Source organism: Pseudidiomarina homiensis, from assembly GCF_003987225.1.
Lineage (GTDB): Bacteria > Pseudomonadota > Gammaproteobacteria > Enterobacterales > Alteromonadaceae > Pseudidiomarina > Pseudidiomarina homiensis.
The window spans coordinates 1,204,447-1,435,132 of sequence record NZ_PIPX01000001.1 but is presented as its reverse complement, the minus strand read 5'-3'; the positions used below and the strand labels follow the sequence as shown (position 1 = coordinate 1,435,132).

Sequence of the window (230,686 nt, the reverse complement as noted above, 5' to 3'; positions counted from 1 at the left end):
GGTGTTGCAGGTCGAAAGTGATGAAATGGTCGCCGCCATTCGCGACAATGGCGTACCGGTTGAGTACGTGCTTTTTGATGATGAAGGCCACGGGTTCCGCGTCAAACAGAACCGCATCGAAGCGCAAGAGGCTTACCTTGCCTTTCTCAACCAGCACTTACAAGAGCAAAACAGCGGTACGGCGGGCGATTAACGCACGCCGTGTTCTGCTGCGACTTTATCAAAGTACTGCAGCACTTGTTTGGCATAGGCGCGCTTGGCTAAATAGTCCTGCGGGAAGAAGTTTTTCTTAAAACCGTAGGCGACCATATCTTTAAGGCGTTTGAGCGGAATGTCTGCGGCTTGATTGGCAAGCTCATATTCGCGCGTGACGGTGGTGCGCGAAACGAGACGGTTGTCGGTACAGATAACCGTCGCTAACCGGTGGTCAAACATGTGCTTAAAGTTGTGATTGCTAACAGCGCCGATGCTTGGATTGGTTTGTAGGTTACTGGTGATGCAGACTTCTATCGCAATGCGACGATCAGCAATAAAGGATGCTAACTGGCTGGCGTAGCCTTCTTTGTCGGTGATGTTGGGGTCTTGGATCATATCAGGCGAAAACAGCGAGTAGCCGTGGCCTAAACGATCGGCGTAGCATTGCGTGAGTGCTTCAAAAATACTTTCTGCACCATAAGCCTCGCCGGCATGTACGGTTTTCAGTAGAAAGTTTTGATGGGCGTATTCGTAGACTTCTTTGAAGTCGTGCGCAGGGTAGCCCATCTCTTGTCCGGCAATGTCCAAACCAACAATCGGTAAGCCTTCTTCATCACGTAGGCGAATACTGGCGCGAATCATTTCCATTGCCGCAATTTTAATCACCTGTTTGGGTTCGTGATCGCGTAGCGTCTGAAAGAGTTGTGTGTAATACGGTGAAAAGCCCTTTTTACCAAACATGCGCATGGCGCAATTGATAATGCCGTAGTCAAACGGTGGCTTTTCACCGTTCTTGACTGCGTCCTGACCGTTGTATTCATCTTTTGCACGCTTTAAACCAGCATTGGTCGTGTGCATCACGCGGTCAAAGTCGATGCCGCGGCTCGGATCCATCATGAGCTGTGGAGCGAAACGTACTTCAATGTAAATTACGCCTTCAGCAAGGTTATCCATTGCAAGTTCATATGCGGCTTGTTCGAGGTTCTCCATATCGCGCAACACAGCGCAGGTGTATTGAAAACCATTGAGGTATTCGCCGAGGTCGTTGTAGCTTTCTTTGAACACTTGGTCGTACAGGCCTTCGACCGTGTAGGAGGGGAGCTCAACACCACTTCGCTGCGCCATTTCGATAAGGCCAGCAGGGCGTAAACTGCCATCAAGGTGCAGGTGCAAATCAGCCTTTGGCATGGCGGTAAGAAATTCATGAGTGTAACGTTGCGACATTGAGGGTCCTCCAGTTGAATCGCACTATGGTAGCAAAATTTGCCTTTGCATTCAGCGTTCAAACTCAGTATAAATCTCAAGCAGATAGTTAACCCAAGCGAATAAAGATCTATGGCTTCCCTTTATTTTACGTATTCGGCAATGAATGCCGGCAAAAGTACTTCACTACTGCAAGTGGCGCATAATTACGAAGAGCGCGACCAACGGGTCTTGTTGTTGACGCCAGCGATTGATGACCGCGCCGGTAAAGGCATGATCGCCTCGCGTTTAGGTATTGACCGTTCCGCTTTGGCATTCACTAGTGGCACCGATCTTGCAGCGTTGATCGAAGCACGGCATGGACAGCAGCAAATCGACTGTGTTTTGCTCGACGAGGCGCAATTTTTGACCGAAACCCAAGTCTGGCAGCTTACGGACGTGGTCGATCGCATTGATATACCCGTTATGTGTTATGGCATTCGTACGGATGCCTTTGGCCAAGCCTTTCCTGGCAGCGCGGTACTACTTGCGGTGGCGGATAAAGTGAGCGAGATGAAAACCATCTGCTTCTGTGGCCGCAAAGCTACCATGAACCTGCGTATCGACGAAAATGGTGATGCCGTGAAAGTTGGCGAGCAAATTGCGATAGGTGGAAACGATCGTTATATCTCCTGTTGTCGTAAGCATTGGAAGGAAAAACTCGGTTTACGCTAAGCGAATTGTCATAGTTTTTACATAGGCTTTTTCGTGATGTCTGCTACGCTTATATTGAAGCCAAAAATCAGGGGGTTATATGCAACCGTTTCCAGTGCCAAAGAACGAAAAGGCACGCGTGCAGTTGTTGCACGAGTTGGAATTGCTTGATACCGACGCTGACCCGATTTTTGACCGCATCACCTTATTAGTCAAAGACTTACTCCGAGCCGACGCGGCGCTTATTACGTTGCTTGATGAAGAGCGCCAATGGTTTAAAGCAAAAGTCGGTTTTAACGAATCAGAAACTCCCCGCAAAGCCTCCTTTTGTACCCACGTCATTGCCGCAGGCGAGACGATGGTTATTGAAGACGCTACGCAAGACAAACGCTTCTGCGATAACCCTTATGTTTTGCAGAGAGAAGGCATTCGTGCTTATGCCGGCGCGCCGATTACACTTTACGATGAGTTCCACCTAGGTACTTTGTGTGTGATCTGCAATCAGCCGCGAAAGTTTTCAGCGGCCGAACTGCGCTATTTAGAAACCTTTGCTGATTGGATTGCAGCGACCATCGCTGATCGTTTTGAAATCGATAATTATCGCGCTGAACGTGATGTTTTAGCGCAAGGTCCGGTGTGTGCCGTGGTGTGGCGCATCGAGCCGGATGTGCATTTGAGCTACGTTGCCGAAAATGCTGAACGCGTCATCGGCTATGATCGTGATTTCTTACTTCGCGCCGATGTTAACTACGAAGCCATCGTGCATCCTGCGGAACGCGAGGAGCTATTGGCACGCATGCAACGTCTTATCGACGGTGAAGAAGATGCGCTCGAGATGGACTATCGCGTGGTCCGCGAATTAGAAGGGCGTAAGGTTATTCGGTGGGTTCATCATTTTGCGCGCGCCGATAAAGACAAAGACGGTAAAGTACTGCGTGTGCGTGGTTATTTACTTGACGACAGTAAAGGTAAGCAACTCGAGCTGGCACTCAAAGAGGCTAATCAAAATTTTGATATTGCGCTTAACGCTGGCGAGTACTTTACATGGTCTTGGATGTTACAGAGCGATGAGCTGGATATTAGCCATCGCTGGCAGGTTTATTTGGGTTACGTAAGCGCCGAGCAAGAGGCATTGGATTGGCGTGAGCTGGTTCATCCCGATGACCTTCAGCAACTGCAAGCTAGAGTTCAAGACCACATGCGTGGTAGCGCCGATCGTTTCGAAATGCGCTTTCGCATTCGTCACCATGACGGCCACTACGTTTGGGTCCATAGTATTGGCAAGATCGTGGAATTCGATGAACAGCAACGACCGCTGCGTATGACCGGAATCCACCATGATATTTCCGAGCAAGTTGCCAATGAAACTTTTTTACAGCAACAAGCAGAAATTCTTGAGTTGGTTTCTCACGTGCAGCATGAGTTTATGCTGGCGAAAGACTTTAGCGACGTGTGCGACTATGCATTACCGAAGCTGATGAACATGACGCACACGAGTGTCGGCTTTGTCGGCGAGTTGCAGCCTAGCTCACGACAGCGAAACTTGGTGTTAGCACATGGCCTGCGCATCGCTGCCGATGCGAAAGACACAGACGCATTTGGTAAGCTGATTCGGCAGGGACTTGAAGTCGAAGTGGGTGGCGATGTGGTCAAAAAAGTACTGCTTCGAGGTGAGCCTGAATTTTGTCATGAACCAATTTCGGAGTTGGAGCTACAGTTCAAGCCGGTAACGCTCCCCCCACTGAAAAATGGCTTGATACTACCGCTCTACTTTAAACGGGAAGTTGTCGGTTTAATGATTCTGGCCAATACAAATCAAGGCTTCGAGCGTCGATTATTAAATTTATTACGTCCCATGCTCGATACGTTAGGCACTTTAATGCATATGCGGCGTATGGACGAGGAACGTTTAGCTGCGATTACGGAACTACGTCGCTTAGCGACCACCGACGAACTCACTGGGGTCGCTAATCGTCGCGTGTTCTGGGAAGCAATGGAACAGCGCTTTGATGAGTTCAGGCGTTATAACGCGCCGATGACGGTTGCAATTATCGATCTTGATTACTTCAAAAAGGTTAATGATACCTATGGTCATGCCGCAGGCGACGAAGTTCTCCGCGAATTTTGTTGCCGTAGCAAAGAGCAATTACGCGACATCGACTTGCTTGGTCGACTTGGGGGCGAAGAGTTCGCTGTACTACTGCCCTATACCAACGAAGCCGATGCAATTTTAGCAGTCGAACGGATACGCGAGTCGATCGCAGCCACCGCATTCCAGTACGACGATAAGCAACTCAAAGTGACGATGAGCGCTGGCGTGACTGAGCTGCGGAGCTCGGATCACAAAATAGACGACTGGATGGCACGTGCTGATGAAGCGCTTTATCGCGCCAAAGAAAAAGGCCGCAATCAAACCGTTACTGGCTGATGTTGGTGCGTTATAATAGTGCAACTTTTGTCTAGTTGAGCACCACTAAAGAGGTTCCCATGCAGCAGATTACCCTTCCGCGCCCCGATGACTGGCATTTACATTTACGCGACGAAGAACTCCTCGCCACCACAGTGCCAGCAACGGCATCGGTGTTTGCGCGAGCGGTGATCATGCCTAACTTGGTACCACCGGTGACAACCGTTGAGCAAGCGATGGCTTACCGCGAACGAATTATTGCGCAGCGTCCAGAAACATCAGCGTTTCGTCCATTAATGGCGTTATACCTAACACAGCAGACGTCCGTTGCTACTGTGCGTGCGGCTGCAGAAAACTCAGAAGTGATAGGTTTTAAGCTCTACCCGTCTGGGGCGACGACGAATTCAGCAGCAGGGGTGACGGATATCGAAGCGCTCGACGAGGTGTTCGCAGCGATGGCAGAGTTACAAGTTCCGTTGCTCGTGCACGGCGAGGTTACCGCTGCAGAAATCGATATTTTTGACCGCGAAAAAGTGTTCATTGATACTAAATTACGTCCGTTACTGGCGCGTCATCCACAGTTAAAATTGGTGCTTGAACATATTACGACCCGTGATGCAGTTGATTTTGTGCTGGAACAAGGCGAGAACGTGGCTGCCACCATTACCCCGCAGCACTTGTTGATGAACCGCAACGACTTGTTGGTTGGCGGTATTCGACCACATAATTATTGCCTACCGATTTTAAAACGCCGTGAGCACCAAGAAGCACTGCAGCAAGCAGCAGTGTCAGGCAGTCCTAAATTTTTCTTAGGTACCGATTCTGCGCCGCACGGTCAGTCGAAGAAGGAGGCCGCATGTGGTTGTGCGGGTTGTTACTCTGCCCCAGCGGCGTTGCCACTTTATGCTGAGTTTTTCGATCGTATGAATGCGCTCGACAAGCTGGCGGATTTTGCCAGCCATTTCGGTGCTGATTTTTATGGTTTTCCGCGCGCAACCGAGCAGGTCACCTTGATTCGCAGTGAGTGGCAAGTTCCAGCTACGGTCGCTACAGCGATTGGTCCAATGGTGCCGTATTGGGCAAATGAAAAACTACAATGGCAAATCGCTGAATAGAGAACAAAAAAACAACAAAGCACTGTGAGGTCTTGCAGTGCTTGTTTTTCACGCAAAAAGTGTCAAACTTGCGTTAAGAAGCCTCGTCCGGCCTCTAATAAAAATTATAAAGTAGCAGGGACAGAAATTTGCTGAATCTATTTCGTGCGCGGAACAACTCGAACTACTGTGTCACCTTCGCCTTGCGCAAGGCGTCGCTGCATATGGTGGTGCTTGAAGGGCGTGACAACGATAAGCCCAGCCTCGTGGTGTGTGATGACGTAACTATAACTGACGGTGATTACACGACGGCTATTCGTAAACTCGCCCACAGCTATGCCAAGTACTGCCGGCATAACCCTCCTATTGGCTTAGTCTTAGGCATTGGCTTTTATCAGAGTGTCTCATTAGACCGGCCCGACCTTGAACCGGCTGAGCTCGCTGCAAGTTTGCGTTACAGTCTGCGTGACTTGGTAAGTTATGAACCGGAAGACTGTATTGCCGATTATTATGAATTGCCAATTAAGAAAGCCGGGCAAAATAAGATCAATGCCATCGCCGCCAGCAAAACCGAGTTAGCTCCGTTAATCCAAGCCCTCCACGAAATTTCTGACAACGTTGTCGCGGTGCTCAGCGAAGAGCAAGCGATAGCGGAAATGTTTACTGCGAGTGAAGAGCCAACGGTGGTGGCTTATCAGCAGGCTGAACAAGCGGCGTTGCTGCAAGTTTATCGCAGCGGTGAGCTACAAGTTAACCGTGCGGTGCGTGCGCTCGAGCAATTGCATACCTTGACGTTGGACGAAGTACGGATGGGTGGATTGCAGCCGCTAAGCGTCGAAGTTCAGCGTTCCGGTGATTATTTTGAGCGGCAATTACGGCAAAGTCCGATTCGCCAAATCACTTTAGCGTTGACCTTACCCAAGCAAGATGAGGTATTAGCCAGCTTACATGAAGATCTCGGCTTACCAGTGGCCTGGGCCAGCTATCCGGCTTGGGCGCAAGAGTTAGCTGTTGGCGATTATAGCGACTTCGCAGCATTGGGTGGTGCGGTAGCAACTCTCAAGTTATGGGAGGGCAAACGATGAAGCACTACGCAAACCTCTATGTGGACGAGTTAAAGCCAAGCAGTGAATGGTTAACCTTAAATCGTTTTGCGGCCTATACCGGCGCGTTAGTGGTCGTCTTTATCGTCACCTTTATTGTTTTGTTTTTGCTGGCGCGGTACCAGCATGCCAATTATGTGGAAAGCTATGCCCGCGCAAGTGAGTTAAGTACTGAGTTACAAACGAAGCAGGCGCAACTCGAAGCCGCCATGAAAAACTCGACACTTAGCGCCGAAATTAATGACGTCCAGCAACAGCTAACACTTCGCCAGCGCTTACTGGCACAAATGCAAAACATAACCGGACGCAATCAAGTGAGCTTTTCACAACTGTTGCAAGATCTCGCCGCAGCAGACGACCAAGTGATTTGGTTACAGCGTATTATGCTGACGAATGATGCGTTGACGTTACAAGGGCGTACGTTACAACCGCAAACGTTACCGACATGGCTGGCCGAGTTTAGCTCCTACCCAGCGCTGAAAGAACGTCCTTTCGGGGTTTTTGAGATCCGTGACGAAGGTGAACTTGGGCTGCAGTTTACCGTTGGTCATCTTGACCATGCCCGAAACGTGAGCGCATCAGCTGGGAGGTCACAGCCATGAGTGCTTGGCAAGATTTGCAGATTAAGTTTAACAACCTGCCACAGCAACGCCGTAGATTTTGGTTTGGCCTTGCACTAGTGTTTGTTGCCTATCTTGGTCTTTATGTCGTCTTGTTGCCGCAGTGGCAAGCTTATAAAACAGAGCAAGCCAAACTGGAACAGCAACTTAACACCAATCGTTTGACTGCGACCCAGATTGAGGCCATTGACGTACGTTTGGCTGGCGACCCACAAGCACCGTTAAAGAATAAACTTGCTGAACTGCAAACCCAATTGAACGAAGTGAATACACGCCTGCAGTCCGAAACCAATTACGTTAGCGCTGCCGATAACCGCCAATTGCTTAAAGCATTGCTAAGTCATGCGAGTGGGCTTGAAGTACAAAGTGCGCAAGCGTTGCCAGCCGAACGTGTGTATGGCGACGGTGAAGCGACTGCGGGAGCCATTTACAAGCATCGCTTGCAGCTGGTATTGCGTGGCAGCTACCAACAAACCTTTGACTACTTTACGAAGCTTGAGCAGTTGCCTTGGTCGTTTTACTGGCAGCACCTCGATTATCGAGTGGATGAGCATCCGCAGGCAGTGATAACGCTGGAAATTTATACGTTGAGTCTGGAGCGTGACTATGTTGCGAGTTAGTTTGCTAGTAGCGCTGAGCTTTATCGCCGACACCGCGTTTGCACAACAGTTGAATGATCCGACTGCACCGCCGCAGCGTGTGCAGGCGACCACGACCACCGAACAGGTGACACAGATACGCTTACAAGCCGTTCAGCAACGTACCGATGGCGCAGTTGCCTTTATTAATGGACAACGCGTTCGTGAGGGCGATGTCTTAGCACCGTATATCATAACTAAAATTACAATGAACCACGTTGATGTACGCCATCAACAAACCGGCGCCGAAATTAGCCTTGCAATGTACAGTAAGGCGCTGGGTTCAGGGGGACAGGACTAATGCGGATAGCCATTCTTTTAGCCACCACCATGCTGGTTTCAGCATGTGCGCATCAACCGGAGCGCTCACCAGAAGAAGCGCAGCAAGCGCTGAACCAAGGTGAGCAAATCAAACCTAGTGAACGGCCGCCGTTGCCGGAGTCTGTGCGTGCCTCATTACGGCCAAGTGTTTTAGAAACGCAGCAAGCCAGTGAGCAACTACTTGCAGAGCCCAGGTTTTCAGTCAATGCGAATGCCATTCCAGCCCAGGAGTTTTTTGCCGGTTTGGCCGCTGATTCGCCTTATAACATCGCCGTACATCCCGGAGTTACTGGTGACATCACTGTGAGTTTAAAGGAAGTCACCCTTAGTGAAACCCTTGAAGTTGTAGGTGATATCTACGGTTATGACATTCGCAAAGAAAACCGCATGATTCGTATTTTTCCTGCTGGGCTTCGTACTGAAACCTTTGCTTTGGATTATTTAGCGTTACAGCGAATGGGATTGTCGCAGACAAGTGTAAGTTCTGGCGGAGTCAAAGAAAACGACCGTGAAAATAGCATGTACGGTGGCTCGAATAATTACAACAATGCGCTGTTAGGCAACCAAGGCGGTGTTCCGGGACAGAGTAACTTAGGCCAACAAAATGGCCTTAATGGTATGCAAACCAATGGCTCGTCGATCTCAACGCAGTCTGAAACCAACTTGTGGGGTGACTTAAAAGAGATCGTGCAAGGCATCGTTGGCGAAGGCGATGGCCGACGGGTTGTGGTGTCGCCACAAGCTGGCTTGATTACGATTACTGCTCTGCCAAGTGAACTTCGCGCTGCGCGTGACTTTTTACGCTCGGCGGAAGAGCGTTTGCAACGGCAGGTCATTCTTGAGGCTCGGATTGTCGAAGTCGCGCTGAATGATAACTATCAACAAGGTATCAATTGGAGTGACTTGTTTAGCTTAGGCAACGCAAGTGGCAGTATTGGTTTTGGTGGTGGTGCCGTTGAAAGTAGCAATGGCGTCTTTGGTATGTCACTAAATGTAGGTGACTTTAGTGGTGTGCTTAACCTGCTGCAAGACCAAGGTAATGTGCAAGTTCTGTCGAACCCGCGGGTGAGTGCGGCGAACAACCAAAAGGCCGTCATCAAGATTGGTGAAGATGAGTACTTTGTTACTGATGTATCGACGACTACAGTAACTGGTACCGCAACTACGTCGACGCCAAATATCGAGCTCACGCCTTTTTTCTCAGGTATTTCGTTAGATATTACGCCGCAAATTAGCGATAACGGCGAAGTGATTTTACATGTGCATCCGTCGGTAGTCGAAACGACCGAGCAGAATAAAACGGTGACGCTGAACGAGGAGTCGTTTGTCCTACCGCTAGCGCAGAGTAACATTCGCGAAAGCGATACCATCGTGCGTGCGCGCAACGGTGAGATTGTGGTTCTCGGCGGCTTAATGCAAACCAGCTACAGTGATAACGAGAGTAAAGCGCCGTTTTTGGGTGATATACCTGTTGTCGGAAACTTATTTAAGAACAAACGTCGCACAGAACAGAAAAAAGAGTTGGTTATCCTCATTCGACCTGTTGTTGTGGGTGTCGACACCTGGCAACAAGAACTTGAGCGCTCCAGTGAGCTGCTGAAGCAATGGTATAACGACTAAGGTCTACGGGACGGGCATGTATCAAGCGCACTTTGGTCTCATAGAGCTTCCTTTTACGCTGACTCCGAATACCAGTTTTTACTGTGATTTAGAGAGCCATAAGGCAGCTTTTGAGGTGCTGGTGACCGCACTAGAGGCCGGCGAAGGTTTTATCAAAGTCGTCGGCGAAGTCGGAACCGGCAAAACCTTGTTGTGTCGCAAGTTACTCAATGAATTGCCGGAAAAATACGTTACCGCTTATATTCCTAACCCCTATCTAACGCCGAGTGAAATGCGTGCACATGTGGCCCGTGAGTTGCAGGTCGATGCGCCAACTGAACAAAGTGAGCAGTTACTGACCCAAGCGATTCAAGAGCGTTTAGTCAACATCAGCCGTGATGGCAAAATGGCAGTGATCATTGTGGACGAGGCACAAGCACTACCGACCGAAACGTTGGAAGCTTTGCGGTTAATTTCGAATCTCGAAACTGAGTCACGCAAGCTCTTGCATATTGTGCTTTTTGGCCAGCCTGAACTTGATGAGCGCTTGGCCACCCGTGAACATCGTCAGTTGCGTCAGCGTATTACTTTTAGTTATCAGTTACAGGCAATGACGTTGCCTGAAGTCGCGCGTTATATTTCGCATCGATTACATGTGGCTGGCTACCAAGGTGCACGCTTGTTCCCCGCTCGCGTAGTGGGAATGTTGCACCGGGCGAGTCGCGGTATTCCGCGCTTGGTCAATATTCTGTGTCATAAAGTTCTTTTGTTGTGCTATGGCGAGGGTGTGTATCAAGTTCATCCGCGGCATGTGCGTTTTGCCGTAGCGGACACTGAAGATGTTAGCTTACCGACATTCCAGCGTTGGTGGTGGAGTCTCGCCGGTATCGCCGGTGTGGCAGTGTTGTTGTGGTTATCGTGGCAACAAGGTTGGTTCACGGAGTATTTGTCATGAGTGTCATTAACCGCATGTTACGTGACCTTGATAAACGTCAGCAGCAGGACCGCCAAACGGTTTCTACTCCTGCCGCGGCAGCGCCAAAGCCGTTTCCTTGGGGCTGGGTGCTGGGCGCCATCGTTATCATTGCCATTGCGGTCACCGCGGTAATGGTCATCTGGCAAACGACAACGTCGCAACCAGAGCCAGTGGAAGTAGCTACTAAGGCTGATCCAAGTAATGAGCCGGTGCCGACGTCGACACCTGCAACATCAACACCAACACAACCACAGCAGGAACCTGCTGCGGTGCCCACATCGGTTGCGGTACCGGTTGCCGAAGCAACCCAACCACAGCAGCGTTTACAGCCGGAACCGATTGCGCAAGCACCAGCGAGCAGTGACAACAACCAAGTCGAACAAGCCGCGCAAGAACAGGTCGTAGCGACAGCAGAGCAGCCGCCTGCCGCAGAAGAAAAACCGAAGGGAACCATGCAGGTCGAGCGCGTTGAATTAAGTGCCGAGGAGCTTGCGGAAGTGAAGCTTAAGCAAGCGCGTGAAGCCATGCAAAAAGGTGAACGGCAACGCGCTGGTAGCCTCTTTGAACAAGTCATCGCACTGGCGCCCGAGCATGTTGCAGCGCGCAGTGAGCTTGCTGCCTATTGGTATGGACGCGGGCAAATTTCTTCGGCACTTGCGGTGCTCGAGCAAGGTTTAGAATTGCAGCCGCAGCAAAGTCGCTGGCAACTGTTGTACGCAAAAATTTTACTTGAGGGTGGGGCTTATCAACGCGTCATTGATGCGCTTGGACAAATCAATCCTAACGCGGGCGAGGCGGCGGACTTGTATCAATTACGTGCTGCTGCAGCGAACGAAGTAGGCCGTTACGCCAGTGCGGCGGCAGATTATGTCGTACTAGCTGAGCGCACCCGCGAAGGACGTTGGTGGTTAGCTGCTGCAGTGGCTTTTGAAGATGCCCAGCAGTCAGATGCAGCGATGCGTTCCTACCAACAAGCGTTGGCAACCGATACGTTAAACGCTGACGCGCGCAACTATGCGCAGCAACGCTTAAATACTTTGGGAGACCGATAACTATGCGGCCGCGACTTAAAATGCGCCTTGGCGACCTTCTGGTCCAAGAGCAGATCATTAGTGAAAATCAGTTGCAGCAGGCGCTCGACGATCAGCGCCAAAATGGCCGTAAATTGGGTGTCACCCTGGTTGATTTAGGCTTCATCTCGGAACAGGAGCTGCTTGAGTTCCTAGCTCGACAGCTGAATATTCCTTTCATTGAGTTAGGTGAGCGAAAAATAGCGGACCAGGTGGTCAACTTACTGCCTGAAATTCAAGCGCGTCGTCATCGTGCACTTGTCGTTGAAGCTGATGACAAAGAAGCCTTGATCGCCATGAGTGATCCAGCTGACCTGACGGCTGTTGATGCGATTAGCCAATATTTGCAGCCGCGCGAGATTAAGCTTGCCGTGGCGCCAGATCATCAATTGCTTGAGGCTTTTGATAATCTTTATCGACGCACCAAAGACATTGCTCAGTTTGCCAGCCAATTACAGACCGAATATGAACGCGATGAGGCGGTCGATATTGCCGCGCTCTCGCTCGAAGACGATACTGACGATGCCACGGTAGCAAAGCTATTGCAGTCTATCTTTGCGGACGCGGTGCAAGTACGCGCTTCGGATATTCATATTGAGCCAGATGATCGCGCGTTGCGCATTCGCATGCGGGTTGATGGCGTTTTACAAGAAAATGTATTGAATGAAACGACCATTGCCAGTGCGTTGGTATTACGTTTGAAGCTGATGGCGGGTCTCGATATTTCTGAAAAACGGATGCCGCAAGATGGCCGTTTTCACATTAAAGTCCGTGATCATGCCGTTGATGTGCGGATGTCGACGATGCCAGTGCAATATGGTGAATCGTGCGTCATGCGTTTGCTTGACCAATCTGCGGGCATTCTAGAGCTCGAACAAACGGGGCTCCCTGAGAACCTGCTCAAGCGGGTCAAAGATTTGATTCACAAGCCATACGGAATGCTGATTGTGACCGGCCCGACGGGTTCGGGTAAAACCACAACACTGTATGGCGTGTTGAATGAATTGAATAAAGCTGAGAAGAAGATTATTACCGTTGAAGACCCAGTGGAATACCGCTTGCCACGGATTTCTCAAGTCCAAGTGAATAGTCGAATTGGACTGAGCTTTTCGCGCGTATTGCGCACCACCTTACGACAAGATCCGGACATCATCATGGTCGGTGAGATGCGCGATGGCGAAACCGTTGAAATTGGTCTGCGGGGCGCGATCACGGGTCACTTGGTGCTGACCACGTTGCACACCAACGACTCGATTACCAGTGCTTTGCGCTTAATTGATATGGGCGCCGCCCCTTATTTGGTGGGTGCGGCAGTGCGTGGCGTGCTGGCACAACGCTTGATTCGAAAAGTGTGTGATAGTTGCAAAACCGATGCGGTAGTTGAACCTTCTGATCTTGCATTGCTGCGCCGCATGGCGCCGGACTTACCTAAAGACGGCAGCGGCTTCGTCAAAGGTAAGGGTTGTCGTAACTGTAACCATACCGGTTACAAAGGGCGTATCGGTGTGTTTGAACTGTTAGAACTCAACGAAGACATGGTCAATGCCTTGCGTGATGCCAACATGCGCGAATTTGCTGGCGCAGCTCGTGCAGCGCCGAACTTTAGGCCGTTGGCACTTTCTGCGCTCGACTATGCGCGGCAGGGCGTCACTAGTGTTGATGAAGTTTTATTCTTAGCCGAAACCGTTGAAGAAGAAGAGCTCAAGGGCACCTTGACCGAACTTGCGGAGCATAGTGATGGCTGAGTTTGACTATCGCGGGCGGGATGCTGCTGGCGAACTCGTAACTGGCGCATTAGAAGCGACTTCAGAGCGTGCCGCAGCGGATACGCTGATTCGTCGTGGGGTCACACCTTTGGCGATTCAGTTACGCAGTGAAGAGCAAGAAGAACGCACGAGCTGGAGCCTATTTGACGAAAAAATCACGCTCGATGACTTGATTGTCTTTACGCGCCAAATGTACTCGTTGACCAAAGCTGGTATTCCGCTACTTCGTGCGATCGAGGGGTTGGCCGAGAATAGCTCGAAACGACGCATGCGTACTGTGTTAGCTGACGTCGTCGATCAACTCGAACGCGGCCGTGAATTATCGGTGGCTTTGAGTGCGCATCCTCATGTTTTTCCACGTTTACTTGTAGCGGTCGTCCACGTAGGTGAAAACACCGGACAATTAGAAGAAGCGTTTGAGCAGCTCTCGGCCTATTTGGCGAAGGAACAGGATACTCGCAAACAGGTGAAGTCAGCATTGCGCTACCCGATGTTTATTGTATCGGCCTTGGTTATCGCAATGTTTATTTTGAACATTTGGGTTATTCCGACGTTTGCACGAATGTTCGAGCAATTTAATGCGGAACTGCCGCTACCGACGCGCATTTTAATCGGTGTTTCGGACTTTTTCGTGACCTGGTGGCCATTAATGATAATCGCCATTGCTGCAGCACTGTTTGGGATTAAACGGTTCAAGGAAAGTGAAACCGGCAGGCTACGTTGGGATCGCTGGAAAACCCGCATTCCGATTTTTGGTGACATTGTCTTGCGCAGCCTGTTATCAAGGTTCTCTCGAAGTTTTGCGGTAATGCTTCGAGCGGGTGTACCCTTGACGCAATCATTGCATTTAGTGGCCGATGCAGTGGACAATTATTGGATGCATGACCGCATTGAGGATATGCGCCGCACCATTGAAAAAGGTGAAGGCCTGACGCGCGCAGCGCAGAGCACGCAATTATTCACACCGTTGGTGATGCAAATGATTAGCGTGGGCGAAGAAACCGGCCGCGTCGACGAATTACTAAATGAGGTTGCCGACTACTATGAGCGTGAAGTCGACTATGATTTGAAAAGTTTAACAGCACGTATTGAACCCATCATGCTGGTGTTAGTAGCAATTATGGTGGCAATCATGGCGCTAGGTATATTTACCCCGATGTGGGACATGATGGATGCGTACAAAGGGCGGTAACCATGTTTTATAAGCAACAACCAACGACAGAATATTGTGAAGAGGACGTAACTATGAACGCCGAGCAAGCAACGCGTCAACGCGGCTTCACGTTGATTGAATTGATCATCGTGATTGTAATTTTGGGACTCCTTGCAGCTTCGGCACTGCCACGCTTCACGAGCGTCAGTGCTGATGCCGAAGATGCAGCGCTTGAAGGCGTGGCGGGTGGTTTTGCCAGTGCCGTAAGCTTAGTGCGCGCCGAATGGGAGTTACGTGGCCGACCGAAAGGGAATGCCGAAGGAGCTGGCGCAGTGATCGTGATGGATGGTGTTCCCGTAAATGTCGACGGTAATACAGGTTATCCGGTAAGTGGTAATAGCAACGCTGAAGCCCACGACCAAAGCATGACTAGCGAAGACTGCCGGACATTGATGCAGGCGATTTTGCAAGGCGCACCAACGGCCACAGCAAATTATGCGTTGTTGGGCGAAAATCGCTATTATGTGGCACGTGAGAATAACGGTACCAACGACATTTGCGTGTACTTTTTAGCAAACACCATCAAAAATCTTACCAGTGCGCCATCAGGTAACGACTACTTGAGTGTTGGGAACGTGTTTGTCTACAACCCACGTACTGGTGGGGTAAGCATTTTTAGCAATAACTAATTTTTTAGGGGTTGCTGGTGAATTTCTCGCGTTATGCGGTAGCGCCGAGTGATAAATAGCGGGTATATTAGTCACGAGGTAACGCAGAGACACGGGTAACTTGCACCTGAAGCGCTTGGTTTCGAGGTGATATTATTTTAACTAGGGAGATGTGCAAATGAAACGCCAACAAGGTTTTACATTAATTGAATTGATTATCGTGATTGTTGTGCTGGGGATCCTTGCGGTAACTGCAGCGCCACAATTCATTAATTTCTCGTCTGATGCGCGCGAGTCAACGGTGAAAGGCGCGCAAGCGTCAATCCAAGGTGCGATGCAGCTGGTTTACGCGCGTAGCTTGGTGAATGGTACAGAAGATACTAATCCTAGCTCAGTAACCACGGAAGGTGGTGACGTGACGACTGCATTTGGCTATCCAACAGCTGATGCGGCAGGCATTGCTGTAGCAGCAGGTCTTAATGCGAGCGATTGGACACAAGTGACGAACACTGACGACTCTGACGTGGCAGTAGGCGCGATTGGTTTCCACCCTGTTGGTGTAGACCCAGATTTTTCTGGTGCAACGGACAGCTGCCATGTGCTTTACACCCAAGCGGCGGATGCAGACACTGCAGCAACAGTTTCGGTTGATACTGCTGGTTGTTAAAGAATTCATGATTGAAAAAAGGCGCTCTTCGGAGCGCCTTTTTTGTATCTACTGCGTCAAATCCTGTTCACTTAACTTGCGCACATTACCACGATACTCGCCAAAGCCACCAAAGGCGCGTGGGTCGTTATAGGTTGTGCCATCGGGATCTTGCCATGGGTACTCGAGGAAGCTAGGAACGTCGAGCTCGAAACGGAATTCGCCTTGTGCTGGTGTACCGGTTGGTGCCGTCCAAAACAGTGGCGCTGTGCCAACCGTACCATCGATAAGAGTGCCGGGCGCACCACCAGGGGTCGTGGTGATCGGGTCGATGTAATCCACCACCGCCAAGTTTGCGGGGTCATAACCGCTGCACTGGTCGGCCGGATGGGTGGTAAAGAGCTCACCATTCCAATACTCCGCTCGCAACGCTACCGGTAAATTCGAACTTTCCGGACCATAACTATTGTCCAAAGCGAGGCGGCCATAGACCAGGTTCAGTTCACCGCTCAATGGAACCGCATCGCCGCTAAGTGTGGTTAAGGTCACTTGCGCTGGCAGAAAATCGCGGTTATCGATCTCGCTGGCTACCTGTAAACCGACTTCGATTGTCGTAAATGGGCCGTCAGGGGTTAAATCTGCGCGTTTTTGCAAGGTTGCATCGTTGACTGCTAGCAGCAGTTGGCCGTCAATCCATGTGGTAGGCAAGGTTGCCTGCCAACGCGAGGCGAAGTCGTCGGTGCTGGTGTCAGTAGGGGTGTTGCGCACCACAGACTTCAGCACTGCGGTGCCAACGTAATACTCGCCGTAATTGTAGAGACGCAAGTCGTCGACACTACGGGCCTCAAGTGTTGCGTCAAGTAAGGCTGCGGCATCGCCCATGTAGGAAAAGTCGCCAGCGCTACAGCTATCGGTAACACTCCCAGTAAGCAGGGTGAAATGGGCTGGGTAAAAGCGGCCAATCGGACTTGGCGGCCGGCTAAAGGCATCGCCACCGCCCAAGTAACTATTATTCGGCAGGACTGCCCTAAGGTTGACGGTCCCAGCCTCGTTCCAAACCACAGCGTCCGATGCGTAAGCGCCTGCTAAGGTGCCACTGGGTGTGAACGGGTTGGGTAGTTGCAACTTACTGGCATCCGCATTTGGATGCGAAGGCAACGGGTAAGCAACGGAGTCAAAACTTGCAGAGATGGCGAGTGGCGTAACTTCGTTGCCGAAATTAGGTGTGACCTGACCGTTCGCATTAAAGCTACGTACAATGGCGCTAAAGGTCTCACCGGCGGCGGCATAACCAGCGCCACTATCCGTCGTTGCAGCGACCGGTTGACCTGAACTGTCCAGTGCTTGCACGGTGAGTGTATGGGGTTTAACCACATAATCATTAAGGCTGGTCCCGACGAGTACGAGGTTGGGGTCATTGACCGTCGGATTGCCGTTGGCTGAAGCGCTGAGATCAACGCGGGCGTGCATGCGCAATAACCCGACATCAGTGTAGTTGTTGGTGAGCGTCGCTGAGCCGGTACTATCGAAAGTGAGATTGAACACGCTGTAATTGAGCGCCGAACCAGCGTTGTTGAGCGCTACAGTGTCGCCGTTTACCCGATACTCTTGCCCAGCTTGGCACTGTGTTGGATTGCTACACTGGACTGCTAGCTCGACCGCCTGTGGGCCTGAAAGACGCGCCTCGCAGGCACCAGTAGTGGTATTGGTTTGCACCGCGCGCAAGGTGGTCGTGAAGTCGACACCAGCAAAGCTACTTGGAATGGTGCTTTGGCCGTCGGCGGCAGCGACAATTAAACCGGCGGTGTTAAAGTCGACCGTACAATCGGTTGCCACGGTACCGCTGCTATCAACACATTGACTCGCTGCAACAGGTGCAGGTGAACTGCCCGTTGCGGCAAGCGTAGCAGTACCGCCAGCGGGCCACTGCAAGCCAGCGACACCACTGCCATTGGTGAAGTTAAGGGTTGCTGAAGCACCATTGCTACTGACAACATCACCCCCTTGCCACACTGGGCCATTCGCACCAGCGTTAAGGTCGACTGCGACATTACCGTTATAGAGCTGTGAACAACTGGCATCGGCACAGGCTAAAACTTCAACCACCACGCTGTAGCAACTGACCACCGACTGCGGGTGGCGGATGCGCAAGTGATGAATACTGGGTTGTGGACCACAGCCAATGGCGTCGAGTAAATCTTCTTGAACCTCAGGACTGTAATCGAAGTTGGTATTGTTGCCTACCGTGATGGTGCCGGGGGTAAGAATGGCGCCTTGGTAATTATTGTTGTTGCCAAGGGTAACGGAGGTCGACGCGAAAGGACTGTAGATTAGGCCGTTGAAGTTAATGACGGTGTTACTCGCGCCACCTTCATTGTAGTTGCCAAGATTGACGTAGGCACCGTCGTACAAGAACACCAACATGTCGCCGACAGGACCCGAGCTATTCACGAAAATATTATTGTCACCAATAATGTAATCCCGTACGAACAGCCGTACTTGTCCCTGCGGAACAATATTAATGTAGGAGTTATTGTCGAGGTCGAGGCGCTCGATAAAGTAATCGCCCGGGCCAAGTTGCGCCTCGGAGTCGCGGCCATCAAACGTAAGTTCTTCAATGTAATAGGTACCGCCGCCGCTGAAGGTGACCAAAGGTGTTGCATTACCTCTTTTGTCGGTGGAAATAGTACCGTAGCTACCCGGCGCGATGTTGGTCGCATTGACTAAATCGGCGCCGCCGGTTTGCGAACTGGGAAACGTGCTGGGCGAAAGTGGGGGGAATTGCAAGTCAACGGTTTCGACTTGGCCAATGGGCGTTGGTGTATTCCCCGTGCCATCGATGACATTATCGTTGATTTCTGAGTTATTGCCGTACTCAAAACCGCTTTCACCGATGATGCCGTAATCGAAAAGATCGCTGTATTGCTCACATTGCGCAGCGCTAGGTGTTGTTTGTGCGTGGGCAATACCGTTGGTGAGCACCCCAGTCGCAACGATCAAGGCACTTATGCTTAACGGTAGCCAGAAACGGTTATTGAACCCCATCACCAATCTCCACCAAAATGCGTTTTGAAAAATTAAAGTCGCCACCCGCGCAGCTTCCTTCGGCAATAATGCGCACATGGGTGCCACTGTAAGGATGACTTAATTGTAGCTGATTACAGCGAACCGCAGTCTCACACTGCGTTAACCCCTGAGTTGCAAAGCTGTAATTGCGCACAACCGGCGGTTCGTTACCACTCCGTGCCGGACAGATCGTGGTGTTTAGCTCCGCATCTAATGGATACAGCTCGGTCATGAGTAGTTGCACGCCACTTTGTGCGGCAAGTTGCGCGCGCGTGCCTAACACATCACTTGCGACCGCATTGGCGCTATCGTTGAGCGCGCGAACTAAAGTGAGGCCGAGCAAAGCAACAATCAGCAACACGAAGAGGGCGACTGCAAGTGCAGCGCCGCGCTGTAAAGGGTGCGCGTTAAGGTACATTGGGAATATAAACCTCATGCGTGATGTCGATGGTTGCGCTCTGATCCTCGCTCGAAACAAAAGCAAAAAACAGTCGCACTAAGTTGCTGCGTTGTAGCGTAGGTTCAAGCACCACAAAGGGCGCCTGTCCGGCACTGAGGTTGTTGGCAACATCGACTGCCATGACCTGCTGGCTGCCAGCGCTACTTTGCAACGTGGTTAAGCCTGGCTGCGTGCCGCTCAGAGCGTAATTAGAATAGCGAATGAGTTCATTACGTGCTTCATCCACGCACCAACTCACCGGAGGCGCACCGAAATAAAAAGTACGTGACGGGCTATCAGTAAAGAACTCACTTGGCGAACCCGCCAACGTAAGCGAGGATAGGCCGTTTTGCGGGGGATCGGAAGCTATGGCAGCGATGGTTTTGCGTCGCGTTTGGTCAGTACTATAGATATAACTCGGCTCCGTCGCATAGACCAGAACATAACTCCCCACCAGATTGGCGGTGTTTAAACTTAAATAAGGGGTCACCACCACCATCGGGTTGGTGCCGCCCGGGCCCGGACGTGGCAATGATAAATAAACATTACTGCCGAGCATCGGCATAAACTCAAGACAGGCACCATTGCTGCGCGCACTGCGCGGCACCGCAGAACGGATTTCGCGATTGAGACGCTCAACAGCGAAGCGTTGTTCCGCAACCAATTGTGTACGTGACCCAACTTGGGCAACGATCTCGCTGCCAATGCCCAAGAAACTAAAGGAATAAATCGCCAAAACGGCGAGTAGCACGACGACGATAATAATTTCGACCAGGGTGAAGCCGCGCTGAATGCTTTTGTGGGCCCGCATTAATAATTCCCCTTAATGAAGGCGAACGTGAAATCTTGTGATTGCGCAGTTGTGAACGTCACTTGCACGCGCTTGAAGCGAGTAACAGCGCTACTGCAGACCCCCTGTGGGTCGCTGTAACACACCTCAATGGCGTAGCTAAAACCACGGTAATCGTCGCTGATATCGTTGCCTAATGCGTCTTGGAGATTAGGTTGAGCGACATGCAGCAGGTGGTAATCATCGATATCGTCGAAGCGCTCACGAGTTTCACTGTCGGGGCCTAATGTAGCACTACAGGCGGGAGCGCCAGTTTCGCCACAGCGCAACGAGCCGCCACTGCGGTCACTGTTTTCATCAAAGGACTTGCCTTGAATTTCTTCAATGAAAGCTTGGGCTAAGTTCGCCGCGCGTACTTGTAATACGGGTTCCGCGCTGCGCAGCGCTTGCGGAAAAATGAGTGTGGCTACGAGCGATAAGGCAAAGGCGAGAACCACTACACCGATGATCAGTTCGATCAAAGTAAAGCCGCGCATGGACGTTGCTGCGGTGACCGAAGGCCAAGTGAGTGGAGAGCGTTGCTTCATATTTTAGTTGTTGTTCGCAGTTGCTTAATTTATGGTCAGTTTATCAACAATCTTTAACTTGTTAAGTCAATACTATACTCTTTTTACATATTTTCGCACTGCGACCTCGGAATTGGGCATGACAGCAAACATGAGTGTAAAAAACGTGCAAGGCTTCTCGGTCATCGAGCTGATCGTCGTTATCATCCTGTTGGGCATTATTGCGGTCACTGCGGGCCCTGCATTTATGAGTCGTGACGGCATTGCTGAGCAACGTGTGCAGACCGAGTTATTAAGCTTATTGCGGCTGAGTCAAGAGCGTGCCATGCAGGATGTTAAGCAACGGTGCTATGGCATGACGATCAGTGCTGCTGAGTTGCAGCCCTACACTTGTGGTGAAACCATTGCGAATGCGGAAAAAATTCCACTTGCAGCTGAGGTGACAGTCACCGTAACGGCTTCGCTAGCAAATGCGCAAGCTCGTTGGCTTTTTAACAGTTGGGGTTGCCCAGTGTCAGAAAATCACAGTAGCGTGGCGGAACCATGCGGTCAAAGCAGCGTCGAATTTACGATTAGCGGTGCGACAACGCGTTATGTTTGTGTGCAAAGTCATGGGTATATCCGCAGTGGCGCCTGTAGTACATAAATCCGACGTTATTAGCAGTGTCAAAGCATGCAAAAAATATGCAATAATACGCACAAGCTATGCGGAGTGCGCTTGCTCGACAAATCAGCTATTGCTAAAGTGAGTGCGTTTTCCCACCAACCCGATAGAACAAAAGACCAGTAAAGGGAACACCCCTGATGTTTAAGAAATTGCGCGGAATTTTCTCAAACGATCTCTCCATCGATTTGGGTACAGCAAACACACTTATTTACGTGAAAGACGAAGGTATCGTGCTGAACGAACCTTCGGTTGTCGCCATTCGTCAAGAGCGTTCGGGTGGCCCGAAAAGCGTGGCAGCTGTAGGGCATCAAGCGAAGCAAATGTTAGGCCGTACGCCGGGCAATATTAAAGCGATTCGTCCCATGAAAGACGGTGTTATTGCCGACTTCTATGTGACCGAAAAGATGCTGCAACACTTCATTAAGAAGGTGCATGACAGCCACTATTTCCGCCCGAGTCCACGCGTATTGGTGTGTGTGCCTTGTGGTTCGACTCAAGTTGAGCGTCGCGCCATTCGTGAATCAGCCCTCGGTGCAGGTGCGCGCGAAGTCTACCTTATTGACGAGCCTATGGCGGCAGCGATTGGTGCAGGTCTACCAGTATCAGAAGCGACTGGCTCAATGGTCGTCGATATTGGTGGTGGTACTACAGAAGTTGCGATTATCTCTTTGAACGGTGTGGTCTATTCATCTTCAGTGCGTATCGGTGGTGATAAGTTCGATGAAGCCATTGTGAATTACATCCGCCGGAACTTCGGCTCACTGATTGGTGAAGCGACCGCTGAACGTATCAAGCATGAAATTGGCTCGGCGTTCCCTGGTGACGAAGTCCGTGAAATTGAAGTTCGTGGCCGTAACCTTGCTGAAGGTGTGCCGCGGTCATTTACGCTGAACAGCAACGAAATCCTTGAAGCATTGCAAGAGCCGCTGATGGGAATCGTGAGTGCGGTAATGGTTGCCCTTGAGCAATCACCGCCAGAGCTGGCATCAGATATTTCCGAGCGCGGTATGGTGCTGACCGGTGGTGGCGCATTACTGCGTGACCTCGACCGCTTGTTGATGGAAGAAACAGGAATTCCAGTGATTATCGCCGATGATCCACTCACCTGTGTGGCACGTGGCGGCGGTAAGGCGCTCGAAATGATCGATATGCATGGTGGTGACCTGTTTAGTTATGAGTAACACGCCATGAAGTCGCTGTTTGAACACGGCCCTTCATTAAGTACACGGCTACTACTAGCGCTGATTGTAGCTGGTACGCTGATGTTCCTCGACCACCGGCTGCAAACGATGCAGCCGGTGCGTTCGTTTTTAAGCACCGCCACTGCTCCCGTGCAATACCTCGCCGTTTTACCCGAAGAAATGATGGACCGCTTGGTGTATTTAGCCACCACACGGTCGGCACTGCGCGAAGATAACCAACGCCTGCGCGATGAGTTACTTGGCTTGCAAATGGCGGTACAGCGCCTCAACTTTCTCGAAAATGAAAATGCGCGATTGCGACAACTGCTGGGCTCCGAGGTACGGGCGGCCAGCCGCCGCATGGCTGCTGAGGTAGTTTCGGTCGCTACGGATCCGTTTTCGCATCAAGTGGTGATTAATAAAGGTTATCAAAGTGGCGTTTACGAAGGTCAGCCGGTACTCGATAATCGCGGTATCGTTGGCCAGGTCATTAGCGTCGCGCGCAGTACTGCTCGGGTCCTGCTGATTGCCGATCAGAGCCATGCGATTTCGCTGCGCGCTGAGCGCAATGATATTCGTGTGATTGCGCAAGGTACGGGCTCGTTGACCCAGCTTGAGCTGAGCTTTATTCCGCATAGTACCGAGCTGAAAGAAGGTGATGTGCTAGTGTCATCGGGACTCGGTGGCGTTTTCCCCGAAGGTTACCCAGTCGCAGAAATCAGTGTGATTAATAGGGATGAACGTCTGCAGTACGCACAAGTATTCGTCACACCGTTTGCCCAGCTTGACCGGGTGCGCACGCTATTGCTGTTGTGGCCGGCGGATGCCCAAGAACAACCCATCTATGAAGACGCTGTGGAAGTCGACGAGGTGAACGATGTGGGTTAAATCAGGGCTGTTGCCATTATTATTCAGTTACGTGCTGGCATTGGTGTTAACCATCATGCCGATCCCTGCGGTATTAGAGCCTTGGCGGCCGGATTGGGTGAGTCTGGTACTGATTTATTGGTTGATCGCGATTCCCCATCGTGTGGGTTTCGGGACTGTGCTCATCATGGGCCTGCTGACTGATATTTTGATGGGAAGTACCTTTGGCATCTATGCTACTGCGTTGGTACTGGTGGCTTACCCAGCGTTACGCCACTTCCAGCGCATTCGAAATTATTCACTGACGCAACAATTGCTGATTGTCGGTGTCTTAATTTTTGTGAAACGCGTTATCGTCTATGAACTTGAACACGTGCTCAACGACGCCGTGTTTAATCTGCCGTACCTTTACCCGGTGCTTTCTTCGGCCATTATTTGGCCTTGGTTATTTTTGATTTTGCGCCGCTATCGTCGCCGCTATCTAATTCGTTAAAACCTTCAGGAGTCGTTTATGCATCTGGTCTTAGCCTCCGGCTCACCGCGTCGCTATGAATTGCTGCAATTACTAGATCGGCCATTTTCGGTGGTTCGCCCTGAGGTACCTGAGCAACAACAGCTGAACGAAACCGCGGCGGATTATGTGCAACGATTAGCGAAGACAAAGGCGGAAGCAGGTGCCGCGATGGTGGACGACGACGCATTGGTACTTGGTGCCGACACCATTGTGGTGTGTGATGAACAGGTATTAGAAAAGCCGTTGGATGAAGCGGATTTCAGCAGAATGATGCAAATGCTTTCCGGGCGTAGCCACCAAGCAATGACCGCCGTCGCATTGCACCATAATGGTGCAACCGATGTGGTTTTAGTCACTACTTTGGTGCATTTTAAGCCACTTTCGGATGCGGAAATAGCCGACTATTGGCGTTCTGGCGAGCCACACGACAAAGCGGGCGGTTATGGTATTCAAGGCCGCGCGGCAAAGTTTGTTGAGCGCATTGAAGGTAGCTATTTAGCGGTGGTGGGGCTACCGTTATACGAAACCGAACAATTAATCCAAGCCGTTGAGAGTAAAGCGAAATGAGCGCTGAGATATTAATGAATGTGACCCCAACAGAAACGCGGGTGGCATTAATTGAAAACGGTATATTGCAAGAGATCCACATTGAGCGCCAAGCCAAACGTGGGCTGGTGGGTAATATCTATGTCGGCAAGGTTGCGCGGGTGCTGCCTGGCATGCAAGCTGCGTTTGTTGATATCGGCCTTGATAAAGCGGCGTTTCTGCATGCCTCAGACATTGTTTCGCCGTTATCGGCGGCCGAAGGTGTCGCACCACGTCCAGATTTAGCGCCTGATATTGCGACGCTCGTGCGTCCAGGCCAGCATATCCTAGTGCAGGTCGTCAAAGACCCCCTTGGCACGAAAGGGGCACGACTGACCACCGATATTACGATTCCGTCGCGCTACATGGTGTTGATGCCGCAGTCGCCGCACGTGGGGATTTCGCAACGTATTGAAGATGAAGCCGAGCGCGAACGTTTAAAACAGGCGGCGCAACCGTATTGTGACGAAGAGGGTGGCTTTATTGTACGTACCGCGGCCGAAGGAGCTAGCGATACCGAGTTACGCCGCGACGCAGCTTTTTTACGGCGGCTCTGGGATACCTTGCAAAAGCGTCGCAAGGGCATGCGTAAGATCGGCATTGTCTATGAAGACCTCAATCTATCTTGCCGGATTTTACGCGATTTTGTCGGTGACGAAATTGAGCGAATTCGGGTCGACTCGAAAATCACTTTCGAAGTGCTGCAAGAGTTTGTGCACGAATTTATTCCTGAATTGGAGTCGGCGCTTGAGTACTACGCTGGCGAGCGGCCCATTTTCGATATGTTTGACGTTGAAAATGAAGTGCAGCGCGCGCTTGATCGCAAAGTTGAGCTGAAATCAGGCGGCTCGATCATTATTGATCAGACCGAGGCGATGACCACGATCGACATCAATACGGGGGGCTTTGTCGGGCATCGCAACCTCGAAGAAACGATTTTCAACACCAACATTGAGGCGACGCAGGCCATTGCGCGACAACTGCGACTGCGTAACTTGGGCGGGATTATTATCATCGACTTCATTGACATGCAAAATGCTGATCATCGGCGTCGCGTGCTGCATAGTCTTGAACAGGCGTTGGCAAAAGACCGTGCGAAAACCTCGATTAATGGCTTTACCTCGCTTGGTTTAGTTGAGATGACGCGCAAGCGCACGCGCGAGAGCTTAGAGCATGTGTTATGTTCCGAATGCCCTGTGTGTAGTGGCCGTGGCAGCATGAAGACGGTTGAAACCGTGTGTTACGAAATTATGCGCGAGATTGTGCGCGTGAATCGTGCTTACGCCGCAGATCATTTTGTGATTTACGCGTCGGCTGCGGTTACGGATGCGTTGTTAAATGAAGAATCACACGCCCTAGCAGAGCTTGAAGTGTTCATTGGTAAGCAAGTTAAAATCTCCGTGGAACCGCTCTACCATCAAGAGCAGTTTGACGTCGTTATGATGTAATTGATGATGTAGTTGGTAAAGAGCCTATGTGGCGAGTGTCATTAAAAGTAGCCTACCGAACCTTACTCTACAGCATTGCGACAGCCTTGGTGTTGTTTGCGGTGTTGCTGAGCGTATTGCGCTACTTACTGCCACAGCTCCCCGACGTCACCCATCAGGTTGAACGCTTTTTTGCCGATAACTATGCCGCCGAAATTGTCGTCGGTCAGTTAGGCGCAGACTGGAATAGCGCCGGACCACAACTGATTTTGCAAGACATTGAAGTGCAACGCCTCGCCGGCGAAGCAACGCAGTTGCAACTCAACGAAGCGCGTGTGGTTTTTAACTTCTGGCAAAGTCTGCGCACGTGGTCATTGAAGTTTGAGCAAGTCACCCTAGCAAATTTGCAGCTTACCTACGACCTACGCAATCCTTCACTTGGTGAAAACGCGGACCTGACGGATACGCTGCCGCGATTTTTTCTCAATCAACTCGACCAAGTCACGATTGAGGACAGCCGGTTAGAGTTGATCAATTTGCTAGGTGTACGTCACGCAGTGGATATTGAGCGTTTGAGCTGGAGCAACCAAGGGCGCTCACACCAAGGCTTTGGCAGCTTGCGCCTGGCGGATCTTGCGGCGAACTCTTTGGACGTGATCATTGATGTTGAAGGTAATGACCCGCGGGATTTAGCGGGCCAAATTTATGTACGTGCCGAGAATTTGGATATTGCCGGCTACTTGCAGCAAAAAGTGGTGGATGCGCAAATCTCGCAAGCGGAATTCAATTTCACCATGTGGCTGAACTTTGCCCAAAGTGATTTTCGCAATGGTATTTTGCAGTTAGGTCGTAACGAACTGCACTGGAAAGTCGCAGAACGTCGTCACCAACTCGTTATTCCAAAAGGCTTGCTCAAGTTACGGCCAAGCGAAAAAGGCTGGTTGGTGAATAACAACCCCATTACTTTGGTGCAGGACGATACAACGTGGACGCTACCGACGGTCAGCTGGCTGCAAACCCCTGACCACTATGCGCTAAGTGCTGAGGATGTGCCGCTAGCGCCACTGGTGCAACTTGCGACACTCACCGGTAGTCGTGGTCAAGAGTGGGTTGATAAGTTGCGCGAAGCAGCGTTTACCGGTGCAGTCGATGTTAGCGTCGAACAAAAGCTCCGCCAGCCACTGCAATGGCAAATTGGTGCTCGCGACATTGCCTGGCAAAGCTTTTCGGGAATTCCTGGGTTAACCAACGTCAGTCTTGATGTGCGAGGCTCGGGGCGCCAAGGTCATTGGCGGTTACAGGGGGCGGAAAGCTCGATTAGTAGTGCTTACCTGAGCGACCGGCAAGCCTGGCGTTTTGAGCAGCTCGCTGCGAATGGTCGATTTACTACAACAGCCGATACGTGGGAACTAAGCGTAGCGGATACCAGTCGCTTTGACTTAGTAGGGCTACCGCTTCGCGCGCAAGCCCGTTTGCGCTTTGACCAAGAACTGTATATTGATGCCAAAGTCGCCAGTGCCGCAGCTGAACCTATTCCTGCCGATGTGTTGCGACAATATATGCCGCAAGTGATGGGTGCTGATCTCTATGACTATTTGCAAACCGCATTACTAGAAGGTGCAGCAACAGGCATTGCTATGGTGTGGCGTGGGCCGGTAGCAGATTTTCCCTACCAAAAGCCGACCGGTGTGTTTCGTGCCCAAGCATCGATTGAACAGTTGGTGTATCGCTTTCAGCCAAATTGGCCGGTCGTCTCTGATGCCAAGGCTTATGTCCACTTTGGCAATGAACGTATGCATATACTCACCACCGATGCGGTTATTGAGGGCGTGACGCTGCCGCAGGTGGATACCAAAATCGCCGATATTCTTGTACAACCATCGACGCTGACGATTGAAGGCGCAATCACGGGTCCTAGTGAGCGTTTGCAACCCTTATTTGCGGCAAGTCCGCTAGCCGATTCGTTGGGCACTACACTCACGGAGCTGCAGCTGTCAGGGCCATTACGTGGCGCCTTGCAGCTGACGATTCCGTTAGACAATAGCCGGCAAGTGGTTGCCGAAGGCTACGCCGATCTGGAAGGGAACGACCTCTATGTGGACAGCTTAGGTGAAAACTTTACCGATCTGCGTGGACGGATTCATTACCGCAATGATGTTATCGACGCCGAGGACTTAACTTTTGCTTGGCAGCGACTTCCGGTGACAGCCACGCTCGAAGGTCGGGCGCGCGAACAAGATTATCATGTGAAGGTTGCGATTGACGCGTTGTGGTCGATGACGAAATTGGCTGAGCAAAAGCCGACCACCGCACAAATTGCCAACGGCGAATTTGCTTGGCAAGGCCAACTGGCCTTGTCGATGCCCGAGGCAGGCGGTTACTCCTTTCATTGGCAGCAACAATCTGATCTCAATGCCCTTGAACTCACCTTGCCCGAACCTTTTGCGTTGGGCATCGGCGAAGCCATGCCTTGGCAATTGCAGGTCTCAGGTGGCCCTGAAAGTTTGCTCATTAACAGCACGCTCGGCGAGCATAGCTTGTTGGAACTGCAATACAACGGTGACGCATCGGTACTGCAACAGGGGTATGGCCGCATTGGTGAACGCGTGGGGCAATTGCCCAACCCCGATCTATTAGGCCTCAACCCACAATTCCCGTTGGAGGTAGGCTTAGGTCAAGCCGACGCTGCGCAGTGGCTGGACACCATTGCAACTATCAAGCAGTGGTGGAGCGAGCAGCAAACCGCAAGCGATCGGCAACGAAATTTTGCCAGTCCAATTCCAGATGTGATCGAGGTGCAAGTCGCAACACTTGAATTTGGCGAACACCGTATGCATGACAATGCCATTGTATTGTGGCCGCAAGAAGAGCCAGTGGAGCAGGAAATTATCGACACTTGGCGTTTCAATTGGCGGGCGCAAGAAGCCGTCATGCAAGGTAGTTATTGGCCAGCGTTTAGGGATCGGAGCGAGCGCGTTGACATCAGCGCAGACTATTTTGAATTGGCGGCACCGGTCGCACCCGAGCAAGTTGCTGAAGAGCTTGTTGCCGAAGTTGAAGAGGCTGCTACACCGCAAGATTTCAGCCGCTGGCCAGAATTTCAGTTTGCATGTAAGCGTTGCAGTTACGGCGCCTACGACTTAGGTGAAGTTGCCTTCCGTCTAGTACCGGGCGTAGAGCAGGTTCGCCTTGATGATATTCGTATCCGTAATGGCGAGCATGAACTCAATGCGCAATTGCGCTGGCTATTAGCAACCGCCGACCAAGCTGCGGTTACAGCGGTTACCGGAACCTTTAACAGTGAGGACTTGGGTAACTTTCTGAGCGACTATGACATTACCTCGATTGTGCAAGATAGTCCTGCAGACTTTGATTTTGAGCTGGTTTGGCAAGGTACGCCAGAGGCCTTTAATGTTGCCTCGCTCGATGGCAGTATGAACTGGCGTTTAGGGCAAGGTTATCTGAACGACGTCAGCGATGGCGGCGCACGCATTTTCTCGGTGTTGAGCCTGGAAAGTATCTTACGTAAATTACAGTTTGATTTTCGCGATATCTTTGCCAATGGCTTGTTCTTTACTGAGTTTGCTGGACAGTTCGCCATTGACGACGGTGTCGTAAGTACTGAACAGGCGCGTATGAATGGATCCGCTGGCGATATGGAAATTAGCGGTACCAGTAATTTGGTCACCAATGCGATTGATTACCAGCTGTACTTTGTGCCTAAAGTGACATCCAGCTTGCCGGTTATTTTAGCGTGGATGGTGAATCCGCCCTCGGGCCTGGCTGCATTGCTTATCGATAGGATGCTGCAAGACGCGCAAGTGATAAGTCGCTTAGAATATAAGATTTCGGGCACGATTGACGAACCCATCGTCGAAGAGGTTTCACGTGACAGTCGTGAAGTGCCGATTCCCGTTGATCAACTACCGCAGGAGGAGCCTGATGCAGCAGCACAAGAAAGTTCAACTGACAGCGGTACAAATGACCAGCCTGCCGGAGCCGCAGCAGAACCTGAAAATAATTGAACAATTACTACAGCAACTTCCCGCCGCTCGACCGCAATTGGTCGTCTTGCCAGAAGCCTGTTTGTGTTTTGGTGCGGGCGATAAACAACAACGTTCCTATGCCGAACTGTACAGCGAAACAGCCCCCTTACAGGCGCAATTAGCGCAGCTGGCGGCGCAGCATGGCATTTATTTGTTGGTCGGGACAATGCCCATTGTTGATGACGAAGCCGCTGAGAAATTTTCCGCCGCATCCTTATTGTTCGGGCCAGACGGTAAGTGTTTGGCGCGCTACAACAAAATCCACTTGTTCGACGTCGATGTTGCGGATAACACCAAAACCTATCGTGAATCCAAGTGGACTGAGGCAGGACAAGAGGTTGTTACAGTGGCTACTGAGTTTGGCACGCTGGGTCTTGCAGTATGTTATGATGTGCGGTTTCCCGAGTTGTTTCGGGCGTTACGCGATAAAGGCGCAGCTATTATTGCGTTACCCTCAGCGTTTACCAAGGTCACCGGCGCCGCGCATTGGCAGGTGTTGACGCGGGCACGAGCGATTGAGCAGCAATGTTTCGTGGTCGCTGGCGCGCAAGTAGGCACGCATGCGAATGGCCGTGAAACTTATGGCCATGCATTGATCATCGATGGTTGGGGCAACGTAGTAAGCGAATGTGATGGGGTAACGAGTCCCTGCTTAGCCACGGCGAGTGTCGAGCTTGATAGCTTGCAACCGATCCGTAGCAATATTCCAGTGGCAAAACATTTTGCCCGTAGTAAGAAGGTAATTCATGAGTGAACACAATCAGGTCATTGACAATTTATTGACCGCAAATGAGCTTGATCTTGAACGCTTGCAACAGCGTTTAGCAGGGCTTTATACCGGCAGTATCGATTATGCGGATATCTATTTGCAGCATAGTCGCAACGAGTCGTGGGTGTTGGAAGACGGCATCGTTAAATCCGGCAGTTTTCACATCGAGACGGGTCTTGGTGTGCGCGCACTACACGAAGACAAAACCGGTTTTGCCTATGCCGACGAAATCACTCCGGCTGCGCTCGAGCAAGCTGCAGCGGCTGCACGCGGTATTGTTGCCGCTGGCACGGCGAACAAACTACATATCCCTACGGCGGTGCAGGGTGCGCCACGGTACCAAGGGCTGGATCCATTAGGCAGCCTTGATGAGGCGGCAAAAATTGCCTTACTGCGTGAAATGGATGCTTATGCGCGTGCACTCGACAGCCGTATCGTTGAAGTTATTGCCAGCGTCAGTGGTAGTTATGATGAAGTGTTGGTGATCGCTACTGACGGCACGCTAGCGACTGATGTGCGTCCATTGGTGCGCGTCAACTGTACGGTATTGGCCGAACAAAATGGCCGTCGTGAACGCGGTAGCGCGGGCGGTGGCGCACGAGTGGATTACCAGTATTTCTTTACCAACGAGCAGGCTGAGGCCGAGCCACGCTGGCAAAGCTATGCAAAAGAAGCCGTGCGACAAGCGTTGGTAAACCTAGAAGCGCAACCGGCACCGGCTGGCACGATGCCGGTAGTTCTCGGTTCAGGTTGGCCAGGCGTATTGCTGCATGAGGCTGTTGGTCATGGACTTGAGGGTGATTTCAACCGCAAGGGCGCATCGGCCTATTCCGGTAAGATCGGCGAGCAGGTTGCCTCGGAATTGTGCACCATTGTTGACGACGGTACTTTGGCAGACCGCCGCGGCTCGCTTACGGTTGATGACGAAGGTACGCCAGCCGGTTATAACGTCCTGATTGAGAAAGGGCGCTTGGTTGGTTATATGCAGGATAAAATGAATGCGCGCTTAATGGGCGTTGCACCTACTGGTAATGGTCGTCGCGAGTCCTATGCGCACTTACCGATGCCACGTATGACCAATACCTATATGTTAGGTGGTGAGGCAAGTCCGGAAGATATCATTCGCAGCGTCAAACGCGGGGTTTATGCGCCGCAATTTGCCGGTGGCCAAGTCGATATCACTTCGGGCAAATTCGTCTTTTCAGCGTCCGAAGCTTATTTAATCGAAGATGGCAAAATTACCGCGCCGCTGAAAGGGGCTACCTTGATTGGTAATGGTCCTGAGGCAATGCGACAGGTCTCAATGGTAGGCAATGATCTTGCCCTTGATAGCGGTGTCGGTGTGTGTGGTAAAGACGGTCAAAGTGTGCCAGTTGGCGTTGGGCAACCAACCTTGAAGCTGGATGCCCTGACCGTAGGTGGCACTGCTTAAGCAGCGGTCACTTCGCGTAAATACTTGAAGAGCTCGCGTGCAGCGGCGGGCGGTTTGCCTTGCTGCTGTTGCTTTTGCGCTTGGCGATACAGCTGCCGTAATTTTTGTCGGTCAGCGTGTGGATAGGTTTCCAAAAAGTCTTGGATAGCGCTATCGCCTTCAGCCAAAATCGCATCGCGTTGCTTTTCGAGCTGATGAAATAAAGCATTTTGCTCATGATGTGCGTTTTCAAGTTCGTACAACGCTTGCTCAATAGGAGCAGTGTCACGATTGCGCATCATTTTGCCAATGTGTTGCAGTTGTCGGCGAAAGCCTTCGCGCTTGTTGCGAATACGCTGCGCCAACTGAATGGCGTCAAGTAGGGCTTCGTCGAGTGGAATCTTTTCCAGCTTGCCAGCGGGCAAGTCGACAAGTTTCGTACCCAGCGCTTGCTGTGCTTCTGCTTCACGTTTTAATTGAGATTTACTGACGAGTTGATCGTCGTCTTGGTCGAAGTCGTGACTATCGTGCATGGTATGTCCTCTGTGCTACCGACATAGTTTAACAGGCAACGCACCAAGCAACCAATGGAGTTTAGTTTGAAACCAGAAATAGCAGAGCTACAAACAGAATTAGCCGAGGTAAAACAGGCGGTAGCCGATGCCCTCGCTTATGGTGAAAAGTTGGGTGCCTCAGCCATGGAGTGCGCTTTAACACGTAGTCGTGGGATTAGTGTGGAGACCCGTCTAGGCGAGGTCGAGACCGTCGAATTTAATAAAGACGGTGCGTTAGGAATTACGCTGTACAAAGGCCAACAGAAAGGGTCGGCGTCAACGACTGACTTATCAGCCCAGGCGATTCGCGCGAGTGTCGAAAAAGCCTTAGAAATCGCTCGTTACACGTCGCCTGATCCTTTTGCTGGCTTGGCTCCGGCCGAACTGATGGCGCGCGATGTACCTGAGCTCGATCTTTGTCACCCTGGTGATCAATCCGCCGATTATGCTTTGGCTCAGGCCTTGCAGTGCGAGCGTCACGCCTTGGCGCTTGATGAGCGGATTGTAAACTCCGATGGTGCAAGTTACAGCAGCCATGTCGGGTATCGGGTATACGGCAATAGCCACGGCTTTTTAGATGGTTATTTGCAGTCACGCCATGCAATGAGCTGTTCGTTGATTGGCAAGCAAGGCGAAGCGATGCAACGCGACTACGCCTACACTGTGGCGCGTGCAACCGCTGATTTGGAATCGCCGGAGCATGTGGCTGAACAAGCAGCACATGAAACCTTAGCTCGGTTAGGCGCACGTAAAATCAATACCGCAAAGGTACCGGTCATTTTCCGTGCTGATGTGGCGAACTCGTTATTCGGTCATTTTGTTGGCGCCATTAGTGGTGGCAACTTGTATCGTAAGTCGAGCTTTTTACTCGACAAACTCGGTGAAGTCGTCTTGCCCGATTGGCTGACCATTAAAGAGACGCCGCATTTGTCGGGCGCATTAGCAAGCTCGCCATTTGATCACGAAGGTATTGCGACCAGTGACCGAGTTATTGTTGATAAAGGCGTATTACAAAGTTACCTACTGACCAGTTACGCCGCACGTAAAATGCAGATGACCCCGACGGGGCATGCTGGTGGTATTCATACCTGGCAGGTTTCGCAAAGTGAGCAAAGCCTCGCTGATCTCTGTCGTACCATGGGGACTGGCTTACTGGTGACGGAGCTTATGGGGCAGGGCGTAAACCTTGTTAATGGTGACTATTCGCGCGGCGCTGCTGGCTTTTGGGTCGAGAACGGCGAAATTCAGTACCCAGTAGAGGAAATCACCATCGCTGGGAACTTGCAAGATATGCTGCGGACGATTATTGCCATCGGGAACGATACCGACATGCGTCATGGCGTACGCACCGGCTCAGTGTTGCTGGAGAGCATGCACGTCGCCGGGAATTAAAAATCTTACCCAAGTAGCAAGGTAGCGGTGCCAAGGAAGGCAAAGATCCCGACCACGTCGGTCACGGTGGTAAGAATAACACCACCGGCCAACGCTGGGTCGATATCGAATTTTTTCAAAATCAGCGGCACGGTAACGCCAGCCAAGCCCGCGGCAAGTAGGTTTGCCATCATCGCGAAAGCGATAATCCCCCCAATCACCAAGTCTTGCTTCCAGGCGGCCACCACCGCAGCAATAAGTAATGCCCAAATGACACCGTTTAACGCTCCGATGGCGAGTTCTTTGCCGATCAGCCAACGTTGGTTACTGGGGCCGATGTGGCCTAATGCCATACCACGGATCACCAAGGTGAGCGTTTGTGAGCCGGCGATACCGCCCATGCTTGGCACGATGGTATTAAGAATGGCAAGAATAGCCATTTGCGCCAAGATATCTTCGAACATCGAACTAACGGCGGCAGCCAACAATGCGGTAACTAAGTTCACGGCGAGCCAAACCGAGCGGCGCCGTGTACTTTTCCACACCGGAGCAAAGGTATCTTCGTCATCGTCAAGACCCGCCATGCTTAGCATCGAGTGCTGCGCATCTTCACGAATAATGTCGACCACGTCATCGATGGTGATACGACCGAGCAAGTGATTTTCCGCATCGACTACTGGCGCAGAAATCCAGTCTTGCCGTTCAAACAGTTTCGCCACTTCGGTTTCATCCATATCAACCGGAATGCTCTGCACGTCGGCTTCCATCACGTCATTGACTAATTTAGACGGGTCAACGGTGACTAAGCGCGAAATCGAAATCTCACCAATAAATTGGTCGTCGCGATTAACCACGTAGAGTTTATCGGTGGCCTCTGGGAGCTCGCCCTTCAAGCGCAAATAGCGCATGACCACGTCAATGGTGACATCTGGGCGCAAGGTGATGGTGTCCGTGTTCATCATTGAACCGGCGGTTTCGTCCTCATAGGACAATGCTTTCTCGGCGCGATGACGATCTTGCTCGTCCATCGACTTCAGTACTTCTTGATAGACCTGCTCTGGAAGGCCACGCAAAACGTAAGCAAGGTCATCGGTATCCATGCCTTCGGTGGCGGCGGCCAGTTTTTCTGGCGCCATTTGGCGGATAACCGATTTCTGTACTTCTTCAGAAAGCTCTTCGAGGATATCACCGTGCTCGTCGGCATCGACGAGCTGCCAGATGATGGCACGCGCTTTCGGTGGTGAAGATTCGAGGAGGAGTGCGACATCCCATGCCGGCAAATTATGCAGCTGCCGCCGCGCCTGCACGTACATTCCACGGGCGAGCGCTTCGGTCACATCTTGGAGCCGTTGTTCGGCAAACTCTTTTTCAGCGACTTCTGCAAGCATGAGAAAACTCCTATGAATATGAGGAGTTTATCTTATTTCTTGGAATTCGTCAGTAGCGAAAGTAATTAAGCGTCTTCGTCGAAGCGTGCTTCGATCAGTGCGGCTACGGCATCGACAGCAGCTTGGGCTTCAGGTCCACGGGCAATGATTTCAATCTCTTTACCTTGGCCGCTCGCCAATAACAGTAGGCACATGACGCTCGATGCATCGACTTCACGATCGTCTTGGATAATGGCGACCTTAGCATCAAACTGTTGGGTTAGTTTGACCAGCTTGGTTGCCGCTCGGGCGTGTAACCCAAGCTTATTTTGGATAACGGCAGGCTTGCGTGCTTCTTGAGTCATTTGCGGCGATGCCCTTCACGGTGCCGAACTTGCACTTTGAATTCGTAATCAGTGAAGCGCTCAGCCAGTTGCTCGGCAATATAAACCGAACGATGTTGACCACCGGTGCAGCCAATACCGATCGTGAGGTAGCTACGATTGCTACGCTGAAAATACGGCAGCCACGTTTCGAGAAAGGTTTCTACTTGGTGAATAAACTTAGTAACTAAAGGTTGTTGCGCAAAAAAATGTTGTACCGCTGGGTCGCTGCCAGTGAGCGGCTTAAGTTCTGGCTCCCAATGCGGGTTTGGCAGAATACGGGCATCAAAAGCGTAATCCAGATCGGGCGGCAGGCCATATTTGTAACCGAACGACTGAAACACGACGATGAGCCGAGATGCCGCGCGCCCGAGCACGCGTTCGCTTACCTGCTCGCTCAATTGGTGGACGCTGAGCTCGCTACTTTCAATCCGCCAAGTGGCGCGCTCCGCCAATGGTTCGAGCAGCTTTGATTCGGTCTGCAACGCTTCGTTCAGCGGCATTTCGTTGCGCGATAACGGATGCAGACGTCGGGTCTCACCGAACCGTTGTAGCAGCACTTTGTCATTAGAATCAAGAAACAGAATTTCAGGTTTTATCTTGTCAGGTAAGAAATCGAGCGCGTCACTAAGATCGTCGGGTGATGCGGGCAAATTACGGACATCAACGCTAACGGCAACGCTCTCGTATTGATCTTGGATGGCATGCACGAGCGTCGGCAACAGCATGATCGGTAGATTATCGACGCAATAAAAGCCAAGATCTTCGAGTACGCGCAAGGCAATGGTTTTTCCGGAACCTGAGCGGCCACTGACAATGATAAGTTGCATAACTAAGTGCAGTCTTTATCGGTAAAAAGTGTATAGAGTTCTTGGTCGCTCTGAGCGTCGCGCAAGGCTCGAGTACAGGTTTTCTCATTCAGGCGCTGGGCTACCGCGGCGAGCGTTTGTAAATGCTGTTCGTGTTCGTCTTCTGGCACGAGTAGGGCGAAAATAATATCCACCGGCTGATTATCAATAGCATCAAAGTCGATCGGTTCTGCTAGCGTGAGCAAGATAGCAACGGGCTTATTCGCCGAACCTAAGCGCCCGTGGGGGATTGCAACACCTAAGCCAATACCTGTACTACCGAGTCGTTCACGATTCAGTAGACTCTCAAACACATCGAAACTTGTGGTGCCAGAGAGACGTGGCGCAGCCAGTTGTCCGATCAGCTCTAAAACTTTCTTTTTGCTTGAGCCCGCGACTGCACAGCGGGTGCAGTCGGGGCTTAATAGGGTGGATAAATCCATGATTTAGTGACGTTTCATCTTTTCTTTGTGTTTAATCACCTGGCGGTCGAGTTTATCAATTAAACCGTCGATCGCCGCGTACATATCTTGGTGTTCGGAATCAGCGAAAATTTCACCGCCGTTAACATGCAGCGTAGCTTCCGCTTTTTGGGTTAACTTTTCAACATTTAAAATCACATGGACATTGTTGATATGGTCAAAATGGCGCTCAAGCTTGGAAAACTTAGCGTCGACATAATCACGTAGCGCATCAGTAATTTCTATATGGTGACCAGTCAGGTTAATTTGCATAACATCTTCCTTCTATTGTCCAAGATTTAAATTAGACGCTTACGCTGACTCGAGGGCGGAATATTTAACGCCTCACGATACTTCGCAATCGTCCGTCTAGCGACCTGAATACCTTGCTCGGCCATCAGTTGCGTTAACTTATTATCACTGAGTGGCTTTTTCGGATTTTCGGCGGCAACTAGTTTCTTCAGCAAAGCCCTAATTGCAGTTGATGAACACTCACCTCCTTGATCAGTACTGAGCTGACTAGAGAAGAAGTACTTCAATTCAAACACACCACGGGGCGTATGCATATACTTTTGGGAGGTAACTCGAGAAACGGTGGACTCGTGCATTTCAATTGCTTGGGCGATGTCGGCCAGCACCATGGGTTTCATCGCTTCTTCGCCATGTTCAAAAAAGGCTTGTTGGCGTTGCACAATACTGCTCGCGACTTTGAGTAGCGTATCGTTGCGGCTCTCGATACTGCGCATGAACCATTTAGCTTCTTGTAAGTGATGACGGATATAGCTCATGTCGTCGCTTGCTCGGGTATCCTTTAACAGTGCTGCGTAACTATCGTTTACTTTTAGTTTAGGCAAACTTTGCGGATTTAGCTCAACCATCCAACGATTATTTTGCTTGCGGACCAGCACATCTGGAATCACGTAAGCGTCGTCGCTGGCAGTGAAGCCGTCACCGGGACGCGGCTGTAAATGCTGTATAATCGTTAGGACCTCAGTCAACGCCTCTTCGTTCAATCGTAACCGTCGCGAGAGCGTCCGATAGTCGCGTGAACCAAGCAGTTCGACGTGTTCAACCACTGCTTTTTTGGCGGCTGTTAAATAGGGAGTTGCTTCCGGTAACTGTTGGAGTTGCAGAAGTAAGCATTCGCTAACATCACGGGCGCCGACGCCAATCGGATCAAAGTGCTGAATACGTTTAAGTACCACGGCGACTTCACTGGTGTCGATGTCGTCGGGAAACTGCGCATTTAATGCTTCGGTTAATTCAGCAATAGACGTTTGCAGATAGCCATTCGCATCAATGGCGTCGATGATCGCTAGGCCAATTTGTTCGTCCAGCGCCGTCATGTGCGAAAGTTGTAATTGCCAGCGCAGGTGATCGTGAAGGGTTTCTTCGCCGCAGCCAAAGGTGAGCGCATCATAGTCAGCGTCATGTTGACCCACCGCACCAAGCAACTCAGCGGTGTAATTTTGATCCCATTCTTCGCCAATTTCGACGCTATCGTCGCCGTGCTCTCGAAGAGGGTCTTCTTGCTCTTCTTGCTCGAGTAGCGGGTTTTCTTCAAGCGCTTGTTGGATTTCTTGCTGCAGCTCGAAACTCGACAGTTGCAACAAACGAATGGCTTGCTGCAACTGTGGTGTCATTGACAGTTGCTGACTAAATTTAAACTGCAAGCCCTGCTTCATTAAGCACCACCTACGGGTTGGTCAACGCGGCTACAGAGTGAATTGGTCGCCTAGATAGACGTCTTTCACCTGCTGGTTACTTAAAATAGTATGGGCGTCCCCCTGTGCGATCAACTCCCCATGGCTAACAATATAGGCATGCTCACAAACGGAGAGGGTTTCACGTACATTGTGATCGGTGATCAGGACGCCAATACCGCGCTGGCGAAGATGTTCGATGATTTTCTTGATGTCGATAACAGAAATGGGGTCAACCCCGGCGAAAGGCTCGTCGAGGAGAATAAACTCAGGCTCTGCCGCTAGGGCACGGGCGATTTCTACGCGCCGACGCTCACCACCTGAGAGGCTCATACCCAAGCTGTTGGCGATGTGCCCAATGTGGAACTCTTCGAGTAACTCATCAAGCTTTTCTTCGCGGCCGTTATGGTCCAGGTCTTTGCGGGTCTCGAGAATGGCGAGAATATTGTCGCGTACAGTAAGCTTGCGAAAAATAGATGATTCTTGCGGCAAATAGCCGATCCCTTTGCGAGCACGCTCGTGCATCGGCAACAACGAGATGTCATTGTCGTCGAGTAAAATGCGACCTTTGTCATGATTGACGAGACCGACAATCATATAAAACGTCGTTGTTTTACCTGCACCATTTGGACCCAGTAGACCGATGACTTTGCCCGACTCTACGGTAAGACTGACGTCTTTGACGACTTGCCGTTTTTTATAGGCTTTTGCTAGATGTTCAACGGTTAATTGGCTCATTATCGTCTTCGTTCTTCTTACTTGGCTGGAAAATGGTCGTCACGCGATCGCTTTCGTCTTCGCCGCGAATTGCACGCATTTGCTGCGTCGCGAAGTTATAAACGATCTCATGGCCCTGAATTTGGCTGCCTGCTTGCGTTACCTTGACGCCACCTGACATGGTAAGAATCTGCGCATTTTCGTCGTAACGAATCATCGCGGCTTCGGCGCGAATGATGTTGCCGTCTTCTAACTCTTGCTGATAGGTGGCAGGGCTTCCTTCTGCGGTAAAGCTGCGCGATCCGGTCTCGCCATCTTCCGCTACTTCAAGGTGGTCGGCGGTGATGCGCAGAGTGCCTTGTGTGATGACGACATTCTCTTCGAACACGGCAATTTTGTTCTGAATATCAAACCAGTCACGTTCCGAATCAACCTCGATGTTTTGTTCAAAGTCAGCTTTGCCCTGCGCAAGCGCGTTCGGACTCATGACAAAGCCTAATAGCAGCGTTGCCAGCGCGCACTGCGTGAAGTAATGCTTAAGGCTGTTGCGTACGTGTGTAAGTGGTTTGTACATGTTCATTTAATTCCAATGTTTCGGCATTCAAGTCGGCAATCATACCATTACCGCGGACTAAAAAGTTGCGCCCATAAATGGTAACTGGTTCGTCAGTGATCATCGTTTCAGCGAGGGTATCGATGGTCAGATAGTTGGTTTCGACACGCTCTAAATAGTCATTGTCGGTCATGTGAGTGATCACGATATCGCGCTCAAGTACCAGCGTTTTGTCGTCATAAAATGAGCCTTGCTCAGCGACGACCTGCCACTCACTCTGATTTTCAGCCACGCGCACTTGGTATTGCGGGGCCATGAGCTCAGTTAAACCAATTGGACTGTAATGGGTCATTTTGGTTGCATTGATGCGATGGATGAGCTCGCCGTCCGCGTTATAGACCCGCGTGCGCAAGCCTTCAGCGATAAAGTCGGGAGGCACTTCCTGAAATAGGTCGCTGTCTCCGGCATCTTCGGCTTGATCGAACGGCCGCCAGATGAGCAAGGCACCGAGCAAAAACAAAATAGCAAGGATCCAACCTAACTGGCGGTTCATAGACTGACTCCACCTTGCAGTTGCAAGTGGCCTTGGCTAAGTAGAATCAAGTCACTTAACTCACGCACTGCGCCAAAGCCGCCACTCATGCTAGTGACATAATCGGCTTGCTGCTGCACCCACGGGTGCGCGTCTTGAGGAGCCACGCCGACACCCGCACGTTGAATCATGACAACATCAGGTACGTCATCGCCAATACTGGCAATGGCGCTGTCTTTGAGTTGGTATTTCTCGGCGAGTTGTTGGTACACCGAAAGCTTTTCGGTGGTGCCTTGAAAAATATCGGTCACGCCAAGCGCTTGCATGCGTTGTTCAACGATCGTGGAGCGGCGTCCTGTGACTACCGCTACCTGCACGTTATTGGCAAGCAATGCCTTTACGCCAAAGCCATCGCGCGTGTGAAAACTTTTCAACTCTTCGCCGTCGTTACCTAGATAAATACGGCCATCGGAAAAGACGCCATCGACATCGCATATCACGAGGCGGATCGCTTGGAGGCTGGCGAATAGCGATTCGCTAATGTCGCCGTACCAGGTACTCACGGTTGCTTGCGTCATTACATTACCCCCGCTTTTAACAGATCATGCATGTTCAAGGCGCCGCGCACTGTACCGTTACGATCCACCGCGAAAAGGCCATTAATTTTTTTGTCTTCCATCAGCTTAAGGCCTTCGGCCGCAAGCACGTCAGCACTGATGGTGATGGGGTTGCGGGTCATTACTTGGGTTATTTCGGCTTGGTGCACATCAATGCGTTGGTCCAAAATACGGCGCAAGTCACCGTCGGTAAAAACGCCAACGAGGTGTTGTTGATCATCAACCACGCCGGTCATCCCCAATCCTTTGCGTGACATTTCGAGCAAGGCCTCACTTAGCGTCGCCTGCTCAGTCACTAACGGAATCCGTTCGCCACTATGCATCACATCGTGAATGTGCAGTAATAAACGTCGACCTAAGCTGCCGCCGGGGTGCGACATAGCAAAGTCATCCGCAGTAAACCCACGTGCATGCAGCAGTGCAACAGCCAAAGCGTCGCCCATGGCGAGCGTGGCGGTGGTCGATGAAGTGGGGGCTAAGCCAAGCGGGCAGGCCTCTTGCTCTACGGCGATACAAATATGTACGTCGGCTAATTCCGCCAGCGTCGATTGCGGGTTCCCGGTCATGCTGATCAGGTGGGCGCCGCGGCGTTTGATGAGCGGGGCAATACTGAGTACCTCGCCAGTTTCACCAGAATTTGATATCGCTAGCACCACATCATCGGCGGTGATCATCCCCAAGTCGCCATGACTGGCTTCTCCAGGGTGAACGAAAAAGGCGGGCGTACCTGTCGAGGCAAGGGTGGCGGCGATTTTTCCGCCAATATGACCCGACTTACCCATGCCGATCACAATGACACGTCCTTTACAGGCCAGTAGGTACTCACAGGCCTGAGTAAAGGTGTCATCTAAAAAGCGTTTCAAGTCGCTGATTGAGCGCGCTTCAATATCTAGGACTGAGGCCGCAAGCGAAGTGAAAGTATCTGTTTTTGCCGCTGTCATGCTTAACCTTATATCGACTATCAAGTAGCAATAGTGCAATCATAACCGATCGATTCTGCAAATGCAGACGTAAAACTGCTCACAGTGAATGATTTGTCACAAATTTTACCGCTAGCGGCTAGGGAAACCCCTCGTTTTCAGGTAAACTAGGCGGTCGGAAACGGAAGGAAGAACCTGCTATGACAAGCGCTCAGATGGATGATCTTATTGTCATCGAAAATCTGGACTTTGCGCACAGTTACGGTGCGCATCAGGTCTATAAAGGCCTCAGTTTGCGGATCCCGCGCGGCAAGATAACCGCGATCATGGGCCCCAGCGGTATAGGTAAGACAACGTTGCTGCGGCTTATGGGCGGTCAACTCAAACCGCAACGCGGCACTATCGAGTTCGCCGGGCACAACATTCCCGAGTTATCGCGTAGCCATCTTTATGAACAACGTAAACGCATGAGTATGTTGTTCCAGAGTGGCGCATTGTTCACCGACATGTCGGTGTACGACAATATTGCTTTTCCGTTACGTGAACACAGCAAACTCAGCGAAGAAATCATTGAAACCATCGTGCTGATGAAGCTCGAAGCGGTCGGCTTGCGTGGTGCTCGGCATCTTATGCCGGCGGAATTGTCGGGTGGCATGGCGCGGCGTGCTGCTTTAGCACGCGCCATCGCGCTTGACCCAGAATTGATCATGTACGATGAGCCTTTCGCTGGGCAAGATCCGATTTCCATGGGTGTTATCGTCAAATTGATTAAATCGTTGAATAACTCATTAGGCTTGACCAGTGTGGTGGTCACTCACGACGTGGCAGAAGTACTAACCATTGCCGACAAAGTCGTGATCATTGCGGACAAGAAAGTGGTCGCTGAAGGGTCTCCGGAAGAATTAAAGAACTCGGATGATCCTTTAATTCACCAATTCCTTTCCGGTGAGGCTGATGGCCCGGTGCCTTTCCATTATCGTGCGCCGAGCTTAGCCGAAGAGATTTTGGGCGCGCAGCAAGGAGAGTCTCATGCTGGATAGAATTGCAGGCTTGGGCAAAGCAGTGCTGGATAGCATTGCTGGCGCTGGCCAAGCCATGGTGATGTTACTGCGAGCGTTAATTGGTAAGCCACAGTTGCGTAAATCATGGCCTTTGCTGATGCAGCAAATGTATTCAGTTGGCGTACTGTCGCTCATTATTATCGTCGTAAGTGGCTTGTTTATCGGGATGGTTTTGGGTTTGCAAGGCTATACCATTCTGGTTGATTTTGGCGCTGAGCAAAGCTTGGGTCCGATGGTTGCCTTGTCACTGTTGCGTGAGTTAGGCCCAGTGGTCACCGCATTATTATTTGCTGGACGCGCTGGCTCAGCGTTGACGGCCGAAATTGGTCTGATGAAAGCAACTGAGCAATTATCGAGTTTGGAGATGATGGCCGTTGATCCGTTACGTCGTGTAATTTCACCGCGTTTTTGGGCTGGCTTTTACAGTATGCCGTTGCTGGCGCTGATTTTTTCAGCGGTCGGTATTTACGGCGGTTATTTGGTCGGTGTGCGTTGGTTGGGCGTCGATGACGGTGCATTTTGGTCGGTCATGCAAGCTAATGTCGAGTGGGGACAAGATATTCTCAATGGCATTATCAAAAGTTTAGTTTTTGCTTTCGTAGTGACTTGGATTGCCTTGCACAAGGGGTATCACTGTGTGCCCACCTCGGTAGGTATTAGTCGCGCGACAACGTCAACGGTGGTGACTGCATCCTTAGCGGTCCTAGGTCTAGATTTTGTTCTCACTGCACTCATGTTTGGATAAATAGTTATGGAATCAAGAAATACGCAGTTAGCAGTTGGTTTTTTTGTTATTATTGGCGTGTTGGCACTGTTGTTTTTGGGGCTTCGTGCGGCGAACACGAATTTTTCCAGCAATGGTGAAACTTATAAATTATATGCAAAGTTCGACAACATTGGTGGTCTGAAAGAGCGTTCTCCAGTTAAAGTAGGTGGCGTTGTTGTTGGCCGAGTGAGCAAAATCACTCTGGACGGTGATTATTATGAACCGTTGGTCGAAATGACGATTAGCAAAGATTACGATGAATTTTCGGATACTTCATCGGTCTCAATTCTAACGTCAGGTTTATTAGGTGAGCAGTACATTGGCCTAAGCCCTGGATTTATTGATGATACCGTTGAAATGTTGGGTGACGGGGATTATATCCACGATACGAAATCGGCCTTGGTACTTGAAGATTTGATTGGCCAATTCTTGTTTAGCCAAGGCAATGACTAAGGAGTCATTATGAAAACTTTATCGGCATTAATGTTGACAGCGTTGTTGGTGGTCACCGGAGGAGTCGCAAAAGCGAACTCCGATGTGGTGCGCGATGAAAATCCTTATACATTGCTTGAGCGTGTGGCGAATAAAACGGCTGAGCGCATCGCCAATGATCGATCTAAAATCGATGAAGATTTGGATTATTTGCGCGAGATTATTCGCGAGGAATTGATGCCTTACGTCGATTCTACTTACGCAGCAAAACGTGTGCTCGGGCGCAACCTTAAAGATACGACAGCCGAACAGCGGCAGCAGTTTTACGCGGTGTTTCGTGAGTATTTGATCGCCACTTATGGCCGTGCATTTACCCAATACGATGAAAACAAACATCAGTTTGAATTCGAGCGCGCGCGTGAGTTGGGCCCAGACGATCGCATGGTTGAAGTAAACACTCGTCTGATCGAAGAAGGCCGCCCGCCGATTCGTTTGGATTTCAAGTTGCGTTATGACAACGACGAGCGTTTATGGAAAGCTTACGATTTGGTGGTTGAAGGTGTTAGCTTGTTGAACAGTAAAGCCGCAGAAATTTCTTCGGTGATCCGTAGCCGTGGTATCGATGGCACGATTGAACTGTTACGCGAGAAGTCGCAAGATCCAATTCAACCGTATCAAGAAGGGCAAAGCTAGGATGACAGGGTTTGCTTGGCAACAGCATGACGGTAAGCTCATCTTTAGCGGTGAGCTTACGCGTGCAACTGTGCCACAAGCATGGCAAGAGCGCGCGCAGTGGCACCAGGGTGAGCAACAGTTAACCGTCGATTTGGCAGCGCTTGAACATGTTGATTCGGCTGGTGTTGCTATGCTGTTGCAGCTGAAAAAATACTTGTTAGAAAAGCAGTGTGAACTAACTATCTCGAAACCGAGTCAACAGTTTAAAGCCATTGTCGATGTTAGTGGCGCTACTGACCTCTTGGCGATATAAAATTCCGAACACGAGAAGAACAGAGATTCATGACAACCGACGATATTCAACAACGACTGCAAGACGCACTTGAGCTCGATGATTTATTGGTGAAAGTAGAAGGCAGTCATGCGAACATTACCGCAGTGAGCGAGATTTTTGCTGACATGAGCCGCGTCAAGAAGCAGCAAACGGTCTATGCACCTCTTAAAGAACTTATTGCGAGCGGCGAACTGCATGCTGTATCCATTAAAACCTACACACCGACCGAGTGGCAACGCGAGAAAAAACTCGCAATGTTGAGTTAAAGAGAGTTCCGCGTTATGCAAAAATTTGTAATCACGGGTGGCCAAGCTTTGCACGGCGAAGTTGTAATTTCTGGTGCAAAGAACGCCGCCTTGCCAATTCTAATGGCAAGTTTGCTCGCTACTGATGATGTTGAAATTAGTAATGTTCCCGCCCTACAAGATGTTCGCACCTCGTTAAAGCTACTTGCCGATCTTGGGGTGGGCAGTACCCAACGCGACAGCAACAGCTACGTTATTCATCCGCAGGAACTTACCAACCACATCGCGAGTTATGACTTAGTCAAAACCATGCGTGCATCGATTTTGGTGTTGGGTCCGCTCTTGGCCCGTTCTGGTAAAGCGCAAGTGTCGCTACCAGGCGGTTGCGCCATCGGCGCCCGTCCAGTGAATTTGCACATTGAAGGTTTACGGCAGATGGGTGCGCACATTACCGTCGAGAACGGCTACATTAATGCCGAAGTGGACGGTCGCTTGCAAGGTGCGCAGATTCTTCTTGATACGGTAAGTGTTACTGGCACCGAGAATCTAATGATGGCTGCTACTTTAGCCGACGGTGTCACGACGATTGAAAATGCCGCGCGTGAGCCTGAGATAGTCGATTTAGCTAACTTTTTAAATGCCCTCGGTGCTGACGTGCGTGGTGCGGGCAGTGACACCATTGAAATTCACGGTGTCGAACAATTGCATGGTGGCAGTTACTCAGTTCAGCCTGATCGTATTGAAACCGGAACCTTTTTGGTAGCGGCACTTGTTACCGGTGGTGATGTGACGTGTAAGAATACCGATCCGACAATGCTTGATGCGGTGATGAAAAAGCTCACTGAAGCGGGCGCTAAGATCAGCAAGGGTGACGACTGGATTCGCATTGAAGCACCAGCGCGGCCGAAACCTGTTAATGTGATTACCGCCCCTCATCCGGCGTTTCCAACGGACATGCAAGCGCAATTTTGCGCGTTGAATGCGATTGCTGATGGCTCTGGATGGGTGCGCGAGACGATTTTTGAAAATCGCTTCATGCATGTGCCAGAACTCCAGCGTATGGGCGCGCAAATTGAGCTTGAGGGCAATACCGCGATTTGCAAAGGGGTTGCTGAATTGGCGGGCGCACAAGTCATGTGTACCGATTTACGCGCTTCAGCGTCATTGGTCATCGCCGGCTTAGTAGCGAAGGGACAAACCACCGTCGAACGTATCTATCATATCGATCGCGGCTACGAAGCTATCGAGAAGAAACTTACTGCGCTTGGCGCCAGAATTGAAAGACAAAACTAAGCGCCAAATTCGCTAGTAGCGTAATTTGCTAATGGTTACCGTGGTGGTGAGCTCCTCATTGCCACGGATGAACCGCACTTCGAGCTCCGTTCCTGGTGCCGTATTAGAAATCAGCGCAAGACCTTCTTGCGAAGAAGCAATCGGCTCACCAGCAATTTCAATAATGTAGTCCTCCGCACGCAATCCAGCGCGCTCTGCCGGGCTATTGGTATCGACGCCAGTGACGAGAATGCCTGGCTGTTGCTGAGTTTGCGGGCGGTCGCCCGTATTCACGCCTAGGTAACCACGAACCACTTCACCTTCTTCAATCAACTTGGTCATGATTTCATAGGCGAGTGCATAGGGAACCGCAAAGTAAATACCTTCGACGCCTTGCCCTGCTGGACCGCGGAACTGCGCATTATTAATCCCGACAAGGTAACCTTCGCTATTGACCAAAGCGCCACCTGAGGCACCTTCATTAATCACCGCGTCCATTTGCAATAAGTCGGCATGGCTATTAATCACGCCCATGCGTCCACCGGTTGCACTGATAATGCCCTGAGTAATGGTTTGGCCGAGATTAAGGGGATTGCCGATGGCAAGTACCACATCGCCGACACTTGAACGTAGCTGTTGATCTTGTGGGATGACCGGTAGGTTATCGAGTTCAATACGTAAAACGGCTAGATCGGTGACGGGATCTGAACCAATCACCTGGGCACTGGTTTGTCGACCATCTTGCAGGGCTACTTGGATACTGCTGACATTAGCGACCACGTGGGCAGCGGTAAGTACGTGGCCAACGTTATCCATAATGATGCCAGAGCCAAGCCGCAACACGGTATTTGGGCGTCGATTGTAATACGAGCCGCGAACCTCTGACAGACTATAAATATTGACCACTGCGGGTGCTGCGCGATTGACGGCTTTCGCAAAACTGACGGGCTGGTCAGGCGCAGCGCGGCTGGCTTGCCAAGCGCTAATGTACGGTTGCACCCAAATGACTACAGCAGCAACGACGAGTCCAAGTGCAATCGAGCGCAAAAGATAACGAAGCCAATGACTGGATGAGCGTTGCTGCATGTGAGATGTCCATTCGATTTATTGTAATAAACAAAAGCATACCACTTCTGTAAAAAAGAAGGCAGCCCCTATGAGGCTGCCTTATCAATGTGCGCTGTGATTTTTGATGCTTCTTAGTAGATGGAGTTAACCACCACGTAAAACAAGGTAGAGCGATGAATTTCCGCGGCGAATATTTAACGCTACGACACCTTCCGCGCTGTCGAGTGCAGAGCGTAATTCGCTCACCGAGTTTACTGGTTTGCGATTGACAGCAACGATTACATCGTCTTTACGCAAGCCATAACGCGCAGCCATCGAACCCTCTTCAAGTTCGGTGATGGTAATACCGCCGCCATCGCTTGGTGCCAACGTTGCACCTTGCAGTGCGGGGTGTAACTGCTCAGCTTCAACTGCGGTTTCATCGGCCGATAAGGTAACTTCGAAAGTACGTTTGTCGCCATCTCGTAACACGGTGATGTCGAAAGGCTTACCGACGCCCAAGGTTTTCACACGGGCACTTAAGTCAGCAAAGCTACGAATTTTTTCGCCGTTAACGGCAGTGATAACGTCACCTGACTGCAAGCCCGCCTCGGCAGCGGCGCTGTCAGGCACGACTTCGGCAATAAAGGCACCTTGGTTGGCATCTAGGTTCAACGCTTTGGCAATGTCAGGGGTTAAGTCGTTACCACGCACGCCAAGCACGCCGCGGCGTACTTCACCGAACTCGATAAGTTGTTGCACCAGGGCTTCCATCATGTCCGATGGAATCGCAAAGCCAATACCGATATTGCCGCCATTAGGTCCTAAGATCGCAGTGTTAATACCCACGAGCTTGCCGTCTAGCGTGACCAGTGCGCCACCAGAGTTACCGCTGTTGATTGCCGCATCGGTTTGGATAAAGTTTTCAATTTCTTCAATACCTAAACCACTGCGACCTAGCGCGCTCACGATACCGGAGGTTACCGTTTGGCCAAGTCCAAATGGGTTGCCAATAGCAACCACAAAATCACCGACGCGCAGATCCGCTGAGCGACCGATCTCGATTTCGGTCAAGTCTTTGCCGTTTTTAATCTTAAGCAATGCGATATCAGAGTTAGCGTCTGTACCGATGACTTCGGCATCATATTGTTCACCGTCTTTTAAAGTGACAAGAATTTCGCTAGCGCCGTCGATCACGTGATTGTTGGTGACCACATAGCCATTTTCGGCATCGATGATGACCCCTGAGCCTAAACCGCGGAATGGACGCTCTTGTACCTGTTCTCGCGGACCATTTGGACCAAAGAAGAAGCGGAACATATCGGGAATGCGTTGCCGAACTTCGCGGCTGCCTTTAACCGAGATGTTGACAACTGCCGGGGTGACTTCTTCAAGCATCGGCGCCAAGGTTGGCGTTTCGTCTTTGTCGCTGAAGAAAGGGATGTTGGCCTGTGCGCTGCCGCCAAGGGTTAACAGGCCCGTAAGTGCTAGAACTGCAATGAACTTTGTTCTCATAGGGTACAGACTCCTTTAATCAACACTTTCATGCGGATTCGCATGGTGCAAGTAAAGACCGACCCTAATGAGATAAGTTCAGCTCAAGAATGTTTCAAGATGTTTTTTCTTTAGAACTTGAAAAAATGCCGCTCTTTTTGTCGGAGTAGTCGCGTGGTGGCTGTTCGGCAGTCTCTTTTTTCGCCTGCGAACTGTCTTTTTGCAACTGGCTCGCCATACGTAATTGCCGCATGGTGTCTTCGGCAAAAAATGGCAAGCTCGGTTGTGCTTGCTCTTGTTGCAGAATTTCTGAACTGTGGCTCAAGTAGGCTTTCAGTTTGTCTTGAGTCTCTTCGAGCTGCTCGACAAGTGCGCTGGCAGTAGCAAAGTGCTCGGCCACTTCTTGTTGATACGCCGCAAGTTGTTCGCGGCTTTGTTGTACTTGCTCGTTCAGGCGCGCCTCGTCAGAATGCTCTTTGAGCCAATAGCGAGCAACGAAAAAACCTACAATAGCTCCTGCTAAAACCAGAAGAATGCCAATGATTGCATTCATAAAAACTCCTTAACAACGCGCTTCACATGATAAACTAGTTGCACATAGCATAATCCAGAATAGGGTCGAAGTGGTAGTGACAACGCAAAACATCACCCCATTGAGCAAATATGAAGCGGACTTAGCGTCCGGCGGATTCACCCCTGATGCCGCTCAGCGACGTGCCGTTGAGGCCTTACAACGATTGTATGATGAGCTTGTGCACTACCGTCATCAGCAAACCGGTGGTGTGCTAACAACGTTAAAGTCATGGCTCGGCAATGAACCGCAGGCCCCACAAGGGATTTATTTTTGGGGTGGGGTAGGCCGTGGCAAAACCTATTTGGTCGATACTTTTTACGAAACCTTGCCATTTGAGAAAAAGTTGCGAGTTCACTTTCATCGCTTTATGCACCGTGTACATAAAGAGCTGAAAGAACTAAAAGGCAAGAGTGACCCATTGCCCATCATTGCCGAAAAGCTTGCGAGTGAAGCACAAATTGTCTGCTTTGATGAGTTCTTTGTACAAGACATTACCGACGCCATGATTCTTGGCACCCTGATGCAAGAGCTGTTTAAACGCAATGTCGTTCTTGTCGCGACCTCAAATATTATTCCCGATGAACTGTATAAAAACGGCTTACAACGGGCGCGTTTTTTGCCAGCGATCGAGCTTATTAAAAACCATTGCGAAGTGATTAATGTCGACAGCGGCATCGATTATCGCTTACGCACACTTACGAAAGCAGAAATTTACCATGCGCCGTTAGATGCCGAAGCTGACGAAAACTTACAACGTTACTTCACCGAGTTGGCACCAGACCACTGCAGCCGCAACACCGACGGTACGATTCGAATTAATGGTCGTGATATTCCAGTGCGTTTAGAATGCGATGATGTCGTCTTGTTTGACTTTGAGGCGATATGTGGCGGGCCTCGTTCGCAAAACGACTATATCGAGCTGGCGCAACTGTATCATGCGGTACTGATCAGCAACGTGCCGCAGCTTGGTGGCAACAGCGACGATGCCGCACGGCGTTTTCTCGCCTTAGTTGATGAATTTTACGAACGTCGCGTGAAGCTGATTTTGTCGGCCGCGGTTCCGCTCGAAGACATCTACACCGACGGCAAGCTGAAGTTTGAATACCAGCGTTGTATTTCGCGCCTGCAAGAAATGCAAAGCCAGGAATACCTAGCCCTAGAGCACAAACCCTGAAATGGGTAGCCCGTGGTTCTACCACGGGTCATGTCGAATTCAACGAACATGGTCAATAAGGTCAGGTTGGACCCGTGGTAGAACCACGGGCTACAAACAGCAAACAGCGAATAGCAAACATCGCCGTTGATCTTTTGAGCGGTTTTCCCTATAATCCGCGCAGCCCACGTTACAGGTACAACTAACCAGTGTGTGGCATAGCCACAACGGTTGTTGTGGTTCGCGGGGAAGCCCGGAACTACTGTCGTGAACCTTTAATAAAGAGTAAGTTTCAATGAGTACATTTGTTGCAAAACCAGAAACTGTACAACGTGACTGGTATGTTATTGACGCTGAAGGTAAAACTTTAGGTCGTCTGGCGACTGAAGTAGCCCGTCGCCTACGTGGTAAGCATAAGCCTGAGTACACGCCTCACGTTGATACTGGTGATTACATCATCATCGTTAACGCTGAGAAAGTAGCCGTAACTGGCCGTAAAGCTCAGAACAAGATCTATTATTCACACTCTGGGTATCCAGGTGGTATCAAGGAAATCAACTTCGAGAAGTTGATCGCCAAGAAACCAGAAATGGTCATTCAGAAAGCGGTGAAAGGTATGTTACCTCGTGGTCCACTGGGTCGTGCCATGTTCCGTAAACTGAAAGTATATGCAGGCACCGAGCACAACCATGTTGCTCAACAGCCTAAACAACTTGAAATTTAAGACGGAGCATTAAGAAAATGGCAGAGAATCAATACTACGGTACTGGTCGTCGCAAAAGCTCTACCGCGCGCGTATTCTTGCGTCCGGGCAGCGGCAACATCAGCATCAATAACCGCACTTTAGAAGAATACTTCGGTCGTGAAACGGCACAAATGGTTGTTCGTCAACCGCTTGAGCTTGTTGACATGGTTGAGAAATTCGATTTGTACATCACCGTTAAAGGTGGTGGTTCAAGTGGTCAAGCTGGCGCAGTGCGTCACGGTATCACTCGTGCACTTATGCAATACGACGAAGCACTACGTGGCGACTTGCGTCGCGCTGGTTACGTTACTCGTGACGCGCGTCAAGTTGAACGTAAGAAAGTTGGCTTGCACAAAGCTCGTAAGCGTCCACAGTTCTCGAAGCGTTAATCGCAAAAATTACCGTTTACGAAACTGTACGTTTCAGCAAAAGCAAAAACCCGGCCATTGTGCCGGGTTTTTTGTCTTTGTCCTTGTAAAAATCAGGGTATTTCTTTATCATCTGAAAGCATTTTTTTGCCGATTGTCTGTGCGCAAAAGCACAAGCAATTCTAACGCAGCAGCTAATTACTGACTTTGCGGCGATGTCCCGCAAAGCGTCCAAACTGGAGAGTAAGTGGATGAGCAATGCGCCTGTAGATAAAGGCCGCCGTCGTTTTCTGACTGTCGCAACCTCTGTGGTTGGTGCAGCAGGCGCGGTGGGTGTTGCCGTTCCTTTCATTGCGTCATGGAACCCGAGTGCGAAAGCGAAGAACGCGGGTGCGCCAGTGGAAGTGAACATCGGAAAAGCCGAGCCGGGTCAAATGATTCGTGTGGAATGGCGTGGTCAGCCTGTATGGGTTGTGCGTCGTACCCCAGAAATGCTAAATAGCCTTGAAGGCTTAGCAGATCAACTGCGTGACCCTAATTCAGAAGAACCACAACAACCAGAATACGCGGCTAACTTGTACCGTTCGCGCAAAGAAGAATACTTTGTCGCCGTTGGTATTTGTACGCACCTTGGTTGTTCGCCACAGTATCTTGAGGATTCTTTTGGTGAGCAAGTCGAAGGTATTAGCGCTGGTTTCTTCTGCCCTTGTCACGGTTCGAAGTTTGACATCGCTGGTCGCGTCTTCTCGGGCGTACCTGCGCCGTACAATTTGGTGGTGCCGCCGCATTACTACATTGACGACAACACCATTTTGGTGGGTGAAGACGGGGAGCAAGCCTGATGAAAAAACTAATCGCATGGTTTGACGAACGCATTCCGATGACCAAGACGTGGAATATCCACCTCGCGCAATATCCAGCTCCGAAAAACTTTAACTTCTGGTACTTGTTTGGCGTGCTCGCCATGCTGGTACTGGTGAACCAAATCCTCACTGGTATTTGGTTAACAATGAATTATGTGCCTTCTGCAGATGGCGCTTTTGCTTCAGTTGAATACATTATGCGTGATATCGACTACGGTTGGTTGTTGCGTTACATGCATTCGACGGGGGCGTCCGCCTTCTTCGTGGTGGTCTATCTGCATATGTTCCGCGGCATGATGTACGGCTCCTATCAGAAGCCTCGTGAATTGCTGTGGGTCTTCGGTATGCTGATTTTCTTAGTGCTGATGGCCGAAGCCTTTATGGGTTACTTGCTACCTTGGGGACAAATGTCGTACTGGGGTGCTCAGGTTATCATCTCGCTATTCGGTGCGATTCCGATTATTGGTGATGATTTGACGCTGTGGATTCGTGGTGACTATGTCATCTCGGGTGCTACGTTAAACCGCTTCTTTGCACTCCACGTGATCGCATTACCATTGGTATTGGTCATTTTGGTGTTCTTACACATCATTGCGTTGCATGAAGTTGGCTCGAACAACCCTGAAGGTATCAATATCAAGAAGCCAAAAGGCTCGGTACCTGAAGAAGAGAAGCCGAAGTTCAAATTCCATGAACGCTTTACCAACAAGTATGACATTGTCGATGCTTTCCCATTCTTCCCGTATTACGTCGTGAAGGATTTAGTAGGTATTGGTATCTTCTTGTTCTTGTTCTGTTACGTGATTTTCTTTGCCCCAGCAATGGGCGGCTTGTTCCTTGAGCCACCGAACTTTGAGCCGGCAAACCCATTGAAAACACCTGAACACATTGCGCCAGTGTGGTACTTCACACCGTTCTACGCCATTTTGCGTGCGGTGCCAGATAAACTGCTTGGTGTCATCTTGATGTTCGGTGCCATTGTCGCGTTGTTCTTGTTGCCTTGGATTGACCGCGGCAAAGTACGCTCGATTCGTTATCGCTGTGGCTTCCACAAAGTTAATTTGACGTTGTTTGTCATTAGCTTTATCGCGCTTGGTTACTTAGGCCTGAAACCAGCAACTGAAGTGTATACTTTCTTTGCGCGGGTCTTCACCTTCTTGTACTTCGCCTTCTTCGTTTTCCTGTTCTTCTACAGCAAAAACGAAAACACGAAGCCAGTTCCAGAGAGGATTACTAAGTGATGAAACAGTTTCTGAAAACGACGCTACTGGTAGCCGCGACAATTTGGTCAGTTGCAGGTTTTGCAGCTGGCCCAACGGTTCCACTTGATGAAGCTAAAGTTGATCTACACGACAAAGCCTCTTTGCAACGTGGCGCGCAGTTGTTCATGAACTACTGCCTAGGTTGTCACTCGATGGAGTATCAACGTTATAACCGTACCTTTAACGACTTAGGTATCCCAGAAGACCTAGGTGAAGCGAATCTGCAGTTTACCGGTGAAAAAGTAGGTGACTTGATCACCAACGCTATGCCGACTGAAGCTGCAGGCGCATGGTTTGGTACTGCGGCACCAGATTTAACCTTGGTAGCTCGTGTGCGCGGTGCCGACTGGATTTATACCTATCTCCGTTCGTTCTACGTGGATGAGTCGCGTCCGTTTGGCGTGAACAACACGGTGTTCCCAAATGTTGGGATGCCGCACGTTTTGCAAGAGTTGCAAGGGGTGCCACGCAAAACGACCGAACAGCGTATGATTGACGGTGAAATGCAAGACGTTTACGTAGGCATCAAAACCGACGGCAGCGGTATGCTGAGCGAATCTGAATACGACCAAGCAATGTTAGATCTTACTAACTTCTTGGTTTACACCGGTGAACCGATGTTGCTTGAGCAGCGTCGTTTGGGCTGGAAAGTATTCGGTTTCTTACTGGTCTTTACTATTTTAGCTTGGTTACTCAAGCGTGAATTCTTTAAAGACGTGAAGAAGAAATGATGGAGAAAGACATGTCGGTTGCGGCAAATAAACGGTCAGTGATGACCTTGTATTCGGGACGTAATGACCTTCGTAGTCATCAGGCCCGAATCGTTCTCGCAGAGAAAGGCGTGAGTGTTGAAATCACTTACGTTGACAGCGACCAAATGCCTGAGGACTTGTTACAGTTGAATCCGTATCCGGATGCGCTGCCAACCTTAGTCGATCGTGAGCTGGTTCTCTACAATGCCCACATCATCATGGAATACCTTGATGAGCGTTTCCCGCATCCGCCATTGATGCCGGTTTATCCGGTTGCTCGCGGAACCAGTCGCCTCATGATGTATCGCATCGAACGTGACTGGTTCAGCTTGGCTGACTCTATTGAAAAAGGTGGTAAAGGTGTCGAAGCGGCGCGCCAAGAACTCCGCGAAGGTATTCTTGCGTTGGCGCCAATTTTTGCCGATACGCCGTACTTCATGAGTGAAGAGTTTACCCTTGTGGACTGTTACTTGGCGCCATTATTGTGGCGTCTACCAAGTTACGGTATTAGCCTAGAGGGTGCAGCAGCGAAGCCGATCAAGGCTTACATGTTGCGCGTTTTTGAACGTGATTCCTTCCAGGAATCGCTGACCGATATCGAGCGAGACCTCGGCCGGTGAGTGATTTAACTGCAATGACCGCACGCCGCCCGTATATGCTGCGGGCGGTGTACGAGTGGCTGGTTGATAATCAATTAACGCCACACCTTGTGGTTGACGCTGAGCAGCCGGGCTGCCAAATTCCTTTCGAGTTTGTCAAAGATGGCCAGATCGTGCTTAACATCGCACCTTCAGCGGTCGGCAATTTACAGCTCGCAAATGACCGCGTTGAATTTAACGCGCGTTTCTCTGGTAAACCTCATCGGGTCTACGTTCCTATGATTGCCGTAGTTGCGCTGTACGCACGTGAAAACGGTGCTGGAACAATCTTCGAAGAAGAGCCGCAATTGCAAGAAGGTGACGCAGGTGAAGTTGAGTCTACAACGCCTCAGCAGGGACCATCAGCGGTGATTGATGGTGCGCAAGACGATGATGCGCAACCAAGCAAGCCGAGTAAGAGCAAACGACCAAACCTCAAAGTTATCAAATAAAAGTAATGGGTAGCCCGTGGTTCTACCACGGGGTATTTCGAATTGAACGTACATGGTCGAAAGGTTAGAGATGACCCGTGGTAGAACCACGGGCTACCACGAGTCCCGAAAAGTGCGAAGCAAACAAACACCGAGTAACGGTGTTTTATCTGATTTCAAAAGCGTCGATAACGCGCTGTACACCATTGGTATTACGTGCGACCTCGACCGCTTGCCGGGCCATTTGCCGATCAACTAAGCCCATTAAAAACACTTCACTGTTCTCAGTGACGACTTTGATCTTCGCCGCATCAATGGCTTCGTCAGTCACGAATTTCGCTTTAATCTTACTGGTGAGCCAACTATCGTTACTGATAGTTTTGAAGCTGATCACCTCACCGATACGAATTTCATTATGTACACGCTGTACCCCAGCGGTATCACGGGTCATACGCGTAGCAAGTTCAGCAAGACCATGACTTTGCGCTTGGCCCATTAAGAGTACCGAGCGGTTAAAAGACACCACCTGAATACGACTATTGGCAAGGCGCTCTTCACCTTTAAGTGCGGCAATAACTTTAATCTCGATGGCTTGATCGTCGACTTGAGTGCCAACCGTGCGCGAGTCCGTTGCCGACGAAATGCCGACCGCGGTCGCGCCCACCAGAGCTGCAGCGCAACCCGACAAGGTAAGCATTGCGGCGAAGGCGAGTGCGCCTAATTTTGCCTGAGTTTTCATGCGTCATCCTCCTGCGGAAAAATCTGTTGCTCGGCTAGGCTGCAGAGCATATTCACCAGCTGCAGTAAGTGTTCACTTACGCGCGCGGCGTTTCGTGAAGGTATTCGAATCTCAACATCGTCAGGACCAAGGAGACCAGCGACGTCTTGGTCGGCATCATTGGTTAACGCAATAATTAGCATTCCACGACTAAGGGCAGCTTCCATCGCGCGACTTACGCGGGGGGCGCGTGCGCCGGCACTTAATACAATGAGCAGGTCGTTCGGTTGACCCACCGCTGAGATTTGCTGCGCAAAAATAGCTTCGTGCTCATTTGCACCAAAGTCGGCGTGTAATGCGTTCACCGGAAACGGGGGACGGTCGAACTGTAAGCCAGTGAGCATAATGTGTGAGAAGTGACGGGCGCTGGCATGCGCCATACTCTCGCCACAACAGTAGACTTTCTGCCCACGTAATAACGAATCTACCAAAAGCTCCCCAGCATTAAGTAGCGGCTCCTGCAATAAATCTGCAGAAGCAATCTGGGTCTGAATACATTCGGTAAAAATGGCCTTGACCGGTTCTTCCATAAATCCTCATTAAAAAGCATCAGGCAACCAATAAAGTTGTTCGGGTTGCTCACAAATGGCGACGACATCGAACCGCATAGGCGTCTGATGCTCATCGAGTTTGTGCGATAGTAAATAAAATTGCGCACTGCGTCTAATGCGTTGACATTGGGCCCGCGTGATTTGTTCGACAACCGTCGCAAAATCCTCGTTCTTGCGATATTTGACCTCAATAAACACCCAATGTTCTTGGTCGCGCATAATGATGTCGATTTCGCCAAGCTCACAGCGATAATTACGTTCCACTAAGCGCAACTGCTGATCCTGCAAAAAGGCCAACGCTTGCGCTTCGCCAGCATTCCCCGTAGCTTTAGGTAACATCCATGTTCCTCATTTACGCCGATGGTGATTGACGCTTTAGTCAGCGGTCACTTCGTCAACCGGTTGCACTTGGTGGCCATCGTATTGTGCCCAAGCAAGCTCGCGTTGCACCTTTGTGCCGCTCCAATGCAACTTGCCGGTTAGCCCGTCTAAAGAAAGTCCCGGTAGGCTTTTTAGTTGTTGGCGATGTTGCGTCAGTAACATCACATCGTGTCCAAATGCTGCCAGCCGTGCAAGGTCATAGCTCCAATGCCGACGTTGCTGTAGCAGCGCTTGTAGGCGCTCGTAAGCGGGATGCTTAGGTAGTAACCAAGGCAATTCGGTAAAACGCACATTATCGAGGTCGTTTTCGCTTAATGCATCGCGGCGGATATGACTGGCGGACGTTGCGTAGACCGGGATGGTGTCCATAAACGGCGAAATATTAACGTCGATGAAGGGTTTGAGTAGACGAGTTTGTTCAATACCCCCCGGTAAAAAGATCGCATCAATGTCCGCACGGCTGCGTGCTTCGGCATCCACCAAAATCTTTCCGGCGGTGATTTTAACCTGCCAAATGCGCTCCTCGCTATCCGTCACGCCGAGCTTTTCTTGGACGATTGCTTTCATATCGTCTGGGGTGCGGTAAACACCGGTGTCCACAGCGCCGTCGGGAACGGCATCGAGGAACGCCTCTTGAAACGCGGTAATCGCCTGCTGGCCACGTTGGCTTTCAGCAGCAAGCACCAAAGCGCGTTGATACCCACGCTTAGCGAACGTTCTCGCGATCTGACTGTATTCGGTCTCCGGCTCAAGGGCGTACCAAAGCGTCGGTGGTGTGGTAAAGCGTTCGAGTGAATTCAACGCAATCCAATCCACGTTACTAACGGCTTCGGGTTCTATTTGGGCGAGGTTGTCTTTGAGCAGTGGGCCAATCACGCTGGTCACTTGTTGCTGCTGAATAACCTCACCGAGTTGACTGAAGTCATAGCCTTGGCTGTCTTGAATGATGATCTCAAAGTTCTGATGGCCTTCGAGTGCCATCACCATGCCATCGAGAACCGCTTGCCCTTGTTCTGCGTATTGACCGCTCAATGGCAATAGCACCAGAGCGCGCTGCGTGCGTTTGGTAGCGACGAGGGTCTGCTTAAGTTGCGCGGCAACAGCAAGCGCTGGGTGATTTGCATAACGCAACTCCCAGTTTTGTAGCGCCGCCGACTCAGAGCCATCGACGATGGCGTGGGCAGCTTGCGCCAAACGGAGCCAACCTTGCGCAAGTCGACTGTTAGCCGTCAACGCAGATGGCTCAGGGGCATGCCGTAGATACAGCCAAGGTTCGTTGCTGTCGTCAGGGGCTATATCGGAATCGAGCAACGCTAGCGCGTAACTTGCCGCTTGTTGCTCGTCGCCGAGCTGCCAGGCTAAATCGCGTGCCAGTCGCATGGCAAGCGGGCGATCGCTGTCGCTCAGACGAGTTAAATCATCAAGTAAGGGGCGCAGCTTGCGTTGCGCCGCCATGAATTGCCCTTGGCTGGCTAACCACTGGGCTTGCGCGATGGTGAAGCGGCGTTGCTGAGCAGCATTAAGCGCCGTAGGGTGGTCTTCAAGTTCGCGTTCTACTTGACTAAGCAGGGCGGCGCTACTCTGCCATTCATTATTGGCCTGCAGGCGCAGTGACTCTTGAACCATAAAGGCTAACTGCAATTCGCGGCTTGGGAGTTGTTGCACCTCGTCGAGCAACTGGGCAATACTGCGGGCCGAGCTTTGTACTTCTGTTTGGCCGATCTCGCTGGGCGGCTCGGTTGGCGTCACCGGCGTGCTCGGACGTTTGGATTGTTGCGTCGCACAGGCGGTTAGCATGCAAACAAGTATGCACGCGGTTAACTTCTTTGGCACAATAGCGGGGTTCACCAGTCACACTCTTTTCGCTAGGTTGAACATGTCCATACTATAAACCTAGGGCCGCAGGGACACAATGTAACGGGCCAAATCTTACAAGGGGTTAACATGTCGCAGACATCAGCAGGTACGTTATACATTGTGCCGACACCCATCGGTAATCTCGGCGATTTGTCACCTCGGGCGCAAGAAACTCTAGCGAATGTGGCGGCCATCGCTGCCGAAGATACCCGCCACAGCCGCAAATTATTGCAGCAATTTGCAATCAATAATGAAGTCTTTGCCCTGCACGAACACAATGAACGCGAACGCGCTCAAGCGGTTATTGAACGCCTGCAAGGTGGCGATTCGTTGGCGTTGATTAGTGACGCTGGTACGCCGCTGATCAGTGACCCAGGTTATGTGTTGGTGCAACAATGTCGCGAGCAGGGTATTCGTGTGGTAGCGCTCCCAGGACCTTGTGCAATCACCACCGCATTATCAGGCGCTGGCTTGCCGACGGACCGATTTACCTTTGAGGGCTTCCTGCCAGCGAAGCCGCAGCAACGTCGAAAAACCTTGAGCGAACTTGTGGCCGAGCCAAGGACCATGGTTTTCTACGAGTCACCGCATCGAATTTTGGCAACCTTAAGTGACCTTGAAGAAGTACTCGGCGCCGAGCGTAAACTGGTGTTGGCACGCGAGCTAACCAAGCAGTTTGAGACCTACCTCAGTGGCAGCATTGCTGAAGTTGCCGCACAGGTGAATGCCGATAGTAATCAACAACGTGGCGAGTTTGTGTTGATGCTCGCCGGTGCACCCGTTACCGAGCAAGCGGGTGACACGCAAGCTGCGTTGCGTACGGTTACGTTATTGCGTGAACACATGCCACTAAAGAAGGCCGCCGCTTGTGCCGCAGAAATTCATGGTTTGCGCAAAAATCAGTTGTATCAACTGGCGCTGGAGCACGATAACACGTAGAATGCGCCGCAGAGTTAGCCAGACAATCGCTGCCTATGTTCGCATAGGGGGAGGAAAGTCCGGGCTCCATAGGGCAGAGTGCCAGATAACGTCTGGGCGGCGCGAGCCGACGACTAGTGCAACAGAGAGCAAACCGCCGATGGCCTGCTTGCAGGATCAGGTAAGGGTGAAAGGGTGCGGTAAGAGCGCACCGCGCGGCTGGTAACAGTTCGCGGCACGGTAAACTCCACTCGGAGCAAGGTCAAATAGGGGTTCTTTGGCGCGGCCCGCGTTGAACCCGGGTAGACTGCTTGAACGCTGAAGCGATTCAGTGGCTAGACGAATGATTGTCCACGACAGAACCCGGCTTATCGGCTAACTCGCCTTTTTCTTTTAGTCTCGCTTGGCGAGCACTTCAGCATTATGTTTCTTGGTAAACTTAATGAAGTGGTCGAGCTTCATGCTACGTCCATAATAAAAGCCTTGTTGGTAGTGGCAGCCCTTTTCAAAGAGAAAGTCGACCTGCTCCGCGTGCTCAACCCCTTCGGCGACAACTTGCATATCAAGGGTGTGCGCGATGCGAATCAGCACCTCAACCAAAGCCGTTTGCGTGTTGTTTTCTGGCACGTTTGACAAGAAGCCGCGATCAATCTTAATCACATCAATCGGGTAAGAGCGCAAGTAATTCAGGCTCGAATAGCCGGTACCAAAGTCATCGATAGCTAAATGCACTCCGGCGTCACGCAGTTGGCGCAGATTTGCGAGCTGCCCGTCTTTGTTGCGCATCAACATTGACTCGGTAATCTCCAACATTAAGCGATCCGGCGGCATGTTGGCGTCTTCTAAAGCAAGTAACCAGTTTTTGGCGGCATGCTTGTCGTTAAATTCCCGTGGTGAACGGTTCACTGCAACGGTAACGTCAATGCCGCGCCCACGCATCACTTGCCAGTCCTGAATCACTTGGCGCATCACGAACTCGCCAATCCAGATAATTGCACCCGTTTTCTCGGCGATTGGAATAAACTCACCAGGTGAAATTGTGCCGCGCTCAGGGTGATCCCAGCGAATCAGCGCTTCACAGCGGGTAAGTAAGCCAGTTTCCGTTTCGATGACCGGTTGGTACTCCACATGGAATTGCTGCGCATCCAGCGCATTGATCATTTCGTGGTGCAGCAAAATATGTTGTTCGGTAGTTTGCCGCAGGCGTTCATCGTAAAACGCAACGCTCATGGAACCACTCGATTTTGCCGCATACAGGGCGAGTTCAGCACACTTCACGATATGCTCGGCATCGGCTGCGTCACGCGGGTACAGCGCAATACCGGCACTAGCGGTAATATTGATGTGGTTCTGCGCAATATCGGCGGTATTCATGATGTCGCTGATCAATACCCGTGCTTGCTTTTCGATATCGCTGGTATGTTCAAAGTCCGACAGCACCACGACAAATTCATCGCCACCAATACGGCCGAGTAGGTCATGCTCGTGCAAACTATTTTGCAAGCGTTCGACCACATGCTCTAACAAAGCATCTCCGGTTTCGTGGCCAAGAGCATCGTTGATGTCGCGCAAGTGGTCTAAGTCAAACATGATGACTGCGAGCTCGTAGTCATCTTCTTTCGCGGCGGCAATCTCTTCTTCGAGCTGCAGGTGGAAATAGTAACGGTTGGGTAAGTCGGTCAGCGGGTCGAAGCGCGACTGGTAACTGATGGTATACACAGCTTTACGCAACCGATGTTGGGTTAAGATTAAGACGGCAAACGCCCAGACAATCAAGGAAATCAGCGAAATGCCGATGAGCCAATGTACCCAATACTCATGCTGCTGCTTGATCCAATAACCATCGCGCGGGGCAACCGCAAGCTGCCACACATCGTTGGGCACCTGCACATCAACAATGATCGGATCATAATCAAGCACGCTCGGCTCGCCAATGATGGCCTTGCCACCGTTCTGATCGTTTTTACGTGACAGGTAGAACAAATAATCAGGATTCCGATAAAAACCAATCTCGTGGAACAGTTTTTCGTGATCGATAACTAAGGACGCGAGTCCCCACAATTGACCTTCTTGCTGAAAGATAGGTAAACGCGCAATCAGCGCTGTGCCGCCTTGCACTAAGTCCACGGGGCCGCTTAACACCACATCTTGACTGGCAATGGCAAGCAGCACTTCATGGTACTGCGCCGCGACAGTGCGGTAGTCGAGACCGAGAATGCGTTGATTATTTTCGATCGGATATACAAACGAAACTTTGAGTCCCGGCGCCAAGGCAAGGTGGCTGATATCTAATTCGGGCGTTAAAAATTCGTCGAGTACGCGCTGCAAACGCAGGCGGTCTGGCGTATCTTGCCACAAAATCTCTGGCTTGAGTGCCTTCAGTACCAGGGTGTTGGCTTGAATGCGGTGCTCGATGGTAGCGCGCATGGCGCTGATTTGTTCAATACCACGGCGTTTTTGTGTTTCTAACTCACGGAGACGTTCGTTATCGATGATCGCGAAGACAGAATAGAGAAGTGCGGCAGCGATGAAGACCAAGCCACAAAAATCCCTCACCATTCTGAATCTCGCTTCAGCTGGCGATATAGGCTTACTGGTATCGACTAACTTACTGATTAATTTGCGCAATGTTTATTTATTGTTCTTGTTGTCTACGTTGCTATCGCATCATCTAGCACATTTGCTGTTGCGTCAAGTCCCGTCGCACACCGCAAACTTCCTATTTTTTCTTGACAGTGGGAAAGATCGGCACCTAGACTGTCACATTGTGGGGATTTGTGGGTAATAGTGGATCAAATTTTATGTTTCGTGGTGCAGCAGCATTAAATCTAGATGACAAAGGCCGACTGGCGATACCGACCAAGTATCGCAAGAGCCTTATGCTGGATTGCGATGGCCAAATGGTTTGCACCATCGATATCAAGCAACCGTGCTTGCTGCTTTATCCATTGCCAGAATGGCAAATCATCGAACAAAAACTTACCACCTTATCCAGCATGAACCCCGCAGAGCGTCGTCTCCAGCGCCTATTGTTAGGCCACGCCGAAGACTGCCAGATGGACAAAAATGGCCGTATCTTGATTGCGCCAACGCTGCGTCAACACGCAGATTTGGAGAAGAAAATCATGATTATCGGTCAGTTGAATAAGTTCGAACTCTGGTCTGAAGCAGCATGGCATGAACAAATTGCCACTGACATGGCAGCGGAACAACAAGACGACTTGGCACTCAGTGAACGACTACAAGACTTCTCATTATAATGACAAAAGCGCCGCAACATGTCTCGGTGCTGTTACAGGAGTCGCTTGAGGCTCTTGCCATCAGACCGGGCGGAATATATTTAGATGCCACCTTCGGAAGAGGGGGGCACTCGCGTGCTATTTTGTCGCAACTAAATGCCGATGGCCGCTTATACGCACTTGATCGTGACCCCACCGCGATTGAGGCTGCGCAAGCCTTGGCAGATGATCCACGCTTTACCATTATCCACACCCCCTTTTCACGTCTTGACGATGTGCTAGATGCGCAGCAACTGCGCGGAAAACTTGACGGTATCCTCTTCGATCTTGGTGTCTCATCCCCACAACTTGATGACGCTGAACGCGGTTTTAGTTTTATGCGCGAAGGGCCTTTGGACATGCGCATGGATACCAGCCGTGGCGAAACTGCCGCTGAATTTTTGCAGCGCGCCAGTGCCGACGACATTGCGTTTGTGCTCCGTGAATACGGTGAAGAGCGCTTTGCGTGGCGTATTGCGCAAGCGATTGTGCAGCAACGCGACGAAGTACCGTTGCAAACGACGAAACAATTAGCCGATTTAATCGATAAAGCGGTGCCTTTTAAAGACAAGCACAAACACCCCGCGACCCGCAGTTTTCAGGGCATTCGCATTCATGTGAACGGTGAGTTGGACGAAATCGAAGAGGCATTGAAGGCGGCTGTCAGCGGGTTAAAACCGCAAGGGCGTTTAGCGGTGATCAGCTTTCACAGCTTAGAAGATCGGTTAGTGAAGCGCTTTTTACGCGCGCAGAGTAAAGGCAAAGACATTCCAGCGGGCTTGCCCTTGCGCGATGACCAAATTGATCGCGGGCAAACCGTACGTTTGATCGGAAAAGCACACAAACCGAGTGCTGAAGAAATACGCGCCAACCCACGGGCGCGGAGTTCAGTATTGCGTGTGGCAGAGAGGTTAGCTTATGACAACTAGCCGCGTGCCCAGCTTACTCACAGTGTTATTTAGTGACTTACGCCAGCAGAAGCTGGTGTTGTTGCTCTTTGCCTGCATTATCACGACCGCTTTCGCGGTGATCTATGTAGCCCATGCGAATCGCTTGCTGACCATCGAACGTGACGACCTGTTGTCACAACGCGACCAAATCGATATCGAATGGCGTCACTTGCAAATCGAGCAGACCGCCTTGACCGAACATAGCCGGGTTGAACGCATTGCGAGTCAGCGGTTAGGGATGGTACGTCCCGAAGGTAAACAGGAGGTGCTGATCCCATGGCAGTAACTCCACGCAAGCGTAGTACTAAGAAAATCGTCCAGCCGCATTTAGGGCAAGGCCGCTTCTATTTTGCCTTGTTCGTATTGTTTGCAGTGTTTGCCAGCTTGGTGGCCCGTGCGGCGTACATCCAAGTTGTAGAGCCGGAGCAACTTATCTATGAAGGTGACCGTCGCTCGTTGCGGGTGGACCCTACCGAAGTCCAACGTGGAACCATTGTCGACCGCCATGGCCGCGAACTAGCGGTAAGTGTTCCGGTACAAACGGTCTGGGCTGATCCGAAGCGCATACACGAGAAACAAGGTTTGGTTAATCGCGAGCGCTGGTTAGCGTTGGCCGAAGTTTTCCGTACTGACGTGAACGAGCTCATTGCGCGAGTTGAAGACCCCACACGGCGCTTTGTCTATCTGGAACGTAAAGTCACCCCTGCGGTTGCCGATTATGTGCGCCAGTTAGGCATTCCGGGTGTGTATCTAAAAACCGAGTCGCGGCGGTTTTACCCTGTGGGTGAAATAGCGGCGCACTTGGTTGGTTTTACCGATATTGATGGCCGCGGCATTGAAGGGCTTGAAGCGGCCTATAACGAGGTTCTTACAGGGAAGCCGGGAGAGCGGCTGTATCGCAAGGATGCACAAGGACGGGTTGTTGAGGAAGTGCGAGTCACTGCCGCTGAACAACCACAACAATTAACGCTAAGTATTGATCAACGTTTGCAATCACTGGCCTATGCCGAGTTAAAAAAAGCCGTGCGCTATCATCAGGCAACCTCGGGTTCAGCAGTGATTGTTGATGTTGACACTGGCGAAGTGCTGGCGATGGTCAACAGCCCGTCCTTTAACCCAAACAATCGTGCTGATTTGCAACCTCACCGCATGCGCAATCGGGCGATTACTGATGCTTATGAGCCAGGCTCAACAATGAAACCGTTGGTGGTCTTGGCCGGCCTAGAAGCCGGCGCTATTCGCCAAGACGAAGTGATCGATACCAGCCCTGGCTGGATGCGGATTGGTGGTCGCCGAGTGAGTGACCCGATCAATCGCGGTGAACAAAGTATTACGGAGATTTTACAGAACTCCTCCAACATGGGCTCGTCCAAGATTGCGCTACGCACTGGCGTAGAGCAACTGCTGGCAACTTACGCCGCAGTCGGCCTTGGTAACGACACAGGAATTGGCATGATTGGAGAAAGTTATGGGGTCCTTCAGCATCGCACCCGCTGGTCAGACTTTGAAATTGCGACGCTGTCATTTGGTTACGGCTTAACGGCAACCACCCTGCAATTAGCGCAAGCGTATAGCGTGATAGCCAATGGTGGGGTGTATCGGCCGCTGACGATTCAGCGCCGTGAAGAAGGTAATTTAATGCCGGGCACCCAAGTGGTGAAACGCGAAAACGCTGAAGCGGTTTTGCATATGCTCGAGCAGGTTGTGGCCGACGGCAGCGCCAAAAATGCGCGTGTGCAGGGCTATCGCGTGGCAGGAAAAACAGGCACCGCGCGCAAAGCAGTGGCCGGTGGCTACGGTGACGAATACGTAACCTTATTTGCTGGCGTGGCACCGGTCAGTGACCCACGCATTGCGGTGGTGGTAACGGTCAACGAACCTAGCGGCGATGACTATTACGGCAGTACCGTATCGGCACCTATTTTTGCTGAAATCGTTGGCGATGCTCTGCGGGCCATGAACGTGCCGCCCGATCATCTTGAAGACACGCAGCTACGCGTTGCGGGTTTTGCTGGAGGTGCGCAATGATGCAATTAGCGCAGCTCCTACCTGATTACCCAATGGATTTACCGCCACTTAAGATTGGCGGTTTAAAACTTGATAGTCGCACCATCGCCGCTGGCGACGCTTTTGTTGCGGTTCCCGGTTATCAAGTCGATGGTCGCGATTTTATCGATGCGGCAGTGGCAGCAGGTGCGCAAGTCGTATTGTGTGAGTCCGACGGTTACGGTGTGCGCGAGCATGGTGCCGCCGCCGTAGTGGAAATTCCACAATTGAAAGAACAGTTGTCGGCGATTGCCGCGCGTTTCTTTGCCGACCCCTCCGCTTCAATGCAGGTAGTCGGGGTTACCGGCACCAATGGCAAAACTTCGGTGACTTATCTGTTAGCTGAGCTATTACAAGCTTGTGGCGTCAAAGCTGGCGTTATCGGCACTACGGGCAGTGGCTTCCCAGGCGCTTTGCTCCCTGAGAGTCACACCACACCTGACCCGATTGCCGTGCAACAACGCTTGGCCACGTTACGCAGCGAAGGCGCTGCCGTGGTGGCGATGGAAGTTTCGTCGCATGCGCTGGTACAGCGCCGCGTTGAGGCAGTGCATTTTGCCGTGGGCGTGGCGACAAATATTAGCCGCGATCACCTTGATTACCATGGCACCATGGCGAACTACGCCGGTGCTAAGCGGCGCTTATTCACCGAGTTAGATACCGCACAAGCAGTGCTGAATACTGACGACGCCGCACTTAATGCATGGCTGCCCGACCGACCAGATGCTTGGCGCTTTAGCTTGCAGCCGCAGCAACACCAGCACTGTGTGTATGCGGAAGACATTGTTTATGGCGACGCTGGAACGCAATTTAGCTTGTCGGTACCGGTTGCGGGCCAACGCCAGCAGTTTACCGTGGCATCGCCTTTGTTGGGTGAGTTTAACGTCTATAACTTGATGGCTGCGCTGGTTGCGGCGGCGCAGTTAGGGCATAGCTGGGGCGAACTTAGTGCCGCAGCCCGTAAAATCAAACCGGTGCCGGGCCGTATGGAAGCCTTCCATGCCAAGGGTAAACCGCTAGTGATTGTTGACTATGCACATACGCCCGATGCGCTGCAGCAGGTGTTGACCGCGGTGCGTCGGCATTGCCAAGGGCAGCTTTGGTGCGTGTTCGGTTGCGGCGGTGATCGCGACCGCGGCAAACGTCCACAAATGGGTGCGGTGGCCTCAGCGAACGCCGATCGTGTGGTAGTTACCGACGATAACCCACGAACTGAAGACCCTGCGCACATTGTGCAAGACATTCTGGCAGGTATGCCGCGTAACGATGAACAAATCAGCGTTATTGCAGGGCGCCGTAAAGCCGTCGAACAGAGCATTGCTGCCGCCAAAGCGAACGATGTTGTGGTATTGGCTGGCAAAGGGCATGAAGATTACCAAGTCATCGGCCACGAACGTGTTGCCTATGACGAACGCGCAGTCGTTGCTGAATTGATGGCCGCAGAGGTCATGGGAGGCGCACATGATTAAGACTGATCTGCAGTGGATTTCTCGTGCGGTAGATGGCCAACTGTTTGGCGATAATTGCAGCATTGCGGCGGTGAGTACGGATACCCGCAATTTACCAGAAGGGTGCTTGTTCATCGCTTTACAAGGCGAGAAGTTTGACGCCCATGATTTTGCTGCCGACGCGGTAGCGAAAGGCGCTAAGGCCTTACTGGTAGAGCGCAAAGTTAATTTGCCTGAGCAGCAAGTGCCACAGATTGTGGTGCAAGATACGCGTCATGCGTTAGGCCTGCTCGGCGCGGCAGTCAAAGCTAGCGTACAACCGAAAACCATCGCAATTACCGGCAGTAGTGGCAAAACCACGGTAAAAGAAATGCTGGCGGCGATTTTACGCACGCAAGGCAACGTGCTGGCCACCGCCGGAAACTTCAATAACGACATTGGTGTGCCGCTAACGCTGTTGCGGCTCGAGCCAGAGCATGACTTGGCGATTATTGAGTTGGGTGCCAATCATCAAGGCGAGATTGGCTACACCACGCGCTTAACCCAACCCGATGTGGCGATTATCAATAATGTTGCCCCGGCCCATGTTGAAGGCTTCGGCAGCGTACATGGTGTGTTTCGTGCCAAGACTGAAATTTTTAAGGGCTTGAATGCTGACGGCTTGGCGTTAACGCCGATTCGCTCAGAGTTCGCTCCCTGCTGGCAAAAGCAAATCACCCATTGCCAGCACCTGACGTTCGGGCAAGACCCAGATGCAGCGATCTACGCCACTGATGTGCAAGTGGACGAACAAGGTTGTGCAGCCTTTACCGTGCACATTAGTGAAGCACTGACGGGCACTGCGCAAACAGCTGAAATTAAACTCAACTTGCCGGGTTTACACAACGTTGACAATGCACTGGTAGCCATTGCTGCTGCGCTTGCGGTAGGTTGTCCGCTCGCCGATGCCCAACAAGCTTTGGCGGCACTAACCCCAGTCCCCGGACGCATGCATATCTTGCCACTGAGCGCCGACATCAAACTTATTGATGACAGCTACAACGCGAACGTGGGTTCGGTGAAAGCGGCGCTGGATATGTTGGGCGTGTACCAAGGTTTACGCATCATGGTACTGGGCGACATGGGAGAGCTTGGCGAGCAAGCGCGGCAATATCATGAAGAGATTGGCGCCTATGCCATCCAAGCGGGAATCGACAACTTATTTACCTTGGGTGTGCTTAGTCAAAGCGCCAGTGAAGTCTTTAATGGTCGCGGTGGAAAACATTTCTCCAGCCTTGATGGCTTAGTGAACGAAATTCTCGCGACCACTCGGCAGTCAGCAACGCCCATCACCATTTTGGTGAAAGGCTCACGCAGTGCGCACATGGAGCGCGTGATTGAAGCACTGCAAGCGCGTGCTGACGAATTACATCCAAGCCTAAACGCAGAAGGAACCCAAGCATGCTAGTTTGGCTTGCTGAATATTTAACGCAGTTTGCGACCGGCTTCAATGTCGTGTCGTACCTGACGATGCGCGCAATTCTGAGCGTGTTGACTGCTTTGTTAGTGGCCTTGTGGATGGGGCCGCGCATGATTCGTTATTTGCAGCGGCTGCAAATTGGCCAAGCGGTTCGCGATGACGGTCCGCAAAGTCATTTGAGTAAGTCGGGCACGCCGACCATGGGGGGCGTGTTGATTATTGCTGCCATCTTGCTGTCAACGCTGCTGTGGGCCGACTTATCGAATCGCTATGTGCAAGTGGTATTAGGCGTTGTGGTTGGCTTTGGTCTGGTGGGCTTTGTCGATGACTATCGCAAGGTGGTGCAGAAGAACTCACGCGGCTTGCCAGCCAAGTGGAAGTACTTCTGGCAATCGGTGATTGCCACAGTAGCGGCCGTTTACCTGTATGCCAACGCAACCGTTGGCGCCGAAACGCAACTGCTGGTGCCGTTCTTTAAAGACGTTATGCCGCAACTAGGCATGCTGTACATTTTGTTGGCTTACTTTGTCGTGGTGGGAACCAGTAACGCGGTAAACCTTACCGACGGCCTGGATGGCCTGGCAATTGTACCGACCATTATGGTGGCTGGTGCGCTGGGCATCTTTGCTTACGCCTCAGGTAACGTGAACTTTGCTGCCTACTTAAACATTCCGCACTTGCCTCTGTCTGGCGAATTGCTGGTGGTGTGTACGGCGATTTGCGGCGCTGGCTTGGGCTTTTTATGGTTCAACACCTATCCGGCGCAGGTGTTTATGGGCGACGTTGGTTCGCTCACCCTCGGCGCTGCACTTGGCATTATTGCGGTGATGGTGCGCCAAGAACTTATTCTGTTCATCATGGGCGGCGTGTTCGTGATGGAAACCGTTTCGGTGATGCTACAAGTGGGGTCGTTCAAGTTACGCGGTAAGCGCGTATTCCGTATGGCCCCTATTCATCACCATTATGAATTGAAAGGTTGGCCGGAGCCTCGCGTCATTGTGCGCTTTTGGATCTTGTCATTGGTTTTCGTGCTGATAGGTCTAGCGACCTTGAAGCTGCGCTAGGAACGCTTAGGAGCTACTTTGAGTTATCTTGCTGCTTTGCCTACATACGATTTAGTCGGCGTGGTCGGTCTCGGCCAGTCGGGGATGTCGTGTGTGCGCTTTTTAGTGCAGCAAGGTATTCGTCCATTGGTGTTCGACACCCGTGACGAACCACCGCAAGCAGCACAGTTACGTGAACTCGATAGTTCGCTAGAACTTCATTGTGGACCGCTCGACGTTGGCACGTTGCTGGCCTGTGACGTGCTCATTGTCAGTCCCGGCCTCGACTTGCGGATGCCAGCTTTACAGATGGCGCGTGATGCAGGCATCCAGTTGGTGGGTGACGCTGACATTTTCGCGCAGTATGCGCGAGCGCCAGTGATAGGTATTACTGGGTCGAATGGCAAATCAACGGTGACACAACTGACTGGCGATCTGCTCGCAGCAGCCGGTAAAAAAGTCGCCGTGGGTGGCAACATTGGTGTGCCGATGTTGGATACCTTGGCGGACAACGTCGATGTGTACGTGCTCGAGTTGTCCAGCTTCCAGCTCGACAGCATGCACGATCTGCAATTACATGCTGGCGCGTTGCTCAACATTAGCGACGACCATCTGGACCGCTATTACAATCGCGAGGCCTATGCTGCGAGTAAACAGCGTATTTACCTGAACGCCGAGCAGGGCGTATGGAACCGCGAACAGCGCAGTACCGCACCACAACGCTTACCCTTTGCGCAACAACTTAGCTTTGGCACCGATGAAGCGGAACAAGAACGCCCAGGACTGTTGGGGTTAGCTGAAGTCGACGGCACGCTGTGTATTCAATTTGCAGGGCAAACCTTAATTCGCGCCGATGAACTGCAGTTAGCCGGTGTCCACAATCTATTAAATGCGCAAGCAGCATTAGCGCTGTTGTATAGTTTGGAACATAGCTTAGACGTGGCGTTTTCGCCAGCCGTGCTTGACTGTTTGCGGCAATTCCGCGGTTTACCGCATCGCTGTGAACTTGTTGCTGAGCACGACGGTGTGCGTTGGGTCAATGATTCCAAAGCAACCAACATTGGTGCCGCCGAAGCTGCGATTCAGGGCTTACGGCCATTGGTGAAAGGTAAGCTCATTTTAATTGCCGGAGGCGACGGTAAAGGCGCTGACTTTAGTACCTTCAGAGAAAGCTTGAAATTGGTCGACGAACTCATCGTTCTTGGCCGTGACGGTGCGCGTATTGCGCAGCACCATAGCATCTCCACCCAAGTGAAAGACTTGGCGGAAGCGGTGCAAGTGGCGACCAGCAAAACTATCCCAGGCAGTACCGTGCTACTGGCTCCAGCGTGCGCTAGTTTGGACATGTTTAGCAATTACCAAGAGCGTGGCGACGTCTTTAAAGCGGCGGTAAAGCAACACGTTGCGGAGGTGGCGCATGGCTGAATTAGCGAAACGCCGCGAACAGCAACTTGAGCTGGGCATTCAGTCCGAAAGCAACGAACGTAGCAGCTGGGAACGCCTACGTGATTGGTGGCTGCCGGTCGAACACGTACTTTATGATCGCACGTTGGTGTGGTTGGCATTTGGCCTACTCGCTTTTGGCTTCATCATGGTGAGCTCGGCATCGTTTCCAATTGCCGAGCGGCTCACCGATAACCCGTTTCATTTTGTCATCCGTCATAGCCTGTACTTGGCGCTCGGCATTGGGTTGCTGGCGACCGTCGTCCAAATTCCGGTGGATTGGTGGATGAAGGGCAGTTATGCCCTGTTGTTTGGTGCCTTAGGAGCGCTATTGCTAGTGCTGATCATCGGCCATGAAGTCAATGGCGCGCGACGTTGGATCAAGCTGGGGCCGATGACCTTACAGGTCGCGGAAGTGGCCAAGCTTTGTTTCTTGATCTACCTGAGCAGCTACCTGAAGCGGTACATGAACTCAGTGCAGGAAAACCTGCGCGAATTTATTAAGCCGCTCGCAGTGATGTCGATTTTTGCAGTGTTACTGCTGATGCAGCCAGACTTTGGTTCGGTAGCGGTAATGGTCAGCATGGCGATTGGCATGTTGTTCCTTGCTGGCGCTCGCTTATGGCAATTCTTTGCCATGTTGATCGCGCTCGCGGCGGTACTGACGTTGCTGATCATTCAAGAGCCGTACCGGATGAAGCGGGTAACCTCATTCCTAGATCCGTGGCAAGATCCGTTCGGCAGCGGTTATCAGCTGACGCAGTCGTTAATGGCATTTGGTCGTGGTGACTGGTTTGGGCAGGGGCTCGGCAACAGTATTCAAAAATTACAGTATCTGCCCGAGGCGCATACTGACTTTATTATGGCCGTGGTCGGCGAAGAACTCGGTTTCATCGGGATTATTGGCGTGTTGCTCGCGGTCTTCGCGATTGTGCTTCGCGCGCTGTGGATTGGGCGTCGCGCATTGCGTGAAAATAGCAGCTTCGCGGCCTTTATTGCCTATGGCATCGGTATTTGGTTTGCCTTCCAAGCGCTGGTGAATATTGGCGCTGCGGCCGGCATGTTGCCAACCAAAGGCTTAACCTTACCGCTTATTTCGTACGGTGGTACCAGCTTACTCGTGAGTTGTGTGGCACTGGGACTGTTGTTGCGCATTGATTACGAAGTCCGCGTGGCGACCATTAAAGTGGCGCGTGGGGTAAGCAAGACCGCGAGTTCACGACGTCGGAGGGTGCGCGCATGAGCCATATCGTCATCGCTGCAGCCGGTACCGGCGGTCATGTTTTTCCAGCCTTGGCAGTGGCCGAGGAGTTACGCGCGCGCGGCCATGCGATTACTTGGCTCGGCACCACCGAACAGCGCTTAGAGGCGCGGGTGGTACCTGCGGCAGGTTTCGAACTGGAACAAATTAGTATGCACGGTTTGCGCGGTCATGGACTGGTACGCAAGTTGGCGATGCCGCTGCGCATGCTCAAAGCCATTGGCCAGTGCCGCAAAGTTTACCGCCGCCACAATACCGCATTAGTAGTGAGTTTTGGTGGCTATGTGTGTGGCCCTGCGGGGCTAGCCGCTAAGGCAGCGGGTATTCCGTTGTTAGTGCATGAACAAAACGCTGTCGCAGGCATGACCAACAAATTGTTAGCACGCTTTGCGCGGCACGTGATGGTTGGTTTTGCTGGCGCGCAGCAACAGTTGCCGAATGCTGAAGTGGTTGGCAATCCGTTACGCGCCGATTGGACCAAAGCGGTTGAACGTAGCGCCCATGAGCGGATTCGCGTGCTGGTGGTGGGCGGCAGTTTAGGCGCACAGGCACTGAATCAAGCGGTGCCAAAGGCCATCCAACAATTAACGCAAGTCGGTGAACTGGAAGTATTACACCAGTGTGGACAAGGTCGTGTGGCCGAAGTTGAGCAAGCTTATGCCGATAGTGGTGTGAAAAAACTTTTGTCGCAACTTAAGGTCGTCGAGTTTATTGACGCCATGCATGACGCCTATGTGCAAGCGGATGTGGTGATTTGTCGCGCCGGTGCGCTCACCGTCAGCGAATTAGCCGTAGTGGGGACGCCAGCGATATTTGTGCCGTTACCCCATGCGGTGGATGACCACCAGACCGCGAATGCGCGTGAATTGGCCAATGTTGGTGCTGCAGTGCTCTTGCCACAAGCGCAATTGCAGCAAATCACGCCATTAGTCGAGATTTTACAGCAGTGGTTGGCGGAGCCCCGCCAACTCGAACAAATGCGGGCGCAGGCAGCGAAAGCTGCGCGGCCCAATGCCACCCAAGCGGTGGTGGAACGATGTGAGCAGTGGTTATGACGACACCGACAATGACAACAACGCCTTTTACTGTGGTCAGCGTACCGGAAATGCGCCGCGTCCGGCGGATCCATTTTGTCGGTATCGGCGGCGCCGGTATGGGCGGTATTGCCGAGGTGTTATTGAACCAAGGCTACGAGATCAGTGGTTCGGACTTAGCCGAGAATGCCAACACGCAGCGCTTGCAAGAACTCGGCGCAACGGTGTTTATCGGACACGCTGCGGAAAACGTCGAAGGTGCTGACGTCATTGTGGTGAGCTCGGCGATTCGCCCTGATAACGCCGAGTTGGTGGCGGCGAAAGCAGCCTTTATTCCACAAGTACGGCGCGCCGAAATGCTCGCTGAACTTATGCGTTTCCGTCATGGTATCGCGGTTGCGGGCACGCACGGAAAAACCACAACGACGTCGCTATTGGCCAGCGTGTTCGGTGAAGCGCAACGCGACCCAACCTTTGTTATCGGCGGCTTGCTTAACAGTGCTGGCAGTAATGCGCGGTTAGGCTCGAGCAAGTATTTGATTGCCGAAGCTGACGAGTCCGATGCGTCATTCTTGCATCTGCAACCGATGGTCGCGGTGGTGACGAATATCGAAGCCGATCACATGGATACCTATGGCGGCGACTTTAACCGTCTGTTGGACACCTATTTAGATTTTCTGCATAACCTGCCGTTTTATGGCTTGGCAGTGATGTGTATTGACGACCCCGTGGTGCGCGAATTATTACCGCGCGTCGGCCGCCAATTATTGACCTACGGCTTTAGTGATGATGCCGACGTGCGCGCCAGTGATTATCGGCAGGCCAGTGGGCAGAGCCACTTTACCGTGCATCGCAAAGGTCACGAGCCGTTGGCGGTGACCGTGAATTTACCAGGTCGACACAATGTCTTGAATGCGCTTGCCGCGATTGCGGTGGCCACCGATGAAGGTATTGACGATGAGGCCATTCAGTCGGCCTTAGCGCAGTTTGGTGGCATTGGCCGGCGCTTCCAAGTGCTGGGTAACTTCACCAGCGAGCGCGACGGTGTGCAGGGCGAGGTCATGCTGATTGATGATTACGGCCATCATCCGACCGAAGTGGCAGCGACCATTGCGGCGGCACGAGCTGGCTGGCCTGAACACCGCATTGTCATGGCCTTTCAGCCCCATCGTTTTTCGCGTACGCGCGATTTGTACGATGACTTCGTGGCGGTGTTAGCCGAAGTCGATGTGCTGTTATTGCTCGACGTCTACAGCGCGGGTGAAGACCCGGTGCAAGGCGCCGATAGCCGTGCCTTAGCCAAATCATTACGGATGCGCGGCAAAGTTGAACCGATTTATGTGGGTGACCGCGGTCAGTTGATGCACGTATTGGCGGATATCATTCAACCGCAAGACATGTTGCTGGCCCAAGGCGCCGGTAATATTGGCGCGATTGCGCGCGAGCTCGCCGCCACTGAACTTCAGCCTGAGGCGTTACGCCGTGCTGGCCAAGCCTTTAAGGAGTCGCAGCAATGAGTGATGCAGTGAACGTTAAAGCCTTTGGCAAAGTAGCGGTGCTCCTCGGTGGTGACTCTGCTGAGCGTGAAGTATCGCTGCGCTCGGGCCAAGCGGTAACCAAGGCATTGCGGAATGCGGGTGTCGATGCACATCCGTTTGACCCAGCGCATAACCCGTTGGCGGAATTAAAAGAACAAGGTTTTCAGCGGGCGTTCAATGTCTTGCATGGTCGCGGCGGTGAAGATGGCACGATTCAAGGTGCTTTGCATTACTTGGGTGTTCCGTACACCGGAAGTGGCGTGTTAGCGTGCGCGTTAGCGATGGATAAGGTAAAAACCAAGCAAATTTGGCAAGCGGCTGGTTTACCGGTTGCACGCAGTGTAGTGGTCCATCGAGGCGAACAGTTGGCTTACGACAAGTTGCTGGCCGAGTTAGGTGGCAAAGTCATGGTCAAGCCGGCGCAAGAGGGCTCGAGTATTGGTATGAGTTCAGCGGATTCCGCCGCAGCGCTCGAAAAATCAGTAGCGTTGGCACACAAGTTTGATGAAGAAGCATTGCTCGAAAGCTGGTTGAGCGGCCCTGAGTACACTATCGCGATTTTAGGCGAGCGTGCGTTACCAACCATACGGTTGGAAACCACCCATGAGTTTTATGACTATGACGCCAAGTATCAAGCGAGTGACACGCAGTATCACTGCCCAGCTGGGTTGTCAGAAGTCGAAGAACAGGCCTTACGCCAACTCGCTGAGTCAGCGTTTCGTTGTCTCAGTGGTAAGGGCTGGGGACGCATTGACGTGATGTGCGACAAGCAAGGCAACTATCGCTTGCTTGAAGCCAACATGGTGCCGGGCATGACTGAAAAAAGTTTGGTGCCAATGGCAGCCAAAGCAGCAGGTATGAGCTTCGAGCAGTTGGTGGTTGAGATACTGCACCATAGTGAGAAGTAGTATGGCGGACCAGGCACGTGCTTTAAGTTGGCAATTTTGGTCGGGCCTAACGTTCTTTTTGATTGTTGTGGCGGGCACGTTTGTTGGGATCGGTTGGTTGTATTACACCGCCATGGATGCCCAAGAAGTACCGCTCAAGCGGTTGGTCGTGCAGGGTGATTTGCGCTATGTGACCGCCGCCGATGTGCGTGACGCATTGATTGCCGAAAATGGCGTGCCGTTAGGCAGCTTCTTTTCGGCGGATGTGAACGAATTGCGGGCAGAGGTTGAGGCCATGCCCTGGGTCGAGAAGGCCTCGGTGCGCAAGGAGTGGCCCGATATTTTAAAAGTATTTGTGGTCGAGCAAGTGCCACTGGCGCATTGGAATGCTAACCAGCGTGACGACGCCTTGCTCAACCAAGCCGGCGAAGTGTTTTACGCCGATAAGTCAGGACTTGAGGGCGGGTTGCCCTACCTTGCGGGACCTGACCATGCGGTGGCAGAGGCAGTAAAGCACTACCGCCAGCTAAACGAGTTATTGCAGTTGAACGGGTTTAGCATTGCGCAACTGGAGTTAAGCGAACGCTTTTCGGTGGAGTTGGCATTAGCGCAAGGAACGATGCTACGGCTAGGCCGCGAAGCATTGTTGGAACGGATACAACGCTTTATTGATGTGTATCCAGAGCTCGAAGCGCACAAGGACGCGCCAATTGATGCCATCGACTTGCGCTACGACACAGGTGTAGCAGTGCGTTGGAAAGAACCAAATAAGAACGAAAAACAAGAGAGTTAAAAGGCATGTCAAAAGCAACAGAACGGAACATGGTCGTTGGTTTAGATATAGGCACGAGTAAGATCGTAGCGCTTATTGGCGAAGTCATGCCTGACGGTGAAATTAGCGTGATTGGCGTGGGCGCTGCGGCAGCCCGTGGCATGGACAAAGGCGGGGTGAATGACCTGAACCTGGTCGTGCAGTCGATTCAACGGGCGGTAGAAGAAGCCGAGTTGATGGCAGACTGTCGCATTGCGTCGGTGTACTTGAACATTTCAGGTCGCCACATTGCCTGCCAAAACGAGAGTGGCATGGTGCCGATTAATGAAGCCGAGGTGACGCAAGACGATGTTGATAGCGTGATCCATGCGGCGAAATCAGTACCGATTGCGCAAGAACGCCGCATTTTGCACGTGTTACCGCAAGAGTTTGTGATCGACTCGCAAGAGAGTATTAAGAGCCCGATTGGCATGTCCGGCGTGCGCATGGAATCAAAAGTACACATCGTGACCTGCGCCAATGACATGGCGAAGAACATTGAGAAGGCAGTTGAGCGCTGTGGTTTAAGTGTCGATCGATTGATTTTCTCGGCGTTAGCGTCGAGTTATTCAGTGCTTACTGACGACGAAAAAGATCTTGGTGTGGCTTTGGTCGACATGGGCGCTGGCACCATCGACATTTGCATCTACACCGGTGGCGTGTTGCGTCACACCGCGGTGATTCCGGCAGCGGGTAACCAAGTGACCAGCGATATTGCGAAGATTTTCCGCACACCGCTGAATCATGCTGAAGAAATTAAAACAAAATATGCGTGTGCGCTTTGCCAGCTCGTGAGCAAAGACGACAACATCGAAGTACCGTCGGTGGGCGGGCGTCCGTCGCGGGTGATGCAACGGCATATTTTGGCAGAAGTGGTAGAACCGCGTTACGGCGAGCTGTTCGAGCTCATTCGTGACGAGATTAAACAAAGCGGGTTGGATGAGCAAATTGCTGCAGGCATCGTGTTAACCGGTGGCTGTGGTCGCATGGAAGGCGCGATTGAATTTGCCGAAGAAATATTTCAGATGCCCGTGCGCTTAGGCGAACCGTTGGGCATGCAAGGTCTCAGTGACTATGTGCAAGATCCAACGTACGCCACGGCCGTCGGTTTGCTCCGTTACGGCCAACAAGACTTGCAAGCGCGCCAGGACGATGGACGGGATAATAACGTCATCGGAATGTGGAAACGCGTGCAAGGCTGGTTTAAAGGTGAATTTTAATAAAAACAACACTTTGGAAATTTATTTTGGGGTAGTACACTAAGCAGGTAAAAGGAGAAACAACATGTCTGAAGTATTCGAAGTACTCGACAATTTTGACAGCGATGCAGTCATTAAAGTGATCGGTGTTGGTGGTGGCGGCGGTAACGCCGTGAAACACATGATCAGTGAATCCATTGAAGGCGTGCAGTTCTTGGCCGCGAACACCGATGCGCAGTCGTTGCGTAATCATGGTGCGCACGTGACCATTCAACTGGGCGACGATATCACCAAAGGTCTTGGTGCTGGCGCGAACCCAGAAGTAGGGCGCCAAGCAGCCGAAGAGTCTCGTGAAGAGATCAAGAAGCACTTGGAAGGTGCTGACATGATCTTTATCGCCGCAGGTATGGGCGGTGGTACCGGTACTGGTGCCGCGCCGGTGGTTGCCGAAGTGGCACGTGAGCTCGGCATTTTGACCGTGGCAGTCGTGACCAAGCCGTTCCCATTCGAAGGTCGTAAGCGTATGGCGGTGGCAGACGAAGGTATCGCGCAGCTAGCGCGTTACGTAGACTCGTTGATCACGATTCCAAACGAGAAGTTGCTTAAAGTGCTTGGTAAGGGTACCAGCTTGCTGGATGCCTTCAGCGCAGCGAACAATGTCTTGTTAGGTGCGGTCCAAGGTATTGCGGACTTGATTACGCGTACTGGTTTAATCAACGTCGACTTTGCTGACGTACGTGCAGTTATGCGTGAGATGGGTACGGCAATGATGGGTACCGGTGTCGCGCGTGGTGAAGAGCGTGCGCAAGAAGCAGCTGAAATGGCGATCAACAGTCCACTGCTGGAAGATATCGATCTTTCTGGTGCACGTGGCGTATTGGTCAATATTACCGCTGGTCTTGATATGAGCATTGATGAGTTCGAAACTGTGGGCAGCACAGTGAAGGCCTTCGCTGCTGAAAACGCAACGGTGATTGTTGGTACGGTTATCGATCCTGAAATGTCTGAAGAAATGCGTGTTACCGTGGTTGCCACAGGTATTGGCGCAGAACGTAAGCCGGACATCTCATTGGTTAATAACGGTCGCGAGAAGCCGCGTGAACAGGCCTACAGTGGTCGTAGCGCAGGTTATGGCGCAAGTGCAGCAACCGCCCGTGTACTCGACACTGAGATCGATGAAGTGGAGCAAGAAGAGTACGAAGCGCAAGCTGAAAAGCCTGCAGCCAAGCCACAAGCGCAAGGCAATAAAGACATGGACTACTTGGATATTCCAGCGTTTTTACGCCGCCAAGTGGACTAATAGGTTGTTTTAATAGAAGTGATCGATTGGAACAATCGCCGGTAAATTATTCGTAAATACGCAGCTAGAATTGCGAAATTTACGGATTTTCGGTAAACTATTGCGCCTTTAACTGGTCAGACGAGATAGTGAGAACGAAATCGAATGATGAAACAACGCACAATTAAACAGCCGATTGCGACCACAGGTGTGGGTCTGCATAAAGGCAATAAGGTTCAATTGACGCTGCGCCCGGCACCGGTAAATACCGGTCTGGTGTTTCGCCGTGTCGATCTGAAACCTGCGGTTGATATTCGTGCCGACGCTGAGTTGGTGCGCGATACCCGCATGTGTACGTGTTTGATCAACGATGACAATGTTCGTGTGTCGACTGTAGAGCATTTGCTTGCTGCAGTTGCAGCCATGGGCATCGACAACCTCATTATTGAAGTAAACAGCCATGAGATTCCAATCATGGACGGTAGCTCGCATCCTTTTATTTACCTGCTACAGAATGCGGGCATCGAGGAACAAGGCGCAGCGAAAAAGTTTATCCGCATTAAACAAGCGATACGTGTCGAAGAAGATGACAAATGGGCGGAACTACTACCCCACGATGGCTTCCGCATTGATTTTGCCATCGACTTCGACCATCCGGCGATTGCTGACACCAACCAAGTGGTCAGCATGGACTTTAGTACGCAGAGCTTTTTGAAAGACATTAGCCGTGCGCGTACCTTTGGTTTCATGAAGGATATCGAATTCCTACGTGCCAACAACTTGGCGTTAGGTGGTAGCTTCGATAACGCGGTGGTGTTGGACGAGTTCCGTATCTTGAATAGTGACGGCTTGCGTTACGACGATGAGTTCGTGAAACACAAGATTTTGGATGCCGTAGGTGACCTCTACATGGGTGGACATGCCATTCTAGGCCACTTGCGCGCGTTTAAATCGGGTCACTCGCTGAACAATCAGCTGTTGCGCGCCGTGCTGCAGAATCAAGAAGCGTGGGAATTCGTCACCTTCGAAGACGCTGCCGCCGAATCCCCCATCGCCTTCGCCAGCCCAGTCGTGGCGTGAAAAATGGAGTAGCCCGTGGTTCTACCACGGGGGAAGCTACAACCATTTTGAAATGTTCGGGTTGGACCCGTGGTAGAACCACGGGCTACCCATTCACGACAGATCGTACTTATCCGCCAATGCTAAAAGCTGCGAGCGCAACGGTTCTTCACACATCGCCGCCTGTTCGCGTAATTTCTTGACCGTCTCAGACTCATTTTTTGTAGGTTTTTCCGCAGGCTGCGGCGCAGGCGTAGTGCTGACTTGACGCGTCGGACGCACCCTAATTTCCAACTGCGTGACCGCAGGCGTAGCATGACATTGAAAATACGTTATAATGCGCCCTTGTGCGGTTTTTATCCGCTGCCCGATCGCAGCCGATGAAACCTTAATAATTAACGACGGTGCGCTAACCGCAATCACCTCACAGTGGGGCACAAGCTCGCTCAACGACTGTTCCGCGAAACAGTCGCGCATTAGCTGTTGCCAGCGCTGGTGTTGCTCGGTAAAGTCAGCAAATTGCTGCAAGCGTTGGCTGCCTAGCAGCTGATCAAGTTGTTTTGGGCGCTTACGCGGCATCGTCTTATCTTTATTTGCAAGCAACGAGAGGTTGCATGAGTTTAACAGTCTTCTACAGAGGCACCAAAGTGAAATTTGGTGTGCGTCTAAGCCGCCGTCGTCTGCTCTCGCTAGCAGGCGTTGCGAGCTTAGCGCTGTTGGCGCTGTTCCAACCTTGGCAAAACTGGAGTGGCTTGAGCAGCGAAGACGTGCGCAGCCGCATCAGTGCTGAGCAACTAGCATTAGCCGCGCAGTCTGAAGTGGTCCAGCAAATAAAAGCCGACACCGAAAAGAAACTGGCAGCAATGACCATGCAAATGGGCGAAATGCGTGCCAAGTTACGACGTCTTGATGTGATCGGCGAACGTCTTGCGGCGACCGCCGAAATCGACATGACCGATCTTAACGACGACAGCCAACAACGGCTTGCCATGGGTGGTCCTGAAGCATCGATTTTAGATGCCCCAAGTATTCCCGCTGCCGACGTTATGACCGATCTCGAGCGCCTTATAGGCGAGCTCGAAGACAAACAAAATCAGTTAACCACCCTTGAATCTGTGCTGATGCGGCATCATATCTCTGCAGAGAGTTTTGTCGCTGGACGTCCGGTTGAAGGTGGCTGGCTGAGCTCGCATTACGGCGTGCGCAAAGACCCGTTTAACGGCACACCCACCATGCACAATGGCATCGATTTCGCGAATTTAGCTGAAGATGCTGGCGTTTACGCCACCGGTGCAGGCGTAGTGACCTGGTCTGGCGAGCGTTACGGTTACGGCAAACTGGTCGAAATTGACCATGGTGGCGGCTTGAAAACCCGTTATGGCCATTGCGCCGAGCTCCTCGTCAAAGAAGGTGACGTGGTCACCCGCGGGCAAGAAATCGCCAAATTAGGTAGTACTGGGCGTTCAACTGGCCCACACGTGCATTATGAAGTGTTGCGCAATGAGCGCCACATTGACCCGAGTAATTATGTTTATCGTGAGGCGCGTTAAGCGCCCACAGTCATTTTAACCACAGGATCATAGAATCACATGTTAGGTAGTCTATTCCGCAAAGTGTTTGGTAGTCGCAACGACCGTATTCTCAAGGGACTACAAAAGAAGGTCGCGGCCATCAACGCCCTCGAGCCAGAATTTGAAGCCCTCATCGATAGCGAACTCAAACAAAAAACCGCTGAATTCAAAAAACGCCTCGCCGACGGTCAAAGCCTTGATGACATCTTAGTTGAAGCCTTCGCCACCGTACGTGAAGCGAGTAAGCGGGTGTTTAACATGCGCCACTTCGACGTGCAGTTGGTTGGCGGTATGATCCTGAACGACAACCGCATCGCCGAGATGCGTACCGGTGAAGGTAAAACCCTCACTGCGACTTTGTCCGCTTATTTGAATGCGCTGACCGGTAACGGCGTGCACATCGTGACCGTGAACGACTACCTTGCGCGTCGTGATGCCGAAACCAACCGCCCACTGTTTGAATTCCTAGATATGACTGTGGCGTTTAATATTCCGGGTATGTCGCACCAAGACAAGCAGGCTGCTTATGCTGCCGACATCACTTACGGTACTAACAACGAATTTGGTTTTGACTACCTGCGCGACAACATGGCGTTCTCGCCCAAAGAACGCGTGCAGAAGAAGCTTAACTACGCGATTGTGGATGAGGTCGACTCGATTTTGATCGACGAAGCGCGTACGCCGTTGATTATCTCGGGTGCCGCTGAAGACAGCTCTGAGCTGTACATGAAAATGAATGAAATCGTGCCGCTATTAACCCGCGCCGATGAAGAAGACACCGAAGAAAAGCGTGGCGAAGGCGACTTCACCATTGATGAAAAAGCGAAACAGCTGCATTTGACCGAAAACGGTCAAGAGCACGTTGAAGCGATTTTGAAAGAACGTGGCATGCTCGGTGAAGAGGAATCATTGTACTCAGCATCGAACATCGCCTTGCTGCACCACGTGAACGCCGCTTTGCGTGCGCATCACTTGTTCACCAAAGACGTCGATTACATTGTTAAAGACGACCAAATCGTTATCGTTGACGAGCACACGGGCCGTACCATGGAAGGCCGTCGTTGGTCAGAAGGCTTGCACCAAGCGATGGAAGCCAAAGAAGGCGTCAATATTCAGAACGAAAACCAAACCTTAGCGTCGATTACCTTCCAGAATTACTTCCGTTTGTACAACAAACTGGCGGGCATGACCGGTACTGCGGACACCGAGGCGTTTGAGTTCCAGTCGATTTATGGCTTGGAAACCGTGGTGATCCCAACCAACCGGCCGATGATCCGTGACGACCGTCCGGACTTGATTTACATCACTGCCGAAGAAAAATACGAAGCGATTGTGGCGGACATCGAAGAATGTCGTGCCAAGAAACAACCCGTGCTGGTCGGTACGATTTCTATCGAAAGCTCAGAGTTGCTGTCGAATTTCTTGAAGAAGAAAAAAATCCCGCACAATGTTTTGAACGCGAAGTTCCACGCCAAAGAGGCTGACATTGTCGCGCAAGCCGGCTTACCTGGTGCGGTGACCATCGCGACCAACATGGCCGGTCGTGGTACCGATATCGTCTTGGGCGGTAACTTGCAGTCCGAGATCGCGGGCATGCAAGACCCAACCCCAGAACAAATCGAAAAAGTGAAGCAAGAGTGGCAGAAGCGCCACGATGCGGTGGTCGAAGCGGGCGGTTTGCACATTATTGGTACCGAGCGTCATGAATCACGCCGTATTGATAACCAGCTGCGCGGTCGTTCAGGGCGTCAAGGTGATCCAGGTTCGTCACGTTTTTACTTGTCACTGGAAGATAGCTTGATGCGTATTTTCGCCTCTGAGCGCATGGCTGGCCTGATGAAGCGCCTTGGCATGCAGCGTGGTGAAGCGATTGAGCATCCTTGGGTGACCCGTGCGATCGAAAATGCCCAGCGTAAAGTTGAAGGACGTAACTTCGACGTACGTAAAGCCTTGCTTGAGTACGATGATGTTGCCAACGACCAACGTAAAGTGGTGTATGAGCAACGTAATGAGTTGCTCGATGAAGGCGATATTTCGGAGACCATCAAAGTTATTCGCAGTGACGTGATGGAGCAGGTGATTAGCGAGTACATTCCGCCGCAATCACTGGAAGAAATGTGGAACGTCGAAGGGCTTGAAGAGCGCTTGCGTTTAGACTTTGACCTGCCGTTGCCGATTCAGCAATGGTTGGATGAAGACGACAAGCTGCACGAAGAAATTCTACGCGAGAAGATTATCGAAGAGCTTGAGAAAGCTTACGAAGCGAAAGAACAGCAAGTGGGTGTTGAGGTGTTACGCCAGTTTGAAAAAGCGATCATGCTGCAAAGTTTGGATCGTCACTGGAAAGAGCACTTGGCGGCGATGGATCATTTGCGTCAGGGTATTAACTTGCGTAGTTATGCGCAGAAAAACCCGAAACAAGAGTACAAGCGCGAAGCCTTCGAGTTGTTTGCCGATATGCTTGAAGCCTTGAAACTCGACGTGGTGACGGTGCTGAGTAAAGTTCGAGTGCGCGCCGAAGAAGACGTTGAAGCGGTTGAGCAGAAACGTCGTGAGCAAGCAGAACGCTTGGCGCAACGTCAGCAGTTCCAGCACGAAAGTTCCAGCACCAGCGGTGCCGGTGAGGCTGCAGCCAGTGGTCCAGCGGCGGGCGCTGCCGCAGCGGCTGGTGCACGGGTTGGCCGTAACGAACCATGCCCTTGTGGTTCAGGGAAAAAATACAAGCATTGCCATGGCAAGCTCTGATCCCGTCCATGTAGCCGTCGGCGTCATTGAAAACGCCGACGGTGACATCTTCATTAGTAAACGTCACAAAGACCTGCATCAAGGCGACAAGTGGGAATTCCCCGGTGGTAAAGTCGAAGCCGACGAAACCGTCTATGATGCGTTAGTGCGGGAGTTGCGTGAAGAATGCAGCATTGTCGTGCAATCGGCCTCGCCACTGACGGTGATTCATCATAATTACGGCGATAAACGCGTCGTATTGGACGTCTGGCGCGTTATCGCGTTTACCGGCGACATCGCCCAGCGTGAAGGCCAAGAATGGCGCTGGGTGCCCGCCTACGCCCTGCAAGCCTACCAATTCCCCGAAGCCAACGAAGCCATCATCGACCTGCTGGTCGAATGACCGTTGCGCCGTTGCCGCGGCGCGGTTGTACCCCGTGGTTCTACCACGGGTCCAATCTGAACATTGCGGAATGGTTGTAGCTCCCCCGTAGTAGAACTACGGGCTACCACGGGTCAAACCCGAACATTGCGCGGTGGTTGTAGCTACCCCGTAGTAGAACTACGGGCTACGTGCCCCAAAATAAAATCGTCACTATCGATGCGACATTTACGACGCATTACTCCAAACGTAAAGCAAAACTGCGCCTTCAAGGCTCTTTTGCATCAGGATTAACGCATTACCCTTTCTGTGCCTCAAATCAGCCTCAGAACTACTACAGCAAAGGGCGCTATACTTCGAATAGTTTATATGCCACCCGAATATTGTAATAACATAAACGTTATTTTATAATGCAAAAGGATTCTGCATGAAATCAAGCCAAGTCATAAATCGCAAGGCAAAGGAGTATCTGACTCGAAACGGCGACGCGCCATTTAGTGATTGGCTAGCAAAGTTAAAAGACGTGCGAGGTCAAGCAAAGATCACCAAAGCGATCACTCAAATGGAGACTGGAAACTTTGGCGATCATAAGTCCATCAAACAAAGTGGCGGATTGTATGAGCGCAGAATCAACTTTGGACCAGGGTATCGTGTCTATTACATGATTGACGGCGACAACCTAATTATTTTGTTTGCGGGAAGCACAAAATCTGATCAACAGAAAGTAATTCAGCGAGCGAAAGTATACTTAACTGATTACAAAGTTCGCAAGAACCAAGGTGACCAACATGCCACTAACTAAAGAATTCAAAGATACGGTTATGGAACTGTGTAAGGATCCTGAATATCGCAAAGCGTTGTTACTAGAGGCGCTGGAATCCTACTTAGAAGATGACATTGCGGTTGGTAATTCACTATTACGTGACTACTTGAACGGCACGCAAGCTTTTGGAGAAGTGGCTGCTGAACTGCAAATGAAAGAGTCTGGGTTGCGGCGCATGGTAGGGCCAAATGGAAATGCAACTGCAAAGAAATTATTTGGCTTGTTTAAGGCCTGTCAAAACCGTGAAGGAATTCATTCAGCCGACCAATTTTTGGGAAATGCAGCGTAGCCCGTGGTTCTACCACGGGTCAAATCCGAACATTGCGCGGTGGTTGTAGCTTCCCCGTAGTAGAACTACGGGCTACGGGCACAGGGCGATTTCGAATTCGACGTCGTTGGCGAACGAGGCTTTGCCTTGTTGTGGGCAGGTGCTCAAGAAGCGGATGCTGAAGCGTTGTTTATGGCCGCTGATGACAGGGTAGGCAGGGACGTCAGCCGGCACGCGGATCCGCAGCAAGCTTAACGGCTCAGTGCTTTCTTGCAACAAACCACCTTCCGCGACCACCCATTCAAACTGCGATTGCCCGCGAAGTAGTTCGAGCTCCAGCTCCATGCCTTCAAACAGCACCTTAAACTCACCCCACCAACGCTCACAATCAGCGTCACGATGTTCCTGTGACTGATGCAGCCAGTAGTGCAATTGCGGCACATCAAAATTACAAGTACCACCCGGCATCCCAAAACGCTGCCGCGTAACACTCAGTAAGCGGTCTTGTTTCAAATGGCTACCAATGCGAGTCATCGGCTGAATCGCTTGAATCGCCCCTTGCACCCGCTCGGCTAATGCTTGCACTTGCGCTTGGTTAACGTCGGGATGCTGCGCCCACACTTGCAACTGCGCGCGACGCCGATCGAGGTCTTTCTGCACATCGGTACGCACATCACTGCGTTCACACAGCTCTAAAATCGCGAACAGCGCATCAAAATAGCGGCCATAGTTACTGGCATCCACCGCCGCCGATGGCTTCAGCAATTGCTTCAAATGCTCCAGACGCAAGTACGTACGCACCCGCTCATGGAGCGGGTACTCATAGTCAATCGTGTACGCACTTTCGGCGTTGGGTAGGGTAGTTGTATCAGTCATTGGCTCTATCATAGCCGCTTCTGACTGCGTTGCAACGCCCTGAAACAAGTCTGACTGGTAGCTCATCCTAACTCTTCGACGGTTGGTCGGCTTCGTCGCCCTTGGTTGTAGTCTTATCGGCGCTCTGGGCTAAACGCAAATACTGCGTGTGCAGCTTCGCCACTTGCGGGGCGAGTAAGATCTTATCGCCATCATTGTTAATGATATCGTCGGCGGCTGCAAGTCGTTGCGTGCGGCTTGCCTGCGCTTGCATAATTTGCTCAACCTGGCTGGCACTGACGTTGTCGCGCTGCGCCGTGCGTTGGCGTTGGGTGGCTTCCGTCACGTCCACCACCAGCACCCGATCACAATAGCGCGTAAGGTTATTCTCGACCAGCAACGGCGCCGATAGAATCACATAAGGCGAGCTGGCGTTCTGCAAAGCGGCAAGCAGTTGCTCACGAATCAGTGGATGGGTAAGGGCATTGAGCCAGTCTTTTTCGTCTGGCTGTTGGAAAATTTTTTCCCGCAACCAAGCGCGGTTCAGCGAACCGTCGGCCTGCAAAGCCTCTGTACCGTAGCGCTCAGTTACAGCCGCAAGGGCAGGTGTGCCTTGATCAAGAATGTGACGGGCAATCACGTCAGCGTCAACGACGTCAATGCCATGAGCGGCAAAGAGATTGGTTACCGTTGTTTTACCCGAGCCGATACCACCGGTAACACCGAGCACCCACATTAGATACGCACCAAGCCCCAGTACCAACTCAGCAGCTGTTCGCCCCAGATCATGGCAATCACCCCGCCACAGATCAAAAACGGACCAAACGGAATCGGTTGCCCTTGCTCTTTACGCTTCACCACCTGCAGGGTAATACCAATCACCGCGCCGCTAAAGGCGGCCGCGAGCACAATCACCGGCAGCATATGGTAGCCCGCCCAAGCGCCAAAGGCGGCGAGCAGTTTAAAGTCACCGTAGCCCATGCCTTCTTTGCCGGTGAGCAACTTGAACACCCAATAAATTGACCATAGCGACAAATACCCAGCAATGGCGCCAATCACGGCATCTTGCAGCAACACCGGACCACCGAGCCAAGCGACAAAGAGTCCCAGCCATAAGGTAAAGTACGTGAGCTGATCAGGCAGCAGCATATGGTCATAGTCAATAAAGAACATGACGATCAGCAAGGCGGCAAAAATCATGTAAGACAGTGTCGGCCAACCGGCACCGAAGAACCAAGCGAGACTCGCGAAGGTAACGCCAGTGAGGATTTCAATGGCCGGATAGCGCAGCGAAATCGGCGCTTTACAGTGCCGGCATTTGGCCCGTAGCACTAACCAGCTAATAACCGGAATATTGTCATACCATTTGATTGGATGCTTGCACTTGGGGCAGTGCGAGCCCGGTGTCGAGATGTTGAAGGTTTCATGCTGCGGCTCAGGTTGCTCATTCACTGCGGCGCATTCACGTTGCCATTGGCGCTGCATCATCACCGGCAAGCGGCCAATTACCACGTTTAAGAAGCTGCCAACCACCAAGCCAAGAACCAAACCAAAGGTCAAAGTAATCCCGCTGTATGCCGGGTAAAACGAGTACAGTTCTGCAAATTGTTCTGGCATTAACCCACCACTGCGCCGAGGTTGAAGATCGGTAGGTACATGGCGACAATCAAGCCACCAACCAGCACACCAATGACCACCATGATCATGGGCTCCAAGAGCGCGGTCAGGTTGTCGACGAGGTCGTCGACTTCACGTTCGTAAACGTCGGCTACTTTGGCGAGCATGTCATCCAGTGAACCTGATTCTTCACCAATGTAGACCATTTGGTTGGCCATGGTGGGGAACACATCAGCGTTGACCATTGCGGTGTGCATTTGCATCCCCGAGGTGACGTCACTTTGAATGCGGAAAATCGCATCGCGGTAGACCGAGTTACCTGAGGCGCCTGCGGCGGATTCTAAAGCATTAATCAGCGGTACACCGGCAGCGAAAGTGGTCGACAAGGTCCGCGCAAAACGTGCCACCGCGGCTTTGTGCAAAATCATGCCGACGACGGGGATTTTCAACGAGTAGGCTTGTACCTTGTCGCGGAATTTCTCGCTTTTCACCATGGCGCGGCCGAACAAGAACGCACCAATAATAAAACCAACGACAATATAGAGTGCATAGGCTTGCACGACTTCTGAGAGGTTGACCACAAACTGGGTCATGGCTGGTAGTTCGGCGCCGAAGTCATTAAACACGCTTTCAAACTGCGGCACCACGTACACCAATAAGATCATGGTCACGATAATCGCTACCACGATAACCGCAGCAGGGTAGACCAAGGCTTTTTTGATCTTTGCTTTTAGCGCTTCGGACTTTTCGCGATAGGTAGCGATACGATCGTAAATCGCTTCAAGGGAGCCGGATTGTTCGCCGGAATCCACTAAATCGCAATACAGGGGGTCAAAAACTTCAGGGTGCTTGCGTAACGATGCGGCTAAGGGTGAACCACCGCCGACGTCATCGGCAATGGTTAACATGAGATTACGAACCCGTACATGGTCGGTACCTTTGGCGACCATTTCGAGGCCCTGCAACAAAGGCACACCGGCTTCAAGCATGGTGGCAATTTGGCGGGTAAACAGCGCGATATCGGCGCCTTTAATTTTCTTATTGCCAAACAGCGGCTTGGCTTTCTTTTTGACGGAGCGTGGATTAATGCCTTGGTCGCGAAGTTTGGCGCGGACCTCTTTTTCATTGTCGCCGCGCATAATGCCTTTCACTTTCTGGCCACGCCGGTTCAGGCCTTGCCATTGAAACTCACTGAAGTCTTCAATTTTTTTTGATTTTTTTGCTGCAGTAGCCATAGAGCCAAGCCTTAGTTGTTAGTGACGCGGTTCGCCTCCGCCAAGCTAATGGTGCCATCGGCGACTTTACGTAGCGCCGACTGTCGCAATGAATTATAGCCTTCTTTACGCGCTTGGCGGCCAATTTGCAACGAACCTGCATCAGACATAATAAGTTCTTGAATGGCTTCTGTCACGGGCATAACTTCGTATACCCCTGTACGACCTTTAAAGCCGCCCGTGCATTGGTCACAACCGACCGCCTTTTGCAGGTTCAAATGGGGGAGTTGTTCTTCTGTGAAACCTTGGCGTAGTAGCTCTTCTTTGGGAATGTCTTCCGGTTCTTTGCACTCGTTGCACAAACGTCGTGCCAAGCGCTGCGCGATAATCAAGGTAATTGAGCTGGCAATGTTGTACGACGGCACGCCCATGTTCATCAAACGGGTTAAGGTCTCGGCCGCTGAATTGGTGTGCAGGGTCGAGAGCACCAAGTGACCGGTTTGTGCCGCTTTAATGGCAATTTCTGCGGTTTCGAGGTCACGGATCTCACCGACCATGACAATGTCGGGGTCTTGCCGCAAAAACGAGCGCAGCGCATCAGCGAAAGTCAGCCCAGCTTTAACGTTAATTTGCACTTGGTTAATACCATGCAGGTTAATCTCGACCGGGTCTTCGGCGGTGGAGATATTCACCTCATTGGTATTCAGAATATTCAAGCCAGTATACAAGGAGACGGTTTTACCCGACCCTGTGGGCCCCGTCACCAGAATCATGCCTTGCGGGCGTTTTAGCGCGTCTTCATAAAGCTTTTGTTGTTCGGGTTCATAACCCAAGGATTCAATGCCCATCATTGCTGCGGCAGAGTCGAGAATCCGCAGTACAATTTTCTCGCCATACATGGTCGGCAAGGTACTCACACGAAAATCAATGGCTTTGTTTTTCGACAAGCGCAGCTTAATCCGGCCATCTTGCGGCAAGCGACGCTCGGCAATATCGAGCTGCGACATCACTTTTAAACGCGCGGCAATACGTGCCGAGAGCGCAAACGGCGGGCGGGCAATTTCGTGCAACACGCCGTCAATACGAAAACGAATGCGGTATTCGCCCTCGTAAGGTTCAAAGTGCAAATCCGACGCGCCTCGCTTAATCGCGTCGAGCAGCATTTTGTTGATGTAGATAACAATTGGTGCATCGTTCTTGCCATCAACGTTGACGGCGCCGTGCTCTTCGCGGATCTCGCCGTCGGCATCGATCTCGCGCAGTTCTTGCTCATCCTGTTCGGTGACACCGAGCATGGAGCTTTCGTTTTCCAGCAGTTTGTCAATGAGCTTTTGCAGCTTGTCTTCTTCAACCAACACCGCTTCGGCTTGTAAGCGCGTGCGGAACTGGAATTCGTCGAGGGTTTCAATACGGGTCGGGTCCGACACCGCGATATAAAGCACATTACCGCGCTGGTACAAGGGCACCGCGTGGTTTTTGCGAATCAAACGCTCATTAATAAATTGTGGAGGAATCTGGTCGGCATTAAAGCTATCAAGATCCAACCAAGGTGAGTTGGACTCGTTATAACAAAACGCGGCCAAGTCGCTCGGGGGAATGAGTTTGCGTTCCAGTAGAACAGTAGTAAAGGGCAGTTTCGTTTCCCATGCGTACTCGCTACAACTTTTCAGTTGCGCTTCAGGAATCCGTCTGTCACGCAGCAACAGCGCCGCAAGGGAGTGGTGTAGCATTGGCTATATTCACTAATAGATAAAATGAAAGAGAAGGTAGGTAGCTACCTTCCCTTTCATTAAAAAGTACTAAACATAAAATTTGTTTATCAAGTATATATAGGCGTTACGCTGAAGGAGCTGTGTAACCGATCGCGTCCGCATCAAAAGCAGTGAGAGCACCTTCACAACCATCTACGCGGCTATCATCCCCAAAGTCGTCGCACGCGATTTTCCATGCAATATTACTTCCTCCGCCGGCTGTCGGTACAAGTTTAATACTTATACGGTCACCGGTTGCTGGAGAATCAGGGTTTGGTGTCGCATCCAGAGTTGCTGAAATAACACCATCAGCTACGGTTACGCTAATAATACCGTTTGGAGCGTCGGCTGCTGGAGCAGCAACTGTTCCAGCGATGGTGTCTGGAATTCCATTGGTATTCTGGTCACATTCAGTCATGTCACCTTCACGCTGATAACAGATAGAGATCGCGCTCTTGTACGAAGCCAAAGCAGAAATACCAGTACTAGCCTTAGCACGCTGCGTATAATCCGAGTAAAGTGGAATGGCGACGGCCGCCAAGATGCCGATGATCGCAACAACGATCATCAATTCGATTAAGGTAAAACCTTTTTGAATTTGCGCTTTCATGTCAAATCTCCCGAAAGTAACGTAAGTAGTTCCATTATTATTGTTGTAGGGTGTGGCAATCCTTTGTTGGTTGTCACACCAACACAACAATTACTCTGCACTAGCCGAAAGACTGTGGTTGCGCTTGCGACCGTGTGTAAAGCCGAAAAGCCACGCCATCCACCAGACTTTAGCCTGCATCCCCGCTATCCGCCAGCATCTTTACAGTGATAAAGTTGTATAGCTGTAAAAGACTCTGGGTTGGACCGGAGGTTTTGCGTCACCACCTCTCGGTGGCTTTGCCTTTTAAAGCACTGCCTGGCACTCCCCAAACGCAGCATAGACCACGCCTGCGGTTTGCGCACTGCAAATTAAACATAGCAGATGTAAGGGTTTCGTCAATACTTACGCATCCGAAATTCGAAGGGAGAGGTCAATGGCTTGAATATGTTTCGTTAAAGCGCCAGAAGAAATGTAATCAATTCCTGTAGTTACGAGTTCTTCCAAATGTTCTAAAGTAATATTACCCGACACTTCTAAACGCACATTTTTTGACCTTGATTTAACAGCGGTATGAATATCCTCATAGCTAAAGTTGTCTAACATGATGATATCCGCCCCCGCAGCGAGCGCTTCTTCGTACTCGCCAAGGTTCTCGACTTCAACTTCGACCGGCTTGTCTGCATGCAAGGTACGTGCGGCGCTGACGGCTGCGGCAATCGAACCGCAGGCCATAATGTGGTTCTCTTTGATCAGATACGCGTCATACAGCCCCACGCGATGATTGCTGCCGCCGCCGCACACCACTGCGTACTTTAATGCGGTGCGTAAACCGGGAATGGTTTTGCGGGTATCCAAGAGTTTGGTTGCGGAGCCGTCGAGCAGAGCAACGTAGCGCGCCGTGGTGGTGGCGACGCCCGATAAGGTCTGCAGAAAGTTTAATGCAGTGCGCTCGCCGGTGAGCATGGCACGGGCAGGGCCGCGCAACTCGCATAATAGGCTATCGGCGATAACGTGATCGCCATCGCGCACATGCCATTCCAAGCTAACCTCGCTACCGAGCACTTTAAACACCTCATTGACCCAGTCGACGCCGCAGACCACGGCATCTTCGCGGGTAATGATGCGGCCATAGGCTTGTTGCTCGGCGGGAATCAACTGCGCAGTGATGTCTAAATCACCACTCAAACCATTCAAGTCTTCTTCGAGGGCGCGGCTGACCATGTGCTTACGGTCGGCAATAAGCATGGCGGGTTGTACGCGAGTGTCCATTGCGGTTGCTCTTGGTTAGTGGTCCAATGTTCTGTGTATTGTAATGGCTGGCGTTGGGGGTGACAATGTTGCGAAGGCATTTCTGCATCGGTTAACCATAGTATAAAGAGGAATGGCGCGTGGATATCACCGCAGGCAAGCTTAACGAAGCTACGCAAAAGTTGTCGCCGCATCATGATGAGCGGCCTGATCCGCAGGACATTAGTGTACTGGTTGTGCATGGCATTAGCTTACCCGCAGGGGAGTTTGGTCAGCCGTATATTGATCAACTATTTATGGGGACGCTTGATACGAAGGCGCATCCGACCTTTGATGTGCTGGCGGGGCTGCGGGTGTCGGCCCATTGCGTAATTCATCGCAATGGCCGAATTGTGCAGTACGTGCCGTTTGATAAACGGGCCTGGCATGCAGGTGTCTCGCACTATTGCGGACGGCGGCGCTGTAATGACTTTGCCATCGGCATTGAACTTGAGGGAACGGATACCGACCCCTACACTAAAGAACAGTATCAACAACTTGCGCGGCTTGCTGCAGCGGCGGTGCGTGAGTACCCCGCGTTGACGCCACAGCGTATTGTTGGGCATCAACATATTGCGCCGGTGCGCAAAACTGATCCGGGTCCAGCCTTTGACTGGGACCATTTTCGTTCGCTGTTAGCACAGGAACTTTGAGGACACATTCATGCAATTATTGGCGATTTTGTTGGCCTACTCGTTAGAACGTTCGGTGACTTTGAGTCGCAACTTGCATTGGCGACGCATTGTGTTGCGTTGGCAACAATGGCAAACCAAACAAACGCAAATGGGTGGCGACAGCCAAGAGAAGATTAGCCAGTGGCGACAGCACTTGCTCGGTGAAGTGGTATGGGCGGTATTGCCGGCCTTGATCATTAGTTTTGTGGTGGCATTGCTGGATTCGTTTTTGCTGTCGTTTGTGGTGGGTGTGCTGGCATTGTTGGCGACCATGCAATGTGGCGCGGCGCGACAGGCTTATAAAGCTTATCTGGCGGCGGCCCATGAGGGCGATACGGGTGCGTGTGCGGAACAGCTGCGGCAATTGCGGCGTGCGGCTGGGCGACATGAGGCAGCACCCGTGCATGAGTTGTTGCTGTGGATTCACTTGCGCTTTTATTTTGCCACGCTGCTTTATTATGTGCTGTTTGGCGTGTTTGGGGCGCTGGTGTACGCCACGTTACGGGACATGAAGCATCCGCGGAATAAGGCGTGGACGCAGTTGCAGTTGATTTTGCATTGGTTGCCGACGCGACTGATGAGCTTTGGCTTTTTGATGGTGGGCAATTTTGGCAAGGCGCTGCCGGTGTGGCTGAGTTCGGTGGGCAATACGCCGCAGAATAACTTTGTGGCGCTGGCGAAGGTGGCTGACGCGGCGGAAGATTTGGCACCGAAACATGAGGATGATGTGACTTCAACTGCTCTGACCACTGTCGCGCTGCTGAAGCGTAACTTGTTGTTCTTTATTGTTTTGTTAGCGATTTTGACGATCGCAGGCTGGCTTTAGTTAAGAAAAGCCAAGAAAAGTTTGGGTTGTGCCGTCATTTGGTCTAAAATGCCCGCATTGCTTTTGGTAAGACCAATGACCCAGTAGCCCGTGGTTCTACCACGGGGGGTGTTGAATTGAACGGGCATGGCCGAAACGTGAGGTGTGACCCGTGGTAGAACCACGGGCTACAAGCGTTGAATTGAACGGGCATGGTCGAAACGTGTGGTGTGACCCGTGGTAGAACCACGGGCTACTAGCGTTGAATTGAACGGGCATGGTCGAAACGTGTGGTTGGACCCTTGGTAGAACCACGGGGTACCACGAAGCGCAAACAGCGAACATCGCATTTAAGGTTTTTGATGGCTTTTGACCGCATACAACCGACAAAACTGTCTGACGTGATCATGCAACGCATTGAAGCAATGATCGTCGACGGTACTCTCGAAGCTGGCGCGCGATTGCCGTCGGAGCGGGATCTTGCGCATCAATTTTCAGTGTCGCGGCCAAGCTTGCGCGAAGCCATTCAAAAACTTGAAGCACGCGGTTTACTTGAGCGACGTCAAGGCGGTGGCACTTACGTCTGCGATAACATGCAGCAGCGCGTGGCGGAACCGCTGCTCGAACTGCTCACACAGCACCCTGAATCGCAGTTCGACCTGCTTGAGTTTCGTCACGCGCTCGAAGGTATCTCGTCGTATTATGCGGCCATGCGCGGCACGCCAAATGATTTAGCGCGCATCGAGCAGGCCTTTGCCGACATCAAACAAGAGCCCGGCACGGAGCTCGCCGCACAAGCGCAAGCGCTCACCGAGTTTAACCTGCGTATCTGCGAAGCATCGCATAATGTGATCCTCTTACACTTAGTGCGCAGTATGCAGCCACTGTTACAGAAAAATATTCAACAAAACTTGCAGGACCTCGCACATAAGCCGGGCGTCATGCAGGAACTTCATGAACATCGGCAGCACATTGTGACTGCCATTAAAGCTGGCGACCCTGAGCAGGCACGCGAAACTTGCCATCAGCTGCTAGCCTATATTGAACACGCGTTATTGGCCTCGAACCGTGAACAGTCGCGGATTCAGCGGTCATTACGTCGAACGCAAACTGGGTAAGGATAAAGTATGACTGACCATTTGAAAGACGATCTTGATCCACAGGAAACACGCGAGTGGCTCGACGCCCTCGAAGTCGTGTTGGAAGAAGATGGCCCTGAGCGTGGCCATTACCTGTTGGAGTCACTGATTGAGAAAGCCCGCCGCAGCGGCGCTTACCTGCCCTATGCCGCTACCACGGCGTACTTGAACACCATTCCAGCCAGCCAAGAGCCGACCATGCCAGGCGACCAGAGCATGGAAGCACGGGTACGTGCGGCGATTCGTTGGAACGCATTGGCGATGGTCTTGCGCGCCTCGAAGAAAGAGCTCGAGTTAGGCGGTCATATTTCCAGCTTTGCGTCGTCAGCGATGCTGTACGACATTGGCTTTAACCACTTCTTCCGCGCACCGACCGATCAAGACGGCGGTGACTTCTTGTTTATTCAAGGTCACGCCTCACCGGGTATCTACGCGCGCGCTTATTTAGAAGGCCGCATTAGCGAAGAGCAGCTCGATAATTTCCGTCAAGAAGTTGACGGCAAGGGCATCAGCTCGTACCCGCACCCGAAATTAATGCCTGATTTTTGGCAGTTCCCAACGGTATCGATGGGCTTAGGTCCGATCCAAGCGATTTACCAAGCGCGGTACCTGAAGTATTTGACTGACCGTGGCATTAAAGATTGCTCGAACCAACGCGTTTACGCATTCTTGGGTGACGGCGAGGTGGATGAGCCAGAAACATTGGGCGCGATTAGCCTTGCGACCCGTGAAGGCTTGGATAACCTGACCTTTATCGTCAACTGTAACTTGCAGCGTTTGGATGGCCCGGTCCGTGGTAACGGCAAAATCATTCAAGAGCTGGAAGGCACCTTCCGCGGCGCTGGCTGGGAAGTGATCAAAGTGATTTGGGGCCGCTACTGGGATCCGTTGCTGTATCGCGACACCGAAGGCAAGCTGGCGCAAATCATGCAAGACAGCGTGGATGGTGAGTACCAGAATTACAAAGCCAAGGGCGGCGCGTACACGCGTGAACACTTCTTCGGTAAGACTGAAGAAACCAAAGAGATGGTGGCGAACTTGTCAGATGAAGACATCTGGCGTTTGAACCGTGGTGGTCACGATCCAGTGAAAGTTTACGCGGCGTACCATAAAGCAGTGAACACTAAAGGTCGCCCACAAGTGATTTTGGCGAAGACCGTGAAAGGTTACGGCATGGGCGCGGCTGGTGAAGGTAAAAACATTGCCCACCAGGTGAAGAAGATGGACATGGAAGCGATCAAACATTTCCGTGACCGCTTCAATATTCCGGTGAAAGACGACCAGCTTGAAGACATTCCGTTCTACAAGTTCCCGGACGACAGCCCAGAAATGAAATACATGCGCGAGCGTCGTGAAGCCCTTGGTGGTTACATGCCGAAGCGTCGCGCAAACACCGACGTTGAGCTAGAAATGCCTGCGTTGAAAGCCTTCGATGCCGTGTTGAAAGGCTCAGGAGATCGTCAGATCTCGACCACCATGGCCTTTGTACGGGTGCTGACGGCGTTGCTGAAAGACAAGAAAATCGGCCAGCGCATCGTGCCGATTATTCCGGATGAGGCCCGTACCTTTGGTATGGAAGGCTTATTCCGCCAAGTGGGCATTTACTCCAGCCAAGGCCAGAAATATGAGCCGCAAGATGCGGATCAAGTGGCCTACTATCGCGAAGACAAGAAAGGTCAGGTACTGCAAGAAGGTATCAACGAGCTTGGCGCTATGGCGTCATGGGTTGCCGCAGCGACCAGCTACTCGACCAACAACGAACCGATGATTCCGTTCTACATCTATTACTCCATGTTTGGTTTCCAACGTGTGGGGGATTTGGTGTGGGCGGCTGGCGATAGCCAAGCGCGCGGTTTCTTAGTCGGTGGTACCGCTGGCCGCACGACCCTGAACGGTGAAGGTTTGCAGCACCAAGACGGCAGCAGCCACTTACTGTTCAACACCGTACCGAACTGTGTGACTTATGACCCAACCTTCGGTTACGAAGTGGCGGTGGTTGTGCAAGACGGCTTGCGTCGTATGTATGGTGAGCAAGAAAACGTGTTCTATTACCTGACGGTGATGAACGAGAACTACCAGCAGCCAGAAATGCCTGAGGGTGTCGAAGAGGGCATCATCAAAGGCATGTACGAGCTCGAGACGCATAAAGCGAAGAGTGCGAAGGGCGAAGTTCAGCTGCTGGGTTCAGGTACGATTTTGCAGCAAGTGCGTGCTGCGGCTGAGATGTTGGCAGACAAGTACGGGATTACCTCGAAAGTCTACAGTGCAACCTCGTTTAACGAGTTGGCACGTGATGGCTTGGACGTTGACCGTTACAACATGCTGAATCCAACCAAGAAAGAGAAAGTTGCCTACGTGACCAAGTTACTAGAAAAGGCCAAAGGCCCGACGGTGGCGGCAACGGATTACATGAAGCAGTACGCGGATCAGATTCGTGCGTGGGTACCTACGCCGTATCGTGTGCTTGGTACGGACGGCTTCGGTCGTTCAGACAGCCGCGAAAACTTGCGTCGTCATTTCGAAGTAAGTGCAGACTACATTGTGGTCGCGGCGCTTGCGGAGTTGGCGAAAGCGGGCGATGTCGACAAGAAAGTGGTGGCGCAAGCCATCAAAGACTTCGGCATTGATGCTGACAAAATCAATCCACTTTACGCATAAACCACGGGAGCGCAGACGACTATGGCAGATTTAAAAGAAGTACTCGCCCCCGATGTCGGCGGCGACGAAGTCGAAGTCATCGAAATTCTGGTGAGCAAAGGCGACAGCGTTGAAGCCGAAGATGGTTTGATCACTGTTGAAAGCGACAAAGCCTCAATGGACATCCCGGCACCGTTCGGCGGCACCGTGGGCGAAATCAAAGTTAGCGTTGGCGACAAAATCAGCGAAGGCGACCTCATCGCCATGCTCGAAGCCGCCGACTCGTCGGCTGACGCCGACGTACCCCGTGGTTCTACCACGGGTGAATCCGACACCAACGATGATGCCGAAGACGACGTACCCCGTGGTTCTACCACGGGTGAATCCGACGCCAACGATGATGCCGATTCCGACGACGTAGCCCGTGGTTCTACCACGGGTGAAACCAAAACCATCGAAGTCAAAGTCCCAGACATCGGTGAAGACGGCGAAGTCGACGTTATCGAAGTGCTCGTCAACGAAGGCGACAGCATCGAAAAAGAAGACGGCCTGATCACCCTCGAAACCGACAAAGCCACCATGGACGTACCGTCGCCAGAAGCCGGCACCGTCAAGTCCGTGGAAGTCAACGTCGGCGACAAAGTCAGCGAAGGCTCACTCGTCATCACGTTAGAAGTCACCTCATCGGCTGACACCGACGCCGACGAACCCCGTGGTTCTACCACGGGGGGATCATCCACCGACACCGATGTACCCCGTGGTTCTACCACGGGCAAATCTGATGACAACGCCGATGCCCAATCCGACGAAGGCCGCGTCACCGCCTCCGGCGAACGCAAAGCCCCACCAGTCCCGGATCACCCGCTGGACAAAAAGGGCAAAGCCGAAGGCCTCGCTTACGCGTCACCAGCGGTTCGCCGCCTGGCCCGTGAATTCGGCGTCGACCTGAATCAAGTCAAAGGCTCGGGCCGCAAAGAGCGCATCTTGAAAGAAGACGTGCAAGAGTACGTGAAATACGAACTTTCACGTCCGAAAGCAACAGCTTCAGCTGGCACTGCACAAGGCGCCGGTGGCTTACAAGTCATCGCACCGCCGAAGGTCGATTTCAGCAAGTTTGGCGAGATCGAAGAAGTGCCAATGACCCGCATCCAGAAAATTTCTGGCCCGAACTTGCATCGCAACTGGGTAACCATCCCACACGTGACGCAGTTCGATGAAGCGGATATCACTGAACTCGAGAAATTCCGTAAGCAAGAGAACGAGCTACAAGCGAAGAAAAAAGACGGCGTGAAGATCACCCCATTGGTGTTCATCATGAAGGCCGTCGCCAAAGCGCTGCAAGAATACCCTGTGTTCAATTCGTCACTGCACGAAGACGGCGAGCACCTGATCATGAAGAAATACATTCATATCGGTATCGCAGTGGACACCCCTGGGGGCTTGGTTGTGCCAGTCATTCGTGATGTTGATAAAAAAGGCATTTACGAATTGTCAGAAGAGTTGGTCGACGTCAGCACCCGTGCGCGTGACGGCAAACTGAAAGCACAAGACATGCAGGGCGGTTGTTTCTCAATCTCTAGTCTTGGTGGCATCGGCGGTACGGCATTTACGCCAATCGTTAACGCCCCTGACGTTGCTATTCTCGGTGTGTCAAAAAGTGAAATGAAACCGAAATGGAATGGCAAAGATTTTGAGCCACGCTTAATGCTGCCGACCAGCCTGTCTTACGACCATCGTGTCATTGACGGTGCGGTTGCTGCGCGCTTTAGTGTGTATCTGTGCAACGTATTGTCAGATATTCGCAAGCTGGTTCTATAAATTAAACAAATCGCGCTGGGGCTGTTATAATCCGCCCCGCGCGAAAGTTAACCGAATTCAACGAAATTCTACGAAAGTAAGAGGTCGTCATGAGCAAAGAAATGAATGCCCAAGTGGTCGTACTCGGTGCAGGCCCTGGTGGTTACTCAGCAGCCTTCCGTGCCGCTGACTTAGGTTTGGAAACCGTATTGGTTGAACGTTACAGCACCCTTGGCGGTGTTTGTTTGAACGTTGGCTGTATCCCATCAAAAGCCTTGTTGCACCTTGCCAAGCACATTGAAGATGCGAAGCACATGGCTGACGAAGGCGTCGCTTTTGGCGAGCCAAAAATCGACCTCGATAAAATTCGTAAGCACAAAGAAAAAGTTATCGGCCAATTGACCGGTGGTCTTGGTCAGATGTCAAAAATGCGCAAAGTGAAAGTCGTTACCGGTAACGGCGAATTCGCCAGCGACAAGCAGCTGAAAGTGAAAGACAGCGACGGCAACGAAACCGTGATCAACTTTGAGCACGCCATCATCGCGGCTGGCTCACAATCGATCAAACTGCCTTTCGTACCGCATGACGACGAGCGCGTATGGGACTCGACTGCAGCACTTGAACTGCGTTTTGTCCCTGACCGCATGTTGATTTTGGGCGGCGGCATCATCGGTCTCGAAATGGGTTGTGTGTACAGCGCGCTAGGTTCGAAGATCGACGTTGTGGAAATGACCGACCAATTGATTCCACCAGCCGATAAAGACATCATCAAGCCGTTCATGAAGAGCATCAAAGGCAAGTTCGACAACATCATGTTGAACACTAAAGCCGCGAAAGTTGAAGCGAAGAAAGACGGTATTTACGTGACTTTCGAAGGTGACAACGCGCCTGACAAGCCAGTCAAATATGACGCAGTGTTGGTTGCCGTAGGCCGTGCTCCGAACGGTGGCAAGGTTGGCGCAGACAAAGCTGGCGTGAACGTTTCTGACCGTGGCTTCATTGAAGTTGACAAGCAAATGCGCACCAACGTGAAGAACATCTTCGCTATCGGTGACTTGGTTGGCCAACCAATGCTAGCGCACAAAGCGGTACACGAAGGCCACGTTGCTGCTGAAGTGATTGCCGGTAAGAAGCACTATTTCGATCCGAAAGTGATTCCTTCGATTGCCTACACTGACCCAGAAGTTGCATGGGCAGGTTTGACCGAGAAAGAAGCCAAAGAACAAGGCATCGAGTACGAAGCAGCTGTGTTCCCATGGTCAGCTTCAGGCCGCGCGATCGCGCAAGGCGCAACCGACGGCATGACCAAGTTGTTGTTCGACAAGAACAACCGCATCATCGGTGGTGCAATGGTCGGCTCAAACGCTGGCGAATTGCTCGGTGAAGTCTGCTTGGCCATCGAAATGGGTTGTGACGCTGAAGACATCGCTTTGACCATTCATGCGCACCCAACCCTACACGAATCTGTAGGCTTGGCCGCCGAAGTGTTCGAAGGCTCGATCACCGACCTCCCGAACAAAAAAGCGAAGAAAAAATAACCAATCCCACGTTGGTTAAACGAACACCGCGACGCCTCGGCCTCGCGGTGTTTTTGTATGCGTAGTAGCCCGTAGTTCTACTACGGGTCCAATCTGACGTTTCCGCCATATTTATTGAATTCGACACTCCCCGTGGTAGAACCACGGGCTACCCATCATTCCAGTTGTACAACTCCGGCGCATCCCGTAAGGTAAAGAGGTACTTCGCCGAAAGACTTTTTAACAAAAGAAAGGAGCGAGTTATGGCAAACGAAGGTTATCATGAGCCCTACGAACTGTTGTCGGATGAAACCCGCGACATGCATCGTGCCATCATTTCCCTCATGGAAGAATTGGAAGCCGTGGATTGGTACAATCAACGCATTGACGTCTGCAAAGACGACGAGCTGCGCAAAATTCTGATTCACAATCGTGATGAAGAAAAAGAGCATGCGGCGATGACGTTGGAGTGGATCCGCCGGCGTGATAAAAAGTTTGACGAAGAATTGAAAGAGTACCTATTCACCGAAGACGTGATAGGCCACTAAAGAAAAGCGCTGTTCGCTGTTGGCTATTTGCTGTTCGATGAAAAACCAAACGAACAGCAAACAGCAAATAGCAAACATCGCTCTTAATTTTTAAGAGGAAGTTATGCGTAAAGTTAGTACTTTAGCGCTAAGTGTCGCCCTGGCACTTGGAGTAGCGGCGTGTTCGCCACAACAATCATCAGAATCAACAGCCACCGAACAACAAGCTGACGTGCAACAGCAACAGCTGACCTCTGGTTTGGATTTGCAAGATTTCAACACCAGCGTGCGTCCGCAAGACGACCTGTTCACTTATGTGAATGGCGGCTGGGTCGAGAAAACCGAGATCCCAGCAGACCGCTCACGCATCGGTTCATTCAACGAGCTGCGTGACGAAAACCAAGAGCGCTTGCGCAACATCATTGAAACTGCCGCTGAAGCCTCACCAGAGCCAGGTTCAAACGCTGATAAAATCGGTGATTTCTATAACAGTTTCATGGACGTTGAGCGTCTGAACAGCCTCGGTTATGAACCGATCGCTGCAGATCTCGAAGCCATTGCAAGCTTGCAGAACCATGATCAAGTGGCAGCGCACTTTGCGCAAATGGCACGTTTCGGCATTAGCTCGCCGTTCGGTTTTTACGTTTACGCCGATGCGAAGAACCCTGACGTCAACACCATGTACATGAGCCAGTCAGGCCTTGGTCTTCCGGATCGTGACTACTACCTGAAAGACGAAGAAAAGTTTGTCGAAATTCGTGAAGCTTACAAGTCGTACATCAAAGATGTTTTAGGCTTGGTTGACTATGCGCAAGCAGAAGCTGCGGCTGACGCCGTGCTGGAACTTGAAACGAAACTCGCTGAAGTGCAGTGGAGTCGTGTTGAGAGCCGTAACGCCGACAAAACTTACAACAAGAAAACCATGGATGAAGTCAAAGAACTTATGGGCGACTTCAATCTAGGTGCTTACACAGAAGCTGCGGGTATTGCGACGGTGCAAGATGCTGTTGTGCGTCAACCTTCGTACTTCGAGAGCTTCGGTGAAATGTTCAAAGACGTGCCGTTGGAAACTTGGCAGCACTATTTGAGCCTGCGTTTGGTGAATGGTTTCGCCAATGCCTTGAGCGAAGACATCAGCGACCGCCGCTTTGCGTTCTATGGCAAAGTACTTAACGGTACGCCAGAACAGCAACCACGTTGGAAGCGCGGTGTTGATGCGACCGACGGTGCTCTCGGTGAAGTGCTAGGCCAGCTTTATGTTGCTGAGTACTTCCCACCGGAAGCGAAGCAGCGGATGGAAACCTTGGTCGACAACTTGATCAAAGCTTATGGCGAATCGATCAAAGAACTCGACTGGATGAGCGAAGAAACCAAGCAAAAAGCCTTGGAAAAACTAAGCAAATTCACTCCATACATTGGTTATCCAAGCGAGTGGCGTGACTACTCGGCGCTGGTGGTGACCGCAGACGACTTGGTCGGTAACTACAAGCGTTCATCAGAGTTCGATTATCAAGAGAACATCAGCAAAATTGGCGAGCCCGTCAAAGAAGAAGATTGGGGCATGACGCCACAAACCGTGAACGCTTATTACAGCCCAGTGCGTAATGAAATCGTGTTCCCAGCTGGTATCTTGCAACCACCGTTCTTTGACCTTAAAGCCGAAGACGCAGTCAACTATGGCGGCATCGGTGCCGTCATCGGTCACGAAATCGGCCATGGTTTTGACGACCAAGGTTCAAAATACGATGGCGACGGTAACCTGCAAAGCTGGTGGACTGACGGTGACCGCGAAGCGTTCGACGAGCGTGGCGCAATGTTAGCTGCTCAGTACGACACCTACGAACCAATCGAAGGCGTGTTCGTGAACGGTAAACTGACCCTTGGCGAAAACATTGGTGACTTAGCCGGTGTCACGATTGCCTATAAGGCCTATAAAGACTCGTTGAATGGCGAACCTTCGCCGGTACTCGATGGTTACACGGGCGAACAACGCGTATTCTTGGGTTGGGCACAAGTGTGGCAAACCAAGCAACGTGACGAATACACGCGTAACCAAGTCTTGAGCGATCCGCATTCGCCTGCGTATTACCGCGTAAATGGTACCGTCGTTAACGCTCCGGCGTTCTACGAAGCCTTTGACGTGAAGCCAGGTGACGAGATGTACATAGCACCAGAAGAACGCGTGACTATCTGGTAAGAAATGGGTTAGACTGTCGCTATGAACGTGATGACTCGCATACTCATAATGTTGTTATTGCTGGCGCCTTTAGTGGCTCCAGCATACGCTGCTGCGCCTATGGGCGAGGCGGCGACTACCATGACGATGCAACATCACGACATGGCGGCAGACCATGCCTGCTGTGATGACAGTGAACAAGCTACCGCGCAAGCCAGCGCGATGGCTGAGCACATGTCCTGTGATGGCAGTTGTAGTGACTGCCAACACTATTGTGGTGCGACGGCGCTTGCGCTGTTGCCCAACTTTTCTTCAGCCCGTGCGTTGCCTGAGCAACGGCAGTGGCTACCTACCTTAGCAAACCTTATTACCCGCAAGGACCGTCTCGAACGTCCACCGATGCCTGCAAACAGCTGATCGTCTTTTTCTCAGTTTGTTATTGCAGGAGTAATGTATGTTTTTACCACGATGGATGGTTGGGCTGTTGGCCCTGTTACTGGTCGTTAATGTTCTAGCGCAGAGTGCTCACGCACAAGATCACAGTCAGCACGGTACTGATGACCACCAATTGACCCCAGCGGAGCAACAGCTTCAGGGTGACCAAGAAAGCATTGACGAAGTGCAGTATGTTTGCCCAATGCATAGTCATATCGTCCGCGACGAGCCAGGCACCTGCCCAATTTGCGGTATGGATTTGGAAGCGCAACAGCCGACCATGGAAGTCAATGTGCAAATCAGCGGGCAGATGCAACAAAACCTTGGTATCACCACCGCTGCAGTTGAACGTACAACGCTTTGGCGTTATTTACCGACGCTCGCAACGGTGCAATGGAACGACAATGCGCGTTGGCACATCCATCCGCGTGCGTCCGGCTGGTTAGAAGAGCTGTTTGTTCGTAGCGAAGGCCAGCAGGTTGCCAAAGGTGATGCGCTCTACAGCATCTACAGTAAGGAGCTGGTGGTTGCGCAGCAGGACTTTTTGCAAGCGCTTGATGCCGTCGATACTTTGACGCCACAGCAATCGAAACGCTTACTCCGTGATGGCCGTCTGCGCCTTGAGCTGCTTGGTTTTAGTGCCGAACAAGTGGCGCAACTGGAAAAATCGCAGGAAATCTTTTACCGGCTACCGGTGTACGCCCAACAGGCTGGTGTGGTTACTGCACTGAACGTGGCTGAAGGCATGTACGTCGAGCCTGGCACCGAGCTGCTGACGATTACTGGTGATGACAGTGCATGGCTGATCGCCGATGTTCCTGAACGCTACAGCGATTGGCTACGTCCGCAAGCACCTGCGGATGTCACCCTACCACAAGCTGGGCTGGACGCTTACGAAACCGAAATTGACTACATCTATCCTGAGCTTGATCCGCAGTCGAAGACGCAACGCGTCCGCATCAAGCTGCCGCAAGGGATTGCTGCCACCGAGATTCAAGTGGGTATGCAAGCGCAAGTTGAACTCTATGGCGGACCGAAACGGGATGTCTTAGCGGTGCCGGTGAGTGCGCTTATTCTGACCGGAACGAGCAATCGCGTGGTGGTGCAAACCGCTGGTGACACTTTCGAGCAACGTGACGTGCATGTGGGACTCATTGTGGGGGATGAAGCGGAAATCATGCATGGCCTTGAGGAGGGCGAGAAAGTCGTCACTTCTGGTCAGTTCTTGCTGGATTCTGAGGCGAGCCTAAAAGCCAGCCGCATGGGTGGCGAACAGCCAGCTAGCGGAGGCGCGCATGCTCACTAAAATTATTGATTGGAGTTTGGGCAATCGCATGCTGGTGCTGATTGCCGCGCTGTTTGCGGCTTGGTTTGGCTGGCGCGCGATGAGTAGCACACCACTGGATGCGATTCCCGATCTATCCGACGTTCAAGTGATTGTGAAAACCCCATACCCTGGGCAAGCACCGCAGTTAGTCGAAGAACAGGTGACGTGGCCGTTGGCGAACCTGATGTTGGCGGTACCTGGTTCGACCGAAGTGCGCGGGTTTTCGTTTTTCGGCGATTCCTATCTGTACATCTTGTTCGAAGAGGGCACCGACATCTATTGGGCGCGTAGCCGCGTCTTGGAGTATTTAAATCAAGCCGCTGAGCGTCTGCCCGCCGGTGTTACACCGCGTTTAGGACCAGACGCCAGTGGCGTCGGTTGGGTGTTTCAGTATGCATTAGTGGACCGCTCGGGTGAGCGCCACTTGGGCGAATTGACGAGCCTGCAAGATTGGTTTTTAAAGCAAGAATTGCAAAGTGTTGCCGGCGTTGCCGAGGTGGCGACGGTCGGTGGCATGGTGCAAGCCTACCAAGTCGTGATTGACCCTTATCGGCTGCAAAGTTATGGACTGACCTTGGAACAAGTTCGCAATACCATTACCAGTGCCAACCAAGAAGTCGGCGGTGGTATTGTCGAAATGGCCGAAGCTGAATATATGGTGCGTGGCACCGGTTACCTTCAGTCGTTGGAGGACTTGCGCGATTTGCCATTGCCGGTGCGCAGTGCTGCGGGGAACGCGATAACCCTCGCTGATGTTGCGACCGTGCGCCGCGGCCCAGAAAGTCGCCGTGGCATTGCTGAGCTTAACGGCGAAGGCGAAGTGGTCGGTGGTATTGTGGTGATGCGCCATGGCGAAAACGCTTTGGCAACCATCGAGCGCGTCCGTGACAAGTTGAAAACGCTGCAACAAGGTTTACCAGCCGGTGTTGAGATTGTACCGACCTATGACCGTTCCGACCTGATTCATCGCGCAGTGGATAACCTGACCACCAAACTGATTGAAGAAATGGTCTTCGTTGGGCTAGTGATCGTGCTGTTCTTGTTGCATGTGCGCTCGGCGTTGGTGGTGATTATCACCTTACCACTGGCGGTGTTGATGAGCTTTATTGTCATGCGTTGGTTGGGGATTAATGCCAACATTATGAGCCTTGGTGGCATCGCGATTGCCATTGGTGCGCTGGTCGATGCGGCCATCGTGATGGTCGAAAATGCCCATAAGCATCTACAGCATTATCGCGAAGAGCACGGCACAGAAGCCAAAGGGGCTGAGCATTGGCGGTTGATCCGTAACGCCACGGTGGAAGTGGGTCCAGCTTTGTTTTTATCGCTGTTAATCATTACCTTGAGTTTCGTGCCGGTGTTTTCGCTGGAAGCCCAAGAAGGACGTTTGTTCTCACCATTGGCCTACACCAAGACCTTTGCAATGGCTGCGGCGGCATTACTGGCGGTAACGTTAGTGCCAGTGCTGATGGGCTATTTTGTGCGCGGCAAGATTATCAGCGAAGAGCGTAATCCGCTGACCCGCGCGCTGATTTGGTTGTATCGGCCGTTGCTACACGGTGTGTTGAAAATGCCGAAAACGGTTATTCTGCTGGCTGTGTTGGTGACAGTGAGTGGTTACTATCCGTTGTCAAAAATGGGCAGCGAGTTTATGCCGACCATGCAAGAGGGTGATTTGCTGTACATGCCGACCACCTTGCCTGGTATTAGTCCTGGCGCGGTTGCTGAGCTATTGCAACGTACCGACCGTCTGATCAAGCAGGTGCCGGAAGTGGAACGGGTGTTTGGCAAAACCGGGCGCGCCGATACCGCTACCGACCCAGCACCGCTGACCATGCTCGAAACGACCATTCAGTTGAAGCCTGAGAGTGAATGGCGCGAGGGGGTAACGCTGCAAGACATTATTGCCGAGTTGGATGCCACGGTGAATGTGCCGGGTATTACCAACGCTTGGGTGCAGCCGATCAAGACCCGTATCGATATGCTCTCAACGGGCTTGAAAACGCCGTTGGGATTGAAGATTGCGGGGCCTGAATTAAGTGAAATTCAGCGCATCGGTAGTGACCTTGAAGAGCGCCTGTCGAATTTGCCTGGAGTGGCATCGGTGTTCGCGGAACGGCCAGCAGCCGGGCGTTATCTTGAGATTCGGCCACGGCTTGCCGAAGCGGCGCGTTATGGTATTGACCAAGCCAGTATTCAGCGCTTGATTCAATTCGCTATCGGCGGCGCACAAATTGCCGAAACCATTGAAGGCACCGAGCGCTACCCGATCACGCTGCGCTACCCACGCAAGTTACGTGATCATGTTGAGCGGATTAAGCAACTGCCGTTGCTAAGTGCCAATGGTGCGTGGGTCACCTTAGAGCAAGTGGCCGACGTGCAAGTTACCGATGGCCCTGCAATGATCCGCAGTGAGAATGCGCGGCCTACCGGCTGGGTGTTTATTGATGTTGACGCTGGCACGCCAGTGGGTGACGTGATTGCCGCCGCCGAACCGGCGCTGGCCGATTATGACTTACCGGCGCGTTATTCGTTGTCGTGGTCTGGGCAATACGAGTCGATGGAGCGGGTCAAAGCGAAGCTGCAACAAGTGGTGCCTGCAACGTTAGCGGTGATTTTGGTCTTGCTCTATTTGACCTTCCGCTCGTTTAAGCAGGCGTTGTTGATAATGGCCACACTGCCATTGGCGTTAACCGGTAGCCTCTGGTTTATCTGGTGGTTGGGTTACAACCTGTCGATTGCTGTTGGCGTGGGGATGATTGCCTTAGCTGGTGTTGCCGCTGAGTTTGGCGTGGTGATGCTGCTGTATTTGAATAATGCTTGGCATGCGCGCAAAGAACGCACGCAAGCAACGCTTTATGAGGCAATTGAAGAAGGCGCAGTGTTGCGCGTGCGGCCGAAAGCGATGACAGTCATTACCATCGTGGCGGGTTTGTTGCCGATCATGTTGACCCAAGGCACTGGTAGCGAAGTGATGCAGCGTATTGCCGCACCGATGATTGGCGGTATGATTTTGGCACCGTTGTTGTCACTGTTGGTGTTGCCGGCGGTGTACTACTTGTGGCACCGCCGCCAAGTGTAAGACAAGCTTTAGGTTTTGTGGTGGGGTACGCGCATAACGAGCGCGTACATCACCGGCACCACCACTAGCGTAAGCAAGGTGGCAAAGCCAAGGCCGAACATGATGACCACGGCCATGCTGACAAAGAAGTCATCAAACAGCAGCGGAATCATACCGACAATGGTGGTTACCGCTGCCATCATGACGGGGCGTACGCGACTAACGGCTGCGTCTTCGAGCGCTTGCAGCGCCGGCTTACCGGCCGCAAGTTCAACGCGAATTTGCTCCAGAAGCACCACACCGTTTTTGATCAACATGCCGCTAAGGCTTAAGAAGCCAAGCAAGGCCATGAAACCAAAAGGTTGCCCGGTTAACGCTAAGCCAAGAGTCACCCCGATGATGCTTAACGGAACCGTCGTCCACAGCACTCCCGCCTGACGAATCGAGCTGAACAACAGCACGGTGATAATGAACATCACTACGAAGGCGAAAGGCAGCGCTTGGAAAATGGCGCCGGTGGCTTTTTTCGACGCCTCGAACTCACCACCCCATTCAAGTTGGTAGCCGGTGGGTAGGGGAATCGCTTCGATGTCTGGACGAATACGCGCAAGTACCATCGCCGCGGTTTCTTCGCCAAAGATGTTGTGATCGGCCATAACGGTTAGGGTGCGCTTACGATCACGGCGCAAAATCAAATGGTCTTCAGCAACCAGTTGCATGTCATTGACCACCTGCGCTAACGGAATGGAGCGCTGTAAGGCTTGCGAATAGACCTGCAACTCGTGCCAATCGGCAATTTCGCGGCGTTCTTCCAGCGGGGCTTGCACCACGATAGGTAGTAGCTCGGTACCGTCGCGGAACACACCGACGGTTTGCCCGCTAAAATTACGTTTCAGTACGTCATTAACGTCGGCCTTAGTGATGCCGAGACGCCGTGCCGCTGCCTCATTAAACTCAGGTTGTAAGACTTTGGTCCGTTGCCGCCAATCGTTGCGGAGGTTATACACGCCGCTGTCTTGCGCCATGATCGCTTCGGCCTGCGCGGCCAATTGATGCAACACTTGCGGATCTGGGCCACTGAAACGGGCTTCGATCTTCGCTGTTTGTGACGGCCCCATTTCGACCGGCTTCATTTTAAACTCGACGTCCGGCTGCTCCTGTTGAATGTAGTCCGTGAGCGCTTCGTCGATTTGCCGCAGTTGCGCATTGTTGTCGGCACGTAAAATCAATTGGGCGTAACTTTCGTACGACTTTTCGACCATGTAGGTGAGGGTAAACCGCGGCGCACCTTGGCCGATGGTACTGGCGACATAACTGAGTTCAGGGTGTTGTTGCTTTAGGTAGTCTTCCAGCTTGGAGACTTGCTCCGCCGTGCTTCGAATATCCGTGCCTTGGGGATACCAAACGTCAACAAACAGCATTGGTGTTGTCGACGGCGGAAAGAACGATTGTTTGATGGTGGTAAAGCCGACGCCAGCTAAGACCAGCAAGGACAGCATGGCCAGCATTGTGGTCTTACGCCAGTTAAGAAAAACATGCAGAAAACGTCGATAACCACGGAAAACCCAGTGTTGATAAACGTGATCGTCATCTTCAGGTTGCTCTTTGGCACTGCGCGCGCGGGCATCGCGGCGGTAGAGAATATTGCCTAAGAACGGGGTGAGCGTAATCGCTGTGAACCAGCTCAACAATAACGAGATAAACAGCACCCAGAACAACGAATTGGCGTATTCGCCACTGGCATCTTTGGATAAACCGATGGGCGCAAAGGCAATAACCGCGACTGCGGTGGCGCCCAACAGCGGCCAGATATTTTGTTGCACAATGACGCTGGCAGCTTGGATGCGCGACAATCCACGTCGCACACCCACTAACATGCCTTCGGCAATGACAATGGCGTTATCGACCAGCATACCTAGCGCAATGATCAATGCGCCTAGCGACACCCGCTGGAGCTGAATGTCGAGCAAATACATGAAGATAAAGCTGCCGAGTACGGTAATGAGCAAGACACCGCCAATCAGCACACCGCTACGCAAGCCCATGGTCAGCAGTAGCGCCACCACAACAATAGCCACGGCTTCGGCTAAGTTCAGCAGAAAGTTTTGCACCGATGCATCGACTTCCGCCGGCTGGTTGTAGATGTAATCCCACTGCATACCGATCGGTTGCGCGTATTTGAGCTCTTGCAGGCGGTGTTCGACGCGCTGCCCAACCTCAACCACATTTACATCTGGGGCAAATGAAATGCCCAGCCATAGCGAAGGCTCACCATTAAAACGTACCAAGTGGCCTGGGATCTCCTGGTAATCGCGGGTGACGGTCGCAACGTCCTGCAAGAGAATGCGCTCGTTGGCGCCGGGATTACTGATCATCAGGTTGGCGAGGTCTTCGACCTTATCAAACTCGCCAGTGGTATGTAGGCGAATACGCTCGCCCCCGCTGAGTACACGGCCAGCATCGCTCACGGCATTTTGGGTTTGCAGTAAGTTAATGACCTGTTGAGGGGCAATGCCAAAGTTCGCCAGTTTGTTGCGCGAGATCTCAACAATAACTTGTTCTTGTTGTTCGCCAGCTACGGTGACTTTGCCAACACCGTCGACCAGCACCAATTCGCGGCGCAGAAAATCCGTGTAGTCTTTGATGTCATCGTAGCTGTAGCCCTCGCCAGTAATCGCCAGCATGATGCCATAGACGTCGGCGAAATCATCCCGCACCATGGGTTGTCCAGCGCCTGGCGGCAAGCGGCGGGTCACGTCATTCACTTTACGGCGTAGCTCATCCCAAATTTGCGGCATGTCATCAGCGCGCAAGGTGGTCTTCATATCCACGGTAATTTGGCTCAAGCCGGGCTTCGAAATAGAACTCACATGGTCAATGTTACCCAGCTCTTGAATGGCATTTTCAAGACGATAGGTGACTTCTTCTTCAACCTGTTGTGCAGTAGCGCCGGGGTAGGTGGTAATGACCATCGCTTTTTTCAGGGTAAACTCTGGGTCTTCAAGGCGACCAATGTTGGTGAGTGCTAACACACCGCCAACGAACAGCAGAATCAACAGCATCCAACTGGTGGTGCTCCGCCGAATACTAAAACGTGCGATATCCATTACAGACCTCGCTCCTTCACCCAAGGGCGAACTTTTTGGCCGTTCTGCAGGGCATGCACCCCAGCGACGACAATTTGTTCACCTTCACGTAGTCCGTCAACGACTTCAATGGAGCTACCGGTGACGCTACCGGTGGTGATGTTACGTTGTTGCACCTGCTCACGTTCGGCATCGTAAACCCACACCTTGGGTTGCGCTTGTGGGGCGTCAGTGAGTTCTGAAAATACCGCGCTGGTAGGTATGTAGACGCCTTGCGCCGGTGCGTTTGAGACCGCTGCGGAATCTACGCGCACCGCAGCTGACATGCCGGGTAAGACATTGAAGTCTGTCGGCGTCGGCATGGTGAAGACGACTTTGTAGGTGTTGGTCGCAGGATCAGCGGTAGAGTCCCACTCTTTCAGTTGGGCTTTATAAGTCCGTTCAGGTTGCGCGGTAAAGCGTACTTCTGGTTGATAGTCGGTGCGGCGCTGCACTCGTGCAAACAGCTGTTCGGGCACATTGATACTGATGTCGATGGCATCGTCCATTTGTAAGGTGGCAATCGGGCGTTGCGGCTGCACGGTTTCATGTTTCTCGACAAAAATATGAGCGATGGTACCGGCGAAAGGTGCGCGTAATTCAGTGTATCTAAGATTAGTTTTGGCGGTCTCAAGGTTCGCTCGTGAAACCTCGAGATTGGCTTTGACTTCATCAAACTGCTGCGGCGAGATCACGCCTTCATCAACCAGGTTCTTGGTGCGTTGGAATTGCGCGTTGGCAAGTTCATAGCGTGCTTGTGCTTGATCGACCACCAGTTGATAGTCGGTCGGATCAAGTTTAGCGATTAAATCGCCTTGCTTCACTTGCACGCCAGGTTGCCCTGGGAATTCGGTAATTTCACCCGCTACGCGGAACGCCACCTGTGCTACTTGAGCGGCTTCGATGACTGCGGGGAATTCGCGAAAGCGCTCGCCGTTGTTGCTACCTACGGTGAATAATTTGACGGGCTGCACCGTTGTTTCAGCTTCCTGCTGCGCGGGCGCTTCGCTACAAGCTGCCAGCGTAAGTGCGCTGAGCAACATTAATAAGCTGCGGACCATGAGCTTCCCCTTCATTGGTTGAGCGATGAAATTCAATGCTTGTAAGTTTAGCGGGTAAAAATGTAAAGTAATACTGAATAAAAATTAAAAAGAGCATAAGAAACATTTAAGATTGATGCTTGCTGTTTGGTAGCCCGTGGTTCTACCACGGGTCACACCTGACGTTTCAACCATGCCCGTTCAATTCGGGCTCCCCCGTGGTAGAACCACGGGCTACGCACAAGTCGAGCACCGCGATGAAACTAAGTCAGTTAGAAATGCTGGTATTACTCGCCGAGACCGGGTCCGTCCAAGGGGTTTCCGAACGCATGCACCGCACCCAAGCGGCCGTGAGCATGGCGTTGAAGACCCTTGAAGATGACGTTGGTTTTCCGCTGTTTGACCGCAGTGGCTATCGCTTGACGCTATCGCCACGCGGGCGGCAGTTTCTGCGCCAAGCGCGTGAAGTAGTGAAGCAACAGCAACGCTTGCATTCCTTGGCTGCGCAATTGCAAACGGGCGCCGAACCGCAACTACGGATCACCTACGACTATACCTGTGCGCCGTCGGTGCTGTTTGATGCGATGAAAAAGGTGCAGGATGCTTTTCCGGCAACCGAATTGCTGCTCAGCGGCGATTCGCAGTTGCGCGCCTTGCGCCGTATTCGCGAAGGCGAGGCAGAGTTAGCATTGTGTCCGTGGTTGCCGATTTTTCGTCAGCATGGTGATTTTGAAACCGTGCGGGTGAGGCCGTTTGAATTGTTGGTCGTCTGCGCACCGACGTTGCTGGCGGGCTTGCAGTTGGCTGAGTTGCAGCGCCATGACCTGTTGGAAATGCCCATGCTGATCCCGCAGGATCAAGACATCGGTATTGATCTCGATAAAATTATGCGCATGCCGGGCCAGCAAAGGATCCGCGTAAATGATTCGATTACGCAACGCGAGTTATTGCTGGCAGGCATGGGCTGGGGCATCATTCCCGGCGACTTGGTTGGTGACGCACTACAACGTCATGCGCTTGAACGCATAGATATTCCGGGTTTTATGACCCATGTGAACTTAGAAGTTCACCTTGTCCGCTCCGCTGAACGTATCGCTGGTCCAGCGGAAGAGCTTATTTGGCGTCATTTTAGTGACGCCTCGCTTATAAATACGCACGCGCCTTAAAGCTTGGCAACAACGTGGTGATGGCGTCGACACCCCACAAGCTAACTTTCTTCGTCGCTTCGCTGGCGCTGGCGAGCAACGCATAGCCTTGCAACTCAACGCCGGTGCGAGCCAGTGCCGCGGCGACATCGGCGTCACGGCTGACAATAAGATCGGCCATCATATCGTCTTGCATGATTTGAATATCCTGCGCGATACTGCCGGCGAAATTATCGGCTTGGTAAGTGTACTTATACACTTGTTGCGCTTTCACTGTTGGTTGGCGTGGCGCATCTTGCTCGCTAGTGGTATTGGCCATTGCGCTGGCGCTAAAGCCGAACACTAGAGCAGCGGTACATAAGGTTTTTACTACTTTGTTAGTGAGTGTTTTCATAGTTAGGTCCCCCCGTTTGACCTACCTATTAAGATAGCTGCGAAGTGTGAAAAGTTTATGTCAGCTGCATATTTTTTCGTCACCAAGTGTAACCAGATGTAAAACCTAACTGCGATGTTTGCTATTCGCTGTTCGTTCTTTGTTTAAATCAAACAGCAAACAGTTCGTAGCCCGTGGTTCTACCACGGGTAACGTCCGAATTGAACCAACATGGTGAAAACGTCAGGTGTGACCCGTGGTAGAACCACGGGGTACAGAATATTCACGCTGTTTATGCCAAAGATTATGCTTTATGTCGCTGTATGAATTTTAATTGCCCGGCAAAACCCCTATAATTGCGCCCAAAATTGACACCCCCAAGTTTCACTCGCATAGCAAAGTAGAGGTAATCTGTGCTGCAAGACTATCGTAAGCATGTTGAAGAGCGCGCTGCTGAAGGCATCCCACCGAAGCCGTTGACGCCAGAGCAAGTCGCTGATCTCGTCGAATTATTGAAAAATCCACCGGCTGGCGAAGAGCAATTCTTGGTTGAATTGTTATCTGAGCGCGTGCCTCCTGGCGTTGATGAAGCAGCTTATGTGAAAGCTGGTTTTTTATCAGCCATCGTTAAGGGCGAAGTTGCTTGCCCTGTAATCAGCAAGCAAGATGCGGTGAAGTTGCTAGGTAATATGCACGGCGGCTACAACATCGTGACCTTGGTTGACTTGCTCGACGACGCCGAGTTAGGCGAACTAGCAGCCTACGAACTGAAGCACACCTTGCTGATGTTCGACGCTTTCCACGACGTTGAAGAAAAAATGAAAGCTGGCAACGCGCTAGCGAAAGAAGTTGTGGAATCGTGGGCGGCAGGTGAGTGGTTCACTGGTCGTAACGAAATGCCAGAGCAAATCAAAGCCACCGTATTTAAGGTCACTGGCGAAACCAACACTGACGACTTGTCACCTGCGCCTGATGCTTGGTCGCGCCCGGACATTCCGTTGCACGCCAAAGCAATGTACAAAATGCCACGCGAAGGTGTTACCGACGCCGCTAAGCAAATCGAAGAATTGAAAGAAAAAGGTCATCCAGTAGCCTTCGTTGGTGATGTTGTCGGTACCGGTTCTTCACGTAAATCAGCAACCAACTCAGTGTTGTGGTACATCGGTGAAGACATGCCAGGTACGCCAAACAAGCGTGCTGGCGGTATCTGTATTGGTGGCAAAGTTGCGCCAATCTTCTTCAACACCATGAAAGACGCTGGCGCGTTGGTATTCGAAGCCGACGTTGAAAAAATGAACATGGGTGACGTGATCACCATTTATCCGTACGCGGGTAAAATCGAAAACGAAGCGGGCGAAGTGATCGCTGAGTACGACTACGCATCACGCGTCATTCTTGACGAAGTGCGTGCTGGCGGTCGTATCAACCTGATCATCGGTCGTGGTTTGACGGAAAAAGCCCGTGAAGCTTTAGGTATGGGGCCTTCGGACTTGTTCTTGAAGCCTGAGCAGCCGGTTGATTCTGGCAAAGGTTTCACCCTGGCGCAGAAGATGGTCGGTAAAGCCTGTGGTATGGAAGGTGTACGTCCAGGCACTTACTGTGAACCGAAGATGACTACCGTAGGTTCGCAGGATACCACCGGGCCAATGACCCGTGATGAACTGAAAGACTTGGCGTGTTTAGGCTTTACCGCCGACTTGACCATGCAGTCGTTCTGTCACACCGCAGCGTATCCGAAGCCAGTGGATATCGACACTCAGCACACTCTGCCAGATTTCATCATGAACCGTGGCGGTGTTTCTTTGCGTCCGGGCGACGGCATTATCCACAGCTGGTTGAACCGTATGTTGTTGCCAGACACCGTTGGTACTGGTGGTGACTCGCACACGCGTTTCCCGTTAGGGATCTCGTTCCCAGCAGGTTCAGGCTTGGTTGCTTTCGCAGCGGCTACAGGCGTTATGCCATTGGATATGCCTGAATCGGTATTGGTGCGTTTCAAAGGCGAAATGCAGCCGGGTATCACGTTACGTGACTTGGTCCATGCGATTCCTGCATTCGCTATCAAAGAAGGCCTATTGACCGTTGAAAAGCGTGGCAAGAAGAATGCTTTCTCTGGCCGTATTCTTGAAATCGAAGGCCTTGATCACCTAACCGTTGAGCAAGCGTTCGAACTTTCTGACGCTTCAGCCGAGCGTTCAGCTGCGGGTTGTACCATCAACTTGTCAGAAGAATCAGTAGCAGAATACCTGCGTTCAAACATCACCATGTTGCGTTGGATGATCAATGAAGGTTACGGCGATGCACGTACCCTTGAGCGCCGTGCGCGTAAAATGGAAGAGTGGTTGGCTGAGCCGTCACTGATGCGTGCCGATGCTGACGCCGAGTACGCTGAAGTGATTGAAATCGATTTGGCTGACATTAAAGAGCCGATCGTGTGCTGTCCGAACGACCCAGACGACGCGAAGTTCTTGAGCGAAGTAGCGGGCGATAAAGTTGACGAAGTCTTCATCGGTTCGTGCATGACCAACATCGGTCACTTCCGTGCGGCAGGTAAACTGCTCGAGAAGAACTCTGACGAGCTGAATACCCGTTTGTGGATTGCGCCACCGACGAAGATGGACGAAGCGCAATTGCGTGAAGAAGGTTACTACAACATTTACGCGAACAACGGCGTGCGTACTGAAATGCCAGGTTGTTCATTGTGTATGGGTAACCAAGCACGGGTTGAAGCTGGCGCGACAGTATTGTCGACGTCGACGCGTAACTTCCCGAACCGTTTAGGTGATGGTGCTAACGTTTATCTGACCTCAGCAGAACTTGCTGCAGTCGGCGCGATTTTAGGCAAGCTGCCAACACCTGCGGAATACATGGAATACGCAGCCGACATCAACTCGATGGCGGGCGAAGTTTATAAATACTTGAACTTCGACCAAATGGCGGACTTCCGTGCTGCGGAAGATGCTGCGAAGCAGAACATTATTCCGACCATTGAAGTTGCTTAAGCAGCATTAATGGGAAGCAAAATGTGAAGCAAAAAAGGAGCTCAATGAGCTCCTTTTTTTAATCGAGCTCGAAAATAAACCGAGTCGTGCGATCGGAAGTGACAACGGTTTCACCTTCATGCAGGCGCGGGGCAAAGCGCCATTGTTGCATCGCAGCAATGGCTGACTCAGAAAACAACTTATGTTTAGAGTCTAGAATTTCAATATTGCGTACCCAGCCCATTTCATCGATGTCGTAACGTACAGTGGTCACGCCTTCGACACCATTGTGGGCAAAGGGCCTTGGATATTCAGGCGGCACGCGGTATAGCGGCGTCGGGTCGCGTTCATCTTGCACTCCATAACCCATTTGCGAAATCGCTAAGCAGTGCTGAGTTGCTTCATCACTTCGACCTTGTTGCTCAAGTAGCGCAACCAACCGCGCATGGCTCATATACTTCGCGTCCTGCAGTGCTGCCGGTAGACTTTCAGCGTCGTGGGCGGCGAGCAGCGTAAAAGCTTCAAGTGCTTGGTCGTGTTGTTGGGCCGCTTCGAAGTAACGCCCGGCATGAAAGTTCGCCAACAGCGTTAAATGATGTTGCGAACCAAACTGCGCGCTGGCTGTTTCCGCGAGATCGACCAGATCGTGACTCGAACGACTGCCGATACGTAGCATATGTGCTGCGGCTTCAATCCTTAGTTCGAACATTGCCGACGGTTGCTCGGCGGTGTTCGTTTCGGCAATAGCGATGATTTCATCGTAGTAGTCGTTGGCGGTGTCTAGGTCACTTTGTGAGCTCAATGTATTGAGTGCTACAAGCAGTGCCACTGTGCGTTCTGGGTCATTGGCGTCATAGAAGCTGCGATAGATTTTAACGACTTCCTCGGCGAGCAGTTGTGACGTTCGACTACGTAATGTATGCGCATCGACGACATTTAAATAACTGAGTTTCAAGTTCGCAGTATTGATGTGATCTGTACCAAAATAGCGTTCACCGCTTTGATAAGCATCCTCGGCGAGTTGTGTTAGTTCAACTGCATTCGCATCCGTTTGTAGAGCTTCTTGAAAGGCTGCATAGCTCTGTTGAAATTGTTCCTTGCCATTGTTGGCATGGGCCGAGGAGACGATGAAACAAAGCATCAAAATGATACCCAAGCACCCGCGCATAGTACTGCTCCCATGAATGTAAACTATTTGTTTCGAGAATAACAAGGCCACGGTATTGCCGCAAGCACCTCTATATTTCGGTAAGGCGAGGATCAGTTTGGTTGGTGTAGAGCGTGTTTAACACCGCTGAAAAAAATGGCGCGTTAAGGGAATCATTGATCACGTCGGTGTGTACAAAATTTGCTTTAGCATTGATCTCAATCAGCGTGGGCTTGTGGTTTTTGTCGAACAGTAAATCAATACCCAGTAAACCATATTCTGTAGCTGAACTTGCCTCGATAAAATTGGCGATAACAGGCTTTAATGTTTGTATGGCCTTTTTCAACTTTTCGGTCTTTTTAGAAAAGTGGGGTAGTTCAGACATGCGCATCATTTTTACTGCGCCATCGGCATCTGCGTACCCGCTGTGCTCGACTTGGGTTAGTGAGTCGGTGGCATTCGGAGCATAGGGCACCCCATGAATCATCACGAAGCCATCGTCATAGAGATAGACCTTGTTATTAAAGACGAAGACATACGCACGTGCGGTGTACTTGCGTTCGTTCATTAATTCGATATTCGTAACTTGTTCTTGAATAATATGACTGCGGGGCAGCTCAAAGGTTTTCAGTTCTTCATGGGTGAGACATTGAATGCCTTTTCCACTGGTTGAATAAGTTGGTTTAATAAACCAAATCTTTTCATGCGCGCCCGCAGATTTAAGCGCGTCGCTGGTAGAAAAATACGTTGCAGGGAAGAGTCCGTCGATGCCTAACGCCGTAACCTTTCGGGCAATATTGCCTTTGTCATCATGCTCTTGAATCGTTGGGTAATGAAGCAATCGAAAAAAGTCATTCGTTATTTCGGCATGTTCCCCGTAATAATTATCCCAATAACTAAATGGGCGAAGATACGAGAAAAATAAAAGTTTGCCTGCTATTTTAGTAAATGCAGCGTCAACTATATTGCCTGCTCGATTGACAATAATCTTTGGTTGGGCAGTCATGTTTTTCTATTGCTCTGTGGACAATAATGCAACATGCTAGGCAATTATACGGCGGCAAGCAACCGAACGTTTCTACATAAGATTGATATAAATAAAATAAATAAAAGGAAATTAACGATGGAAAACGTACAAGAGACAACCGTTATTACTGGCCCAAGTAAAGATGAGCGAACGTTTGCAATGTTATTGCATCTTTCCCAGTTTCTCGGTTACATCATTCCGTTCGCGGGCTTTATTGCTCCGCTCGTGATGTGGCTCATTAAAAAAGATGAGAGCGCCTATATCGACGCACATGGAAAAGTCGTTTTTAACTGGGTTATTTCGGCGTTTATCTGGGGCATTATCGGGTTCATTCTAACTTTCGTGGTTGTGGGCATCTTTTTACTTATTGCCTTGGCTATTTGCCATATCGTCTTTGCTATCGTGGGTGCGATTCGAGCTAACGACGGCATCATCCAAAACTATCCGCTGACGATTAAGTTTTTCCGCGTTTAAATCGGTCATTACTATCAGAAAGCCCAGATCAGAAAAGCCCAGACGAGTGTTCGCTCGCCTGGGCTTTTTGTTAGTAGCCAACAGCACCATCTTTTACAACTGCGAATCAATCCAGTTGCGGATTTCGGTTTCAAGGACGTCGAGCGGGATGCTGCCATTTTTCAGTACTTGATAGTGGAATTCGCGCAGGTCAAATTTGCCACCCAAGGTTTCTTCGGCTTCGCGACGTAATGAGCGAATCAACATTTCTCCGAGTTTGTACGATAATGCTTGGCCTGGCCAGGTGATGTAGCGATCGATTTCGGTGCGCACGTTGTGCAGACTTAATGCGGTGTTTGAGGCCATAAAATCCATGGCTTTTTCACGACTCCAGCCCATCGAGTGCATACCGGTGTCGACCACCAAGCGCGCGGCGCGCCACATTTCGTAACTTAAGCGACCAAAGTTGCTGTACGGGTCTTGGTAAAAGCCCGCTTCTAACCCCAACCACTCCGAGTACAAGCCCCAGCCTTCACCGAACGCAGAAATGTAGGTTTGTTGGCGATACGAAGGCACACCTTCCATTTCACGTGCCAAGGCATTTTGCAAATGGTGGCCAGGCACTGCTTCATGCAAGGTTAAGGCTTCCAATTGATACAGCGGACGACGGTCTAGGGCATAGGTATTCACCCAATAGAAGCTAGCACGGTCATCGCGCGAAGTACCAGCGTAGCGTCCGGTGGTATATTTCGGCGCGATTTCAGCAGGTACCGGAGCAACTCCATAAGGCTGACGCGGCAACAACTTAAAGAACTTCGGTAGCTCACCGTCCATGCGCTTAGAAATATAAGAAGCTTCTTTGAGTAGTTCTTCGGCAGTCTCTGGATAAAACTGCGGATCTGTCCGCAAGAACTCAACGAAAGCGTCAAAATCACCTTCAAATCCAGTTGCCTCAATGACCTGCATCATCTCGTTCCGAATACGAGCGACTTCAGTCAAGCCTCGCTCATGGATTTCTTTGGGCGTTAACGCCAACGTCGTAAAGTGCTCGATACGATTCTGGTAGTAGGCATCCCCATTCGGCAAAAACGAAGCACCGATGGTTTCGCGACAGTTTGGCAAGTACTCCATCACCATAAAGTCGAAATAGTCTTGGTAAGCTGGAATCACTTGCTCATCAATGACTTGTGCCGCAGTGGCTTGTAACGCCGCCCACTGTTCGTCGTTAATGAAATTCGGTTGCGTTTGCAGTGGCTCGTAGAACACGCTTTCTTCTGGCGCTTGCACGATGAAGGCGGCAATACTGTCTTCGAAGCCTTCCATCGAGGCGCGTGGCTGAGTGTAGCCCTCAGCTAAGCCGCGTTCTAGCCACGCGGTTTGCTCTGCCATGTAGCGTGGGATCGTACCTAATTTGGCGACGTAATTTTGATAATCGTCATAGCTACGCAGTGCGGTGTTGCGCACCATAAACGACAATGAACTATGGAAGCCACCTTCAGCGTTTAGCGGCATGTAATGTTCGTTAAAGTCGTAGGCGTCGACATCGTTTTGCAGACGATAGGTGAGCATGCGCCAGTTAATGTACTCTTGTCGAGATAATGCTGAGGTATCAATAGCCTGCAACTCATTTAACCAACCGCGTTGCTGTTCCGCACGAGCGGCGAGTGCCTCAGGAGTCATTGACGGTAGGCTGGCGTCGGAGTCCTCACTACCTACCGGATTCTGCATGCCTTCCCACACACGGGTGGCAACCTCGGTAAAGCGCGCATCTTCGTTGACCGCCTCGATGGCTGTAGTATTGCTGCCACTAGAGGTAGGGCTTGAAGTTGCGGCACAGCCGCCCAAAAACATGGCCAGTGAGGCAGCCACTAATGTAGTTGTAAAACGCTGTGAAGCACCCATAATAACTCCGCTTAATTTATGATTTTTTTCGTAAAATATTTGCTAAACTGAAAACCATTGTATGCCAGTGAGGCGCAAGCGCAACAACCTTGCGACCAGTCGACTGCATTCCACGAACAGCGAAAAAGGAATACGCATGGCACAAGCGCAAAAAGGCATTTATGCCGAACCGAATTTGCACGGCCTGACCTTGTTACTTAACGTGATGAATGAAGACGTTAGTAACATGCGCCGCAAGCTTGCCCGTATTCCAGCACTTTTTGACGAGCTTGATGAACGTTTTTCAGAAGCTTTACTAAGTGGCTACGTGGCTGTTGGTAGCGATTACTGGGATACGCTGTATCCGCATGAGCGGCCCCCGCAACTTGGGCAGTTTCCTGACTTGCGTGATGGTGACCGGCAAGCGCCGCGAGAACCGGTGGACTTGCTGCTGACGTTAAGGTCGGACCGTTTTGACGTTAACTACCATAGCGCTCGCACGATCCTTGAATGGTTAGGTCATGATGTTGAGTTGATCGAGCAGATCCCGACGTTTCGCTTTATGGATGGCCGTGATCTAACCGGCTTCATTGATGCACCGGAAAATCCACGCGGTATTCGCCGCCGGCAGTTGGCGTTGATTCATGCCGACGACGATGCGGTGTTTGCCAATGGTAGCTATTTGTTCGTGCAAAAGTTCCGTCATGACTTACGCCGCTGGGAGCAAATGACGCAAGAAATGCAAGAGTTTGTGATTGGCCGCAAAAAGCTCACCGGCGAGAAGATTAGCGAAGCGGGTTTGCATATGGTGACGCATGCGCAGAAGGCGAAGATGCAAGATGAGCAAGAGCAGCCATTGCAGATGTTGCGGCAGAATATGCCGTGGGGCGATATGCGTGAGCAGGGCTTGCTGGCAATGTATTTCACTGCGCGGCCGCTGGATGTGGTGCGCTGGCTTAAGCAACGCTATTACGAAGATGACAGTGGCGATTATGACCCGCTGCTAGATTACACCGAGGCGGTCACCAATGCCGCGTACTTTGTGCCTTCGGTCGACTTTTTGAACCGGTTTGCATAAACCCTACCATTTTGACGGTGGTCAATGCGGGAATGTGGTAGCCCGTGGTTCTACCACGGGGTCTGTCGAATTGAACGTACATGGTTGAAATGTCAGGCTGGACCCGTGGTAGAACCACGGGCTACCCAACACTTTCAAACAGCTCGCGGACTTTCTGCAGGGTAAAATCGATATCCGACACCTTTACTGGTGCGATAAAAATGGTGTCGTCACCGGCAATTGTTCCCAATACGCCTTCTTTTTTCCCGACCGAATCCAGCAATCGGGCAATCAGCTGCGCGGCACCGGGTGAGGTACGAATGATCACCATCACATCATTGTGCTGAATATCTAAAACAAGCTGGGATAATGGTGCGCGGGTTGATGGAATACCAAGTTCGGCAGGCAGGCAATAGACCATTTCTTGCCGCGCATTACGGGTACGAACCGCGCCATACTTTGACAGCAAACGAGAGACTTTCGACTGACTGATGTTGTCGTGGCCGCGGGCCTTCATCGCATCTACAATCTCGCTTTGCGAGCCATAGCGTTCCTCTTTCAACAAGCCCTTGAAGGTCTCGATCATTGCATCAGATTTCGCACTAGCCATGTTCCGTCGCTGCCTCTTGTTATTGTTATCTATCGAACCCTTTCGTAAATCAAAAGACAGTCTATCGCACTTGCGCCAAAACGCCTAGCCAGCGCCATCTTGGTTGTAATTTCGGCGGTTTTGCAGTAGTCTTTCGGCACCAAAATTTTCCCCAACCCAACAACTGGATGGAGTCTGAGATGAAAGTTGCAGTTTTAGGTGCAGCTGGCGGAATCGGCCAAGCACTATCATTACTTTTGAAAACCCAATTACCTGCTGGATCTGAGTTGGCGCTGTACGACGTAGCGCCGGTAGTACCAGGTGTTGCTGTTGATCTCAGCCACATCCCAACTGCCGTTAACGTTAAAGGTTACGGTAAAGATGACCTTGCTCCAGCGTTGGTTGGTGCTGACATCGTGCTCATCCCAGCGGGCGTGCCGCGTAAGCCAGGTATGGATCGTTCTGACCTGTTCAACATTAACGCTGGTATCGTTGCGAACTTGGTTGAAGCTATCGCAGACAACTGCCCGAACGCTTGCATTGGTATCATCACTAACCCAGTGAACACCACCGTAGCGATCGCCAAGCGCGTACTCGAGAAGAAGGGCGTTTACAACAAAAACAAATTGTTCGGTGTCACCACTCTTGACGTGATCCGTGCGGAAACTTTTGTTGCTGAAATCCACGGTAAGAACCCAGCAGAAGTGCAAGTTCCAGTTATCGGCGGCCACAGCGGCACGACCATCTTGCCATTGCTGTCACAAACCGGTTTGAGCTTCACAGACGAGCAAATCGAGCAATTGACCCATCGCATCCAGAATGCTGGCACCGAAGTTGTTGAAGCCAAAGCTGGCGGCGGCTCGGCAACCCTTTCTATGGGCCAAGCTGCAGCACGTTTCTGCTTGTCACTCGTGAAAGCACTTGAAGGCGACAACAGCGTGGTCGAGTACACTTACGTTGAAACCGACGGTAAAGACGCGTTGTTCTTTGCTCATCCAGTACGTTTAGGTAAAAACGGTATCGAAGAGATTCTACCGTATGGCGAGCTGAGCGCTTTTGAAGAAAAAGCCAAAGCAGCAATGCTCGACGGCCTGAAAGGCGACATCCAAACAGGCTTGGACTTCGTTAAGTAAGTCGTTTCGACCAATGTAATCTTGTATAACGCTGAGTTAGGATTTCCTTTCTCAGCGTTTTTTTTGGGAGTGTACAAAAGGTGTTTCGATTACAACTACCGCTGTCGCCGACTTATGTCATTCCTCCTTTAGCGTTAGCGGTTATCTTAGCTTGCGCAATGCTGTTGCCAGCGGATGTGCGGCAAACCTTGTTACTCTCGCGTACCGATTTTCATTGGTATACGCTTTTCAGCGCTCAGTTGCTGCATCACAGTTGGTCGCATTTAGCACTCAATCTGGGCGGTATTCTGCTGTGGTGGGCGCTATTCGCCGAAAGTATTCCCCAGAAGCGTTATTGGCTTTTGCTACCCTTAGTTATGGTGGTCAGCTCGTTAGCAGAATGGGCATTGAATGGTGAATTTAGCGTATTTTCAGGCTTCTCGGGCACACTCTATGGCCTTTTTGCCTACAGTGGTGTTACTGAGCTACGCCAGCGAAAACTTATCGGCAGCCTGGTGCTTGTTGCGCTTAGCGCAAAACTCATTCTTGATCTCCTCTATCCCCAGTACGCCAGCGGCGTAGCTGTCCATGCTCATATTGGCGGCGCGCTAATCGGTAGTGCTATTGCATTTCTCAGACCAAATCGCTCACTTTAACCGTCGACGAATCGCATTAAATATTCGACTAATGTCTATAACAGGTTGTTTTTTGATCTAGGCTAAGCTATTTGTAATAGTCTTATGAGCTTACTCATAGGACAAAAATAATAATAGCAACAAGGGGGAAGGTCTCATGGCCACATCAAAAGTGCCTGGGTCTAAAACACGTTTAGCACAGTCGATCAGTTTGGTTTTGTTCGCTGCATCAATTCCACTTCTGACAACTTCAAGCGCTTATGCGCAAGAAGCCAACGATAACCAACAAGAAGAGCAAGTCGAAAAAGCTGAAGAGCGTATCGCTGTTGTAGGTACACGTTCAGCGCCGCGTTCGGTGGGTGATTCAGCCGTGCCGTTGGATATTATTTCGGCCGAAGAGTTTATGGAGCAGGGCTCAACCGACATGATGACGATGATGTCGACGGTGGTGCCTTCGTTTAATGTAAATGACCAACCGATCAACGATGCTTCGACTCTAGTGCGTCCAGCGAACCTGCGTGGTTTGGCTTCGGATCACACACTCGTTCTATGGAACGGTAAGCGCCGTCACCGTTCGGCGGTCATTACTTTTCTTGGCGGTGGTTTGTCAGATGGCGCGCAGGGACCTGATATCTCGACCTTGCCCGCGATTGCCTTAAAGCAGGTAGAAGTACTGCGTGACGGTGCCGCCGCACAGTATGGTTCGGACGCTATCGCCGGGGTAATTAATTTTGTCTTAAAAGATGCCAGTGACGGTGGCTCTGCTGAAGCGCGCTATGGCGAGACCGCAGAAGGCGACGGCGCAATGTACCAAGTTGCTGCTAATGCCGGACTTGAATTGTCCGAACGTGGCTATGCCAACTTTAGTATGGAATACAAGTCTGCCGATCCTACCAGTCGAAGTGTGCAACGCGATGATGCGGCGGCACTCATCGCTGCAGGGAACACGTTCGTGGAAGAGCCGGCGCAAATTTGGGGCACACCAGAAATTAAGTACGACATGAAAGTACTGGGTAATTTTGGCCTCGATTTAGGTGACAACAAAGAAGCTTACTTGTACGCCAACTACGCCGAGCGCGAGATTGAAGGTGGCTTCTACTATCGTAACCCGCACACGCGCGGTGGAGTATATGACGGCGGTACTGATGGCGATGGCAATGCCTTATTACTCGTTGGCGACCTTGATGGCGTAGGTGTAGGAGTTGAATGCCCGCAAGTACAAATTGGCGATAATGTACTTGAAAATCCTAACTATCAAGCGATTGCGGATAACAGTACTGCAGTCGGGGCGAACTGTTTTGCCTTCAATGAAATGTTTCCCGGCGGCTTTACGCCGCGCTTCGGTGGGATTGTCTCGGATGCTGCTTTTGTAGCTGGCACCAATGGCTATACCGATGATGACTGGTTCTACGATGTCAGTATTGGCGTCGGCTACTCCCGTATTGAGTATTTAATCAGCGGTACTGTGAACCCAAGCCTTGGTCCAGATACACCGACGAGCTTTGAGCCGGGTGCGGCAAGTCAACTGGAGAAAAACTTCAACTTTGACCTGAGTAAGGCCATTGATGTTGATGGGTTTTATGATGCGATTAACGTCGCAACTGGTATCGAATATCGCCGTGAAACATTCAAACAAGAAGTCGGTGATCCAGCATCGTACGCGGTCGGCAGTCTTGCTTTCGATCCTGCTACTGGAACGTCGCAAGGGTTTGGCATTGGCTCAAACGGTTTCCCTGGCATTAAACCTGAAGCTGCCGGTGAGTGGAGCCGCGGTAACTGGGCTATTTACGCCGATGCCGAAACCTATTTGACCGCTGACTTCATGATGGGTGTCGCAGTTCGCTACGAGGACTTTACCGACTTCGGTGAAACCTTGAACGGTAAAATCTCAGCGCGGTTACAACTGACCGACGATTGGGCCTTACGTGGTGCGGTGAGCACTGGTTTTAAAGCGCCAACGGTAGGGCAGAGTAATGTGGTGAACGTTACCACAGCCTTCGTTGGTAGCGAGTTACAAGACCAAGCGTTGCTGCCACCGACCAATCCGATTGCGGCACTGAAAGGCGGTAAGCCACTTGAGCCGGAAGAGTCGACTGCCTATAGCTTAGGCTTGGTAGGTGAGTTTGCGAATGGCTTTTACCTCACGGTTGACTACTTTAATGTTGAAGTGAGCGATCGCTTAACCCGTACTTCTGCAATTCCATTAACGCAAGCCGACATTGATGCGTTGCTCGAGCAAGGCATTCGTGACGCCAGTAGCTACAGCAGTGTAGTGTACTTTGCTAATGACTTCCAAACTACCACTCAGGGTATCGATGTTGTTGCGAACTACACCCATGACCTGTGGGACGGCGAAATGAAGTATGGTTTGGCCTATAACTGGACCGACACCACGGTCGATGAGTTTAATCCAGCCTACATCAACTTAGCGAAAGTCATGATGCTTGAAGATAACCTGCCGGAGCATCGCGCCACGCTCACCTTTGATTGGCAACGTGACAAACTCAACACTTTAGTGCGGTTGAACTATTTTGGTGAGTACTATGAAGACCACGTAGATGCTGGTGGTGGCCTGGATATCTTCGCTGGGGCAGAAACCACAGTAGATTTAGAACTGGGTTACAGTTTCACTGAGCAGTGGAAGGTCGCCGGCGGTGCGCGCAACTTATTTGATGAGCGTCCTGACGAGAACCCTTACGCTGGCCTAGTGGGTTCGGAGTATCCGCCAACCTCGCCAATGGGTGTGAACGGTGGATTCTATTATGTAAGAGCACAATATCGCTTCTAATTTTTGCGCAAGCCGTAAAAATAAGCGAAGTCGAAGGGATGGGGGTCGACCCCGTCCCTTTTTCTTTGTAAGATCTTAACCTTCTTATCGTTGTTGGCGACGCCGTATGAAGTTAAATGAGATCTCTGAATTAATGGCTGCCGATATGAAAGGGGTCAACACCCTTATCGGTGACGAGTTAAAATCTGACGTTGCACTTATTAATCAACTTGGTCTTTATATTGTCAACAGTGGTGGTAAGCGTTTGCGTCCGCTGCTTGCCGTCACGGCTGCGCGCGCTGTGGGCTATGAGGGACAAGGTCACCTGACCTTGGCGACGATTATCGAATTCATTCATACCGCCACCTTGCTGCATGACGATGTGGTTGACGCTTCTGAATTGCGCCGTGGGCAAGAAACCGCCAATGCGGTGTTTGGCAACGAAGCCAGCGTGTTGGTAGGTGACTTTCTTTACACGCGGGCATTCCAGCTGATGGTCACGCTCGAATCGATGAAAGTCATGAAGATCTTGGCCGATGCGACCAACGTGATTTCTGAAGGTGAGGTGTTGCAGTTGATGAACTGCAACGATCCAGATACCACAGAAGCCAGCTACTTTGACGTGATCTACGGTAAAACCGGTAAACTTTTTGAAGCGGCAACGCAACTTGGTGCGGTACTCGCTAACGAAAGCACAGAAGTGGAAGAAGCGTTGGCGGCGTATGGTCGTCACCTTGGTACTGCCTTCCAGTTGGTTGATGATCTTTTGGATTACACTGCAGACAGCGAAGTCATGGGCAAGCAAGCCGGTGATGATTTAGCTGAAGGTAAACCGACGTTGCCATTGTTGTATGCCATGTGGCACGGCAATGACGACGAAGCGCAATTGATTCGTGGTGCTATTGAACAAGGCGACGGTCGCGAGCATTTGCAAACGATTTTGGCAGCGATGCGTCGCACTGGCGCATTGGATTACACACGGGATCGGGCATTGAAAGAAGCGCAGCTAGCGCAAGCGCAACTTAAGCTGTTGCCACTATCACAGCACCGCGACGCGTTGCATGCCTTGGCCGACATCGCCATCGACCGCGTCGCGTAGCCCTCACGCCTCCCGTGGTAGCCCGTGGTTCTACCACGGGTTACGTCCGAATTGAATCAAGATGGCCGAAACGTCAGATTAGACCCGTGGTAGAACCACGGGCTACCGAACAGCGAACGCAGTGAGCGCACGAACAGCGAATAGCAAACAGCGCTTTTAGGCCTTTACTCCCGCAGGGAGTTTGTTTATAATTCGCGCCCTGATTTAAAACTAAACTCGCCCAGACGGGCAAATCGGAGAAAGTTATGTACGCAGTATTCCAAAGTGGCGGTAAGCAACACCGTGTTACTGAAGGCCAAATCGTCCGCCTGGAAAAGCTGGAAGCAGCCACTGGTGATGTGGTTGAGTTCGACCAAGTATTAATGCTGTCGAACGGTGACGACGTGAAAATCGGCGCGCCTTTTGTTTCTGGTGGATCCGTTAAAGCGGAAGTGGTCAACCATGGTCGTGCTGACAAGGTGAACATTATCAAGTTCCGTCGTCGTAAGCACCACATGAAACATCAAGGTCATCGTCAGTGGTTCACTGAAGTGAAAATCACTGGTTTTAACGGTTAATTAAGGAGTAACGACACATGGCACACAAAAAAGCTGGTGGTTCAACCAAAAACGGTCGTGACTCAGAAAGTAAACGTCTGGGTGTAAAGCGCTTCGGTGGTGAGTCAGTATTGGCTGGTAGCATCATCGTTCGTCAACGTGGTACTCGTTTCCACGCTGGTGATAACGTAGGTATCGGTCGTGACCACACTTTGTTCGCTAAAGCGGACGGCAAAGTTTCTTTTGCGGAGAAAGGTCCTAAAAACCGCAAATACGTTAGCATCGTTACTGAATAAGTTTCAGTCGCGCTAACGCAAGACAAAGAAACCCCGTCCTTTGTGGCGGGGTTTTTTAATATTCGTAGGTAGGTTTTAAGATGAAGTTTGTAGATGAAGCAGAAATTCGCGTAGAAGCGGGCGACGGCGGTAACGGCGTAGTCAGTTTTCGACGTGAAAAATACATCCCAAAAGGTGGCCCCGATGGCGGTGACGGTGGCGACGGCGGTGACGTTTATCTAGAAGCCGATGAAAACCTAAATACGTTGCTCGATTACCAATTTGAGCATATCCATAAGGCCCAGCGTGGTCAGAACGGTATGGGTAAAAACTGTACCGGAAAACGTGGCGAAGACATTGTTCTTAAGGTGCCGGTAGGTACTCGTGCAACTGATCAAGAAACCGGAGAAACCCTTGGTGATTTAACCAAGCACGGTATGCGCCGCATGGTTGCGAAAGGCGGTTTCCATGGCCTTGGTAATGCGCGCTTCAAAAGCAGCACCAACCGTGCACCGCGGCAGAAAACCATGGGCACCCCGGGCGAGATTCGTACGCTTAAGCTGGAACTGATGCTACTTGCTGATGTAGGCCTCTTAGGTATGCCGAATGCTGGTAAGTCGACTTTTATTCGCTCGGTGTCTGCCGCCAAGCCGAAAGTTGCCGACTATCCATTTACCACGCTGGTACCGAACCTTGGTGTTGTGCGCCCAGTGCCACACGCAACTTTTGTTATCGCCGATATTCCTGGTTTGATCGAAGGTGCTGCTGAAGGCGCCGGTCTAGGTATTCAGTTCCTCAAGCATCTTGAGCGCTGTGGCTTGTTGCTGCATCTTGTCGATTTGGCGCCGTACGATGGCACAGATCCAAGCACCCAAGCGGTAACCATCGTCAATGAACTGAAAAAATACAGCCCCAAACTTGCTGATAAGCCCCGTTGGCTGGTGGTCAATAAAGTCGATTTGTTGACGGACGAAGAAGCGGAAGAGCGCTTGCAAGAACTGAAAGCTGCCCTTGATTGGGACGGCCCAGTTTATAAAATTTCTGCCCTCAGCAACAAAGGTACTGAGCAGTTGTGCAAAGAGATCATGACGTATCTCGAACAACTGCCGAAGCCAAGCGCGGAAGAAGAAGCAGATCAAGCACAGCAAACGACAGAATTTAAATGGGATACGTATCATCAAGAGCAGCTTGACGGCGTCGATGATGACGACGATGATGATGACTTTGATGACGACGACTACGACGTCGAAGTGATCTACCAAAAATAAAAACGGTTATTCGTTGTAGCCCGTGGTTCTACCACGGGTAACGCCCGAATTGAACCAACATGGTCAAAACGTCAGATGGGACCCGTGGTAGAACCACGGGGTACCACGAAGCACGAACCACGGGGTTTTTATGCGGATTGCATTGATTGCGGCTATGGCAAACGATCGCGTCATCGGCAAAGATGGCGCTATGCCCTGGCACCTACCTGCAGAACTACAACACTTCAAACGCATCACCCTCGGCAAGCCTGTCGTAATGGGTCGAGCGACCTTCGAATCGATTGGGCGGCCGTTGCCTGGACGCCTGAACATTGTCTTAAGTCGTCGGTACCAACAACCCTATGAAGACGAGCAGGGCGTGGTGTGGGTCAGTGACCCTGAACAGGCGGTAGCTGCCGCTGGTGAAACCGATGAGCTGATGATCATAGGCGGTGGTCACGTTTATAACGAATTTTTGCCCCATGCGCAGCGTTTGTATATTACCGAAATTGATGTGAACGTCGAAGGTGATACGTGGTTCCCTGACTTTCAAGCCTTAGGTGAGTGGCAGCTGCGCGAGCAAGTCGAGCATCCGAGTGATGCAAAAAATCCGCACATGTTCAGAACGTTAGTTTACGATCGCGTGACTTCTGAACGATAATTAAGCAGCGTCAATGTGAAAAATTGGTAAGCAAAAGCGCTTACATTAACAATTTATTCCGTTGTAACCCGTAAAACAGCGGGGTAGGATGACGTTGTTTTGGGGAAAACAAAGGTCGCTCTGATGTTCAAATGCGTTTCATACGGACTTGCCACTGCAATGGCAATTACGATGCTAACGGCACCAGCACAACCCGCTTACGCGCAATATCGATTTGCCTCCGAAGAAATTGCTTTGGTGTTTTGCGCCTATGTACGAGATAACGACACCAGCAGGCTACAAAATAAGATGCGGGAGTTGCGTATCCGCATGCGTGATGTTTATTCAAGCATCCGCTGTAATGGTGCGTCACTCATCCAGTTTGCTCTCAAAACCAATTCCCACGATGTCGGTTCATTTATCGTTCGCAGCGTTCCTTTGAATGATCTGCGTGACGCTGGCGATTATGAGTGGGCCCTCGAAAACGGTTATGGTGATACCGTTATTGGTCAAGCGCTAAGCGACCGCCAACCGCAACCCAATACCTTCTAAGTTCAACCTCTGCCATATTTATTTACAGTTTCTAGTCTTTTTAATAGCAAGGCAAAGCGGTAGACTGCATTCATTGATTACAAATGGATAACAACGCATGAAAACTGTAATAGCGCCTTGGCTGCTTCTCGCAGGAATCATTTCGACCCCTGTCGTGGCGCAAGAGCAAGCTTCAGTTGAGCCTCAGCAAGGTACAGCTGACTTGCAACTTGAGCAGTGCTACTTAGATAACATTTCCGAGCAAGTACAGTGCGGTAGCCTTGAAGTTCCTGAGAACTATGCTGAGCCGAACGGCCGCAAACTGTCCATTCACTTCGCGGTGCTCCCAGCGATACGTGAAAACAAGCAAGCGGACCCTTTACTTATTCTCGCCGGCGGGCCAGGACAAGCTGCTACGGAATTGGCGGCAATGATCAATCGCATCTTCCAAAGTGTGCGGCAACAGCGCGACATTTTATTAATCGATCAGCGTGGCACCGGCCAGTCAGCACCATTGTCCTGTGACTTGAATCACGTCGAAGAGTTAGTCAAAGCTGACGACGACATCGATTTGGCGGCGGTCGCAAGCGACTGCCTTGCCGAGTATACAGACCGCGATTTAACCCAATACCACACGGTCAATGCGATCCGTGACTTCGAGGCAGTCCGCGAGGCCTTAGGCTATGCACAAGTGAACTTATACGGCGGCTCTTACGGTTCGCGCGCAGGGCTTGTGTATTTACGTGAAGCGGGTGAATCGGTTCGCGCCGCTGTGCTGGATGCCTTAGCACCAGTACAAGTAGTGGTGGGACCTTTCGGTCGGCACGGTGCGATGTCGTTTGCCAAGTTACTGGAAAACTGTGCGGCTGCAGAAGACTGTAGTGCTACTTTTCCGAACCTTGAGCGCACCTACACTGATTTAATGACGCGTTTAGAAAACAACCCAGTACCGTTAACAGTACGCGATCCGTTGACCAACGAACCGGTGGATATTCTTATTACCGCCGGACGTTTCAGTTCGGTTATGCGAGTGGGCTTGTATCACCCAACCACACGGCAAATGCTGCCATTTGTGATTCAGCAAACGGCGAATGGCGATTACACGCCGCTAACCGGTCTGCTGGGTAGCACCATGGCACAATCTGAGCTTTATATGGGCTTAACGCTCAGCGTGCTGTGTAGCGAAGACCTGCCACGAGCCAGCGACGAACTGCTAGCGGAAGATGGTGATAATACCTTTATTGGCAGCCGTACTGGCGACGCGTTCATAGAAATGTGCTCGGTCTGGCCGACTGCAGAAAGACCGAGCGACTGGTTTAACCCCGTCGAAAGCTCGGTGCCAACCTTGTTACTTTCGGGTGAACTCGATCCGGTAACACCACCCGCGTGGGGGGAATTGGCTGGCGAAACGCTTACGCAGTCGCGGCATTTGGTTGCGCCGCATGGTGCACACACGATTGTGGGACACACCTGTGCAAACAAGTTAGCAGCGCAATTTATTAACGATCGCGACCTTGCCGCACTCGACGAAAGCTGCTTATTGGAGCAGCGCCCACAACCTTTCATCTTGAATAGTAACGGTAAAGGATTATAAGAGAGCCACCATGATCGAAGTAAAATCATTACAAAAAGCCTTCGGTAAAGTGACTGCTCTGGACGGCCTGACGTTTAGTGCTCCAGAAGGACAAATCACTGGCTTGCTGGGGCCCAATGGGGCCGGTAAAACCACCTGTTTACGTACCATTTATGGTTTATTAAAAGCGGATAGCGGCGAAGCGCTCATCGACGGCGTTGATGCGAACAAAGACCCGTTGGCAGTACGCCGCAAAATAGGTATTTTTCCAGATAAATTTGGCTTGTACGAGCGACTGACGGCACGTGAGCAAATCAGTTATTTCGCAACCTTGCATGGTATGGAAGGAGAAGCTGGTGATGCCGCAGTAGCTGAAGTACTTAGCCGTCTCGATATGAATGCCATTGCCGATCGTCGCGCGACAGGATTCTCGCAAGGTCAACGTATGAAAGTTGCGCTTGCCCAGGCCATCGTGCATCGTCCTAAGCATCTTATTTTGGATGAGCCAAGTCGCGGTCTCGATGTAATGAGCACGCGTATTTTACGTGACCTATTACGTGAACTTCGTGACCAAGGCACTAGTATTTTGTTTTCGAGTCATGTCATGCAAGAAGTCGCCGCACTTTGTGACCAAGTGGTCGTCGTTGCGGCAGGTAAAGTTGCGGCCCAAGGAACGCCAACCGAACTTTGTGAGCAAACTGGGGAAAGTGCTTTAGAAGAAGCCTTTGTGAAGATTATCGGTACCGACGAGGGCATTGCAGCATGAAGTCACCCATAACTATTGTTTTTCGCAAAGAACTTAAAGATGCCCTACGGGATAAGCGTTCGGTGATGGCAGCGATGTCTTATGCCTTTTTCGGTCCGTTACTGATGGCGGTAGCATTTTACGTGCTGATCAGCCAGCTTACTGACGACAGTGATGTAAAGATCGACATTGAGGGTGCCGCGCATGCACCGGCATTTGTTGAGCATCTTGAACGCAACGGTGTGGTGCAACGTGACGAAGCTTGGCCAGCTGGGCAGCAGCCGATCGTGTTAGCGATTGCTGAGGGTTGGGATGAAAGCATAGCCACCGCACAGCCGGCGAAAGTGACGCTGACGGCAGATTTCTCGTCGCAAAAGCAACGCACCGATATTCGTCGGGTTGAATCAGCAGTTGAAAACTACAGCAAGCAATTGAGCTATATTCGATTGCAGATGCGTGGCATCGATCCTCGTATTACCCAAGGTGTCGACTTGGTTAAGCATGACACCGCCACCAAAGGTTCTAAAGCCGCTATTTTGATGGGTAGTGTGCTGATTTTCATCCTGCTCTCGGTGTTTTTCTCGGGGATGAACGTCGCCATTGATATTAGCGCCGGTGAACGTGAACGCAATTCGTTAGAACTATTGCTATCACAACCGTTGACGACCCATCAGTTGGTGTGGGGTAAGTCACTGGCGGCGTCGGCATTTGCCATGTTTGGCGGTCTACTTAGTGCAATTCTGATTCCAATTATTTTTAAATTCTTACCATTGCATGAAATTGGCATGAGTGTGTCACTTGCGTGGCCAATGATCCTGCTCATTATTGTGTTGTTGGTACCTTTGGCGCTGTTGGCAACGGCGTTACAGCTGTTTGTCTCGTTCCGAGCGAAGAGCTTTAAAGAAGCGCAGACCTACATTTCGTTGTTGTTGATGGCGCCGATGCTGATAGTGTTTGGTGTTGAGTTTGCCAAAGTGAAGAACCAGGTGCTGTATTACTTGCCGTTAACCGGCCAACACCAAGCATTGCTCGACATTATTAAGGGCGAGCCGCTGCAATGGGTGGCGATGGGCATTAGTGCGCTGACAACATTTGTCGTGTCGATACTATTGCTGAAGTTGATCAGCCGTATGCTGAGCAGTGAGAAAGTGGTATTTGGCCTGTAAAGCGTTACAGGCTGCGCCACCGCGCAAGTTGGTAAAAAGCCCATTGGCCGACACGGCGTAAATGCGGCAACGGAAATTTAGGTAGTGCCGATTGGTAAAATGGCAGAGCTGGCAGTTCTTCTCCCATCGCTAGCTCTGCCAAACGCTGCCCAGCGAGTTGGCTAAAGGTCACGCCTGCTCCGCAATACCCCATGCTAGTAAAAATCCCCGGTGCTGGAGTATAGATCCGTGGGTAGTTGTCCAACGCAACATTGACCCAGCCACTCCAATAGAAATCGGGCGGGGCATTGGTAAGTTCTTTTAAGGCTGGGAATGTGCCACGCAATGCTTCGAGCAAATGGCGCGCATAACGTGGGTGATGAGCATCTTTACCGCGAATAGCGCCGCGTCCACCAAACATCAGACGACCATCAGGTAATAACCGGTAATAGTATTTCAGCGTGCGTGTATCCATGACCAACTCGGTACTTTGCAGGCCTATCGCAATCTTCTCGTCCGCCGTCAATGGGCGCGTAACAATCACACTTGAAAGCACCGGAAGACTCCGGCCATGATTGCTTGGATGCAGGTGGTTAGGCGTATAGCCATTGGTTGCGATAACGACTTTCGGGGCGCAAATGCGACCTTTACCGGTATGTAGACGGTGAAGTTGTTCAACCCGATCCCACTGTTTCACCGGCGCATCTTCGATAATGCTCACGCCAGCAGCCGATGCTTGACGCGCCACACTTGCCAAAAGCAGCAAAGGATTAAGGCCGAAACTTTGTGGGTAATGAATTGCGGCGTGGGCCTGCGGGCTATGCACTCGTGCTTGAATGCCTGCGGCATCGAGCCATTTGGTTGCAGGTTCATAGCGTTTTAAGATGTTAAAGCTTGCCCGTAAGGACTCGATGGCTTGTGGATTGTGGGCAATTTTCAGGTAGCCGCCGCGTTGCGCCTCTAACCCAGCAGGACAAGCATCGACATGACGTTGTAGCCGTGCGAATGCGTGCTCATATTCGTCCTTAATCGCTTGGGTAACGTCGACGCCAACGCGTTTCTCCCAATCCCCGTAACCAAGCCGTCCGGTTCCAGGCATGGCGAAGCCTGCATTACGAGTAGAGCAGCCCCAACCAAGCTTGTTTGCCTCGAGCAGCACGACCTGTTGGCCAAAGCGCTCAGCAAGCTCTAAGGCCGCATTTAAGCCGGTGTAGCCGCCACCAATAACGATGATATCGGCATGTTCTGGCAGCGCAGCATTAGCGTTTGGGAGTTGTGCAAGCTCAGCACCATGGCGCGCTTGCCAATAACTTCGTACATGCGGTTGCGCAGGACCAGGAAAGTCATCGACAAGCGGATCGTACATGGGCGTTAACTCTTAAGTATCGAAACGTAAAATCATCTCACCTGCTGTGCAATGACAGATGCCATCACAGACGGGGCAGTGGTAGCCGCCGTGTACCGAGAGCTCGTACCAACGGTCAGGGTGTTCATTGACCATCGCACCGCCGCAGCGGGTGAAGTAAGAGTATGCACTATTATTTGGGCTTTGCATCCAAATATGCGCAAGGCCGGCTTTACAGCCAAGTTGCTGCGCAGCAGCCGTTGAGCGCTCAAGGAGCCCACGGCCAACACCTAACCCACGGCTAATTTCGGCAACCGCCGCGCATTTAAAGTAGCACATATGCTCGGGCGCAACGGGCCACTTGGTTGGCGTACAATACGCATCGATGTCCCATTTACCAGGCGCGAAGGTTAGGCGAATGCCTGCTAACTCACCATCGACAAAGGCTAGCCAGTTCAGGTTCACACCATTTAATTGCCCGCGCTCAACGTAGTCGGCAAGGTTTTCTTCGGTTAGGTAATTGTCACCGTGAACACGGTTACCTAATTCAATAACGGCCGTATGATCAGCGGCCGTTAGTTCGCGGTAGGTGACTACCGGTTGTTTCTGCGTCATTGTTGACACCATTCGTTTTAGTAGCGGTACTCGTCCGTCTTAAACGGGCCTTCTACATTCACGTGAATGTAATCAGCTTGCTCTTGCGTTAGTTTGGTCATTACGCCGCTGAAGCCCTGCACCATGTAGCGCGCGACCTCTTCGTCAAGCTGTTTAGGTAAAACTTCAACGCGCAGCTTGTCAGCTTTTTGATCGGCTGGCAAGTCAGCAAACTTTTCGTCAAACAAGTGAAGTTGCGCCAAGACTTGGTTTGCAAACGAACCGTCCATGATCCGACTTGGATGACCCGTCGCGTTACCAAGGTTCACCAAGCGCCCTTCGGACAACAACAGCAGGTAGTCGTTATCGTCGTCACTGCGGTAAATTTTGTGTACCTGTGGCTTCACTTCATCCCAGCGCCAGTTCTTGCGCATGTAAGCGGTGTCGATTTCATTGTCAAAGTGACCGATGTTACACACCACAGCAGTTGATTTTAGTGCTGCAAGCATGTGGCGATCACAGACGTTGACGTTACCGGTAGTGGTCACGATCAAATCGATCATTTGCAGAAGTTCTTTGTTGATGCCGCTCGCGTCACCGGTGTTCACACCGTTGATGTAAGGTGATACAACTTCGTAACCGTCCATGCAGGCTTGCATAGCGCAAATAGGATCGATTTCTGCAACGCGCACGATCATGCCTTCTTGGCGTAAACTTGCCGCTGAGCCTTTACCTACGTCACCGTATCCAATGACCAAGGCTTTTTTACCTGAGAGCAAGTGGTCGGTAGCACGCTTGATTGCATCGTTTAATGAGTGACGGCAGCCATATTTGTTGTCGTTCTTCGATTTGGTAACCGAGTCGTTGACGTTAATCGCAGGAACTTTCAACGTGCCGTGCTTCAACATTTCCAGCAAACGGTGCACACCCGTAGTGGTTTCTTCAGTGATACCGTGCACTTTGTCGAGCATTTGTGGATACTTGTCATGGATCAACAGGGTCAAGTCACCACCATCATCTAAAATCATGTTGGCATCCCATAGCTCACCGTCTTTGTGGCAGGTTTGCTCAAGGCACCATTCGTATTCTTCTTCCGTCTCACCTTTCCACGCAAACACCGGTACACCGGCGGCAGCCATCGCGGCTGCAGCATGGTCTTGAGTCGAGAAGATGTTACACGAGGACCAACGCACTTCCGCGCCAAGCTCAATCAAGGTTTCGATCAGCACTGCGGTCTGAATGGTCATGTGAATACAGCCGATAATACGCGCGCCTTGCAGTGGCTTTTGTGCGGCGTATTTACGGCGAATGGTCATCAGTGCCGGCATTTCTGATTCGGCGATAGAAATTTCTTTACGACCCCAGTCGGCAAGACTGATATCGGCAACTTTGTAATCTGACATAAAAAACCTCTGTTAACTGAATTCAGGTTCGTGTTGTAGCTTAATGAGCAACTGCTGCTGTTGGTCCAAACTCAACCGTGGACCAAAGCTCGACACCACCGATGCCGCCGCATGACTCGCTAACAAACCACAAGCCGATAACGGGTAGTTACGCACCAAGCCGAACATCATTGCGCCGGCAAACATATCGCCAGCACCATTGGTGTCGACCGCTTTCACCGGGATACCTGGAACGGCGACTTGGCGCGTGCCGTCACCTAGCAGTGCGCCGTCTTTGCCAAGGGTAATCGCAACTAGTTTGGCGTGACGTTGTAATTGTTGCAACGCAGCTTGTACGTCATCGGTGCCAGTTAAGATCCGTGCTTCTTCCTGATTACAGAACATCACATCAACGCCGCCTGCGAGGATCTCATCGATGCCGTCACGGAAATATTTGACCATTGCAGGATCGCTGCAGGTCATGGCGATTTTTGTGCCGTTTGCGCGGGCAACTTCTTTGGCGCGAGTAATGGCTTCGCGGGCAATTGGCGAAGTGACGAGATAGCCTTCAATGTAAAGGTATTCGGCACGAGCGATCGCTTCTTCATCAAGTTCGGCAATGCTTAAATCTGCGGTGATTCCCAAGTAAGTACGCATGGTACGTTCGGCGTCAGGCGTGATCATTACTAAACAACGGCCGGTTTTACCTTCATGCTTTTGGTTGCCGGTGTTGGTGGTAATACCCACGTTCTCAAGGTCTTCGCAGTAGAATTGACCGGCTTGGTCATCGGCAACCTTACAGCAATAAAAGGCTTTACCGCCAAATTGGCTAAAACCGACCAATGAGTTGGCAGCAGAGCCACCCCCTGACTGCTTCTTTAATTCACCACGCTTAGCAAGCTCGGCAATAAGCTTTTCCTGTTCGGCGTCTTCGATCAAGGTCATCATGCCTTTCTCGATGTTGTGCTGGCTTAGAAACTGGTCGGTAACTTCAAACTCTTGGTCGACCAGCGCATTGCCGATGCCGACGATATCAATTGAATCCATGTGATACTCGGGTTGGTTCTTAAACAAAAAAATCCGGCCGCTAAGTATACAGCAGCCGGATTTGAAGGTCGATAAATTAGGACTTAAAGCCGCCCGGAACACCTTTGGTAGTGATACTTACGGCGTCGTGAGCATGCAATGATTCGTAATGATTCACGCGTACCCAGAAGTCAGAAAACTCGTGGTGTTGATTTAACGCGTGCTGCAAACGTCGCGCAGCGTCTTCACAGAACATCAAGTTTTGTCCGTTCAAGCGCGCAAACTCCTGCTCATCTTCACGTTTAACGGCAGCTTGCACTGGCGTTTGTAACGCATCTTCGATGGCATCAACCAAGGCAATGATGGGGAGCTCAGAAACCTGTTCGCCCATCACCACTTTGACTTCAGCGATTGAGCGCTGGCTATGCGGGGTCGCAACGATGCCTTGTGTGGTGCCTAGCCAGCGATGCACCATTTCAGCGTCAACATCGGCGTCGGTGCCAAACTGATCGGCAAAGGCATCTTGAATCAATTGACGCGCTAGCGCAGCTGAGCATGGGCAGGTTGACGAGTAAGGTACGTCAACACCGAGCTGTAAATAGAGCTTGCCATGGTCATAACGGCCAATCACCGTGACTGGGTAGGCTTTCCAACCCGGCTTTTTGCTAATCAGCGCTTTACGACGCAAATGATAATCGAAGCTAAACTTCACATAAGCTTGATCTGCAAGGCCTTCATGACTATCAATAAAGTCATGGAGTAATTTGCTGAGCGACTGATGCGAGAGCACATCGTTGTTGGAAAGATCTTCCAACAATAAGTAGAGGCGCGACATGTGAATGCCTTTGGCTTTTGGATCTTTCAGGTTCACAAAAGCGTCAACCAAAGCGCTCACCGGGCGCTCCGGTTCGTTGGCCGCACCAACGACCAAGGGCATCTCGATGTTACTCATGCCAACCCAATCGAGCGCACCTTCAGTTTGTGCTTTGGTTTGATTGGCGATATCTGGCATCATTGTCGGTGTAGCTGTCGGCATGCGATTACGGCTCCAAACATTGCATTGAGTACAAAAAGTACAATAGTTCCCAAAAAAGGGGCGATAGTATACAAGATTTAACCTGATTACGGTAGTTTGCCATAACGGGTTCAATTTTTAGGGAAAAGATTTTCGATAGGCCTTATCGGTTTCAGCACAAGGAAAGCAAGCAATGCTAGATAAAGATCTTCTTGAGCAGTACGCAGATCTCATGGGCGACGAGGGTGTGCACGAGATGTATATGACGTTCGCCGATAACATTGGTGGTTATTTAGACCATTTGCAGTGGTTGGTGAAAGAGCGCAAAGAACAGGACGTTCGTAGTCAAGCACATCGCGTGAAAGGCGCATGCCGTTCGATGGGACTTACGGAACTTGCGAAAACCATGGAGCGGCTTGAGCGTGAGTCTTGGAGCTGGAAAGAAGCAGAAACTGAGCTGGCGCAATGGGCAAAAGACTTGCCCGCGCACCAGCACCAGATCGAAGCGTGGTTAAACGCTCGGCGTGTTTAACGAAGGTTGGTCGAGGTGACGGATAGCCACTTCACCAACGAAGCGATAACCTTCACCATGAATCGTGGTAATTAAATTCGGCGAGCTGTTATCGGCTTCAAAGTGACGGCGAATACGGCGGATGGCCACATCGACGGTGCGGTCATTTGGACGTAATTCGCGGTCGAGCATTTTCTTCACTAAGGTTTCGCGGTCAAGAATCTTACCTGGATTACTCAAGAATAATTCCATAGCGCGGTATTCGCTTTTTGGCAGGCGGAACATCTTACCGTCTGGCGAGAACATGCAGCGACTATCACTTTCTAAACGCCAGCCATTAAACTCATAAACCACACTGTCGTGGCCAATGGTTTTTTGTTGGCTTTTTAGTGCCTCGATGCGGCGATATAAGTTGCGCACGCGCATCAACAACTCTTTCGGGTTGTATGGCTTAATGATGTAGTCGTCAGCGCCTAATTCCAAGGCTAATAAGCGGTCTTCTTCTGCGTCTCTTCCGGTCAAGAAGATTAAGCCGACATTTTCGCTTTCACGAAAGTTCTCTGCGAGCTCAATACCACTCTTACCTGGAAGGTTGACATCCATGATCACCAAATCCACTTGCTGACGCGCCATGATACGTTGCATCTGCATGCCATCCGCAGCATCGTAGACGTCGTAGCCTTCTTGTTGGAAAAGGCGCGTCAATGTGTTTCGGGTGACGACTTCATCTTCTACGATTAATAATCTAGCGCTCATAATGGGTTGATCCGTTCGTCGTTAACATATGTTGAAATATGGTGTACACCAAGAAGTGTAGCACGAGATTCTAATAAGTGCGTAAATTTCCTGCAAGCGAATGCACAAGTTTTTACATTAAGCTTTAATTGTGAGCAAAAACTCAGTGTATTGGCCAGCCTGCGATTCAAGTTCGATAGTGCCTTCTAATGCGCGGGTGACGAGATTATACACGAGATGCAAACCTAACCCCGTTGAGCCTTGCCGCCGTCGACTTGTGACAAAGGGGTCAAAAGCACGTCGTCCGACGGACTCTGGAATCCCGCTACCGTTGTCGCGATAGCGAATTTGAACATGATTACCATCGATGCGTTCAATAGCCACTTCTATTTGGCCACTTTCGCGCTCGGCAAAGGCGTGGAGTGCAGAGTTCTCAAAGAGCTGCTTCAAGACGTGCTGCAGTGGCCCAACGCGTGTGGTCACTTGTAATTCTGCCGGACAATTGAGGATCACATCAAGGTCATTGAGCTTAGCAAATCGTTGACGTGCCGCATGCAGCACGGTTTGCAGGAGTTCTAATGCGGATGTGGTTTGTGCTTCTTCAACAAACTGATCCATGGCGAGCTGGCGGAATTGATTGATAAGGTCGGCGGTACGTTCAATATTACGTCGAATTAAACTGAGGTTTTCGTCACTAGCCTCCATAAAGCGTTCGAAGTCTTTACGAGTAATGGTGTTTTCAGCAAATTTTTGCTGCATCAACTCCAGCTTATCCTGCAAAATCGACGTCGAAGTAATGACCAAACCTACGGGGGTGTTAATTTCGTGCGCAACGCCAGCTATGAGATCGCCCAATGACTGCATTTTTTGGTTTTCGATCAGCTGTTTTTGAAACTGATGCAACTTCTCAAGCGTTTCCATCAACTCGTGATTAGAGTCACGTAGGGCGTTGGTACGTTGCTGTACTTGGCGTTCCAACTCGGCATTCAACTCGTTGGCTTGGCGCTCAGCGTGTTGCTGGCGTTCCAAATGTTGTTCGACGCGGGCCAACAGGGTATTGAACGACAAGCTGAGCTGTTGTAACTCAATCAGGCTCGACTCAGGTAGCCGAATGGAGTAATCGCGGTTACGACTAATGCGTTGAATTGTGCCAATCGCTTGTTCAATCGGGCGTAGTAAGGTTGCGCGAGCGCGCAAACTGAATAACCAAGCAAGTAATCCTACTACAATCAGTGCGGCACTTGAGGTCGCGAAAGTGCGCCAAGTGGTTTGGTTAGCAAATTCGCGACCAATGCGTACATAAACCGTCCCTAACCGTTCGGTGTCGATATCAATGGGGGCCGTCACCTCAATAGAGTTGTCTTTGGTGACCACACCGAAATTCTGGATGCGTTCAGGACTGCGTACCGGAATGGGCGCGAGTCCTTCACGGTTGTAGCTGGTGAAATAACGTAGTTGCTCGCCATTTTCAATAGTAGGTCGTTGATAAATATGGATATGTTGCACTACCGAGCTTGAGCGGAAGAAGCGTAAGTACGAGGTTAGCCCTTCGGCATCTTCGAACAGCAAGTAGCGGCTGCTCACATCGGCGATAACTTTGGCGATGTCCTGCGCGCGTTGCTCACTGGCGGCATCAACTTCATTAATATGCAGTAGGCTCAATGCCAGCAAAGCAAAGCCGCTGACGAGCACACTAATGCTGACCACCAACCAGGTGATGCTTTGCCGAATGGACCCGCTGGTGATCATCTGCGACCTCGGCGCGGCTTGCTGCGAGCCGTGCGATTCACTGCTCGATTCACTGCTCGATAAACCGCAAACTTGTTATCTTGCGCAATACGCTCGCAATGTCCGAAGCTGGCTTCGATCAGCTCTGGCCAAGGTAAAAAGCGGTTGGCAACCAACCAGAGTTCGCCATCATTGGTTAAGTGCTGCCGGGCATTCTGCAAGAATTGTTGACCAATACTGTAATCCGTTGCTTGGCCAGTGTGAAACGGTGGGTGGCTGACGATGACCGAATACTTGGGGAGCTCACTATGCAACCGATCGGCGGCAATCAATTCACCACTGAGCCCGTTCAGTTCAAGGGTTTTGGCACATGCGGCGAGCGCCATCGCACTGACGTCAAGATAACTGATGTCGAGTTCGGGTTGCAGGCGTTGCAGCCAAGCCCCCAATACGCCATGGCCACAGGCAAAATCGAGCACCGCACCGCCGGCTTTAAACTGTGGTAAGTGTTCAAGCAACATGGCACTGCCAGCATCGATGCCAGGGTAGGCAAAAACACCCGGATAGCTGGCTAATTGCAAAGGGGACAGTGGCGGTTGCGGAAGTTCTTTGGTCACTAAATAGTCGGCGGCATTGAAAGAGGTTTGCTGCGCGCTTAAGTGGGTGACCAACAAACTTGAATGATTGCCGTCGGCAAGTTTTTGCGCGGGGCCCCACGGCGCTTGCAGGGTTTTATGAATACTCTTGATGCCACTACGTTTTTCGCCAACCAGCCAGAGCGGAGCGCCGCTCGGTAGCAGGTCGGCGAGTGCTGCTAAAACATATTCGGTCAGCTTCTTTTCTTTCGGCAGCCATAAAATAGCACCGTCAAAGCTTCCCGTTGGCGGTGTTGCACCAAAATGGTGCGTTTGCGGCCACTGCTGTGCGTATCCCGCGTGCCAGTGCCAACTATTGGTGATGGCGAGGTCGGCCGCCCAGCCCGTGTCAGGTGGATTCACCGCCAATAATGCCGCGCCGCTAATGTGTGCGGCTTGGCGAACCACTAATTGTGAGGGCAGGCTTAAGCTTTTAGATAGAGTCATTTAAATCGGTTTACCGTCGTAGGCTTCACTAAAAACATCGACGCTTGATGAAGCTTCCTCAAACACGTCTTCATCGAACTGCGCCACATTAAAGAGTGCCTCACCTTCATTGGCCACCGGGATATTGCTAATACCGATAACAATGCCATTGTAAGGGCTGCGCAACGGGTGCATTTCGTCACCGTGGGGATTAACGGTCTGCGCAATGACTTGGCCTTTTTGGAGGGTTTGTCCAAGTTGCACTTGCGGCACCACGAGGCCGTCATGTTCGTTGCGAATCCATGCACTGCGATGCGCCACGACCGGCTTCACCTTTTTGCGCGTGCGTCGGCCTTTCAGCATCTTCAAGTTTTTCATGACGTTTTGCACGCCGATGACCCCCGCTTTGATGGCAGCGTAGTCAAAGCGTAACGCCTCGCCCGCTTCATACAAAATAAGTGGGATGCCCATCTCTGAGGCCACGGAACGTAATGAACCATCACGCTCTTTGGAGTGCAAGATCACCGGTGTATTAAAGGCGTGAGCCATTTCCAAAGCTTCGGCGTTATCGGTGTCGACACGAATCTGCGGTAAGTTACTGCGGTGAATTGCCCCAGTGTGTAAATCGACGATGTGCGTCGCATTTTGCACTAAGGTTTCGTTAAACAAGAAGGCTAAGCGGCTGCCTAACGCGCCGCGTTCGGAACCAGGAAAGCAACGATTGAGATCGCGACGGTCGGGCAGATAGCGCGACTGTTGGATGAAACCAAACACATTGACCACTGGCACCACAATCAAGGTACCGCTGAGCTCCTGTGGCTCAGTTTCACTAATCAGTCGACGGCAAATCTCGATACCGTTTAATTCATCGCCATGAATGGCTGCACAGACCAATAACACCGGCCCCGGCTTCGTGCCATGAAAGACTTCGGCATGCAGATCCATGGGCGTGTCATTGTAAAGTCGCGCCGCAGGGATTTTGATACTGTGGCGCGAGCCTGGCGCGATCTTTTGTCCCGCAAGCTTAAAAGCAACCGGCTTTTTCACGTCTTAACCTTTCCCTTTCGTGCGCGTCCGATGCGCCTTCGCATTCTTTTCGATAAAACTGATGATTTGGCTAGCGACGTCTTTCTCAGTCGCTGACTCGATGCCTTCGAGGCCCGGAGACGAGTTAACCTCCATCACTAATGGACCGTGGTTAGAGCGCAAAATATCGACCCCGGCAACGTTAAGTCCCATGGTTTTCGCTGCTTTGACAGCAGTTGCTCGTTCGGCTGGGGTGAGCTTCACTAAACTTGCTGAACCTCCGCGGTGCAAATTGGAGCGGAACTCACCGGGCTTCGCTTGGCGCTTCATTGCGGCGATGACTTTGTCGCCAATGACGAAGCAGCGAATATCGGCACCGCCAGCTTCTTTGATGTATTCCTGCACCATAATGTGTGATTCCAGCCCCATAAAGGCCTCGATCACGCTTTCGGCCGCTTGCCGCGTTTCGGCAAGCACCACACCGATTCCTTGTGTGCCTTCAAGCAGTTTGATCACCAGTGGTGCCCCGCCGACCATTTCGATCAAGTCGGGAATATCTTGTGGCTGACTGGCAAAACCAGTGGTGGGTAGGCCAATACCTTTGCGACTGAGCAGTTGCAATGAACGTAACTTGTCCCGGCTACGTGAAATCGCAACCGACTCGTTCAATGGGTAGGTGCCAATCATTTCAAACTGCCGCAGTACGGCCGTACCAAAGAAGGTAATTGAGGCGCCAATCCGCGGAATAACGGCATCATACTGTGGCAAGTCACTCCCCTTCATGTGAATAGATGATTCACGCGCGTTGATATTCATGTAACAACGCAGTGGATCGAGCACGTCAACAGTATGGCCGCGAGCTTCACCGGCCTCAATGAGGCGGCGCGTAGAATAGAGCTTGGCATTGCGCGATAGAATCGCAATCCTCATGAGAGAACTCCTTGTAGGTAGGATGCGTCAGGATCGACTAAAAACACACCTCGCATTGCTTGACGGCCGAGCAACATACGAAATTTCATACTGTCGCGATTGGTCAAGGTCAGCTCAACATCGTCATAGAAATCGCCAACTTTAAGTTTGCTTTTGATGACGTAGCGTAACTCGGTGTGGCCGCCTGAGTCGGTAACTTCGCGTTGGTCGTGAATCTTGGCTTCGCACATGTGTTCACGATCAGAGTCTTGCTCTGGGTGCACCCATATCCGCAGCCAGTTTTCCCCGTCTTTGCTAAAGGGCTCTAATTTAAAGGCGTGCAAGCACGAGGTTCGCGCGCCTGTGTCGACTTTCATTTTAATGGCAGTAATGCCGAGGTCGGGGAGAGCTCCCCATTCGCGCCAACCCAAAGTTTGCATGCGCTGTTTCACTCCAAGCGAAAAGTTAAACTACTTGCAAAGAATATAGCCGCAGCGGCTAAACAGCAAGCGTCAACGCTTGTCGGACTCGCTTTTAACGGTTTGTCGATGTTGCTTAACCTGTTGCATCCACTGACAAAATTCATCGAGTGGACGATCGAGTGCACTGGCGGGCACGTACAGGTCATAACCGAGTAGTTGGCGGAGTTGCTCGCAGCGCACGGCAAACAAGGCTTGCACGCCGCGGTACAGCTTCCCGCTGGGGGCTTTGTAGCTGGTTGGAATATCGTAGTAGGGGGTGTAGTCGTTGAGTTCCGGCTGCTCACGGCGCAACGCCGCGGCGAGTAAATGCCGTTGTTCGCTGACCAAATAAACTGCAAGTCGCGGCGAAATGCTATCGAGCACTGGCTCCATGTCGTGCACACGAAAACCAATGTAAGGCAGCTCCTCAAGCTCGAGGCCGCGATGCGTGCGTGGAATATCAAAGCGCAACAAATTATCCCATTCCAGTTGCCAGGTACCGCGGCGATGTTCGTAGCGAATATTTTGTGGCGTGATCACCAAACTGACGGGTGGTTCAACCATTTTGGCAACCCCTAGCAAGAAGATCGCGGCACTGGCTATGTAGAGTAGTGCCCATGCGGCTTGCGGGAAGTCGAAGTCGGCCAGATAAAGAAACATGGTCACGGCAAACAGGGCAACGCCACCGATGCAAAAGCTCAGTGCGTCGCGTCGTGCCGCCGGTTGTACCTTAAGTTCAGTCATAAACTCGTCCGCTGCGCTGTTCGTCCGTGCTGCGCACTGTTCGAACAGTGTGTAGCCCGTGGTAGAACCACGGGCTACAGATTAAATGTCTTGCGAATAATAGCACCGGTGAACGATGTCTTTAAATAAAAGCCCCGCGGTAACGTCTGAATCTTTTCGCCGTTCGGGCCAATCGCATCGGTAAGAACTCTGCTATTCGCCGCCTTTGGACGCAATTGTAAAACTTCACCTTGATGCGCCGTAATACTTTCGACCTGACCCATGGCGATTTTATCCATATGCTCTTGCCAGTCATGGCGCAATTGCGCCTCTTCGTCAGCGCTCGGCTGCCATAAAAAAGCTGTGCCCACCGAGCGTTCAGCCAGCGGCACCTCACGCCGACCGTCAATGGGGATCCATAACACGCATTGTAGTTTGTTACGTACATTACTTGCTTGCCAGTTCACTCCGCTGGTATCCAGCAAAGGAACGGTGCAGACGAAGGTGGTCTCTAAGGGCTTGCCGTTGGCATCCAGCGGGATCGTCTTAAGCTCAACCCCGAGTTCTGGAAAGTCTTGTAAGGCTTGCGAACCAGCGCTGGCGCCCAAAGCTGTTTCTAACAGTTGGCCAACCCAGCCTTTATGGCGCCGCAGATCGGCGGGTACAGCTAAGCCGTGGCGCGCCGCTAACTCAGCAAAACTGAGGCCTGCTAAATCGCTGGCGGCGTTAAATAATGTACGCAGGTCGCTCATTGGGCTCCTTATTCGTGGCTTGGCACTTTCTTTCAGGGCTCGATTATGGAAAAATCAATGACAGAAGTCGAATTTTAGAGGATGCCCGCGTGATAGACGCAGAAGGATTCCGCGCAAATGTTGGAATCATTATCTGTAATGAGCAGGGACAAGTGTTTTGGGCGCGTCGGTTTGGGCAACATAGTTGGCAGTTTCCACAAGGAGGCATTGACGATGGTGAAACGCCAGAGCAAGCCATGTACCGGGAACTGTACGAAGAGGTAGGGTTAAAACCTGAACAAGTGGAAATCGTGTATACCAGTCGTAACTGGTTTCGCTACCGCTTGCCGAAACGTCTCATTCGACGCGAACAGCGGCCCACTTGTATCGGCCAAAAGCAGAAATGGTTTTTGCTGCGCTTAAAATGCCAAGAGCAGGACGTCGATGTCCATTGCTCCTCGCATCCGGAGTTTGATAACTGGCGATGGGTCAGTTATTGGTATCCGGTGCGTCAAGTCGTGTCGTTTAAAAAGGATGTCTATCGGCGCGTGATGAAAGAATTCGCGCCAATTGTCATGCCGACACCGCAACCCCAAGGCAAACCCGGCGGACGGAAACAGCGCGGCCCCAGACGGAAACGTTAATATGCTGCGAGTGTTGCAACGCATTGTCGAAGCTGTGAATCAGGCGCCAGACTTTGAGCTGGCGCTACAGACCATGGTGCGGCAAGTCAAAGAAGCGTTGCAGACCGACTCGTGCACGGTTTACCTTGCCGATCACGAACAACAGCAATTTCATTTGGCCGCAACCGACGGCTTGCAAGTCAACTCAGAACAGCCCATCCATGTTCCCTTTGGTGAAGGTGTCATCTCACTGGCGGCGCAGCGTGAAGAACCGCTGAACATTGCCAACGCTGGTGAACATCCAAAATTTTTACGCCTCGCTGAAGTCGATGAAGAGCGCTACAACGCCATGTTGGCCGCTCCCGTGATTCATCGGCGCCGCGTGCTCGGCGTGTTGGCGGTGCAACAAGAACATGATCGCGCCTTCACCCGCGACGAAGAAGCTTTTGTGGTGACACTTGCTGCCCAGCTTGCGGTGGTGATCGCCCATGCTGAAGCCAAGGGCTATTTGCGTACCGTGAAGCAATCGCCGTGGTTGCAAACGATCAAAGGCTTAGCGGCGGCGCCAGGTGTAGCGATTGGTCCTGCGTATGTCGTAAAACCCCGTGCGCGCTTGAGTGAGGTCACGCCGAAGCGTACCGATATGCCCGAGCATGAGGTTCGACGCTTTCGCTCAGCAGTGGCACGCACGCGGCAGGAACTGCATGATTTAAGTGCCAGCATGAAAGGCCAAGTGGCCGATGAAACCCTCGCCATCTTTGAGGTTTATCATGCGATGTTGGACTCCACCAGTTTGGGCCAGCAAGTCGAACAGACGATTAATGATGGTTGGCGAGCGCAGACCGCACTTAAGTTGGTCGTTGAAGACTTAGTCAATCAGTTTGAAAACCTCGATGACGAATACATTCGTGAACGCGCCAGTGATGTTCGCGATTTGGGCCAACGCATTTTATCTCATTTGAAAGAAAAGGCCCGTCAGCAACACGAGCCGCCCGCTGAATGCGTGTTAGTGGCCCATGAAGTCACAGCAACCATGCTCGCCGAGTTGCCGCACACCGAGATCTTGGGGATTGTCTCGGTGCGCGGATCGGGTAATTCACACGCGGCGATTATGGCCCGTAGTATGGGTATTCCAGCCGTGTTGGGGGCGGATGACATCGAACTCAATGAGCTCGATGGCGAAACGTTGATCGTTGATGGCTACAACGGTGATCTGTTTATTAATCCACCGTTGCAGGTCGAAAACGAATACCGTCAGCTTGCTGAAGAAGAACTCGAACTGCGTGAAAAAGTCGAACAAGCACGTGGTAAGCCGGTGGAAACCGAAGATGGCGTACGGGTGACGTTGCAGCTCAATGTGGGGCTAAATACCGAGCGCGACTGGTTACAAGAGCTCGACATTGCCAGTGTTGGACTTTACCGCACAGAAATTCCGTTCATGATGCATGAACGTCTGCCCACTGAGGACGAGCAGGTTGAGCTCTACAGTCAAGTGCTTGAGCAGTTCAAAGCCGGTACGGTGGTCATGCGCACCCTCGATGTAGGCGGCGACAAGCCGTTACCGTACTTGCCAATGGATGAGGAGAATCCGTTTCTTGGTTGGCGTGGTATTCGCATGACCTTAGATCATCCAGAGATTTTTCTCGTACAAATTCGTGCGATGATGCGTGCAGCCGTGGGACGCAATAATTTACATATTTTACTGCCGATGATCACTAGCGCAGAAGAAGTTGATGATGCGGCCCGCATGGTAAAACAGGCCTACCACGAGGTGAGTGAAGAGTCGAATGGGCATGATCGCGCGCAGTTGGTGCCGCCGAAACTAGGCGTTATGATTGAAGTGCCAGCAATGGTGTATCACCTGCACACGATTGTTGATAAAGTCGATTTTTTCTCGGTCGGTACCAATGACCTCACGCAATATTTGCTCGCTGTAGACCGCAATAATCAACGCGTTGCTAGCTTATACGATGCGTTTCATCCAGCGGTCTTGCATGCGTTGAAGCAAATTATAGATCGTGCGAATGAACTCGATAAACCGGTGTCAGTTTGTGGTGAACTGGCCGGCGAACCCGGCGGTGCCTTGTTACTGCTTGCGATGGGTTATCGCACCTTGAGCATGAACAGCTACAATATTGATAGAATCCGCTGGATTATTCGCCACAGTAAGGCGGCGGATTTGGCTCCCATGCTCGAGCGTGCGTTGCGCGCGCGCTCGGCAAAAGAAGTACGACAGATCGTAACCATGACGTTAGAAGAAGCCGGTTTAGGCGGTTTTGTCCGTGCTGGCGGGTAAGCGTTAATAATCTTTTCCCAGATAAGGAGTAACAGTGCTCATCACAGGCTGGTTATGGTGTTTAGCCGGAGGCGTGATTGCGGGTTTATTGGCCGGCATGCTGGGCATTGGTGGCGGTCTGGTCATTGTTCCACTATTGATTTATTTACTTCCCGTATTAGGTGTTCCCCCTGAACTTGTGGTGCAAATGGCCGTCGCGACGAGTTTAGCAACCATTGTCATGACCACATTAAGCGCCGCACGTTCACACTATCGACATGGACAAATCAGTTGGTTTTGGGTGCGCCGACTGATTCCTGGCTTGATGGCTGGCGCGGTATTTGGTGCTTGGCTGGCCACTCAGTTAAAACCTGAATGGCTGCAACGGATTTTTTCCATCGTATTGTTGGTGTTGTCCATTCGGATGTTGATTCCGCAGCGTACCGGCGAGCCAATTACGGGCGTGTCGAAACGGCTAATGGCCTTGATTAGCGCTATGGTAGGGAGTTTGTCGGCGCTGGTGGGCATCGGTGGTGGCTCATTAACCGTGCCACTTTTGCAACGTCTTAGGGTTCCCATTCGGCAAGCGATTGCGGTATCTTCAGTAGGTAGTCTAAGTATCGGCGTTAGTGCGGTATTGGCATTTATTGTCTTGGGCCAACGAATGGAATCCAACGAAGGTTTGTTGGGTTACGTGCATGGGCCGGCTTGGTTGGGGATCTCAATAGCGTCGATGCTATGCGCGCCATTAGGTGCAGCGCTGACTCAGCGTATTCCTGTGAAACGTTTGCAGCAGGGATTTGCGGCGTTTTTGGTACTGGTTTCACTCGAATTATTTATAGGATAAAACATGCAAACTGAGTTTATGATGCACCCGAGCATCGACCCGGTTATCTTCAGTATTGGCCCATTGGCGCTGCGTTGGTACGGCTTAATGTATTTGCTTGGCCTCGCGTTCGCTTATTTTTGGGGAAAGCGACAAACGCAAATGCCCCATTACGCCCATCAGGGCTGGACTGAAAAGCGCTTCAGTGATCTTTTGTTTTGGTCGTTTATGGGCGTGATTCTGGGTGGCCGCATCGGTTACGTGCTGTTTTATCAGTTTGAGTACTTTATCGCCAACCCGTTGTATTTGTTCGACATGGGGAGCGGTGGAATGTCGTTTCATGGCGGGCTGTTAGGCGTGGTTACCGTGCTGGCAATTTTTGCTTGGCGCACGCAGTTACGCTTTTTGCAAATTGGCGACTTTGTTGCACCGCTGGTGCCTATGGGCCTGGGCTTTGGGCGCATCGGAAACTTTATTAATGGCGAGCTGTGGGGGCGCACCACTGATGTGCCTTGGGCAATGCTATTTCCAGCGGCGGGTGCCGATCCGCGGCACCCTTCGCAGCTTTATCAAGCCGCTTTAGAGGGGCTTTTGTTGTTTATTATTTTAGCGCTATTCAGTCGTAAGCCCCGGCCGATGGGAGCGATAAGTGGTTTGTTCCTGATTGGTTATGGTGCGGCACGCTTCTTTATTGAGTATTTCCGTGAACCTGATGCGCACCTTGGTCTGTTGTACTTCGGTTGGTCGATGGGGCAATGGCTGTCGGCGCCAATGATTGTGCTTGGCGTGGTCATGATGGTGTGGGCTTATCGGGTTCATCAGGCACCGCAAGGAGGCAAAGCATGAAGCAGTATTTAGCGTTATGCCAGCGTATTGTCGACGAAGGCGTTTGGGTTGAGAATGAACGCACGGGCAAGCGTTGTCTGACCGTGATCAATGCCGACCTAGAGTATGATGTGGCGGGCAATCAGTTTCCGCTGATCACTACGCGTAAGAGTTTTTGGAAAGCGGCGATAGCGGAGTTTCTCGGCTACATTCGCGGCTACGACAACGCGGCGGATTTTCGTCAACTGGGCGCCAAGACCTGGGATGCGAATGCCAACCTGAATGAAGCTTGGCTGGCCAACCCGCACCGCAAAGGTGAAGACGATATGGGTCGAGTTTACGGTGTGCAGGGTAGGCGTTGGGCGAAACCGGACGGTGGCTTTGTCGATCAGTTACGCAAAATTGTCGATAATTTAAGTCGCGGCATTGATGATCGCGGTGAAATCATGAGTTTTTATAATCCGGGCGAATTCCACATGGGCTGTTTGCGGCCATGTATGCACACGCATAACTTTTCGTTGCTCGGTGATACGCTGTATTTAACCAGCTACCAGCGTTCGTGCGATGTGCCGTTGGGGCTGAATTTTAATCAGGTACAAGTGTTCACGTTTCTGGCGCTGATGGCACAAATCACGGGCCACAAAGCGGGCAAGGCTTACCATAAGATAGTAAACGCTCACATCTACGAGGATCAGCTAGAACTGATGCGTGATGTGCAGCTCAAGCGCGAGCCGTTCCCAGCGCCACAACTCGAAATCAACCCAGATATCAAGTCGCTAAAAGACCTCGAAACATGGGTCACGCTGGATGATTTTGCTGTGCACGGTTATCAGCATCATCCGGCGATTCAATACCCCTTCAGCGTTTAAAAAAGTCGGATCCCGCGTAAGTTTCCGCAGCGACTTCCGCGTCAGTTTCGGTCGAAGTGGAGCTAGCTTTGCGATCGCGGGACGCCGTGAACCCATCCATGGGGGCTTGCGTGCCGCATCCATGCGGCACACACCCGCGTTCCCAAAGCTAGCTACACTTCAACCTACACTCATGCATAAGGTCAATTAAACCTTACGTTATTGAACTTTTATCTACTAAAGTTAAAAATGTATAACTCTACAATTCTAATCTTGCGCTCCTGGAATCATCATCTATACTTGCTAAAGTGATTATTAATTTACTTTAATAGGCATCCTGTATTTAAAGTTCATTTTATAGAACATAAAGCTATACAGGTGTGACCCAAACATTCGAATAACGAATAACGAATAACGAATAGCGAATAGCGAATAACGAAAAACGAGCAACGACCATGCAACTTAGCCATTTATCACCAGCAGCACTATCAGCAGAGCTTGGCCAGCGGCTCAAGCAAGCGCGACTGAACGCCAACATTACTCAGGCGGAACTCGCCAAACGGGCGGGTGTCAGCCGTACGATTGTGATGAATGCCGAGAAGGGGCAAGCGCAATTGGAGAATTTTGTGGCGCTGTTGCTGGCGCTCGATTGCGCTGATCAGCTGAATCATTTCTTACCTAAGCCGCAGTTATCGCCGTTGCAGTTGCGCAAACTACAGGGCAAGCAGCGCGAGCGAGCTAGCGGGAGTCGCGGCGGCAGCGATGATGACCAAGTGGGTGGAGAGTCATCATGGTAATGGAGGTGATCAGTGTTTGGTATCAGGATGCTGAGGTGGGCGCACTGAGTTTTGATAGTGAGCAGGGTTTTGGCGCATTTGAATACACACCTGAGTTTATTCGCTCGGGGGTTGAGTTGGCGCCGCTGACGATGCCATTAAAGAAGCAAATCTATAGTTTTCCAGAGTTAATGGGTCCTACGTTTCATGGGCTACCGGGGCTAGTGGCAGATTCGCTGCCGGATGACTTTGGTAATGCGGTGCTCAATGCGTGGGTGGCGAATCGCGGTTTGCAGCCTGCTGATATCAGTCCGTTGCAACGGCTGCAATACACTGGCAAACGCGGCATGGGGGCGCTGGAGTATCGGCCTGCCACTAGGGTTCGTGGTTTTGAGCAAATGCAGAAGGTGAACATCGCTGAGCTGACTGAGATTGCGCAGGATGTGCTCGATAGTCGAGCGCGCTTTGAGCATGAGTTGCCAAGTGATGGTGCCGCTGACCGTGAGGCCATGTTAGCGCTACTTTCGGTTGGCACCAGCGCGGGTGGGGCAAGGCCTAAGGCGGTGTTGGCGTTTAATGATGACTTCACGCAGGTGTGTTCTGGGCAAACCGATGCGCCGGCTGGCTTTCGTCATTATTTGATGAAGTTTGATGGTGTGGTTGAGCGCAGTACGGGGCATGAAACCTTTGGTGATCCGCAAGGTTATGGTGCGATGGAATATGTGTATTACTTGATGGCGCAACAGTGCGGTATCGAGATGATGCCCTGCCATTTATTGCCAGAAGGTGACCGTCGGCATTTTTTGACGCAGCGTTTTGATCGGGACGGGAATACAAAAATTCATACGCAAACACTGAACGGTATTGCGCATGTGGACTACAAAAAGCCGGGGAGTTTTTCTTACAGTGAGCTGTTTGCGGTTGCGCGAAAACTTAAGTTAACAGCTCCGGAAGCCGAGCAACTGATGCGGCGTATGATCTTTAATATTGTCGCGCGTAATCATGATGACCATGCGAAGAATTTCGCCTTTCAGTATCGTGCGGGGCGCTGGCAGTTGGCTCCTGCGTATGATGTGGCCTACAGCTATAAACCTGACAGTAAGTGGGTTAACCAACACTGGATGCAGCTCAACGGTAAGCGCGAAGACTTCACTCGCCAAGATATTTATGCACTCGAGCAGGTTAGCCCGTTGTTTAGTCGGCATAAGCTAGATGCTATGGTCGATCAAACGTTGGAATCCGTGAGCCAGTGGCCGCGGCTGGCCGCACAGAATGATGTACCTAGCGCGTTAATTGAACTCATTCGAAAACATCAACGCCTCGACTTGTAGTCATCTCAGATTCTGCAAAAGCGAATTGCCAAATGCATGGTTTATGCGCATAATTAATGCGTATTCATCGTTAGGTACTGTTATGAACTATTCGCCCCCGAAAAAGCCAACGAATTTGAGTGTTAGTGAGCCGCTGTTAAGCGAAGCTAAGGCGCTGAAAATTAATTTATCAGCAACGTTTGAAAGGGCGCTGACTGAAGAGGTTCGCAAGCAAAAGCGATTACGCTGGCGGCAAGAGAACAAAGAAGCTGTGCAAGAAGCCAATGATTTTGCTAAACGTAACGGCCTGTTTGCAGCGAAACATCGAGTGTTCTGATGGCGCAGTTCGATGTTTATCATAACCCCGATCCCGATACGCGCTCTAGCTACCCCTATTTCGTTGACTTACAAGCCGATATTATCGGCGACCTGACAACGCGCGTGGTGGCGCCATTGGTTGCCCGAGATGAATTTCGTTATGCACCGTTGCAGACACTTTGCCCTGAGGTCGCCGTCGATAATGAAATTTATGTCGTGATGACTCACCAACTTGCGAGTATTCCGATGCCGGTTAACCTCTCATCTGTTGCGTCGCTGCAAGAGCAGCGTTATGAGCTGCTGAATGCGCTCGATTTTCTTATTACTGGCTGTTAGAGCGTGGTAAAATTCGCCCTATGACAACTTCTAAAGAACGATTTTCAGGTATTGAGCGGGTCTATGGTACAGCCGCCGCGACGCAGTTCAGCAATCATCACGTTGCCGTGGTTGGGCTGGGTGGCGTAGGCTCGTGGGCGGTTGAGGCGCTAGCCCGCTCGGGTGTCGGTGGGCTGACGTTAATTGATTTGGACGATGTTTGTGTAACCAACATCAACCGCCAATTGCCTGCCATGACAAGTACGGTGGGGCAATTGAAAACCGAGGTGCTGGCGCAACGAGTGCGCGATATTAATCCTGATTGCCAAGTACGAGTGATTGATGACTTTTTGACGCGTGAGAACTTGGATGAGTATTTAGGTTCGCCGGTCACTGCTGTGCTGGATGCGATTGATAGTGTGCAAGTGAAAGCTGCGTTGATTGCGTGGTGTAAACGCCGGAAGGTGCCTTTAGTTACCTGTGGTGGTGCTGGTGGTCAGGTTGACCCAGGCAAGGTGACTTCGACGGATTTAGCCAAAGCGACACAAGATCCTTTGCTTGCCAAAGTGCGTTCCATGTTGCGTCGCGATTATCACTTTTCCCGAAATCCTGCCCGTAGTTTTGGCATAAAAGCGGTGTATTCGACGGAGCAATTACGTTATCCGCAGAACGATGGTGAATGGTCGCATGCGAAGCCAGGTGCCGGCAGCATGCGTATGGATTGCGCCACCGGCTTCGGCGCCGCTATGCCTGTCACCTGCACCTTTGCCATGCACGCCGTCGCCTTGTTGCTGGAGAAAGTAGCCCGCAGTTCTACTGCGGGTTGAGCGCGAACATGATGACCATGGTGAAAACGTTTGATGACCCCGTAGTAGAACTACGGGCTACGCGGTTCTTCAACATGATGACCATCCGGAAACGTTTGATGACCCCGTAGTAGAACTACGGCTACGAGAATCTTATGAAACTATTTATGTTTTACATCGGTGGCTCAGCACCACATGCCAACATTGAAGTGCACGACGTGCGTTTCGTGGCTGGCGAAAACGTCGAAGCCTGCTACCCGACATTGCGCAAGTATTGGTTCGGCACTCGCAAAGGCCTGCACCTAGATAGTTACGTACACCTGCACCACGTCGACGGTTACCGCATTGAACTCAGCAAAGATCCCAGTCATCAGCCCGAAAAGCTCTGGTTCGTTAACTTCGGCGGCTATTATCCCGATCGCCTTGCCGAATTTCATGATTTCACCCTAGTCGTCGCCAAATCCGCCGACGAAGCTAAACGCGTCGGCTATCAACGTCTGCTTACCGACAGCGTCGAACAGCACAAAGACGACTTGTACGACGTCGACAATTGTTTGAATGTGGATTTGCTGGAAGGCTGGCACATACATCTGGTGAAAGACGGCAAAGCGCAGCCGTTGGTGCCTGATTGGTCGGGCTACGAAGTGATCGCCTGATGCATTGTTACATCATGCTGTAACATTTGACAATGTTACATTTTGGTGTAACATTCAAAGGTGTTACATATTGTTGTAACGTAACGGCGGTGACTGAAGGAGAGTAATAATGCCGATTCTAGGGGTCATTTCTGGCGACATTGTAAAATCACAGGCATTGCGTGGACATCAATTAGAAGTCTCACTTGAGCGATTGCATGAGGTTTTGGCGACTCTTAGGGAGCGAGACCTCGTCAAGGCTTTTGATATTTTTCGTGGTGACGCTTTTCAAATTATCACCACGAAACCTCAGTCAATTTGTGTGGTTGCAGTGCTACTTCGGCTTTTTATGGCGTCTGCAAAAACACCTGTTGCAGTGCGACAGTCCTTAGCTATTGGTCGTGTAGAAAATTTGCGGGAAAGTGTCAAACTTTCGAGTGGAGAAGCCTTTGTACTTTCGGGGCGAGGCTTAGATAACATGCAATCGCAGCTTATAACGCTGCAACTGAGTAATCACGAATCATCGGCGGCGCTTTCACTTACCACGCGATTGCTTGATGCATTGCTGAGCGAGTTCTCGAAAAACGAGTGCGAAGTGCTATCGCACTATCTGCTTAAGAGTTACATTGATGCTGAGACTATTACGCACGCTGATCTCGCAAAGGTACTGAATCGCTCGCGAAGTCACATCACCCGCCAGCTTAATAAAGCCTACTATGAGTTAGTAGTGGAATACCTAAACTATACTCAAAAGAGCATTGAGGAATTAATTGAACATGGATGATTTAATTTTAGTGCTCGTTTTTATTCTAGCGCACGTACTACTCGACTTTTATCTTCAACCTACACGTTGGATAGAAAGTAAGAACAAGCGTCACTTTAAGAGTGGCTATCTCTATCTGCATGCGCTAACGCATGGACTCGCGATCGTTTTGGAGATCTCACTAAAAGCACGGACCGAAAGCTTACGGAATATGTGATGCTTGGTAGTTTCGCAAGTTTCACACTGACTTTAGCAGTAGGACTCATCTTCTTTCACATACTTCCGTTATGGTTATAGTCTGTTATTGCTCTAACGACTGCACTCAGGCCGTTGCGGCGTGAAGTGCTGACCATGTTATCCAAGCTCAGCGTTGCGAGTAGGGCGTCGAGTTGAAACGCCGCGACCTGAGCAGGCGTTGCGCCATTGAGCGCTTGATAGATAAGTGCGAGCAGGCCTTTTACAACGCGAGATGCGGAATCGAGTTGTAATTCCAGCAAATCACCGTGCCATTTCGTTAGCAGCCAAACCTGGGCTTCGCAGCCGTGTACTTCATTTGCAGCAACTTTCATTTGTGCGGGCATAGCAGGCAACAGAGCCGCTTGTTGAATCAAGAATTTAAGCCGTTGAGGTTGTTGTTGCGCCTGCGCTGTTAACTGGGCGAGATCGCTTTCGCTAAGTTTGCCGTACACAAAAAACTCCAATGAAAATGCTCAAGATCAGCGGAAAAGGGACGGCAATAGTACCATTTTTGCACCGAAAAATGTTAATCTTGGGCGGTCTAAGCTTAAAACCTGAATTCAAATAACGTAACAGGAACGACAACATGAAGATATTAGTGGCGGTCAAACGCGTCATTGATTACAACGTAAAGGTACGCGTGAAAGCTGACCAATCTGACGTTGATTTGGCCAACGTGAAAATGGCCCTGAACCCGTTCTGTGAAATCGCAGTTGAGGAAGCAGTACGACTGAAAGAAAAAGGCATTGCTGACGAGGTAGTGGTGGTTTCGATTGGACCGAAAGCGGTGCAAGAGCAACTGCGTACCGCTTTGGCTTTAGGCGCAGATCGCGCTATCCAAGTCGAGACCGATGATATGCCGGACTCCTTGGCGGTTGCCAAAATCTTAAAAGGTGTGGTGGAAAAAGAAGAGCCACAATTGGTAATTCTTGGTAAGCAGGCGATTGACTCTGACAACAACCAAACCGGACAAATGCTGGGTGCTCTAACTGGTATGCCGCAAGGTACCTTTGCGTCAAAAATCGATATGGCTGACGGCAGCGTTAACGTTACTCGTGAAGTTGATGGCGGTTTGCAAACCGTGAAGCTGCAGTTGCCAGCGATTGTAACCACTGACTTACGCTTGAACGAACCGCGTTATGCGTCGTTGCCGAACATCATGAAAGCTAAGCGTAAGCCGCTTGATGTGACGACAGCAGACGAGTTGGGTGTGAACGTTGCACGCACCGTCAAATTACTTAAAGTTGAGCCGCCAGCGGAACGTAGCGCAGGTGTGAAAGTTGCAGACGTTGCGGAATTGGTCGACAAATTGAAGAATGAGGCAAAAGTCCTATGAGTATTTTAGTCATTGCCGAACACGACAATAAAGAATTAAGCCCAGCGACGCTGAAAACACTGGCCGCAGCGCAAGCCATTGGCGGCGACATCGACGTTTTGGTGGCGGGTGAAGGTTGCCAAGCGGTAGCCGATGAAGTCGCGAAAGCGGATGGTGTTAGCAAAGTACGCCTCGCAGACAACGCCGTTTACGGTCACTTTCTGGCTGAAAACTTAGGAACCTTAGTGGCTGAACTGGCCAAAGACTATGGTCACATTCTCGCGCCGGCAACCACCACCGGCAAGAATTTCATGCCGCGTGTGGCAGCGTTGTTAGACGTTGCCCAAGTGTCAGATATTATTGCGGTTGAAAGTGCTGATACCTTTAAGCGTCCGATTTATGCGGGCAACGCAATCGCCACCGTGCAGTCAGAAGATGCAATTAAAGTTATCACCGTGCGTGCGACCGCGTTTGATGCGGTCGCTGCTGAAGGTGGCAATGCTTCTATTGAAGCCGTCGACACCGTTATCGATAATGATAAATCTGAGTTTGTTGGTGAGGAACTGGCTGAATCAGAGCGTCCAGATCTGACCGCTGCCCGCGTTGTCATCTCTGGCGGTCGTGGTATGCAAAATGGCGAAAACTTCCACCTACTGGAAAAAGTCGCCGATAAGCTTGGCGCTGCGGTAGGTGCATCACGCGCCGCTGTTGATGCAGGCTTTGTTCCTAACGACATGCAAGTTGGCCAAACGGGTAAAATTGTGGCACCTGAGTTGTACATCGCTGTAGGTATTAGCGGTGCGATTCAGCACTTGGCCGGTATGAAAGACTCGAAAGTCATTGTTGCAATTAACAAAGATGAAGAGGCGCCGATCTTCCAAGTTGCTGATTACGGCTTGGTAGCGGATTTGTTTGATGTGTTGCCGGAGTTAGAGCAAGCGCTTTAAACAGCCCTAAGTTAGTGTTTTTTATTAGCCCGCACTTTGTTGCGGGCTTTTTTGTGGCTAAATATTGTGCAATCGCAGGTTTTCTCTTATGTTGAAAGGGCACCACTTGCGTGCTTGGGGAACAAACAAGGGATCAGCTTATGAAACGTTCATTGCTAACAGGCGCACTGCAAGCGCTAGCTTTGGCTTCACTTTTGACGCTGTCGACGGTGCAAGCTGCTGAAGAAACACTAAAAATCAAAGGCGAGCTGCTGTTTGCTAGCTTGCCACAACTGGGTGACTATCAAGGCCCTCTGGCGGAACCTCTGGTGTTCGAGGCAACAATTGTTGAGGACGCTGCTTTGGCTGAAAGTACGGTTATTCTTGGCCTGTCTGAAGAATACCTTAACGCGACGCGTTCCATAGCGATGGAAATTTCGACTGCGGCTGGCGAGGTTCTTTATTCGGCGAGCGCGCATGCTGACGAGTTTGCCTTTGCGACTTCTTTAGAACTCTACTCGTTATTCGCGTATGGCGCTGACGCAAGTGCCACGAATTATCCGAGCGGTAGCGCATTTTGGGCACTGATTTCAGCGGGCGAGCAACGTTTTGTCGACCGTGAAATCAATCTTGGCGCTGATTTATTGTCACGTGGTGTCGGTATGGGGGCTGAAGCATCTACCGCTAATTTGTTTGCAGATATGACCGCTTACCCAGTTTTAACCGCTGGCTCGTACAACTATGCGTTCCTCTATTATGACCGTTCTGTTGATAACCAAACCGGTGAGGGTTATCAGGGCATCGCGCAAGGCTACGCGACAAGTGTCAGTTACGGCGCTGAAGACTTCAGCCTTGAGGCGCTGTTGGCAGCTTGTGGTGATACGGTGAGCTGTGCCATGCGAACTATCCAAAATTGGCAAAAGAATGGCAGTGTGACTTCGACGGAAGCAAGTTCACTGCGGCAGGCCTATCAAGCTAGTCAGCGTCCGAACTAAACCGATAGCAGTGCAGCAAATCCATTAAGCGGGACAGAGGCCCCGCTTAGTGGATTTTTCGTTAGAGAGCACTTGCATATTTGTAACTCATCGGACATGATTGAGCCTATAACATCCTAATGGGATTAGGTGGCTAACATGAAAAGAAGAACAACTATGCTTAAAAAATTACCTCTCGCTACTGCGGTAGCGCTAGCATTCGCAGGAAGTGCCGGGGCTCACGCCGCAGAATTTGAAGTGGGTGATTTCCGCGTTAAGTTTGACTCCATTATTTCATACGGTGCCGCATGGCGGATGGAAGACCAAGATCTTCGCGTCATTCACCCTGGCAACATGGCTGGTGGTCAAGGTCAATCAGGTGTTGCCGACGACGGTAACCTGAACTATGACAAAGGTGACATGGTGTCGTCGGTTGTCAAAGGTGTGCACGATCTAAGCATCGATGGCGGCGATTACGGCGCCTTCTTCCGCTTCAAATATTGGTATGACGATGTCATCAAGAACCAAGAAGTGGCGCACGGTCATACCGCGACAAATTACTACCCAGACGTCACCCTGAACAACGATGGTCTTGACGATTGGTCAACGGGTTCCGGTTTTGAGCTATTAGATGCGTTCGCATACGCGTATTTCGACTTAGGTGAAATGCCAGTCAACTTGCGCGTTGGCCGCCAAGTGTTAAGCTGGGGTGAGAGCACCTTCATCTTCAATGGTGTCAACGCCATCAACCCCATCGACGTCAACGCCGTGCGTCGTCCAGGTGTTGAAATCAAAGAAGCGTTGTTGCCAGTTGGTATGGTTAATATCAACCTTGGTTTGACCGACGAAACCAGCCTCGACATGTTTTATCAATATGAGTGGGACAACACCAAGCTAGACGGCTGTGGTACCTTCTTCTCGACGGTCGACATTTTAGGTGGTCCAGGATGTAACAAAGTGACCTTGAACCCAACGCTGGTTGCTGGACAACCGTCAAGCAGCTTGAGCGATCAAGAGTCAGTTGCATTCGGTGCATACTTAGACCGTGCACCAAACATCGAGCCAGACGACGGCGGCCAATATGGTTTCGCTTTACGTCACTACAACATGGATCTCGATGTTGAGTTTGGTTTGTACTACATGAACATTCACAACCAAACACCTATTATTTCAGCGTATAACTGGCAGGTGCAACCGACCGCAGGTTTAGCGCATCCAGACGGCTATCCGATTGCCGGTCCGAACTACGTGTTGCAGTATCCAGAAGACCAAGAAATTATTGGCGCAAGCTTTAGTACTAACTTTGGTCTTTGGTCAGTCGGTGGTGAATATAGCTTCCGTAAAGATATGCCAGTTCAGATTAATACCACTGAAATCTTGACTGCGGGTCTGCGTGCCGGCGTACCAAGTACCTTTAGTGACCGTCTTGAAACTGACGGACAAGGTAACTTCACGAACCTTGGTGAGTTGCAAGAAGGCTACGAGAATTTGGACGTAAGCCAATACCAGGTCACTGGTATTCGTTTCTTGGATAACGTTCTAGGTGCGAGCCGTTTGACCTTCATTGGTGAAATTGCGATGAACAAAGTGCATTCGTTACCTAGCTTGGATGAGCAGCGTTTCGGTCGTAACCCTGTATACGGCAAGTGCTTGACTGTCGCGGATCAGCAGCAGTTAGGTAATCCAAGCCCTGCCGGTGATATCAACTGTGAAGGTTTCGTAACTGCTTCATCATGGGGTTATCGCACTCGTTTCGTCGCTGAGTACAACAACGTATTCTCAGGTTGGAACATGACGCCAACGTTAGCTTTCGGTCATGATGTAAAAGGTTACTCGCCAAACAGTAACTTCATTGAAGGCCGCAAAACAGTTGGCTTGAGTGTCGACTTCAGCTATTTGTCGCAATATAAAATCGGTGTTGGTTACAACATCAACTCTGGTGGCGACTACGAGCCAGCAAGCGACCGCGATTTTGCTGCCGTTAGCTTCAGCTACAGCTTCTAATCGCAGAACGCATTTGAAAAACCCGCTTCGGCGGGTTTTTTTGTGCCATTCGTCGAACATCACTTGCGAAAATGACGTGTAGCCCGTAGTTCTACTACGGGTAAAGTTTAAATTGATCGACTAAGGTTATTTAGTTCGATCTCAGCGGTAATTTGAAAGCTTCCCCCGCAGTAGAACTGCGGGCTACGTCGGAGTCCAAAATGAAAACTACCATCGGAATGATACTGGCGCTGGCAACGACCAGCGCCGCAGCTACTGAACAAAACATCTTCCAATCCGAAGATGTCTTCCAGCTCGAATACGCCAGTGCACCAACCGTACATCCAAGTGGTGACTATACCGTATTCATCAGAAACTACATGGATATCATGACCGACCGTCGCTACGGCGCACTATGGCGCGTTGATGCAAGTGGTGAATTACGACCTTTGCTCGGTGGTGACGCCAACGATCACTCGCAGACCTGGTCGCCGGATGGCAAAACGCTTGCGTTCGTATCCAATCGCAGCGGCAGCAACCAAATCCACTTGTACTGGACCGACAGCCAACGACACGCACCAGTCACCCGCTTAACTGGCTCGCCCAGCAACTTAAGTTGGTCGCCCAATGGTGAATGGCTGGCATTTACCATGTTCACACCTGAGCCTTCCGCGCCACCCGTTAGCCTGCCGAAGGCCCCAGAAGGTGCCAAATGGGCGGAGCCACCGAAGTACATCGACAAAGAGCAGTATCGTTTTGACGGTGCTGGCTATGCCAAAGATGGCTATACGCAAATCTATGTGATGCCAGCCGACGGTGGTACACCGCGCCAAATCACACACGGTGACTACCATCATGGCGGCAGTTTAGCTTGGAACGGCAATAATAGTATTATTTTCTCGGCAAATCTTCGCGAAGACGCGTTTGATCAGCCGCAAAACTCTGATCTTTATAGCGTTAATGTCACCAGCCAAGAAATTAGCCAACTCACCGATCGCAACGGACCCGATCGTTCGCCCACGATGAGTCCGGATGGCACAAAGCTCGCTTGGCTTGGCAATGACGACGAGAAAATGAGTTATCAACTGACGCAGCTCTACGTTATGGATTTGAACGCCAAAGCGCCTAAGCTGCTGACCAGTAACCTCGATTACAGCGTTAGCGATGTGCAGTGGTCACCAGACAGTAAAGCTGTTTATTTCAGTTATGATCGGCATGGCAACGGACATATCGTTAAGCAAAGCCTAAATGGTGAGCGCCAACAACTGACCGACCGCATGGGTGGTCTCAGCTATGGGCGTCCTTATAGCGGTGGCGACTTTGATGTAGCGGCGAACGATACTTTGGTTTTCACCGAAGCAAACGCGCAACGCCCAGCCGACTTAGTCTTACAGCGTGGTGGGAAAACACAGCAGCTAACGCAGTTGAATGAAGACCTATTTGCGCACAAAGAACTCGGTAAGGTCGAAGAAATTTGGTATGACTCGAAGCACGGTGATTACCAAATCCAAGGCTGGATTGTGTATCCGCCGAACTTCGATAAGAGCAAAAAGTACCCGTTGATTCTCGAGATCCACGGTGGTCCGCACACTGCTTACGCTGAAACTTTTTCGGCCGAAGTGCAGTTGATGGCGGCAGCCGGCAATGTTGTGCTCTATACCAATCCACGCGGAAGCACCAGCTATGGTGAGGAATTTGCGCAAGAAATTCATCATAACTATCCAAGTCAAGATTATGATGACCTAATGGACGGTATTGACGCTGTGGTCGACAAAGGTTTCATTGATGAAGAGCGCTTGTATGTTACCGGCGGTAGCGGCGGTGGCGTGCTTACCGCTTGGATCGTCGGTCATACCGATCGTTTCCGCGCTGCTGTGGTAGCGAAGCCGGTGATCAACTGGTACAGCTTTGTGCTCACCGCAGATGCGTACAGCTACTTCACCAAGTATTGGTTCCCTGCTTTACCTTGGGAGAATCCAGAGCATTACCTCAAGTATTCGCCGATCAGCTACGTTGGCAACGTTACCACGCCGACCATGTTGTTAACTGGTGAGGCTGATTATCGCACGCCAATTTCAGAGTCTGAGCAGTATTATCAGGCGCTCAAGTTGCAAGGCGTCGACACTGCGATGGTAAGGGTGCCGGATGCTCCGCATGGCATCTACAGTCGACCCTCGAATTTGATTGGTAAGGTTGCGTATATCTTGCATTGGTTTAACAAATACGGCGGGGAAGCCGCAGAATAAACGAAGTGCGAGCCTACCCGAGCGGGTAGGCTCACTTCGCTATTGTTTATCGCGTTCGCGCTTCCGTCGGTAGGCCATTTCATAGAGCTTGGCTTCGGTCAGAAAAAAGTGAAAGGCATCAATATTAGCTTTGATAAAACCTCGCCATCCCGACCAAATCATTTGCCTGCCTAAATAAAACTTTAAAAACATCACCGGAAAGATAAGCAGTAACCGCGGTAAACTGCAAGGCCGTCCTTGTTCTTCGCGTTGTTGTGCTTTCAGCAACGAGTAACTATTAAGCTTGTCCATGTAGCCATGCGCAGTATCGTAACCGTAATGCTTTAGATAAATGGGCAAATAGGCCAGCGGCGGTTCAACTTCAATATGCTCGTGCACTAAAACATCCGTATTCATGTGGCATTTGTCTTTACGGTACACACGGCGGTACTTATGATGACGCGCTTTATGTAAGCTATGGCCCATAAAAATATCGTCGTGGTGGATCCAGATGCCGTTGATATCGCCTTGGGCAATGCGTTCCCGAATCATTTGCAAACCGCCAGCGGGAAGGACTTCGTCGCCATCAAGGTTTAGGATCCAGTTGTGTGTGCATTGTTGAATACCAAACTCTTTTTGCTTAGCGTAACCAGGCCAGTCGTTGTGGACGATTCGGGCACCATGCGCTGCCGCGATTTCAAGGGTACGGTCGGTAGAACCTGAGTCGATGACGACAATTTCTTCAACGCCGCGAACGCTTTCTAAAACCTCATCTAAGTGCGCTGCTTCATTTAAAGTAATAATGAAAACGCTAATGGGTGGGTAGTCGTTTGTTGCTGACATACAGAGCCCCAGATTGTTAATATGAATGGCTTCATGATACCGCAAAAGTTCCAAAAGGGGCGAAGGAGAACGTGTTGGTTACCGTAAAAAGCTGGAGCGACGTGTTAGCGGAAGAAAAGCAACAGCCGTATTTTCAGACGCTACTCAATCGCGTGAAAACGGAACGAGAAAGGGGCAAGCGTATTTACCCACCCGCTGCAGAAGTCTTTCATGCGTTTCGCTTAACACCTTTAGCAAAGCTGAAAGTGGTGATCCTCGGCCAAGACCCTTATCACGGTCCGGGGCAAGCTCATGGGCTATGTTTCTCGGTACCGCAAGGCGTCAAACTGCCGCCGTCATTGCGCAACATTTATAAGGCGATACAACACGACTACCCGGATTATCAGCCGCCCGAACATGGCGATTTAACGCATTGGGCTGAGCAGGGCGCGTTGTTGTTGAATACCGTATTGACCGTGGAAGACGGGAAAGCACATTCGCACGCCAGTTGGGGCTGGGAACGTTTTACCGACAGCGTTATCGAGAAAATTAATGCGCACTGTGAAGGGGTCGTGTTTTTGCTTTGGGGCGCACACGCACAGAAGAAAGGAGCGTTGATTGATCGACAACGCCACCATGTATTGACCGCGGTCCACCCCTCGCCGTTATCGGCGCACAGAGGCTTTCTGACCTGCGGTCATTTCAAACGCACCAACGAACTGCTTAGCAAGCCGATTCAATGGTAGCCCGTGGTTTTACCACGGGATTCACCGTATTTTTCGACCATGTACGTTGGATTCGGCATACCCCGTGGTAGAACCACGGGTTACCATTTAGAATTCGAGTTCATCGAGTTCAAGATCGAGACCGTAATCCATATCTTTCAGCTCTTCTCGTAACCGATATTTTTCTTTAAGCGCTTCAATTTCCCGCCACTTGCGTTTTACTCGACGTGACTTGTTCTGTTTTGCTTCAACACCGTTTAGCTCTTCTGAATGATCCATGGGATCCTCCTAGCTTTATAGTAGTTATTTTAGGCATAGCGCAACACTTTAATAACACCTGACGATAAAAAATACAAGAGCGTTGTTCGCTGTTCGTTGTTCGATCGTGTAGCCCGCAGTTCTACTGCGGGGGGTGCCGAATTCAACGTAGTTGGTAAAAACGTCCGATTAAACCCGTGGTAGAACCACGGGCTACTCGAACGCACGACAACACACAACGCTTTTGCTTTTAACGAGCGAAGCGAGTATAATCCGCGGCCACAAAATTGTTCTTTCACAGCACAGGTATATTGGTATGCATCCCATGTTAAACATCGCGGTGCGCGCTGCGCGTGCGGCCGGCAAAATTTTGAGTAAGAATTTCGGCGTTGAAGCTGACCTGAATATTCAAGCCAAAAGCCAGCACGATTTCGTCACTGAAATTGACAAAGCAGCTGAGCAAGCGATTATTCGTACAATTCAGAAAACGTACCCAGATCACAGCTTCTTAGCTGAGGAGAGCGGTGCACATGAGGGTGCAACCCCTGAGCATCAGTGGATTATCGATCCGCTCGATGGCACCACCAATTACCTGCGCGGTATCCCGCATTTCGCAATCTCAATCGCTTACTTACATAAAGGCACAGTTCAGGCTGCGGTCGTTTATGATCCGTTGCGCGAAGAACTGTTCTCGGCCAGCCGTGGTGCTGGCGCTCAGCTAAATGGTAAGCGTATTCGTGTGACCAAACAGCGTGATTTGAATGGTGCGCTATTAGCGACAGGCTTTCCGTTTAAGCGCAAAGACCTTGTTGAGAATTACCAGAATGTTTTTGGTAGCTTGTTCGAGCAGACTGCCGACATGCGCCGCGCCGGTGCTGCTGCACTGGACTTGGTGTATGTTGCTGCAGGTCGGATGGACGGTTTCTGGGAATTCAGTTTGCAGCCATGGGACATCGCTGCGGGCGGTTTGATCGTACGTGAAGCGGGCGGTCTGGTGACTGACTTTGCGGGCGGTCATGGCTTTATGCAAAGCGGGCACGTCGTTGCCGGTAACCCCAAGGTCGTGCAGGGAATTTTAAGCAAAGCACGCCCACATTTACCGAGCAGCATGAAGTAGCCCGTGGTTCTACCACGGGTTTAATCGGACGTTTTTACCAGTTCCGTTGAATTCGACATACCCCGCAGTAGAACTGCGGGCTACACGGCAAGATTCAAGATTGGAGCATCGCGCGATGAAAAATATACGTATTGTTCTCGTCAATACCTCGCATACCGGCAATATTGGTTCGGTGGCTCGGGCGATGAAAACGATGGGTTTATCAGAGCTAACCTTGGTGGATCCTGTGCAGGCTCCCGATAGCCATGCCTCGGCGTTGGCGGCTGGCGCAACGGATGTGCTACATGGCGCATCTATTGTCGAGAATCTAAGTGACGCTATCGCTGACTGCGGCATGGTCATTGGCACTAGCGCGCGCAATCGCACGCTGGATTGGCCACTACTCGGCCCTCGCGAAGCAGCAGGGCAAGCACTTGCAGAGAGCGCCAATTACAAAGTGGCCCTCGTTTTTGGCCGAGAAAGCAGCGGGCTCACCAACGAAGAGCTGCAACAATGTACACATCATGTGCACATTCCTACCAATCCGGATTACAGTTCGTTAAACCTCGCTATGGCGGTACAAACCCTTGCCTACGAGATACGCATGCAGTGGCTTGAAGCAGATAAACAGCCGGGTACTGCCGAAAGTGAGTATCCACTTACTGAAGACCTCGAGCGGTTTTACGTGCATCTTGAGAGTACTCTGACGGACACCGGCTTTATCATTAAGCAGCACCCAGGTCAGGTAATGGCAAAGCTAAGGCGCTTGTTCACCCGAGCAAGGCCAGAAGCGAATGAACTTAACATCTTGCGTGGCATCCTCGCCTCCATCGACAAGCAAAAGTAACCCGTGGTTCTACCACGGGTCCAACCTGACGTTTTGACCATGTCCGTTGAAATCGGCATGCCCCGTGGTAGAACCACGGGCTACGAACAGTGCGAATCACGGCGTGTCGTAATACTTGACTAAAATAGTCGGGAATGCGAAAATTACGGCATAACGATGGAGGAAAAAAAGCTATGCGCTTAACCTCGAAAGGGCGATATGCCGTAACTGCAATGCTTGATGTTGCGTTACACACAGAACAAGGACCCGTGCCGCTAGCAGATATCTCTGAGCGACAAGGGATTTCACTTAGCTATCTTGAACAATTGTTCGCGCGCTTGCGTAAGCAAGGACTCGTGAGCAGTGTGCGGGGGCCTGGCGGTGGTTATCGCTTGGGTTACGCACCGCATCAGATCTCGATTAGCGCAGTGATACAAGCCGTGGATGAGAGCATTGACGCCACACGGTGTGGCGGCAAGGGCGGATGCCAAGGTGGCAGCCGTTGCTTAACCCACTCGCTGTGGTCGAATTTAAGTGACCGTATTGAAGACTTCTTGGCGAACATTAGCTTGGCTGAACTGGTTAAGCAACGCGATATCAACGAAGTCGCCGAGCGCCAAAATGCGCAGATCGCGGAGCAAAAGAAACGCGAGCAACAAATTGCACTGAATTGTCAGTTATAAGCTGTCTGACAACGTGAGGAGTAGCACTGAATGAAATTACCGATTTATTTTGATTACGCAGCAACCACGCCAGTTGACCCACGTGTGGCTGAGAAGATGATCCAGTTCCTAACGCCAGAAGGTCAGTTTGGTAACCCGGCGTCGCGTTCGCACCGTTTTGGTTGGCAGGCAGAGGAAGCGATCGATATCGCTCGTAACCAGATTGCTGACTTGGTCAATGCCGATCCGCGTGAAATTGTATTCACCTCAGGCGCAACAGAATCTGACAACTTAGCGATCAAAGGTGCTGCAGAGTTTTACCAGAAAAAAGGTAAGCACATTATTACGGTGAAAACCGAGCATAAAGCTGTGCTCGATACCTGCCGCCAGCTTGAACGTGAAGGTTTCGAAGTTACCTATTTAGACGTTAAAGAAGACGGTTTGCTTGATCTTGACGTGTTTAAAGCAGCGTTGCGTGAAGACACTGTTTTGGTCAGTGTCATGCATGTGAATAACGAAATTGGCGTGATTCAAGATATCGAAACTATCGGTAACTTGTGTCGCGAGAATAAGACTATTTTCCATGTCGACGCGGCCCAGAGCGCTGGTAAAATCGATATCGATTTACAGTCGTTGCCGGTCGATTTGATGAGCTTTTCTGGTCACAAAATGTATGGCCCGAAAGGCATTGGTGCCTTGTATGTTCGCCGTCGTCCGCGTATTCGCTTGAACGCGCAAATGCACGGTGGTGGTCATGAGCGTGGTATGCGTTCAGGTACCCTAGCAACGCACCAGATCGTCGGTATGGGTGAAGCAGCGCGTATCGCGAAAGAAGAGATGGCTGCCGAGCGTGAGCGCTTCCGTGCCTTGCGTGACCGCCTATGGAATGGCGTAAAAGACATCGAAGAAGTGTACGTAAATGGCTCGCAAGAGCACGGCGTGCCGCATATCTTCAATATTAGTTTTAACTTCGTTGAAGGTGAAAGCCTGATCATGGCACTGAAAGACCTAGCGGTTTCTTCAGGTTCAGCCTGTACCTCAGCAAGCCTTGAGCCTTCATACGTTTTGCGTGCCTTAGGCCGCAATGACGAATTAGCGCACAGCTCAATTCGTTTCAGCTTTGGTCGCTTCACAACTGAAGAAGAAGTGGACCACGCAGTAGAGCAAATTCAGAAATCAATTGGTCGCTTGCGCGACATGTCGCCCCTATGGGAAATGTACAAAGACGGCGTTGATTTAGACACCGTTGAGTGGGCGGCACACTAAGAGAGGTGAAGTGTTATGGCATACAGTGAAAAAGTAATCGACCATTATGAAAACCCACGGAATGTGGGCGGTTTCGACAAGAACGATCCATCGGTAGTGACCGGTATGGTTGGCGCACCAGCCTGTGGTGACGTGATGAAGTTGCAGTTGAAAATCAACGATGCTGGCATCATTGAAGATGCAAAATTCAAAACGTATGGCTGTGGCTCGGCGATCGCTTCAAGCTCATTGGTTACCGAATGGGTAAAAGGTAAGTCGATTGAAGAAGCATCGCAGTTGAAGAATACGCAAATCGCAGAAGAATTAGCGTTGCCGCCAGTGAAAATTCACTGTTCTATCTTGGCTGAAGATGCGATTAAAGCCGCATTGGAAGACTACAAGAAAAAACACGCAGGCTAAGTTTTAGGCGATTTGTAGCACTACTTTAGCACCACTACTTTTGCACCAAGAATGAGGCAGTAATGGCGATTACCATGACCGAAGCGGCCGCACAACGTGCGCGGTCGTTCTTGGAACAGCGCGGTAAAGGCGAGGGTATCCGGTTAGGTGTTAAAACCACTGGGTGCTCAGGCCTTGCTTACGTAATGGAGTTCGTTGATGAGGTGGATGACACCGATACCGTCTTTGAAGAAAAAGGCGTGAAGATCATCATCGACGGCAAGAGCTTGGTCTACCTTGATGGCACCGAGCTCGACTTCGTTAAAGAAGGCCTGAATGAAGGTTTCGAGTTTAACAACCCTAACGCCAAAGGCGAATGCGGTTGCGGCGAGAGCTTTAACGTATAAATGAATCACTTCGAGTTTTTTAATCTCCCCGTCGCCTATGAGCTAGATTTAGCCGAGTTGCAGCAGCGTTACCGCAAGCTGCAACAGGCGCTCCACCCTGATCGTCATGCGTCGGGTAGTGAGCGCGATAAGATGCTCGCAGTGCAACGCACGGCGCAACTGAATGATGCCTATCAGACGTTGCGCTCGCCGTTGTTGCGTGCGGAACATCTGCTGGCGTTGCGTGGTGTGGATATGCAGCACGAGCAAAAGACGCTGCAAGATCCTGAATTTTTGATGGCGCAAATGGAGTGGCGTGAGCGTGTGGAAGAGCTCGATGCTGGCTACTTCGCTGGTATTGATGCGGCTTATAAAGACTTAGCTGCGCAGACTGCGGAGTTGCAAGGTGAATTGGAGCGCTTGTTAGTTGCAAATGACAACGAAGCTGCAGCAGATACAATTCGCAAATTAAAGTTCATGCACAAACTCCGCCGCGAACTCGAAGCCCTAGAAGACGTTTAATGGTAGCCCGCAGTTCTACTGCGGGGTATGTCAAATGCAACGACCATGGCCGAGATGCCGTAGCCCGCAGTTCTACTGCGGGGTATGTCGAATTCAACGACCATGGCCGAGATGCCGTAGCCCGCAGTTCTACTGCGGGGTATGTCGAATTCAACGACCATGGCCGAGATGTCGTAGCCCGCAGTTCTACTGCGGGGTATGTCGAATTCAACGACCATGGCAGAAACGTCAGATCAAACCCGTAGTAGAACTACGGGCTACACGAATTATGAACAACGAGGTTTTCTGAATGGCACTTTTGCAGATTGCAGAACCCGGACAAAGCACAGCCCCGCATCAACATCGGTTGGCGGCAGGAATTGACTTAGGTACCACGAACTCTTTGGTTGCCACCGTGCGCAGCGGCGAAGCTCAAGTGTTGTGCGACGAGCAAGACCGCGCAATTCTGCCTTCAGTGGTTTACTACGGCGCTGACGAAATCTGCGTCGGTCATGATGCCGTCGCGAAACATGGCGATGCCTCACTCGCTACCGAAGACACCATCGTCTCGGTCAAACGTTTTATCGGCCGCACCGTTGCCGACGTACAGCGTAACTTCGCAAATTTGCCTTACCGCATGAGCGAAACCGATAACGGCGTACCCGTGTTCCATACTGCCGCCGGCGAACGCAATGCAGTTGAAGTATCGGCCGACATTTTGCGTTCTTTATCGGCTCGCGCTCAAGCCGCCTTAGGTGGCGAGCTCACCGGCGTAGTCATCACCGTGCCAGCTTATTTTGATGACGCGCAACGGCAAAGCACCAAAGACGCCGCGCAACTGGCGGGCTTAAACGTCTTACGTTTACTCAACGAACCTACCGCAGCCGCGGTAGCCTACGGCCTCGACACCGGCCGCGAAGGCCTGATCGCCGTGTACGATCTTGGCGGTGGCACCTTCGATATTTCGATTTTGCGCCTACAAGGTGGTGTATTTGAAGTGCTGGCGACCGGTGGCGACAGCGCCCTCGGTGGTGACGACTTTGATCAGCTTATTGTTGGTCACCTAAAGCAAGTTTGGGGCTTAGACGACGCCGTACCAGCGCGCCTTGAACGCTCGCTAATCAACGCCGCCAAAGCCGCCAAAGAAACATTAACGGATGCGGAAGAAGCTGAAATCAGCGTAGCCCGTAGTTCTACTACGGGGGAATCCCCAGAAACATCTGATCTCCGGACAAAAATCACCCGCACCCAACTCAACGAACTCATTGAACCCTTAGTGCGCAAAACTTTGGTCAACTGCCGTCGCGCCCTAAAAGACGCCGAAGTTGACGCCGCCGAAGTGCTCGATGTCGTCATGGTCGGCGGGTCAACCCGTGTGCCACGGGTGCGTGAGGCTGTCGGCGAATTTTTCGGCCGCGAACCGCTCACATCGATCGACCCTGACCAAGTGGTTGCCATCGGTGCCGCCATTCAAGCGGATATCCTCGCGGGCAACAAACCCGATTCCGACATGCTATTGTTGGACGTGATTCCGCTATCCTTAGGCTTAGAAACCATGGGCGGACTGGTGGAAAAAGTGGTCGCACGTAACACTACGATCCCAGTTGCGAAAGCACAAGAATTCACCACTTTCAAAGATGGCCAAACCGCCATGATGATCCATGTGGTGCAGGGCGAGCGAGAACTCGTCGACGACTGCCGTTCACTCGCGCGTTTCGTATTAACGGATATCCCGCCGATGGCAGCAGGGGCAGCGCATATTCGTGTGACTTTCCAAGTGGACGCCGATGGCCTGCTTAGTGTCACGGCAATGGAGAAATCAAGCGGTGTATCCGCATCGATTCAAGTGAAACCATCGTACGGCTTGAACGACGAAGACATCACGCAGATGATCACTTCGTCGATGACCAACGCAAAAGAAGACATGGCGGCGCGTATGTTGCGCGAACAACAAGTCGAAGCAGATCGCGTGTTAGAAGCATTAAGCAGTGCCTTAGCTGTTGATGGCGAATTGTTGGACGAAGCGGAACGTAAACGACTTGATGACGCCATGGAAGCCTTGCGCGTAGCCCGCGCGGGTACATCGTCGGATGACATCGAGAAAGCCATTGAAACGGTTGATCAAGCCAGCGAAGATTTCGCAGCACGACGCATGGACGCCGGCATCCGCAAAGCCCTGTCCGGCAGCAACGTCAACGAACTGTAGCCCGTAGTTCTACTACGGGAAAACTAGTAGTAACCCGTAGTTCTACTACGGGAAAACTAGTAGTAACCCGTAGTTCTACTACGGAAAAAGCTTAAACGAGGAACCGTGTAATGCCAAAAATCGTTTTTTTACCGCATGAAGAACTGTGCCCAGAAGGCACCGCTGTTGAAGCAGCTGACGGCGAAAGCGTATTAGATGTCGCACTCCGCAACGGTATTGGCATTGAGCACGCCTGCGAAAAGGTTTGCGCCTGCACCACTTGCCATGTCTACGTGCGCGAAGGCTACGACTCACTCGCCGAAATCAACGACAACGAAGACGACATGCTCGACAAAGCCTGGGGCCTCGACCCCGACTCACGCCTAAGCTGTCAAGCCCGCGTCAACGGCGAAGACCTTGTCATTGAAATCCCCAAATACACCATCAACATGGTCAAAGAAAACCACTAAAGAAAGGAGGCCGAGGCCTCCTTTTTTATTCGAGCTTCTCGGCGAAAGTGCGTTTAAACTTCGCCAATTTCGGGCTTACGACCGCCTGGCAGTAGGCATTTTGTGGATTACGCTCTACATAATTATCGTGGTAGTCCTCCGCAGGCCAGAACTTCTCGAGCGGTAATACCTCGGTCACTATCTCGTCCTGCCACGTACCTTCAGCGCGCATTTCTTCAATGATTTTTTCAGCTTCTTCTTTTTGCGCATCGGTTTGGTAAAAGATAGCCGAACGATATTGTGTGCCAACGTCGTTACCTTGCCGATTCAATTGCGTCGGGTCGTGCAAGGCAAAAAAGATCTCAAGGACTTCGCGCACGGATAATGCGGTGGGCTCGAAAGTGATTTGCACGACTTCGGCGTGCCCAGTGTTCCCCGTGCAGACTTCTTCATAGGTGGGTTCTGGCTTATTGCCACCAGCGTAGCCTGATTGTGCTTTCAAGACGCCGCGAACTTGCTTGAATGCGCCTTCGATGCACCAAAAACAGCCGCCGGCCAAAGTGATTTGTTGTGTCATATACAGCTCCTAATAGACGTTTAGACATCTATAACATGGAATGCGGTTCTAGAAAAGAGTTATCTCGATTGAAACCTTGCTGTGGTAGCAGTGAAATACTGAAACGTGTATAATCCGCGCGACTTTAAATTAGCTAGCCTTTTATGATTGGAGACAAACCATGGCTTTAGAACGTACTTTATCAATTATCAAACCTGACGCTGTTGCAAAGAACGTGATCGGTGGTATCTACAACCGTTTCGAAACTGCGGGTCTGCGCATCGTTGCAGCAAAAATGATGCACTTGAGCAAAGAGCAAGCGGAAGGTTTCTACGCTGAGCACAGCGAGCGTCCTTTCTTCGGCGCATTGGTTGAGTTCATGACCTCTGGTCCAATCGTAGTAAGCGTACTTGAAGGCGAAAACGCAGTATTGCGTCATCGTGAAATCATGGGCGCAACGAATCCAGCTGAAGCATTGGCGGGAACGCTTCGCGCTGACTATGCTGTATCTATTGACGAGAATGCGGTACATGGTTCAGACGCGGTAGAATCAGCAGCACGCGAAATCGCTTACTTCTTCGCTGACGAAGAAATCTGCGCACGCACTCGCTAAGTCATTTGAGTAGCCCGTAGTTTTACTACGGGGGGAAACGTGAATACGCCGAGTAGCCCGTAGTTTTACTACGGGGGAAACGTGAACCATTCCCCGCAGTAAAACTGCGGGCTACCACGCACACACAACGAATAACGGGTTTTATGAACGCAGTCGACAAAAAAGTTAATCTTCTCGATCTCAATCGCCAAGGCATGCGCGAGTTCTTTCAAGAACTGGGCGAGAAGCCTTTCCGTGCCGATCAGGTCATGAAGTGGCTTTATCACTACTGTGTCGACGACTTTGACGAGATGACCAATCTCAACAAAGTACTGCGCGAGAAACTCAAAGAAATAGCCGAAATACGTGCGCCAGAAGTACGCTTACAGCAACAATCTTCTGACGGCACTATCAAATTTGCCATGACGTTATTCGACGGCCAAGACGTCGAGACGGTATGGATCCCAGAGTCTGATCGCGCAACCTTGTGTGTCAGCTCACAAGTCGGTTGTGCGCTCGAATGCACATTCTGCTCAACCGCACAGCAAGGCTTTAACCGCAACTTAAGAGTTGCCGAAATCATCGGCCAAGTTTGGCGGGTGAATAAACTGCTCGGTCCCTTCGGCGAAACGGGCATTAAGCCAGTCACTAATGTGGTCATGATGGGCATGGGTGAGCCGTTGTTGAACCTGAACAACGTAGTGCCAGCCATGGACCTGATGCTCGACGACAATGCTTTTGGTCTAAGTAAACGCCGAGTGACCCTAAGTACTTCGGGTGTGGTCCCTGCACTTTATAAGCTAAAAGAACAAATTGATGTCGCTTTGGCCATCAGTTTGCATGCGCCAAACGATGAATTACGCAATGAAATTGTACCGATTAATAAAAAGTACAATATTGAGCAATTCCTCGAAGCCAGCCGTCACTATATCGATGGCTCAAAAGCGAACAAGAACATCACCATTGAATACGTGATGTTGGACCATGTGAATGACAGCATGGATCAAGCTCACGAGCTTGCTGAAACGCTCAAAGACACGCCGTGCAAGATAAACCTTATCCCATTTAACCCGTTCCCAGGCAATGATTATGGTCGCTCAAGTAATTCACGCATTGACCGCTTTGCTAAGGTTCTGATAGAAAAGGGTTATATTGTTACGGTACGGAAAACCCGCGGCGATGATATCGACGCCGCCTGTGGCCAGCTTGTTGGTGATGTGGTCGACCGTACCAAACGCATCCTGAAAAAGCAGCGCGCCCAGCGAGGCGGTGTCGGAATCGACGTCAAGATTTCGTAAATCGCCGCGAAAAACCTCGAAAAACATAGGCAGGCAAGACGCATTCAGGGTAGCATAGGAAATTCAGCAACGAGGACCCGACATGCGCAATTTGCTCTACATTCTTCTTCTTGCAACACTATGCACTGGCTGTGTGAGTCAGCGCACAGTTGATGGCAAAGAAAAGCCTGCGCAGCAATTCGATGCGAAAGAAGCCGCGGCGACACGGCTGGCGTTGGGTCTTCAGTATCTACAATCCGGAAATTACGAACAAGCGCGGGTTAACCTTGAGCGAGCTCGTGACTACACGCCTGATAACCCGTCGGTGCAAACGGGCTTAGCGTTCTACTATCAGCAAGTGCAAGATTTTGAGATGGCCGAGCGCTATTATCGCAAGGCGATCCAGCTGCAGCCCAATAACGGCGATACCCATAATAATTTAGGCGCATTGCTGTGCAACATGGGCCGCTATGAAGAAGCCGAGCAAAGTTTCAACCGAGCTCTCAATATTTCCGATTACGTGAAAGTCGCGGCAACCTACGAAAATGCAGCGCGCTGTGCAGCGCGCGCAGGGCAAGAGCAAAAGTCCGATCAGTATTTTCAACGGGCAATTAATCACAGTTCACGCAATAGCACTATTCTTGAGACCTACGCTGCGGTATTGTTAGAACAACAACGTTATCAAGAAGCCGCGGATGTTCTTAAGCGCCGAGCCCAATTACCGCAACTTTCCGCCGAGTACCTGTGGTTAGAGAGCGAGCTGGCGCGGCAGCAAAATGACCGTGCACGACAACGTAGCTTTGGCGATTTACTTTTGTCGCGCTTTCCCGATTCACGTCAAGCTGACGCTTATCGAGCGCGCGCGGCAGCAACTAACTCCTAATGAAGTAATCCATGACCTCGAATAAAGATTTATTGAATGACGAATTGCCGGAAGAAGGCAATCAGAAGAGCAAACCAACCGGTCACACGCCTGGTCAAATTCTTGCGCAAGCGCGCGAGCAGAAAGGCTTGTCCCAACAACAAGTTGCCGATAGCTTACGTTTGCGTCTTGCCGTTGTGCAGCTTATCGAAGCGGATGAGTACGAACAGTTAGCGTCAAACACGTTTGTCCGCGGTTACCTACGTGCAATTGCGAAAGCGCTTGAAATCGATGATAAAAAAGTTTTCGAAGCGTTTAAGGAGCATGGCTTTGATTCGGAGCAGAAAAGCAACGTGCAAATGCAGAGCTTTTCGCGTCGGAAAGTGCGTGAACGCAACGACAGCCGCTTAAAATGGATAAGTTACATCATCATTACCGTTGTCTTGGCGTTGGTGCTGATTTGGTGGTGGCAAGAAAGTAATTTCAGCTTGAAGACCATTACCGGTAGCGAAGATGCCCCAACTGAAGCTGAAGCGAAGCGAGAACGCGCAACCGTACAAGATATTCCACAAATCGTGCGTCCTAGCCCAAGCCAGATCACCGAAGAGCAAGCCGTCGCCCGCAACACGACAACCGAATCCGATGTAGCCCGCAGTTCTACTGCGGGTCCAACAGCTGACATCACCGACGCCGAACCTGCCGAATCCGATGTAGCCCGCAGTTCTACTGCGGGTCCAACCACCGACACCACTGATGCCGAAACCGCAGAACCAGAACCCACACCAGCCGAACAGCTGGTCTTTGAATTCAACCAAGCCTGCTGGGTTAAAGTCAGTGATGCCACCGGCGAAGACATCGCCATCGGTGTAAAAGCTGCAGGTTATCGCATGCCGCTGACGGGCGAGCCACCTTTTGATATCATCTTGTGCAAACCGGAAGCCGTCACGTTGACCTACAATGGTGAGAACGTCAATCTTGACGATTACGTGCGTAACCGCAGCGTGACTCTCACGCTAGACTAACAGCGTAACGTAGCAGCAATTTAAGGCACACGAAGTACTATCATGATGCATGAGAACCCAATAAAACGCCGCCCATCACGCCGTATTTATGTCGGCAACGTCCCGATTGGCGACGGCGCACCGATCGCGGTGCAATCGATGACCAACACCGAAACCACCGATGTTGCGGCAACGGTGAAGCAGATCCAAGCGATAGCTAATGCCGGTGCTGATATCGTGCGCGTTTCGGTACCTACCATGGATGCTGCAGAAGCCTTTAAATTCATCAAACAGCAGAGCCCAGTGCCTCTGGTCGCTGATATTCACTTCGATTATCGTATCGCGCTCAAAGTTGCCGAATACGGGGTTGATTGCTTGCGGATCAACCCAGGCAATATCGGCAATGAGCAGCGCATTCGTGCCGTGGTCGATGCCGCACGCGATCGCAATATTCCGATCCGAATTGGCGTCAACGGCGGCTCATTGGAAAAAGATCTGCAAGAAAAGTACGGCGAGCCAACCCCAGCTGCCTTGGTAGAATCGGCCATGCGCCATGTTGATATTCTCGATCGTCTGAACTTTCAAGACTTCAAAGTCAGCGTGAAAGCTTCGGATGTGTTCCTAGCCGTTGACTCTTATCGGTTACTCGCCAAGCAAATTGAACAGCCGTTGCACCTTGGTATTACCGAAGCTGGCGGCTTGCGCAGTGGTTCGGTGAAGTCATCGATTGGTTTAGGTATGCTGCTTGCTGAAGGGATTGGCGACACCTTGCGCATCTCATTAGCGGCTGACCCCGTCGAAGAAGTCAAAGTTGGTTTTGATATCTTAAAATCATTGCGTATTCGCAGTCGTGGTATCAACTTTATCGCGTGCCCAAGCTGTTCGCGCCAAGAGTTCGACGTCATTGCCACCGTAAATGCGCTCGAGCAACGGCTTGAAGACATCACCACGCCAATGGATGTATCGATCATCGGTTGTGTCGTCAATGGTCCAGGCGAAGCCTTGATCTCGCACATCGGCTTGGCTGGAGCGAAAAATAAGAGCGGTTTTTACTTGAACGGTGAGCGCCAAAAAGAGCGCCTTGACAACAATGATTTGGTCGATCAACTCGAACGCCACATCCGTGATCAGGTAAAACGTTTCGAAGCTGAGCAGATTCCTGTGAAGCAAGCGTAAAGCTGCGGTATACTACCCGTCATTTTTTCAAATTGAATTCAATTTAACGAAACGGTAAGTGAACTCGTGGCAAAAACAATCCAAGCAATTCGTGGAATGAACGACCTGCTGCCGGAGCAAAGTCCGGCATGGCAGTACGTCGAGGGCGTGCTACGTGACGTAGCAGCGGCCTACACCTACCAAGAGATCCGCATGCCGGTGTTGGAAAGCACCGACTTGTTCAAACGCTCCATCGGTGAAGTCACTGATATCGTCGAAAAAGAAATGTACACCTTCGACGATCGCAACGGCGACAGCCTTACGTTGCGTCCAGAAGGCACGGCAAGCTGTGTACGCGCCGGTAATGAGCATGGTCTGCTATACAACCAAACGCAACGCTTGTGGTATATGGGCCCAATGTTCCGCCACGAGCGCCCGCAAAAAGGGCGTTATCGCCAGTTTCATCAGTTTGGTATCGAAGCTTTCGGTATGACTGGGCCTGACATTGATGCTGAAGTCATTTTGTTGTCGGCGCGTTTGTGGCAAAAATTTGGCATTGCTGAAAATGTCGAGTTGCAGTTGAATTCACTCGCTTCGAATGAAGCACGGGCGAAGTACCGTGAAGCTTTACGTGAGTTTTTGCGCGCGCACGAGTCGCAACTTGATGAAGACTCGAAGCGTCGTCTAGATACCAACGTCCTGCGGGTGCTTGATAGCAAATCGCCAGACACGCAAAAAGTGCTTGAGCATGCGCCCAAGCTATCGGACTACTGGGATGACGAATCGCGCGAGCATTTCGAAGGCCTGACGCAACGACTTGACGCCGCGGGCATCAAGTATGTGCTGAATGAGCGTTTGGTGCGTGGTCTTGATTACTACAACCGTACCGTGTTTGAGTGGGTGACCACCGAACTTGGTGCGCAAGGTACCGTCTGTGCCGGTGGACGGTATGATGGCTTAGTCGAACAGTTGGGCGGTAAAGCCACGCCAGCAGTGGGTTTTGCCATGGGAATTGAACGTTTAGTTTTATTGCTTGAAGCGCAACAAAAAATCCCGAGCACTCAAGCCGTCGACGTTTACGTTATCGCCTTGAATGAAAGCGCGGAACTTAAGGCGCCGGCTGTTGCCGAAAAGCTTCGTGACCAAGTTGCAGGCTTAAAGGTACAGCTGCACAGCGGCAGCCAGAATATGAAAAAGAAACTGGCGAAAGCGGACAAATCGGGTGCCGACTATGCCATCATCATCCGCGACAACGATTACGAAGTAAAACACCTGCGCAACCGCGATAAAGAAGACGTTATCATCGACGATCTCGCGACCGCAAAAGTGTTTTTCAAACAATAAACAGCAAATAGCAAACATCGCTTTCAGAAGGATTTCCCATGGAAACAGAAGATCAACAAGTCGAACAGATAAAAGCGTTCTGGAAAGAACACGGTAAAGGCATTGTTGCTGGCCTCGTGATCGGTTTTGCCCTGTTTTACGGCTGGCGTTATTACGATGCGCAAACCCTCGCTAAGCAAGAAGCGCAATCTGAGCAATATGAACAAGTTGTCGCACAACTTGAAGCTGACGGTGCTGAAGCGCTGGCAAGCGCGAAAACCTTTGCAAACGAAGCTGCAGGTAGCACTTACGCAACGTTGGCAGCCTTTGAAGTAGCTCGTAAAGCTGCTGAAGGCGGCGACTTGGCGGCTGCTATCGAGGCGCTTGAGAATGCGCAGGCGAATGCCGAAGGCGCGTTGAAGCATGTCGCTAGCGTGCGCTTGGCTCGTTTGCAACTGGCCCAAGAGAATTACCAAGCGGCGTTAGCTGCGCTTGATCAAGTTGCGCAAGTCGAAGGCTTTAAAGCGAAAGCTGCGGAACTGCGCGGCGACGTATTGATGGCACAGGGCGATGCTGATGGTGCACGCCAAGCCTATGAAGATGCGATTGCAGCAGCAACTGAAGCGGGCGTTCCGACCCTACTGGTCGAAACCAAACTTAACAGCATTCCGGCGGCATCATGAAACAAGTTAAGTATCTGAAGCAGAGTCTCATCGTTGCTGCAGCCCTTGGTTTAAGTGGCTGCTCGGTGTTTGGCGACGAAGAACTGAGCTACAAAGAACTACAACCTTTCAACGCCAGTGTTCAACCTAGCGTGCAATGGGACGCGGGTGCAGGTGATGGGATTGGTGAGTTTTTCTCACGGCTGAATCCTACGGTTGTTGGTGACCATGTCGTGGTTGCTGATCGTGAAGGCATGATCATGGCTTACAACCGCGCCAGTGGTAAGCGTGTTTGGGAGCGTGACCTACAAGCGCAATTCGCCGCACAAGGTGAAGGTTGGTTGTCTGGTGCTGAATCATTGCGCATCAGCGGTGGTTTAGTGAGCTACGGTGACAACGTGGTGCTCGGCACCGAGAACGGCGATGTCATTATGGTGAATGGCACCGACGGTAGTGTCGTATGGCAGACCAATGTGAAGGCTGAAATTGTGTCAGACCCAGCCGTTGACGCCAACCATGTAGTGGTGACGGCAAGTAACGGTAAGGTTTTTGGTTTGAATGCACAAAACGGGGCGGAGCTATGGAGTTTGGTAACTGACGTGCCAGCATTGAGCTTACGTGGTACTGGGGCACCGACGTTGGCGGCCGGCGGCGCAATTTTTGGTACAGCGAACGGTAAACTCACCGTCGCGGTATTGGAAAATGGCCAACAAGTTTGGGAAGCGCGCTTAGCTGTGCCGAAAGGTGCAACCGAGCTGCAGCGCCTAGTGGATGTTGACGCCGCACCAATTTCACGTGGCGACCTGATTTACAACATTGCCTATAACGGCCAGCTTGCCGCAGTTGAAATGCGTTCAGGGCGCGTCGTTTGGCAGCGCGAGTATTCGTCGTTCCAAAATATCGACATGTATGGGAACACCATCTATGCCACTGACGCTGATGACCGTGTGTATGCGATTAACGTTGATGGCGGTATCGAGCGTTGGGTCAACGCGGATTTTGAAGGCCGCGAACTAACCGCTCCGGTCTATTTTAATGGCTCTATTGTGGTCGGCGATTCGTTCGGTTACTTACATTTTATCGACGCTGCTAGCGGCGAAACTGAAGGCCGTCTCGAAGTCGGTAGCGACGTTTACGTGGCACCGGTAGTGGCCGATAACGAACTCTATGTACAAACACGCGACGGCACGTTACTCGCGGTAAGGACTAACTAAGAATGTTACCTGTTGTGGCCCTGGTCGGGCGCCCAAATGTGGGCAAATCTACCCTGTTTAACCGGCTGACCCGTACTCGGGACGCACTGGTAGCGGACTTTCCTGGTCTAACGCGCGATCGTAAGTATGGCCAAGCCGATTACGATGGCTATCAATTCATCGTCATTGACACCGCGGGTGTGCATGGCGACGAAGAGGGCATCGACAAAGAAATGGCGTCGCAGTCGCTGCGCGCGATTGATGAAGCAGATGTCGTGTTGTTTATGGTTGACGCCCGTGACGGCATTACCAGTGCGGACTTAGGCATTGCCAAACACTTGCGTTCGATTGGCAAGAAAGCCTATGTAGTGGCGAATAAAATCGATGGCATCGACGCTGACGCGGCGCAAGCTGACTTTTACGAACTCGGCTTAGGTGAAGTCTACGGCATCGCTGCCGCGCATGGTCGTGGCGTCGAAAGCCTGCTGCACAAATGCTTCACCCCACTGCTCGACGATTACCCCGACATGTCCGTAGCCCGTAGTTCTACTACGGGTGATCTCGACGACGAAGCAGTAGCCACTGACATCCCCGAAGATCTATCCCACGACGAAATCGACTACGAAGCCTTACCGCTCAAACTCGCCATCGTCGGTCGACCAAATGTTGGTAAATCAACCTTAACCAACCGCATCCTCGGCGAGGAACGCGTGGTCGTCTTTGACATGCCTGGCACCACCCGTGACTCGATCTACATTCCGATGGAACGCGATGGCCGCGAGTACATTTTGATCGACACCGCCGGCGTGCGTCGTCGCGGTAAAATCGACGAAACCGTCGAAAAGTTCTCGGTGATTAAAACACTGCAAGCCATTGAAGATGCCAACGTGGTGATTTGTGTGCTCGACGCGCGCGAAACCGTCTCGGACCAAGACCTCAACTTGATTGGCTTTGCTCTGAATGCCGGGCGTTCAATTGTCATTGCGGTGAATAAGTGGGATGGCCTCGACAACGACCACAAAGAAGAGATTAAGCGTGAACTTGATCGCCGTCTCGGCTTTGTCGATTTTGCGCGATTGCACTTTATTTCGGCATTGCATGGCAGCGGTGTTGGTAACTTGTTCGAGTCAGTGCTTGAAGCCTACGCCAGCGCGACTCAACGGGTCGGCACCTCGAAGCTCACCCGCATTATGGAAATGGCGATTGAAGAACATCAGCCGCCGCTCGTGCGTGGCCGTCGGGTCAAACTTAAGTATGCCCATGCTGGTGGTTACAATCCGCCGCGCGTGATCATTCATGGTAACCAAGTGAATGATTTGCCGGGCGCTTATCAGCGTTATTTGACCAACTACTTCCGCAAGTCGTTGGGTGTGATGGGCACGCCGATTAAGATCGAATTCCGCGAATCAGAAAACCCGTTTGCCGGCCGCAAGAACAAACTCACCTTGTCGCAGCAGCGCAAACGCAAACGCCTGATGAAGCACATCAAAAAACGCAAGTAGCCCGTAGTTCTACTACGGGCCACACCTGACGTTTCGACCATGGCCGTCCAATTCGGATCTCACCCGTTTGTACCCCGTGGTTCTACCACGGGCCACACCTGACGTTTCGACCATGGCCGTCCAATTCGGGTCTCACCCGTTTGTACCCCGTGGTTCTACCACGGGCCACACCTGACGTTTCGACCATGGCCGTCCAATTCGGATCCCCCCGTGGTAGAACCACGGGCTACCGTTTCATTTTCAACAATTCGCGGCGTTCTTTTTTATCGGGCTTATGGTCTGGGTGCGGGTTATAGAGGGCATTAGCTTTACGCAGCTCCGCTTCACGCTCCCGCCGTTCCTTTGAAGCTTCGGTTTCTTGATACAGCTTCTGCGCTTCAGGCGCTCCACGACGTTGATCACTGAGTTCCAACACTTCGACTTCCATCACGTCATAGCCCTTCTTGAGCTTGATCAGTTGCCCAACACTAATCGTCTTCGCCGGTTTTGGGCGCTGGCCATCAACATGTACTTTCCCTGATTGCACCATCTGCCGCGCAAGCGACCGTGTTTTATAGAAACGTGCTGCCCACAACCATTTATCGAGCCGAACATTTTCCATGAAACCTCCTCAGTTATTTCTGCGCCGGCGCACGTACCCCGTGGTTCTACCACGGGTAAGGCCTGACGTTTTGACCATGATTGTTCGATTCGGATCCCCCCGTGGTAGAACCACGGGCTACACCTGACGTTTCGACCGTATCCATTCAATTGGACATGCCCCGCAGTAGAACTGCGGGCTACTCGTGGCTGCCAAAAACATCATCTAACCATGATGAATTGATGTGTGCCCACTCCGGCGGGTATTTGCCAGACGATAAATAACGCCTAAGTGTTGAATAGGGCCATGCCAGCGCATTTTCAACATAACCATGCTTGACGGGATTATAACAGCAATAGAGCACGTATAACTCATGTTCCCGTTCGTTGCGAATGGTGTGTTCATAATAGCTGTGATGCCACAGTGAACCATTACCCCGGCGCCTGCGCGCGGTTGAGTTACGGTGCGCCTTCGATTGGTTACCGTGCTGAGCCAAGGCTTTGGTTGTCAAAGATTTTATTTTGCGCCAACGGACGGGGATTTGGTCGTCGTTGACGATCCAGACGCAATGCATGTGATCAGGCAAAACCACCCATGCTTCTATTTCAAATGGGTGGGTTTTCATCGTTTTCCGTATCGCATTGCGAAAGGCCTGCATGAAGGCCTCGCCTTGAAAAAAGGGGCGGCGGCGATAAGCGGTGACAGTGAAGAAGTAATACCCTCCTTCGAAATAGCGGCGAACGTTTCTCATGCCCACAGTTTGTATCGCCGCACCGCATTCGTCACCCTTATAAAAATGCAGGAAATCGCGTACGTAGCCCGCAGTTCTACTGCGGGGGAGTCCGAATTGAATAACCATTGCTGAAACGTCAGGCGTGACCCGTAGTAGAACTACGGGCTACATACAGGTGTAGCCCGTGGTTTTACCACGGGGGAAGTCCGAATAGAACAACCATTGCTCAAACGTCAGGCGAGGTCGGTGTCGGCGAAGCGGTATTCGGCGAGGCAGTAGTCGCAGGTCATGATGATTTCGCCGTCTTCGGCGAGAATCGCACGTAGTTCGTCCGGGTGTACCGCGGCCAAGGACTCAAGGGTGCGCTCACGCGAGCAGCCGCAATGAAACGCAACCTGCTGCGGCGCGTAGAGCTCAAGATCTTCTTGGTGATACAAACGATGCAGCACCTCTTCACCAGACAATGCGTACAACTCATGCGCCGTCATCGATGCGGTCAACGTTTCCAAATGCTCGAACGCGGCCAAATCATGTCCAGCGGCAGGCAAGACCTGCAAGAACATCCCCGCAGCATGCTCCCCGTCGGCGTGCAACCAAACCCGCGTATGCAATTGTTCAGACTGCGCAAAATACCGTTCAATCACTTGCGCCAAACTTTCGGCGTCAGCATCAACCACACCCTGATAACGCTCACCGTCGTCTGGCGTAATGGTAATAATCATCACCGCCTTACCAAACAACGCTCGAAGATCATTATTGTCATCGGCGATGGTGCCGCGAACCCGCGCCAATCCGCGCAGATCCTGCTGATGACTACCATTAACCGTAATAAAATTAATTGGTCCGTCACCTTGAACTTGTAGGCTAATGTGCCCCTCAAACTTCAACGTCGCACTAAGTAAAGCCGTCGCCGCCATCAGCTCACCCAGCAAGCGTTGTACCGGCGCAGGGTAGTTGTGCCCTTGTATCATACGCTGATAACTGCTACTAAGTTGTACCAGCTCGCCGCGCACGTCTTGAGCAGAAAAAGTGTAACGATAGAGTAAATCAGTTGGATAATTCATAGCGTTTCAACACAGTGTAATATTTTGCGCGCATAATACCACAACTCCTTAATTTGATCTGTTCACATCATAGCTAAGGGGGTAGAATGGCTAGTAACGCTGTGCTGTCACAAAATTATAACGAAATCAAAAATGCAGATTGAGAACCCACAACTTCAGCGCTTTATCGCCTCCATTACAGCCTTTACCGCAGGGCCACGCTTTGTGCGTAGGTTGTTGTGGGTGCTGACGGCGCTCTTCGCGATTTACGCCGTCTGGACGTTAGCGCAAATGACTTGGCAGATGATCGCACCGGTGAGTCCGCCGGCCAGCGGCCCCCTAAAAATCCAAGTACAACAGCAAAATAATGCTGGCAATACCTCATTCAGCAGACTGGCCGATTTAAACCTGTTCGGCACCACTACCGTAACAGCGAGTGACACCCGCAATGCGCCCAAAACGCAACTTAACGTACGCTTACTTGGCGTCACCGCCAGTAATGTGCCGGAACGATCAGCGGCGATTATTGAGAAGGATCGTCGCCAAGAAGTGTATGTGATTGGCGATAAAATCGCTGGCACCCAAGTGAGTATTGAAGAAATTTACGCCGATCGCGTGATCTTAAATAACAATGGCACATTAGAAACCCTTGAGCTTGAAGGCATCGGCGAGCTGAGTGAAGGCTTAAGCTTGACCCTTGAGAATCAGCAGCGCGCGCAACGGGAGCAATCCGGCGAGCCAGTGAGCGAACCAGCGGCAGAGGTTGAGCAAGCGTATCAAGAACTGCGCCAAAGCGGCGACAGCACCGCCTTGCTCGACTATATTCGGATTAGTCCAGCCATGTCTGGTAACGGTCTGCAGGGTTATCGCCTCAGCCCAGGGAAATACCCGGAACTCTTCACCAATGCAGGGTTCAAAGCAGGCGACATTGCCGTAGCCATTAATGGCCAAGATTTAACCGACGTCGCTAGTGCGCAGGCCGCCATTGGTGAGCTCCGCAACGCTCGTCAAATCATCGTGACGGTTTTGCGTGACGATGAATATCTCGACTTAGAACTGGCTGTTCCGAGCGAGTAAATAGCATAACGAGAATAATAGGACGCAACTATAGGACGCAACTATGCGTAGTTTGAGCACCGTATCAATGATCCTGACCAGTTTGAGTTTGGCATGTGCCATGGGGGTTAGCGCCTCATCTTTTGCACAACAGGCAGCACAGCAAACTCGACAACAGGCCAATGAAGAAGCCGCGGAATACGCAGCCAGCTTCAAAAACACCGATATTACCGAATTCATTCAAGTGGTCGGTCGCAACTTGGGTAAAACCATGATTATCGACCCCGACGTGCGCGGCACCATCAATGTGCGCAGCTACGACGTGATGAGTGAAGACCAATACTGGCAGTTTTTCCTGAATGTGCTCGAAGTCTACGGTTTTGCCACCGTCACCATGGAATCCGGCGTGGTTAAAGTGATGCGTGACAAAGATGCGCGCAACGGCGCGATTCCTGTAGTTGACGATAATTCTCTGGGCGGCGACACCTTGGTGACCCGCGTTGTTCCAGTCAACAACGTGAGTGTGCGCGAGTTGGCACCGCTATTACGTTTGCTAGCGGATAGCAGTGGTGGCGGCAATGTGGTCAGTTACGATCCGTCGAACGTTATTATGATCACTGGTCGTAGCGAAACGGTGCAGCGTCTTACCGAAATCATTGAGCGCGTTGACCGTGCCGGTAACCAAGACGTTGACGTGGTAAAACTGGAATATGCTTCGGCGTCTGAAGTGGTGCGCATCGCCTCATCGTTGTTCGAGAAAACCAATGAAGGCACGCCGCCGTTACTGATCCCTAAAATTGTCGCCGACGAACGTACGAACTCGGTCGTCGTAAGTGGCGAACCGCGAGCTCGTCAACGCGTAATTGCACTGATCAATCAACTCGACCAAGACCTAAAAACTGAAGGTAACACGCGCGTTTACTACCTGAAGTATGCCAAAGCGAAAGAACTGGTCGACGTGTTGCAAGGGGTCAGTGAAAGTATTCAAGCCGAACAGCAAAGCGCCAGTGGTAATAATCCGCAACAAGCACGCTTGGCACGAAACTTACGGGGCAGTAACACCAACGATATCAGTATTTCCGCTCATGAAGACAGCAATTCACTAGTCATTACTGCGGAACCCGACCTACTGGCGAACCTCGAAAATGTGATTCGGCAGCTCGATATCCGTCGCGCCCAAGTTCATGTTGAGGCAATTATTGTCGAGATCTTTGAAGGTGACGGCATAGATCTTGGCTTGCAATGGATTTCAGAAGACGGCGGTATGGTCCAGTATAACAACGGTCGCCAAGTACCGATTGGCCCGTTAGCCGCGGCTGCTTATCAAGCCCGCGAGCGCGAAGGGCGTACCACTCAGACGTTGGTGGATGGCAACTTAGTCACCACGACGGAGCCGGATGAGCCTGGTGATGTAAGCTTGTTGGCGCAGCTGTTAGGTAACGTGAATGGCATGATGGTTGGCGTGGTGAAGAACGACTGGGGCGCGATTTTGCAAGCCGTAGCGACCAACACGAAGTCAAACATTCTTGCGACGCCAAGTATTATGACGGTGGATAACGAAGAGGCGTCATTCTTGGTGGGGCAATCGGTACCAACGATTACTGGCTCGACGGCCGGCGCCAACAACGAAAATCCGTTCCAAACCGTGGAGCGCGAAGATATTGGTATTAAGCTCAAGGTAACGCCGCAGATCAACGAAGGCGACGCCGTACAGTTGGTCATTGAGCAAGAAGTATCGAGCCTGAGTGGCGCAACCGCCGTCGACATTACGATTAACAAACGTACGCTAACGACCACGGTGATGGCTGACGATGGCCAGACCATTGTGCTCGGCGGCCTGATTGATGAAGACGTACAAGAAAGTGAATCAAAGATTCCGCTTTTAGGCGATATTCCGCTCGTGGGAGCACTGTTCCGCAGCACTTCGACGACCAAGCAAAAGCGTAACCTGATGGTGTTTTTGCGACCGACCATTGTCCGCGACTCCGGTACGGCCTATGGCTTGAGCAGTCGCAAATACAACTATATGCGGGCGCAGCAATTGCAGCGTAACGATGAAGGTGTCACCTTGATGCCGAACACCGAAACGCCAATCTTGCCTGAATTTAAAGATAGCGAACTTGCCATTCCGCCAGAGTTACAGAAGTACCTTGACGAGCGCAAGGGAGGCAACGGCAATGACTGATGTTGCCGAGCTCGCCGCGCGAGTGACGCCACGGCGATTGCCGTTTGGCTTCGCGAAGCGTTATGGCGTGGTGGTGGCGGACCACGGCGAGGGCGAGGATGCGGGCGCCTTATTGACCGTGCATTGTCGCGAAGAGGTCGAGCCCATTGTGCTGCGTGAAGTGCGGCGTGCGGTGGGTAAGCCGTTTACCTTAACAACCCACAGTGCCGAAGCTTTTGACGCTATTCTCACGCAGGCCTATCAGCGTGATTCGTCCGAAGCCAAGCAACTGATGGAAGACATTGGCAATGAGAGCAATTTGTTCTCGCTGGCCGATGAACTGCCGCAAACCGAAGACTTGCTGGAAAGCGAAGACGACGCGCCAATCATCAAGCTGATCAATGCAATGTTGTCAGAAGCGATTAAAGAAGGTGCGTCGGATATTCACATCGAAACCTTTGAGAAAGATTTATTAGTGCGTTTCCGTATTGACGGCGTGCTACGCGAAGTGATCCGCCCGAACCGTAAGCTGAGTTCGCTGCTCGTGAGCCGTATTAAGGTGATGGCGCAGCTCGATATTGCCGAAAAGCGCGTGCCGCAAGACGGCCGCATTAGCTTGCTGATTGCTGGGCGCGCAGTTGATGTGCGGGTATCGACCATGCCATCGAACCATGGCGAACGCGTGGTGTTGCGTTTGCTCGATAAAAACAATGCGCGATTGAACTTGCAACAGCTCGGCATGACCGACGGTAACCGCAAGATCTTTGCCGAGCTGATCAAAAAGCCGCACGGCATTATTTTGGTGACCGGTCCAACAGGTTCAGGTAAATCCACCACCCTGTACGCTGGCTTGATGGATATTAACTCCAAAGATCGTAATATTTTGACCGTCGAAGACCCGATTGAATATGCCATCGAGGGCATTGGCCAAATGCAGGTGAATCCGCGCGTCGACATGACCTTTGCACGAGGTTTGCGGGCGATTTTGCGGCAAGACCCCGACGTGGTTATGGTCGGTGAGATCCGCGACGTTGAAACCGCACAAATTGCGGTACAGGCCTCATTAACCGGTCACTTAGTACTCTCGACCTTGCACACCAATACTGCCGCTGGCGCCATCACGCGTCTTGAAGACATGGGCGTTGAACCGTTTTTGTTGAGCTCGTCGTTGTTGGCGGTGTTGTCCCAACGCTTGGTGCGGACTTTGTGTGACGACTGTAAGACGCCGCTGAGCGAAGATAGCCAAGAATGCCGTGCCGTCGGTTGCGATAAGTGTAACTACACTGGTTATCGTGGCCGTACCGGGATTCACGAGTTGTTGGTGGTTGATGAAACCATTCGCGACTTGGTGCACAACGGTCATGGTGAGCAAGCCATTGAAAAATACGTGCGTAAGCATACGCCGAGTATCCGTCAGGATGGTCTCGATAAAGTAGCGCAGGGTGTCACCACACGCGAAGAAGTGTTACGTGTGACGCGCGAGGAGTAACCATGGGCGCTTATTCCTACCACGCGCTGGATGCCAAGGGCCGCAAAAAGACCGGGGTACTTGAAGCCGACACGGAACGGCAAGTCCGCCAGTTGTTGCGTGATCAAGGTTTGATTCCGGTTGCGGTGGACGAAGCGGAACAGTCAGGAACGGATAGTGCCACCAGCCAAAAGGGCTTTTCGGGGTGGTGGGCGCGCCGCAAAGTGCGCAAAATCAGCTCCGCCGACCTTGCCTTGATTACTCGTCAATTGGCCACCTTAGTGGCCGCCGCCATGCCTATCGAACAGGCGTTATTTGCCGTTGCCGAACAAACCGATAAACCGCGTTTACAAAAATTAGTGATGGCGGTACGTTCACGCGTGGTCGAAGGCTACGCGTTGGCGGTTGCCATGAGCGACTATCCGCATATTTTTGACAAGCTGTTCACCGCCATGGTTGCCGCTGGTGAGCGCTCCGGCCACCTCGACGAAGTGTTGAACCGCTTGGCGGATTACACCGAGCAACGCAATCAACTCAAGGGGCAATTGGTGCAGGCGTTGGTGTATCCGGCGGTGCTGACCTTTGTGGCGATTAGCGTGATCATTTTCTTGTTGGTGTCGGTAGTGCCACAAATCGTTGAGCAGTTTGGTGATTTGGGTCAAGAATTGCCGTTTATTACCCGTGCACTATTGGCTGTTAGTCAGTTCTTACAAACCTTCGGGCCCTTTATTTTAGTGGCGGTTCTGGTGGGGTTAGTGATTTTTGGCCAGCTGTTGAGAAATGAACGTCGGCGCGACAAATTTCATGCGTGGCAACTGAAAGTTCCGTTAGTGGGGCGGGTCATTAAAGGCGTTAACACCGCTCGGTTTTCGCGAACGTTGAGTATTTTGACCGCTTCGGCGGTGCCCTTGCTCGAAGGTTTACAAATCACCGCACGAGTGCTGGGCAACCGTGCCATGCAACATGCGGTTACCGAGGCGGCTGATCGGGTCCGCGAAGGCTCTTCGTTACGTGCCGCGTTGGCGCAAACCAAACTGTTCCCGCCGATGATGCTGCATATGATTGCTGCCGGTGAAAAATCCGGTGAGTTGGAGCAGATGCTCGGACGTGCCGCGGACAATCAAGACCGCGACTTTGAAAACACCATGAATGTCGCGTTAAAAATATTTGAGCCAGCGCTGATCATTGTCATGGCTGCGGTGGTCTTAGTGATTGTAATGGCAATTATTCAGCCGATCTTGCAGCTTAATCAAGCGGTCGGTTTATAAATGGAGGAAGTATGAGAAAGAACAAAGGTTTTTCACTGATCGAAGTGATGGTGGTGATCGTGATTTTGGGCCTGTTGGCGACGCTTATCCTACCTAATGTGTTAGGTTCGGCCGATCAAGCCAACCGTCAAAAAGTGAAATCTGACATTGTGGCGCTGGAAAATGCACTGTCGCAATACAAGTTGGATAACGGTGTGTTTCCGACCACCGAGCAAGGGCTTGAGGCACTTATTGAAGAGCCTACCATTGACCCATTACCGCGCAACTATCGCCGTGGTGGTTATATTCAGCGTTTACCATTGGACCCTTACGGTTCGGAATACATGCTGTTGAGCCCAGGCGAATACAGCGATATTGATATTTTCTCTGCCGGCGAAGACCGTCAACCAGGCACCGACGATGACATCGGTAACTGGAACCTTGAAAACAACTAAGGGTTTTACCCTCGTTGAAGTGATGGTCACCATTGCCATCATTGGTTTGATGGCGGTGGCGGTCACCTTTGTCGTGCCTGACCAGCAAGATGATGCATTGGATGACGCGGCCGAGGATTTGTATCAACGGATTCGTTATGCGCAGGAATATGCGCTGTTGCGGCATGCGGTTTTAGGTCTGCGGATTGACGAGCAGGGCTACACTTTCGTGCAGTGGCGCGAGCAGCAGTGGCAGCCGCTTGATTTTCGCGGTTTAAGGGCGCAGGACTGGCCGCAGGATGTGGTGTTTGAGCTGCAGAGTGAAAACGAAGCGTTGCTCGGGCAAGACGAAGATGCGGTGGAAGCGTTTTTTGCGCCGCCAGAAGATGAAGCGACGAGCACCGAGGAGCGCGAAGCGCAGCAGCCGCAATTGTGGATTTTGGGTAGCGGCGACATTTCGGTTTTTACGTTGCGTCTGCAGCCATTCAACAGCCTTGATGGACAAGGTTGGGTGCTACGCAGTGAAGATGGCTACCATTTGACCCTGCAACGCGCGGAGGAGGTTCAGTGATGTCCACCCCCGCCGTCGTTGTGGTACCCCGTTGCACCGATGTTGTAACCCGTGGTTCTACCACGGGGTGTGCCCCACGTTGCGCCGATGTGGTAACCCGTGGTTCTACCACGGGGTGTGCCCCACGCTGCGCCGATGTGGTAACCCGTGGTTCTACGACGGGGTGTGCCCCACGTTGCGCCGATGTGGTAACCCGTGGTTCTACCACGGGGTGTGCCCCACGTTTCGATAATGGTTGTTCAATTCGGATTCCCCCCGTGGTAGAACCACGGGCTACCAAGCATGCGGGCTTTACGCTGGTGGAAGTGATGGCGGCGCTGGCGATTTTTGCGATGGCGGCATTGGCTGGGGTTGCTGCCGCAACCAATCACTTGAACGATCTCGCCTATATGGAAGAGCGCACCATGGCGCGCTATGCCGCCGCGAATGCCTTGGCGCGCATCACTTTGAGCGAGAATCCGCGCGAGCTGAAGCAGGGCACCGAAACCGTCGCCAGCAAGCAATGGCACTGGCGCGCCACCTTCACCGAAACCGTGACCGCCGACGTCAGCTACGTCGAAGTCACCGTCCGCCCCAGTCAAGACAGCACCGAGAAAAGCTATATTCTCGGCCGCTACCTTAGGGCCCCGCAATGACCCCGCGCATCGACCAACCCGTACCCCGTGGTTCTACCACGGGTCACCCTCGAATTGAACCGCCATTGCCGAAACGTCAGGCACACCCCGTTGTAGCCCGCAGTTCTACTGCGGGGCATGGTCGAATTGAATCGCCATTGCCGAAACTTCAGGTACACCCCGTGGTAGAACCACGGGCTACACTTCGAACGCAACAACCATTGCCGAAACGTCAGGCGCACCCCGTGGTAGAACCACGGGCTACCCAACTGGTGCATACGGGCTTTACCTTGGTTGAGGTGTTGGTGGCGATTGTGGTGTTCGCGATCATTGGCTTGGCCAGCGCGGCGGTGGTGAACAGCATGATGCGCACCAACGAACAAAGCGCCGAAGTACGTGAAGAATTACAACAGTTGCAACAAGCCATGTTGATGATCGAGAACGACTTACGCCAAGCCGTGTCACGGCGCACACCCGAAGGCGACTACTACGTGCGCGCAGGCTGGTTCAATCCTGGCAACCTGCTGGCCCGCAGCGAACTGCAACCCGTGCGCTACATCATTAACCAAGACCAACAACTGGTCCGCCAACACTACACCTACGCCGATATGAGTCCCACCAGTGACCCAACCGAGCGCGTAGTGCTTGAAGGCGTGACCGAATTTCAGGTTGAGCCCATCATCAAAGGCAGCGAGCGCAGCGGCTTAGGCATCACACCGAATCAGCAACCACAGGCCGAACAAGACGGCCCAATGGAAATCCCTGACGGCGTCGAAGTCACCCTCGAAACCGAGCGCTGGGGCACAATCGTACGCGTATTTATTTTAAACGGAGGCGACTTTAGTGAACCGCAAAGTTCCAATCAGCCTTCCCCGTAAACAGGGCGGCGTCGCGCTCATCATGGTGCTGCTCGTGGTGGCCTTGGTCACCGTGCTGGCAGTGCAGCTGAGCAAGCGTTTACAAATGAACGTTATTCGCACCATGAACTACCAGCAAAGCGAACAAGCCTATTGGTATTGGCTGAGTGCCGAAGAAATCGCACGGCAATTGCTACAGCTACAAGTCAAAGACAGCAAGGGCGTCATCCATCAAGGCCAAGTCTGGTACTTGCAAACTGAAGAAGAGCGAGTCTATCCGCTTGAAGGTGGCGGTAACGCTAATGTGGCGATTAAAGATCTACACAGCTGCTTCAACCTGAACGCACTCAAAGGCGACAGCCTGAGCACCGAACAGCTGGTGCGCCGGAAAGTCCAAATGCGTATGCTGCTGCAAGCGGCGATGCCAGATATTGACGATTACAAAGCCGATGTTATCGTCGAGAGCATGGCGGACTGGCTCGACCGCGACGAACAAATGGCCAGTAGCTATGGTGCCGAACGTTCTGATTATGAGAGTCTTAACGTGCCGTACCAAGCTGCCAACGACTTTTTTGTTCATGAAAGCGAGCTGCGCCTCGTCCGCGGTATCACCCAACCGGTATACCAAGCGTTGAAGCCGTATGTTTGTGTGATCCCGAACAGCAACAAAAACGAATTAAACTTCAACACGGTGGAGCACGGCGAGTTAGTCCATGCCATCACCCTTGGTGCGCTGACTGTCGACGAAGGCAAGGCTGCCCTCGAGAATCGTCCTGACGACGGCTATGATGGCATCGAAGATGCGCGCAACAACAGCATCTTGGCGCAAGCCAGCGGACAGCCCATCAATCCAAATTTTGGTGGCGTACCGCGCCCTAGTGGCATTACCGCCGAATCGCTGGGCGGGATGTTTGACGATTTGGTGGTAAAAAGTAATTATTTCGAGTTAGATACCCAAGTACAATTCGGCGACATGGAATTACGTGGGCAAAGTAAACTCTACGTGGCAGAAGATGACAGTGTCGTTCTGCTGCGTGGACTAGGAGAACCTTAATGGAACAGCTCTATATTCATCTGGCGACGCCTGTGCGTTGGCTGATCTGGCATCCCAGCCAGCAAGAAGTCATTGCCAGTGGCGAGCTTAACGACCCGAGCGAGCTCAGTCAGCTCCACGATAAAGCACAGCGCTGCAACGTTACCGTGCTGGTGCCGGGGCAAGATGTGCTCTTAACCGAAGTGCGCTTGCCCGCGGGCTCGCAGCGCTTGTTGCCGCAGCTTATTCCGAACAGCCTCGAAGACGAGCTGGCCAGCGACATCGACAGTTTGCACTTTGCTTGGCCTGCCAATGCGAAACCAGCAGGTATGGATACGCCAATCCCCGTCACCGTGGTGAGCAAGGCGCATATGCAAGACTGGCTTGCCGCGCTGCAACAGGCGAACATCGAAGCCGACGCGATCTATCCGGATTATTTTGCCTTACCCGTGACCGAGCAAGGCGTGAAACTGCGCTTGGGCGCGAGCCTGTTGGTGCGCGAAAGCCAGTGGCAGGCCTACAGTACCGATGTGCCGCCACTGTTCGACAGTGAGGCCAGTGACATTAGTGCGCAGTATGAATTGCCGCTGCAAGTCGCTACCGCCGACCACGCGAAGCACACCATCAATTTACGTCACGGCGAATTCCGCGTGGTGCGCAAGCGCCGCAAACAAAGCGTGACGATGCCATGGCAGCCAGCAGCGATTGCAGCTGCGGTGGCCGTGGTTGTGGTCTTTGCCCAGCAATTCGTGACCTATGTGCAACTCGGTCAAGAAAATCAGCAATTGCAACAGGCCATCGAATCGACCTACCGTGAAGCGTTTCCGAACACCACGCGTATCGTTAACGTGCGGAGCCAATTGCGGCAACAGCTGAGCAGTGTCGGTGCCAGCGCCACAGCAACCGACTCAGCAACGGCGACCAATGCAGGCCTTGCCATGTTTGGCCAACTTGAACCAGCGTTCCGTGCGACACCTAGTGTCGAGCTCGATCGCGTGCGCTACAACAATGGCACGCTACAACTGCAAGTGAATGTGGAAGACTTCGAAAATCTACAACGCTTTCAAGAAGCGGCGAGCCAAACCGGATTAACCGTCAACCAAGGGCAAGTCACCAATCAGAACGGCGTGGTGAGTGGCGCGTTAGAAGTCACCGCAGGCGGGGGGGCCTAAGTTATGTTGCAAGAACAAGTTCATCTGCGTTGGCAGCAACTGAACAGTCGCGAGCGTTTGTTAGTGAGCATCGCTGGCGTGGTGCTGGCGATTTGCGTGGTCTATTTTGCCATGTGGCAGCCGTTGCAAAACGGCATCGAACAGCGCGAGTTACAACGCAGCGCACAACAAGAAACGCTCGCTTGGGTGCGCGAAAACGCTGGGCGCTACCTTGCATTAAGCCAACAGGCGCAAAGGCCAAATCGTACCAGCGGCGCCGTCACACAAGCCACTGACATTCCGCGCATCATTACCGAGCAAGCGCGCAGCTTCCAGCTTGACGTCGGACGCATGAGCCCTGAGGGTGAGTCACTGGTGGTGGTCATGAATGACGTTCCCTTTACCCAAGTGCTAGCGCTGTTAGACGCGCTGCAAGCGCAAGGCGGCCTGAACATCGAACAACTTGATATCACCCGCGGCAATAAGCCGGGCCATGTGCACGTACGTCGTCTAAAAGTGGGGCTGGCATGAGTTGGCGCTGGTTACTTTGGTTAATTCCCGTCTATTTAATTGGTTTAGTGGTGTTCGCCCCAGCACGCGCCGTGCTGGGGTTCATTCCTGAACAAAGTGGTATCAGCCTAAGTGCGGTGTCCGGTACTTTGTGGAATGGCGAAGCGTCCATCAGCGCCCCAGCTAGTCCGCAGGTGACGGTAAATTTGCAGAACATTCAATGGCAACTAAAACCGCTGGCGCTTGTTAGCGGCAAAGCGCTGCTTGATTTCACCATTCCGCAAAGCAACACTATTACGGGGCAAGGCACAGCGAGCGTTGGCCTGAATGGTAGTGTCAAGCTGCAAGGCGAATTCAGTGGCAACCTGCAAGAAGCAATTCAAGCGTATCGGCTACCCGTGCCAGTCACCTTAGATGGCCGTTGGGCATTGCAGCTCGACAATTACACACTTACTGATCTTGCTAGTGGCCAATGGTGTAACCAACTAGAGGCCACGGCAAAAAGTCGCGGCACAGCGGTGCGTTTCAATAACCGCTGGAGTGAACTCGGTGAGTTCGGAACCGCCTTAAGTTGTTCGGCACAAAACGAAATAGTTGCTAAAATGGCAGCGAATAATCGTTTAGGTTTAAGTTTTACGACGACCGTTGGCGGCAATCAGCAAGCACCGCAAATTCGCATTCAAGGTGCGCTAAAGCCTGGCTTGCAAACGCCGCGTGAAGTATCCGAAATGCTCGTATTTTTGGGTCGCCCTGATAATACCGGCGCGTACCGCTTTAATTTCACGCTTTAATTTAAGGCCAACTATCAGCGGCAATAACAAAAAAGGAGTCGCAACATGGATCAATTCATGAACTGGATAACCGAAAACCAAGACTTGATTGTCAGCTATGTCATCAAGTTTGTGGTCGCCATTTTAATTCTGATCATCGGTAAGATGATCGCCAATAGCGTTGCCAAGCTACTTGGTCGCGGTATGACGCGAAAAGGCGTGGATGGCGCCGTGATTAGCTTTTTAAGTGCTATCGTCAAAAGCGTGATTTTCATTGCCGCAGTCCTGATGGCATTATCACAAGTGGGCGTGCAAACCACTTCGTTCATCGCCATTTTGGGTGCTGCTGGTTTAGCTATCGGTTTGTCGTTGCAGGGTTCACTGTCCAATATGGCATCGGGGGTGCTGATTATCATGTTCCGCCCGTTCCGTGCTGGCGAATACGTCGATGCAGGTGGTGTGTCGGGTACCGTTAACGAAGTAAATATTTTCCAAACGGTATTGAAAACCCCTGACAATAAGGTTGTATATGTACCTAATGCGCAGATCACTGGGCAGCCGATCACCAACTACAGTCGCGAAGATACGCGTCGTGTAGATCTGTTGATTGGTGTGTCTTACGACGCTGACTTGCATAAGACCAAGGAAGTGTTGGAGAGCGTATTAAAAGCCGATCAGCGTTTGTTAAAAGATCCTGAGTGGAACATTCAGGTGCATGCTTTGAACAACTCGTCAGTCGACTTTATTGTACGTCCGTGGGTAAAGAGTACCGACTATTGGCCGGTGTACTGGGATTTGATGCGTGAAATCAAGATCGCACTTGATAAAAATGACATCGGTATTCCATATCCACAAATGGATGTACATTTGTTTAAACAGGCTTCACAAGATTAGTACAAAGTGCTAATCTCATGAAGTCTAGGGAAGAAATTTCCTTGATTGGCCAATCAATAAGCACATAGAGGTGTATTAATTATGATGAAACGTACTGCTTTAGCAGCCGCAGTGAGCTTAATCTTAAGCCCTGTTGCTATGGCTCAGACCGGTGCGGGTACTTCTGAAGGTCAGGACGAAGGTGTAGGTCACTTCACCAAGGGCACAATTGCAGCCGGCACTATTGCCGCGTTGACAGTTTTTGCCACGCTTGATCATTCTGACTCTGAAGCGCCGCTACCACCAGAGCCTGAGCCAGAACCAGAGCCTGAGCCAGAACCTGAGCCAGAGCCTGAACCTGAGCCAGAACCAGAGCCACCAGTGACGACCACTACGACTCCGGTAACAACTACGACTACTCCGGTAGTCACCACTACAACGACCACAACAACGTTGTAAGTCGGTAGTGAAAAAGCCCAGGCTTTAACTACGAAATACCGCAGGTGCGCACTGCGGTATTTTTTTGAGCGTTTTTTATTTCCGTTATCGTCTTTTTCCGTCAATAAGGTTTACTTTCATGCGTTTGATCGGTTTTGCTAGTCTTGTTGTTTTCGTTTTCGCACTTTCAGGCTGCAGTGTGCGTATGCAAAATCTTGCTGGCGCTGCTGAAGAAGCGTTGTTCGGCAATGACGATGTTGTTTTAACGGAAGCTGAAATCGCCGATTTGCCATATGCAGCGGCTTACTTTGACACCGAAACGTCAGGGCGTATTGTAGCGGTACTCGATCGCGCAACCGAGTTACAGCGGGTTTACCGCACTGGCGGTGAAGAAGCCTTTGTCACGCGCTTTGGCCGTGTGATCAGCAGCTCGAATATGCCAGGCGTGCCGCTGTATACCAGTGATTGGGCATCAGATCCGCTGAGCTGTTGGGTGCGTCAGACTGCAGCACAACACACCGAAAGCAATTGTCATAACAGTTGGCAGCGCACCGTAGAATTGGGTAATTATGGCAGCAACGTGTTGCGCCAAATCAAAGTATCATCTACCTTCGAAGTGGCAGCGCAACAAACCTATCGCCACCCTGACGGAACTGAACTACAAGCCACCAAAATTGTCGAACGTGGTGTTTTTGCTGGAGAAAACTTCAGTAACGAATTTTATGCAGTGAATGGACGCGTTGTCTTTGCAAAACATTATCTCTCTAAAGATTTAGGCTATGGTATTTTACAGGAAATTAAACCGTTCAATGGAGATTTGTAAATGCGATGCGGGCCTTTTTCTCAGCTAATTTGGGGTTTACTCACGGCAGTAACTTGTTTAGCGATTGTACCAACGACAGCAATGGCCGAAGCCAAGCAACCAGACGGTGCGACGCCTTTTGATCGCGTGGTGAAGGTCAATATCGACCAACAAATGTACAGTTTCACGCGCTTACCTAATCTTATGCAGATCTATCGTGCTGCAGAGTTGGAACCCGCTGCATACTGGCCGGTGAGCCGGCTGCTCAGCCAGAAACAAACACGTAAAGTCCATCAGCAACGTCAGGCGCTATTAAAGCAGCTCGACGGGCTTGCGCAGTGGACGCAAACCGAAGGTAACAAAGCCGCTGCAGCGAAATTACAAAAATGGCATGCCGCAATTAGCACGTGGCCACTGATCGGTGCCGAATGGTTGGGCTTCGCAAAGATCGTTGATCGTAAAGACGAACAATCGGGAACCAGTTTTGAGCGTCCAAGCTTTTTTAGTAGTTTCACCGATGCCGTAAGCAGCTTAAAGTACAACCCAACCTTGCCAGAAGGCACGTATCGCTTTTTACCACCACGTGAAGTGCCAAACCAATGGTACGCAACCTTAGTGACCGCCGACGGTGCGCAAAAAGTAACTTTTACTGAAGAAGATTCCGTGCGCGACGTACTTGAGCGTAGTGGTATTCTCAATAATCATCATGGGCTAACCAGTGTCGACCTAGTGTTCTTAACGGGACATACGGAGTCGTCAAATGTGGCTTACTATGAAAACGATAAAGCAATGCCGCCGGTCGGTGGCCTCATTTTGGTTGACCTGCCGAAGACTGACTTACCAGAGCAATGGCAGTCATTAGGTCAACAACTTGTAGAACTCGCACGTTATTGGAACCCTCAATCATGACCGTTGTTTCCCGAAGTTTGGTGGCTCTCGCAGTCACCGCCGCGCTCTCTTATTCTCCAGATTCAGCAGCCGACACCGCAAACCAATCAGACTTTGGTGGTGTCGGTTTAATGCAAATGCCGACAGCGCGGTTTGCCGACTATGGCACACTTTCGGGACTGTATTACGACAACGAAGAATACCGCAGAATTGCGCTAAGCTTGCAGTTGTTCCCATGGTTAGAAACCACCGTGCGCTACAACGACATTCGCCCGATTCGTTACAGCGCCGATCCTAATTTTAGTGGCGATCAAACCGGCAAAGACAAAGGTTTTGACGCCAAAATCCGCTTATTGAAAGAAAGCTACTGGCTGCCGCAAGTTGCGGTTGGCTGGCGTGACTTAGCGGGCACCGGCATCTTCGCTAGTGAATACATTGTCGCCAGCAAACAATTTGGGCCACTCGATTTCACCGTTGGCCTTGGTTGGGGCTACATGGGTAACCGCGATAACATAGACAATCCGTTTTGCGAAATTGATGATGCTTTTTGCCGTCGCGAAAGCGGCTACAGCGGTTACGGCGGCCGTTTTGAAGTCGATAAATGGTTCCGCGGACGCACTTCCGTATTCGGCGGTCTGACCTATCAAACGCCATTCGATCCACTCGTATTGAAAGCCGAGTACGACGGTAATGATTACAGTCGCGAACGTTACCTAGGTGACTTACAGCCCGATTCCGCATGGAACTTTGGTGCCGATTACGCCTTAGGCGACCACTTCACGCTCAAAATCAGCTACGAGCGTGGCGAAAACTGGATGTTCGGCTTCTCGACCAGCTTTGACTTAAATGAAATCGGCCAAGTGAAGTCGAAACGTGGCGAAGTGCCAGAACCGAATAAGCGCAACTCGTTGCCGCGGATTAACGATGTCACCAACCGGCGCAGCGTATTAGCGTTCGCAAATGATCTCCGCTTTTACGGCGGGGTTGAGCCGACGCGTATGCAACTTGCGCGTAGTGAAGACTCTGATGACATCGATACCATACGCGTCTACGGTGAACAATTACGTTTCCGTGAGCAAGCAGAAGGACTGCGTCGCATCGCCAAAGTTGCCGAACAGCGTATGCCGGAATGGGTTGAAAAAATTGACGTGGTGAACCGCCGCGGTTTAATCCAAACCCACACCACCGAAATCGACATCGCCACTGCGCGTACTGCGATCCAGCGTCAAGACTTCACCACCACCATCGATGATGCCTTCACGCGCAAAGACACGCCGTTAGAAACCTACGAAGACCAACCGTTCTTTATCGCCAAAAACGAAATCACTTGGCCAACGCTCAGTGTGAAGCCGTTCCTTGAGCAAAGTTTTGGTAACCCAGAAAACTTCTATATGTATCAGTTTGGTCTCGACGTGAATGCAGCGATGTGGGTAGCACCGGGAACGTTCTTGCACGGTACCCTTAGTGGCAACTTGATGACCAACTTTGACGACTTTAACTTCTTAGTCGATCAGTACAATTCAAAAGTGCCACGGGTACGAACCTACGTGCGCGAATACGCGACCTTCAGTGACATCTGGATGGAAAACCTCCAGCTGAGCCACATTAATCAATTAGCGCCGAATGTATACACCAGCTATTACGCCGGTTACCTCGAGCGCATGTTCGGTGGTGTAGGTACTGAGTTGTTGTATCGCGAACTCGACAGCAACTGGGCCGTTGGCGTTGACTTAAACTGGGTGAAACAACGTGACTACAATAGCCATACCGGCTTCTTAGATTACGACACCTTTACCGGCCATGTGACCGGTTACTACATGCCAGAGTTTATGCCAAATACTTTGTTCAAAGTTGCCGCAGGGCGCTTCTTGGCGCAGGACAACGGCGTACAAATGAATGTGGAACATAAATTCCGCAGCGGTGTCGTAGTGGGGGCCTATGCCGCCAAAACCAATTTATCGTCGCGAGAGTACGGCGAAGGTAGCTTTACCAAAGGCTTTTATATTAGTATACCTGTCGACTTGTTACAGACTGAGCATAGCCCGAACCGCGGCATGATCAGTTGGACGCCGCTCACCCGCGATGGTGGTCAAATGTTGAATCGTCAAATTCAGCTGTTCTACTCCACCGACGAGCGTAGTCCTTTCTATAAAGAATAATGGAGTGGATGTATGAGAAGTGAACGCGGCTTCACCTTGATCGAACTGTTGATCGTTATCGTGATTTTAGGCTTGCTGGCCAGTTTAGTTGCGCCGCAAATGTTCTCGAAAGTCGATTCGTCGAAGATCAAAACCGCTGAGACCCAGATGAAAATGCTGGAAACCTCGCTCAATACTTATCGTTTAGATATGGGGCGTTATCCAGAGAAGCTTGATCAATTGCTGGCGAGCGACGAAGCTAACTGGCAAGGCCCGTACTTTCCAAAAGAAGTACCGCCGGATCCGTGGGGCAACGACTACGTGTACAAAATGCCAGGTGATAACGGCAAGCCGTTTACCCTTATGTCATTGGGTGCCGATGGCAGTGAAGGCGGCGAAGACACGAACGCCGACATTATTCTGAAATGACCGAGACAACTGTGCATCAACTATTTACCGAGCGCTTTCGCGTGAATCACGACGATTTAAGCAAAGCGCTACAGTTCCAGTCGCGTAATGGCGGCCAACTGGAACAGATCTTGGTGCGCATGGGGGCGTTAAGTTCGGAGTACTTACCAGCCTATTACGCAGAAGTCTACGAACTACCGCAGCTCGACAGCGCGCAATTGGAGCCATTACTCGACGACGATGAACAGTGGCAAGCGCTACAAGAAGCACTTCCCGAGAGCTTGCTGCGACAGCTAATGTCGCACGACTGCCTGCCGATTGCCGTCTCGGAAGCTGCCATTCGCGTTGCGGTGGTGAATCCGACCAAACCAGAACTGCTTGAATTTGCTGCGGTGCACCAAGCGCCTGAACTGCAATTGGTGATTGCCACCGACGAGCAGTACAACCAACTGCTCAATCGCTACCAACAAAGCACCAATGAGCGCAGTGACAGCGCGGACTTGAGTGTGCTTGAAGAAGACCGCCTGCGCGAACTTGCCTCAGAAGCACCAACGGTAAACCTATTGAACAACTTGATGGCCAAGGCGCTGCGTCGCCGTGCATCAGATATGCACATTGAGCCGTGGAAGGGCAAAGGCCGCGTGCGTTACCGCATCGATGGTGTGTTGCATGAGGCCGATTTTATTCCCATGCACATGGTGTTGCCAGTCGTCACGCGCTTGAAGTTGCTGTCGAATATGGACATTGCCGAAAAGCGGCGGCCGCAAGACGGTAAAATCGAATTGCGCATCGACGGCTTGAACGTGGACGTGCGGGTGTCGGCCTTGCCAGTGGGCGAAGGCGAGTCCGTGGTCATGCGTTTCTTGCTGCAAGATAGCCTTGCTTACGACGTGAAAACACTCGGTATCGAGCACGACGTCGAAGCCGAGTTATTGAAAGATATTCAAGCCACGTCAGGCGTGATCTTGCTGACCGGCCCAACCGGCTCTGGTAAAACCACGAGCTTGTACTCGTTTTTATCACGCCGCAATGCGCCGGACGTGAAAATCATCACCATTGAAGATCCGGTGGAGTATCAACTGGACGGCATTAACCAGGTACAGGTGCAAAGTGACATTGGCTTTACCTTCGCCAATGCTTTGCGTTCGGTGGTGCGACAAGACCCCGACATTATCATGGTCGGTGAGATCCGTGATGCTGAAACCGCAGGTATTGCACTGCAATCGGCGCTGACCGGCCACTTGGTCTTTAGTACTTTGCACACCAATGACGCCGCCAGCGCCTACACTCGTTTACTAGACCTTGGCGTTGAAGAATTCCTGCTGGCCGCAGCGATTAAAGTGATTGTTGGTCAGCGCTTGGCACGTAAACTGTGCCCACATTGTAAAGCGCCGGACGCCGAAGGCGAGCAACAGTATCGGCAAATGAAAATGCAGTGGATGCAAGAACGCTTTGGCGTGCAACCCGATTTTCATCGCGCCGTAGGCTGCGACAAATGCGCACACACCGGCTACTCAGGCCGCGTGGCACTGATTGAATACATGCGTTGTGACGAAGAGCTCACAGCCTTACTCGGCGACGCGGAGTTCTTGACCAAAGCGCGGCGTATGAACCGCGAGCGGGGCTTCCGCAACTTGCTTGAAGACGGCGTATTGAAAGCCATGCGCGGCGAAACAACCTTAGCCGAAGTGGTGCGGGTGGCAGGCTAATGGCACAGTTCAAGTACACCGCCTACAACGCGAGCGGGGTGCAGCAACAAGGCACCGTCGAAGCGGTCGATGAAGCCGCCGCCAAAGCCAAACTCAGCGCCCAGCAATTGCTGGTGTCGAGCTTAAAGCCGCAACAAAAAGACATCGGCGCAGCGTTGTTTGGTGATCGGCAACTGAACTTAAAAGACGTTGAATTTTTTACCTCAGAACTGGCGCTGTTGCTGAAGTCGGGCCTTAAAGTCGACAAAGGCCTCGAAATTCTGCTGCAAAACGTTGAAAAACCAGCGCTTCGCCAGTTTTTGCGCGACGTACTGCAAAAGCTCAAACAAGGTGAGAAGTTATCTTCGTCGTTGCAGCCATATGCCGTGTTTAGCTCACTGTATGTCGGCTTGGTGCAAATCGCGGAAGAAACCGGTGAGCTGGCCGCGACCTTTGAGCGCCTATCTGACGAACTGAAATACCAGCTCGACCTGAGTGACAAAATCAAACAAGCCTTGGTTTATCCAGCGGTTATTTTGACCGTGTGTATTGCCGCCATTGTGTTTATCTTCAATTTCGTGGTGCCAAACTTAACCACCTTGTTCCAAGACCAGCAAGGTCTGCCGGGTTACACCGTGGCATTGTTGGCAGTGAGTGACTTCTTTATTCAGTATCAGCTATGGCTGGTGGCAGCTATCGCTGGCGGCGGGCTGGTGCTGTGGCGTTGGCGGACGCATCCGACCGTCGCGCAATTTCGTTCGTGGTTGCGTGAGCGCATGCCCGTGGTGTCGGGCGCTAACTTGCTGGTCGAGCGTATTCGTTTTAATGCCGCGCTAAATGTCATGCTGTCGTCCGGTGTGGCCATTGACCGTAGCATCAAACTGGCGCAGAAAACCTTGCGCACGGTGAGCCTGCAACAAGAAGTTGCCCGCGCTGCTGAGCAAATCAACCGCGGTAATAGCCTTGCAGAGTCACTCAGTGAGACACGCCTGTACCCGCAATATTATGCGGCGCTACTGAAAATCGGTGAAGAAAGCGGCGAACTCGCGCGCGTATTTGGCGAGATTGCCGACCGTTCGCGCCGCACCTTTTACAACTGGGTGACGCGTTTCACCAGTTTACTCGAACCAGCATTGATTCTTTTCATGGGAGCTGTGGTAGGCAGTGTGGTGGTCATTATGATGCTGAGCATATCTGCCGTCACAGACATGCCAATATGATCCGCCGACGCCGCCTAGGTTTTACGCTTATCGAATTGCTGGTGGTGTTAAGCATTATTGGCATCGCCGCCAGCCTCGTTGGCCCTGTCGCCTTGCAACAATACGAACGCAGCAAAGTCACCCAAGAGCGGGAGCAGTTGCTACGCCTGCTCAATGATCTGCAATTTCAAGCCTACACCGAGTTCAAAAACATTCATTTGATGACTAAAAACAATCAAATGATTGTAAAAACGGGCTCAGAAATATCAAATGATTTATTTATGCAATCAATTGAGTCCAAAAACACATCAATTGATGAATATGAGCAAAATAATCAATCAAATGATGGCATTTCTATCCAAAAAGCATCAAATGACACAATTATTGCTCATTTCAATTCAATTGAATTCAAAAACCAATCAATTGAGTTAAATAGTCATGGTTTTTGGTCAAATGATTTCTTTTACTGGTTTGAAGCATCAAATGAGCGCAGTGTTGCGTTGAATATGCCACGCATCGAGCAAGACACGCAGGAGGCAAGTGATGCGTCGCGCTAGTGCTGGCTTTACCCTGATTGAAGTGTTGATTGCCATGACCATACTCACCGCGTCGGTGGTCACCGCAATGCTGGCGTTTCAAAATAATATGCGCAACTCAGCCAAAGCCGCCGAAGTAACGCACATACTGACTCAGGTTGAAGTGCTCCGCAGTGCCATCGAATTTGACTTGCAACACACCGACCGCCGCCAACAAGAACTGTTTAGCCAAGGCGTACGTGCGACCTGGAAGGCCGAGCAAGTGGCCTACGAAGCACCGGCAAAATACTTTAGCGACGCCGAACTCGACTTTCGTGAGTACGGCCCGCGTTATCGCTTGTACGCCGTAACCCTGACCATGGAGTTTGGCACCAGCCGCCGCGAATTCAACTACGAGGAGCTAGTATGGGACGAAAGACTCAGCGCGCCTTCACCTTAGTTGAAACCCTGATCGCCATGGTGCTGTTGTCACTGCTGATGCTCGGCGGTGCGCTCGCCTATGACTACTTCACCCAAAACTGGCAACGCAACAAAGGCAGCATGAACGACGCCATGCAGCGACATCATTTGACCACGCTGGTGCAGCGGGTGACGCAAAGCACCTTTGCCAAGGTGGTGCATAAGAACCGCCAAGCAGGCCATTTGGGCTTTTACTTCCTTGGTCGTGAAGAAGGTTTTACCGCCGTCTCGTCAGCTAGTGTGCAAGATCCGACAGTGCCTGCGGTCTACCGATTGTTCAAAGAGCAAAACCAAGACGGTACATGGCGCTTAATTTATGAAGAAGCGCCGTTAAAAGGCTTTCGTCTTGAAGAGCCAGAGCAAAATCTACCGTTTAACTTCCGGCGAGTGATTTATGACAACATCGCGGAACTCGACTTTAGCTATTTTGGCTGGAACAACTACGATGAACGCCGCGACGTGATTTCCGCAGAAAACCGTGAAGTATTAGAGCCGCGCTGGTTTAACGAATATGACGGTTTGGCTCGAGTGGTCCACCCTATTGCCATACGGATCAATTTAAATGGTATGAGTTGGTTAATCACAGTATCTGATAATGCGATCGACATATTGGGAGGGTATTCTTCCGATGTCTAAATTGCGCCAACAGCAGCAGGGCATGGCACTCTTTCAAGTGTTACTTATTGTCGCCATCATTTCAGTGTTGTTGCTGATTATGTCCAACACCACCAAAGGCCAGGTAGACCGTGCCTTGGCGTTGCAAAAGCAAACCGAAAAGCAGTTAGCTTTGCACTCCGCAGCGAATTACCTCGATATGTTAATGCTGACCAACGATTGGAGCGATATGTTGCGCGAAGGTAAACCCATCGCTGGTTTGAACTTTCATAATTACGTGATGCGCGTGCAGTTACCCAACCGACAAGCGTATAAAAGTTTAGCTGAAGGTATTGATGTGCAGATGCAAAACATTGGAAGCTTGGTTGGGGTCAATCAGGCCAACGATCAGCTACGCGATGTGCTTGTGCGCGCCGGCGTGCCCTCGATTGAGGCCAATAATATGATCTTGACCTTGCGTGAGCAGTTGTACCGTGACGATAGATTGTACTTTCAGCACATTAATGAACTTACCAGTGTGCCCGGATGGACGTCCGCAATTATTGAACGAATCCGCCCTTATGTGACCACCAAGATCATGCCATTTAACGGCGCTTGGGCGCCAGATGGCTTACTCCCTGTCTTGCTCACCTCTGGGCAAGCTGATACTATCACAGCGTTGCGCGGCTCGGGAGAGTATAACCCGCGTCTTTACGAAGAATTTTCAGGGCAAGACACAGGCTTTGGCGTATCTTTGTATCCGAGCGACGAACAGCGTGTAACAGTGACTGACCCGGTAACTGGGGAACAACTTCGGCGCGGTGTGATTTACGCCACGCATGATAAACATCCAAGGACGATAGAATACAAGCGCTATCTACGAGAAGAAAAAAGCATACCGAATGAGTGAAGCCAAGCCTAAGCAAACGAGTCTGTTCAAGCGCCTAGCAAGTCAACTAGAGCGTGGCCTTTGGCGTGTCAACGCGGATGGGCAATGGTATCAAGGTTCTCAGGCTAAGGCTGTCACGGTCCCTAAAAAACGTGTTCCCGTCGTCGTTTTGGCGCGTACTTTTTATCAAGAAAAGTGGCAAAGTTTTGCGATTCGATCGCAGCGCGAATTACGAAAGATTCTAACGTTACAAAATTCGGCCCCAGGTGTTTTGCATTTTATCGGGCATGAGCAAGACGGGCAGCGTCGAGTGCTGACTGTTGAACTCACGGCAGAAGGGCAAAAGCTTGCTGAGCACGGTTACGTGGTGTTACCCGAGACTCTTGTTGTTGCCGCGGCGTTAAACGACGGCTTTTATGAGGTTAGCAGTGCTAAAGCAGCTTATTTTTTGCATAAACAAGGCAAAGAATGGCAGACCGCGCGCAAGTCAGCGCTGTTGCGTGATGCGACAACCGCTAAACTTGCTCTAGGTGCGGGTCATAGCGAAGCGGTACAACAGGTCAGCGAGGCGCAACTGCAAGCGCTGCTTATTCGTGGCGTGCGTAAGCTTGGTGTAGCAATTTGGCAACAGGGTTGGCAAGGCTCCGGGCAAACAAAAAGCTTTCCTTGGCAGCAAACGTTGGTGGCGTGTGGCGCAGTCGTTGTGCTCTATGCGGTGCTCTCCAGTGGTTATTTGATGGCGCAGCGTTGGTGGCTAGAGTCCCAACTGACCGCTATGCAAGACGACGTGAGTGTTGTGTTAGAACAGCAGTCAGCAATGCAGAACGCCCAAGCAACGATCGAAACATTGCAACAACACCAAGCCAATTGGCAAGCCGTGAACAACTTATGGCGCACCTACCGAGTGATTGAAGAACAAAACGTTGATTTAAACTTTCTGCGCGGTGACTTTAAGAGCCTGATGCTCAGCGCTGTTGCCGATGGTGCTTTGCCGTTTATACAGCAATTGAGTGCTTCGCCAGCGGTGGTTAATGCAGATTTTGACTCTCCCGTGCGAGCCAGCGGCAATCAGCAACGCTTCATCATTAAATTCGAGCTAGCACAGCAGCTTGCAGCAGAGGACGCCACTGATGACTAAGTCACAGCAAAATCTTCTGTTGATTGCGGGAGTATTAGCAGCGATACAGTTTATGATTGTGCCGCTGATGGAGTATCAGGACCAAGAGCACACAGAACTGCGCTTGCTTGAACAGCGATTAAGCCGCAGTGAGCAGTTATTAGAAAACCAACAAAAGGTTGCGGAATTAGCCGAACAAGTTAAATCGAACGAAGCGCAATTGCTCGAGGCTATTCCGGTAGCAACAGACCGCACTGTTTTTCGTATTGACTTGCAAAGTGAGATACAACGGGTTGCGCGTGAGCATTCATTACGCCTAGAAGAATTTAATTGGCTAACCGAGAGCCAAGCTGTATCCGATACGGTGCAAGTGCAACGCGCAAAAATTCGTTTAAGTGGAGCTGTTTCGCAATTGGCTGAGGCTCACTTAGTAATGACGCAGCAATTGCCGTCCATTCGCTATGTCGACTTTAGCTTACGGAAGAGCAATAATCGTCGCGGCGGTAGATCGAGCGACCCGCAGATGCAAATTGAGCTGCTGCTCGAGATTGCGACGCGCAGGCCTAGCCAGGAGGGCTCATGAATTTGACCTCGCGTCTGCAAAACATCGACAAACGCGCTTTAGGTGTGGCTGGCGCACTGACTTTACTTTGCTTGTTCGATTTTAGTCAACGGGTCTGGATCGCAAGCGCCGACAATGATTCAATCGCTCGAGATTTAGCATCCGCAGGACAGATTCAAGTGGCGACACCGCGAGTCCTTGATGAGCTACAAACGTGGTTTGCCGAGCGTGAACAAGTGCGCAAGCAGATTGAACAAGCGTCAAGCAGCGACAAAGATGATGCTGAGCAAGCATTATTACCTGGTGGAGTGGATGTAGGGCCGCTACGCATAAGACTTAGAGCGATTCTTATTTCGACAGAAAACGCCCAGAAAGTCGCTATTATGGAAGCACAAAATAATGATGACCGCAGCGTCGAGCTTATCGAACGCACGGTTGGTGAAGCTTTAGGGGAGTACAACGTGAGCGCGGTCCGCGTGAACGAGATTGTGTTCCAGCGTGCTGACGAGACGATCGTCGTACCGATTTTCGATGACCAGCACAACGCAGAGGAATAGCAGAATTATGAAGGTAATCGAGGCAAAAACCGCACTCACACTTCTTGCTGCGCTAAGTCTATGGGGCTGCGCGCAAACAACCGACCGTATTCCAATCAATCCGGATCGTATGGAAGTCGAAAATGCTGAAGTGGTAAATGATAGCGTGCTGCAAGAAAGCGACGAATCGGTGCGAGAGGGTGGCTTTTCTCGGATTAACAGTTTGCAAGCTGATGCTGCTAAGTTACGCAGCGATACTGACCCTGCAATGCAATTTAGCGACAGCGACTCGCAGCAAGTAAGCGCCAACGCACTGCCAATGCGTGCCTTTATTGAAACCATTTTTGGCAAAGCATTGTCCGTGAACTATGTGATTGCGACGCAGGATGAGCTGCGACAAACCGTGACGTTAAACCTGAGTGATGCGGTCAGTTCGCGCGAACTGTTTCGCTTAGCGCGGCAGTTAATGAACGACAAAGGGCTTGACGTTTCGCTGCGTGACAAAACCTTTTACGTGTACCCAGTAGATGCCAAACAACGAAGTAATGTGGTGATTGGTTTAGGACGGCGTTTTCAAGACGTACCCGACACCGCGCAACGCATTTTGCAAGTGATCCCGTTAAAATATGGGCTTAAACCGAGCCTAGAACGAACCATTCGCGGGCTTACCGATGTACGCATTACCGCAGAACTCAGCCAGAATGCCTTTTTTGCTGAAGGCCAGCGTCAGGAGATTTTGCGTTTACTCGATTTAATCCAGCTATTAGATGTTCCCGCAACACGTGGACGTTACATCGCATTGGTTGAACTTACCTTTATTAGCCCAACTGATTATATTGATCAACTTGAAAGCTTAATGGGCGCCGAAGGGATTAGTGTGGGCGACAACCCAACCAGTGGTGTTGCCATCCTAGCGGTCCCAGTCATGCAGCTTGGTGCGGTAGCGTTGTTTGCTGCAGATGAAGAAGTCCTTGAGCGCGCGCAGTTCTGGACGAAGAAGATTGATCAACCGAGTCAAGGCACCAAAAAAGGGTATTATGTATACCACCCGCGCTACGCGCGAGCCAGTGACTTGGGTGAGTCAATTTCTGCACTCATTGGCGGTGGTGGCTTTGGCGGAGATACCAGTCGCGATACGCGTTCAGCGCAACCGCAACGCGGCAGCAACGCGGGCAACACTGGTGCTCGCTCGGGCGGCGCCATCGTAGCTGAGAATGAAAACCTGCGAATGACTGTAGATGAGCGCTCTAACGCCATTATTTTTAATTCGACGGGTACCGACTACAAAGCGTTACTACCTATTATTAAGCGTTTGGACGTGATGCCGAAGCAAGTGGTGCTTGATGCGACCATTGCCGAAGTGACACTTACCGATGAATTTTCGCAGGGCTTCGAGTTTGCGTTTCGTTCCGGCCAGATCACTGGCGGAACCTTAGGCGCCCTTGGTGTTGGTGATATGGGTGGCTTTTTTGTGAACTGGAGCGACGGCGTGTCATCAGTGCGCGCGCGCCTCCAAGAAAGCTCAAGTCTCATTAACGTCATATCGAATCCGACCATCGTTGTACGTGACGGCGTATCAGCGTCGATTAATGTGGGGAATGATATCCCAACCATTGGTTCGACGACGACAAACCCAAACTTTGAAAGTCAGACACAGAATGTGGTGTATCGGAAGACCGGTGTGCAACTTAACGTCACCCCAACAATTAATGCGCAAGGGTTGGTAGTGTTACAGATTGACCAAACCATTTCGAATACGTCGGCTGGCGGGCCATCAGTTGCGGGTAGTCCGAGTATCTTCGAGCGAGCCATTCAGACCGAGGTGATTGCGCAAAGCGGACAGACTATTTTATTGGGTGGTTTGATCTCAGAAAGCAAACAAAATGGCAACAGCTCAGTACCAGGGTTGTCAGATATTCCTTTATTGGGTAATCTGTTCGAAGGCAAGGATGGGAACAGCGAGAAAACCGAGTTAGTCATCTTTATTACACCACGAATTATTGACTCAACTGATCAGTGGGCAGAAATTCGACAAACAATAGCAGATGGCTTGACAACGATTGAGCTTAACGACTAACCTTGCTAACAACTTTGCATAAATGTTGCTGCCGACACTATTCAAGTTTATAAAAACACGGTAAAGTAACGTGCAAAGAACATTTAACAGGGGGAAGGGCATATTTTAGTGCGCTCGACCTACAGAGAATTTGGGAAACGGCTAACTCAATAAAAACTTGTTAACGTGGCCCAAAGTTATCGGAGCGGTCTCTAATCAGGGCCAATTTGATAAACAACAGAGGAGTTGGCAGGCGCCAAGGACTCTTATTTCATGAAATTGGAGAACATCATGACAAACATGTTTAAAAAATCGCTAGTCGCCTTAGCTCTTGCTGGCGTTAGCACAGGCGTGATGGCTGCAGACATCGCGACTACCAGCACAACGACAGTGTCTAACGAATATTTGGAAGTCAATAGCACAGTAGATTCTAACGCTATTTCTGTGACTCTTGATGACGAATATACAGAGAACGACTTTCTGATCCTGACCTTTCCTGGTACAAACTCAGTAGTTTTAGGTAACCTGGCAACCAGCATCAGCGTTCCATCGCAATCAGTGATTGTGGGTGCAGATGACAGCGCGACAGCTGCTGGTCAGGTATGTGATCCTGCTTCAGGAACTTACGCGGGTTCAGCCGACTGTTCAAACGATTACGATACTAAATCATTCACTGTCGACTACGTATTGTCTGACACTGATGATCTAGGCAACACTTATGTTAAGTATCGTGTGACCAATCTTGGTACTTCAGGTACTTCAACAGTAGCTGCAGAAGTTCCATTTGGTTCTGTAACTGTAAATAGTTCAGCATTGCAAGGTTCTTCTAGCTATGACGTAACCTACTTTGCTCGTCCTAACTACGAAAACTACTCAGGTAGTGGCCTTGCAACTGAAACTGGTGTTGACCCGCTTGACACAGCAGATTCAGCTTCTTTGTTCGCAACGGGTGATCAGTTCTCAGTTTCAGTATCGACCCCGTTCGATCAAACTGTTGACGTAAAAGATCCTTCTAACCGTACATTGTTTGTTGATGCACCTACCAACCAAGACGTAGCGACATTTACTATTAGTGAAAACACAGTTGATGTTGATGGCGTACCGACAGCTTTTGCTCTTAAAGCAACATTTGTTGACGCGGACGTATCTATCTCTGGCAACAACATGTTTGGTTGGTTAGCTGATAGTGACCCGAACAACACTGTTTTTGATTACGGTACCCAAGTTGCTTTTAATCCAGCAAACTGTGGCGCAGATCTTGCTCACACTGCCGGTGAAATGACATTTACTTGTGCTGCTGGAAGTTTGGGTGTTGCTGAGACGCTTACTTTCACTCTAAACGGTACTGAAGTTGTTAACAGCGGTAGTTTCACTATTGATGCAGTTGTTAACTATTCTGACGGTGCTTCAGCTACAGGTTCTACAGACCTAGAGTCTGCGGACCTTGGTATGTGGGATGTTAATGGTTCAGTAACCTTTATTCCTTATATGCCTTATTCAGCGCAAAGCGAAGCCAATCAAGCTGGTTTAGCTATCGATCAAATCATCTATGTAACTAACAAAAATAGCTCTGGTTATGGATCTGGTATCGTGCCAAGCATTTCAGTACGTTACATCTTAGAAGATGGTACTGAAGGTACGTTGAGCAACACCGACTTAGGCGGTATTAAAGCTGATGCTGGTATCACTAAGATTACTGGTCAAGTACGTCAAGCACTATTCGCGGAAGGTCTGTTGACTTCTAGCAAGAAAGTTGCACTTGAAATCGTAATCGATGAAGATCCAGATCTAATCGAAGTATACTCAGCATATAACGTTGGTGGTTCTGACCGCGGTTGGGTACAAAACGATTCACAACGCGTTTTTAACTAATTACAGTAAAACACGTTAGCAATTGATTCAGCTCTAGCTGAAGAAAGACAAACGCTCCCTTCGGGGAGCGTTTTTTTTTGGTGCGCCAGGCACGGCGCGTAGCGCCTTGATGAGCGCTGTTCCTGTACAGGTGGTGCTGACAGGAAGACTTGGAGGTGAAAGTCCTCTGTGAGCCCGGTAAGGGGAATCACTAGCTGAACCGCAAGGGTGTCTACCGCGAGGTAAAATCTGAAGGAAGCGGCAAGCAAAACACTGACCTGACGAACAGAAACCGCATACGAGGCGTCTATAGTGGGTAAGGTAGCCAATACTATTAAAGCCCAATACTTACACGGAAACTGTGAACGTAGATGCGGCAGGTATAAGTGGGACGGTCACGCGCATTACCCTGGGAGATCTGTTGCTCTGCCTTAGGCTACTGATGCTGTGAGGTATCAGGATGGAACAGCAGAAGTCAGCCGAGGCCGTAGTAGGTTGGTCACCGTCAACTGAAGGGCTGAACATAGGTTATGAATCGGAGCCTGTTGATTCGATGATGTTACATACCACAGCAAGAGCGATAGGCTCACCTGACCCAAACCGCGAGACCAGAAGTCTACGTTGGACAGTCAGGTTGTGCAGTACATCGCGGCATCAATCAGAACCTCTCCGAGCGGGGCTGATATGGAGCTAATATCAGCGATAACCAACCGGTCAAATATGCTGCAAGCTTACCAACGGGTATGCCGAAATAAAGGCGCACCGGGGGTAGATGGAATGACAACAGATGAGCTGAAAAGCTATCTGCAAACCCACTGGCAGCCTATCAAACAACAACTGCTGGAAGGCAGCTATCAACCGCAACCGGTGCGTAAGGTCGAGATACCCAAGCCCGGTGGAGGCATACGGATGCTGGGCATCCCGTGTGTGATAGACCGCCTTATCCAGCAGGCAATGCATCAGGTACTGAGCGACCAGTTCGAGCCGATGTTCTCACCACACAGCTACGGGTTCCGACCAAGCAAGAGCGCCGCGCAAGCGGTGCATCAAGCCCGGGATTATATGGAGTCGGGTAAACGCTGGGTGGTGGACATTGATATGGCAAAGTTCTTTGACCGGGTGAATCACGACCTCTTAATGTCGCGCATTGCCCGTGTTATTAAAGACAGAACCGTGCTTAAACTGATACGCCGCTACCTACAAGCAGGTATCATGGAAAACGGAATCGTGACAGCACGAACAGAAGGCACGCCGCAAGGCGGGCCGCTCTCACCCTTGCTATCGAATGTCCTACTCCACGAACTGGACATGGAGCTGACGAAACGAGGTCATAGCTTCTGTCGCTACGCAGACGACTGCAACATCTATGTAGGCAGTGAACGCGCCGCGCACAGAGTGCTTGCCTCGACGACTAAGTTCCTGGAACAGCACCTGAAGCTCAAGGTCAACCGCGACAAGAGTGCCGCCGACCGACCATGGAAGCGCTGCTTCCTTGGTTACACGGTGTGCAACCGGAGATATAATATCCGGCTACGGGTTGCCGATAAAAGCGTGAAACGCTTTAAAGACAACATTAAGGCTCTACTGCGAATGGCCAGAGGCTGGAGCATCCGTAAAACGGTGAACGAACTGACCCCTAAACTACGTGGCTGGATAAATTACTTCCATCACGCAGATGTGAAAGGAGTCTTCAATGAACTTGATGGCTGGCTTCGTCGCCATTTAAGAAAGATCCTATGGCGACAATGGAAACGAGGTCGAACCCGAAAGCGGATGTTGATGCGCCTCGGTATTAATGAGAAACGTGCAATGCTAAGTACCACCAATGGGCGTGGTCCATGGTGGAATGCAGGTACGTCGCACATGAATCAGGCAGTACCGAAGAAGTTGTTTGATAGACTGGGATTGGTATCGTTGATGGACAGTTACCATCAGCTCAAATATAACTTATGAACCGCCGTGGTACGGAACCGTATGCCCGGTGGTGTGAGAGGACGGAGGCCGTAAGGCCTCCTCCTACTCGATCCGATGATGTAGCCCGCAGTTCTACTGCGGGTTGACTACAACCATCGCATAATGTTCGGGTTTGCCCCGTGGTAAAACCACGGGGTACCAGTAGTAACAAAATATCAACGTGCGTGTATGGTATATGAACCTTGTCAACCCATTGTTATCAATGTGATTGTTTTTTAGACTACGTAGGTGAAAACGCTGATCTAACAACAATAAATAGAGTCATTACTTACGTTCGACACAGTAAGCGGCTCGCAAGGAATTCTGATGAAAAAACTAACCTTACTCTCAGCTGCGATGGCAGCACTATTCGTGAATGGAACCGCAACGGCATTACCCGCGACTCGAATTTCAACGGACGATGTACGTGTTTCGTACGCATTTTTGTCGTTTGTTGAAACGTTTGACACGCGCGATATCACCGTTACTTTGCGTGATGAATACGCCGTGGGCGATTTCGTTATTTTGCTGTTTCCAGGCGAGACTATTGTCGATACCAGTCCTTTAGCGCCAAGTGCATTAAGCACTGCAGGAGGTGGTTTGAAGGGCGTGACGCTCGATTACGTGACCGCGGGTTATGATGCTGAGAATGAACAAACATGGGTGAAGTACCGCGTAACGGAGCTTACCGGTAGTGGCAGTGATACCACCGTTGGGGTCTCACTTAATCTTGGTAACGTAACGATCAATGCTCCTGAGTTGGAAGGTCTAGATAGCCTATCGGTGGAGACGATTTCGCGTACGGGCTACGACAATTATCCAGATACCGAGGGCGATACACCTGACCCGTTAGATGTAGCTGATGAAAACTCTGTGAGCCTAGTGTCGATTGCGATTCAATATCAGTATTACAGCCCAATGCTGAACGATAGCACGTGGGGTTTTGATCGCACCGTTGATGTCATCAATGACTATCGTATTGCATTTACGTCGGGCTCAAATGACGTCGTAATTTGGGATATTGATGGAAAAAGCGGTGGTTTCGACGGTTGGGCCGCTCCTTACGAACGTCGTGTGACCTATTCGGGTGCGAATATGTTCAGTTGGATTGTTGACGAATCTCCGAATGACCCCAATTCATTTGATTTTAGTAGTCAAGCAAGCGCTACTGCTGGCTGTGAAATTGAATTCGTATCCGTTAGTGAGCTGGTCTCAGTGTGTGAAACAACTGCTCTTTCACATTATAGAAGTGATCTTACATTGACACCGAATGGCACCGCGATTATTCCAAGTGGTACGTTCAAAGCGCAAGGTCGCATTCTTACCAATGGTGTCTCAAGTTCGACGAGCATACCGTATACACTGCGCAGTGGTGATCAACCGGATTACATCGTAGAGTTAGCAGAGCTTGACTACGGCGAGTGGGATATTAACGGTTCTGAAACCCATATTCCGTACATGCCTTATTCAGCGCAAGCGTCAGTCGATGCGGGCAGCACCGGTATCGACCAGATTCTGTATGTGACCAATAAGAGTCAGAAAGACTACAGTGACTTTGAGCCACCGATTTATATTGACGTGATCACGGAGTCAGGTGAGCGTGAGCACTTTAGTAGCGATGACCTTGGTGGTCTGACAGCTGGTAAAGGCATCACTAAGCTTGCGGGTGCGTTGCGTGAAGCAATGTTTGCTCGAGGATTGCTGGATGCTTCGCAGAAGGTTTCGATTACTGTGACCGTGCCTGAGAATCCTGCCAGTATTGAGGTGTATTCGGCTTACAACGTTGGTGGTTCTGACCGCGGTTGGGTGCAGAACGATTCGCAACGTGTTTACGACGGCAACGGGCCAAGCTAACATCGTAGCCCGCAGTTCTACTGCGGGGTAACTTTAACCACCGCAGAATGTTCGAGTTGGACCCGATGTAGCCCGCAGTTCTACTGCGGGTTTTTTTATGTTTGGCGATGGTTAAAACGTTGGGTTGGACCCGTGGTAGAACCACGGGCTACGCATTACAAAAAATGACGATAATGAATAATTCCAAAATGGGGTGAACCGATCTATTCTGAAGTTAATGTTAGCAATAAGAAAGTAAAATGAGCATACCCGCACGACCCAAAATATTTCATATTGTTCATGTCGATAGACTTCCGGCGATCATTGCTTCCAACGGCTTATTGAGTGATGCTCGAATAAACCAGAATACTGTCGATTCGGGGACTACGATCGGATTAAGTTCGATCAAACTGCGTCGACTTCAGCAAAACATGCTCAGCAGTTATCCAGACTTGTATGTTGGTCAATGTGTGCCTTTTTATTTTTGCCCTCGCTCTATCATGCTGTTCATGATTCATTGCGCGAATGATGATCAATTGACGTATAGAGGCGGGCAACCTGAGATTGTTCATTTACAAGCAGATCTTTACGAAAGTGTTCAATGGGCACAAGAGCATCAGCGACGTTGGGTTTTTACATTATCGAATGCTGGCTCCGCGTTCTTTGAAGACAGAAATGATTTGAGTCAGCTGAATGAACTTAACTGGGCGGCCATCAATGCGAGGGATTGGCGTTTGTCCAAAGACGGAAAGCAATCAGAGTTTCTTATGGAGGAAAGTTTTCCGTGGCATCTCATCGAGGAGATTGGTGTTCAATCGAGAACTGTCAAGTGACAAATGCAGTCTGCGCTACAGAGCACAAACCCTCGATTACAATAAGGCCTGACTGGTATTACTAAGGAGACCGCAAAAATGCTTGAACTAACGCGTGGAGATATCTTGCGTGCAGACGTAGAAGCTATCGTGAATACCGTAAATTGTGTCGGTGTCATGGGGCGAGGTATTGCGCTACAGTTTAAAAAAGCATGGCCTGCAAACTTCGAAGCGTACGCTATGGCATGCAAAAACAACCAGATTAAGCCGGGCCAGATGTTTGTGTTCGAAACAGGGCAACTTGCAAATCCACGTTTTATTATTAACTTCCCAACGAAACGTCATTGGCGGGGTGCAAGTCGACTCGAAGATATCGACGCAGGATTGCAAGCACTGGTCGCAGAAATCAAAAGATTGAACATTGGGTCTATTGCCATTCCGCCATTGGGAGCTGGATTAGGAGGACTCGATTGGGACGTTGTGCGCGAGCGAATAGAAGCAGCCATGCGCCCTTTGAGTGAAGTCGAGATTCTTGTATTTGAGCCTAGCGGAGCTCCACAAACTGACCAAATAGCTAAAAGTAAAAAAACGCCGCTTATGACTGCTGGAAGAGCCGTACTTATCGAGCTTATGGAGCGTTACTTAAAAGGGCTTCTTGATCCTACAATTTCACTCCTTGAAGTACATAAGCTTTTGTATTTTATGCAAGAAGCTGGAGAACCGTTGCGTCTGAGATATCAAAAAGCGCATTATGGACCCTATGCACAAAACCTTCGTCATGTGCTAAATGCGTTAGAAGGACACTTTATTTCTGGTTACGCTGATGGTGGAGATTCACCTGAGAAGGAATTGCATTTAGTACCGGGTGCCGTACAAGAAGCTCAAGAGTATCTTAAAGCTTATTCGGATACTCGGGAGCGCTTTGAACGTGTTTCACAGTTGGTTGAAGGTTTTGAGTCTCCGCAAGGACTTGAATTACTCTCGACAGTACACTGGCTGAAGAAACACGATAATACCAACGATGGAGATGAGCTCGTAGCACGTGTTCACGCATGGAACAAAAGAAAGCAAATTTTCACCTCGAGACAAATTCAAATTGCAGAAGGTGTATTGAACAAGCATCGTTGGCTGTAACTACTCTGGGAGCCGTGATTGCGGAGCTTGATGATTTGCCCTATATTTAAAACATTCACTTAAAGGGAGAACGTGATGAAATACGATGCACAGAAAGTGGATATGTTACTTAAGGAAATGCGTAAGAGCGCTGAGCGAGTAGAAGCTCTTCGGAAGAAGCTTGAAAACTCACTTGAAATGAAGCGTTTATCTAAAGCAGCTTAACTTAAGTTAATTCATTGATAATTCTAGAAAGCAAGCGCCTTGGCGCTTGCTTTTTTTTGTGGGCGTGTAGCCCGCAGTTTTACTGCGGGGTAACTATAACCATCGCACAATGTTCGGGCTGGACCCGTAGTAGAACTACGGGCTACCCACTACAACCATCGCACAATGTTCGGGTTAGACCCGTAGTAGAACTACGGGGTACTCATACGAGGTTGTGTGACATTTGCGACATAAAAAGTACGATAATTCTTTACAAATCATATTCCTAGGGTAATTTAGAAAGCGCGGTAAAAGGAATGAGGACACCGGCGCATTTCGTACCGCAGGCTTTTGAAAGCTGTTGCGCTGTATGACAAAAAACAAGGAATATGGATATGTGTAAAAGTAGTTTCGCAGCCGTTGCGCTTGGCGCCGCGGCTTTTTTCTCGTCTATGGCATTGAGTGCTGACTTACAACAAACCCAAGCAGTACGAACCTCACCCGAATACCTCTCGCTGACCGATAGCTTTAATTCTTCATCGATTCACATGGAGCTTCGCGACAGTTATGCCCGCGGTGACTTTATTATTCTGCAGTTTCCAGGCGAGGGTGTGGTTGACACTTCGAGCCTGCCCGCCCAGCTGTATATTGAGAGTCAGAAAGAATACAACCTGCCGACCACCAACTTTGTCTTCAATGTCGGTGATGACCGCGACCACCCATGTCACACGGCGGTGGCTGCGAATCCGCAGTACACGCACTGGCATTATGAGTCGCAAACGACCTACCCGTACTTGACCATCGACGAGCTTTGTCGTGGTTACATTAGTGAAACCGAGCATTTTCTGCGGGTCTGGGCCGCGCCTGATCTGCTGCGTGCTTACAAAGGGCTGACCTTGGACAACATTGGTAGCGGCTATCTTGCTGCCGAAGATCTGACATGGGTCAAGTTCCGCATTACCGACTTCAATGGTCCGAGCGAACTAACCACCGTGGGGGCGCCCATCGATTTTGGTGCGGTGTCGCTGGATGCCGCTAAGCTAGTGGCGCTGAATGCGTCGAGCTACCCCGTGATGACGGTGTCGCGCACCAATTACGATGGTTATCCGGATGTGCCTGGCCATGTGCCTGATGAACTTGATGTGCACAACGAGGACCGCGCCACGCTTGTTACCCTGCAGCCGCAATGGCAAATGAAGGTCGGGACAGAGGTGTTTGATCGCACGGTCGCGGTGGAGGAGCCGTACCGCCGACTGTTTGTGGTTGGTGCTAGCGACAGTGACGCTGACACGGATAGCGCCGAGTTTCAGTTGCAAACCGCTGCGTTAGACCTTGCGGCTGTACCGCAGAACGTGACCTACACGTTGTCGGGCAGTGATCGGTTTTCTTGGTTGGGCTTAGGGGCAGGGGAGCTGGAGCCGGGCGACTTGAGTCCGCACGTGGAGCTACCGAGTTCGAGCTGCGTATGGCTAGAGGTGACCGCCGACGCGTTGCAGTGGCGTTGTAATGCGCAGCTTGCCGACGGCAGTGACTTATTGGCATCGCAGCTGTTGAGCTTGCGCTTGAACGGTGAGTTAGTGGTTACTCATGGGGATTTTACGCTGACCGCAGTGGTTGGTTTTGGAGAGGAGCACACCGTTGACCTTGACCCGCTTGCACTTGGTGCGTGGGGTTTGAATGGCACGGCATTTACGGTGGCTGCTCTGCCGTATGCGGTGCAACAGGTGTCGGCGCAGTCTGGGGTTGGGGTGGATCAGATTCTGTACCTGACCAACCGCAAGGTGTTTGCTGCGGGTGATGAGATTCCCAAGGTTTACATAGAGGTGACGGATGCTGATGGCGTGCGCCATGAGTTAGCTGAGGCGTTAGTGGGTGACTTACGTGCGTCGACCGGCGTCACCAAGCTCGCCGGCGTGGTGCGCGAGGCGCTGTTCGCCAAGGGCTTGCTGCATACCAGCCAACGCATCGCACTGACCGTGGTGGTCGCGCAAGAACCCGACCTGTTAGCGCTGCACTCCGCCTACACCATCGGCAACGACCGCAACTGGATGCCGAATGATTCACAGCGCGTTAGTAGCCCGTAGCCCGCAGTTCTACTGCGGGGTAATTACCACCACCGCGTCACATGGTAGCCCGCAGTTCTACTGCGGGGGATGCCCAATTCATCGATCATGACGGAAATGTCAGGTTAAACCCGTGGTAGAACCACGGGCTACGCACAATGTTCGGATTCCCCCGTGGTAGAACCGCGGGCGGCCCCAGTGTATGCTAAGGGCTTTTCTGCGACTTCAGGGTTGGGTATGACGCGAGCGGTGCTGGCAAACGCTTCTTGGATGATGATTGAACGCGTATTTACCATGGCGGTGAATTTGGTCGTGACGCTATGGTTGGCGCGTGCGCTTGGGCCCGAAGTGTTTGGCCAGTTGGCCTATGTGCTCGCCGCGGTCACGTTGGTGTTGCCCCTAGCTGCTCTTGGCGTCAACGACGTGGTGACTCGCGAGCTGGTCGAGGGGCATCACTCGCGCAAGCAAGTAATGGCCACCACCCTTGGCATGCGTCTCATCGGCGCCGTTCTCGGCCTGGGCTTATTACTGGCCTGGGTGCTGCTCGCCAATGACCTTGCACTCGACGCCCGCATGGCCCTCGCCGTACTGGCGCTAGCGACCGTCACCCAAGCCGTGCAGGTGGTGCGCTTTTTCTTTCAAGCGCAACTTGCCCACAAGCCGATCAGTTTGGTACGTAGTGGCGTCGTGCTCGTTAGCGGCATCGGCAAAATTCTGGTCGCCTGGTGGACGCAAGACTTATTTTGGATCGCCGTGGTGTTTGCCGCAGATTATGTGTTCACCGACGGCGGCTTGTTGCTGCTTTATCGACAAGCCACGCGCAGCTGGTTAAGCCTGCGCGATTTTTCCTTCGATTACGCCCGACAACTTTTTCGGCAAACCGGTTGGTTGTTGCTGTCCGGCGTCGCCGCAGCAATCTACCTGAAAATCGATCAGATCATGCTCGGTCACATGACCAGCGATGACGTCTTGGGCAATTACGCTCTGGCCGCGCGACTTTCCGAAGCGTGGTACTTTTTGGCGGTCGCCATTGTCAGTTCCTATTTTACTGTACTTATGAAGCACCGCGAGGAACGCCCTCAGTGGTTCACAGCGCGCGTGCAACAGTTAGTGGACGCCATGTTACTGCTTTCGCTGAGTATCGCCGTAGTGGTGTCGTTTGCGTCGCCTGTGGTGGTGCCTTGGCTCTTCGGTGCGGAGTATCAAGCGAGCGCCGCAATTCTGGCGGTGCATATCTGGGCCGGTGTGTTTGTGTTTATGCGCGCGGTGGCGAGTAAATGGCTGTTGGCCAAGCGGTACATGCCGTTTTCGTTGGTGACGCACGGTTTGGGCGCGGTGTTTAACGTGGCGGCCAACCTGTGGCTGATCCCGCGCTACGGCGGCATGGGCGCTGCACTTGCGACCGTGCTGGCGTACGCCATGGCAGGCTACTTTAGCTTCTGGTGCAGCGCCAAAACCCGCCCCATGGCCCGGCAAATGACCCACGCCTTGCTGCTCCCGCTAACCCTCGGCTACCGCTATTGGCGCCGGTAACAACCACCACCGCGTCACATGGTAGCCCGCAGTTCTACTGCGGGGTAACTACCACCACCGCACAATGTTCGGGTTGGACCCGTGGTAGAACCACGGGCTACCCCATGTCGTAGCCCGCAGTTCTACTGCGGGGTAACTACCACCACCGCACAATGTTCGGGTTGGACCCGTGGTAGAACCACGGGCTACCAATGACATGGATTTGCTTGTTTTATAGACAACAACTACAATAGGTGTCGATTTTGACAATTCGCATCGCTAATGGAGAAGCAACGCATGTCACGCAATTATGATGATAAAAAAACTAACTACACCTACGATCTTCCGCGAATGGAAGCTGCTGTTGAAGGTCGCGACAGTGAAGAGGTTGTTGAACTCAAAGGCGCAATGACGCCAGAAGAAGTTCAACGCCAAATGGAGCAGGTTTACTATCAGATGCAAACACTTGAGGGATAGTAAATAAAGGAATCGTGTCATGGAACGACAACTGACGGTAAGCTACCACTTCTTGAAAATTTATATGAATGCGAGCGAACAGCCGCCGCATTGCTATCCATCTGAACTCTCCGATAAGCAAAAGTTTAATCATTTCATTGCTAATTATCTAGCTCACGGATTCGGTGATACAGACCTTTTCCCGGGCCGAATGAAAGAATCTACTGACGTTGATAAAAACGACCCCAAATTCATAGCAAAAGTACAATACGCGAGAAAGCATCACCTTTGGCACTATCACATCGGAATTCCATGTTATGAAGCTACAGAAGAATGTTCACGGGGGGATTGGTTGTCTGCTTATCTGCTCAACTTCCAAAAGTTTTCTGAATCCAAGATCAAATTAGTCGATTTCAATAGTCACCCGCCAT

The 230,686-nt window shown here is 51.3% G+C and carries 224 protein-coding genes, 1 other RNA gene, 2 pseudogenes and 1 riboswitch (2 of these 228 running past the window's edge); of the genes and pseudogenes, 167 read left to right on the top strand and 60 right to left on the bottom strand.

Annotated elements, in window-relative coordinates:
- Positions 1-193 carry the 3' end of an alpha/beta hydrolase family protein gene (locus CWI70_RS06885; RefSeq protein ID WP_126771731.1) on the top strand. It extends 1,766 nt beyond the left edge of the window, so the window shows 193 of its 1,959 coding nt (coding positions 1,767-1,959); the start codon falls outside the window, past its left edge; its stop codon occupies positions 191-193.
- Here the strand turns inward: CWI70_RS06885 and CWI70_RS06880 are convergent.
- Positions 190-1,419 carry an adenosine deaminase family protein gene (locus CWI70_RS06880; protein WP_126771729.1) on the bottom strand — a complete coding sequence of 410 codons (1,230 nt, stop codon included), beginning with the start codon at positions 1,417-1,419 and terminating at the stop codon, positions 190-192. The two genes, CWI70_RS06885 and CWI70_RS06880, sit on opposite strands and share 4 nt — an antisense overlap.
- Before the next feature lie 111 nt (positions 1,420-1,530).
- Between CWI70_RS06880 and CWI70_RS06875 the strand changes: the two genes are divergently transcribed.
- From CWI70_RS06875 to CWI70_RS12515, 14 genes are all read left to right on the top strand, one after another.
- Complete coding sequence (locus CWI70_RS06875; protein ID WP_126771727.1) at positions 1,531-2,112, top strand: thymidine kinase; 582 nt, start codon at positions 1,531-1,533, stop codon at positions 2,110-2,112.
- A 79-nt stretch (positions 2,113-2,191) separates the two neighbouring features.
- The gene (locus tag CWI70_RS06870; protein WP_126771725.1) at positions 2,192-4,519 is read left to right on the top strand and encodes a sensor domain-containing diguanylate cyclase; all 2,328 of its coding nucleotides are present in this window, start codon (positions 2,192-2,194) and stop codon (positions 4,517-4,519) included.
- Positions 4,520-4,578: 59 nt separating this feature from the next.
- The gene (pyrC, locus tag CWI70_RS06865) at positions 4,579-5,613 is read left to right on the top strand and encodes a dihydroorotase (RefSeq protein WP_126771723.1); all 1,035 of its coding nucleotides are present in this window, start codon (positions 4,579-4,581) and stop codon (positions 5,611-5,613) included.
- 128 nt (positions 5,614-5,741) lie between these two features.
- On the top strand, positions 5,742-6,677 hold the full coding sequence (locus tag CWI70_RS06860; protein ID WP_126771721.1) for a hypothetical protein: 936 nt from the start codon (positions 5,742-5,744) through the stop codon (positions 6,675-6,677).
- Complete coding sequence (locus CWI70_RS06855; protein WP_126771719.1) at positions 6,674-7,297, top strand: hypothetical protein; 624 nt, start codon at positions 6,674-6,676, stop codon at positions 7,295-7,297. Before CWI70_RS06860 ends, CWI70_RS06855 begins: the two co-directional genes overlap by 4 nt.
- Positions 7,294-7,935: a hypothetical protein gene (locus CWI70_RS06850; protein WP_126771717.1), complete on the top strand. Its 642-nt coding sequence runs from the start codon at positions 7,294-7,296 to the stop codon at positions 7,933-7,935. The genes CWI70_RS06855 and CWI70_RS06850 overlap by 4 nt, the downstream gene beginning before the upstream one ends.
- On the top strand, positions 7,922-8,254 hold the full coding sequence (locus tag CWI70_RS06845; protein WP_126771715.1) for a hypothetical protein: 333 nt from the start codon (positions 7,922-7,924) through the stop codon (positions 8,252-8,254). The genes CWI70_RS06850 and CWI70_RS06845 overlap by 14 nt, the downstream gene beginning before the upstream one ends.
- Positions 8,254-9,894 (top strand): pilus (MSHA type) biogenesis protein MshL, encoded by a 1,641-nt coding sequence (gene mshL, locus CWI70_RS06840; protein ID WP_126771713.1) that lies wholly within the window; start codon positions 8,254-8,256, stop codon positions 9,892-9,894. Before CWI70_RS06845 ends, mshL begins: the two co-directional genes overlap by 1 nt.
- Positions 9,895-9,910: 16 nt before the next feature.
- Positions 9,911-10,828 carry an ExeA family protein gene (locus CWI70_RS06835; RefSeq protein WP_126771711.1) on the top strand — a complete coding sequence of 306 codons (918 nt, stop codon included), beginning with the start codon at positions 9,911-9,913 and terminating at the stop codon, positions 10,826-10,828.
- Positions 10,825-11,901: a tetratricopeptide repeat protein gene (locus tag CWI70_RS06830; RefSeq protein WP_126771709.1), complete on the top strand. Its 1,077-nt coding sequence runs from the start codon at positions 10,825-10,827 to the stop codon at positions 11,899-11,901. Before CWI70_RS06835 ends, CWI70_RS06830 begins: the two co-directional genes overlap by 4 nt.
- Positions 11,902-11,903: 2 nt before the next feature.
- Positions 11,904-13,664 carry a GspE/PulE family protein gene (locus tag CWI70_RS06825; RefSeq protein WP_126771707.1) on the top strand — a complete coding sequence of 587 codons (1,761 nt, stop codon included), beginning with the start codon at positions 11,904-11,906 and terminating at the stop codon, positions 13,662-13,664.
- Positions 13,657-14,877 (top strand): type II secretion system F family protein, encoded by a 1,221-nt coding sequence (locus CWI70_RS06820; protein WP_126771705.1) that lies wholly within the window; start codon positions 13,657-13,659, stop codon positions 14,875-14,877. Before CWI70_RS06825 ends, CWI70_RS06820 begins: the two co-directional genes overlap by 8 nt.
- 53 nt (positions 14,878-14,930) lie before the next feature.
- Positions 14,931-15,527 carry a prepilin-type N-terminal cleavage/methylation domain-containing protein gene (locus CWI70_RS06815; RefSeq protein WP_126771704.1) on the top strand — a complete coding sequence of 199 codons (597 nt, stop codon included), beginning with the start codon at positions 14,931-14,933 and terminating at the stop codon, positions 15,525-15,527.
- Positions 15,528-15,684: 157 nt separating this feature from the next.
- A complete protein-coding gene (locus CWI70_RS12515; protein ID WP_126771702.1) occupies positions 15,685-16,173 on the top strand; it encodes a prepilin-type N-terminal cleavage/methylation domain-containing protein in 489 nt (162 codons plus the stop codon).
- A gap of 48 nt (positions 16,174-16,221) precedes the next feature.
- On the opposite strand, the gene CWI70_RS06805 is transcribed toward CWI70_RS12515, so the two are convergent.
- Genes CWI70_RS06805 through CWI70_RS06790 form a run of 4 tightly spaced genes read right to left on the bottom strand, consistent with a single transcriptional unit; the run spans position 16,222 to position 21,034 of the window.
- Positions 16,222-19,197 (bottom strand): DUF6701 domain-containing protein, encoded by a 2,976-nt coding sequence (locus CWI70_RS06805; protein ID WP_126771700.1) that lies wholly within the window; start codon positions 19,195-19,197, stop codon positions 16,222-16,224.
- The gene (locus tag CWI70_RS06800; protein ID WP_126771698.1) at positions 19,184-19,636 is read right to left on the bottom strand and encodes a pilus assembly PilX family protein; all 453 of its coding nucleotides are present in this window, start codon (positions 19,634-19,636) and stop codon (positions 19,184-19,186) included. Before CWI70_RS06800 ends, CWI70_RS06805 begins: the two co-directional genes overlap by 14 nt.
- Positions 19,626-20,468: a PulJ/GspJ family protein gene (locus CWI70_RS06795; protein WP_126771696.1), complete on the bottom strand. Its 843-nt coding sequence runs from the start codon at positions 20,466-20,468 to the stop codon at positions 19,626-19,628. The genes CWI70_RS06800 and CWI70_RS06795 overlap by 11 nt, the downstream gene beginning before the upstream one ends.
- Positions 20,468-21,034, bottom strand: coding sequence for a type IV pilus modification PilV family protein (locus tag CWI70_RS06790; protein WP_126771695.1), 567 nt, complete (start codon positions 21,032-21,034; stop codon positions 20,468-20,470). Before CWI70_RS06790 ends, CWI70_RS06795 begins: the two co-directional genes overlap by 1 nt.
- 118 nt (positions 21,035-21,152) lie before the next feature.
- Here CWI70_RS06790 and CWI70_RS06785 point away from each other — a divergent pair, with 118 nt between their 5' ends.
- The 9 genes from CWI70_RS06785 to tldD all read left to right on the top strand — a co-directional run bounded on the left by CWI70_RS06785 (position 21,153) and on the right by tldD (position 32,501).
- Positions 21,153-21,659, top strand: a complete 507-nt coding sequence (locus tag CWI70_RS06785; protein ID WP_157980881.1) for a prepilin-type N-terminal cleavage/methylation domain-containing protein — start codon at positions 21,153-21,155, stop codon at positions 21,657-21,659.
- 158 nt (positions 21,660-21,817) lie between these two features.
- Positions 21,818-22,861, top strand: a complete 1,044-nt coding sequence (locus tag CWI70_RS06780; RefSeq protein ID WP_126753798.1) for a rod shape-determining protein — start codon at positions 21,818-21,820, stop codon at positions 22,859-22,861.
- Positions 22,862-22,867: 6 nt separating this feature from the next.
- A complete protein-coding gene (gene mreC, locus CWI70_RS06775; protein WP_126771691.1) occupies positions 22,868-23,749 on the top strand; it encodes a rod shape-determining protein MreC in 882 nt (293 codons plus the stop codon).
- Positions 23,739-24,221, top strand: a complete 483-nt coding sequence (gene mreD, locus CWI70_RS06770; RefSeq protein WP_126771689.1) for a rod shape-determining protein MreD — start codon at positions 23,739-23,741, stop codon at positions 24,219-24,221. The genes mreC and mreD overlap by 11 nt, the downstream gene beginning before the upstream one ends.
- 18 nt (positions 24,222-24,239) lie before the next feature.
- On the top strand, positions 24,240-24,809 hold the full coding sequence (locus CWI70_RS06765) for a Maf family protein (protein ID WP_126771687.1): 570 nt from the start codon (positions 24,240-24,242) through the stop codon (positions 24,807-24,809).
- Positions 24,806-26,275: a ribonuclease G gene (gene rng / locus CWI70_RS06760; protein WP_126771686.1), complete on the top strand. Its 1,470-nt coding sequence runs from the start codon at positions 24,806-24,808 to the stop codon at positions 26,273-26,275. Before CWI70_RS06765 ends, rng begins: the two co-directional genes overlap by 4 nt.
- A 26-nt stretch (positions 26,276-26,301) precedes the next feature.
- Positions 26,302-30,279, top strand: a complete 3,978-nt coding sequence (locus tag CWI70_RS06755; protein WP_126771684.1) for a YhdP family protein — start codon at positions 26,302-26,304, stop codon at positions 30,277-30,279.
- On the top strand, positions 30,197-31,054 hold the full coding sequence (locus tag CWI70_RS06750; RefSeq protein WP_241967835.1) for a carbon-nitrogen hydrolase family protein: 858 nt from the start codon (positions 30,197-30,199) through the stop codon (positions 31,052-31,054). Before CWI70_RS06755 ends, CWI70_RS06750 begins: the two co-directional genes overlap by 83 nt.
- On the top strand, positions 31,047-32,501 hold the full coding sequence (tldD, locus tag CWI70_RS06745; protein WP_126771682.1) for a metalloprotease TldD: 1,455 nt from the start codon (positions 31,047-31,049) through the stop codon (positions 32,499-32,501). Before CWI70_RS06750 ends, tldD begins: the two co-directional genes overlap by 8 nt.
- On the opposite strand, the gene yjgA is transcribed toward tldD, so the two are convergent.
- Positions 32,498-33,013 carry a ribosome biogenesis factor YjgA gene (yjgA, locus tag CWI70_RS06740; protein ID WP_126771680.1) on the bottom strand — a complete coding sequence of 172 codons (516 nt, stop codon included), beginning with the start codon at positions 33,011-33,013 and terminating at the stop codon, positions 32,498-32,500. The two genes, tldD and yjgA, sit on opposite strands and share 4 nt — an antisense overlap.
- Before the next feature lie 54 nt (positions 33,014-33,067).
- On the opposite strand from yjgA, the gene pmbA reads away from it, so the two are divergent.
- Positions 33,068-34,426, top strand: coding sequence for a metalloprotease PmbA (gene pmbA / locus CWI70_RS06735; protein WP_420849341.1), 1,359 nt, complete (start codon positions 33,068-33,070; stop codon positions 34,424-34,426).
- Between the two features lie 5 nt (positions 34,427-34,431).
- Here the strand turns inward: pmbA and mgtE are convergent, their stop codons facing one another.
- The 11 genes from mgtE to CWI70_RS06680 all read right to left on the bottom strand — a co-directional run bounded on the left by mgtE (position 34,432) and on the right by CWI70_RS06680 (position 42,527).
- Positions 34,432-35,793, bottom strand: coding sequence for a magnesium transporter (mgtE, locus tag CWI70_RS06730; RefSeq protein ID WP_126771676.1), 1,362 nt, complete (start codon positions 35,791-35,793; stop codon positions 34,432-34,434).
- A 65-nt stretch (positions 35,794-35,858) separates the two neighbouring features.
- Positions 35,859-36,137, bottom strand: coding sequence for an HPr family phosphocarrier protein (locus tag CWI70_RS06725; RefSeq protein WP_126771674.1), 279 nt, complete (start codon positions 36,135-36,137; stop codon positions 35,859-35,861).
- Positions 36,134-36,985, bottom strand: a complete 852-nt coding sequence (gene rapZ / locus CWI70_RS06720) for an RNase adapter RapZ (protein WP_126771672.1) — start codon at positions 36,983-36,985, stop codon at positions 36,134-36,136. Before rapZ ends, CWI70_RS06725 begins: the two co-directional genes overlap by 4 nt.
- Positions 36,986-36,987: 2 nt before the next feature.
- Positions 36,988-37,446: a PTS IIA-like nitrogen regulatory protein PtsN gene (ptsN, locus tag CWI70_RS06715; RefSeq protein ID WP_126771670.1), complete on the bottom strand. Its 459-nt coding sequence runs from the start codon at positions 37,444-37,446 to the stop codon at positions 36,988-36,990.
- Positions 37,447-37,449: 3 nt separating this feature from the next.
- A complete protein-coding gene (gene hpf / locus CWI70_RS06710; protein WP_126771668.1) occupies positions 37,450-37,737 on the bottom strand; it encodes a ribosome hibernation promoting factor in 288 nt (95 codons plus the stop codon).
- 26 nt (positions 37,738-37,763) lie between these two features.
- The gene (locus CWI70_RS06705) at positions 37,764-39,149 is read right to left on the bottom strand and encodes an RNA polymerase factor sigma-54 (protein WP_126771666.1); all 1,386 of its coding nucleotides are present in this window, start codon (positions 39,147-39,149) and stop codon (positions 37,764-37,766) included.
- A 30-nt stretch (positions 39,150-39,179) separates the two neighbouring features.
- Positions 39,180-39,905, bottom strand: a complete 726-nt coding sequence (lptB, locus tag CWI70_RS06700; protein ID WP_126771664.1) for an LPS export ABC transporter ATP-binding protein — start codon at positions 39,903-39,905, stop codon at positions 39,180-39,182.
- Positions 39,886-40,458 carry a lipopolysaccharide transport periplasmic protein LptA gene (gene lptA, locus CWI70_RS06695; RefSeq protein WP_157980879.1) on the bottom strand — a complete coding sequence of 191 codons (573 nt, stop codon included), beginning with the start codon at positions 40,456-40,458 and terminating at the stop codon, positions 39,886-39,888. Before lptA ends, lptB begins: the two co-directional genes overlap by 20 nt.
- Positions 40,421-40,990: an LPS export ABC transporter periplasmic protein LptC gene (lptC, locus tag CWI70_RS06690; RefSeq protein ID WP_126771661.1), complete on the bottom strand. Its 570-nt coding sequence runs from the start codon at positions 40,988-40,990 to the stop codon at positions 40,421-40,423. The genes lptA and lptC overlap by 38 nt, the downstream gene beginning before the upstream one ends.
- Entirely contained in the window at positions 40,987-41,547 is a 561-nt protein-coding gene (kdsC, locus tag CWI70_RS06685) for a 3-deoxy-manno-octulosonate-8-phosphatase KdsC (protein WP_126771659.1), read from the bottom strand. The genes lptC and kdsC overlap by 4 nt, the downstream gene beginning before the upstream one ends.
- Positions 41,547-42,527, bottom strand: a complete 981-nt coding sequence (locus CWI70_RS06680) for a KpsF/GutQ family sugar-phosphate isomerase (RefSeq protein ID WP_126771657.1) — start codon at positions 42,525-42,527, stop codon at positions 41,547-41,549. Before CWI70_RS06680 ends, kdsC begins: the two co-directional genes overlap by 1 nt.
- Positions 42,528-42,721: 194 nt before the next feature.
- On the opposite strand from CWI70_RS06680, the gene CWI70_RS06675 reads away from it, so the two are divergent.
- Genes CWI70_RS06675 through murA form a run of 7 tightly spaced genes read left to right on the top strand, consistent with a single transcriptional unit; the run spans position 42,722 to position 47,312 of the window.
- Complete coding sequence (locus tag CWI70_RS06675; RefSeq protein WP_126772792.1) at positions 42,722-43,546, top strand: ATP-binding cassette domain-containing protein; 825 nt, start codon at positions 42,722-42,724, stop codon at positions 43,544-43,546.
- Positions 43,536-44,312 carry a lipid asymmetry maintenance ABC transporter permease subunit MlaE gene (mlaE, locus tag CWI70_RS06670; RefSeq protein ID WP_126771655.1) on the top strand — a complete coding sequence of 259 codons (777 nt, stop codon included), beginning with the start codon at positions 43,536-43,538 and terminating at the stop codon, positions 44,310-44,312. Before CWI70_RS06675 ends, mlaE begins: the two co-directional genes overlap by 11 nt.
- Positions 44,313-44,318: 6 nt before the next feature.
- On the top strand, positions 44,319-44,786 hold the full coding sequence (gene mlaD / locus CWI70_RS06665) for an outer membrane lipid asymmetry maintenance protein MlaD (RefSeq protein ID WP_126771653.1): 468 nt from the start codon (positions 44,319-44,321) through the stop codon (positions 44,784-44,786).
- Between the two features lie 9 nt (positions 44,787-44,795).
- On the top strand, positions 44,796-45,458 hold the full coding sequence (locus CWI70_RS06660) for an MlaC/ttg2D family ABC transporter substrate-binding protein (protein ID WP_126771651.1): 663 nt from the start codon (positions 44,796-44,798) through the stop codon (positions 45,456-45,458).
- Position 45,459: 1 nt separating this feature from the next.
- The gene (locus CWI70_RS06655; RefSeq protein ID WP_157980878.1) at positions 45,460-45,753 is read left to right on the top strand and encodes an STAS domain-containing protein; all 294 of its coding nucleotides are present in this window, start codon (positions 45,460-45,462) and stop codon (positions 45,751-45,753) included.
- Between the two features lie 29 nt (positions 45,754-45,782).
- Positions 45,783-46,040 carry a BolA family protein gene (locus tag CWI70_RS06650; RefSeq protein WP_126771647.1) on the top strand — a complete coding sequence of 86 codons (258 nt, stop codon included), beginning with the start codon at positions 45,783-45,785 and terminating at the stop codon, positions 46,038-46,040.
- A 15-nt stretch (positions 46,041-46,055) separates the two neighbouring features.
- Positions 46,056-47,312 carry a UDP-N-acetylglucosamine 1-carboxyvinyltransferase gene (gene murA, locus CWI70_RS06645; RefSeq protein ID WP_126771645.1) on the top strand — a complete coding sequence of 419 codons (1,257 nt, stop codon included), beginning with the start codon at positions 46,056-46,058 and terminating at the stop codon, positions 47,310-47,312.
- Between the two features lie 12 nt (positions 47,313-47,324).
- On the opposite strand, the gene CWI70_RS06640 is transcribed toward murA, so the two are convergent.
- The 3 genes from CWI70_RS06640 to CWI70_RS06630 all read right to left on the bottom strand — a co-directional run bounded on the left by CWI70_RS06640 (position 47,325) and on the right by CWI70_RS06630 (position 50,385).
- Positions 47,325-48,377: a trypsin-like peptidase domain-containing protein gene (locus CWI70_RS06640; protein WP_126771643.1), complete on the bottom strand. Its 1,053-nt coding sequence runs from the start codon at positions 48,375-48,377 to the stop codon at positions 47,325-47,327.
- 126 nt (positions 48,378-48,503) lie between these two features.
- Complete coding sequence (locus tag CWI70_RS06635; RefSeq protein ID WP_126771641.1) at positions 48,504-49,853, bottom strand: DegQ family serine endoprotease; 1,350 nt, start codon at positions 49,851-49,853, stop codon at positions 48,504-48,506.
- A gap of 94 nt (positions 49,854-49,947) precedes the next feature.
- A complete protein-coding gene (locus tag CWI70_RS06630) occupies positions 49,948-50,385 on the bottom strand; it encodes a Z-ring associated ZapG family protein (protein ID WP_126771639.1) in 438 nt (145 codons plus the stop codon).
- 91 nt (positions 50,386-50,476) lie between these two features.
- On the opposite strand from CWI70_RS06630, the gene zapE reads away from it, so the two are divergent.
- The 8 genes from zapE (at position 50,477) to sspB (ending at position 56,639) form a co-directional block, all read left to right on the top strand.
- Complete coding sequence (gene zapE, locus CWI70_RS06625; RefSeq protein ID WP_126772789.1) at positions 50,477-51,580, top strand: cell division protein ZapE; 1,104 nt, start codon at positions 50,477-50,479, stop codon at positions 51,578-51,580.
- 274 nt (positions 51,581-51,854) lie between these two features.
- Entirely contained in the window at positions 51,855-52,283 is a 429-nt protein-coding gene (gene rplM, locus CWI70_RS06620) for a 50S ribosomal protein L13 (RefSeq protein WP_126771637.1), read from the top strand.
- A gap of 17 nt (positions 52,284-52,300) precedes the next feature.
- Positions 52,301-52,693, top strand: a complete 393-nt coding sequence (gene rpsI, locus CWI70_RS06615) for a 30S ribosomal protein S9 (protein ID WP_034731302.1) — start codon at positions 52,301-52,303, stop codon at positions 52,691-52,693.
- 230 nt (positions 52,694-52,923) lie between these two features.
- Positions 52,924-53,514, top strand: a complete 591-nt coding sequence (petA, locus tag CWI70_RS06610; protein ID WP_126771636.1) for a ubiquinol-cytochrome c reductase iron-sulfur subunit — start codon at positions 52,924-52,926, stop codon at positions 53,512-53,514.
- Complete coding sequence (locus tag CWI70_RS06605; protein ID WP_373567106.1) at positions 53,514-54,776, top strand: cytochrome b; 1,263 nt, start codon at positions 53,514-53,516, stop codon at positions 54,774-54,776. The genes petA and CWI70_RS06605 overlap by 1 nt, the downstream gene beginning before the upstream one ends.
- Positions 54,776-55,528 carry a cytochrome c1 gene (locus CWI70_RS06600; RefSeq protein WP_126772786.1) on the top strand — a complete coding sequence of 251 codons (753 nt, stop codon included), beginning with the start codon at positions 54,776-54,778 and terminating at the stop codon, positions 55,526-55,528. Before CWI70_RS06605 ends, CWI70_RS06600 begins: the two co-directional genes overlap by 1 nt.
- A gap of 11 nt (positions 55,529-55,539) precedes the next feature.
- Positions 55,540-56,169, top strand: a complete 630-nt coding sequence (gene sspA / locus CWI70_RS06595; RefSeq protein WP_126771632.1) for a stringent starvation protein SspA — start codon at positions 55,540-55,542, stop codon at positions 56,167-56,169.
- A 14-nt stretch (positions 56,170-56,183) separates the two neighbouring features.
- Positions 56,184-56,639, top strand: a complete 456-nt coding sequence (gene sspB, locus CWI70_RS06590; protein WP_126772784.1) for a ClpXP protease specificity-enhancing factor — start codon at positions 56,184-56,186, stop codon at positions 56,637-56,639.
- 145 nt (positions 56,640-56,784) lie between these two features.
- Here the strand turns inward: sspB and dolP are convergent, their stop codons facing one another.
- Genes dolP through CWI70_RS06570 form a run of 4 tightly spaced genes read right to left on the bottom strand, consistent with a single transcriptional unit; the run spans position 56,785 to position 60,125 of the window.
- Complete coding sequence (dolP, locus tag CWI70_RS06585; protein WP_126771630.1) at positions 56,785-57,357, bottom strand: division/outer membrane stress-associated lipid-binding lipoprotein; 573 nt, start codon at positions 57,355-57,357, stop codon at positions 56,785-56,787.
- Entirely contained in the window at positions 57,354-57,926 is a 573-nt protein-coding gene (locus CWI70_RS06580) for an SIS domain-containing protein (protein ID WP_126771629.1), read from the bottom strand. The genes dolP and CWI70_RS06580 overlap by 4 nt, the downstream gene beginning before the upstream one ends.
- A gap of 9 nt (positions 57,927-57,935) precedes the next feature.
- Entirely contained in the window at positions 57,936-58,286 is a 351-nt protein-coding gene (locus tag CWI70_RS06575; RefSeq protein WP_126771627.1) for a YraN family protein, read from the bottom strand.
- Between the two features lie 36 nt (positions 58,287-58,322).
- Positions 58,323-60,125 (bottom strand): penicillin-binding protein activator, encoded by a 1,803-nt coding sequence (locus CWI70_RS06570; RefSeq protein WP_126771625.1) that lies wholly within the window; start codon positions 60,123-60,125, stop codon positions 58,323-58,325.
- A gap of 147 nt (positions 60,126-60,272) precedes the next feature.
- Here CWI70_RS06570 and rsmI point away from each other — a divergent pair, with 147 nt between their 5' ends.
- On the top strand, positions 60,273-61,124 hold the full coding sequence (gene rsmI, locus CWI70_RS06565) for a 16S rRNA (cytidine(1402)-2'-O)-methyltransferase (protein ID WP_126771623.1): 852 nt from the start codon (positions 60,273-60,275) through the stop codon (positions 61,122-61,124).
- A gap of 10 nt (positions 61,125-61,134) precedes the next feature.
- Positions 61,135-61,490: RNase P RNA component class A (gene rnpB / locus CWI70_RS06560), an RNA gene on the top strand.
- Between the two features lie 6 nt (positions 61,491-61,496).
- Here rnpB and CWI70_RS06555 read toward each other — a convergent pair.
- On the bottom strand, positions 61,497-63,662 hold the full coding sequence (locus CWI70_RS06555) for a putative bifunctional diguanylate cyclase/phosphodiesterase (RefSeq protein WP_126771621.1): 2,166 nt from the start codon (positions 63,660-63,662) through the stop codon (positions 61,497-61,499).
- A 242-nt stretch (positions 63,663-63,904) separates the two neighbouring features.
- On the opposite strand from CWI70_RS06555, the gene mraZ reads away from it, so the two are divergent.
- The 16 genes from mraZ to lpxC all read left to right on the top strand — a co-directional run bounded on the left by mraZ (position 63,905) and on the right by lpxC (position 81,859).
- Positions 63,905-64,363 carry a division/cell wall cluster transcriptional repressor MraZ gene (mraZ, locus tag CWI70_RS06550; RefSeq protein WP_126771619.1) on the top strand — a complete coding sequence of 153 codons (459 nt, stop codon included), beginning with the start codon at positions 63,905-63,907 and terminating at the stop codon, positions 64,361-64,363.
- Positions 64,360-65,310 (top strand): 16S rRNA (cytosine(1402)-N(4))-methyltransferase RsmH, encoded by a 951-nt coding sequence (gene rsmH / locus CWI70_RS06545; RefSeq protein WP_198677682.1) that lies wholly within the window; start codon positions 64,360-64,362, stop codon positions 65,308-65,310. Before mraZ ends, rsmH begins: the two co-directional genes overlap by 4 nt.
- Positions 65,300-65,617, top strand: coding sequence for a cell division protein FtsL (ftsL, locus tag CWI70_RS06540; protein WP_126771615.1), 318 nt, complete (start codon positions 65,300-65,302; stop codon positions 65,615-65,617). Before rsmH ends, ftsL begins: the two co-directional genes overlap by 11 nt.
- Complete coding sequence (locus CWI70_RS06535) at positions 65,608-67,359, top strand: peptidoglycan D,D-transpeptidase FtsI family protein (protein WP_126771613.1); 1,752 nt, start codon at positions 65,608-65,610, stop codon at positions 67,357-67,359. The genes ftsL and CWI70_RS06535 overlap by 10 nt, the downstream gene beginning before the upstream one ends.
- Positions 67,356-68,846, top strand: a complete 1,491-nt coding sequence (gene murE / locus CWI70_RS06530; RefSeq protein WP_126771611.1) for a UDP-N-acetylmuramoyl-L-alanyl-D-glutamate--2,6-diaminopimelate ligase — start codon at positions 67,356-67,358, stop codon at positions 68,844-68,846. Before CWI70_RS06535 ends, murE begins: the two co-directional genes overlap by 4 nt.
- On the top strand, positions 68,839-70,272 hold the full coding sequence (locus tag CWI70_RS06525) for a UDP-N-acetylmuramoyl-tripeptide--D-alanyl-D-alanine ligase (protein ID WP_126771609.1): 1,434 nt from the start codon (positions 68,839-68,841) through the stop codon (positions 70,270-70,272). Before murE ends, CWI70_RS06525 begins: the two co-directional genes overlap by 8 nt.
- Positions 70,266-71,348 (top strand): phospho-N-acetylmuramoyl-pentapeptide-transferase, encoded by a 1,083-nt coding sequence (gene mraY, locus CWI70_RS06520; protein ID WP_126771607.1) that lies wholly within the window; start codon positions 70,266-70,268, stop codon positions 71,346-71,348. The genes CWI70_RS06525 and mraY overlap by 7 nt, the downstream gene beginning before the upstream one ends.
- A gap of 18 nt (positions 71,349-71,366) precedes the next feature.
- Entirely contained in the window at positions 71,367-72,752 is a 1,386-nt protein-coding gene (gene murD, locus CWI70_RS06515) for a UDP-N-acetylmuramoyl-L-alanine--D-glutamate ligase (protein ID WP_198677659.1), read from the top strand.
- Positions 72,745-74,013: a cell division protein FtsW gene (ftsW, locus tag CWI70_RS06510; RefSeq protein ID WP_126771605.1), complete on the top strand. Its 1,269-nt coding sequence runs from the start codon at positions 72,745-72,747 to the stop codon at positions 74,011-74,013. Before murD ends, ftsW begins: the two co-directional genes overlap by 8 nt.
- A complete protein-coding gene (gene murG, locus CWI70_RS06505) occupies positions 74,010-75,086 on the top strand; it encodes an undecaprenyldiphospho-muramoylpentapeptide beta-N-acetylglucosaminyltransferase (RefSeq protein ID WP_126771603.1) in 1,077 nt (358 codons plus the stop codon). The genes ftsW and murG overlap by 4 nt, the downstream gene beginning before the upstream one ends.
- Positions 75,083-76,582 carry a UDP-N-acetylmuramate--L-alanine ligase gene (gene murC, locus CWI70_RS06500; protein WP_126771601.1) on the top strand — a complete coding sequence of 500 codons (1,500 nt, stop codon included), beginning with the start codon at positions 75,083-75,085 and terminating at the stop codon, positions 76,580-76,582. Before murG ends, murC begins: the two co-directional genes overlap by 4 nt.
- An 8-nt stretch (positions 76,583-76,590) precedes the next feature.
- Positions 76,591-77,511, top strand: coding sequence for a D-alanine--D-alanine ligase (locus CWI70_RS06495; protein ID WP_126772778.1), 921 nt, complete (start codon positions 76,591-76,593; stop codon positions 77,509-77,511).
- 1 nt (position 77,512) lies between these two features.
- Positions 77,513-78,283 (top strand): cell division protein FtsQ/DivIB, encoded by a 771-nt coding sequence (locus tag CWI70_RS06490; RefSeq protein WP_126771599.1) that lies wholly within the window; start codon positions 77,513-77,515, stop codon positions 78,281-78,283.
- A 5-nt stretch (positions 78,284-78,288) separates the two neighbouring features.
- Positions 78,289-79,521: a cell division protein FtsA gene (ftsA, locus tag CWI70_RS06485; RefSeq protein ID WP_126771597.1), complete on the top strand. Its 1,233-nt coding sequence runs from the start codon at positions 78,289-78,291 to the stop codon at positions 79,519-79,521.
- A gap of 64 nt (positions 79,522-79,585) precedes the next feature.
- Entirely contained in the window at positions 79,586-80,800 is a 1,215-nt protein-coding gene (ftsZ, locus tag CWI70_RS06480; protein WP_126771595.1) for a cell division protein FtsZ, read from the top strand.
- Between the two features lie 144 nt (positions 80,801-80,944).
- A complete protein-coding gene (gene lpxC, locus CWI70_RS06475) occupies positions 80,945-81,859 on the top strand; it encodes a UDP-3-O-acyl-N-acetylglucosamine deacetylase (RefSeq protein WP_126771593.1) in 915 nt (304 codons plus the stop codon).
- 93 nt (positions 81,860-81,952) lie between these two features.
- On the opposite strand, the gene CWI70_RS06470 is transcribed toward lpxC, so the two are convergent.
- On the bottom strand, positions 81,953-82,417 hold the full coding sequence (locus CWI70_RS06470; RefSeq protein WP_126771591.1) for a hypothetical protein: 465 nt from the start codon (positions 82,415-82,417) through the stop codon (positions 81,953-81,955).
- A 35-nt stretch (positions 82,418-82,452) separates the two neighbouring features.
- Between CWI70_RS06470 and CWI70_RS06465 the strand changes: the two genes are divergently transcribed.
- The 5 genes from CWI70_RS06465 to CWI70_RS06445 all read left to right on the top strand — a co-directional run bounded on the left by CWI70_RS06465 (position 82,453) and on the right by CWI70_RS06445 (position 87,627).
- Entirely contained in the window at positions 82,453-83,388 is a 936-nt protein-coding gene (locus CWI70_RS06465) for a M23 family metallopeptidase (RefSeq protein WP_126771589.1), read from the top strand.
- 39 nt (positions 83,389-83,427) lie between these two features.
- Positions 83,428-86,154 carry a preprotein translocase subunit SecA gene (secA, locus tag CWI70_RS06460; RefSeq protein ID WP_126771587.1) on the top strand — a complete coding sequence of 909 codons (2,727 nt, stop codon included), beginning with the start codon at positions 83,428-83,430 and terminating at the stop codon, positions 86,152-86,154.
- On the top strand, positions 86,141-86,536 hold the full coding sequence (gene mutT / locus CWI70_RS06455) for an 8-oxo-dGTP diphosphatase MutT (protein WP_126771585.1): 396 nt from the start codon (positions 86,141-86,143) through the stop codon (positions 86,534-86,536). Before secA ends, mutT begins: the two co-directional genes overlap by 14 nt.
- 406 nt (positions 86,537-86,942) lie before the next feature.
- Positions 86,943-87,317, top strand: coding sequence for a type II toxin-antitoxin system RelE/ParE family toxin (locus CWI70_RS06450; RefSeq protein ID WP_126771583.1), 375 nt, complete (start codon positions 86,943-86,945; stop codon positions 87,315-87,317).
- The gene (locus CWI70_RS06445; protein WP_126771581.1) at positions 87,304-87,627 is read left to right on the top strand and encodes a hypothetical protein; all 324 of its coding nucleotides are present in this window, start codon (positions 87,304-87,306) and stop codon (positions 87,625-87,627) included. The genes CWI70_RS06450 and CWI70_RS06445 overlap by 14 nt, the downstream gene beginning before the upstream one ends.
- Before the next feature lie 72 nt (positions 87,628-87,699).
- On the opposite strand, the gene zapD is transcribed toward CWI70_RS06445, so the two are convergent.
- The 7 genes and pseudogenes from zapD to nadC all read right to left on the bottom strand — a co-directional run bounded on the left by zapD (position 87,700) and on the right by nadC (position 94,880).
- A complete protein-coding gene (gene zapD, locus CWI70_RS06440) occupies positions 87,700-88,548 on the bottom strand; it encodes a cell division protein ZapD (RefSeq protein ID WP_126771579.1) in 849 nt (282 codons plus the stop codon).
- A 1-nt stretch (position 88,549) separates the two neighbouring features.
- Positions 88,550-89,197, bottom strand: coding sequence for a dephospho-CoA kinase (coaE, locus tag CWI70_RS06435; protein ID WP_126771577.1), 648 nt, complete (start codon positions 89,195-89,197; stop codon positions 88,550-88,552).
- The gene (locus tag CWI70_RS06430) at positions 89,197-90,078 is read right to left on the bottom strand and encodes a prepilin peptidase (protein WP_126771575.1); all 882 of its coding nucleotides are present in this window, start codon (positions 90,076-90,078) and stop codon (positions 89,197-89,199) included. Before CWI70_RS06430 ends, coaE begins: the two co-directional genes overlap by 1 nt.
- Positions 90,078-91,313, bottom strand: coding sequence for a type II secretion system F family protein (locus tag CWI70_RS06425; RefSeq protein ID WP_126771573.1), 1,236 nt, complete (start codon positions 91,311-91,313; stop codon positions 90,078-90,080). The genes CWI70_RS06430 and CWI70_RS06425 overlap by 1 nt, the downstream gene beginning before the upstream one ends.
- Positions 91,314-91,324: 11 nt before the next feature.
- On the bottom strand, positions 91,325-93,022 hold the full coding sequence (pilB, locus tag CWI70_RS06420) for a type IV-A pilus assembly ATPase PilB (RefSeq protein ID WP_126771571.1): 1,698 nt from the start codon (positions 93,020-93,022) through the stop codon (positions 91,325-91,327).
- 223 nt (positions 93,023-93,245) lie between these two features.
- Positions 93,246-93,653: pseudogene (locus CWI70_RS06415) on the bottom strand (pilin); the annotation flags it as partial.
- Between the two features lie 172 nt (positions 93,654-93,825).
- Positions 93,826-93,946, bottom strand: a riboswitch (cyclic di-GMP riboswitch).
- A gap of 91 nt (positions 93,947-94,037) precedes the next feature.
- Positions 94,038-94,880: a carboxylating nicotinate-nucleotide diphosphorylase gene (gene nadC / locus CWI70_RS06410; protein WP_126772775.1), complete on the bottom strand. Its 843-nt coding sequence runs from the start codon at positions 94,878-94,880 to the stop codon at positions 94,038-94,040.
- A gap of 143 nt (positions 94,881-95,023) precedes the next feature.
- On the opposite strand from nadC, the gene ampD reads away from it, so the two are divergent.
- The 11 genes from ampD (at position 95,024) to CWI70_RS06355 (ending at position 111,038) form a co-directional block, all read left to right on the top strand.
- The gene (ampD, locus tag CWI70_RS06405) at positions 95,024-95,575 is read left to right on the top strand and encodes a 1,6-anhydro-N-acetylmuramyl-L-alanine amidase AmpD (RefSeq protein WP_126771567.1); all 552 of its coding nucleotides are present in this window, start codon (positions 95,024-95,026) and stop codon (positions 95,573-95,575) included.
- A 10-nt stretch (positions 95,576-95,585) separates the two neighbouring features.
- Positions 95,586-96,422 carry a regulatory signaling modulator protein AmpE gene (gene ampE / locus CWI70_RS06400; RefSeq protein ID WP_126771565.1) on the top strand — a complete coding sequence of 279 codons (837 nt, stop codon included), beginning with the start codon at positions 95,586-95,588 and terminating at the stop codon, positions 96,420-96,422.
- A 341-nt stretch (positions 96,423-96,763) separates the two neighbouring features.
- The gene (pdhR, locus tag CWI70_RS06395) at positions 96,764-97,519 is read left to right on the top strand and encodes a pyruvate dehydrogenase complex transcriptional repressor PdhR (protein ID WP_126771564.1); all 756 of its coding nucleotides are present in this window, start codon (positions 96,764-96,766) and stop codon (positions 97,517-97,519) included.
- 9 nt (positions 97,520-97,528) lie between these two features.
- On the top strand, positions 97,529-100,198 hold the full coding sequence (gene aceE / locus CWI70_RS06390; protein ID WP_126771563.1) for a pyruvate dehydrogenase (acetyl-transferring), homodimeric type: 2,670 nt from the start codon (positions 97,529-97,531) through the stop codon (positions 100,196-100,198).
- Between the two features lie 21 nt (positions 100,199-100,219).
- Positions 100,220-101,995, top strand: coding sequence for a dihydrolipoyllysine-residue acetyltransferase (gene aceF, locus CWI70_RS06385; protein ID WP_126771562.1), 1,776 nt, complete (start codon positions 100,220-100,222; stop codon positions 101,993-101,995).
- Positions 101,996-102,084: 89 nt separating this feature from the next.
- A complete protein-coding gene (gene lpdA, locus CWI70_RS06380) occupies positions 102,085-103,512 on the top strand; it encodes a dihydrolipoyl dehydrogenase (protein ID WP_126771561.1) in 1,428 nt (475 codons plus the stop codon).
- A gap of 242 nt (positions 103,513-103,754) precedes the next feature.
- Entirely contained in the window at positions 103,755-104,039 is a 285-nt protein-coding gene (locus tag CWI70_RS06375; protein WP_126771560.1) for an encapsulin-associated ferritin-like protein, read from the top strand.
- A 103-nt stretch (positions 104,040-104,142) separates the two neighbouring features.
- Positions 104,143-106,215, top strand: a complete 2,073-nt coding sequence (locus CWI70_RS06370) for a M13 family metallopeptidase (protein ID WP_126771559.1) — start codon at positions 104,143-104,145, stop codon at positions 106,213-106,215.
- Positions 106,216-106,236: 21 nt separating this feature from the next.
- Complete coding sequence (locus tag CWI70_RS06365; RefSeq protein WP_126771558.1) at positions 106,237-106,611, top strand: hypothetical protein; 375 nt, start codon at positions 106,237-106,239, stop codon at positions 106,609-106,611.
- A gap of 37 nt (positions 106,612-106,648) precedes the next feature.
- On the top strand, positions 106,649-107,935 hold the full coding sequence (locus CWI70_RS06360) for an efflux RND transporter periplasmic adaptor subunit (RefSeq protein ID WP_126771557.1): 1,287 nt from the start codon (positions 106,649-106,651) through the stop codon (positions 107,933-107,935).
- Positions 107,925-111,038 (top strand): efflux RND transporter permease subunit, encoded by a 3,114-nt coding sequence (locus CWI70_RS06355; protein WP_126771556.1) that lies wholly within the window; start codon positions 107,925-107,927, stop codon positions 111,036-111,038. Before CWI70_RS06360 ends, CWI70_RS06355 begins: the two co-directional genes overlap by 11 nt.
- 8 nt (positions 111,039-111,046) lie before the next feature.
- On the opposite strand, the gene CWI70_RS06350 is transcribed toward CWI70_RS06355, so the two are convergent.
- Positions 111,047-114,124 carry an efflux RND transporter permease subunit gene (locus tag CWI70_RS06350; protein WP_126771555.1) on the bottom strand — a complete coding sequence of 1,026 codons (3,078 nt, stop codon included), beginning with the start codon at positions 114,122-114,124 and terminating at the stop codon, positions 111,047-111,049.
- On the bottom strand, positions 114,124-115,203 hold the full coding sequence (locus tag CWI70_RS06345; RefSeq protein ID WP_126771554.1) for an efflux RND transporter periplasmic adaptor subunit: 1,080 nt from the start codon (positions 115,201-115,203) through the stop codon (positions 114,124-114,126). Before CWI70_RS06345 ends, CWI70_RS06350 begins: the two co-directional genes overlap by 1 nt.
- A 236-nt stretch (positions 115,204-115,439) precedes the next feature.
- Here CWI70_RS06345 and CWI70_RS06340 point away from each other — a divergent pair, with 236 nt between their 5' ends.
- Entirely contained in the window at positions 115,440-116,348 is a 909-nt protein-coding gene (locus tag CWI70_RS06340; protein WP_126771552.1) for a LysR family transcriptional regulator, read from the top strand.
- Here the strand turns inward: CWI70_RS06340 and CWI70_RS06335 are convergent.
- Entirely contained in the window at positions 116,326-116,721 is a 396-nt protein-coding gene (locus tag CWI70_RS06335; RefSeq protein ID WP_126771550.1) for a hypothetical protein, read from the bottom strand. The genes CWI70_RS06340 and CWI70_RS06335 overlap by 23 nt on opposite strands.
- A gap of 392 nt (positions 116,722-117,113) precedes the next feature.
- On the opposite strand from CWI70_RS06335, the gene acnB reads away from it, so the two are divergent.
- Positions 117,114-119,702 (top strand): bifunctional aconitate hydratase 2/2-methylisocitrate dehydratase, encoded by a 2,589-nt coding sequence (gene acnB / locus CWI70_RS06330; RefSeq protein ID WP_126771548.1) that lies wholly within the window; start codon positions 117,114-117,116, stop codon positions 119,700-119,702.
- Between the two features lie 58 nt (positions 119,703-119,760).
- Here acnB and CWI70_RS06325 read toward each other — a convergent pair whose 3' ends face one another.
- Complete coding sequence (locus CWI70_RS06325; protein ID WP_126771546.1) at positions 119,761-120,849, bottom strand: energy transducer TonB; 1,089 nt, start codon at positions 120,847-120,849, stop codon at positions 119,761-119,763.
- A gap of 70 nt (positions 120,850-120,919) precedes the next feature.
- The gene (locus CWI70_RS06320) at positions 120,920-121,834 is read right to left on the bottom strand and encodes an ATP-grasp domain-containing protein (protein WP_126771544.1); all 915 of its coding nucleotides are present in this window, start codon (positions 121,832-121,834) and stop codon (positions 120,920-120,922) included.
- Between the two features lie 117 nt (positions 121,835-121,951).
- Here CWI70_RS06320 and CWI70_RS06315 point away from each other — a divergent pair, with 117 nt between their 5' ends.
- A complete protein-coding gene (locus CWI70_RS06315) occupies positions 121,952-122,329 on the top strand; it encodes a DUF4870 domain-containing protein (RefSeq protein WP_126771542.1) in 378 nt (125 codons plus the stop codon).
- A 93-nt stretch (positions 122,330-122,422) separates the two neighbouring features.
- On the opposite strand, the gene CWI70_RS06310 is transcribed toward CWI70_RS06315, so the two are convergent.
- Positions 122,423-124,210, bottom strand: a complete 1,788-nt coding sequence (locus CWI70_RS06310) for a DUF885 domain-containing protein (RefSeq protein WP_241967834.1) — start codon at positions 124,208-124,210, stop codon at positions 122,423-122,425.
- A gap of 136 nt (positions 124,211-124,346) precedes the next feature.
- On the opposite strand from CWI70_RS06310, the gene CWI70_RS06305 reads away from it, so the two are divergent.
- On the top strand, positions 124,347-125,267 hold the full coding sequence (locus tag CWI70_RS06305) for a Dyp-type peroxidase (protein ID WP_126771540.1): 921 nt from the start codon (positions 124,347-124,349) through the stop codon (positions 125,265-125,267).
- A gap of 121 nt (positions 125,268-125,388) precedes the next feature.
- Here CWI70_RS06305 and argR read toward each other — a convergent pair whose 3' ends face one another.
- On the bottom strand, positions 125,389-125,856 hold the full coding sequence (argR, locus tag CWI70_RS06300; protein WP_126771538.1) for a transcriptional regulator ArgR: 468 nt from the start codon (positions 125,854-125,856) through the stop codon (positions 125,389-125,391).
- Positions 125,857-126,035: 179 nt separating this feature from the next.
- Between argR and mdh the strand changes: the two genes are divergently transcribed.
- The 12 genes from mdh to CWI70_RS06240 all read left to right on the top strand — a co-directional run bounded on the left by mdh (position 126,036) and on the right by CWI70_RS06240 (position 138,161).
- On the top strand, positions 126,036-126,968 hold the full coding sequence (gene mdh, locus CWI70_RS06295) for a malate dehydrogenase (RefSeq protein ID WP_126771536.1): 933 nt from the start codon (positions 126,036-126,038) through the stop codon (positions 126,966-126,968).
- A gap of 80 nt (positions 126,969-127,048) precedes the next feature.
- Positions 127,049-127,603, top strand: coding sequence for a rhomboid family intramembrane serine protease (locus CWI70_RS06290; protein ID WP_126771534.1), 555 nt, complete (start codon positions 127,049-127,051; stop codon positions 127,601-127,603).
- 136 nt (positions 127,604-127,739) lie between these two features.
- Complete coding sequence (locus CWI70_RS06285; protein ID WP_241967833.1) at positions 127,740-130,370, top strand: TonB-dependent receptor plug domain-containing protein; 2,631 nt, start codon at positions 127,740-127,742, stop codon at positions 130,368-130,370.
- 106 nt (positions 130,371-130,476) lie between these two features.
- Positions 130,477-131,448, top strand: coding sequence for an octaprenyl diphosphate synthase (gene ispB, locus CWI70_RS06280; protein ID WP_126771532.1), 972 nt, complete (start codon positions 130,477-130,479; stop codon positions 131,446-131,448).
- A 245-nt stretch (positions 131,449-131,693) separates the two neighbouring features.
- Complete coding sequence (rplU, locus tag CWI70_RS06275; protein ID WP_126771530.1) at positions 131,694-132,005, top strand: 50S ribosomal protein L21; 312 nt, start codon at positions 131,694-131,696, stop codon at positions 132,003-132,005.
- A 17-nt stretch (positions 132,006-132,022) separates the two neighbouring features.
- Positions 132,023-132,280, top strand: coding sequence for a 50S ribosomal protein L27 (gene rpmA / locus CWI70_RS06270; protein ID WP_126771528.1), 258 nt, complete (start codon positions 132,023-132,025; stop codon positions 132,278-132,280).
- Between the two features lie 80 nt (positions 132,281-132,360).
- Complete coding sequence (gene cgtA, locus CWI70_RS06265; protein ID WP_126771526.1) at positions 132,361-133,527, top strand: Obg family GTPase CgtA; 1,167 nt, start codon at positions 132,361-132,363, stop codon at positions 133,525-133,527.
- A gap of 130 nt (positions 133,528-133,657) precedes the next feature.
- Positions 133,658-134,167 (top strand): type 3 dihydrofolate reductase, encoded by a 510-nt coding sequence (gene folA, locus CWI70_RS06260; RefSeq protein ID WP_126771525.1) that lies wholly within the window; start codon positions 133,658-133,660, stop codon positions 134,165-134,167.
- 159 nt (positions 134,168-134,326) lie between these two features.
- Positions 134,327-134,698, top strand: coding sequence for a DUF3718 domain-containing protein (locus CWI70_RS06255; RefSeq protein ID WP_157980877.1), 372 nt, complete (start codon positions 134,327-134,329; stop codon positions 134,696-134,698).
- A gap of 97 nt (positions 134,699-134,795) precedes the next feature.
- A complete protein-coding gene (locus CWI70_RS06250; protein ID WP_126771521.1) occupies positions 134,796-136,271 on the top strand; it encodes an alpha/beta hydrolase in 1,476 nt (491 codons plus the stop codon).
- 10 nt (positions 136,272-136,281) lie between these two features.
- Entirely contained in the window at positions 136,282-137,016 is a 735-nt protein-coding gene (locus CWI70_RS06245; RefSeq protein ID WP_126771519.1) for an ABC transporter ATP-binding protein, read from the top strand.
- The gene (locus tag CWI70_RS06240; RefSeq protein WP_126771517.1) at positions 137,013-138,161 is read left to right on the top strand and encodes an ABC transporter permease; all 1,149 of its coding nucleotides are present in this window, start codon (positions 137,013-137,015) and stop codon (positions 138,159-138,161) included. The genes CWI70_RS06245 and CWI70_RS06240 overlap by 4 nt, the downstream gene beginning before the upstream one ends.
- 4 nt (positions 138,162-138,165) lie before the next feature.
- Here the strand turns inward: CWI70_RS06240 and CWI70_RS06235 are convergent, their stop codons facing one another.
- From CWI70_RS06235 to folE2, 5 genes are all read right to left on the bottom strand, one after another.
- Entirely contained in the window at positions 138,166-139,506 is a 1,341-nt protein-coding gene (locus tag CWI70_RS06235) for an NAD(P)/FAD-dependent oxidoreductase (protein ID WP_126771515.1), read from the bottom strand.
- Between the two features lie 12 nt (positions 139,507-139,518).
- Positions 139,519-140,100 (bottom strand): GNAT family N-acetyltransferase, encoded by a 582-nt coding sequence (locus CWI70_RS06230; RefSeq protein WP_126771513.1) that lies wholly within the window; start codon positions 140,098-140,100, stop codon positions 139,519-139,521.
- Between the two features lie 17 nt (positions 140,101-140,117).
- The gene (gene ahcY / locus CWI70_RS06225; protein ID WP_126771511.1) at positions 140,118-141,482 is read right to left on the bottom strand and encodes an adenosylhomocysteinase; all 1,365 of its coding nucleotides are present in this window, start codon (positions 141,480-141,482) and stop codon (positions 140,118-140,120) included.
- Positions 141,483-141,494: 12 nt separating this feature from the next.
- The gene (locus CWI70_RS06220) at positions 141,495-142,508 is read right to left on the bottom strand and encodes an adenosine kinase (protein WP_126771509.1); all 1,014 of its coding nucleotides are present in this window, start codon (positions 142,506-142,508) and stop codon (positions 141,495-141,497) included.
- Positions 142,509-142,584: 76 nt separating this feature from the next.
- Positions 142,585-143,523 carry a GTP cyclohydrolase FolE2 gene (folE2, locus tag CWI70_RS06215; RefSeq protein WP_241967832.1) on the bottom strand — a complete coding sequence of 313 codons (939 nt, stop codon included), beginning with the start codon at positions 143,521-143,523 and terminating at the stop codon, positions 142,585-142,587.
- Positions 143,524-143,695: 172 nt separating this feature from the next.
- Between folE2 and CWI70_RS06210 the strand changes: the two genes are divergently transcribed.
- Positions 143,696-144,034: an Hpt domain-containing protein gene (locus CWI70_RS06210; RefSeq protein WP_126771507.1), complete on the top strand. Its 339-nt coding sequence runs from the start codon at positions 143,696-143,698 to the stop codon at positions 144,032-144,034.
- Here the strand turns inward: CWI70_RS06210 and arcA are convergent.
- The 8 genes from arcA to mutH all read right to left on the bottom strand — a co-directional run bounded on the left by arcA (position 144,014) and on the right by mutH (position 151,408).
- A complete protein-coding gene (gene arcA, locus CWI70_RS06205) occupies positions 144,014-144,772 on the bottom strand; it encodes a two-component system response regulator ArcA (RefSeq protein WP_126771505.1) in 759 nt (252 codons plus the stop codon). The genes CWI70_RS06210 and arcA overlap by 21 nt on opposite strands.
- 114 nt (positions 144,773-144,886) lie before the next feature.
- The gene (locus CWI70_RS06200) at positions 144,887-146,497 is read right to left on the bottom strand and encodes a sensor histidine kinase (RefSeq protein WP_126771503.1); all 1,611 of its coding nucleotides are present in this window, start codon (positions 146,495-146,497) and stop codon (positions 144,887-144,889) included.
- Positions 146,494-147,558: a class I SAM-dependent methyltransferase gene (locus tag CWI70_RS06195; RefSeq protein ID WP_126771501.1), complete on the bottom strand. Its 1,065-nt coding sequence runs from the start codon at positions 147,556-147,558 to the stop codon at positions 146,494-146,496. Before CWI70_RS06195 ends, CWI70_RS06200 begins: the two co-directional genes overlap by 4 nt.
- The gene (locus CWI70_RS06190; protein WP_198677657.1) at positions 147,559-148,584 is read right to left on the bottom strand and encodes a succinylglutamate desuccinylase/aspartoacylase family protein; all 1,026 of its coding nucleotides are present in this window, start codon (positions 148,582-148,584) and stop codon (positions 147,559-147,561) included.
- Between the two features lie 3 nt (positions 148,585-148,587).
- Positions 148,588-149,493, bottom strand: coding sequence for a 30S ribosomal protein S6--L-glutamate ligase (gene rimK / locus CWI70_RS06185; protein WP_126771499.1), 906 nt, complete (start codon positions 149,491-149,493; stop codon positions 148,588-148,590).
- Positions 149,490-149,912, bottom strand: coding sequence for an ATP-dependent zinc protease family protein (locus CWI70_RS06180; RefSeq protein WP_126771498.1), 423 nt, complete (start codon positions 149,910-149,912; stop codon positions 149,490-149,492). The genes rimK and CWI70_RS06180 overlap by 4 nt, the downstream gene beginning before the upstream one ends.
- Before the next feature lie 72 nt (positions 149,913-149,984).
- Positions 149,985-150,677 carry a DUF2982 domain-containing protein gene (locus CWI70_RS06175; RefSeq protein ID WP_126771496.1) on the bottom strand — a complete coding sequence of 231 codons (693 nt, stop codon included), beginning with the start codon at positions 150,675-150,677 and terminating at the stop codon, positions 149,985-149,987.
- A gap of 74 nt (positions 150,678-150,751) precedes the next feature.
- Positions 150,752-151,408 carry a DNA mismatch repair endonuclease MutH gene (gene mutH, locus CWI70_RS06170; RefSeq protein ID WP_126771494.1) on the bottom strand — a complete coding sequence of 219 codons (657 nt, stop codon included), beginning with the start codon at positions 151,406-151,408 and terminating at the stop codon, positions 150,752-150,754.
- Between the two features lie 89 nt (positions 151,409-151,497).
- Between mutH and rppH the strand changes: the two genes are divergently transcribed.
- The 14 genes and pseudogenes from rppH to CWI70_RS12535 all read left to right on the top strand — a co-directional run.
- The gene (rppH, locus tag CWI70_RS06165; RefSeq protein ID WP_126772762.1) at positions 151,498-152,031 is read left to right on the top strand and encodes an RNA pyrophosphohydrolase; all 534 of its coding nucleotides are present in this window, start codon (positions 151,498-151,500) and stop codon (positions 152,029-152,031) included.
- A gap of 1 nt (position 152,032) precedes the next feature.
- Entirely contained in the window at positions 152,033-154,306 is a 2,274-nt protein-coding gene (ptsP, locus tag CWI70_RS06160; RefSeq protein WP_126771492.1) for a phosphoenolpyruvate--protein phosphotransferase, read from the top strand.
- A gap of 34 nt (positions 154,307-154,340) precedes the next feature.
- The gene (locus CWI70_RS06155) at positions 154,341-155,132 is read left to right on the top strand and encodes a sulfite exporter TauE/SafE family protein (RefSeq protein ID WP_126771490.1); all 792 of its coding nucleotides are present in this window, start codon (positions 154,341-154,343) and stop codon (positions 155,130-155,132) included.
- A 3-nt stretch (positions 155,133-155,135) separates the two neighbouring features.
- Positions 155,136-155,957 carry a prolipoprotein diacylglyceryl transferase gene (gene lgt / locus CWI70_RS06150; protein WP_126771488.1) on the top strand — a complete coding sequence of 274 codons (822 nt, stop codon included), beginning with the start codon at positions 155,136-155,138 and terminating at the stop codon, positions 155,955-155,957.
- Positions 155,954-156,805, top strand: coding sequence for a thymidylate synthase (locus tag CWI70_RS06145; protein ID WP_126771486.1), 852 nt, complete (start codon positions 155,954-155,956; stop codon positions 156,803-156,805). The genes lgt and CWI70_RS06145 overlap by 4 nt, the downstream gene beginning before the upstream one ends.
- 434 nt (positions 156,806-157,239) lie before the next feature.
- Entirely contained in the window at positions 157,240-157,581 is a 342-nt protein-coding gene (locus tag CWI70_RS06140) for a helix-turn-helix transcriptional regulator (RefSeq protein ID WP_126771484.1), read from the top strand.
- On the top strand, positions 157,575-158,891 hold the full coding sequence (locus CWI70_RS06135) for a type II toxin-antitoxin system HipA family toxin (protein ID WP_126771482.1): 1,317 nt from the start codon (positions 157,575-157,577) through the stop codon (positions 158,889-158,891). Before CWI70_RS06140 ends, CWI70_RS06135 begins: the two co-directional genes overlap by 7 nt.
- A gap of 82 nt (positions 158,892-158,973) precedes the next feature.
- On the top strand, positions 158,974-159,207 hold the full coding sequence (locus CWI70_RS06130) for a type II toxin-antitoxin system CcdA family antitoxin (RefSeq protein ID WP_126771481.1): 234 nt from the start codon (positions 158,974-158,976) through the stop codon (positions 159,205-159,207).
- The gene (locus CWI70_RS06125) at positions 159,207-159,524 is read left to right on the top strand and encodes a CcdB family protein (protein WP_126771479.1); all 318 of its coding nucleotides are present in this window, start codon (positions 159,207-159,209) and stop codon (positions 159,522-159,524) included. The genes CWI70_RS06130 and CWI70_RS06125 overlap by 1 nt, the downstream gene beginning before the upstream one ends.
- 20 nt (positions 159,525-159,544) lie before the next feature.
- Positions 159,545-160,330 carry a tRNA cyclic N6-threonylcarbamoyladenosine(37) synthase TcdA gene (gene tcdA, locus CWI70_RS06120; protein WP_126771477.1) on the top strand — a complete coding sequence of 262 codons (786 nt, stop codon included), beginning with the start codon at positions 159,545-159,547 and terminating at the stop codon, positions 160,328-160,330.
- A 134-nt stretch (positions 160,331-160,464) separates the two neighbouring features.
- Positions 160,465-160,965: a DUF1543 domain-containing protein gene (locus CWI70_RS06115; RefSeq protein WP_126771475.1), complete on the top strand. Its 501-nt coding sequence runs from the start codon at positions 160,465-160,467 to the stop codon at positions 160,963-160,965.
- Positions 160,966-161,074: 109 nt separating this feature from the next.
- A complete protein-coding gene (locus CWI70_RS06110) occupies positions 161,075-161,728 on the top strand; it encodes a hypothetical protein (RefSeq protein WP_126771473.1) in 654 nt (217 codons plus the stop codon).
- A complete protein-coding gene (locus CWI70_RS06105) occupies positions 161,721-161,924 on the top strand; it encodes a DUF3307 domain-containing protein (RefSeq protein ID WP_126771471.1) in 204 nt (67 codons plus the stop codon). The genes CWI70_RS06110 and CWI70_RS06105 overlap by 8 nt, the downstream gene beginning before the upstream one ends.
- Positions 161,873-162,004 (top strand): annotated as a pseudogene (locus CWI70_RS12535) (DUF3307 domain-containing protein); the annotation flags it as partial. The gene CWI70_RS06105 and the pseudogene CWI70_RS12535, both read left to right, overlap by 52 nt.
- Here CWI70_RS12535 and CWI70_RS06100 read toward each other — a convergent pair.
- Positions 161,980-162,396, bottom strand: a complete 417-nt coding sequence (locus CWI70_RS06100) for a SufE family protein (protein ID WP_157980876.1) — start codon at positions 162,394-162,396, stop codon at positions 161,980-161,982. The pseudogene CWI70_RS12535 and the gene CWI70_RS06100 sit on opposite strands and share 25 nt — an antisense overlap.
- A 134-nt stretch (positions 162,397-162,530) precedes the next feature.
- Here CWI70_RS06100 and CWI70_RS06095 point away from each other — a divergent pair, with 134 nt between their 5' ends.
- From CWI70_RS06095 to CWI70_RS06075, 5 genes are all read left to right on the top strand, one after another.
- Positions 162,531-163,280, top strand: a complete 750-nt coding sequence (locus CWI70_RS06095) for an electron transfer flavoprotein subunit beta/FixA family protein (RefSeq protein WP_126771467.1) — start codon at positions 162,531-162,533, stop codon at positions 163,278-163,280.
- The gene (locus tag CWI70_RS06090) at positions 163,277-164,206 is read left to right on the top strand and encodes an electron transfer flavoprotein subunit alpha/FixB family protein (protein ID WP_126771465.1); all 930 of its coding nucleotides are present in this window, start codon (positions 163,277-163,279) and stop codon (positions 164,204-164,206) included. Before CWI70_RS06095 ends, CWI70_RS06090 begins: the two co-directional genes overlap by 4 nt.
- A gap of 140 nt (positions 164,207-164,346) precedes the next feature.
- Entirely contained in the window at positions 164,347-165,180 is an 834-nt protein-coding gene (locus CWI70_RS06085) for a hypothetical protein (RefSeq protein WP_126771464.1), read from the top strand.
- A 138-nt stretch (positions 165,181-165,318) separates the two neighbouring features.
- On the top strand, positions 165,319-167,163 hold the full coding sequence (locus CWI70_RS06080; protein WP_241967831.1) for a DUF1302 domain-containing protein: 1,845 nt from the start codon (positions 165,319-165,321) through the stop codon (positions 167,161-167,163).
- Between the two features lie 200 nt (positions 167,164-167,363).
- The gene (locus tag CWI70_RS06075) at positions 167,364-169,388 is read left to right on the top strand and encodes a S9 family peptidase (protein WP_126771462.1); all 2,025 of its coding nucleotides are present in this window, start codon (positions 167,364-167,366) and stop codon (positions 169,386-169,388) included.
- Between the two features lie 39 nt (positions 169,389-169,427).
- Here CWI70_RS06075 and CWI70_RS06070 read toward each other — a convergent pair whose 3' ends face one another.
- Positions 169,428-170,210, bottom strand: a complete 783-nt coding sequence (locus CWI70_RS06070; protein WP_126771460.1) for a glycosyltransferase family 2 protein — start codon at positions 170,208-170,210, stop codon at positions 169,428-169,430.
- Positions 170,211-170,281: 71 nt separating this feature from the next.
- On the opposite strand from CWI70_RS06070, the gene ung reads away from it, so the two are divergent.
- On the top strand, positions 170,282-170,935 hold the full coding sequence (ung, locus tag CWI70_RS06065; RefSeq protein ID WP_241967830.1) for a uracil-DNA glycosylase: 654 nt from the start codon (positions 170,282-170,284) through the stop codon (positions 170,933-170,935).
- An 87-nt stretch (positions 170,936-171,022) separates the two neighbouring features.
- Here ung and CWI70_RS06060 read toward each other — a convergent pair whose 3' ends face one another.
- A complete protein-coding gene (locus CWI70_RS06060; RefSeq protein ID WP_126771458.1) occupies positions 171,023-171,193 on the bottom strand; it encodes a DUF3545 family protein in 171 nt (56 codons plus the stop codon).
- Positions 171,194-171,488: 295 nt separating this feature from the next.
- On the opposite strand from CWI70_RS06060, the gene suhB reads away from it, so the two are divergent.
- From suhB to fdx, 9 genes are all read left to right on the top strand, one after another.
- Positions 171,489-172,289 carry an inositol-1-monophosphatase gene (gene suhB, locus CWI70_RS06055; RefSeq protein WP_126771456.1) on the top strand — a complete coding sequence of 267 codons (801 nt, stop codon included), beginning with the start codon at positions 171,489-171,491 and terminating at the stop codon, positions 172,287-172,289.
- Positions 172,290-172,404: 115 nt separating this feature from the next.
- On the top strand, positions 172,405-173,115 hold the full coding sequence (gene trmJ, locus CWI70_RS06050) for a tRNA (cytosine(32)/uridine(32)-2'-O)-methyltransferase TrmJ (RefSeq protein WP_126771454.1): 711 nt from the start codon (positions 172,405-172,407) through the stop codon (positions 173,113-173,115).
- A gap of 173 nt (positions 173,116-173,288) precedes the next feature.
- Positions 173,289-173,777, top strand: coding sequence for a Fe-S cluster assembly transcriptional regulator IscR (iscR, locus tag CWI70_RS06045; RefSeq protein WP_126771452.1), 489 nt, complete (start codon positions 173,289-173,291; stop codon positions 173,775-173,777).
- A 30-nt stretch (positions 173,778-173,807) separates the two neighbouring features.
- Positions 173,808-175,022 carry an IscS subfamily cysteine desulfurase gene (locus CWI70_RS06040; protein ID WP_126771450.1) on the top strand — a complete coding sequence of 405 codons (1,215 nt, stop codon included), beginning with the start codon at positions 173,808-173,810 and terminating at the stop codon, positions 175,020-175,022.
- A gap of 15 nt (positions 175,023-175,037) precedes the next feature.
- Positions 175,038-175,421: a Fe-S cluster assembly scaffold IscU gene (iscU, locus tag CWI70_RS06035; protein ID WP_126771448.1), complete on the top strand. Its 384-nt coding sequence runs from the start codon at positions 175,038-175,040 to the stop codon at positions 175,419-175,421.
- 62 nt (positions 175,422-175,483) lie between these two features.
- The gene (gene iscA / locus CWI70_RS06030) at positions 175,484-175,807 is read left to right on the top strand and encodes an iron-sulfur cluster assembly protein IscA (protein WP_126771447.1); all 324 of its coding nucleotides are present in this window, start codon (positions 175,484-175,486) and stop codon (positions 175,805-175,807) included.
- Positions 175,808-176,308, top strand: coding sequence for a co-chaperone HscB (hscB, locus tag CWI70_RS06025; protein WP_126771445.1), 501 nt, complete (start codon positions 175,808-175,810; stop codon positions 176,306-176,308).
- Between the two features lie 289 nt (positions 176,309-176,597).
- Positions 176,598-178,493, top strand: coding sequence for a Fe-S protein assembly chaperone HscA (hscA, locus tag CWI70_RS06020; protein ID WP_126771443.1), 1,896 nt, complete (start codon positions 176,598-176,600; stop codon positions 178,491-178,493).
- 110 nt (positions 178,494-178,603) lie between these two features.
- Positions 178,604-178,942 carry an ISC system 2Fe-2S type ferredoxin gene (fdx, locus tag CWI70_RS06015; protein ID WP_126771441.1) on the top strand — a complete coding sequence of 113 codons (339 nt, stop codon included), beginning with the start codon at positions 178,604-178,606 and terminating at the stop codon, positions 178,940-178,942.
- 25 nt (positions 178,943-178,967) lie between these two features.
- Here fdx and msrA read toward each other — a convergent pair whose 3' ends face one another.
- Entirely contained in the window at positions 178,968-179,498 is a 531-nt protein-coding gene (gene msrA, locus CWI70_RS06010; protein WP_126771439.1) for a peptide-methionine (S)-S-oxide reductase MsrA, read from the bottom strand.
- A gap of 160 nt (positions 179,499-179,658) precedes the next feature.
- Between msrA and ndk the strand changes: the two genes are divergently transcribed.
- The 9 genes from ndk to der all read left to right on the top strand — a co-directional run bounded on the left by ndk (position 179,659) and on the right by der (position 189,044).
- Entirely contained in the window at positions 179,659-180,090 is a 432-nt protein-coding gene (gene ndk, locus CWI70_RS06005; RefSeq protein ID WP_126771437.1) for a nucleoside-diphosphate kinase, read from the top strand.
- Between the two features lie 143 nt (positions 180,091-180,233).
- Entirely contained in the window at positions 180,234-181,367 is a 1,134-nt protein-coding gene (gene rlmN, locus CWI70_RS06000; protein WP_126771435.1) for a dual-specificity RNA methyltransferase RlmN, read from the top strand.
- Between the two features lie 82 nt (positions 181,368-181,449).
- Positions 181,450-182,229, top strand: coding sequence for a type IV pilus biogenesis/stability protein PilW (gene pilW / locus CWI70_RS05995; RefSeq protein WP_126771434.1), 780 nt, complete (start codon positions 181,450-181,452; stop codon positions 182,227-182,229).
- Positions 182,230-182,240: 11 nt separating this feature from the next.
- Positions 182,241-183,230 (top strand): RodZ domain-containing protein, encoded by a 990-nt coding sequence (locus tag CWI70_RS05990; protein WP_126771432.1) that lies wholly within the window; start codon positions 182,241-182,243, stop codon positions 183,228-183,230.
- A gap of 42 nt (positions 183,231-183,272) precedes the next feature.
- Entirely contained in the window at positions 183,273-184,385 is a 1,113-nt protein-coding gene (gene ispG, locus CWI70_RS05985) for a flavodoxin-dependent (E)-4-hydroxy-3-methylbut-2-enyl-diphosphate synthase (RefSeq protein ID WP_126771430.1), read from the top strand.
- Positions 184,386-184,451: 66 nt separating this feature from the next.
- A complete protein-coding gene (gene hisS / locus CWI70_RS05980; RefSeq protein ID WP_126771428.1) occupies positions 184,452-185,708 on the top strand; it encodes a histidine--tRNA ligase in 1,257 nt (418 codons plus the stop codon).
- 38 nt (positions 185,709-185,746) lie between these two features.
- Positions 185,747-186,370, top strand: a complete 624-nt coding sequence (locus CWI70_RS05975; RefSeq protein ID WP_126771426.1) for a YfgM family protein — start codon at positions 185,747-185,749, stop codon at positions 186,368-186,370.
- Positions 186,367-187,563 (top strand): outer membrane protein assembly factor BamB, encoded by a 1,197-nt coding sequence (gene bamB / locus CWI70_RS05970; protein WP_126771424.1) that lies wholly within the window; start codon positions 186,367-186,369, stop codon positions 187,561-187,563. The genes CWI70_RS05975 and bamB overlap by 4 nt, the downstream gene beginning before the upstream one ends.
- A gap of 2 nt (positions 187,564-187,565) precedes the next feature.
- Positions 187,566-189,044, top strand: a complete 1,479-nt coding sequence (gene der / locus CWI70_RS05965; RefSeq protein ID WP_126771416.1) for a ribosome biogenesis GTPase Der — start codon at positions 187,566-187,568, stop codon at positions 189,042-189,044.
- A 226-nt stretch (positions 189,045-189,270) separates the two neighbouring features.
- Here der and hslR read toward each other — a convergent pair whose 3' ends face one another.
- From hslR to hslO, 3 genes are all read right to left on the bottom strand, one after another.
- A complete protein-coding gene (gene hslR / locus CWI70_RS05960) occupies positions 189,271-189,645 on the bottom strand; it encodes a ribosome-associated heat shock protein Hsp15 (protein ID WP_126771414.1) in 375 nt (124 codons plus the stop codon).
- A gap of 178 nt (positions 189,646-189,823) precedes the next feature.
- A complete protein-coding gene (locus CWI70_RS05955; protein WP_241967829.1) occupies positions 189,824-190,483 on the bottom strand; it encodes an REP-associated tyrosine transposase in 660 nt (219 codons plus the stop codon).
- 107 nt (positions 190,484-190,590) lie between these two features.
- Positions 190,591-191,421: an Hsp33 family molecular chaperone HslO gene (gene hslO, locus CWI70_RS05950; protein WP_126771412.1), complete on the bottom strand. Its 831-nt coding sequence runs from the start codon at positions 191,419-191,421 to the stop codon at positions 190,591-190,593.
- 132 nt (positions 191,422-191,553) lie between these two features.
- Between hslO and gspC the strand changes: the two genes are divergently transcribed.
- The 38 genes from gspC to CWI70_RS05765 form a co-directional block, all read left to right on the top strand.
- Positions 191,554-192,477 (top strand): type II secretion system protein GspC, encoded by a 924-nt coding sequence (gene gspC, locus CWI70_RS05945; protein WP_126771410.1) that lies wholly within the window; start codon positions 191,554-191,556, stop codon positions 192,475-192,477.
- A gap of 43 nt (positions 192,478-192,520) precedes the next feature.
- Positions 192,521-194,641, top strand: coding sequence for a type II secretion system secretin GspD (gene gspD, locus CWI70_RS05940; protein ID WP_241967828.1), 2,121 nt, complete (start codon positions 192,521-192,523; stop codon positions 194,639-194,641).
- The gene (gene gspE / locus CWI70_RS05935) at positions 194,634-196,109 is read left to right on the top strand and encodes a type II secretion system ATPase GspE (RefSeq protein ID WP_126771408.1); all 1,476 of its coding nucleotides are present in this window, start codon (positions 194,634-194,636) and stop codon (positions 196,107-196,109) included. Before gspD ends, gspE begins: the two co-directional genes overlap by 8 nt.
- Before the next feature lie 2 nt (positions 196,110-196,111).
- On the top strand, positions 196,112-197,356 hold the full coding sequence (gspF, locus tag CWI70_RS05930) for a type II secretion system inner membrane protein GspF (protein WP_126771406.1): 1,245 nt from the start codon (positions 196,112-196,114) through the stop codon (positions 197,354-197,356).
- A gap of 11 nt (positions 197,357-197,367) precedes the next feature.
- Positions 197,368-197,790, top strand: coding sequence for a type II secretion system major pseudopilin GspG (gspG, locus tag CWI70_RS05925; RefSeq protein ID WP_126771405.1), 423 nt, complete (start codon positions 197,368-197,370; stop codon positions 197,788-197,790).
- Complete coding sequence (gspH, locus tag CWI70_RS05920; protein WP_126771403.1) at positions 197,756-198,340, top strand: type II secretion system minor pseudopilin GspH; 585 nt, start codon at positions 197,756-197,758, stop codon at positions 198,338-198,340. Before gspG (CWI70_RS05925) ends, gspH begins: the two co-directional genes overlap by 35 nt.
- Positions 198,340-198,975 carry a type II secretion system minor pseudopilin GspI gene (gene gspI / locus CWI70_RS05915; protein WP_241967867.1) on the top strand — a complete coding sequence of 212 codons (636 nt, stop codon included), beginning with the start codon at positions 198,340-198,342 and terminating at the stop codon, positions 198,973-198,975. The genes gspH and gspI overlap by 1 nt, the downstream gene beginning before the upstream one ends.
- Positions 198,972-199,832, top strand: coding sequence for a type II secretion system protein GspJ (locus CWI70_RS05910; protein WP_126771399.1), 861 nt, complete (start codon positions 198,972-198,974; stop codon positions 199,830-199,832). Before gspI ends, CWI70_RS05910 begins: the two co-directional genes overlap by 4 nt.
- On the top strand, positions 199,798-200,865 hold the full coding sequence (gspK, locus tag CWI70_RS05905) for a type II secretion system minor pseudopilin GspK (RefSeq protein ID WP_126771397.1): 1,068 nt from the start codon (positions 199,798-199,800) through the stop codon (positions 200,863-200,865). The genes CWI70_RS05910 and gspK overlap by 35 nt, the downstream gene beginning before the upstream one ends.
- Positions 200,865-202,016 (top strand): type II secretion system protein GspL, encoded by a 1,152-nt coding sequence (gspL, locus tag CWI70_RS05900; protein WP_126771395.1) that lies wholly within the window; start codon positions 200,865-200,867, stop codon positions 202,014-202,016. The genes gspK and gspL overlap by 1 nt, the downstream gene beginning before the upstream one ends.
- Before the next feature lie 3 nt (positions 202,017-202,019).
- Complete coding sequence (gene gspM, locus CWI70_RS05895; protein WP_126771393.1) at positions 202,020-202,526, top strand: type II secretion system protein GspM; 507 nt, start codon at positions 202,020-202,022, stop codon at positions 202,524-202,526.
- On the top strand, positions 202,523-203,296 hold the full coding sequence (locus CWI70_RS05890; protein ID WP_126771392.1) for a type II secretion system protein N: 774 nt from the start codon (positions 202,523-202,525) through the stop codon (positions 203,294-203,296). Before gspM ends, CWI70_RS05890 begins: the two co-directional genes overlap by 4 nt.
- Before the next feature lie 45 nt (positions 203,297-203,341).
- A complete protein-coding gene (locus tag CWI70_RS05885; RefSeq protein ID WP_126771390.1) occupies positions 203,342-204,169 on the top strand; it encodes a mechanosensitive ion channel domain-containing protein in 828 nt (275 codons plus the stop codon).
- A gap of 81 nt (positions 204,170-204,250) precedes the next feature.
- Positions 204,251-204,607 carry a hypothetical protein gene (locus CWI70_RS12430; RefSeq protein WP_198677656.1) on the top strand — a complete coding sequence of 119 codons (357 nt, stop codon included), beginning with the start codon at positions 204,251-204,253 and terminating at the stop codon, positions 204,605-204,607.
- A 118-nt stretch (positions 204,608-204,725) separates the two neighbouring features.
- Positions 204,726-205,409: a YjbF family lipoprotein gene (locus tag CWI70_RS05875; protein WP_126771388.1), complete on the top strand. Its 684-nt coding sequence runs from the start codon at positions 204,726-204,728 to the stop codon at positions 205,407-205,409.
- On the top strand, positions 205,410-206,297 hold the full coding sequence (locus tag CWI70_RS05870; protein ID WP_126771386.1) for a capsule biosynthesis GfcC D2 domain-containing protein: 888 nt from the start codon (positions 205,410-205,412) through the stop codon (positions 206,295-206,297). It abuts the gene before it with no gap.
- Positions 206,294-208,435, top strand: coding sequence for a YjbH domain-containing protein (locus CWI70_RS05865; RefSeq protein WP_157980874.1), 2,142 nt, complete (start codon positions 206,294-206,296; stop codon positions 208,433-208,435). The genes CWI70_RS05870 and CWI70_RS05865 overlap by 4 nt, the downstream gene beginning before the upstream one ends.
- Before the next feature lie 12 nt (positions 208,436-208,447).
- Positions 208,448-208,843 carry a type II secretion system major pseudopilin GspG gene (gene gspG / locus CWI70_RS05860; RefSeq protein WP_126771382.1) on the top strand — a complete coding sequence of 132 codons (396 nt, stop codon included), beginning with the start codon at positions 208,448-208,450 and terminating at the stop codon, positions 208,841-208,843.
- The gene (locus CWI70_RS05855; protein WP_126771380.1) at positions 208,840-210,531 is read left to right on the top strand and encodes a GspE/PulE family protein; all 1,692 of its coding nucleotides are present in this window, start codon (positions 208,840-208,842) and stop codon (positions 210,529-210,531) included. Before gspG (CWI70_RS05860) ends, CWI70_RS05855 begins: the two co-directional genes overlap by 4 nt.
- Positions 210,531-211,730 (top strand): type II secretion system F family protein, encoded by a 1,200-nt coding sequence (locus CWI70_RS05850; RefSeq protein WP_126771378.1) that lies wholly within the window; start codon positions 210,531-210,533, stop codon positions 211,728-211,730. Before CWI70_RS05855 ends, CWI70_RS05850 begins: the two co-directional genes overlap by 1 nt.
- The gene (locus CWI70_RS05845) at positions 211,727-212,266 is read left to right on the top strand and encodes a type II secretion system protein (protein WP_126771376.1); all 540 of its coding nucleotides are present in this window, start codon (positions 211,727-211,729) and stop codon (positions 212,264-212,266) included. The genes CWI70_RS05850 and CWI70_RS05845 overlap by 4 nt, the downstream gene beginning before the upstream one ends.
- Positions 212,253-212,684, top strand: a complete 432-nt coding sequence (locus CWI70_RS05840; RefSeq protein WP_126771375.1) for a type II secretion system protein — start codon at positions 212,253-212,255, stop codon at positions 212,682-212,684. Before CWI70_RS05845 ends, CWI70_RS05840 begins: the two co-directional genes overlap by 14 nt.
- On the top strand, positions 212,651-213,340 hold the full coding sequence (locus CWI70_RS05835; RefSeq protein WP_126771373.1) for a prepilin-type N-terminal cleavage/methylation domain-containing protein: 690 nt from the start codon (positions 212,651-212,653) through the stop codon (positions 213,338-213,340). The genes CWI70_RS05840 and CWI70_RS05835 overlap by 34 nt, the downstream gene beginning before the upstream one ends.
- A complete protein-coding gene (locus CWI70_RS05830) occupies positions 213,333-214,208 on the top strand; it encodes a general secretion pathway protein GspK (RefSeq protein ID WP_157980873.1) in 876 nt (291 codons plus the stop codon). Before CWI70_RS05835 ends, CWI70_RS05830 begins: the two co-directional genes overlap by 8 nt.
- Positions 214,201-215,325 (top strand): hypothetical protein, encoded by a 1,125-nt coding sequence (locus tag CWI70_RS05825; RefSeq protein WP_126771369.1) that lies wholly within the window; start codon positions 214,201-214,203, stop codon positions 215,323-215,325. Before CWI70_RS05830 ends, CWI70_RS05825 begins: the two co-directional genes overlap by 8 nt.
- Positions 215,318-215,887, top strand: coding sequence for a hypothetical protein (locus CWI70_RS05820; RefSeq protein ID WP_126771368.1), 570 nt, complete (start codon positions 215,318-215,320; stop codon positions 215,885-215,887). Before CWI70_RS05825 ends, CWI70_RS05820 begins: the two co-directional genes overlap by 8 nt.
- Complete coding sequence (locus tag CWI70_RS05815; protein WP_126771366.1) at positions 215,884-216,423, top strand: hypothetical protein; 540 nt, start codon at positions 215,884-215,886, stop codon at positions 216,421-216,423. The genes CWI70_RS05820 and CWI70_RS05815 overlap by 4 nt, the downstream gene beginning before the upstream one ends.
- Before the next feature lie 7 nt (positions 216,424-216,430).
- On the top strand, positions 216,431-218,479 hold the full coding sequence (locus tag CWI70_RS05810) for a secretin N-terminal domain-containing protein (protein WP_198677655.1): 2,049 nt from the start codon (positions 216,431-216,433) through the stop codon (positions 218,477-218,479).
- Positions 218,480-218,749: 270 nt separating this feature from the next.
- Positions 218,750-220,330 carry a hypothetical protein gene (locus tag CWI70_RS05805; RefSeq protein ID WP_126771362.1) on the top strand — a complete coding sequence of 527 codons (1,581 nt, stop codon included), beginning with the start codon at positions 218,750-218,752 and terminating at the stop codon, positions 220,328-220,330.
- 663 nt (positions 220,331-220,993) lie between these two features.
- Positions 220,994-222,262 (top strand): group II intron reverse transcriptase/maturase, encoded by a 1,269-nt coding sequence (gene ltrA, locus CWI70_RS05800; protein ID WP_126771360.1) that lies wholly within the window; start codon positions 220,994-220,996, stop codon positions 222,260-222,262.
- A 327-nt stretch (positions 222,263-222,589) separates the two neighbouring features.
- Positions 222,590-224,116, top strand: a complete 1,527-nt coding sequence (locus tag CWI70_RS05795) for a hypothetical protein (RefSeq protein WP_126771358.1) — start codon at positions 222,590-222,592, stop codon at positions 224,114-224,116.
- 239 nt (positions 224,117-224,355) lie between these two features.
- Positions 224,356-224,928, top strand: a complete 573-nt coding sequence (gene darT / locus CWI70_RS05790) for a type II toxin-antitoxin system toxin DNA ADP-ribosyl transferase DarT (protein WP_241967827.1) — start codon at positions 224,356-224,358, stop codon at positions 224,926-224,928.
- A gap of 78 nt (positions 224,929-225,006) precedes the next feature.
- Entirely contained in the window at positions 225,007-226,041 is a 1,035-nt protein-coding gene (darG, locus tag CWI70_RS05785) for a type II toxin-antitoxin system antitoxin DNA ADP-ribosyl glycohydrolase DarG (protein ID WP_126771357.1), read from the top strand.
- A gap of 75 nt (positions 226,042-226,116) precedes the next feature.
- Positions 226,117-226,245: a hypothetical protein gene (locus CWI70_RS12510; protein ID WP_258239980.1), complete on the top strand. Its 129-nt coding sequence runs from the start codon at positions 226,117-226,119 to the stop codon at positions 226,243-226,245.
- 374 nt (positions 226,246-226,619) lie between these two features.
- Positions 226,620-228,308 (top strand): hypothetical protein, encoded by a 1,689-nt coding sequence (locus tag CWI70_RS05780; protein WP_126771356.1) that lies wholly within the window; start codon positions 226,620-226,622, stop codon positions 228,306-228,308.
- A 153-nt stretch (positions 228,309-228,461) separates the two neighbouring features.
- Positions 228,462-229,820, top strand: coding sequence for a flippase (locus CWI70_RS05775; protein ID WP_126771355.1), 1,359 nt, complete (start codon positions 228,462-228,464; stop codon positions 229,818-229,820).
- 276 nt (positions 229,821-230,096) lie between these two features.
- Complete coding sequence (locus CWI70_RS05770) at positions 230,097-230,276, top strand: hypothetical protein (RefSeq protein ID WP_126771354.1); 180 nt, start codon at positions 230,097-230,099, stop codon at positions 230,274-230,276.
- Positions 230,277-230,295: 19 nt separating this feature from the next.
- Positions 230,296-230,686, top strand: partial view of a hypothetical protein gene (locus CWI70_RS05765; RefSeq protein ID WP_126771353.1) — the 5' portion only. It continues 83 nt past the right edge of the window; 391 of the gene's 474 nt are visible here — the first part of the coding sequence; it begins with the start codon at positions 230,296-230,298; the stop codon falls past the right edge of the window.

What these genes read in the sequence shown, in the direction of transcription:
- CWI70_RS06880 (WP_126771729.1), bottom strand. Translation starts at nt 1,419, where the DNA reads ATGTCGCAACGTTACACTCATGAATTTCTTACCGCCATGCCAAAGGCT.
- CWI70_RS06875 (WP_126771727.1), top strand. Translation starts at nt 1,531, where the DNA reads ATGGCTTCCCTTTATTTTACGTATTCGGCAATGAATGCCGGCAAAAGT.
- CWI70_RS06870 (WP_126771725.1), top strand. Translation starts at nt 2,192, where the DNA reads ATGCAACCGTTTCCAGTGCCAAAGAACGAAAAGGCACGCGTGCAGTTG.
- pyrC (WP_126771723.1), top strand. Translation starts at nt 4,579, where the DNA reads ATGCAGCAGATTACCCTTCCGCGCCCCGATGACTGGCATTTACATTTA.
- CWI70_RS06855 (WP_126771719.1), top strand. Translation starts at nt 6,674, where the DNA reads ATGAAGCACTACGCAAACCTCTATGTGGACGAGTTAAAGCCAAGCAGT.
- CWI70_RS06850 (WP_126771717.1), top strand. Translation starts at nt 7,294, where the DNA reads ATGAGTGCTTGGCAAGATTTGCAGATTAAGTTTAACAACCTGCCACAG.
- CWI70_RS06845 (WP_126771715.1), top strand. Translation starts at nt 7,922, where the DNA reads ATGTTGCGAGTTAGTTTGCTAGTAGCGCTGAGCTTTATCGCCGACACC.
- mshL (WP_126771713.1), top strand. Translation starts at nt 8,254, where the DNA reads ATGCGGATAGCCATTCTTTTAGCCACCACCATGCTGGTTTCAGCATGT.
- CWI70_RS06835 (WP_126771711.1), top strand. Translation starts at nt 9,911, where the DNA reads ATGTATCAAGCGCACTTTGGTCTCATAGAGCTTCCTTTTACGCTGACT.
- CWI70_RS06830 (WP_126771709.1), top strand. Translation starts at nt 10,825, where the DNA reads ATGAGTGTCATTAACCGCATGTTACGTGACCTTGATAAACGTCAGCAG.
- CWI70_RS06825 (WP_126771707.1), top strand. Translation starts at nt 11,904, where the DNA reads ATGCGGCCGCGACTTAAAATGCGCCTTGGCGACCTTCTGGTCCAAGAG.
- CWI70_RS06820 (WP_126771705.1), top strand. Translation starts at nt 13,657, where the DNA reads ATGGCTGAGTTTGACTATCGCGGGCGGGATGCTGCTGGCGAACTCGTA.
- CWI70_RS06815 (WP_126771704.1), top strand. Translation starts at nt 14,931, where the DNA reads ATGAACGCCGAGCAAGCAACGCGTCAACGCGGCTTCACGTTGATTGAA.
- CWI70_RS12515 (WP_126771702.1), top strand. Translation starts at nt 15,685, where the DNA reads ATGAAACGCCAACAAGGTTTTACATTAATTGAATTGATTATCGTGATT.
- CWI70_RS06805 (WP_126771700.1), bottom strand. Translation starts at nt 19,197, where the DNA reads ATGGGGTTCAATAACCGTTTCTGGCTACCGTTAAGCATAAGTGCCTTG.
- CWI70_RS06800 (WP_126771698.1), bottom strand. Translation starts at nt 19,636, where the DNA reads ATGTACCTTAACGCGCACCCTTTACAGCGCGGCGCTGCACTTGCAGTC.
- CWI70_RS06795 (WP_126771696.1), bottom strand. Translation starts at nt 20,468, where the DNA reads ATGCGGGCCCACAAAAGCATTCAGCGCGGCTTCACCCTGGTCGAAATT.
- CWI70_RS06790 (WP_126771695.1), bottom strand. Translation starts at nt 21,034, where the DNA reads ATGAAGCAACGCTCTCCACTCACTTGGCCTTCGGTCACCGCAGCAACG.
- CWI70_RS06785 (WP_157980881.1), top strand. Translation starts at nt 21,153, where the DNA reads ATGACAGCAAACATGAGTGTAAAAAACGTGCAAGGCTTCTCGGTCATC.
- CWI70_RS06780 (WP_126753798.1), top strand. Translation starts at nt 21,818, where the DNA reads ATGTTTAAGAAATTGCGCGGAATTTTCTCAAACGATCTCTCCATCGAT.
- mreC (WP_126771691.1), top strand. Translation starts at nt 22,868, where the DNA reads ATGAAGTCGCTGTTTGAACACGGCCCTTCATTAAGTACACGGCTACTA.
- mreD (WP_126771689.1), top strand. Translation starts at nt 23,739, where the DNA reads ATGTGGGTTAAATCAGGGCTGTTGCCATTATTATTCAGTTACGTGCTG.
- CWI70_RS06765 (WP_126771687.1), top strand. Translation starts at nt 24,240, where the DNA reads ATGCATCTGGTCTTAGCCTCCGGCTCACCGCGTCGCTATGAATTGCTG.
- rng (WP_126771686.1), top strand. Translation starts at nt 24,806, where the DNA reads ATGAGCGCTGAGATATTAATGAATGTGACCCCAACAGAAACGCGGGTG.
- CWI70_RS06755 (WP_126771684.1), top strand. Translation starts at nt 26,302, where the DNA reads ATGTGGCGAGTGTCATTAAAAGTAGCCTACCGAACCTTACTCTACAGC.
- CWI70_RS06750 (WP_241967835.1), top strand. Translation starts at nt 30,197, where the DNA reads ATGCAGCAGCACAAGAAAGTTCAACTGACAGCGGTACAAATGACCAGC.
- tldD (WP_126771682.1), top strand. Translation starts at nt 31,047, where the DNA reads ATGAGTGAACACAATCAGGTCATTGACAATTTATTGACCGCAAATGAG.
- yjgA (WP_126771680.1), bottom strand. Translation starts at nt 33,013, where the DNA reads ATGCACGATAGTCACGACTTCGACCAAGACGACGATCAACTCGTCAGT.
- pmbA (WP_420849341.1), top strand. Translation starts at nt 33,068, where the DNA reads ATGGAGTTTAGTTTGAAACCAGAAATAGCAGAGCTACAAACAGAATTA.
- mgtE (WP_126771676.1), bottom strand. Translation starts at nt 35,793, where the DNA reads ATGCTTGCAGAAGTCGCTGAAAAAGAGTTTGCCGAACAACGGCTCCAA.
- CWI70_RS06725 (WP_126771674.1), bottom strand. Translation starts at nt 36,137, where the DNA reads ATGACTCAAGAAGCACGCAAGCCTGCCGTTATCCAAAATAAGCTTGGG.
- rapZ (WP_126771672.1), bottom strand. Translation starts at nt 36,985, where the DNA reads ATGCAACTTATCATTGTCAGTGGCCGCTCAGGTTCCGGAAAAACCATT.
- ptsN (WP_126771670.1), bottom strand. Translation starts at nt 37,446, where the DNA reads ATGGATTTATCCACCCTATTAAGCCCCGACTGCACCCGCTGTGCAGTC.
- hpf (WP_126771668.1), bottom strand. Translation starts at nt 37,737, where the DNA reads ATGCAAATTAACCTGACTGGTCACCATATAGAAATTACTGATGCGCTA.
- CWI70_RS06705 (WP_126771666.1), bottom strand. Translation starts at nt 39,149, where the DNA reads ATGAAGCAGGGCTTGCAGTTTAAATTTAGTCAGCAACTGTCAATGACA.
- lptB (WP_126771664.1), bottom strand. Translation starts at nt 39,905, where the DNA reads ATGAGCCAATTAACCGTTGAACATCTAGCAAAAGCCTATAAAAAACGG.
- lptA (WP_157980879.1), bottom strand. Translation starts at nt 40,458, where the DNA reads ATGTACAAACCACTTACACACGTACGCAACAGCCTTAAGCATTACTTC.
- lptC (WP_126771661.1), bottom strand. Translation starts at nt 40,990, where the DNA reads ATGAACCGCCAGTTAGGTTGGATCCTTGCTATTTTGTTTTTGCTCGGT.
- kdsC (WP_126771659.1), bottom strand. Translation starts at nt 41,547, where the DNA reads ATGACGCAAGCAACCGTGAGTACCTGGTACGGCGACATTAGCGAATCG.
- CWI70_RS06680 (WP_126771657.1), bottom strand. Translation starts at nt 42,527, where the DNA reads ATGACAGCGGCAAAAACAGATACTTTCACTTCGCTTGCGGCCTCAGTC.
- CWI70_RS06675 (WP_126772792.1), top strand. Translation starts at nt 42,722, where the DNA reads ATGGATGATCTTATTGTCATCGAAAATCTGGACTTTGCGCACAGTTAC.
- mlaE (WP_126771655.1), top strand. Translation starts at nt 43,536, where the DNA reads ATGCTGGATAGAATTGCAGGCTTGGGCAAAGCAGTGCTGGATAGCATT.
- mlaD (WP_126771653.1), top strand. Translation starts at nt 44,319, where the DNA reads ATGGAATCAAGAAATACGCAGTTAGCAGTTGGTTTTTTTGTTATTATT.
- CWI70_RS06660 (WP_126771651.1), top strand. Translation starts at nt 44,796, where the DNA reads ATGAAAACTTTATCGGCATTAATGTTGACAGCGTTGTTGGTGGTCACC.
- CWI70_RS06655 (WP_157980878.1), top strand. Translation starts at nt 45,460, where the DNA reads ATGACAGGGTTTGCTTGGCAACAGCATGACGGTAAGCTCATCTTTAGC.
- CWI70_RS06650 (WP_126771647.1), top strand. Translation starts at nt 45,783, where the DNA reads ATGACAACCGACGATATTCAACAACGACTGCAAGACGCACTTGAGCTC.
- murA (WP_126771645.1), top strand. Translation starts at nt 46,056, where the DNA reads ATGCAAAAATTTGTAATCACGGGTGGCCAAGCTTTGCACGGCGAAGTT.
- CWI70_RS06640 (WP_126771643.1), bottom strand. Translation starts at nt 48,377, where the DNA reads ATGCAGCAACGCTCATCCAGTCATTGGCTTCGTTATCTTTTGCGCTCG.
- CWI70_RS06635 (WP_126771641.1), bottom strand. Translation starts at nt 49,853, where the DNA reads ATGAGAACAAAGTTCATTGCAGTTCTAGCACTTACGGGCCTGTTAACC.
- CWI70_RS06630 (WP_126771639.1), bottom strand. Translation starts at nt 50,385, where the DNA reads ATGAATGCAATCATTGGCATTCTTCTGGTTTTAGCAGGAGCTATTGTA.
- rplM (WP_126771637.1), top strand. Translation starts at nt 51,855, where the DNA reads ATGAGTACATTTGTTGCAAAACCAGAAACTGTACAACGTGACTGGTAT.
- rpsI (WP_034731302.1), top strand. Translation starts at nt 52,301, where the DNA reads ATGGCAGAGAATCAATACTACGGTACTGGTCGTCGCAAAAGCTCTACC.
- petA (WP_126771636.1), top strand. Translation starts at nt 52,924, where the DNA reads ATGAGCAATGCGCCTGTAGATAAAGGCCGCCGTCGTTTTCTGACTGTC.
- CWI70_RS06605 (WP_373567106.1), top strand. Translation starts at nt 53,514, where the DNA reads ATGAAAAAACTAATCGCATGGTTTGACGAACGCATTCCGATGACCAAG.
- CWI70_RS06600 (WP_126772786.1), top strand. Translation starts at nt 54,776, where the DNA reads ATGAAACAGTTTCTGAAAACGACGCTACTGGTAGCCGCGACAATTTGG.
- sspA (WP_126771632.1), top strand. Translation starts at nt 55,540, where the DNA reads ATGTCGGTTGCGGCAAATAAACGGTCAGTGATGACCTTGTATTCGGGA.
- sspB (WP_126772784.1), top strand. Translation starts at nt 56,184, where the DNA reads ATGACCGCACGCCGCCCGTATATGCTGCGGGCGGTGTACGAGTGGCTG.
- dolP (WP_126771630.1), bottom strand. Translation starts at nt 57,357, where the DNA reads ATGAAAACTCAGGCAAAATTAGGCGCACTCGCCTTCGCCGCAATGCTT.
- CWI70_RS06580 (WP_126771629.1), bottom strand. Translation starts at nt 57,926, where the DNA reads ATGGAAGAACCGGTCAAGGCCATTTTTACCGAATGTATTCAGACCCAG.
- CWI70_RS06575 (WP_126771627.1), bottom strand. Translation starts at nt 58,286, where the DNA reads ATGTTACCTAAAGCTACGGGGAATGCTGGCGAAGCGCAAGCGTTGGCC.
- CWI70_RS06570 (WP_126771625.1), bottom strand. Translation starts at nt 60,125, where the DNA reads ATGCTAACCGCCTGTGCGACGCAACAATCCAAACGTCCGAGCACGCCG.
- rsmI (WP_126771623.1), top strand. Translation starts at nt 60,273, where the DNA reads ATGTCGCAGACATCAGCAGGTACGTTATACATTGTGCCGACACCCATC.
- CWI70_RS06555 (WP_126771621.1), bottom strand. Translation starts at nt 63,662, where the DNA reads ATGGTGAGGGATTTTTGTGGCTTGGTCTTCATCGCTGCCGCACTTCTC.
- mraZ (WP_126771619.1), top strand. Translation starts at nt 63,905, where the DNA reads ATGTTTCGTGGTGCAGCAGCATTAAATCTAGATGACAAAGGCCGACTG.
- ftsL (WP_126771615.1), top strand. Translation starts at nt 65,300, where the DNA reads ATGACAACTAGCCGCGTGCCCAGCTTACTCACAGTGTTATTTAGTGAC.
- CWI70_RS06535 (WP_126771613.1), top strand. Translation starts at nt 65,608, where the DNA reads ATGGCAGTAACTCCACGCAAGCGTAGTACTAAGAAAATCGTCCAGCCG.
- murE (WP_126771611.1), top strand. Translation starts at nt 67,356, where the DNA reads ATGATGCAATTAGCGCAGCTCCTACCTGATTACCCAATGGATTTACCG.
- CWI70_RS06525 (WP_126771609.1), top strand. Translation starts at nt 68,839, where the DNA reads ATGATTAAGACTGATCTGCAGTGGATTTCTCGTGCGGTAGATGGCCAA.
- mraY (WP_126771607.1), top strand. Translation starts at nt 70,266, where the DNA reads ATGCTAGTTTGGCTTGCTGAATATTTAACGCAGTTTGCGACCGGCTTC.
- ftsW (WP_126771605.1), top strand. Translation starts at nt 72,745, where the DNA reads ATGGCTGAATTAGCGAAACGCCGCGAACAGCAACTTGAGCTGGGCATT.
- murG (WP_126771603.1), top strand. Translation starts at nt 74,010, where the DNA reads ATGAGCCATATCGTCATCGCTGCAGCCGGTACCGGCGGTCATGTTTTT.
- murC (WP_126771601.1), top strand. Translation starts at nt 75,083, where the DNA reads ATGACGACACCGACAATGACAACAACGCCTTTTACTGTGGTCAGCGTA.
- CWI70_RS06490 (WP_126771599.1), top strand. Translation starts at nt 77,513, where the DNA reads ATGGCGGACCAGGCACGTGCTTTAAGTTGGCAATTTTGGTCGGGCCTA.
- ftsA (WP_126771597.1), top strand. Translation starts at nt 78,289, where the DNA reads ATGTCAAAAGCAACAGAACGGAACATGGTCGTTGGTTTAGATATAGGC.
- ftsZ (WP_126771595.1), top strand. Translation starts at nt 79,586, where the DNA reads ATGTCTGAAGTATTCGAAGTACTCGACAATTTTGACAGCGATGCAGTC.
- lpxC (WP_126771593.1), top strand. Translation starts at nt 80,945, where the DNA reads ATGATGAAACAACGCACAATTAAACAGCCGATTGCGACCACAGGTGTG.
- CWI70_RS06470 (WP_126771591.1), bottom strand. Translation starts at nt 82,417, where the DNA reads ATGCCGCGTAAGCGCCCAAAACAACTTGATCAGCTGCTAGGCAGCCAA.
- CWI70_RS06465 (WP_126771589.1), top strand. Translation starts at nt 82,453, where the DNA reads ATGAGTTTAACAGTCTTCTACAGAGGCACCAAAGTGAAATTTGGTGTG.
- secA (WP_126771587.1), top strand. Translation starts at nt 83,428, where the DNA reads ATGTTAGGTAGTCTATTCCGCAAAGTGTTTGGTAGTCGCAACGACCGT.
- mutT (WP_126771585.1), top strand. Translation starts at nt 86,141, where the DNA reads ATGGCAAGCTCTGATCCCGTCCATGTAGCCGTCGGCGTCATTGAAAAC.
- CWI70_RS06450 (WP_126771583.1), top strand. Translation starts at nt 86,943, where the DNA reads ATGAAATCAAGCCAAGTCATAAATCGCAAGGCAAAGGAGTATCTGACT.
- CWI70_RS06445 (WP_126771581.1), top strand. Translation starts at nt 87,304, where the DNA reads ATGCCACTAACTAAAGAATTCAAAGATACGGTTATGGAACTGTGTAAG.
- zapD (WP_126771579.1), bottom strand. Translation starts at nt 88,548, where the DNA reads ATGAGCTACCAGTCAGACTTGTTTCAGGGCGTTGCAACGCAGTCAGAA.
- coaE (WP_126771577.1), bottom strand. Translation starts at nt 89,197, where the DNA reads ATGTGGGTGCTCGGTGTTACCGGTGGTATCGGCTCGGGTAAAACAACG.
- CWI70_RS06430 (WP_126771575.1), bottom strand. Translation starts at nt 90,078, where the DNA reads ATGCCAGAACAATTTGCAGAACTGTACTCGTTTTACCCGGCATACAGC.
- CWI70_RS06425 (WP_126771573.1), bottom strand. Translation starts at nt 91,313, where the DNA reads ATGGCTACTGCAGCAAAAAAATCAAAAAAAATTGAAGACTTCAGTGAG.
- pilB (WP_126771571.1), bottom strand. Translation starts at nt 93,022, where the DNA reads ATGCTACACCACTCCCTTGCGGCGCTGTTGCTGCGTGACAGACGGATT.
- nadC (WP_126772775.1), bottom strand. Translation starts at nt 94,880, where the DNA reads ATGCTTATTGCCGACCGTAAGCACATGGTCAGCCGCGCCCTCGAAGAA.
- ampE (WP_126771565.1), top strand. Translation starts at nt 95,586, where the DNA reads ATGCAATTATTGGCGATTTTGTTGGCCTACTCGTTAGAACGTTCGGTG.
- pdhR (WP_126771564.1), top strand. Translation starts at nt 96,764, where the DNA reads ATGGCTTTTGACCGCATACAACCGACAAAACTGTCTGACGTGATCATG.
- aceE (WP_126771563.1), top strand. Translation starts at nt 97,529, where the DNA reads ATGACTGACCATTTGAAAGACGATCTTGATCCACAGGAAACACGCGAG.
- aceF (WP_126771562.1), top strand. Translation starts at nt 100,220, where the DNA reads ATGGCAGATTTAAAAGAAGTACTCGCCCCCGATGTCGGCGGCGACGAA.
- lpdA (WP_126771561.1), top strand. Translation starts at nt 102,085, where the DNA reads ATGAGCAAAGAAATGAATGCCCAAGTGGTCGTACTCGGTGCAGGCCCT.
- CWI70_RS06375 (WP_126771560.1), top strand. Translation starts at nt 103,755, where the DNA reads ATGGCAAACGAAGGTTATCATGAGCCCTACGAACTGTTGTCGGATGAA.
- CWI70_RS06370 (WP_126771559.1), top strand. Translation starts at nt 104,143, where the DNA reads ATGCGTAAAGTTAGTACTTTAGCGCTAAGTGTCGCCCTGGCACTTGGA.
- CWI70_RS06365 (WP_126771558.1), top strand. Translation starts at nt 106,237, where the DNA reads ATGAACGTGATGACTCGCATACTCATAATGTTGTTATTGCTGGCGCCT.
- CWI70_RS06360 (WP_126771557.1), top strand. Translation starts at nt 106,649, where the DNA reads ATGTTTTTACCACGATGGATGGTTGGGCTGTTGGCCCTGTTACTGGTC.
- CWI70_RS06355 (WP_126771556.1), top strand. Translation starts at nt 107,925, where the DNA reads ATGCTCACTAAAATTATTGATTGGAGTTTGGGCAATCGCATGCTGGTG.
- CWI70_RS06350 (WP_126771555.1), bottom strand. Translation starts at nt 114,124, where the DNA reads ATGGATATCGCACGTTTTAGTATTCGGCGGAGCACCACCAGTTGGATG.
- CWI70_RS06345 (WP_126771554.1), bottom strand. Translation starts at nt 115,203, where the DNA reads ATGGTCCGCAGCTTATTAATGTTGCTCAGCGCACTTACGCTGGCAGCT.
- CWI70_RS06340 (WP_126771552.1), top strand. Translation starts at nt 115,440, where the DNA reads ATGAAACTAAGTCAGTTAGAAATGCTGGTATTACTCGCCGAGACCGGG.
- CWI70_RS06335 (WP_126771550.1), bottom strand. Translation starts at nt 116,721, where the DNA reads ATGAAAACACTCACTAACAAAGTAGTAAAAACCTTATGTACCGCTGCT.
- CWI70_RS06325 (WP_126771546.1), bottom strand. Translation starts at nt 120,849, where the DNA reads ATGCGCGGGTGCTTGGGTATCATTTTGATGCTTTGTTTCATCGTCTCC.
- CWI70_RS06320 (WP_126771544.1), bottom strand. Translation starts at nt 121,834, where the DNA reads ATGACTGCCCAACCAAAGATTATTGTCAATCGAGCAGGCAATATAGTT.
- CWI70_RS06315 (WP_126771542.1), top strand. Translation starts at nt 121,952, where the DNA reads ATGGAAAACGTACAAGAGACAACCGTTATTACTGGCCCAAGTAAAGAT.
- CWI70_RS06310 (WP_241967834.1), bottom strand. Translation starts at nt 124,210, where the DNA reads ATGGGTGCTTCACAGCGTTTTACAACTACATTAGTGGCTGCCTCACTG.
- CWI70_RS06305 (WP_126771540.1), top strand. Translation starts at nt 124,347, where the DNA reads ATGGCACAAGCGCAAAAAGGCATTTATGCCGAACCGAATTTGCACGGC.
- argR (WP_126771538.1), bottom strand. Translation starts at nt 125,856, where the DNA reads ATGGCTAGTGCGAAATCTGATGCAATGATCGAGACCTTCAAGGGCTTG.
- mdh (WP_126771536.1), top strand. Translation starts at nt 126,036, where the DNA reads ATGAAAGTTGCAGTTTTAGGTGCAGCTGGCGGAATCGGCCAAGCACTA.
- CWI70_RS06285 (WP_241967833.1), top strand. Translation starts at nt 127,740, where the DNA reads ATGGCCACATCAAAAGTGCCTGGGTCTAAAACACGTTTAGCACAGTCG.
- ispB (WP_126771532.1), top strand. Translation starts at nt 130,477, where the DNA reads ATGAAGTTAAATGAGATCTCTGAATTAATGGCTGCCGATATGAAAGGG.
- rplU (WP_126771530.1), top strand. Translation starts at nt 131,694, where the DNA reads ATGTACGCAGTATTCCAAAGTGGCGGTAAGCAACACCGTGTTACTGAA.
- rpmA (WP_126771528.1), top strand. Translation starts at nt 132,023, where the DNA reads ATGGCACACAAAAAAGCTGGTGGTTCAACCAAAAACGGTCGTGACTCA.
- cgtA (WP_126771526.1), top strand. Translation starts at nt 132,361, where the DNA reads ATGAAGTTTGTAGATGAAGCAGAAATTCGCGTAGAAGCGGGCGACGGC.
- folA (WP_126771525.1), top strand. Translation starts at nt 133,658, where the DNA reads ATGCGGATTGCATTGATTGCGGCTATGGCAAACGATCGCGTCATCGGC.
- CWI70_RS06255 (WP_157980877.1), top strand. Translation starts at nt 134,327, where the DNA reads ATGGCAATTACGATGCTAACGGCACCAGCACAACCCGCTTACGCGCAA.
- CWI70_RS06250 (WP_126771521.1), top strand. Translation starts at nt 134,796, where the DNA reads ATGAAAACTGTAATAGCGCCTTGGCTGCTTCTCGCAGGAATCATTTCG.
- CWI70_RS06245 (WP_126771519.1), top strand. Translation starts at nt 136,282, where the DNA reads ATGATCGAAGTAAAATCATTACAAAAAGCCTTCGGTAAAGTGACTGCT.
- CWI70_RS06240 (WP_126771517.1), top strand. Translation starts at nt 137,013, where the DNA reads ATGAAGTCACCCATAACTATTGTTTTTCGCAAAGAACTTAAAGATGCC.
- CWI70_RS06235 (WP_126771515.1), bottom strand. Translation starts at nt 139,506, where the DNA reads ATGTACGATCCGCTTGTCGATGACTTTCCTGGTCCTGCGCAACCGCAT.
- CWI70_RS06230 (WP_126771513.1), bottom strand. Translation starts at nt 140,100, where the DNA reads ATGACGCAGAAACAACCGGTAGTCACCTACCGCGAACTAACGGCCGCT.
- ahcY (WP_126771511.1), bottom strand. Translation starts at nt 141,482, where the DNA reads ATGTCAGATTACAAAGTTGCCGATATCAGTCTTGCCGACTGGGGTCGT.
- CWI70_RS06220 (WP_126771509.1), bottom strand. Translation starts at nt 142,508, where the DNA reads ATGGATTCAATTGATATCGTCGGCATCGGCAATGCGCTGGTCGACCAA.
- folE2 (WP_241967832.1), bottom strand. Translation starts at nt 143,523, where the DNA reads ATGCCGACAGCTACACCGACAATGATGCCAGATATCGCCAATCAAACC.
- CWI70_RS06210 (WP_126771507.1), top strand. Translation starts at nt 143,696, where the DNA reads ATGCTAGATAAAGATCTTCTTGAGCAGTACGCAGATCTCATGGGCGAC.
- CWI70_RS06200 (WP_126771503.1), bottom strand. Translation starts at nt 146,497, where the DNA reads ATGATCACCAGCGGGTCCATTCGGCAAAGCATCACCTGGTTGGTGGTC.
- CWI70_RS06195 (WP_126771501.1), bottom strand. Translation starts at nt 147,558, where the DNA reads ATGACTCTATCTAAAAGCTTAAGCCTGCCCTCACAATTAGTGGTTCGC.
- rimK (WP_126771499.1), bottom strand. Translation starts at nt 149,493, where the DNA reads ATGAGGATTGCGATTCTATCGCGCAATGCCAAGCTCTATTCTACGCGC.
- CWI70_RS06180 (WP_126771498.1), bottom strand. Translation starts at nt 149,912, where the DNA reads ATGCAAACTTTGGGTTGGCGCGAATGGGGAGCTCTCCCCGACCTCGGC.
- CWI70_RS06175 (WP_126771496.1), bottom strand. Translation starts at nt 150,677, where the DNA reads ATGACTGAACTTAAGGTACAACCGGCGGCACGACGCGACGCACTGAGC.
- mutH (WP_126771494.1), bottom strand. Translation starts at nt 151,408, where the DNA reads ATGAGCGACCTGCGTACATTATTTAACGCCGCCAGCGATTTAGCAGGC.
- ptsP (WP_126771492.1), top strand. Translation starts at nt 152,033, where the DNA reads ATGCTGCGAGTGTTGCAACGCATTGTCGAAGCTGTGAATCAGGCGCCA.
- lgt (WP_126771488.1), top strand. Translation starts at nt 155,136, where the DNA reads ATGCAAACTGAGTTTATGATGCACCCGAGCATCGACCCGGTTATCTTC.
- CWI70_RS06145 (WP_126771486.1), top strand. Translation starts at nt 155,954, where the DNA reads ATGAAGCAGTATTTAGCGTTATGCCAGCGTATTGTCGACGAAGGCGTT.
- CWI70_RS06140 (WP_126771484.1), top strand. Translation starts at nt 157,240, where the DNA reads ATGCAACTTAGCCATTTATCACCAGCAGCACTATCAGCAGAGCTTGGC.
- CWI70_RS06135 (WP_126771482.1), top strand. Translation starts at nt 157,575, where the DNA reads ATGGTAATGGAGGTGATCAGTGTTTGGTATCAGGATGCTGAGGTGGGC.
- CWI70_RS06130 (WP_126771481.1), top strand. Translation starts at nt 158,974, where the DNA reads ATGAACTATTCGCCCCCGAAAAAGCCAACGAATTTGAGTGTTAGTGAG.
- CWI70_RS06125 (WP_126771479.1), top strand. Translation starts at nt 159,207, where the DNA reads ATGGCGCAGTTCGATGTTTATCATAACCCCGATCCCGATACGCGCTCT.
- tcdA (WP_126771477.1), top strand. Translation starts at nt 159,545, where the DNA reads ATGACAACTTCTAAAGAACGATTTTCAGGTATTGAGCGGGTCTATGGT.
- CWI70_RS06115 (WP_126771475.1), top strand. Translation starts at nt 160,465, where the DNA reads ATGAAACTATTTATGTTTTACATCGGTGGCTCAGCACCACATGCCAAC.
- CWI70_RS06110 (WP_126771473.1), top strand. Translation starts at nt 161,075, where the DNA reads ATGCCGATTCTAGGGGTCATTTCTGGCGACATTGTAAAATCACAGGCA.
- CWI70_RS06105 (WP_126771471.1), top strand. Translation starts at nt 161,721, where the DNA reads ATGGATGATTTAATTTTAGTGCTCGTTTTTATTCTAGCGCACGTACTA.
- CWI70_RS06095 (WP_126771467.1), top strand. Translation starts at nt 162,531, where the DNA reads ATGAAGATATTAGTGGCGGTCAAACGCGTCATTGATTACAACGTAAAG.
- CWI70_RS06090 (WP_126771465.1), top strand. Translation starts at nt 163,277, where the DNA reads ATGAGTATTTTAGTCATTGCCGAACACGACAATAAAGAATTAAGCCCA.
- CWI70_RS06085 (WP_126771464.1), top strand. Translation starts at nt 164,347, where the DNA reads ATGAAACGTTCATTGCTAACAGGCGCACTGCAAGCGCTAGCTTTGGCT.
- CWI70_RS06080 (WP_241967831.1), top strand. Translation starts at nt 165,319, where the DNA reads ATGAAAAGAAGAACAACTATGCTTAAAAAATTACCTCTCGCTACTGCG.
- CWI70_RS06075 (WP_126771462.1), top strand. Translation starts at nt 167,364, where the DNA reads ATGAAAACTACCATCGGAATGATACTGGCGCTGGCAACGACCAGCGCC.
- CWI70_RS06070 (WP_126771460.1), bottom strand. Translation starts at nt 170,210, where the DNA reads ATGTCAGCAACAAACGACTACCCACCCATTAGCGTTTTCATTATTACT.
- CWI70_RS06060 (WP_126771458.1), bottom strand. Translation starts at nt 171,193, where the DNA reads ATGGATCATTCAGAAGAGCTAAACGGTGTTGAAGCAAAACAGAACAAG.
- suhB (WP_126771456.1), top strand. Translation starts at nt 171,489, where the DNA reads ATGCATCCCATGTTAAACATCGCGGTGCGCGCTGCGCGTGCGGCCGGC.
- trmJ (WP_126771454.1), top strand. Translation starts at nt 172,405, where the DNA reads ATGAAAAATATACGTATTGTTCTCGTCAATACCTCGCATACCGGCAAT.
- iscR (WP_126771452.1), top strand. Translation starts at nt 173,289, where the DNA reads ATGCGCTTAACCTCGAAAGGGCGATATGCCGTAACTGCAATGCTTGAT.
- CWI70_RS06040 (WP_126771450.1), top strand. Translation starts at nt 173,808, where the DNA reads ATGAAATTACCGATTTATTTTGATTACGCAGCAACCACGCCAGTTGAC.
- iscU (WP_126771448.1), top strand. Translation starts at nt 175,038, where the DNA reads ATGGCATACAGTGAAAAAGTAATCGACCATTATGAAAACCCACGGAAT.
- iscA (WP_126771447.1), top strand. Translation starts at nt 175,484, where the DNA reads ATGGCGATTACCATGACCGAAGCGGCCGCACAACGTGCGCGGTCGTTC.
- hscB (WP_126771445.1), top strand. Translation starts at nt 175,808, where the DNA reads ATGAATCACTTCGAGTTTTTTAATCTCCCCGTCGCCTATGAGCTAGAT.
- hscA (WP_126771443.1), top strand. Translation starts at nt 176,598, where the DNA reads ATGGCACTTTTGCAGATTGCAGAACCCGGACAAAGCACAGCCCCGCAT.
- fdx (WP_126771441.1), top strand. Translation starts at nt 178,604, where the DNA reads ATGCCAAAAATCGTTTTTTTACCGCATGAAGAACTGTGCCCAGAAGGC.
- msrA (WP_126771439.1), bottom strand. Translation starts at nt 179,498, where the DNA reads ATGACACAACAAATCACTTTGGCCGGCGGCTGTTTTTGGTGCATCGAA.
- ndk (WP_126771437.1), top strand. Translation starts at nt 179,659, where the DNA reads ATGGCTTTAGAACGTACTTTATCAATTATCAAACCTGACGCTGTTGCA.
- rlmN (WP_126771435.1), top strand. Translation starts at nt 180,234, where the DNA reads ATGAACGCAGTCGACAAAAAAGTTAATCTTCTCGATCTCAATCGCCAA.
- pilW (WP_126771434.1), top strand. Translation starts at nt 181,450, where the DNA reads ATGCGCAATTTGCTCTACATTCTTCTTCTTGCAACACTATGCACTGGC.
- CWI70_RS05990 (WP_126771432.1), top strand. Translation starts at nt 182,241, where the DNA reads ATGACCTCGAATAAAGATTTATTGAATGACGAATTGCCGGAAGAAGGC.
- ispG (WP_126771430.1), top strand. Translation starts at nt 183,273, where the DNA reads ATGATGCATGAGAACCCAATAAAACGCCGCCCATCACGCCGTATTTAT.
- CWI70_RS05975 (WP_126771426.1), top strand. Translation starts at nt 185,747, where the DNA reads ATGGAAACAGAAGATCAACAAGTCGAACAGATAAAAGCGTTCTGGAAA.
- bamB (WP_126771424.1), top strand. Translation starts at nt 186,367, where the DNA reads ATGAAACAAGTTAAGTATCTGAAGCAGAGTCTCATCGTTGCTGCAGCC.
- der (WP_126771416.1), top strand. Translation starts at nt 187,566, where the DNA reads ATGTTACCTGTTGTGGCCCTGGTCGGGCGCCCAAATGTGGGCAAATCT.
- hslR (WP_126771414.1), bottom strand. Translation starts at nt 189,645, where the DNA reads ATGGAAAATGTTCGGCTCGATAAATGGTTGTGGGCAGCACGTTTCTAT.
- CWI70_RS05955 (WP_241967829.1), bottom strand. Translation starts at nt 190,483, where the DNA reads ATGGTTATTCAATTCGGACTCCCCCGCAGTAGAACTGCGGGCTACGTA.
- hslO (WP_126771412.1), bottom strand. Translation starts at nt 191,421, where the DNA reads ATGAATTATCCAACTGATTTACTCTATCGTTACACTTTTTCTGCTCAA.
- gspC (WP_126771410.1), top strand. Translation starts at nt 191,554, where the DNA reads ATGCAGATTGAGAACCCACAACTTCAGCGCTTTATCGCCTCCATTACA.
- gspD (WP_241967828.1), top strand. Translation starts at nt 192,521, where the DNA reads ATGCGTAGTTTGAGCACCGTATCAATGATCCTGACCAGTTTGAGTTTG.
- gspE (WP_126771408.1), top strand. Translation starts at nt 194,634, where the DNA reads ATGACTGATGTTGCCGAGCTCGCCGCGCGAGTGACGCCACGGCGATTG.
- gspF (WP_126771406.1), top strand. Translation starts at nt 196,112, where the DNA reads ATGGGCGCTTATTCCTACCACGCGCTGGATGCCAAGGGCCGCAAAAAG.
- gspG (WP_126771405.1), top strand. Translation starts at nt 197,368, where the DNA reads ATGAGAAAGAACAAAGGTTTTTCACTGATCGAAGTGATGGTGGTGATC.
- gspH (WP_126771403.1), top strand. Translation starts at nt 197,756, where the DNA reads ATGACATCGGTAACTGGAACCTTGAAAACAACTAAGGGTTTTACCCTC.
- gspI (WP_241967867.1), top strand. Translation starts at nt 198,340, where the DNA reads ATGTCCACCCCCGCCGTCGTTGTGGTACCCCGTTGCACCGATGTTGTA.
- CWI70_RS05910 (WP_126771399.1), top strand. Translation starts at nt 198,972, where the DNA reads ATGACCCCGCGCATCGACCAACCCGTACCCCGTGGTTCTACCACGGGT.
- gspL (WP_126771395.1), top strand. Translation starts at nt 200,865, where the DNA reads ATGGAACAGCTCTATATTCATCTGGCGACGCCTGTGCGTTGGCTGATC.
- gspM (WP_126771393.1), top strand. Translation starts at nt 202,020, where the DNA reads ATGTTGCAAGAACAAGTTCATCTGCGTTGGCAGCAACTGAACAGTCGC.
- CWI70_RS05890 (WP_126771392.1), top strand. Translation starts at nt 202,523, where the DNA reads ATGAGTTGGCGCTGGTTACTTTGGTTAATTCCCGTCTATTTAATTGGT.
- CWI70_RS05885 (WP_126771390.1), top strand. Translation starts at nt 203,342, where the DNA reads ATGGATCAATTCATGAACTGGATAACCGAAAACCAAGACTTGATTGTC.
- CWI70_RS12430 (WP_198677656.1), top strand. Translation starts at nt 204,251, where the DNA reads ATGATGAAACGTACTGCTTTAGCAGCCGCAGTGAGCTTAATCTTAAGC.
- CWI70_RS05875 (WP_126771388.1), top strand. Translation starts at nt 204,726, where the DNA reads ATGCGTTTGATCGGTTTTGCTAGTCTTGTTGTTTTCGTTTTCGCACTT.
- CWI70_RS05870 (WP_126771386.1), top strand. Translation starts at nt 205,410, where the DNA reads ATGCGATGCGGGCCTTTTTCTCAGCTAATTTGGGGTTTACTCACGGCA.
- CWI70_RS05865 (WP_157980874.1), top strand. Translation starts at nt 206,294, where the DNA reads ATGACCGTTGTTTCCCGAAGTTTGGTGGCTCTCGCAGTCACCGCCGCG.
- gspG (WP_126771382.1), top strand. Translation starts at nt 208,448, where the DNA reads ATGAGAAGTGAACGCGGCTTCACCTTGATCGAACTGTTGATCGTTATC.
- CWI70_RS05855 (WP_126771380.1), top strand. Translation starts at nt 208,840, where the DNA reads ATGACCGAGACAACTGTGCATCAACTATTTACCGAGCGCTTTCGCGTG.
- CWI70_RS05850 (WP_126771378.1), top strand. Translation starts at nt 210,531, where the DNA reads ATGGCACAGTTCAAGTACACCGCCTACAACGCGAGCGGGGTGCAGCAA.
- CWI70_RS05845 (WP_126771376.1), top strand. Translation starts at nt 211,727, where the DNA reads ATGATCCGCCGACGCCGCCTAGGTTTTACGCTTATCGAATTGCTGGTG.
- CWI70_RS05840 (WP_126771375.1), top strand. Translation starts at nt 212,253, where the DNA reads ATGCGTCGCGCTAGTGCTGGCTTTACCCTGATTGAAGTGTTGATTGCC.
- CWI70_RS05835 (WP_126771373.1), top strand. Translation starts at nt 212,651, where the DNA reads ATGGGACGAAAGACTCAGCGCGCCTTCACCTTAGTTGAAACCCTGATC.
- CWI70_RS05830 (WP_157980873.1), top strand. Translation starts at nt 213,333, where the DNA reads ATGTCTAAATTGCGCCAACAGCAGCAGGGCATGGCACTCTTTCAAGTG.
- CWI70_RS05825 (WP_126771369.1), top strand. Translation starts at nt 214,201, where the DNA reads ATGAGTGAAGCCAAGCCTAAGCAAACGAGTCTGTTCAAGCGCCTAGCA.
- CWI70_RS05820 (WP_126771368.1), top strand. Translation starts at nt 215,318, where the DNA reads ATGACTAAGTCACAGCAAAATCTTCTGTTGATTGCGGGAGTATTAGCA.
- CWI70_RS05815 (WP_126771366.1), top strand. Translation starts at nt 215,884, where the DNA reads ATGAATTTGACCTCGCGTCTGCAAAACATCGACAAACGCGCTTTAGGT.
- CWI70_RS05810 (WP_198677655.1), top strand. Translation starts at nt 216,431, where the DNA reads ATGAAGGTAATCGAGGCAAAAACCGCACTCACACTTCTTGCTGCGCTA.
- CWI70_RS05805 (WP_126771362.1), top strand. Translation starts at nt 218,750, where the DNA reads ATGACAAACATGTTTAAAAAATCGCTAGTCGCCTTAGCTCTTGCTGGC.
- ltrA (WP_126771360.1), top strand. Translation starts at nt 220,994, where the DNA reads ATGGAGCTAATATCAGCGATAACCAACCGGTCAAATATGCTGCAAGCT.
- CWI70_RS05795 (WP_126771358.1), top strand. Translation starts at nt 222,590, where the DNA reads ATGAAAAAACTAACCTTACTCTCAGCTGCGATGGCAGCACTATTCGTG.
- darT (WP_241967827.1), top strand. Translation starts at nt 224,356, where the DNA reads ATGAGCATACCCGCACGACCCAAAATATTTCATATTGTTCATGTCGAT.
- darG (WP_126771357.1), top strand. Translation starts at nt 225,007, where the DNA reads ATGCTTGAACTAACGCGTGGAGATATCTTGCGTGCAGACGTAGAAGCT.
- CWI70_RS12510 (WP_258239980.1), top strand. Translation starts at nt 226,117, where the DNA reads ATGAAATACGATGCACAGAAAGTGGATATGTTACTTAAGGAAATGCGT.
- CWI70_RS05780 (WP_126771356.1), top strand. Translation starts at nt 226,620, where the DNA reads ATGTGTAAAAGTAGTTTCGCAGCCGTTGCGCTTGGCGCCGCGGCTTTT.
- CWI70_RS05770 (WP_126771354.1), top strand. Translation starts at nt 230,097, where the DNA reads ATGTCACGCAATTATGATGATAAAAAAACTAACTACACCTACGATCTT.